The organism is Streptomyces sp. NPDC023527 (assembly GCF_055560115.1).
Genome location: NZ_JBVHJJ010000015.1, coordinates 1 through 217697, shown reverse-complemented (window position 1 = coordinate 217697; position 217697 = coordinate 1). Strand labels below are relative to the sequence as shown.

Annotated in this window: 224 protein-coding genes and 4 tRNA genes; 60 read left to right on the top strand and 168 right to left on the bottom strand. The window is 70.4% G+C overall.

Translation table 11 applies throughout. The annotated features are described in order from the left end of the window. Positions 1-117: 117 nt before the first annotated feature. On the bottom strand, positions 118-1527 hold the full coding sequence (dacB, locus tag ACZ303_RS27755) for a D-alanyl-D-alanine carboxypeptidase/D-alanyl-D-alanine endopeptidase (protein ID WP_467343189.1): 1410 nt from the start codon (positions 1525-1527) through the stop codon (positions 118-120). An 86-nt stretch (positions 1528-1613) separates the two neighbouring features. Between dacB and ACZ303_RS27750 the strand changes: the two genes are divergently transcribed. Continuing rightward, positions 1614-2111 carry an inorganic diphosphatase gene (locus tag ACZ303_RS27750; protein WP_087926944.1) on the top strand — a complete coding sequence of 166 codons (498 nt, stop codon included), beginning with the start codon at positions 1614-1616 and terminating at the stop codon, positions 2109-2111. A gap of 261 nt (positions 2112-2372) precedes the next feature. On the opposite strand, the gene ACZ303_RS27745 is transcribed toward ACZ303_RS27750, so the two are convergent. Further along, positions 2373-4094 carry a threonine/serine exporter family protein gene (locus ACZ303_RS27745; protein WP_467343188.1) on the bottom strand — a complete coding sequence of 574 codons (1722 nt, stop codon included), beginning with the start codon at positions 4092-4094 and terminating at the stop codon, positions 2373-2375. Positions 4095-4185: 91 nt separating this feature from the next. Next, positions 4186-4881, bottom strand: a complete 696-nt coding sequence (locus ACZ303_RS27740) for a DedA family protein (RefSeq protein ID WP_467343200.1) — start codon at positions 4879-4881, stop codon at positions 4186-4188. A 234-nt stretch (positions 4882-5115) separates the two neighbouring features. Between ACZ303_RS27740 and ACZ303_RS27735 the strand changes: the two genes are divergently transcribed. Continuing rightward, the gene (locus ACZ303_RS27735) at positions 5116-5481 is read left to right on the top strand and encodes a YbjQ family protein (protein WP_467343187.1); all 366 of its coding nucleotides are present in this window, start codon (positions 5116-5118) and stop codon (positions 5479-5481) included. Positions 5482-5558: 77 nt separating this feature from the next. Here the strand turns inward: ACZ303_RS27735 and ACZ303_RS27730 are convergent, their stop codons facing one another. From ACZ303_RS27730 to ACZ303_RS27705, 6 genes are all read right to left on the bottom strand, one after another. After that, the gene (locus ACZ303_RS27730; RefSeq protein WP_467343186.1) at positions 5559-6353 is read right to left on the bottom strand and encodes an ABC transporter permease; all 795 of its coding nucleotides are present in this window, start codon (positions 6351-6353) and stop codon (positions 5559-5561) included. After that, positions 6350-7324, bottom strand: coding sequence for an ATP-binding cassette domain-containing protein (locus tag ACZ303_RS27725; RefSeq protein WP_467343185.1), 975 nt, complete (start codon positions 7322-7324; stop codon positions 6350-6352). Before ACZ303_RS27725 ends, ACZ303_RS27730 begins: the two co-directional genes overlap by 4 nt. 79 nt (positions 7325-7403) lie before the next feature. Then, complete coding sequence (locus tag ACZ303_RS27720; RefSeq protein WP_467343184.1) at positions 7404-8015, bottom strand: PadR family transcriptional regulator; 612 nt, start codon at positions 8013-8015, stop codon at positions 7404-7406. A gap of 80 nt (positions 8016-8095) precedes the next feature. Further along, a complete protein-coding gene (locus tag ACZ303_RS27715) occupies positions 8096-8671 on the bottom strand; it encodes a DinB family protein (RefSeq protein WP_467343183.1) in 576 nt (191 codons plus the stop codon). Positions 8672-8804: 133 nt separating this feature from the next. Further along, the gene (locus ACZ303_RS27710; protein WP_467343182.1) at positions 8805-10262 is read right to left on the bottom strand and encodes an aldehyde dehydrogenase family protein; all 1458 of its coding nucleotides are present in this window, start codon (positions 10260-10262) and stop codon (positions 8805-8807) included. An 88-nt stretch (positions 10263-10350) separates the two neighbouring features. Further along, positions 10351-11214: a helix-turn-helix domain-containing protein gene (locus ACZ303_RS27705; RefSeq protein ID WP_467343181.1), complete on the bottom strand. Its 864-nt coding sequence runs from the start codon at positions 11212-11214 to the stop codon at positions 10351-10353. 313 nt (positions 11215-11527) lie between these two features. On the opposite strand from ACZ303_RS27705, the gene ACZ303_RS27700 reads away from it, so the two are divergent. Then, positions 11528-12022 (top strand): ATP-binding protein, encoded by a 495-nt coding sequence (locus tag ACZ303_RS27700; RefSeq protein ID WP_467343180.1) that lies wholly within the window; start codon positions 11528-11530, stop codon positions 12020-12022. 70 nt (positions 12023-12092) lie between these two features. On the opposite strand, the gene ACZ303_RS27695 is transcribed toward ACZ303_RS27700, so the two are convergent. From ACZ303_RS27695 to rpmG (ACZ303_RS27675), 5 genes are all read right to left on the bottom strand, one after another. Then, on the bottom strand, positions 12093-12332 hold the full coding sequence (locus ACZ303_RS27695) for a DUF397 domain-containing protein (protein ID WP_467343179.1): 240 nt from the start codon (positions 12330-12332) through the stop codon (positions 12093-12095). A 153-nt stretch (positions 12333-12485) separates the two neighbouring features. Continuing rightward, positions 12486-12728: a 30S ribosomal protein S18 gene (rpsR, locus tag ACZ303_RS27690; protein WP_467343178.1), complete on the bottom strand. Its 243-nt coding sequence runs from the start codon at positions 12726-12728 to the stop codon at positions 12486-12488. An 85-nt stretch (positions 12729-12813) separates the two neighbouring features. Next, positions 12814-14010: a CobW family GTP-binding protein gene (locus tag ACZ303_RS27685; protein ID WP_467343177.1), complete on the bottom strand. Its 1197-nt coding sequence runs from the start codon at positions 14008-14010 to the stop codon at positions 12814-12816. Then, on the bottom strand, positions 14010-14264 hold the full coding sequence (locus ACZ303_RS27680; RefSeq protein WP_467343176.1) for a type B 50S ribosomal protein L31: 255 nt from the start codon (positions 14262-14264) through the stop codon (positions 14010-14012). The genes ACZ303_RS27685 and ACZ303_RS27680 overlap by 1 nt, the downstream gene beginning before the upstream one ends. A 7-nt stretch (positions 14265-14271) precedes the next feature. Then, a complete protein-coding gene (gene rpmG / locus ACZ303_RS27675) occupies positions 14272-14436 on the bottom strand; it encodes a 50S ribosomal protein L33 (RefSeq protein ID WP_467343175.1) in 165 nt (54 codons plus the stop codon). Positions 14437-14510: 74 nt separating this feature from the next. Here rpmG (ACZ303_RS27675) and rpmB point away from each other — a divergent pair, with 74 nt between their 5' ends. Further along, complete coding sequence (gene rpmB / locus ACZ303_RS27670) at positions 14511-14747, top strand: 50S ribosomal protein L28 (RefSeq protein ID WP_467343174.1); 237 nt, start codon at positions 14511-14513, stop codon at positions 14745-14747. Next, positions 14747-15052, top strand: a complete 306-nt coding sequence (gene rpsN, locus ACZ303_RS27665) for a 30S ribosomal protein S14 (protein ID WP_467343173.1) — start codon at positions 14747-14749, stop codon at positions 15050-15052. The genes rpmB and rpsN overlap by 1 nt, the downstream gene beginning before the upstream one ends. 56 nt (positions 15053-15108) lie before the next feature. Here rpsN and fxsT read toward each other — a convergent pair whose 3' ends face one another. After that, positions 15109-17997, bottom strand: coding sequence for an FxSxx-COOH system tetratricopeptide repeat protein (gene fxsT, locus ACZ303_RS27660; RefSeq protein ID WP_467343172.1), 2889 nt, complete (start codon positions 17995-17997; stop codon positions 15109-15111). 266 nt (positions 17998-18263) lie between these two features. Between fxsT and ACZ303_RS27655 the strand changes: the two genes are divergently transcribed. After that, positions 18264-18692: a hypothetical protein gene (locus tag ACZ303_RS27655; RefSeq protein WP_467343171.1), complete on the top strand. Its 429-nt coding sequence runs from the start codon at positions 18264-18266 to the stop codon at positions 18690-18692. Here the strand turns inward: ACZ303_RS27655 and ACZ303_RS27650 are convergent. The 3 genes from ACZ303_RS27650 to ACZ303_RS27640 all read right to left on the bottom strand — a co-directional run bounded on the left by ACZ303_RS27650 (position 18689) and on the right by ACZ303_RS27640 (position 20744). Further along, entirely contained in the window at positions 18689-19117 is a 429-nt protein-coding gene (locus ACZ303_RS27650; protein WP_467343170.1) for an ATP-binding protein, read from the bottom strand. The genes ACZ303_RS27655 and ACZ303_RS27650 overlap by 4 nt on opposite strands. Then, on the bottom strand, positions 19114-19287 hold the full coding sequence (locus tag ACZ303_RS27645; protein WP_467343169.1) for a hypothetical protein: 174 nt from the start codon (positions 19285-19287) through the stop codon (positions 19114-19116). The genes ACZ303_RS27650 and ACZ303_RS27645 overlap by 4 nt, the downstream gene beginning before the upstream one ends. Before the next feature lie 245 nt (positions 19288-19532). Next, positions 19533-20744 carry an MFS transporter gene (locus ACZ303_RS27640; RefSeq protein ID WP_467343168.1) on the bottom strand — a complete coding sequence of 404 codons (1212 nt, stop codon included), beginning with the start codon at positions 20742-20744 and terminating at the stop codon, positions 19533-19535. 122 nt (positions 20745-20866) lie between these two features. Between ACZ303_RS27640 and ACZ303_RS27635 the strand changes: the two genes are divergently transcribed. Both ACZ303_RS27635 and ACZ303_RS27630 read left to right on the top strand, forming a co-directional pair. After that, positions 20867-21199 (top strand): ArsR/SmtB family transcription factor, encoded by a 333-nt coding sequence (locus tag ACZ303_RS27635; RefSeq protein WP_356278916.1) that lies wholly within the window; start codon positions 20867-20869, stop codon positions 21197-21199. Between the two features lie 10 nt (positions 21200-21209). Beyond that, a complete protein-coding gene (locus ACZ303_RS27630) occupies positions 21210-22268 on the top strand; it encodes an IS630 family transposase (protein ID WP_467343199.1) in 1059 nt (352 codons plus the stop codon). A gap of 28 nt (positions 22269-22296) precedes the next feature. Here ACZ303_RS27630 and ACZ303_RS27625 read toward each other — a convergent pair whose 3' ends face one another. Beyond that, on the bottom strand, positions 22297-23553 hold the full coding sequence (locus tag ACZ303_RS27625; protein ID WP_467343167.1) for a helix-turn-helix domain-containing protein: 1257 nt from the start codon (positions 23551-23553) through the stop codon (positions 22297-22299). A gap of 284 nt (positions 23554-23837) precedes the next feature. Here ACZ303_RS27625 and ACZ303_RS27620 point away from each other — a divergent pair, with 284 nt between their 5' ends. The 5 genes from ACZ303_RS27620 (at position 23838) to ACZ303_RS27600 (ending at position 26216) form a co-directional block, all read left to right on the top strand. Further along, complete coding sequence (locus ACZ303_RS27620) at positions 23838-24050, top strand: hypothetical protein (protein WP_467343166.1); 213 nt, start codon at positions 23838-23840, stop codon at positions 24048-24050. After that, the gene (locus ACZ303_RS27615; RefSeq protein WP_467343165.1) at positions 24034-24567 is read left to right on the top strand and encodes a DUF6879 family protein; all 534 of its coding nucleotides are present in this window, start codon (positions 24034-24036) and stop codon (positions 24565-24567) included. Before ACZ303_RS27620 ends, ACZ303_RS27615 begins: the two co-directional genes overlap by 17 nt. Further along, entirely contained in the window at positions 24551-25384 is an 834-nt protein-coding gene (locus tag ACZ303_RS27610; protein ID WP_467343164.1) for a helix-turn-helix domain-containing protein, read from the top strand. Before ACZ303_RS27615 ends, ACZ303_RS27610 begins: the two co-directional genes overlap by 17 nt. Before the next feature lie 107 nt (positions 25385-25491). Beyond that, positions 25492-25722 carry a DUF397 domain-containing protein gene (locus ACZ303_RS27605; protein ID WP_467343163.1) on the top strand — a complete coding sequence of 77 codons (231 nt, stop codon included), beginning with the start codon at positions 25492-25494 and terminating at the stop codon, positions 25720-25722. Positions 25723-25805: 83 nt separating this feature from the next. Continuing rightward, positions 25806-26216, top strand: a complete 411-nt coding sequence (locus ACZ303_RS27600; protein ID WP_467343162.1) for a hypothetical protein — start codon at positions 25806-25808, stop codon at positions 26214-26216. 44 nt (positions 26217-26260) lie between these two features. Here ACZ303_RS27600 and ACZ303_RS27595 read toward each other — a convergent pair whose 3' ends face one another. From ACZ303_RS27595 to ACZ303_RS27585, 3 genes are all read right to left on the bottom strand, one after another. Further along, the gene (locus ACZ303_RS27595) at positions 26261-26629 is read right to left on the bottom strand and encodes a holo-ACP synthase (protein ID WP_467343161.1); all 369 of its coding nucleotides are present in this window, start codon (positions 26627-26629) and stop codon (positions 26261-26263) included. Continuing rightward, entirely contained in the window at positions 26626-28473 is a 1848-nt protein-coding gene (gene glmS / locus ACZ303_RS27590) for a glutamine--fructose-6-phosphate transaminase (isomerizing) (protein WP_467343160.1), read from the bottom strand. The genes ACZ303_RS27595 and glmS overlap by 4 nt, the downstream gene beginning before the upstream one ends. 198 nt (positions 28474-28671) lie before the next feature. Next, complete coding sequence (locus ACZ303_RS27585) at positions 28672-28965, bottom strand: hypothetical protein (protein WP_467343159.1); 294 nt, start codon at positions 28963-28965, stop codon at positions 28672-28674. 190 nt (positions 28966-29155) lie between these two features. On the opposite strand from ACZ303_RS27585, the gene coaA reads away from it, so the two are divergent. After that, the gene (gene coaA, locus ACZ303_RS27580) at positions 29156-30151 is read left to right on the top strand and encodes a type I pantothenate kinase (RefSeq protein ID WP_467343158.1); all 996 of its coding nucleotides are present in this window, start codon (positions 29156-29158) and stop codon (positions 30149-30151) included. An 18-nt stretch (positions 30152-30169) separates the two neighbouring features. After that, positions 30170-31111 carry a DUF389 domain-containing protein gene (locus ACZ303_RS27575; RefSeq protein WP_467343157.1) on the top strand — a complete coding sequence of 314 codons (942 nt, stop codon included), beginning with the start codon at positions 30170-30172 and terminating at the stop codon, positions 31109-31111. Positions 31112-31185: 74 nt separating this feature from the next. Here ACZ303_RS27575 and glmM read toward each other — a convergent pair whose 3' ends face one another. From glmM to ACZ303_RS27555, 4 genes are all read right to left on the bottom strand, one after another. After that, a complete protein-coding gene (gene glmM, locus ACZ303_RS27570; RefSeq protein ID WP_467343156.1) occupies positions 31186-32544 on the bottom strand; it encodes a phosphoglucosamine mutase in 1359 nt (452 codons plus the stop codon). A gap of 190 nt (positions 32545-32734) precedes the next feature. Then, positions 32735-33250 (bottom strand): 30S ribosomal protein S9, encoded by a 516-nt coding sequence (gene rpsI, locus ACZ303_RS27565; RefSeq protein WP_467343155.1) that lies wholly within the window; start codon positions 33248-33250, stop codon positions 32735-32737. A 43-nt stretch (positions 33251-33293) separates the two neighbouring features. Beyond that, positions 33294-33740, bottom strand: a complete 447-nt coding sequence (gene rplM / locus ACZ303_RS27560; RefSeq protein ID WP_467343154.1) for a 50S ribosomal protein L13 — start codon at positions 33738-33740, stop codon at positions 33294-33296. Between the two features lie 456 nt (positions 33741-34196). Beyond that, positions 34197-35816, bottom strand: a complete 1620-nt coding sequence (locus ACZ303_RS27555; protein WP_467343153.1) for an ABC-F family ATP-binding cassette domain-containing protein — start codon at positions 35814-35816, stop codon at positions 34197-34199. Between the two features lie 56 nt (positions 35817-35872). Here ACZ303_RS27555 and ACZ303_RS27550 point away from each other — a divergent pair, with 56 nt between their 5' ends. Continuing rightward, entirely contained in the window at positions 35873-36817 is a 945-nt protein-coding gene (locus ACZ303_RS27550; protein WP_467343152.1) for a hypothetical protein, read from the top strand. Positions 36818-36979: 162 nt separating this feature from the next. Here the strand turns inward: ACZ303_RS27550 and ACZ303_RS27545 are convergent, their stop codons facing one another. Then, positions 36980-37789 carry a hypothetical protein gene (locus ACZ303_RS27545; RefSeq protein ID WP_467343151.1) on the bottom strand — a complete coding sequence of 270 codons (810 nt, stop codon included), beginning with the start codon at positions 37787-37789 and terminating at the stop codon, positions 36980-36982. 223 nt (positions 37790-38012) lie between these two features. Between ACZ303_RS27545 and ACZ303_RS27540 the strand changes: the two genes are divergently transcribed. Next, a complete protein-coding gene (locus tag ACZ303_RS27540; RefSeq protein ID WP_467343150.1) occupies positions 38013-40184 on the top strand; it encodes a glycosyltransferase family 4 protein in 2172 nt (723 codons plus the stop codon). Between the two features lie 159 nt (positions 40185-40343). After that, positions 40344-42449, top strand: a complete 2106-nt coding sequence (locus ACZ303_RS27535) for a glycosyltransferase family 4 protein (RefSeq protein ID WP_467343149.1) — start codon at positions 40344-40346, stop codon at positions 42447-42449. A 110-nt stretch (positions 42450-42559) separates the two neighbouring features. Here the strand turns inward: ACZ303_RS27535 and truA are convergent, their stop codons facing one another. The 31 genes from truA to rpsJ all read right to left on the bottom strand — a co-directional run bounded on the left by truA (position 42560) and on the right by rpsJ (position 59813). After that, positions 42560-43411 carry a tRNA pseudouridine(38-40) synthase TruA gene (gene truA, locus ACZ303_RS27530; protein WP_467343148.1) on the bottom strand — a complete coding sequence of 284 codons (852 nt, stop codon included), beginning with the start codon at positions 43409-43411 and terminating at the stop codon, positions 42560-42562. Between the two features lie 82 nt (positions 43412-43493). Then, positions 43494-43958, bottom strand: a complete 465-nt coding sequence (gene rplQ / locus ACZ303_RS27525) for a 50S ribosomal protein L17 (RefSeq protein ID WP_467343147.1) — start codon at positions 43956-43958, stop codon at positions 43494-43496. Positions 43959-44128: 170 nt separating this feature from the next. After that, on the bottom strand, positions 44129-45151 hold the full coding sequence (locus ACZ303_RS27520; RefSeq protein WP_004946635.1) for a DNA-directed RNA polymerase subunit alpha: 1023 nt from the start codon (positions 45149-45151) through the stop codon (positions 44129-44131). Positions 45152-45333: 182 nt separating this feature from the next. Next, positions 45334-45738: a 30S ribosomal protein S11 gene (gene rpsK, locus ACZ303_RS27515; RefSeq protein ID WP_003956432.1), complete on the bottom strand. Its 405-nt coding sequence runs from the start codon at positions 45736-45738 to the stop codon at positions 45334-45336. Positions 45739-45807: 69 nt separating this feature from the next. Continuing rightward, positions 45808-46188 (bottom strand): 30S ribosomal protein S13, encoded by a 381-nt coding sequence (gene rpsM / locus ACZ303_RS27510; RefSeq protein ID WP_030368393.1) that lies wholly within the window; start codon positions 46186-46188, stop codon positions 45808-45810. A gap of 193 nt (positions 46189-46381) precedes the next feature. Continuing rightward, positions 46382-46495, bottom strand: a complete 114-nt coding sequence (rpmJ, locus tag ACZ303_RS27505; protein WP_003956441.1) for a 50S ribosomal protein L36 — start codon at positions 46493-46495, stop codon at positions 46382-46384. Between the two features lie 60 nt (positions 46496-46555). Then, positions 46556-46777, bottom strand: coding sequence for a translation initiation factor IF-1 (infA, locus tag ACZ303_RS27500; RefSeq protein ID WP_003956442.1), 222 nt, complete (start codon positions 46775-46777; stop codon positions 46556-46558). A gap of 164 nt (positions 46778-46941) precedes the next feature. Then, positions 46942-47778: a type I methionyl aminopeptidase gene (gene map, locus ACZ303_RS27495; RefSeq protein ID WP_467343146.1), complete on the bottom strand. Its 837-nt coding sequence runs from the start codon at positions 47776-47778 to the stop codon at positions 46942-46944. Positions 47779-47932: 154 nt separating this feature from the next. After that, positions 47933-48589, bottom strand: a complete 657-nt coding sequence (locus tag ACZ303_RS27490; RefSeq protein ID WP_467343145.1) for an adenylate kinase — start codon at positions 48587-48589, stop codon at positions 47933-47935. After that, the gene (secY, locus tag ACZ303_RS27485; protein WP_215079430.1) at positions 48589-49902 is read right to left on the bottom strand and encodes a preprotein translocase subunit SecY; all 1314 of its coding nucleotides are present in this window, start codon (positions 49900-49902) and stop codon (positions 48589-48591) included. Before secY ends, ACZ303_RS27490 begins: the two co-directional genes overlap by 1 nt. Before the next feature lie 202 nt (positions 49903-50104). Then, complete coding sequence (rplO, locus tag ACZ303_RS27480; protein WP_467343144.1) at positions 50105-50560, bottom strand: 50S ribosomal protein L15; 456 nt, start codon at positions 50558-50560, stop codon at positions 50105-50107. 1 nt (position 50561) lies between these two features. Continuing rightward, positions 50562-50744 (bottom strand): 50S ribosomal protein L30, encoded by a 183-nt coding sequence (gene rpmD, locus ACZ303_RS27475; protein WP_087927574.1) that lies wholly within the window; start codon positions 50742-50744, stop codon positions 50562-50564. Further along, a complete protein-coding gene (rpsE, locus tag ACZ303_RS27470) occupies positions 50744-51346 on the bottom strand; it encodes a 30S ribosomal protein S5 (protein ID WP_116212431.1) in 603 nt (200 codons plus the stop codon). Before rpsE ends, rpmD begins: the two co-directional genes overlap by 1 nt. A gap of 46 nt (positions 51347-51392) precedes the next feature. Beyond that, positions 51393-51776 carry a 50S ribosomal protein L18 gene (rplR, locus tag ACZ303_RS27465; RefSeq protein ID WP_467343143.1) on the bottom strand — a complete coding sequence of 128 codons (384 nt, stop codon included), beginning with the start codon at positions 51774-51776 and terminating at the stop codon, positions 51393-51395. 3 nt (positions 51777-51779) lie between these two features. After that, positions 51780-52319 carry a 50S ribosomal protein L6 gene (gene rplF, locus ACZ303_RS27460; protein ID WP_467343142.1) on the bottom strand — a complete coding sequence of 180 codons (540 nt, stop codon included), beginning with the start codon at positions 52317-52319 and terminating at the stop codon, positions 51780-51782. Between the two features lie 21 nt (positions 52320-52340). Further along, the gene (gene rpsH / locus ACZ303_RS27455) at positions 52341-52739 is read right to left on the bottom strand and encodes a 30S ribosomal protein S8 (RefSeq protein WP_087927570.1); all 399 of its coding nucleotides are present in this window, start codon (positions 52737-52739) and stop codon (positions 52341-52343) included. A gap of 229 nt (positions 52740-52968) precedes the next feature. Further along, positions 52969-53154, bottom strand: coding sequence for a type Z 30S ribosomal protein S14 (locus ACZ303_RS27450; RefSeq protein ID WP_467343141.1), 186 nt, complete (start codon positions 53152-53154; stop codon positions 52969-52971). Between the two features lie 5 nt (positions 53155-53159). Beyond that, complete coding sequence (gene rplE / locus ACZ303_RS27445) at positions 53160-53720, bottom strand: 50S ribosomal protein L5 (protein WP_467343140.1); 561 nt, start codon at positions 53718-53720, stop codon at positions 53160-53162. Beyond that, a complete protein-coding gene (rplX, locus tag ACZ303_RS27440) occupies positions 53720-54043 on the bottom strand; it encodes a 50S ribosomal protein L24 (RefSeq protein ID WP_467343139.1) in 324 nt (107 codons plus the stop codon). The genes rplE and rplX overlap by 1 nt, the downstream gene beginning before the upstream one ends. A gap of 3 nt (positions 54044-54046) precedes the next feature. Next, positions 54047-54415 carry a 50S ribosomal protein L14 gene (gene rplN / locus ACZ303_RS27435; RefSeq protein WP_176163508.1) on the bottom strand — a complete coding sequence of 123 codons (369 nt, stop codon included), beginning with the start codon at positions 54413-54415 and terminating at the stop codon, positions 54047-54049. A 131-nt stretch (positions 54416-54546) separates the two neighbouring features. Continuing rightward, positions 54547-54828, bottom strand: a complete 282-nt coding sequence (rpsQ, locus tag ACZ303_RS27430; protein WP_030026328.1) for a 30S ribosomal protein S17 — start codon at positions 54826-54828, stop codon at positions 54547-54549. Continuing rightward, the gene (gene rpmC, locus ACZ303_RS27425; RefSeq protein ID WP_030368408.1) at positions 54828-55052 is read right to left on the bottom strand and encodes a 50S ribosomal protein L29; all 225 of its coding nucleotides are present in this window, start codon (positions 55050-55052) and stop codon (positions 54828-54830) included. Before rpmC ends, rpsQ begins: the two co-directional genes overlap by 1 nt. Continuing rightward, positions 55052-55471, bottom strand: a complete 420-nt coding sequence (gene rplP / locus ACZ303_RS27420; protein WP_215079442.1) for a 50S ribosomal protein L16 — start codon at positions 55469-55471, stop codon at positions 55052-55054. Before rplP ends, rpmC begins: the two co-directional genes overlap by 1 nt. Before the next feature lie 5 nt (positions 55472-55476). Beyond that, positions 55477-56307: a 30S ribosomal protein S3 gene (gene rpsC / locus ACZ303_RS27415; RefSeq protein WP_467343138.1), complete on the bottom strand. Its 831-nt coding sequence runs from the start codon at positions 56305-56307 to the stop codon at positions 55477-55479. Continuing rightward, positions 56307-56654, bottom strand: a complete 348-nt coding sequence (gene rplV / locus ACZ303_RS27410; RefSeq protein WP_052859704.1) for a 50S ribosomal protein L22 — start codon at positions 56652-56654, stop codon at positions 56307-56309. Before rplV ends, rpsC begins: the two co-directional genes overlap by 1 nt. A 41-nt stretch (positions 56655-56695) precedes the next feature. After that, a complete protein-coding gene (rpsS, locus tag ACZ303_RS27405) occupies positions 56696-56977 on the bottom strand; it encodes a 30S ribosomal protein S19 (protein ID WP_215079446.1) in 282 nt (93 codons plus the stop codon). A gap of 12 nt (positions 56978-56989) precedes the next feature. Further along, entirely contained in the window at positions 56990-57826 is an 837-nt protein-coding gene (gene rplB, locus ACZ303_RS27400) for a 50S ribosomal protein L2 (RefSeq protein WP_215079448.1), read from the bottom strand. Positions 57827-57865: 39 nt separating this feature from the next. Beyond that, positions 57866-58189 (bottom strand): 50S ribosomal protein L23, encoded by a 324-nt coding sequence (gene rplW, locus ACZ303_RS27395; protein ID WP_215079450.1) that lies wholly within the window; start codon positions 58187-58189, stop codon positions 57866-57868. Beyond that, positions 58189-58839: a 50S ribosomal protein L4 gene (gene rplD, locus ACZ303_RS27390; RefSeq protein WP_467343137.1), complete on the bottom strand. Its 651-nt coding sequence runs from the start codon at positions 58837-58839 to the stop codon at positions 58189-58191. Before rplD ends, rplW begins: the two co-directional genes overlap by 1 nt. Before the next feature lie 7 nt (positions 58840-58846). Next, positions 58847-59491 (bottom strand): 50S ribosomal protein L3, encoded by a 645-nt coding sequence (gene rplC / locus ACZ303_RS27385; RefSeq protein WP_467343136.1) that lies wholly within the window; start codon positions 59489-59491, stop codon positions 58847-58849. A 13-nt stretch (positions 59492-59504) separates the two neighbouring features. After that, entirely contained in the window at positions 59505-59813 is a 309-nt protein-coding gene (gene rpsJ, locus ACZ303_RS27380; RefSeq protein ID WP_003948644.1) for a 30S ribosomal protein S10, read from the bottom strand. A 642-nt stretch (positions 59814-60455) separates the two neighbouring features. Between rpsJ and ACZ303_RS27375 the strand changes: the two genes are divergently transcribed. Continuing rightward, positions 60456-62588, top strand: a complete 2133-nt coding sequence (locus ACZ303_RS27375) for a PIG-L family deacetylase (RefSeq protein WP_467343135.1) — start codon at positions 60456-60458, stop codon at positions 62586-62588. A gap of 125 nt (positions 62589-62713) precedes the next feature. Here ACZ303_RS27375 and tuf read toward each other — a convergent pair whose 3' ends face one another. The 13 genes from tuf to ACZ303_RS27310 form a co-directional block, all read right to left on the bottom strand. Further along, positions 62714-63907: an elongation factor Tu gene (tuf, locus tag ACZ303_RS27370; protein ID WP_087927560.1), complete on the bottom strand. Its 1194-nt coding sequence runs from the start codon at positions 63905-63907 to the stop codon at positions 62714-62716. Between the two features lie 175 nt (positions 63908-64082). Further along, a complete protein-coding gene (gene fusA / locus ACZ303_RS27365; RefSeq protein WP_467343134.1) occupies positions 64083-66206 on the bottom strand; it encodes an elongation factor G in 2124 nt (707 codons plus the stop codon). 38 nt (positions 66207-66244) lie between these two features. Continuing rightward, on the bottom strand, positions 66245-66715 hold the full coding sequence (gene rpsG, locus ACZ303_RS27360) for a 30S ribosomal protein S7 (protein WP_030368420.1): 471 nt from the start codon (positions 66713-66715) through the stop codon (positions 66245-66247). A gap of 2 nt (positions 66716-66717) precedes the next feature. Next, positions 66718-67089 carry a 30S ribosomal protein S12 gene (gene rpsL, locus ACZ303_RS27355; RefSeq protein ID WP_003948652.1) on the bottom strand — a complete coding sequence of 124 codons (372 nt, stop codon included), beginning with the start codon at positions 67087-67089 and terminating at the stop codon, positions 66718-66720. Between the two features lie 451 nt (positions 67090-67540). Then, positions 67541-71440, bottom strand: coding sequence for a DNA-directed RNA polymerase subunit beta' (locus ACZ303_RS27350; RefSeq protein WP_467343133.1), 3900 nt, complete (start codon positions 71438-71440; stop codon positions 67541-67543). A gap of 130 nt (positions 71441-71570) precedes the next feature. Further along, positions 71571-75053, bottom strand: coding sequence for a DNA-directed RNA polymerase subunit beta (rpoB, locus tag ACZ303_RS27345; RefSeq protein WP_467343132.1), 3483 nt, complete (start codon positions 75051-75053; stop codon positions 71571-71573). A gap of 539 nt (positions 75054-75592) precedes the next feature. Beyond that, complete coding sequence (gene rplL, locus ACZ303_RS27340; protein WP_467343131.1) at positions 75593-75976, bottom strand: 50S ribosomal protein L7/L12; 384 nt, start codon at positions 75974-75976, stop codon at positions 75593-75595. A gap of 108 nt (positions 75977-76084) precedes the next feature. After that, positions 76085-76645, bottom strand: a complete 561-nt coding sequence (gene rplJ / locus ACZ303_RS27335; protein ID WP_467343130.1) for a 50S ribosomal protein L10 — start codon at positions 76643-76645, stop codon at positions 76085-76087. A 516-nt stretch (positions 76646-77161) separates the two neighbouring features. Next, complete coding sequence (gene rplA, locus ACZ303_RS27330) at positions 77162-77878, bottom strand: 50S ribosomal protein L1 (protein WP_095581190.1); 717 nt, start codon at positions 77876-77878, stop codon at positions 77162-77164. Positions 77879-77952: 74 nt separating this feature from the next. Further along, positions 77953-78387 (bottom strand): 50S ribosomal protein L11, encoded by a 435-nt coding sequence (gene rplK, locus ACZ303_RS27325; RefSeq protein WP_087927553.1) that lies wholly within the window; start codon positions 78385-78387, stop codon positions 77953-77955. Positions 78388-78549: 162 nt separating this feature from the next. After that, positions 78550-79434: a transcription termination/antitermination protein NusG gene (gene nusG, locus ACZ303_RS27320; protein ID WP_467343129.1), complete on the bottom strand. Its 885-nt coding sequence runs from the start codon at positions 79432-79434 to the stop codon at positions 78550-78552. An 80-nt stretch (positions 79435-79514) separates the two neighbouring features. Beyond that, complete coding sequence (gene secE / locus ACZ303_RS27315; RefSeq protein ID WP_467343128.1) at positions 79515-79805, bottom strand: preprotein translocase subunit SecE; 291 nt, start codon at positions 79803-79805, stop codon at positions 79515-79517. A 109-nt stretch (positions 79806-79914) separates the two neighbouring features. Beyond that, positions 79915-79987: transfer RNA gene (locus ACZ303_RS27310), tRNA-Trp, on the bottom strand. Between the two features lie 229 nt (positions 79988-80216). On the opposite strand from ACZ303_RS27310, the gene ACZ303_RS27305 reads away from it, so the two are divergent. Both ACZ303_RS27305 and ACZ303_RS27300 read left to right on the top strand, forming a co-directional pair. Further along, a complete protein-coding gene (locus ACZ303_RS27305) occupies positions 80217-81464 on the top strand; it encodes a pyridoxal phosphate-dependent aminotransferase (RefSeq protein WP_467343127.1) in 1248 nt (415 codons plus the stop codon). Between the two features lie 151 nt (positions 81465-81615). Next, positions 81616-82671 carry an adenosine deaminase gene (locus ACZ303_RS27300; RefSeq protein WP_467343126.1) on the top strand — a complete coding sequence of 352 codons (1056 nt, stop codon included), beginning with the start codon at positions 81616-81618 and terminating at the stop codon, positions 82669-82671. A gap of 59 nt (positions 82672-82730) precedes the next feature. Here ACZ303_RS27300 and ACZ303_RS27295 read toward each other — a convergent pair whose 3' ends face one another. The 6 genes from ACZ303_RS27295 to ACZ303_RS27270 all read right to left on the bottom strand — a co-directional run bounded on the left by ACZ303_RS27295 (position 82731) and on the right by ACZ303_RS27270 (position 85271). After that, entirely contained in the window at positions 82731-83786 is a 1056-nt protein-coding gene (locus ACZ303_RS27295) for a UDP-N-acetylmuramate dehydrogenase (RefSeq protein WP_467343125.1), read from the bottom strand. A gap of 57 nt (positions 83787-83843) precedes the next feature. Beyond that, positions 83844-84275, bottom strand: coding sequence for a MaoC family dehydratase (locus ACZ303_RS27290; protein ID WP_467343124.1), 432 nt, complete (start codon positions 84273-84275; stop codon positions 83844-83846). Then, positions 84275-84727 carry an FAS1-like dehydratase domain-containing protein gene (locus ACZ303_RS27285; RefSeq protein WP_467343123.1) on the bottom strand — a complete coding sequence of 151 codons (453 nt, stop codon included), beginning with the start codon at positions 84725-84727 and terminating at the stop codon, positions 84275-84277. Before ACZ303_RS27285 ends, ACZ303_RS27290 begins: the two co-directional genes overlap by 1 nt. Positions 84728-84826: 99 nt before the next feature. Next, on the bottom strand, positions 84827-84991 hold the full coding sequence (gene rpmG / locus ACZ303_RS27280; RefSeq protein WP_006604855.1) for a 50S ribosomal protein L33: 165 nt from the start codon (positions 84989-84991) through the stop codon (positions 84827-84829). Positions 84992-85076: 85 nt separating this feature from the next. Further along, positions 85077-85149 (bottom strand) — tRNA-Met (locus ACZ303_RS27275). Positions 85150-85198: 49 nt separating this feature from the next. Further along, a tRNA-Thr gene (locus tag ACZ303_RS27270) sits at positions 85199-85271 on the bottom strand. 194 nt (positions 85272-85465) lie between these two features. Between ACZ303_RS27270 and ACZ303_RS27265 the strand changes: the two genes are divergently transcribed. Continuing rightward, on the top strand, positions 85466-86749 hold the full coding sequence (locus tag ACZ303_RS27265; protein WP_467343122.1) for an amidohydrolase family protein: 1284 nt from the start codon (positions 85466-85468) through the stop codon (positions 86747-86749). Between the two features lie 42 nt (positions 86750-86791). Then, a complete protein-coding gene (locus ACZ303_RS27260) occupies positions 86792-87454 on the top strand; it encodes an NAD(P)H-binding protein (RefSeq protein ID WP_467343121.1) in 663 nt (220 codons plus the stop codon). Between the two features lie 125 nt (positions 87455-87579). On the opposite strand, the gene ACZ303_RS27255 is transcribed toward ACZ303_RS27260, so the two are convergent. After that, positions 87580-87661 (bottom strand) — tRNA-Tyr (locus ACZ303_RS27255). Between the two features lie 186 nt (positions 87662-87847). On the opposite strand from ACZ303_RS27255, the gene ACZ303_RS27250 reads away from it, so the two are divergent. Further along, entirely contained in the window at positions 87848-88336 is a 489-nt protein-coding gene (locus ACZ303_RS27250) for a YajQ family cyclic di-GMP-binding protein (RefSeq protein WP_030368439.1), read from the top strand. A 137-nt stretch (positions 88337-88473) separates the two neighbouring features. Here the strand turns inward: ACZ303_RS27250 and ACZ303_RS27245 are convergent, their stop codons facing one another. Next, positions 88474-88866: a YccF domain-containing protein gene (locus ACZ303_RS27245; protein WP_467343120.1), complete on the bottom strand. Its 393-nt coding sequence runs from the start codon at positions 88864-88866 to the stop codon at positions 88474-88476. A 197-nt stretch (positions 88867-89063) separates the two neighbouring features. Here ACZ303_RS27245 and ACZ303_RS27240 point away from each other — a divergent pair, with 197 nt between their 5' ends. After that, positions 89064-89486 carry an ester cyclase gene (locus ACZ303_RS27240; protein WP_467343119.1) on the top strand — a complete coding sequence of 141 codons (423 nt, stop codon included), beginning with the start codon at positions 89064-89066 and terminating at the stop codon, positions 89484-89486. A 12-nt stretch (positions 89487-89498) separates the two neighbouring features. On the opposite strand, the gene htpX is transcribed toward ACZ303_RS27240, so the two are convergent. The 11 genes from htpX to ACZ303_RS27185 all read right to left on the bottom strand — a co-directional run bounded on the left by htpX (position 89499) and on the right by ACZ303_RS27185 (position 100627). Then, positions 89499-90362, bottom strand: a complete 864-nt coding sequence (htpX, locus tag ACZ303_RS27235; protein WP_467343118.1) for a zinc metalloprotease HtpX — start codon at positions 90360-90362, stop codon at positions 89499-89501. A gap of 152 nt (positions 90363-90514) precedes the next feature. Continuing rightward, the gene (locus tag ACZ303_RS27230; protein WP_467343117.1) at positions 90515-92032 is read right to left on the bottom strand and encodes an NADH-quinone oxidoreductase subunit N; all 1518 of its coding nucleotides are present in this window, start codon (positions 92030-92032) and stop codon (positions 90515-90517) included. Continuing rightward, positions 92032-93597, bottom strand: coding sequence for a complex I subunit 4 family protein (locus tag ACZ303_RS27225; protein ID WP_467343198.1), 1566 nt, complete (start codon positions 93595-93597; stop codon positions 92032-92034). Before ACZ303_RS27225 ends, ACZ303_RS27230 begins: the two co-directional genes overlap by 1 nt. Before the next feature lie 17 nt (positions 93598-93614). Beyond that, positions 93615-95618, bottom strand: coding sequence for an NADH-quinone oxidoreductase subunit 5 family protein (locus tag ACZ303_RS27220; protein ID WP_467343116.1), 2004 nt, complete (start codon positions 95616-95618; stop codon positions 93615-93617). Then, positions 95615-95974: an NADH-quinone oxidoreductase subunit NuoK gene (gene nuoK, locus ACZ303_RS27215; protein WP_467343115.1), complete on the bottom strand. Its 360-nt coding sequence runs from the start codon at positions 95972-95974 to the stop codon at positions 95615-95617. Before nuoK (ACZ303_RS27215) ends, ACZ303_RS27220 begins: the two co-directional genes overlap by 4 nt. Then, positions 95974-96555 carry an NADH-quinone oxidoreductase subunit J family protein gene (locus ACZ303_RS27210; protein WP_467343114.1) on the bottom strand — a complete coding sequence of 194 codons (582 nt, stop codon included), beginning with the start codon at positions 96553-96555 and terminating at the stop codon, positions 95974-95976. The genes nuoK (ACZ303_RS27215) and ACZ303_RS27210 overlap by 1 nt, the downstream gene beginning before the upstream one ends. Continuing rightward, on the bottom strand, positions 96552-97052 hold the full coding sequence (locus ACZ303_RS27205) for a NuoI/complex I 23 kDa subunit family protein (protein ID WP_467343197.1): 501 nt from the start codon (positions 97050-97052) through the stop codon (positions 96552-96554). Before ACZ303_RS27205 ends, ACZ303_RS27210 begins: the two co-directional genes overlap by 4 nt. A 53-nt stretch (positions 97053-97105) precedes the next feature. Further along, positions 97106-98071: a complex I subunit 1/NuoH family protein gene (locus ACZ303_RS27200; protein ID WP_467343113.1), complete on the bottom strand. Its 966-nt coding sequence runs from the start codon at positions 98069-98071 to the stop codon at positions 97106-97108. After that, a complete protein-coding gene (locus ACZ303_RS27195; RefSeq protein WP_467343112.1) occupies positions 98068-99597 on the bottom strand; it encodes an NADH-quinone oxidoreductase subunit C in 1530 nt (509 codons plus the stop codon). Before ACZ303_RS27195 ends, ACZ303_RS27200 begins: the two co-directional genes overlap by 4 nt. After that, positions 99594-100211: an NADH-quinone oxidoreductase subunit B gene (locus tag ACZ303_RS27190; protein ID WP_467343111.1), complete on the bottom strand. Its 618-nt coding sequence runs from the start codon at positions 100209-100211 to the stop codon at positions 99594-99596. The genes ACZ303_RS27195 and ACZ303_RS27190 overlap by 4 nt, the downstream gene beginning before the upstream one ends. Next, a complete protein-coding gene (locus ACZ303_RS27185) occupies positions 100202-100627 on the bottom strand; it encodes an NADH-quinone oxidoreductase subunit A (RefSeq protein ID WP_467343110.1) in 426 nt (141 codons plus the stop codon). Before ACZ303_RS27185 ends, ACZ303_RS27190 begins: the two co-directional genes overlap by 10 nt. Positions 100628-100780: 153 nt before the next feature. Between ACZ303_RS27185 and ACZ303_RS27180 the strand changes: the two genes are divergently transcribed. The 7 genes from ACZ303_RS27180 to ACZ303_RS27150 all read left to right on the top strand — a co-directional run bounded on the left by ACZ303_RS27180 (position 100781) and on the right by ACZ303_RS27150 (position 110270). Next, a complete protein-coding gene (locus ACZ303_RS27180) occupies positions 100781-102007 on the top strand; it encodes a sensor histidine kinase (RefSeq protein ID WP_467343109.1) in 1227 nt (408 codons plus the stop codon). Between the two features lie 193 nt (positions 102008-102200). Further along, positions 102201-103520 (top strand): sensor histidine kinase, encoded by a 1320-nt coding sequence (locus tag ACZ303_RS27175; protein WP_467343108.1) that lies wholly within the window; start codon positions 102201-102203, stop codon positions 103518-103520. 143 nt (positions 103521-103663) lie between these two features. Then, positions 103664-104335 (top strand): response regulator, encoded by a 672-nt coding sequence (locus ACZ303_RS27170; RefSeq protein WP_467343107.1) that lies wholly within the window; start codon positions 103664-103666, stop codon positions 104333-104335. A 273-nt stretch (positions 104336-104608) separates the two neighbouring features. Next, complete coding sequence (locus ACZ303_RS27165) at positions 104609-106588, top strand: 2-oxoacid:acceptor oxidoreductase subunit alpha (protein WP_467343106.1); 1980 nt, start codon at positions 104609-104611, stop codon at positions 106586-106588. Continuing rightward, positions 106581-107639 (top strand): 2-oxoacid:ferredoxin oxidoreductase subunit beta, encoded by a 1059-nt coding sequence (locus tag ACZ303_RS27160; RefSeq protein ID WP_467343105.1) that lies wholly within the window; start codon positions 106581-106583, stop codon positions 107637-107639. The genes ACZ303_RS27165 and ACZ303_RS27160 overlap by 8 nt, the downstream gene beginning before the upstream one ends. 168 nt (positions 107640-107807) lie before the next feature. Beyond that, positions 107808-108809 (top strand): EamA family transporter RarD, encoded by a 1002-nt coding sequence (gene rarD / locus ACZ303_RS27155; RefSeq protein ID WP_467343104.1) that lies wholly within the window; start codon positions 107808-107810, stop codon positions 108807-108809. Positions 108810-108920: 111 nt separating this feature from the next. Then, positions 108921-110270 (top strand): M28 family metallopeptidase, encoded by a 1350-nt coding sequence (locus tag ACZ303_RS27150; RefSeq protein ID WP_467343103.1) that lies wholly within the window; start codon positions 108921-108923, stop codon positions 110268-110270. Between the two features lie 82 nt (positions 110271-110352). Here the strand turns inward: ACZ303_RS27150 and ACZ303_RS27145 are convergent, their stop codons facing one another. The 6 genes from ACZ303_RS27145 to ACZ303_RS27120 all read right to left on the bottom strand — a co-directional run bounded on the left by ACZ303_RS27145 (position 110353) and on the right by ACZ303_RS27120 (position 117919). Beyond that, the gene (locus tag ACZ303_RS27145) at positions 110353-111234 is read right to left on the bottom strand and encodes an ABC transporter permease (protein WP_467343102.1); all 882 of its coding nucleotides are present in this window, start codon (positions 111232-111234) and stop codon (positions 110353-110355) included. Next, positions 111221-112171 (bottom strand): ABC transporter ATP-binding protein, encoded by a 951-nt coding sequence (locus ACZ303_RS27140; RefSeq protein WP_467343101.1) that lies wholly within the window; start codon positions 112169-112171, stop codon positions 111221-111223. The genes ACZ303_RS27145 and ACZ303_RS27140 overlap by 14 nt, the downstream gene beginning before the upstream one ends. Before the next feature lie 74 nt (positions 112172-112245). Then, the gene (locus ACZ303_RS27135; RefSeq protein WP_467343100.1) at positions 112246-113493 is read right to left on the bottom strand and encodes a LolA family protein; all 1248 of its coding nucleotides are present in this window, start codon (positions 113491-113493) and stop codon (positions 112246-112248) included. 250 nt (positions 113494-113743) lie between these two features. After that, entirely contained in the window at positions 113744-114754 is a 1011-nt protein-coding gene (locus ACZ303_RS27130; RefSeq protein WP_467343099.1) for a polyprenyl synthetase family protein, read from the bottom strand. A 683-nt stretch (positions 114755-115437) separates the two neighbouring features. Next, entirely contained in the window at positions 115438-116634 is a 1197-nt protein-coding gene (locus ACZ303_RS27125; RefSeq protein WP_467343098.1) for an FAD-dependent oxidoreductase, read from the bottom strand. 25 nt (positions 116635-116659) lie between these two features. Next, a complete protein-coding gene (locus ACZ303_RS27120) occupies positions 116660-117919 on the bottom strand; it encodes a carboxylate--amine ligase (protein WP_467343097.1) in 1260 nt (419 codons plus the stop codon). Positions 117920-118251: 332 nt separating this feature from the next. Between ACZ303_RS27120 and fahA the strand changes: the two genes are divergently transcribed. The 3 genes from fahA to ACZ303_RS27105 all read left to right on the top strand — a co-directional run bounded on the left by fahA (position 118252) and on the right by ACZ303_RS27105 (position 120738). Next, on the top strand, positions 118252-119451 hold the full coding sequence (gene fahA / locus ACZ303_RS27115) for a fumarylacetoacetase (protein ID WP_467343096.1): 1200 nt from the start codon (positions 118252-118254) through the stop codon (positions 119449-119451). Continuing rightward, positions 119448-120152 (top strand): GOLPH3/VPS74 family protein, encoded by a 705-nt coding sequence (locus tag ACZ303_RS27110; RefSeq protein ID WP_467343095.1) that lies wholly within the window; start codon positions 119448-119450, stop codon positions 120150-120152. Before fahA ends, ACZ303_RS27110 begins: the two co-directional genes overlap by 4 nt. A gap of 91 nt (positions 120153-120243) precedes the next feature. Continuing rightward, positions 120244-120738 (top strand): hypothetical protein, encoded by a 495-nt coding sequence (locus tag ACZ303_RS27105; RefSeq protein ID WP_467343094.1) that lies wholly within the window; start codon positions 120244-120246, stop codon positions 120736-120738. A 7-nt stretch (positions 120739-120745) separates the two neighbouring features. On the opposite strand, the gene ACZ303_RS27100 is transcribed toward ACZ303_RS27105, so the two are convergent. From ACZ303_RS27100 to ACZ303_RS26995, 22 genes are all read right to left on the bottom strand, one after another. Further along, positions 120746-121927: a sensor histidine kinase gene (locus ACZ303_RS27100; protein WP_467343093.1), complete on the bottom strand. Its 1182-nt coding sequence runs from the start codon at positions 121925-121927 to the stop codon at positions 120746-120748. Between the two features lie 5 nt (positions 121928-121932). Further along, a complete protein-coding gene (locus tag ACZ303_RS27095) occupies positions 121933-122643 on the bottom strand; it encodes a response regulator (protein ID WP_467343092.1) in 711 nt (236 codons plus the stop codon). Positions 122644-122723: 80 nt separating this feature from the next. After that, positions 122724-123512 (bottom strand): hypothetical protein, encoded by a 789-nt coding sequence (locus ACZ303_RS27090; RefSeq protein WP_467343091.1) that lies wholly within the window; start codon positions 123510-123512, stop codon positions 122724-122726. Continuing rightward, positions 123509-124378, bottom strand: a complete 870-nt coding sequence (locus ACZ303_RS27085; RefSeq protein ID WP_467343090.1) for an ABC transporter ATP-binding protein — start codon at positions 124376-124378, stop codon at positions 123509-123511. Before ACZ303_RS27085 ends, ACZ303_RS27090 begins: the two co-directional genes overlap by 4 nt. Further along, entirely contained in the window at positions 124375-124506 is a 132-nt protein-coding gene (locus ACZ303_RS27080) for a hypothetical protein (protein WP_467343089.1), read from the bottom strand. Before ACZ303_RS27080 ends, ACZ303_RS27085 begins: the two co-directional genes overlap by 4 nt. Beyond that, positions 124503-125504 carry a sporulation-delaying protein SdpB family protein gene (locus tag ACZ303_RS27075; protein WP_467343088.1) on the bottom strand — a complete coding sequence of 334 codons (1002 nt, stop codon included), beginning with the start codon at positions 125502-125504 and terminating at the stop codon, positions 124503-124505. The genes ACZ303_RS27080 and ACZ303_RS27075 overlap by 4 nt, the downstream gene beginning before the upstream one ends. After that, positions 125497-126099, bottom strand: a complete 603-nt coding sequence (locus ACZ303_RS27070) for an SdpA family antimicrobial peptide system protein (protein ID WP_467343087.1) — start codon at positions 126097-126099, stop codon at positions 125497-125499. The genes ACZ303_RS27075 and ACZ303_RS27070 overlap by 8 nt, the downstream gene beginning before the upstream one ends. A 6-nt stretch (positions 126100-126105) precedes the next feature. Beyond that, positions 126106-126729 carry a hypothetical protein gene (locus ACZ303_RS27065; RefSeq protein WP_467343086.1) on the bottom strand — a complete coding sequence of 208 codons (624 nt, stop codon included), beginning with the start codon at positions 126727-126729 and terminating at the stop codon, positions 126106-126108. 146 nt (positions 126730-126875) lie between these two features. Beyond that, positions 126876-128528: an NADH-quinone oxidoreductase subunit NuoN gene (gene nuoN / locus ACZ303_RS27060; protein WP_467343085.1), complete on the bottom strand. Its 1653-nt coding sequence runs from the start codon at positions 128526-128528 to the stop codon at positions 126876-126878. Beyond that, on the bottom strand, positions 128525-130147 hold the full coding sequence (locus tag ACZ303_RS27055) for an NADH-quinone oxidoreductase subunit M (RefSeq protein WP_467343084.1): 1623 nt from the start codon (positions 130145-130147) through the stop codon (positions 128525-128527). Before ACZ303_RS27055 ends, nuoN begins: the two co-directional genes overlap by 4 nt. Before the next feature lie 2 nt (positions 130148-130149). Then, positions 130150-132090 (bottom strand): NADH-quinone oxidoreductase subunit L, encoded by a 1941-nt coding sequence (nuoL, locus tag ACZ303_RS27050; protein WP_467343083.1) that lies wholly within the window; start codon positions 132088-132090, stop codon positions 130150-130152. Between the two features lie 12 nt (positions 132091-132102). Further along, complete coding sequence (gene nuoK, locus ACZ303_RS27045) at positions 132103-132402, bottom strand: NADH-quinone oxidoreductase subunit NuoK (RefSeq protein WP_467343082.1); 300 nt, start codon at positions 132400-132402, stop codon at positions 132103-132105. Beyond that, positions 132399-133226, bottom strand: a complete 828-nt coding sequence (locus ACZ303_RS27040; protein WP_467343081.1) for an NADH-quinone oxidoreductase subunit J — start codon at positions 133224-133226, stop codon at positions 132399-132401. Before ACZ303_RS27040 ends, nuoK (ACZ303_RS27045) begins: the two co-directional genes overlap by 4 nt. Then, positions 133223-133813 (bottom strand): NADH-quinone oxidoreductase subunit NuoI, encoded by a 591-nt coding sequence (nuoI, locus tag ACZ303_RS27035; protein WP_467343080.1) that lies wholly within the window; start codon positions 133811-133813, stop codon positions 133223-133225. Before nuoI ends, ACZ303_RS27040 begins: the two co-directional genes overlap by 4 nt. After that, positions 133806-135137 carry an NADH-quinone oxidoreductase subunit NuoH gene (nuoH, locus tag ACZ303_RS27030; RefSeq protein ID WP_467343196.1) on the bottom strand — a complete coding sequence of 444 codons (1332 nt, stop codon included), beginning with the start codon at positions 135135-135137 and terminating at the stop codon, positions 133806-133808. Before nuoH ends, nuoI begins: the two co-directional genes overlap by 8 nt. A 32-nt stretch (positions 135138-135169) precedes the next feature. Next, a complete protein-coding gene (locus ACZ303_RS27025) occupies positions 135170-137671 on the bottom strand; it encodes an NADH-quinone oxidoreductase subunit G (protein ID WP_467343079.1) in 2502 nt (833 codons plus the stop codon). Continuing rightward, positions 137668-139050 (bottom strand): NADH-quinone oxidoreductase subunit NuoF, encoded by a 1383-nt coding sequence (gene nuoF, locus ACZ303_RS27020; protein WP_467343078.1) that lies wholly within the window; start codon positions 139048-139050, stop codon positions 137668-137670. The genes ACZ303_RS27025 and nuoF overlap by 4 nt, the downstream gene beginning before the upstream one ends. Continuing rightward, positions 139047-139856: an NADH-quinone oxidoreductase subunit NuoE gene (nuoE, locus tag ACZ303_RS27015; protein WP_467343195.1), complete on the bottom strand. Its 810-nt coding sequence runs from the start codon at positions 139854-139856 to the stop codon at positions 139047-139049. The genes nuoF and nuoE overlap by 4 nt, the downstream gene beginning before the upstream one ends. A 17-nt stretch (positions 139857-139873) precedes the next feature. After that, on the bottom strand, positions 139874-141193 hold the full coding sequence (locus ACZ303_RS27010) for an NADH-quinone oxidoreductase subunit D (RefSeq protein WP_467343077.1): 1320 nt from the start codon (positions 141191-141193) through the stop codon (positions 139874-139876). Further along, complete coding sequence (locus ACZ303_RS27005; RefSeq protein ID WP_467343076.1) at positions 141193-141975, bottom strand: NADH-quinone oxidoreductase subunit C; 783 nt, start codon at positions 141973-141975, stop codon at positions 141193-141195. Before ACZ303_RS27005 ends, ACZ303_RS27010 begins: the two co-directional genes overlap by 1 nt. Then, positions 141972-142526, bottom strand: coding sequence for a NuoB/complex I 20 kDa subunit family protein (locus tag ACZ303_RS27000; RefSeq protein WP_467343075.1), 555 nt, complete (start codon positions 142524-142526; stop codon positions 141972-141974). Before ACZ303_RS27000 ends, ACZ303_RS27005 begins: the two co-directional genes overlap by 4 nt. Positions 142527-142539: 13 nt before the next feature. After that, positions 142540-142899, bottom strand: a complete 360-nt coding sequence (locus ACZ303_RS26995; protein WP_467343074.1) for an NADH-quinone oxidoreductase subunit A — start codon at positions 142897-142899, stop codon at positions 142540-142542. Positions 142900-143636: 737 nt separating this feature from the next. Here ACZ303_RS26995 and ACZ303_RS26990 point away from each other — a divergent pair. After that, positions 143637-144467 (top strand): C40 family peptidase, encoded by an 831-nt coding sequence (locus ACZ303_RS26990; RefSeq protein ID WP_467343073.1) that lies wholly within the window; start codon positions 143637-143639, stop codon positions 144465-144467. Between the two features lie 125 nt (positions 144468-144592). Here the strand turns inward: ACZ303_RS26990 and ACZ303_RS26985 are convergent, their stop codons facing one another. The 8 genes from ACZ303_RS26985 to ACZ303_RS26950 all read right to left on the bottom strand — a co-directional run bounded on the left by ACZ303_RS26985 (position 144593) and on the right by ACZ303_RS26950 (position 153651). After that, positions 144593-145318, bottom strand: coding sequence for a hypothetical protein (locus ACZ303_RS26985; protein ID WP_467343072.1), 726 nt, complete (start codon positions 145316-145318; stop codon positions 144593-144595). A gap of 159 nt (positions 145319-145477) precedes the next feature. After that, entirely contained in the window at positions 145478-146761 is a 1284-nt protein-coding gene (locus tag ACZ303_RS26980) for a geranylgeranyl reductase family protein (protein WP_467343071.1), read from the bottom strand. A 132-nt stretch (positions 146762-146893) separates the two neighbouring features. Next, complete coding sequence (locus ACZ303_RS26975) at positions 146894-148660, bottom strand: hypothetical protein (RefSeq protein WP_467343070.1); 1767 nt, start codon at positions 148658-148660, stop codon at positions 146894-146896. 96 nt (positions 148661-148756) lie between these two features. Then, positions 148757-149455, bottom strand: a complete 699-nt coding sequence (locus ACZ303_RS26970; RefSeq protein WP_467343069.1) for a demethylmenaquinone methyltransferase — start codon at positions 149453-149455, stop codon at positions 148757-148759. Between the two features lie 90 nt (positions 149456-149545). Further along, entirely contained in the window at positions 149546-150148 is a 603-nt protein-coding gene (locus tag ACZ303_RS26965; protein WP_467343068.1) for a Uma2 family endonuclease, read from the bottom strand. A gap of 106 nt (positions 150149-150254) precedes the next feature. Next, positions 150255-150701, bottom strand: a complete 447-nt coding sequence (locus tag ACZ303_RS26960; RefSeq protein ID WP_467343067.1) for an imidazolonepropionase-like domain-containing protein — start codon at positions 150699-150701, stop codon at positions 150255-150257. Positions 150702-150709: 8 nt separating this feature from the next. Then, positions 150710-151921 carry a cyclic dehypoxanthinyl futalosine synthase gene (gene mqnC, locus ACZ303_RS26955; RefSeq protein WP_467343066.1) on the bottom strand — a complete coding sequence of 404 codons (1212 nt, stop codon included), beginning with the start codon at positions 151919-151921 and terminating at the stop codon, positions 150710-150712. 77 nt (positions 151922-151998) lie between these two features. Continuing rightward, positions 151999-153651, bottom strand: a complete 1653-nt coding sequence (locus ACZ303_RS26950) for a serine/threonine-protein kinase (RefSeq protein WP_467343065.1) — start codon at positions 153649-153651, stop codon at positions 151999-152001. 250 nt (positions 153652-153901) lie between these two features. On the opposite strand from ACZ303_RS26950, the gene ACZ303_RS26945 reads away from it, so the two are divergent. Then, a complete protein-coding gene (locus ACZ303_RS26945) occupies positions 153902-154930 on the top strand; it encodes an alpha/beta hydrolase (protein ID WP_467343194.1) in 1029 nt (342 codons plus the stop codon). 131 nt (positions 154931-155061) lie between these two features. On the opposite strand, the gene ACZ303_RS26940 is transcribed toward ACZ303_RS26945, so the two are convergent. Further along, positions 155062-155913 carry a menaquinone biosynthetic enzyme MqnA/MqnD family protein gene (locus ACZ303_RS26940; protein WP_467343064.1) on the bottom strand — a complete coding sequence of 284 codons (852 nt, stop codon included), beginning with the start codon at positions 155911-155913 and terminating at the stop codon, positions 155062-155064. Positions 155914-156212: 299 nt separating this feature from the next. Here ACZ303_RS26940 and ACZ303_RS26935 point away from each other — a divergent pair, with 299 nt between their 5' ends. Then, complete coding sequence (locus ACZ303_RS26935; RefSeq protein ID WP_014144190.1) at positions 156213-156416, top strand: cold-shock protein; 204 nt, start codon at positions 156213-156215, stop codon at positions 156414-156416. Positions 156417-156599: 183 nt separating this feature from the next. Here the strand turns inward: ACZ303_RS26935 and ACZ303_RS26930 are convergent, their stop codons facing one another. Further along, positions 156600-158393: an AMP-dependent synthetase/ligase gene (locus tag ACZ303_RS26930; RefSeq protein WP_467343063.1), complete on the bottom strand. Its 1794-nt coding sequence runs from the start codon at positions 158391-158393 to the stop codon at positions 156600-156602. A 141-nt stretch (positions 158394-158534) separates the two neighbouring features. On the opposite strand from ACZ303_RS26930, the gene ACZ303_RS26925 reads away from it, so the two are divergent. Together ACZ303_RS26925 and ACZ303_RS26920 are read left to right on the top strand one after the other, a co-directional pair. Then, positions 158535-159581, top strand: coding sequence for an AraC family transcriptional regulator ligand-binding domain-containing protein (locus ACZ303_RS26925; protein WP_467343062.1), 1047 nt, complete (start codon positions 158535-158537; stop codon positions 159579-159581). 84 nt (positions 159582-159665) lie between these two features. Next, a complete protein-coding gene (locus ACZ303_RS26920) occupies positions 159666-160820 on the top strand; it encodes a lipase family protein (protein ID WP_467343061.1) in 1155 nt (384 codons plus the stop codon). Positions 160821-160856: 36 nt separating this feature from the next. Here ACZ303_RS26920 and ACZ303_RS26915 read toward each other — a convergent pair whose 3' ends face one another. Next, entirely contained in the window at positions 160857-161483 is a 627-nt protein-coding gene (locus ACZ303_RS26915; RefSeq protein ID WP_467343193.1) for a TetR/AcrR family transcriptional regulator, read from the bottom strand. A gap of 435 nt (positions 161484-161918) precedes the next feature. Beyond that, the gene (locus ACZ303_RS26910; RefSeq protein ID WP_467343060.1) at positions 161919-162770 is read right to left on the bottom strand and encodes a helix-turn-helix transcriptional regulator; all 852 of its coding nucleotides are present in this window, start codon (positions 162768-162770) and stop codon (positions 161919-161921) included. Positions 162771-162930: 160 nt separating this feature from the next. Between ACZ303_RS26910 and ACZ303_RS26905 the strand changes: the two genes are divergently transcribed. The 3 genes from ACZ303_RS26905 to ACZ303_RS26895 all read left to right on the top strand — a co-directional run bounded on the left by ACZ303_RS26905 (position 162931) and on the right by ACZ303_RS26895 (position 165859). After that, positions 162931-163746: an alpha/beta fold hydrolase gene (locus ACZ303_RS26905; protein ID WP_467343059.1), complete on the top strand. Its 816-nt coding sequence runs from the start codon at positions 162931-162933 to the stop codon at positions 163744-163746. Positions 163747-163978: 232 nt separating this feature from the next. Further along, positions 163979-164587, top strand: coding sequence for a sensor domain-containing protein (locus ACZ303_RS26900; RefSeq protein WP_467343058.1), 609 nt, complete (start codon positions 163979-163981; stop codon positions 164585-164587). Between the two features lie 285 nt (positions 164588-164872). Continuing rightward, complete coding sequence (locus ACZ303_RS26895; protein WP_467343057.1) at positions 164873-165859, top strand: aldo/keto reductase; 987 nt, start codon at positions 164873-164875, stop codon at positions 165857-165859. Positions 165860-166116: 257 nt separating this feature from the next. Here ACZ303_RS26895 and ACZ303_RS26890 read toward each other — a convergent pair whose 3' ends face one another. The 5 genes from ACZ303_RS26890 to ACZ303_RS26870 all read right to left on the bottom strand — a co-directional run bounded on the left by ACZ303_RS26890 (position 166117) and on the right by ACZ303_RS26870 (position 167866). Continuing rightward, positions 166117-166365 carry a hypothetical protein gene (locus ACZ303_RS26890; protein ID WP_467343056.1) on the bottom strand — a complete coding sequence of 83 codons (249 nt, stop codon included), beginning with the start codon at positions 166363-166365 and terminating at the stop codon, positions 166117-166119. 394 nt (positions 166366-166759) lie between these two features. Further along, entirely contained in the window at positions 166760-166957 is a 198-nt protein-coding gene (locus ACZ303_RS26885; RefSeq protein ID WP_467343055.1) for a hypothetical protein, read from the bottom strand. Between the two features lie 29 nt (positions 166958-166986). Continuing rightward, positions 166987-167229 carry a DUF7848 domain-containing protein gene (locus tag ACZ303_RS26880; protein ID WP_467343054.1) on the bottom strand — a complete coding sequence of 81 codons (243 nt, stop codon included), beginning with the start codon at positions 167227-167229 and terminating at the stop codon, positions 166987-166989. Beyond that, the gene (locus ACZ303_RS26875) at positions 167229-167432 is read right to left on the bottom strand and encodes a hypothetical protein (RefSeq protein ID WP_467343053.1); all 204 of its coding nucleotides are present in this window, start codon (positions 167430-167432) and stop codon (positions 167229-167231) included. The genes ACZ303_RS26880 and ACZ303_RS26875 overlap by 1 nt, the downstream gene beginning before the upstream one ends. Next, complete coding sequence (locus ACZ303_RS26870; protein WP_467343052.1) at positions 167432-167866, bottom strand: ATP-binding protein; 435 nt, start codon at positions 167864-167866, stop codon at positions 167432-167434. Before ACZ303_RS26870 ends, ACZ303_RS26875 begins: the two co-directional genes overlap by 1 nt. A gap of 358 nt (positions 167867-168224) precedes the next feature. Between ACZ303_RS26870 and ACZ303_RS26865 the strand changes: the two genes are divergently transcribed. Beyond that, a complete protein-coding gene (locus ACZ303_RS26865) occupies positions 168225-168974 on the top strand; it encodes a helix-turn-helix domain-containing protein (protein WP_467343051.1) in 750 nt (249 codons plus the stop codon). Further along, positions 168971-169441 (top strand): NUDIX hydrolase, encoded by a 471-nt coding sequence (locus tag ACZ303_RS26860; RefSeq protein WP_467343050.1) that lies wholly within the window; start codon positions 168971-168973, stop codon positions 169439-169441. Before ACZ303_RS26865 ends, ACZ303_RS26860 begins: the two co-directional genes overlap by 4 nt. A gap of 77 nt (positions 169442-169518) precedes the next feature. Here the strand turns inward: ACZ303_RS26860 and ACZ303_RS26855 are convergent, their stop codons facing one another. From ACZ303_RS26855 to ACZ303_RS26840, 4 genes are all read right to left on the bottom strand, one after another. Beyond that, positions 169519-170835 carry a dicarboxylate/amino acid:cation symporter gene (locus ACZ303_RS26855; protein WP_467343049.1) on the bottom strand — a complete coding sequence of 439 codons (1317 nt, stop codon included), beginning with the start codon at positions 170833-170835 and terminating at the stop codon, positions 169519-169521. 363 nt (positions 170836-171198) lie between these two features. Further along, positions 171199-171486 (bottom strand): DUF4229 domain-containing protein, encoded by a 288-nt coding sequence (locus tag ACZ303_RS26850; RefSeq protein ID WP_467343048.1) that lies wholly within the window; start codon positions 171484-171486, stop codon positions 171199-171201. Positions 171487-171579: 93 nt separating this feature from the next. Further along, positions 171580-172743, bottom strand: a complete 1164-nt coding sequence (mqnE, locus tag ACZ303_RS26845; RefSeq protein WP_467343047.1) for an aminofutalosine synthase MqnE — start codon at positions 172741-172743, stop codon at positions 171580-171582. Between the two features lie 97 nt (positions 172744-172840). After that, positions 172841-173296: an Lrp/AsnC family transcriptional regulator gene (locus ACZ303_RS26840; protein WP_467343046.1), complete on the bottom strand. Its 456-nt coding sequence runs from the start codon at positions 173294-173296 to the stop codon at positions 172841-172843. 132 nt (positions 173297-173428) lie between these two features. Here ACZ303_RS26840 and ACZ303_RS26835 point away from each other — a divergent pair, with 132 nt between their 5' ends. After that, complete coding sequence (locus ACZ303_RS26835; protein ID WP_467343045.1) at positions 173429-173566, top strand: hypothetical protein; 138 nt, start codon at positions 173429-173431, stop codon at positions 173564-173566. A gap of 4 nt (positions 173567-173570) precedes the next feature. On the opposite strand, the gene ACZ303_RS26830 is transcribed toward ACZ303_RS26835, so the two are convergent. Beyond that, on the bottom strand, positions 173571-174203 hold the full coding sequence (locus tag ACZ303_RS26830; protein ID WP_467343044.1) for a UbiX family flavin prenyltransferase: 633 nt from the start codon (positions 174201-174203) through the stop codon (positions 173571-173573). 236 nt (positions 174204-174439) lie between these two features. Between ACZ303_RS26830 and ACZ303_RS26825 the strand changes: the two genes are divergently transcribed. Continuing rightward, on the top strand, positions 174440-175549 hold the full coding sequence (locus tag ACZ303_RS26825) for a hypothetical protein (RefSeq protein WP_467343043.1): 1110 nt from the start codon (positions 174440-174442) through the stop codon (positions 175547-175549). A gap of 110 nt (positions 175550-175659) precedes the next feature. Here ACZ303_RS26825 and mqnP read toward each other — a convergent pair whose 3' ends face one another. Together mqnP and ACZ303_RS26815 are read right to left on the bottom strand one after the other, a co-directional pair. Continuing rightward, positions 175660-176580, bottom strand: a complete 921-nt coding sequence (gene mqnP, locus ACZ303_RS26820) for a menaquinone biosynthesis prenyltransferase MqnP (protein ID WP_467343042.1) — start codon at positions 176578-176580, stop codon at positions 175660-175662. Then, a complete protein-coding gene (locus ACZ303_RS26815) occupies positions 176577-178028 on the bottom strand; it encodes a menaquinone biosynthesis decarboxylase (RefSeq protein WP_467343041.1) in 1452 nt (483 codons plus the stop codon). Before ACZ303_RS26815 ends, mqnP begins: the two co-directional genes overlap by 4 nt. Positions 178029-178115: 87 nt before the next feature. Between ACZ303_RS26815 and ACZ303_RS26810 the strand changes: the two genes are divergently transcribed. Both ACZ303_RS26810 and ACZ303_RS26805 read left to right on the top strand, forming a co-directional pair. After that, on the top strand, positions 178116-178430 hold the full coding sequence (locus ACZ303_RS26810) for a PLD nuclease N-terminal domain-containing protein (RefSeq protein ID WP_467343040.1): 315 nt from the start codon (positions 178116-178118) through the stop codon (positions 178428-178430). 216 nt (positions 178431-178646) lie between these two features. Further along, a complete protein-coding gene (locus tag ACZ303_RS26805) occupies positions 178647-180083 on the top strand; it encodes an alkaline phosphatase family protein (protein ID WP_467343039.1) in 1437 nt (478 codons plus the stop codon). Between the two features lie 143 nt (positions 180084-180226). On the opposite strand, the gene ccsB is transcribed toward ACZ303_RS26805, so the two are convergent. From ccsB to hemL, 7 genes are all read right to left on the bottom strand, one after another. Next, on the bottom strand, positions 180227-181378 hold the full coding sequence (ccsB, locus tag ACZ303_RS26800; protein WP_467343192.1) for a c-type cytochrome biogenesis protein CcsB: 1152 nt from the start codon (positions 181376-181378) through the stop codon (positions 180227-180229). Beyond that, the gene (gene resB, locus ACZ303_RS26795; protein ID WP_467343038.1) at positions 181378-183123 is read right to left on the bottom strand and encodes a cytochrome c biogenesis protein ResB; all 1746 of its coding nucleotides are present in this window, start codon (positions 183121-183123) and stop codon (positions 181378-181380) included. The genes ccsB and resB overlap by 1 nt, the downstream gene beginning before the upstream one ends. Positions 183124-183127: 4 nt before the next feature. Beyond that, complete coding sequence (locus tag ACZ303_RS26790; protein WP_467343191.1) at positions 183128-183865, bottom strand: cytochrome c biogenesis CcdA family protein; 738 nt, start codon at positions 183863-183865, stop codon at positions 183128-183130. 40 nt (positions 183866-183905) lie between these two features. Beyond that, the gene (locus tag ACZ303_RS26785) at positions 183906-184529 is read right to left on the bottom strand and encodes a TlpA family protein disulfide reductase (protein WP_467343037.1); all 624 of its coding nucleotides are present in this window, start codon (positions 184527-184529) and stop codon (positions 183906-183908) included. 58 nt (positions 184530-184587) lie between these two features. Beyond that, complete coding sequence (locus tag ACZ303_RS26780; protein ID WP_467343036.1) at positions 184588-185790, bottom strand: polysaccharide deacetylase family protein; 1203 nt, start codon at positions 185788-185790, stop codon at positions 184588-184590. 177 nt (positions 185791-185967) lie between these two features. Next, entirely contained in the window at positions 185968-186690 is a 723-nt protein-coding gene (locus ACZ303_RS26775; RefSeq protein ID WP_467343190.1) for a histidine phosphatase family protein, read from the bottom strand. Continuing rightward, a complete protein-coding gene (gene hemL, locus ACZ303_RS26770; protein ID WP_467343035.1) occupies positions 186690-188006 on the bottom strand; it encodes a glutamate-1-semialdehyde 2,1-aminomutase in 1317 nt (438 codons plus the stop codon). Before hemL ends, ACZ303_RS26775 begins: the two co-directional genes overlap by 1 nt. Before the next feature lie 127 nt (positions 188007-188133). Between hemL and ACZ303_RS26765 the strand changes: the two genes are divergently transcribed. Further along, positions 188134-188700, top strand: coding sequence for a hypothetical protein (locus tag ACZ303_RS26765; RefSeq protein ID WP_467343034.1), 567 nt, complete (start codon positions 188134-188136; stop codon positions 188698-188700). Positions 188701-188713: 13 nt separating this feature from the next. Here the strand turns inward: ACZ303_RS26765 and ACZ303_RS26760 are convergent, their stop codons facing one another. From ACZ303_RS26760 to ACZ303_RS26750, 3 genes are all read right to left on the bottom strand, one after another. Continuing rightward, the gene (locus tag ACZ303_RS26760) at positions 188714-189442 is read right to left on the bottom strand and encodes an ANTAR domain-containing protein (RefSeq protein ID WP_467343033.1); all 729 of its coding nucleotides are present in this window, start codon (positions 189440-189442) and stop codon (positions 188714-188716) included. A 5-nt stretch (positions 189443-189447) separates the two neighbouring features. Beyond that, positions 189448-190179, bottom strand: a complete 732-nt coding sequence (locus ACZ303_RS26755) for an ANTAR domain-containing protein (protein WP_467343032.1) — start codon at positions 190177-190179, stop codon at positions 189448-189450. A 66-nt stretch (positions 190180-190245) separates the two neighbouring features. Then, positions 190246-190629 carry an STAS domain-containing protein gene (locus ACZ303_RS26750; protein WP_467343031.1) on the bottom strand — a complete coding sequence of 128 codons (384 nt, stop codon included), beginning with the start codon at positions 190627-190629 and terminating at the stop codon, positions 190246-190248. Positions 190630-191127: 498 nt separating this feature from the next. On the opposite strand from ACZ303_RS26750, the gene ACZ303_RS26745 reads away from it, so the two are divergent. From ACZ303_RS26745 to ACZ303_RS26735, 3 genes are all read left to right on the top strand, one after another. After that, the gene (locus tag ACZ303_RS26745; protein ID WP_467343030.1) at positions 191128-191478 is read left to right on the top strand and encodes a YnfA family protein; all 351 of its coding nucleotides are present in this window, start codon (positions 191128-191130) and stop codon (positions 191476-191478) included. A gap of 88 nt (positions 191479-191566) precedes the next feature. Beyond that, positions 191567-192334 carry an SDR family NAD(P)-dependent oxidoreductase gene (locus ACZ303_RS26740; RefSeq protein ID WP_467343029.1) on the top strand — a complete coding sequence of 256 codons (768 nt, stop codon included), beginning with the start codon at positions 191567-191569 and terminating at the stop codon, positions 192332-192334. A 35-nt stretch (positions 192335-192369) separates the two neighbouring features. Continuing rightward, the gene (locus tag ACZ303_RS26735) at positions 192370-192750 is read left to right on the top strand and encodes a VOC family protein (protein WP_467343028.1); all 381 of its coding nucleotides are present in this window, start codon (positions 192370-192372) and stop codon (positions 192748-192750) included. A 60-nt stretch (positions 192751-192810) separates the two neighbouring features. Here ACZ303_RS26735 and ACZ303_RS26730 read toward each other — a convergent pair whose 3' ends face one another. Further along, positions 192811-194004: an RtcB family protein gene (locus ACZ303_RS26730; protein WP_467343027.1), complete on the bottom strand. Its 1194-nt coding sequence runs from the start codon at positions 194002-194004 to the stop codon at positions 192811-192813. 164 nt (positions 194005-194168) lie between these two features. Here ACZ303_RS26730 and ACZ303_RS26725 point away from each other — a divergent pair, with 164 nt between their 5' ends. Together ACZ303_RS26725 and ACZ303_RS26720 are read left to right on the top strand one after the other, a co-directional pair. After that, on the top strand, positions 194169-195032 hold the full coding sequence (locus ACZ303_RS26725; protein WP_467343026.1) for a hypothetical protein: 864 nt from the start codon (positions 194169-194171) through the stop codon (positions 195030-195032). A gap of 123 nt (positions 195033-195155) precedes the next feature. Continuing rightward, positions 195156-195875 (top strand): DUF3558 domain-containing protein, encoded by a 720-nt coding sequence (locus ACZ303_RS26720; RefSeq protein ID WP_467343025.1) that lies wholly within the window; start codon positions 195156-195158, stop codon positions 195873-195875. Between the two features lie 68 nt (positions 195876-195943). Here the strand turns inward: ACZ303_RS26720 and lysS are convergent, their stop codons facing one another. Then, positions 195944-197692 (bottom strand): lysine--tRNA ligase, encoded by a 1749-nt coding sequence (lysS, locus tag ACZ303_RS26715; RefSeq protein ID WP_467343024.1) that lies wholly within the window; start codon positions 197690-197692, stop codon positions 195944-195946. Between the two features lie 192 nt (positions 197693-197884). On the opposite strand from lysS, the gene argS reads away from it, so the two are divergent. Beyond that, on the top strand, positions 197885-199639 hold the full coding sequence (argS, locus tag ACZ303_RS26710) for an arginine--tRNA ligase (RefSeq protein ID WP_467343023.1): 1755 nt from the start codon (positions 197885-197887) through the stop codon (positions 199637-199639). Between the two features lies 1 nt (position 199640). On the opposite strand, the gene ACZ303_RS26705 is transcribed toward argS, so the two are convergent. The 6 genes from ACZ303_RS26705 to ACZ303_RS26680 all read right to left on the bottom strand — a co-directional run bounded on the left by ACZ303_RS26705 (position 199641) and on the right by ACZ303_RS26680 (position 206247). After that, on the bottom strand, positions 199641-200093 hold the full coding sequence (locus tag ACZ303_RS26705; protein ID WP_467343022.1) for an ATP-binding protein: 453 nt from the start codon (positions 200091-200093) through the stop codon (positions 199641-199643). Between the two features lie 225 nt (positions 200094-200318). After that, the gene (gene hemB / locus ACZ303_RS26700; protein ID WP_467343021.1) at positions 200319-201314 is read right to left on the bottom strand and encodes a porphobilinogen synthase; all 996 of its coding nucleotides are present in this window, start codon (positions 201312-201314) and stop codon (positions 200319-200321) included. After that, a complete protein-coding gene (locus ACZ303_RS26695; RefSeq protein WP_467343020.1) occupies positions 201311-202972 on the bottom strand; it encodes a bifunctional uroporphyrinogen-III C-methyltransferase/uroporphyrinogen-III synthase in 1662 nt (553 codons plus the stop codon). Before ACZ303_RS26695 ends, hemB begins: the two co-directional genes overlap by 4 nt. Then, positions 202969-203937, bottom strand: a complete 969-nt coding sequence (gene hemC, locus ACZ303_RS26690; RefSeq protein ID WP_467343019.1) for a hydroxymethylbilane synthase — start codon at positions 203935-203937, stop codon at positions 202969-202971. Before hemC ends, ACZ303_RS26695 begins: the two co-directional genes overlap by 4 nt. Further along, positions 203934-205403 carry a glutamyl-tRNA reductase gene (locus ACZ303_RS26685; protein WP_467343018.1) on the bottom strand — a complete coding sequence of 490 codons (1470 nt, stop codon included), beginning with the start codon at positions 205401-205403 and terminating at the stop codon, positions 203934-203936. The genes hemC and ACZ303_RS26685 overlap by 4 nt, the downstream gene beginning before the upstream one ends. A gap of 73 nt (positions 205404-205476) precedes the next feature. Next, complete coding sequence (locus ACZ303_RS26680) at positions 205477-206247, bottom strand: redox-sensing transcriptional repressor Rex (protein ID WP_467343017.1); 771 nt, start codon at positions 206245-206247, stop codon at positions 205477-205479. A 346-nt stretch (positions 206248-206593) separates the two neighbouring features. Between ACZ303_RS26680 and ACZ303_RS26675 the strand changes: the two genes are divergently transcribed. The 4 genes from ACZ303_RS26675 (at position 206594) to ACZ303_RS26660 (ending at position 210596) form a co-directional block, all read left to right on the top strand. Further along, positions 206594-206881 carry a glutaredoxin family protein gene (locus tag ACZ303_RS26675; RefSeq protein ID WP_467343016.1) on the top strand — a complete coding sequence of 96 codons (288 nt, stop codon included), beginning with the start codon at positions 206594-206596 and terminating at the stop codon, positions 206879-206881. Positions 206882-206973: 92 nt separating this feature from the next. Next, a complete protein-coding gene (locus tag ACZ303_RS26670) occupies positions 206974-207930 on the top strand; it encodes an HAD family hydrolase (protein ID WP_467343015.1) in 957 nt (318 codons plus the stop codon). Between the two features lie 476 nt (positions 207931-208406). Beyond that, positions 208407-209189: an ECF subfamily RNA polymerase sigma factor, BldN family gene (locus tag ACZ303_RS26665; protein ID WP_215081689.1), complete on the top strand. Its 783-nt coding sequence runs from the start codon at positions 208407-208409 to the stop codon at positions 209187-209189. Between the two features lie 204 nt (positions 209190-209393). After that, positions 209394-210596 carry a DUF5667 domain-containing protein gene (locus ACZ303_RS26660; RefSeq protein WP_467343014.1) on the top strand — a complete coding sequence of 401 codons (1203 nt, stop codon included), beginning with the start codon at positions 209394-209396 and terminating at the stop codon, positions 210594-210596. Between the two features lie 76 nt (positions 210597-210672). Here the strand turns inward: ACZ303_RS26660 and ACZ303_RS26655 are convergent, their stop codons facing one another. From ACZ303_RS26655 to ACZ303_RS26620, 8 genes are all read right to left on the bottom strand, one after another. Further along, a complete protein-coding gene (locus ACZ303_RS26655) occupies positions 210673-211713 on the bottom strand; it encodes a lysophospholipid acyltransferase family protein (RefSeq protein WP_467343013.1) in 1041 nt (346 codons plus the stop codon). 14 nt (positions 211714-211727) lie between these two features. Further along, positions 211728-212774 (bottom strand): NAD-dependent epimerase/dehydratase family protein, encoded by a 1047-nt coding sequence (locus ACZ303_RS26650; RefSeq protein WP_467343012.1) that lies wholly within the window; start codon positions 212772-212774, stop codon positions 211728-211730. A 237-nt stretch (positions 212775-213011) separates the two neighbouring features. Continuing rightward, a complete protein-coding gene (locus ACZ303_RS26645; protein ID WP_003948845.1) occupies positions 213012-213110 on the bottom strand; it encodes a 30S ribosomal protein bS22 in 99 nt (32 codons plus the stop codon). 110 nt (positions 213111-213220) lie between these two features. Next, positions 213221-213430, bottom strand: a complete 210-nt coding sequence (locus tag ACZ303_RS26640; RefSeq protein WP_031145511.1) for a helix-turn-helix domain-containing protein — start codon at positions 213428-213430, stop codon at positions 213221-213223. Positions 213431-213558: 128 nt separating this feature from the next. Then, a complete protein-coding gene (locus tag ACZ303_RS26635) occupies positions 213559-214374 on the bottom strand; it encodes a phosphatase (protein ID WP_467343011.1) in 816 nt (271 codons plus the stop codon). Between the two features lie 153 nt (positions 214375-214527). Next, complete coding sequence (locus tag ACZ303_RS26630; protein ID WP_467343010.1) at positions 214528-215700, bottom strand: acetoin utilization protein AcuC; 1173 nt, start codon at positions 215698-215700, stop codon at positions 214528-214530. Beyond that, positions 215669-216916, bottom strand: a complete 1248-nt coding sequence (locus tag ACZ303_RS26625) for an MFS transporter (RefSeq protein WP_467343009.1) — start codon at positions 216914-216916, stop codon at positions 215669-215671. Before ACZ303_RS26625 ends, ACZ303_RS26630 begins: the two co-directional genes overlap by 32 nt. 29 nt (positions 216917-216945) lie before the next feature. Continuing rightward, positions 216946-217590 carry an HAD family hydrolase gene (locus tag ACZ303_RS26620; protein WP_467343008.1) on the bottom strand — a complete coding sequence of 215 codons (645 nt, stop codon included), beginning with the start codon at positions 217588-217590 and terminating at the stop codon, positions 216946-216948. Between the last annotated feature and the right edge of the window lie 107 nt (positions 217591-217697).

Sequence of the window (217697 nt, the reverse complement as noted above, 5' to 3'; positions counted from 1 at the left end):
GGGGTGGTGTGTCGGGCGTAAAGCGAAGCAGCCCGACACACCACCCCCGCAGGCCCGACCCCGACCAGCCACAAGCCCCGCGCAGCGGACACCGCAACGGACACCGCAACGGAGTTGTCAGCCGTGGCACCCACAGTCCGCGACCTTCGTCGCGAGACGGTCAAGCGCGCGGACCGCGCCCTCACCATCCGGCGCGCCCTCCGTCATGAACGCGAAGGTGAGCACGCGACCCGTCGTGTCGACCACCGTGCCGGCGAGCGTGTTCACGCCCGTCAGGGTGCCGGTTTTGGCGCGTACGTAGCCGCGGCCGGCGGTCTCGTCCGCGTAGCGGCTGCGGAGGGTGCCGGTGAAACCGGCCACCGGCAGGCCCGTGAGGACCGGGCGGAGCTCGGAGCGGCGGGGGTCCGCCGCTCGTACCAGGAGACGGGCGAGCAGGTCTGCCGAGACCTGATCCGCCCGGTCCAGGCCGCTTCCGTCCGCGACATGCGAACCCGTGAGGCCGAGTCGGTCGAGGCGGGCCGTCACCGCCTTCGCGGCGCCCTCGAAGCTGGGGTCCTGGCCGTCGGCCACGGCGGTCGCGCGGGCCAGGGCCTCGGCGATGTCGTTGTCGCTGTTGGTGAGGGTGCGCTCGACCAGGGCGGACAGCGGCGGGGAGGAGACCGAGGCGAGGCGTTCCGCGTTCTTGCCCGCCCGGCCGGTGGCGGGATCGCCGTCGATCTCGACGCCCTTGTCGCGGAGGAGGTCCGCGAACTTGCGGGCGGCGTCGGCGGCCGGGTCCGCCGAGCGGTCGGCGGGGCCGTGGTCGGAGTCGTCGAGACGGCCCTCGTCGACCATGAGGGCGCTGACGGGCGCGATGTTCTCGTTCGGGCCGATCGGGTGCGCGGCAGGGCCGGTGTAGCGGGAGGTGTCGTACGCGAGCTTGATCCGGCCCTTGCCACGGAGCTTGCGGGCGGTGGCCTCCGCGAGGGCCGGCAGGCTCACGCGCGCCGTCAGCGTGGGGTCTCCCCCGCCGACGAGCACGACCTGGTCGCCGTCGGCCACGACCGTCGTGTCGATGCGGTGGTCCGGCCCCAGGGCGGACAGCGCGGCGGCCGCGGTGGCCAGCTTGACCGTGGAGGCGGGCGTGTAGGCCGTGCCCTCGTCGGAGCCGTAGAGGCGCTGCCCGGTGGCGGCGTCGTAGACGGCGGCCGAGTGCCGGTCGCCGAGCGCGGGGTCCTTCAGCAGCGGTTCGAGCGCGGCGGCGAGCCCCTCCCGGGCGACACCCCGGCCGCCCGCGGTGGCCAGGACCGGCGGTGCGGCGGGGTGCTCGGGACGTACGTGACGCTCGCCACCCGGGGCGGCCCCCGCCGCCGCGCGGTCGCGCTCGGCCTTACGCTGTCCCGAGTCCCAGGGACCGGCGGCCCCCACGGCGCCGGCCGCGGCCACCAGGCCCGCGAGGGCGGATACCGCGACGAACCGCACGGTCCGGCGTTGTACCGGTGGGGTGCTGCGCCACCACCTGATCTGCCACGACCTGGCCTCAGGCACCACGGACCAGCCCCTTTCGCCACCACACGCCTGCGTGAGGGACACTTAATCACCAGACGTATGTGTTGATCATGGAGGAGCCACCCGTGGAGTTCGACGTCACCATCGAGATCCCGAAGGGTTCGCGGAACAAGTACGAGGTCGACCACGAGACGGGTCGCATCCGCCTGGACCGTCGACTCTTCACCTCGACCAGCTACCCGGCCGACTACGGCTTCGTCGAGAACACTCTCGGTGAGGACGGCGACCCGCTGGACGCCCTCGTCATCCTGGACGAGCCGACGTTCCCGGGCTGCCTCATCAAGTGCCGCGCCATCGGCATGTTCCGTATGACGGACGAGGCCGGCGGCGACGACAAGCTGCTGTGCGTTCCGGCGAACGACCCGCGCGTCGAGCACCTGCGCGACATCCACCACGTGTCGGAGTTCGACCGCCTGGAGATCCAGCACTTCTTCGAGGTCTACAAGGACCTGGAGCCGGGCAAGTCCGTCGAGGGCGCCGACTGGGTCGGCCGCGCCGAGGCCGAGGCGGAGATCGAGGCTTCCTACAAGCGCCTCGAGGCCGCCGGCGGCGCCCACCACTAGTCGCGGAGCACCACGACGCCAGCCCCCACCGGCCCGTTTTCCTCCCCACCACGGGAGGGGACGGGCCGGAGCGGGTTGTTCGCGGGGCGTAAAGCGAAGCAGCCCCGCGAACAACCCGCGGAGGCCCGGCACCGCACCTGGACAGCCCCGCGCAGCGGATAAGCCCCACGCAGCGGGAAACGGCGCCGCACGAGCCAAACGGCCGCGCGCAGCGGAAACCGCGCCAGCGGAACGGCCGCGCCCGGAACCGCGAAAGGCTCCCTAGAAGCCTCGCGTCCGCTTCGCCGCCCGCCGAGACGCCGCAGCCCCCGGCACCTTGATGAACAGCCGCGCCATCTCCGACCCCAGGTTCACCCCGATCGCGATGGCCAGTGCCAGCGCCGCCGCCTTGGTCAGGCTGGAGATGCCCGCGTTCATCTCGTTCTTCGCGAAGTTGAGCAGCGCGAAGTACGTCGCGCTACCCGGCAGCAGCGGGCCGATCGCCGCTGTGACGTACGGCAGCGCGGACGCGTACCGGTAGCGGGACAGCAGCTGGCCGAAGAGGCCGACGAGGCCGGCGGCGATGGCCGTGGCGGGCACCGGGTCGAGCCCCGCGGTGTCGGCGAGGGCCGCGTAGACGACCCAGGCGACGCCGCCGTTGAGGGTGGCGGCCAGGACCGTGTGGCGTTCCTGCTGGAGCAGGACGGCGAAGGAGAAGGCCAGCAGCATCGCGGCGACGATCTGGATGAGGGGCCGCTCCCGGTGTTCCAGGGCCGCCTCGGGGTTGAGGGTGCCGCCGCCGATGTGCACGCCTCCGTAGAGGACGATCAGCACGCCGCAGACGATGCCGGCGATGAGGTAGCCGACTTCCAGCAGCCGGGCGGCGGCGGTGATGTAGTAGCCCGTCAGACCGTCCTGTACGCCCGCCACGAGCGCCCGCCCGGGGATCAGGGCGAACAGCCCACCGGTGATCACCGCGGACGCCTGGACGTCCGCCTGGACGGCGCTGAGGGCCACGCCCATCGCCGCGGGCGGCATCGCGGCGGCGACGAACTGGTAGAACTCCGGCAGTCCGCGCCCGGAGGCCAGCCAGGCGAGGCGGTCGCCGAGCATCGCGCCCGCGGCCGCGGCGAGGAAGACCAGGAGGCCGCCCCCGACGAGCATGCTCGCCGCGCCGGCGAGCAGCCCGGAGGCGGCGGTCAGCCCCCAGCCGGGGTAAGGGTGGCGGTTGCGGCGTATCTCGGCGAGGCGGCCGTAGGACTCCTCCAGGGTGAGGCCGCGCGTGGTGATGTCGTGGACGAGCCGGAAGACGGCGGAGAGCCGGTTGTAGTCGGTGCCGCGGCGGCGCACGGTGCGGTTGGCGGTGACCGGGTCGTCGACGAGGGACGGCTGGTAGCTGACGGTCAGCAGGGTGAAGGTGACGGTCGGCTCGCAGCGGTCGAGCCCGTAGGCGTGCGCGACGCCGAACATCGCCGCTTCGACGTCCTCGGCGCCCTCGCCGCCGGCCAGCAGCAGCTCGCCGATGCGCAGGGTCAGGTCGAGTACGCGCGGTACGGGCGGGCCGGGCTCGTCGGGCTTCTCCGCGCGTTCGGGTACGGGCCGCTCGCCGACCGGCATCCGCAGCATCGTGCGCATGCGGTCCTGCCAGGGCGTCTCCTTGGTGAGGCTGACCCTGGGCGTGCCGTACGGCGGGGTGAAGGCGGCATAGGGCGTGCCCTGGGTGGTGCTGGGGCCGACGGTGCCCGCGGGGAGGGAGAAGGCCGAGCCCTCGGACTCGGCCTCCGGCTCCGGGGCGACGCCTTGGGGGATGGCGAACTCGGAGGTCGGGTGCTCGTCCTCCGGCGGGGGCGGGAGGGGGACGCCGAGCGGTGGGGTGAAGGCGCTGCGCGCCTCGTCGGACGACGGCTTGCGGTCCTCGGCCCCATCCGTGTCCGAGGCGCTGCCGCCCCGCTTCCGATCCGCCACCACGTGCTCCTCATACGCCCCGCCTGCTACGGCCACCATGCCTGATGTGTGGCTCGGGTGCCCAGTGGGGTCATTGGGCACACCTCACGGGGCGGGAGGAGCGTCGGATATCGGACGTGCGCGGGGACCGTCAGCGCTTGGCGTGACGGCCGCGCTGGGCCGGCGGGCGGCCGTCGTGCGGGGCGCCGGGGGCGGTGGGGGCCTTCTTCGCCTTGGAGCGGGCGCGCAGCAGCTCGATGGCGACCGGCACCACGGAGATCAGCACGATGCCGACGAGGATCAGCTCGATGTGCTTGTTGACGAAGTCGACCTTGCCGAGCGCGGAGCCCAGCAGGGTCACGCCGGCGCCCCAGAGCAGGCCGCCGATGATGTTGAAGGTCAGGAACGAGCGGTAGTTCATCCGGCTCACGCCGGCGATGATCGGCGTGAACGTCCGGATGATCGGCACGAAGCGGGCCAGGACCAGGGATTTCGGCCCGTACTTCTCGAAGAACTCATGCGCCTTCTCCACGTTCTCCTGCTTGAAGAACCGGGAGTCGGGTCGCTTGAAGAGCGAGGGCCCCACCTTGCGGCCGAAGAGATAGCCGGCCTGGTCGCCGAGGACGGCCGCGAGCACGATCAGCAGCGTGACGAGCCACAGGGGCTTGTCGATCTGGTCGGTGGTGACCAGCAGGCCGGTGGTGAAGAGCAGCGAGTCGCCCGGCAGGAAGAAGCCGATCAGGAGGCCGGACTCCGCGAAGACGATGGCCAGGACGCCGATCAGACCGAATTGCTCGATCAGATAGTTCGCGTCCAGCCACTGCGGGCCGAGCGCGAGGGTGGTCATGGGGGTCACGGGTGAGTGGCTCCTGGGTCGTGGGCGCAGGCTCGTGCGAGGCCCGGGCACAGGCGGGGTGGGGAGGGTGTGCGGCCCCAAGTTATCAACGCCACCGCCGGACCCCCGGTTCCAGTGGGTGCCCGCACCCTCTCCCCAAGTGTCCCCCGGCCCGGCTCAACCGGACGCACCCCGCATGCGTCCGGGACAACAACCGACAAAACTGCACACACGGAGGTGGATGCAATGGGCATCGAGGAGTTCGGCGGCGGTCAGACCCAGTCGGATGTGCTGGTGGTCACGACGAACGATGTGCCGGGTCACCGCGTCGACCGGGTGATCGGCGAGGTCTTCGGGCTGACCGTGCGCTCCCGCCACATCGGCAGCCAGATCGGCGCGGGCCTGAAGTCCCTCGTCGGCGGTGAGCTCAAGGGCCTGACCAAGACCCTGGTCGAGACCCGCAACCAGGCCATGGACCGGCTGATCGAGCAGGCGCGGGCGCGCGGCGCCAACGCGGTGCTGATGTTCCGCTTCGATGTGACGGAGGCGGCGGACGTGGGCACGGAGGTCTGCGCGTACGGCACGGCCGTCGTCATCTCGCCGCGGCAGTGACGCGGTGATGACGCGGCGGTGAGCGGGTCGGTGCGGGGCCCGGGGCCCCGCACCTCATTCCCGATCACGGGCTCCGGCTACCGCCCCAGCCCCCTCCACCTCCGCAGCGCCAACGGCACGAACACCCCCAGCAGCACCACCGGCCACACCACCGCCAGCGGCAGGGCGTGGGACGCCGCCCAGGAGTCGCCGCCCGTGCCCGGGTTGCCGAAGAGTTCGCGGACCGCGGCCGCCGTCGACGACATGGGGTTCCATTCGGCGATCGTGCCGAGCCAGCCCGGCATGGACTCCGCCGACGCGAAGACGTTGGAGAGGAAGCCGAGCGGCCAGATGAGGATCTGCACGGCCTGGACGAGTTCGGGCCTGCCCGCCACCATCGCCAGGTAGAGGCCGACCCACAGCATCGCGAAGCGCAGCAGGAGCAGCAGTCCCACCGCGGACGCCGCGTCCACCGGGCCGGCGTGCCAGCGCCAGCCCATCGCCAGGCCCGCGCCGACCATCGCGGCGAGGCCGAGCGCCGACTGGAGCATGTCGAGGGCGCTGCGGCCGACCAGGACGGCGGAGGAGGCCATCGGCAGGGTGCGGAAGCGGTCGATGACGCCCTTGTCGAGGTCCTGGGTGACGGCGACCATCGTGGCTTCCAGGCCGAAGGCCATGGTGAGCGTGAGCATGCCCGGCACGAGGAACTGCTTGTAGTCGCCGCCGCCCGCGACGGTCATCGCGCCGCCGAGGAAGTAGGCGAACATCAGCAGCATCATCACCGGGAAGGCGAGCCCGACGACCACCTGTACGGGCTGCCGGGCCCAGTGCGCGAGGCCGCGCCGGGTCATGGTCCAGGAGTCGGTGAGCACCCAGTTCGCGGAAGCGGTCATCGGAGAGCGCCCTCCTTCTCGGGGGCGGCGTCGCCGCCTGTCATGTGCAGGAACACCTCGTCCAGCGTCGGGCGGCGCAGGGCGATGTCCTCCGCCTCGACGCCGGCCGCCGCGAGGGCTCGTACGGTCCCGGTCAGCGCGGCCATCCGGTCGGCGACCGGCACGCTGACGCGGCGCCGGTCGGGGTCGGCCGTGGGCGCGCCGGTGCCGACCGCGGCCGCCACGGCGGTCGCGGCGGCGAGCTGCCCGGCGTCGCGTACGACGATGTCGACGCGGTCGCCGCCGAGCCGGGCCTTGAGCTCGTCGGCGGTGCCCTCCGCGACGGTCCGGCCGGAGTCGACGACCGAGACGCGGTCGGCGAGCTGGTCGGCCTCCTCCAGGTACTGGGTGGTCAGCAGGACGGTCGTGCCGCCGTCGACCAGGGAGCGGACCGAGTCCCACACCTCGTTGCGGCCGCGGGGGTCGAGGCCGGTGGTGGGTTCGTCCAGGAAGAGGACCTCGGGGGACAGGACGAGCGCGGCCGCGAGGTCGAGGCGGCGGCGCATGCCGCCGCTGTAGCGGCTGACGGCCTTGGATCCGGTGTCGCCGAGGCCGAAGCGGTGCAGCAGTTCGTCGGCGCGGGCGCCGGCCCGCCGGCTGCCCAGGTGGTAGAGCCTGCCGAACATCTCCAGGTTCTGCCGGCCGCTCAGCTCCTCGTCCACCGCCGCGTGCTGCCCGAGCAGCCCGATGCGGTGGCGGACCTCGTCGGGGCTGCGCCGGACGTCGTGGCCGGCGACCTCGGCGCGGCCGCCGTCGGGGCGCAGCAGGGTGGACAGGATCCGTACGGCCGTGGTCTTGCCGGCGCCGTTGGGGCCGAGCATGGCGTGGACGGTGCCCCGGGGGACGGTGAGGTCGAGCCCGTCGAGGGCGTGTTTGGCTCCGTAGGTCTTCCGCAGTCCTTCGACAACGATCGCGTGATCGGTGTCCGTCACAGCGCTCTCCTCCCACTGTAGTCAAGTTTGACTACTTGACTGCGAAGGTAACCCCGATCCCGCAGCTAGTCAAACTTGATTAAGCGTCCGGTGCCTTCGAGGTCTCCGGGGCCAGGCCGCCCTTCCAGGGCTCGCCCTCCCCCGCCATCACGTACGCCCCGCCCTCAAGGCGCTCGATCAGCCCCCGCGCCCACTGCTCACCGCTCTCCGCCGTGTGCACCCACATCCCCATGATCTCGCCGATGTGGCCCCAGTCCTCGCCGTGGCCGGGGGTCCAGTGCAGGCGGATCTCCTCGCCCCACGCGCGCAGCGACTCCACGCGCTGCTTCAGCAGGGCGATCGCCTCCGCGCGCGGCAGGTCGACGATGAAGCCGACGCCCGCGGTGAGGACGTCGACCTTCTGGTCGTGGGAGGAGAGCGATTCGCGCAGCAGCCGGAAGTACTCCGCCTCCCCCTCGGCCGTCAGCTCGTACTCCGTGCGCGGCGGCCCGCCGGCCTCGCTGGGCGCGACGTCGTGCGCGATCAGCAGGTCCTGCTTCGCCATGCTCTTGAGGGCGTGGTAGATCGACCCGGGTTTGGCGTTGGACCACTCGTGCGCACCCCAGAACTCCAGGTCGTTGCGCACCTGGTAGCCGTGCGCCCGCCCGTGCTGACGCACCGCCCCCAGGACCAGCAGCCGGATCGCCGACATCGTCTCCTCATTCCACCCGGTCTGTACTGCGACTCAGACTAGGTGGATACCGCGGCTACGCCCCGCTCAGCCCTGGTCGCTCACCCTTCGACCACCCGCTTCGCCTCGCCCTCCCCGGCCGCCTTCGCCGCCTCGTCGACGAGCTCGAAGGCGGTCCTGCCGTCGAGGGACTCGCGGATGATGTCGGCGTGGCCCGCGTGCCGGGCGATCTCCTCGACCAGGTGCAGCAGCAGCCAGCGCATCGACACCCGGGTGGCCGGCGGGAACCAGGGCGCGTCGGGCAGCGGGAAGGTGTCCTCCAGGCTGGGTACGGAGCGGATGAAGTCCTCCGTCTCCGCGGCGATCCCCTCCCAGCGGGCCAGCACCCCCGCCACGGTCTCGCCGTCGAGCAGCCGGAAGGTGTCGCCCCACTTCTCCGGGTCGGGCTTCACGTCCGGCTCCCGCTCCTGAGCCATCCGCACCCAGAGGTGCTCGGCCCCCGCGACGTGCTTCAGGAGCCCGCCGAGGGTCAGCTCGCTCGCGGTGGTCCGCTGCCCGGCCTGCGCGTCGGTCAGTCCGAGCACCGCCCGGCGCAGGCCACCGCGCTGGGCCTCCACGAACGCGAGCAGCGTGCCGCGCTCGTCGGAGGGAGACGTCTCGATCACGTGCGTCACCATGGGGTCCGCCTTTCGTCGTGCCGCGAGCTTCCGCCGCCGGTTCCGCCACCGTCGGCCTCGTGAGCACCACCGTAGGACCGATATAGGACAGTTGCGGTCCTAGAAGGCTCTTCGGGACGTCCCAAAAGGCCGCCTAGAAGGGGAACTTGCTCTTCCCGTGCTGGATCGAGATCCACTTGGTGGTGGTGAAGGCGTCCACCATGGAGTCGCCGTTGAGCCGGCCCAGCCCCGAGTGCTTCTCGCCCCCGAACGGCACGATCGCCTCGTCGTGCACGGTCCCATCGTTGACGTGGATCATGCCGGTGTCGATGCGCTTGGCCACGCGTACGCCGCGCTCGACGTCCCCGGTGTGGACGGCGCCGCTCAGCCCGTACGGAGTGGCGTTGGCCAGCCGGACCGCCTCCTCCTCGCCGTCGAAGGGGATGATCAGGGCGACCGGGCCGAAGATCTCCTGGCCCAGGATCGGCGAGTCGGCCGGCAGACCGGTCAGCACCGACGGCGCGACGAGCGTCCCCGCCGTCCCGCCGCGCAGCAGCGCGGTCGCCCCCTCGGCGATGGACTGGTCCACCAGGGCGTTGATGGCCTCGGCCTGGCCGGCGTGTATCAGCGGGCCGATGTGGGTGGCCGCGTCCCTCGGGTCGCCGACCTTGAGGGTCCTGACCTTGGCGACGAACTTCTCGGTGAACTCCCGCTCCACCGACCGGTCCACCAGCACCCGGTTGGCCGCCATGCAGACCTGCCCCTGGTGGATGAAGCGGCTGAAGACGGCGGCGTCGACCGCGTAGTCGAGATCGGCGTCGTCGAGGACGATCAGGGCGCTGTTGCCGCCGAGTTCGAGGATGACGCGCTTGAAGTGCGCGGCCGCGACCGTGGCGACGTGCCGGCCGACCTTGTCGGAGCCGGTGAAGGAGATCACCTTCGGCACCGGGTGCTCGATGAGGGCGTCACCTATCTCGGCGATGTCGGTGACGACGACGTTGAGCACCCCGGCGGGCAGCCCGGCCTCCTCGAACACCTTCGCGACCAGCCCGCCGCCGCATATGGGCGTGTTCTGGTGCGGCTTGAGGACGACCGCGTTGCCGAGCGCCAGGGCCGGCGCGACGGACTTCACCGACAGCAGGAAGGGGAAGTTGAACGGGCTGATCACCCCGACGACCCCGACCGGCAGCCGGTAGAGGCGGTTCTCCTTGGTGTCGTCGGGCGAGGGCAGGATGCGGCCCTCGGCCCGCAGCGCCAGATGCAGCGCCTCGCGCAGGAACTCCCGCACCAGGTGCAGCTCGAAGGCCGCCTTCACGCGCGTACCGCCGCACTCGGCGGTGATCGCGGCGGCCAGCTCGCACTCGCGGTCGTCGATGATCCGCAGCGCCCGCTCGAAGACGAGCCGGCGGGTGTACGGGTTGGTGGCGCCCCAGTCCCGCTGCGCGCGCTCGGCGGCGCGATAGGCCTGGTCGACCTCCTTGACGCTCGCCACGGTGATGGAGGCGAGCTTCTCCCCGTCGTAGGGGTTGAAGTCCACGATGTCCCAGGAGCCGGTGCCGGACCGCCACTCGCCGTCGATGTACTGGAAAGCCAACTCGTCGAAGTAGGACATGTGCCATCCCTGCCTGGAGAAACGGGGGCGCTCAAGGGCACCCGAACCGGACTGCGCGCTCCTGATGGGACGTCATCGTACTGATGTGTCAAACGAGTTGGAGCAGACGCCGCAGCAGATCCCGTGACGCGGCAGGTGACAGGCTGTCCTCGTGCAGCCGCTCCATCGCCCTTCCGTACTGCGCCACCTCGTCGGGCTTGTCCAGATACAGCGCGCTGGTGAGCTGCTCCAGATAGACCACGTCGGACAGGTCGGACTCGGGGAAGCGCAGCATGGTGAAGGCGCCGCTCTCGCCCGCGTGCCCGCCGTGCGCGAAGGGCATCACCTGGAGGGTCACATTGGCCTGTTCCGAGATGTCGATGAGGTGCTCCAGCTGCCCGCGCATGACCGCCTCACCGCCGTACGGGCGGTGCAGAGCGGCCTCGTCGAGGACCGCGTGGAAGTGCGGGGCACGCTCGGAGAAGAGCAGCTTCTGGCGCTCCATGCGCAGCGAGACGCGGCGCTCGACCTCGGCCTCCTCGGCCGTGGGCTGGCCGCGCACGACGACGGCCTGGGCGTAGCCCTCGGTCTGGAGGAGCCCGTGCACGAACTGCACTTCGTAGATCGAGATGTGCGAGGCGGCGCCCTCCAGTCCGACGTACGTCTGGAACCAGCCCGGCAGGACGTCGCCGTAGCTGTGCCACCACCCGGCGACATTGGCCTCGCGGGCCAGGCCCAGCAGCGCCTCGCGCTCCAGTTCGTCCGTGACGCCGTAGAGCGTGAGCAGGTCCTCGACGTCACGCGCCTTGAAGCTCACCCGCCCCAGCTCCATACGACTGATCTTGGACTCGGACGCCCGGATCGAGTAGCCGGCCGCCTCGCGTGTGATGCCCCGCGACTCACGCAACCTCCTGAGCTGTGAGCCCAGGAGTATGCGGCGCACCACAGAACCGCTCGACTCGCTCGTGGCCATCTTCGCGACTCCTCCTCTTCCGGTCCTGTTCCGGCCGTGCCGCTTCCGCACCCTTCCGGGGGCGACCCCCGCTGCCCCCGGCGGTGAAGTCTGCCACCTCCGGGCTCCGTTGAGTGTGCATCCGATTACCCAGGTGGGCGCAGTCCGGACACCGTACGAAGGAGGGCGTAGGAAGAATTACCCCTTAATGTGAGCGTGCGCCCCCAAAACCCCCACGTGCACGTGCATCTGCCCTTGCATCCGCCCCTTCCATTGGGAACCATGGGGGACGCACACGTGCGTGTCACGTCCACGATTGCCAGGAGTGCCTCGGATGGGTACCGAAGGATCGACTGTGCTCTCCCCCCTGTGGCGAGGGCTGCCACCGATCGCCCCATCGGCCGTCTCCAACTCGGCCTCCTGTGCCCTTCCTCCCCGATTCGAGGCGGTCCGCACCGCCCGGAAGTTCACGAGAACGACGCTCCAGCAGTGGGATCTGCCGGGCCTTTTCGACGACGTCGCGCTGGTCGTCTCGGAGTTGGTCACCAATTCCCTGCGTTACGCCCTTCCCACCGACCCCGTGGGCACCGGATATGAGCCGCCGGTTCGGCTGCATTTGATGCGCTGGGCGTCACGGCTGGTGTGCGCGGTGCGGGATCCCAGCGAAGAGAGCCCGATAGCGGGCGAACCCGACGCCTCCGCCGAGTGCGGGCGCGGGCTGATGCTGGTGGAGTCCTTCAGCGACACCTGGGGCTGGCACCCGCTGGCGGGGGCGCTGCACGGCAAGGTCGTGTGGGCGCTCTTCCGCCTGCCGCGCGAGCTCGACTGACGGGCCGTCGGCCGTCCGGCCGGTCGCTCAGGCCGTTCAGTCACCCAGGCCGTTCAGTCGCTGAGGTCGCTCAGTCGCTGACCAGATAGTCGAATTCGCCGTCCTTGACACCCAGCAGCATGGCTTCGATCTCGGCCGGGGTGTAGACGAGAGCGGGGCCGTCCGGATGACGGGAATTACGCACGGCGACCCCGCCATCCGGCAGCTTGGCGAACTCCACGCACGAGCCCTGGGAGTTGGAGTGCCGGCTCTTCCGCCAGACGACGCCGTCGAGGTCCGCGGCAGCCATGCCGTTGTACGCGTGAGGCACAGGACTCTCCCGGAGTATTGCGGGTGGTACCCCGGCATGAATGATGGGGTTGACAACTACTCCGGATCATAGCCGCGTTCATGTGCTTCTGCATGAGCCGATGCACGTGCACTTACGGTGTCCCCACGGCTACTTGGCGAGTCCGCCCCGCCGCTACTTCCCGTTTCCGGAGTACGGGAGGAGCGCCATCTCACGGGCATTCTTGATCGCCCTGGCCAGCTGCCGTTGCTGCTGCGCGGTGACCCGGGTCACCCGGCGGCTGCGGATCTTCCCGCGGTCCGAAATGAACTTCCGCAGCAGGTCGGTGTCCTTGTAGTCGATATAGGTGATGCCCGCGGTTTCCAGGGGGTTGGGGCGCGGCTTGAGGATTTTGCGGTGATCGGGCCGACGGGGCACGGGAGGAAGTCCTTTCGGGAAGTGTCGCGGGGCGGAAGCCCTTGCGGGACGGAAGGTCTTACGGAACGCGAGGTCTCGCGGGCTTTCAGGAAACCGGATCAAGAAGTGCGTCGAATGCCGTCGAGAGCAGGCGCCAGGCGTCCGGCCCCGCCTCGTATTCGGCGTCGGTCAGCAGGCACGAATCCAGCAGCGAGCGCAGCCCGTCGCAGTCGAGCCCGGGCGAGGTGAAGGTCAGGTGCTGGAGGCGGTCGCCGTGCTCGGGGTCCCAGTCCAGCGCGGCGGCCACCCGCCGCTCCGGCGGCACCATCTCCCAGGCGGCGTCCGGCAGCGCGGCCAGCCACGGCCCGGCACTCTCCACGCACAGCGCGCCGCCGGCGCAGTCCCAGGCCAGCAGGGTGTCGGGCCGGTCGGCGAGCCAGAACCGGCCCCGGCTGCGGGCGGCGGCGCAGCAGAGGTCCTCCAGCGCCGCGTACAGCCGACCGGGGTGGAACGGACGCCTCCGCTGCCATACGAGCGTGGCGACGCCCTCCGCGTCGGCCTCCTGCGGCAGCAGCGCGCAGGCGGGGTGCTGCCGGGCGGCGGCCGCCTCCACGTCGAACCCGGCGACGGCCGCGGCGGCGAGCTCCTCGGAGTCGGCCGAAATCTTGCGTGCGGTGGGGACGAGTTGGTCGAGCAGCGCGTGGTCGACGGCGTCGGCGGGGTCCACGGGGGCACCGAACGCGGTGGGTTCGTCGCCCTGTGCGGTGGTGTCCTCCACGAGGGCGAGCACCGTGACGTACTCCAGCTGGCGGGCGAAGGTGTCCGCGACCGTGCGCTGGTCGGAGGCGGCGGCCGCGAGCCCCGCCTCGGCGAGGTCGTCGCCGCAGCCGAGGGCGGGCAGCACCAGGGCGGGGTCCACGGCGGTGAGGACGCCGGTCAGCCGGACGTCCTCACCGCCGTGGGCGGCCACGACCTCGGCCATGGCCTTGGGCTCGACGGAGTCCCACAGCTCGACGACGGCGAGCCGGCAGTCCCCACCGGCGGCGAGCCGCTTCAGCTCGGGCATCAGGTCCTCGCGCAGCGCGCAGCACGCGCAGTCGTCGACCAGCGGCGTATCGCCCTCGTCGAGGATGCCGGAGCGGTCCCGCACGGTCCGGCGAACCGTTCCGGCGGCGGCCGCCGCCAGGTCGTGGTGGAGTGCGACGCTGCCCGGCACGGTGTGCAGCAGACGGTCGACCGCGGTGCGGCGGGCGTCGGCGTGCAGCCCGCCCACCAGCACCACGGGCAGCGGGGCCTGCGACATCAGCGGGCCCCGCGCTTGCCGTAACGGCGCTCGAAGCGCTCGACGCGGCCGGCGGTGTCCATGACGCGGGCGGTGCCGGTGTAGAAGGGGTGGCTCGCCGAGGAGATCTCGACGTCGACGACGGGATAGGTGTTGCCGTCCTCCCACTCGACCGACGTGTCGCTGGTGGCGGTCGAGCGGGTGAGGAAGGCGTAGCCGGCGGCCCGGTCGCGGAAGACGACGGGACCGTAGGGCGGGTGGATTCCGGGCTTCATCGCTGGGTCAGCGCTCCTCTCGGTAGGTGACGTGACGGCCGACGACCGGGTCGTACTTGCGCAGTTCCATGCGGTCGGGGTCGTTACGGCGGTTCTTGCGGGTGACGTAGGTGTGTCCGGTCCCCGCGGTGGACCGGAGCTTGATGACGGGGCGTAGCTCGTTGCGGGCCATACGGGCTACTATACAGAAATGGTTTCCATTTTCATTAGGCCCATCGGGCCCGACCGCTCCCCGGAGGTCTGACCATGTCCGCCCACTGCCAACTCACCGGCCGCAAGCCCGGCTTCGGCAACACCATCTCCCACTCCCACCGGCGCACCGGCCGCCGCTTCGACCCCAACATCCAGTCCAAGCGCTACTGGCTCCCCAGCGAGAACCGCCACATCCGCCTGAAGCTCAGCGCCAAGGGGATCAAGACCGTCGACACGATCGGCGTCGAGGCAGCGGTGGCCCGCATCCGGGCCCGGGGGGAGAAGGTCTGATGGCGAAGAAGAGCAAGATCGCGAAGAACGAGCAGCGGAGGCTGACGGTCGCGCGCTACGCGGCGCGGAGGGCACTGCTCAAGGCGGTCATCCGCGACGCACGCGCTCCGGAGTCCGAGCGCCTGGCGGCGCAGCGGGAGCTACGGCGCCAGCCGCGCGACGCGTCCGCCACGCGCGTACGCAACCGGGACTCGGTGGACGGGCGCCCGCGCGGGTACCTGCGGGCGTTCGGGCTGTCCCGGGTGAACATGCGGGGGCAGGCGCACGCGGGGTTCCTGCCGGGGGTCCGTAAGTCGAGTTGGTAGGAGATGGGTCAAGGGGGGGCGGGGCCGGCCCCGCTTCCCCATGGCCGGGCCGGCTGTCAGCGCTTGCGCTTGGCCTGCTTCTTCTGCTTCGACAGGAGCCGCTGGGCTTGGAATTTCTTTCCCATGAGGGTCAGCACCTTGGCGAGTTCCTGGGTCGTATCCGTGGTGTCAGGGTGATCGTCACCCAGGATGCGCCGCCGACGGGCGCGTACCTCTTCGAGCAACTGGGCGGCTTCCGGGAGCCTGCGGAGGTGCCGCAGGCTGATGGCGAGGTTGTGAGCGGAGCCGAGGGTGTCGGGATGGTCGTCACCCAGAACGCGCCGCCGACGGGCGAGAGTGTCCTCGTCCATACGACGGGACTCCTCGTGCTCACCGAGGTTGTGCAGGAGGGTGGCGAGGCTGTGGGCGACGTGAAGAGTGGAGGGGTGATCCTCGCCCTGGACCCGCCGTCCGCGTGCGAAGGCGTCCTCGTTCAACCGACGAGCCTCCGCGGCCCCGCCGAGGCGATACAGGGAGCTGGCCAGAATGTAGGCGGCGCGGAAGGTGTCGGGGTGATCCTCACCCAGGACGCTTCGGCTTCGCGCATGAGCGTCCTCGCTCAACCGGCGGGCCTCCGCGTGCTTCCCGATCCCGATCAGGCTGAAGGCGAGGTTGAGGGCGGAGTGAATGGTGTGCGGGTGGTCGTCACCCAGAACACGTCGGCATCGCGCATGAGCGTCCTCACTCAACCGGTGGGCCTCCGCGTGCTCCCCGAGCGCGAACAGGTTGGGGGAGAGGATGAGGGCGGACTGGATGGTGTCGGGATGGTCCTCGCCCAGGACACGCCGCCGACGAGCGAAACAGTCCTCGTTCAGCCGGCGCGCCTCCCCGTAGTTTCCGGTCTCCGCCAGGCTGACCGCGTAGTTCTGGGCCGACTGAAGGGTGTCCGGGTGGTCCTCGCCCAGGACACGCCGCCTACGAGCGAAACAGGCCTCGTCCATACGCTGGGACTCCGCGATCCGGCCCGATCGGCCGACGGCGGCGGCCAGGTCGTTGGCGGACTGGAGGGTGTCGGGGTGGTCCTCGCCCAGGACCCGCCGCCGACGGACATACGCGTCTTCGATGACCGGCAACGCGCCCCGGACGTCCCCGAGATCGGCGGCCGCGTGCCCGAGGTATTGCATGCAGGTGAGCGTGTCGGGGTGGTCCTGGCCCAACTCGGCCTCCCATGAGCGGCGCAAGGAGCTCGTGAAGTCATGGGCGCTGCGTGGCTGTCCGCTCCGGATGAGGAACAAGGTGGCCTTGAGCAGGAGCGGCCGTAGTTCGGGGCGGTCGGCGAAGGCTTCGTGCCGGGCGGTGAGGTGCGAGGCCAGAGCCGCCCAGGTGGGCCAGGCCTCCGGAGTCTCCGGATCGCCTGGGTCGGCGTCGCGCAGGATGGTGACCACGTCGTCGCGGATGAGTCCGGCCTGCTCGGAGTCGGTCCGGCCGCGGAGTACGGCCTGGGTGAGGCGATGGATCTGGAAGCTCTCGTGGTCGAACCGGGCGAGCCCGTAGCGGCTGAGGGGTTGCAGGGCGTCGTGCAGCCACATGGGGTCCCCCGGATCGCCGGGAACGGTCGCCAGCTCGGGAAGAGCGTTCTCCAGCCAGCCGGTCGGGATGGGGTCGGGGCCGAAGAAGGCGCCGAGACGGAGGAGGGCCGCCGCGTCGGGGTGGTCGTTGTCGAGGCGGTCGGCGGCGATGCCGACCGCGGCCGCCAGGGACGCCGGGTAGCCGGGGGTGTCACCCTTCTTCAGCACCAGTGCGGTGTTGGTGGCGAGGAGCTGCCGATAGCGGTCGAGGGTTATACCGCCGCTGCCGACGACGCCGACGGCTTGCGCGAGGGCCAGCGGAAGGTCGCCGAGGTCGTCCGCGAGGACGTCCGCCTGCTCGGAGGCGATGCCCGGGACGCGGGCCCCCAGGTAACCGAGGGATTCGGAGCGGGTGAAGACGTCCAGGCGGGTCGGGTGGGCGAACCGGCGCCATTCGGGGTTCCGCGAGGTGATCAGGGTGTGCCCGGGGCCCTCGGGCAGCCAGGGTTCGATCCGCTCGGGATCCTCGACGTTGTCGAGGATGATCAGCCAGCGCCGCATGGTGCGCAAGTGGTCCAGCAGGGCGCGGGCGTTGGGCTCGGCCCCGGCCCCGGGCTTGGCGATGCCGAGGCGGTCGGCGAGCTCGGTGTAGTGGACGGGCACCTGGTCGGCCTGTTCGGCGTCGACCCACCACACCAGGTCGTACTGGCCGGCGAACCGGTAGGCGTACTCCAGGGCGATCTGGGTCTTACCGAGGCCCCCCATGCCGTGCAGTGCCTGCACACCGGCCTGCCGCCCGCCGAGCAGGCTCTCACGGAGCCGGGCGAGCAGCGCCTCACGGCCGGAGAACTCCAGATTGCGCCGGCGCCGCACGCTCCACACGGCGGGCTCACCGGTGCTGCCCGGCAGCCTCGGCCTCCCGCCGCCGGAGTCCTCGACCGGATCGGGTGCCGGAGGAGCTTCGGCGGGGAACGGCGGCGGGACGGTCGGGCGCGACCCGCCGTTGATGGCCTCGCGCAGGACGGCGAGAGCGGCCGCCTCGTCCAGTCCATGGAGGTCCTTGCGGATCTTCGGGGCCAGGAGCGGGGGGACATCGGCGGTGGAGAACGGTTCGAGCGCGAGGGGAATGATGCGATCCCTGCGGGCGAGGGCGGCGGTCCGCTCGTCCTCGGTCCACCGATCCGATGCGAAGTAGAGCTTGGAGAGCAGGGCCACGACGGCATCGGACTGTTGGAGCCCCTGCTCCATGTGCTGGACGAAGTTCTCGCCGGCGTTCCAGTCCCACACGTCGAGGACGACCCGGTGACCGGCCTGCTCCAGGTGCCAGCCCACCCATTCCGCCCAGGGGCGGTCCGGACCCGCGTAACTGATGAAGAACCGCTGTCTGGTGTCGGTCATCGCGTCCCCCCGAGTCACCATGTGCCTGGTGTTCCGTGTCGGGCAATGATCCCGCGTACGGCGTGGAACGGGGTGGGAAACCGTCAAGGTGGTCGCCGGTCGAACGCGGAGGTCCACCTGACGAATCGGCCGGAACGCACATCGACGCCCCCGGAGGCCCTCGTCATGCTCATACGGCCGGACCCGGCGTCTCTTACCGCCGGGTCCGCCGCACGTGTGGGACCCGTACTTCCGACCTGGAACGCGTCAACGAAGGGACCACCGCCATGCGCACGAAGCTCGCCACCGCCGCCCTCACTCTCGCTCTGACCGTCGGCGGCGCCGCCCTGACCGCCCCCGCCGCCGACGCCGCCACGTCCTCGACCGCACGGGCGACGACCGTCAAGGCGGCACCCCAGTTCTACGCCGGTGGCACGTGGCAGCTCTATCAGAGCAACGGGATCGCGGTGACGCTCAACGTGACCCAGGACGGCAACGGGAGACTCTACGGAACCGGCTGGTTCGGCGGCACCGTCGGGACGAGCGAGGCGGGCGCGGTCGACGGCACGGGCATCTACTTCACCATCGGCTGGTCCAACGGTTCCCGGGGACGGTACACCGGCTCCCTCGGCCCCGACCGGCGCCTCTCCGGCACCACGTTCAACCTGAACAACCCGACGCAACAGGCGACCTGGTCGACCAGCCGGACGTTCTAGCCCCGCAGCTCGAACCACACCCGCTTGCCGACCAGTTCCAGGCCGTCCCACACCCACGTCACACCCGACGCGTGCGCGATGCGGCGTACGAGCGTCAGGCCGCGGCCGTCCTCCTCTCCCCCGCCGGCCGGGCGGGGCCACGGCAGTCCGGCCGGGTCGTCGTCGCGCACGGCGACGGTCACGCTCCCCGGGAGAACGGTCATCTCCACGGCGAGCTCCGGCACGCGCGCGTGCCGGACGACGTTGGCCACGGCATCGGACACGCACGTCCTGGCGTCCTCGATCAGCAACCGGCGCTCCGCCGCGACCAGGGCGGCGGTGACGAAGTCCCGGGCGAGCCGGGCCGTGGTCGGTGCGGTCGGGGCGACCAGCCGGTACGTGTCGGGGCGGGTCGGCGCGGTGGTCGCACAGGTGATCGCGGTCATCGCCCCACCTCCGGCGTCCCGCAGCGGACCATGTTCATGCCGTGCGCGCTCATGACCAGGCGGTATGCGGGCGGGGCGGGCGGCGCGCCCGGCGGCCGGGGAGGCGCGGTCCGGGGCCCGGCGAAAAGGGCTCTCGCCCGGACGGCCAGGCGGCGGATAAGGTCTCGCATGTCGGCGCGCTCCTTGTGTGCGTTGGCCATGCCCCCGGGCCGCTCGCATCGGTCGCGGGGGTCTTCGCTGACCTTGCAAGCCTGCCGCCGTCGCGGGCCGCGAAGTTGCACCGAATGATGCAACTTCCGTCCGCTGCCGCCGTGTTACTGAGGTTGAACGTGTGGTGTCGTAGGGGCTGATGGCTGGTCGGCCGTTTGTGGCTGGGCATGCTGGTTGGCCAGCCTGAGCAGATGGGTCGGCCAACCTAATGCGCGGGTGGCGCCTTGGACTCTGTCTCGTTGGCCGAGGTCGGCTCCGGTGTCATGGGGGCGGCGGGCGCGGCGGGGTGACGCGTGGTTCCCAGGTGCCATAGGAGGGTCAGGGCGGTGACGGCGGCGGCCACCAGCCCGAGTTCGGCCGGGGCAAGCCCGAACCACTCCTGCGCCAGTCCGCCGAAACCGCCGCCGAGGGCGACCCCGATGTAGAGCGCGGAGGAGTTGAGACCGAGCAGGACCGGTGCGGCGGCGGGGCTGAGGGCGATGAGCCGGTGCTGCTGCGGAACGACGATGATGCCGACGGTCACGCCCCAGACCACCGCCCAGACCAGAGTGGACGCGAAGGCACGGGTCGCCAGTGGGGTCAGCGCCAGGGCGAGAGTGGCGAAAGCGAGAGTGCCGGTGAGGACGCGGGCGGAGTCGTGGCGGTCGACCAGGCGGCCGGCGGTGATGTTGCCGACCAGGGTGCCGACGCCCCAGGCCAGCAGGGTCAGGGTCAGCAGCGACTCGTTATCGCCGGTGGCGTCCCGCAGAGTCGGGCCGATGTAGGTGTAGAGGGTGTAGGTGCCGAGGAAGGCGAGTGAGGTGACTGTCAGCAGGGCCAGTACGCGGCCCTGCTTGAGCGGACGCATGCGGTCGGGCAGTGAGGCGGCAGGGAGCGTCACTCGGGGGAGGCCGACGACGATGCCGATGGCCGCCAGCAGGCCGATCCCGGCGACGGCCCACAGGGTGATGTGCCAGTCGGCGCGGCCGATCAACGTGCCGAGTGGCAGTCCCAGGGCGGTCGCCAACGTGAGGCCGCCCAGCACGAAGGCCAGCGCCCGGCCGCGGCGTTCCGGTGGTGCGATGGCCGCTGCGGTGCTGGAGGCGGCGGCGGTGATGATGCCCGCTCCCACGGCGGTAACGATGCGGGCGGCCATCACCACCCCATAACTGGTTCCCAACGCGGTGACGGCGTTTCCGATCACGAACACGGCCAGCGCGATCAGCAGCGCCGACCGCCGGTCCAGGCTGCTGGTGAGGGCGCCCATGACCGGTGCTGACAACGCCAGCGTCAGGGCGAAGACCGTCACCAACTGGCCTGCGGCCGGGGTGGATACTCCCAGGTCGGTGGCGATGGAGGGGAGCAGGCCCGCGATGACGTAGCCGTCGGTGCCGACGGCGAACGTCGCCAGGGCCAGGGGGAGGAGTCGTTTCAGCACGGATCGTGCCGCCTTTCCGGAGCAGTGCGGAGGTAGGTGATCGGCACTGTAAGCAATACATGGACGCTTGTCCATGTATCAATGAGTGGATAGGCTGGGGCCTCTCACGGACGGAGGAAGCGATGCGTGAGGTGTCCCAGCCGGCGACCGAGGCGATCCGGATGGTGGAGGTGCTGCGCGCGCTGGCCGATCCGGTGCGGCTGGAGATCGTCCAACGGCTCGCCGTGACCGGTGAGGAGAGCTGCAATGCCATCGGCGGTGACCTGGACGTCCACCAGACGACGCTGTCCCACCACTACCGGGTGCTGCGCGAGGCGGGCGTCACCTGGACCACCGTCAAAGGCCGGTCCCGGCTGGTGCGGCTGCGTCGCGACGACCTGGACGCGCTCTTCCCTGGCCTGCTCGACTCCGTACTGAACGGGGCCCGCCACACATACCCCGCCGCAGGAGGCTGACGCCCGCGGCATCCACCTCAGCCCGCCCCCGACGCGCCCACCCGCCGAATGCCAGGAGTTTCGGGAGCGGTTACGGCTCCAGGCCGCGGAGCGTTTCGCCCAGGGCGAGGCGAGTGCGGTGATCGCCAAGGACCTGCGGGTCAGCGTCCGGTCGGTGCAGCGATGGCGACAGAAGTGGAATGAGGGCGGTCCGCGGGCTCGGCGGTCGCAAGGGCCGGCGTCGCTGCCAAGACTGAGCCAGAAGCAGTTCGCGCAGTTGGAGGCGGAGCTGGCCAAGGGGCCGGCCTCGCGCGGCTGGGAGGACCAGCGGTGGACGCTGGCGCCGATCAAGACGGTGATCGGCCGACGTTTCCATCTGACCTACACGATCCAGGGCGCGCGGAAGCTGCTGGTGCATAACGGCTGGTCCTGCCAGGTGCCGGCCCGACGTGCCCTGGAGCGGGACGACGAAGCCGTCGCCGGGTGGGTCAAGGAGGTGCGGCCTTGCGCGGCGGCTCGTGGAGCCTGGCTCGTCTTCGAGGACGAAGCTGGATTCTCCATGACGCAGCCGCAGGCGAAGACCTGGTCGCAGCGCGGCCGGACCCCGGTGGTGCGGGTGCGTGGCCGTTCCCGCAGACGGATCTCCATTGCCGCGCTTACCTGCTACAAACCCGGCCACAGGTCCCGGCTGATCTACCGACCGCGCAGAGACGACGGCCGACGCGACGGATGCAAGAGCTTCTCCTGGCGCGACTACCGTGACCTGCTGATCGCAGCCCACCAGCAACTCGGCGGCCCGATCGTGCTCATCTGGGACAACCTCAACATCCACAAAGCCGCCGAGCTGAGGGAGTTCGCCGCAGCCCGGGACTGGCTGACCACCTACTATCTGCCGCCCTACGCACCCGACCTCAACCCCGTCGAGGGCATCTGGTCCCTCCTGCGGCGCGGCTGGCTATCCGACGTCGCTTTCACCACCCCTGAACACCTCATCCAGCGCATCCGACGCGGCTTACGGCACATCCAGTACCGCAGCCACCTCATGGACGGCTGCCTCGCCGAGACCGGCCTGACCATCCGACCCGCCTGAACAACGACACGACACCACGCGTTCAACCTCAGTAGACGCCCACCCACTCCGCGAAGTGCGCCAGAGTGCCCCTGCTGCGCCGCTCCCGCTTGTGAAGCTGCACGATCGTCTCCCGCACCTGCGGGTGGTACCGGGTCTGCTGAGGGGCGACGCGCTGGGCGTTCAGCAGGCTTTGAAGCGCCGCGTCGTCCTGGCCGGTCCACAGATGGGACCGGGCAAGGTCGATGTGCACCTGCCCCGCCCGCATCGGGGGCCACCCGGGCGGTATCCGCAAGGAGCGGCCGATCCGCACCGCCCGGGCGTGTTCGTTCTGGTCGGCCAGGGCGGCGATGCGATGAGCCACGACGTTGGTGGGCCCGAAGGCGTACCAGTGCACGCCTCGCTCCCTGGAGCCGATCCGGTCGCCCGGGCGAGACTCTGTGCGGCCCGCCTCCAGTCGGCGAACGGGCGTCACATCGCCTGTCCGCCGCGCGTACCGCTCGGCCTCCTCCAGATGGCCCTCAGCTCCGTCGCGGTTGCCGCGGCGCACTTCCAGTAGCGCTGCGGCCAGATGCATCTGACCCGTCGCGGCGTCCCGCTCCACTCCTTCGTCGGCGTCCTCCATGTGTCGCAGGCTGGCCGAACACCACCGCATCCCGGTGGCGAACTCGCCCGCGCGCAAACAGGCGATGGCGTGCCCCCACTTCGCCATCGCGGCTAGCAACGGATCCTGCGCCCGCTCGCACGCGTATTCCGCCCGGCTCGCGGCGACGAGCGCCAGATCGTGGAAGCCGAACTTCGCCGCCACATTGAACGCCACGCGGTCCAAGCCCGCCAAATGCGCCCATGCCCGCGGGTCGTCCGTCTCGTGCGCGACGGCAATGCTCTCCCGCATCAGAGCGGGAAGCTCGGCCGCAGCGCCCTTCAGGTCGGTCTCGTGCACGAGCAGGCAGATGCGGTCCCGGTCGTCCGCGAGCCGCTCGAACGGGCGAGGACGCACGCTCGGGTCGTGGCCCAGGTTGTGGAGGTTGAGGGCCTCGCGGATCGGCTGGATCAACAGGTCCAAGCGGTCGCGACGCAGCTCGTCCACGTACGGCTGCCCCAGAAGGTCGGCGGGCAACACCCCCAGGGCCCGGGCGCAGGCGGCGACGAACTCGGGAGAAGCGGGCCGCTGCCCGCACTCCACCTTCGACAGCAGCGACTTGGAGACATGGGCCCGCATGGCCAGCCCTTGCTGAGTGAGCCCCCGGCCCGCGCGCCGCTCCGCGATCCGTGCGCCGATGAACTTGTCAATCTCGTCAGGCATACTGTGCTCCGTTCTGACTCGACACCAGAACGGTACCCCTGCCCTATGACAGGGGAACGACGAACGGCCCCCACGGAGTTGGGGGCCGTTCCCGTATCAGCAGGGCCGGAACGGACTGCCCCGCCCGTCTGACCAACCCGTCCCGAACACCACCGTCGACGCCGCGCCCAGTGATCGTTTATGCCGGAACAGGAATAGTCCGCAGTTCGCGTGGACGGACGGCCCGGGCCTTCACTAGCGTCGGTCGGCGTCGGCTCATGCAGAGGCCACGACAAGGGGGCACCATGGAACGTCAGGAACTGACGCGGCTCACCGGCAGGCTCGACGGCCCCACATGCGATGACGACGACTGCGCGAACGTCTATCGGGACGAGAGCCGGAGAAGCATCGTCGTCCAAGGCGACCTCTACCGCGGTTTCACCGTCCCCGACGGGGAAGCGCTCGTCGAGATCCCGGAATCCGTACTGAGGGAGGCCGTCCGTGCACTTGGATGGTGAGGAGTGGCGGAAGGTCTTCGACGCCTATCAGCGGAGCGCATGGCGCTTCGAAGCGCAGCCGTCCTACGCCATGCCCCGAGAGGCGGAGAACGTCGCCCGTTTCCTCCGTGGCGACCCCATTCCGGCTGATCACAACGCGCGCTGGCATGAGCGCGTTTGTGGGTATGTGGCGTCCGGTCGTCGCATCGGCCGGGTACGGGTCGTTCGGCGGCCCCTCACCGAATACCAGCGGTACCAGTTCTCCTGGGGCATCCCCGGCAACATTCACGCCGGGGAGGACATCCGCGTCCTCGATGTCACCCATGACGACTACGGGCTCCCCCTGACCGGTACGGACTGGTGGATGTTCGACGAGTCACGGGTGGTCCACCTGAATTTTCGCCCTGATGGGACGCAGATCAATCGGGAACTCTTCACAGGGGATGTGGCGCCCTACCGGGAGTGGAAGCGCAAAGCGCTGGCCGAATCGGTGCCGTTCGAAGAGTACGTGAAGACGGCGGGTGACATTCGAGCCTGAGCAGCTGGGTCGGTCACAGACGGATCTGGCGGAGAAGCTCCGCGAGCTACGCAGACGAGCCGGTCTCACCGGGGACCGGCTCGCCAGGCGTTGCAACATGTCCCAGTCGCAGATCAGTAAGTTCGAGACGGGCAAGAAGACGCCGAAGCTGTTGGACGTGGAGCGCATCCTTCGAGCGCTGGACGCCCCTCCCGAGCTGACGGCCGAGATCACCGCTCTCGCCAGGATCGCCAACACGGAATGGCAGGACAAGCGCTCGTCCTGGCGTCGAGGACTGGAGAAGCGGCAAGCGGAACTGGTTACCCTGGAAGCCGAATCGAAGGCTCTCCGATATTTCCTTCCGGCTATGATCACAGGGCTTCTGGCAACACCGGAATACATCCGGGCCGGCTTGTCTCATTCCCCGGGTGACATCTCGAAAACGGTGGCCCGGAAGCTGGAGAGGCAGGCCGTTCTCTACGACGCCTCCAAGTCTTTTACTTTTCTGCTCACCGAACAAGCAGTGCGGTGGGCGATCGTTCCGCCTCCGGCCATGGCGGTCCAGATCGATCGCATCGTGTCGCTCTCGCATCTGCCGAACGTACGCATCGGTGTCATCCCGTGGGGCACCGTCATGGCGCGAGGCCCCCTGAACACGTTCACCATCTATGACGATCGGCTGGCGACCGTGGAGACCTTCACTGGGCGGATGGTCTTCCGTGACCCCAGAGACATCACCGAGCACCTCGATGTATTCGCCGAGTATGAACGTCGCGCCTTGTTCGATGAAACGGGCCGCCGACACCTTACCGAATGGTCCGAGAAATACCGGACTTGATCTTTATTTCACTAGGGGAATGCCACTGGAATCGCTCGGTTCTTACCGAGAACATGGCGTCAGGCCACCCAAGAGGGCAGCCGGAACCTCAACAGAAGAGGTACACCATGGCGCCGCGCGACTGCTACGACCTTCCCACCGAGGGAATCCCGTTCGCCAAGGCATGCGGAGGCAATACACACCCGGACGGCGAATCATGCGTAACCCTCGCCCGCATCGCCGACGACATCTGGGCGCTGGGTGACAGCAAGAGGCCCGAGGCCGAACCGCTGAGGTTCACCACCTCCGAGCTCCTCGCGGCGGGCATCGAGCCCAGCCGCTTCGGCCTCTCGGCCTAGCCCCGCCCCCTGCGGCCCCCGGCCCCTGATGTCGCCCCTCACGGCCGGGGGCCGCCACGCGGACACGCAGAACGGTGACGCTGTTGCACGTGCACGGATACACGTGGCTCGGAGAGAAATCCGCCTTCGACAAGGAAGGCGACCGGAGGCCCGAGAGCGCGGCGTTCGCACTGTCGGAGGCGCCGCCCATGCAGACGGCGCATTGGCTGCTGAAGCCACCCGGTCTGATCCGGGGCACTTGGGAGGAGCCGACAGCGGCAGCCCTTTGGCTCAGGGACCAACTGGCCGAGTACGCACCCCGCTTCCTCTCGCCGCAGGAGAGAAACGCCCGGCGACTCACAGCGCTCGGCCTCTCCGCCGCGGAAAGGCTGCGACGCGGCGGAGACGTATCGCTGGGGTACTACCTCGGCCGACCGCTCTTCCTGTCCCTGGCCCTGGTGGCCTGCTCCCCGAACCGCGCGTCCCCCCGCCTGCCCTGCCCCGCCGCCCCCTGACCCGTACGGCCCCGCCCGGCAGGGGCCGTACACCCCGCCCCCGCCTACTTCTCCGCGATCACCACCGCCGAAGCCACCCCCGCGTCATGGCTCAGCGACACGTGCCACGACGTCACCCCCAGCGCCTCCGCGCGAGCGGCCACCGTGCCGGTGACGAGCAGGCGTGGCTGGCCGCTGTCCTCCGTCGTGACCTCGGCGTCCGTCCACAACAGGCCCGCCGGTGCCCCCAGGGCCTTGGCGAGGGCCTCCTTCGCGGCGAAGCGGGCCGCCAAGGAGGCGATGCCGCGGCGTTCGCCGCTCGGGAGGTACAGCTCGCGCTCGACGAAGAGGCGGTCGGCCATGCCCGGCGTACGCCGAAGCGCGGCGTCGAAGCGGTCGATCTCCGCCACGTCGATACCGACTCCGACGATCATTCGACGGTCACCGACTTCGCCAGGTTGCGCGGCTGGTCGACCTCGTTGCCGCGGGCGGTCGCCAGTTCGCAGGCGAAGACCTGGAGCGGCACCGTGGCCACCAGCGGCTGGAGCAGGACCGGGGTCGCGGGGACCTCGATGAGGTGGTCGGCGTAGGGGCGTACCGCCTCGTCGCCGCGCTCGGCGATGACGATCGTGCGGGCGCCCCGGGCGCGGATCTCCTGGATGTTGGAGACGATCTTGTCGTGGAGTACGGACCGGCCGCGCGGCGACGGTACGACCACGACCACCGGCACGTCCTCCTCGATCAGCGCGATCGGGCCGTGCTTGAGCTCGCCGGCCGCGAAGCCCTCGGCGTGCATGTAGGCGAGTTCCTTGAGCTTGAGGGCGCCCTCAAGGGCGACCGGGTAACCGACGTGGCGGCCGAGGAAGAGGACCGTGTTCTTGTCGGCGAGGGACCGGGCCAGCTCGCGCACCGGCTCCATGGTCTCCAGCACCTCCTCCACCTGCGTGGCGATCTCCGACAGCTCGTGGATGACCGAGACGATCTCGTCGCCCCACTTGGTGCCACGCACCTGGCCCAGGTAGAGGGCGACCAGATAGCAGGCCACCAGCTGGGTCAGGAACGCCTTCGTGGAGGCGACGGCGACCTCGGGGCCCGCGTGCGTGTACAGCACCGCGTCGGACTCGCGGGGGATCGTCGAGCCGTTCGTATTGCAGATGGCCAGGACCTTCGCGCCCTGTTCGCGCGCGTGCCGCAGGGCCATCAGGGTGTCCATGGTCTCGCCGGACTGGCTGATGGCGATCACCAGCGTGCGCTGGTCGAGGATCGGGTCGCGGTAGCGGAACTCGCTGGCCAGCTCGGTCTCGCAGGGGATGCGTGTCCAGTGCTCGATGGCGTACTTGGCGATCATGCCGGCGTGGTACGCCGTGCCGCAGGCGACGATGACGACCTTGTCGACCTCGCGCAGCACGGAGGCGGGGATGCGCACCTCGTCGAGCGAGAGAGCGCCCGCCGCGTCGATCCGGCCCAGGAGCGTGTCCGCGACGGCCTTCGGCTGCTCGGCGATCTCCTTGAGCATGAAGTAGTCGTAGCCGCCCTTCTCGGCCGCCGACGCGTCCCAGTCGACGTGGTACGCCCGTACGTCCGCGGGCGCGCCGTCGAAGTCGGTGACGGTCACACCGTCGCGGCGCAGCTCGACGACCTGGTCCTGGCCGAGCTCGATGGCGTCGCGGGTGTGGGCGATGAACGCGGCGACGTCGGAGGCGAGGAAGGACTCGCCGTCCCCGACGCCGACGACGAGCGGGGAGTTGCGGCGGGCGCCGACGACCACGTCGGGCTCGTCGGCGTGCACGGCGACCAGCGTGAACGCGCCCTCCAGGCGGCGGCACACCTGCCGCATGGACTCGGCGAGGTCGCCGCAGGAGGAGAAGGACTCCGCCAGCAGGTGGGCGACGACCTCGGTGTCGGTCTCGGAGTCCAGGGCGTGGCCGCGCTCGGCGAGCTCGGCGCGCAGCGCGGCGAAGTTCTCGATGATGCCGTTGTGGACGACCGCGACCCGCCCGGCGTTGTCGAGGTGGGGGTGGGCGTTGGTGTCGGTGGGGCCGCCGTGGGTGGCCCAGCGGGTGTGGCCGATGCCGGTCGGGCCGGACGGCAGCGGGCGGTCGGAGAGCTCTTTCTCCAGGTTGGCGAGCTTGCCCGCCTTCTTCGCCGCGGCGAGCCCGCCGTCGGCGAGCACCGCGACCCCGGCCGAGTCATAGCCGCGGTACTCCAGGCGTCGCAGCCCGGCCAATACGACGTCGAGGGCGCACTGCCCTCCCACATAGCCAACGATTCCGCACATGCGCAGCAGCGTACGGCCCGGGCCCCGCCGGGTGTGCCACCAATGGCGCAACCGCCACCACCGGATTCACGGCGCTACGCCGTTCGGCGACCGCGCCCGATCCGGGTTCGGCGACCGCGCCCCGCAACCCGCGTTCGATCCGGGTTCGGCAACCGCGTCCGGTCATCCGGGGTTCGGCAACCGCGTCCCATCCGAGCTTCAGCGACCGCGTTCGATCCGGTCGATCGCCTCCTGGACCAGTTCGAGGTACTCGACCTCCTCGCAGCGCGGCTTGCTGCCGAGCTCGTACCGGTCCAGGCAGTCGCCGAGGTCCTGGCCCAGGTCCTCGTCGGGCAGCTCGGCGCTCAGCTCGCCGCACACCTGCGCGGCGAAGTCGTCCCGCGGCCCGGCGGCCCGGGCGCGGAGCCGGGCGGGGCGGTGCACGGAGGTCAGGAGGTGATCACGGCAGACGAGCCTGCGTACGGCGGCCCGTACGGAATGAATGACCAACACGGGCGTCCCTAGTGGTGCGGTGGCCTGGAGGCTGGGACGGTAGTACTGACCGGCCAGTAGGTACAGAGTCGCCGCCGAACTCCCCCGAACTTCACTATCTGAAACCGCACGAGCCACACAAACCCCACGAGAACACCCGCATCCGGCACCCGGAAGTGAGCCGCGCACGCCACCCGCGCACAATGGGCCCGTGCCGACCACCACAGAGCAGCCGCAGCACCGCCGCCGCGCGGACTCCTCCCCGTATGTGGACCTCACCCGTACGGAGTGGAGCGCCCTGCGGGAGAACACCCCGCTGCCGCTGACCGCCGAGGAGGTCGAGCGGCTGCGCGGACTCGGCGACGTCATCGACCTGGACGAGGTCCGCGACGTCTATCTGCCGCTCTCGCGCCTGCTCAACCTCTACGTCGGCGCGACCAGCCAGTTGCGCGGCACGCTCAACACCTTCCTCGGCGAGGCCGGCGACCGCGGCCACGGATCGCAGCCGGGCACGCCCTTCGTCATAGGCGTGGCGGGCAGCGTCGCGGTCGGCAAGTCGACCACCGCCCGCCTGCTCCAGGCGCTGCTGGCCCGCTGGCCCGAGCACCCGCGCGTCGAGCTGGTCACCACGGACGGCTTCCTGCTGCCCAACGCCGAGCTGCACCGCCGGGGCCTGATGTCGCGGAAGGGCTTCCCCGAGTCCTACGACCGGCGGGCCCTGACCCGCTTCGTCGCGGATGTGAAGGCCGGCAAGGACGAGGTCTCCGCACCCGTCTACTCCCACCTGATCTACGACATCGTGCCCGGCGAGCGGCTGACCGTGCACCGCCCGGACATCCTGATCATCGAGGGCCTGAACGTCCTCCAGCCGGCCCTCCCGGGCAGCGACGGCCGCACCCGCCTCGGACTCGCCGACTTCTTCGACTTCAGCGTGTACGTGGACGCGCGCGCCGAGGACATCGAGCGCTGGTACTATGAGCGGTTCAAGAAGCTCCGCAAGACCGCCTTCCAGGACCCGCACTCGTACTTCCGCAGGTACACCCAGGTCTCCGAGGAGGAGGCGCTGGACTACGCCCGCCGGAACTGGCGCACCATCAACAAGCCCAATCTGCTGGAGAATGTGGCTCCCACGCGCGGCCGGTCGAATCTGATCCTGCGCAAGGGATCCGACCACAAGGTGCAGCGGCTGTCGCTGCGCAAGCTCTGACGACTCATCAGGACTACCATGCTGCACCTTCGGATGCTCACCCCCGCCGACCGCACCGACGAGGTCGTCGCCCTCCTGGAGCGCACGGTGGGCACCACCCATCTCGCCGTGCTCACCGGCGCCGCGCGCAGCCCGCGCGGCGACGTCGTGCTGTGCGACGTGGCGCGCGAGGCGGCCGACGGACTGCTGGCCGAGCTACGGGCGGCGGGGCTGCCGGACTGGGGCTCGGTGTCGGTCGAGGACGTCGACCTGATGCTGTCCCGGCGCGCCGACGAGGCGGAGGAGGCGGCGCCGGGCGACGGCGCCGACGCGGTCGTGTGGGAGTCGCTGGTCGAGGAGACGCACGAGGAGTCGACGCTCACCGTCACGTTCCTGGCGTTCCTGACGGTCGCCACGATGCTCGCCGCCTGCGGCGTGATCATGGACAGCGCGATCCTGATCGTGGGCGCGATGGCGGTGGGCCCGGAGTTCGGGCCGCTGGCGGGGCTGTGCACGGCGATCGTGCGGCGCGCGCCGCGGCTGGCCTGGCGGTCGATCGTCGCGGTGCTGGTGGGCTTCCCCGTGGCGATGGCGCTGACCGGCGGCTTCAGCGTCCTGATGGACTGGGTGGGGCTCTTCCACGAGGCGAAGTTCCTCGCGCCGCGCCCCCAGACGTCCTTCATCTGGCAGCCGGACGCCTTCTCCTTCGTGGTGGCGTTCCTGGCCGGCATCGCCGGGATCCTCTCCCTGACCTCGGCGAAGTCGGGGGCGCTGATCGGCGTGGCGATCTCGGTGACGACCGTGCCGGCGGCGGCGAACGCGGCCGTCGCCCTGTCCTACGGGGACTGGTCGGAGACCCGGGGCTCGGCGGTGCAGCTGGCGCTGAACCTGCTGGGGATCATCGCGGCGGGTACGTTGACGCTGCTCGCCCAGAAGTGGTTCTGGGCGAGGCAGCGTGCTCGTACGGCGGCGAGGGCTTAGCCCCCGGTCCCGCGTCCCGCACTTCGTCCGTTCCCGGGGCCGGGGCCCCGGCCCCGGGAACCGGCCGGGCCGGGTTAACCCAGCGCCGACTTCACCACGTCGGCGAGGCGCTGCGCGACACCGCGCGCCTGCTCGATGTCCGCGGCCTCGACCATGACCCGTACGAGCGGCTCCGTGCCGGACGAGCGCAGCAGCACCCGGCCCGTGGAGCCCAGCTCCCGCTCGGCGGCCACGACGGCCTCGGTGAGCTCGGGCGAGGAGGTCACCCGGGACTTGTCGACGTCGCGGACGTTGATGAGGACCTGCGGCAGGCGCTCCATGACGCCGACCAGGTCGGCCAGCGGGCGGCCCGTGGCGGCGACCCGCGCGGCCAGCATCAGGCCGGTCAGGGTGCCGTCGCCGGTCGTGGCGTGGTCGAGGACGATGACATGGCCGGACTGCTCGCCGCCGAGGGCGAAGCCGTGGGCCTTCATCTCCTCCAGCACATAGCGGTCGCCGACCGCGGTCTGCACCAGGTCGACGCCCTCGCGCTCCATGGCCAGCTTGAAGCCCAGGTTGGACATCACGGTGGCGACGACGGTGTTCTTGCGCAGCGAGCCCGCCTCGCGCATCGCGAGCGCGAGGACGGCCAGGATCTGGTCGCCGTCGACCTCTTCGCCCTTGGCGTCCACGGCCAGGCAGCGATCGGCGTCGCCGTCGTGGGCGACACCCAGGTCGGCGCCGTGCTCGACGACGGCGGCGCGCAGCTTGTCCAGGTGGGTGGAGCCGCACTCGTGGTTGATGTTGAGGCCGTCGGGCTCGGTGCCGATGGTGATGACCTCGGCGCCGGCGCGCGCGAACGCCTCCGGGGAGACGCGGGCGGCGGCACCGTGGGCACCGTCGATGACGACCTTGAGGCCGTCGAGGCGGTTGGGCAGCACACCGATCAGGTGCGCGACGTAGTTGTCGAAGCCCTGGTCGTAGTCGCGGACCCGGCCGACGCCGGCGCCGGTGGGCCGGACCCAGGGCTCGCCGGAGGCGTGCGAGCGGTAGGTGCTCTCGATGCGGTCCTCCAGCTCGTCGGCGAGCTTGTGACCGCCGCGGGCGAAGAACTTGACACCGTTGTCCGGCATGGCGTTGTGGCTGGCGGAGAGCATCACGCCGAGGTCGGCGCCGAGCGCCCCGGTCAGATACGCGACGGCCGGCGTGGGCAGCACGCCCACCCGCAGCACGTCGACGCCCGCGCTGGCGAGCCCGGCCACCACGGCGGCCTCCAGGAACTCCCCGGACGCGCGCGGATCTCGGCCGACCACGGCCACGGGGCGGTGGCCCTCGAACGTGCCCGCCTCGCCGAGCACGTGTGCCGCGGCGACCGACAGGCCGAGCGCGAGCTCAGCCGTCAGATCGGCGTTGGCGACACCGCGCACACCGTCCGTACCGAAGAGTCGTCCCACTGGTGTCCTCCGAAAAACGCGGTACGGGGTCCCATGAGCGGGCCCCCGCACATCAAGGTGTCGAGTCCGGGACCGGAGCGTTGAATCCAGGTACGTCCAGGTATACGCCCCGTGCCGCCGATAGCCGAACGCCCCGGCGGGCACGAATCGTGCCGCCGGGGCGCTCGAGCAGAAGCAGCGAAGCCGAGGCTTAGCGCTTGCTGTACTGCGGGGCCTTACGGGCCTTCTTGAGACCGGCCTTCTTGCGCTCGACCGCACGGTCGTCGCGGGAGAGGAAGCCGGCCTTCTTCAGCGGGCCGCGGTTGTTGTCCACGTCCGCCTCGTTCAGCGCACGGGCCACACCGAGGCGCAGGGCGCCGGCCTGACCGGACACGCCGCCACCCGAGATGCGGGCGATGACGTCGTAGCGGTTGTCGAGCTCGAGCACCTTGAAGGGCTCGTTGACTTCCTGCTGGTGCACCTTGTTGGGGAAGTACTCCTCAAGGGTGCGACCGTTGATCTTCCACTGGCCGGTGCCCGGAACGATCCGGACGCGGGCAATGGCGTTCTTGCGACGACCCAGGCCGGCGGCCGGCTGGGGGTCACCGAAACGGGACGCGAGCGACTCGGAGGTGTACTCCCCCTCGACGACCTCGGTCTCGGTGGTGTACTCCTCGACGCCAGCCTCGTCGTCGATGACGGGGGTCTCGGCGGTGGTCTCAGCCACGATTCTCCTCAGATACTTTCTGTCTGGTCGGCGGTGGCCGGGACTAGCCCTGCTTGACCTGGGTGATCTCGAACGGGACGGGCTGCTGAGCGGCGTGCGGGTGCTCGCTGCCCGAGTAGACCTTCAGCTTCGACAGCATCTGACGGCCCAGGGAGTTCTTGGGGATCATGCCCTTGATGGCCTTCTCGACGGCCTTCTCGGGGTTCTTGTCGAGCAGCTCGTCGTAACGGACCGAGCGCAGACCACCCGGGAAGCCGGAGTGGCGGTACGCCAGCTTCTGGGTCTTCTTGTTACCGGACAGGTGCACCTTGTCGGCGTTGATGATGATGACGAAGTCACCCATGTCAACGTGCGGCGCGTACACGGGCTTGTGCTTGCCGCGGAGAAGGTTGGCGGCCTGAGAGGCCAGACGGCCCAGGACAACGTCCTGCGCGTCAATGATGTGCCACTGGCGCTGGACATCGCCGGGCTTGGGGCTGAACGTACGCACGGTCGTAGCCTTCGCTTCTTCGGAGTGGGGTCTCCCCAAGCCCGCAAGGGCCGAGGGGACGGGTCCTGACAAGGCCACCTGGACGATCACGACAGCCTTGGCGACAATCGGGGACGCAACCCGATCGCCTGCCGCTGTCCATCGGCCCGGTGGACAAGCGTAAGGGCCCCTCGCGTGAGAACGACCAAGCCAATACGCATAACGAACTCGTAGAGTACCCGTCGCCTACCGGCAGGGTCAAAACACATGGTCCCACCGGTTCGCTGGCGCGGCCGTCCGCACGGCCCTGCGGGCCTTTGCCATGCCGGCTCAGGCGTCCTCAAACGCCGGACGGGCTTGATTTGGCCGGGCTCGCCCTTCGGCTGCGGAGCCGTACATCATCGCGGAGGGCCCGCACCATACAGCCCGTCCGGCGATTGAGGACACCGCACCGCCGGGCGGTCACCCGGCGATGAACTACCGCGCCCGGACGACCCGCGCCTCGTCCCACACCGGCTCCGGGACCTCTCGGACGAGCCCGTCCGAGCCGAAGACCACGTAACGATCAAACGCCCGCGCGAACCAGCGATCATGCGTCACCGCCAGCACCGTCCCCTCGTACGCCTCCAAGCCCTCCTGCAAGGCCTCCGCACTCTCCAGGTCGAGGTTGTCCGTGGGCTCGTCCAGCAACAGCGCCGTCGTGCCGGCCAGCTCCAGCAGCAGGATCTGGAAGCGTGCCTGCTGGCCGCCCGACAGCTTCTCGAAGCGCTGGTCGCCCTGCTTCTCCAGCTCGTACCGGCGCAGCACGGACATCGCCGCGCCGCGGTCCTTCGCGTGCTCCGTCCACAGGATGTCGACGAGCGTGCGTCCCAGGAGCTCGGGGTGGGCGTGGGTCTGGGCGAAGTGGCCGGCCACGACGCGCGCGCCCAGCTTCCACGTGCCCGTGTGGGCGACGTCGTCGCCGGCGAGCAGCCGCAGGAAGTGAGACTTCCCGGAGCCGTTCGAGCCCAGCACCGCGACCCGCTCGCCGTAGAAGACCTCCAGGTCGAACGGCTTCATCAGGCCGGTCAGCTCCAGCCCGGCGCAGGTCACGGCGCGGACACCCGTACGCCCGCCGCGCAGCCGCATCCGGATGTCCTGCTCGCGCGGCGGCTCCGGCGGCGGCCCCGCCTCCTCGAACTTCCGCAGCCGGGTCTGCGCGGCCGCGTAGCGGGACGCCATCTCATGGCTGACCGAGGCGGCCTGCCGCAGGGTGATCACGAGCTTCTTGAGCTGGGCGTGCTTCTCGTCCCAGCGGCGGCGCAGCTCCTCGAAGCGGGCGAAGCGCTCCTTGCGGGCCTCGTGGTACGTGCCGAAGCCGCCACCGTGCACCCAGACGTCCGAGCCCGCCGGGCCCGGCTCGACGCTGATGATCTTCTCGGCGGAGCGGGCGAGCAGCTCGCGGTCGTGGGAGACGAAGAGGACGGTCTTCTTCGTCTCGCGCAGCCGCTCCTCCAGCCAGCGCTTGCCGGGGACGTCGAGGTAGTTGTCCGGCTCGTCGAGCAGCAGCACCTCGTCCGTGCCGCGCAGCAGCGACTCCAGGACCAACCGCTTCTGCTCACCGCCGGAGAGGGTGCGGACCTGGCGCCACTGCGCCTTGTCGTACGGGACGCCGAGCGCGGCCATCGTGCACATGTCCCAGACGGTCTCGGCCTCATAGCCCCGCGCCTCGGCCCAGTCGGAGAGGGCCTGGGCGTAGGCCATCTGCGCGGCCTCGTCATCGCGCTCCATGATCGCGGTCTCGGCCTCGTCGACCGCCCGCGCGGCCTCGCGGATGTGCGGCTGGGCGACGGAGACCAGCAGGTCACGCACCGTACGGTCGTCCCGTACGGACCCCACGAACTGCGGCATCACGCCGAGCCCGCCGGTGACCGACACGGAGCCGCCGTGCGGCTGGAGCTCGCCGGAGATCAGCCGGAGCAGCGTCGTCTTGCCCGCGCCATTGGCACCGACGAGAGCGACCGCGGCGCCTTCCCCGACCCGGAACGAGACGTCGCCGAGCAGCACTCTCCCGTCGGGAAGGTAGTACTCAAGGTGTGCTGCGTCGACATGTCCCATGGCAGCGATTGTCTCCGGCGCCGAGGGGTGCGACCAACCGGTTTACGATGCACGCCATGAGCTTTGGGCAGGAAGGGCCGCATGGGGCCCACGGGGACCCCCATCAGCCGCACCCGCAGTGGGGTCCGCCCCCACCGCAGCAACCGCCTGCCCCCTGGGGACCCGGCGCCACCGGCGCGCCGCAGACCCCCGACTGGGCGGCGCTCGCCGACAACACCGCGGCCCGCGGCAGGCGCCGCAAGTGGCTGCTGCTCGGTGGTGGCGGCGTCCTGGCCGCCGGCGCGGTGGCCGCGATCGTGGCGTTCGCCGTGGTCGGCTCGGGCAAGGGCGGCGGCGACCGGGCGTCCGGCCTGCCGTCCCCGGAGAAGCTGCCCGGCTCCTCCGGCACCCCCGCGCCCTCCTTCTCCCAGGTCGCGCCGCCGCCCCCGCCCAATCCCCGCGAGTTCATAGCCAGCGCGGACAAGGACAAGGCGCCGCTGAGCACGAAGACGCTGTTCCCGCACACCAAGCCGGTCCTCGACAAGCGCAAGTACCAGCGCACGGCCACCGCCACGACCTCGGACTGCGCCTCCGCCACGCAGGGCGCCCTCGGCTCGGTCCTCAAGGACAACGGCTGCCGCAAGGTGCTGCGCGCGACGTACGTACGGGACGGCGTGGCGGTGACGGTCGGCGTCGCCGTCTTCGACACGAAGGCGGCCGCGGACAAGGCGAAGGAACAGTCCGGCGGGAACATCGAGTCCCTCTCCGGTGACGACGACCCGGCGTTCTGCCGCGCCACGGCCTGCCGGCTGACGGCCAACGCGGAGGGGCGCTACGCGTACTTCACGGTGGCGGGCTACGCCAACGGGAAGGCCGTCGCCGACGACGACAAGGACGCGCTGACGGCGGGCCGGGACGTGGCGGGCTACACGTTCCGCCGCATCATGGCGCGTGCGAACGCACAGGCGGCGGCGTCGGTGAAGTCGGCCTCCCCGACGACGGCCCCGAAGAAGCAGGCGTAGGACGGCACGGGCTGATCAAGCCCGCGCACCAATCAAGCCCGTCCGGCGATTGAGGACAAGCTTTGACGGCCACCCGTCACGTCCGCGCACCCACCCACAGCCCGTCCGGCGCCTGAGGACAAAGAGCCCGCCCGGCACCTGAGGGCACCCACACCCGCCACATCAACCCGCACTGTCCCCCGCCTCACCCCCCTCCCCCAACACCTCCTGTGAAGGTGCCGGCGGAACGGTCGGAGACTTCTCTTCCGCCCGTCGCACCTTCTCCACCTGCGCCCGCACCAGCTCCCGCGGGATCTCCACGCCCTCCGGGCCGGACAGGCTCGTCGCGAAGAACATCGCCAGCGTGCTGCCCGACCGCACCACCGTGATCATGCTCGGCGTCCGCTCCGCCGCGTTCTCCAGGCGGTACGCCACCGCCTCGTCCCCCAGCTCCGGCGCCGGCAGCGTCCGTACCGACGCGAACTCCTGCGGCTCACCCTCACCCGTGCGCATGCCGAAGCCGTCCGCGCACTCCTCGGCGGCCGACCGCAGGTCCCGGAGCGTGGCGGCGGCGCCGTCGCGCTTGTACGTCGAGACGCGGATCATGCCCATCAGGCCCTCGAAGTCCTTGCCCTCGCCCGTCTTCGCGAAGGTCTTGACGACGGACGCGGCGGGCGCGGGCCGCGGCTGGGAGCCCAGGGCGTCGACCAGCGGCCTGCACGGCGCGCGGTCCGTCCGGGGCCTGCCGTGGCCGGCCGCGCCCGTGGACGCCTTCTCGATCTGGAAGCCGGGGACCTCGTGCGGGCCCAGCTCGACGTGGCGCAGTTGGGCCGGGCTCAGCACCCGCACGGCATCGCGCGTGTCCTTGCCCTCGCCCCGGCCACCGGTCGGCCGCCCGGAACCTCCGGAACCGCCCGCTCCGCCGTCATTCCCACTGCACCCGGCGGTCAGCCCGAGGGCCACGACCGCGGAGACCGCCACCATCGCCTTCACGTTCCCACCCTCCCAGCGCCCATGGGGCACGTCCGGTCGCCACGCCCGGGTGGACGGTTACCCTCTGAACTGCTGTCCGATCCGTCCGCTTGACAGATCCTTTGTGGCTACATCTAGAGTGCGCTCACCCGAACAAGCGGGCCCATTCCGCCCGCGTGGTTCATTCGCTTCGGCAGGGAGGGGCCGACGCGACGTGCCGGGGGGCGCGCGCGTCAGCACGCTCATGAAGATCGCGTTTCTGATCCACAACGCCTACGGCATCGGCGGCACCATCCGCGCCACCGCCAACCTCGCCAGCGCCCTCGCCGCCCGCCACGACGTGGAGATCGCCTCGGTCTACCGCAGCACGGACACTCCGAAGCTGCCCACCACCGGCCGGGTGCGCCTGACCTCGCTGATCGACATCCGCAAGGACGCGCCGGGCTCCGAGACGGACAACGAGCTCCAGCGGCAGCCCAGCGCGCTGCTCCCCGAGCCGGAGCGCGACGTCAGGGCCTTCACCCGCCTCGCCGACCTGCGCGTCACCCAGTACCTGGAGGCCACCGACGCCGACGTCGTCGTCGCCACCCGGCCCGGCCTGCTGATCTACCTGACCCGGCTCGCCACCGACCGCACCTACCTGCGCATCGGCCAGGAGCACCTCATCCACGGCGCCCACGCCCCGGACCTGCGTGCCGCGCAGGACTCCGCGATACCGCTGCTGGACGCCCACACCACCGTCTCCGAGGCCGACGCCGCCGTCCACCGCGAGCACCTGCCCCACAGCCGTACGCGCGTCGTCGCGCTGCCCAACGCCGTCCCGACGCCCGCCGTCGAACCGTCCGACGGCGCGTCCAAGCTGGTGGTCGCCGTCGGGCGGCTCATCCCCGTCAAGCGGTACGACCTGCTCGTCGAGGCGTTCGCCCAGGTCGTCGCCGAACGCCCCGACTGGAAGCTGCGCATCTACGGCCGCGGACCCGAGCGCGCCGCGCTCCGCGCCCGGATCGACGACCTCGGCCTCAATGAGCACATCGCGCTCATGGGTCCCCACTCCCCCATCGAGACCGAGTGGGCCAAGGGCGCCGTCGCCGCCGTGACCTCCTCCTACGAATCCTTCGGGATGACCATCGTCGAGGCCATGCACTGCGGCGTGCCGGTGGTCGCCACCGACTGCCCGCACGGCCCCGGCGAGATCATCAGCGACGGCTACGACGGCCTGCTCGTCCCCGTCGGCGACGCCGACGCTATCGCCAAGGGGTTACTCCGGCTCATCGACGACCCCGCCCTGCGCACCGCCATGGGCAGCGCCGCCCGTGCGTCCGCCCAGCGCTACGCCCCGGCCCGCGTCGCCGAGCGCTTCGAACGGCTCGTCCGCGACCTCCGCCCGGAACTGCTGCCCCCGCCCCCGGAACCCGCACCCGCGCCGACCCCCGCGAACCCCCTGCGCCGCACCGCCGCCCGCCTCGTACGCCCGCTGCGCCGCAAGCCCGAACCCCCGGCGGCCACCCCACCCGCCGCACCCGCCCCGCTGAAGCCCCTGCGGCCCAGGGCCGCCGCCCGCGCCACCACCGACGGCGGACTCACCGTCCGGCTGCCCCGCGGCGGTGTCCCCGGTGAGCGGTTGACCCTCGTCGCCCTGCTGCGCGGCACCGAGGGCACCGGCGACGGAGAGCGGATCGAGCTGCCGCTCTCCGGTGCCGCCGGGAAGGGCCCGCTCACCGCGCACCTCGACCGGGCCCGTACGCCGCTCGCCGAAGGCCGCTGGGACTTCCACGTCGAGCGCGCCGACGACCGCAAGCGCGCCCGCGTCGCCGCCGCGCTCGTCGAACAGGCCCGGCTGCTGACCCTCCCCCTGGCCTCGGACGACACCCACGTCTCCGCCTGGGTCCCCTACCCCACCGCCGCCGGTTCCCTCACCCTGCGCACCTGGCGCCGGCCCGCCCACGCCGAGCTGCAGAAGATCCTCGTCGGCGAGCGCTCCCTCACCGTCACCGCCACCGTCCACGGCGCGACCGGCCCCCTCGTCCAGGGCACCGCCACCCTCGTCGCCCTGTCGCCCGAGGACGGCGCCTACGACCTGGAGCTGCCCGTCACCGTCCTCGACGGCCGGCTGCTGCGCTGCACGCTCCCCTACGAGCGGCTCCTCGGCCGCCGCGGCACCGCCCGCGATGGGGGCACCTCCCATGCCGTTCAGGCTATGGGGGACTGGCCGCTGCGGCTGCGCCCGGCACCCGGCGCACCGCTCGTCCCGCTCGGCCGCCTCGCCGGCGACAGCGTGGACCGCAGGCGCACCGACGTCCACCCGGCCCGTACCCTGGAGCACCCGGTCCGCGGGGCCGTCGCCGTACGACCGGTGTTCGACCCCGAGAACGATCTCACCCTTGACGTACGGGATGTGACTCAAGCCACAATGTAGCCTTCGCAGGCAACCGATATCCCTCCCAAACGTCCTAACCGACGGACCGGATCGCAGTCGAGACCGCTCGGCCGCGACCCACCTACAGGGGATGACCCGGACACCCAGGCCAGGGGGAAGGACGGACGCGGCTCCGCTTACCGCCGCGCACACACCGCCATGAAGATCTCTTTCCTTTTGCAGAACGCCTACGGCATCGGCGGCACGATCCGCTCCACGTTCAACGTCGCCGGCGCGCTCGCCGCGCGGCACGACGTGGAGATCGTGTCGATCCACCGCACCGGCGGCACACCCAAGCTCCCCCTGCACCGCAAGGTGAAGCTGGTCCACCTCATCGACACGCGCGCCGAGACCGGCGCCGACCGGGACAACCCGCTGCTCGAACAGGACAGCGCGCACATCCCGCCCGTCGAGGCGAAGGGCGCGCACTTCAGCGCCCTCACCGACAAGCGCGTCGCCGAGCACCTCGCCCGCACCGACGCCGACGTCGTGATCGCCACCCGCCCCGGCCTGGTGATGTACCTCGCCGAGTTCGGGCAGGACCGCTATCTGCGGATCGGCCAGGAGCACCGGATCTACGGCACCCACGAGCCGAACATCCGCGCCGCCCAGGACCTCGCCATCCCGCACCTCGACGCGCACACCGCCGTCTCCGAGGCCGACGCCGCCACCCACCGCGAGCAGTTCCCGGACGTCAAGACCAAGCTGATCGCGCTGCCCAACGGCGTCCCGGCCTCCGAGGTCGAGCCCTCCGACGGCGACGCCAAGCTGGTCGTGGCCGCCGGCCGGCTCATCCCCGTCAAGCGCTACGACCTGCTCGTCAAGGCGTGGGCCACCGTCGCGGCCACCCGCCCCGACTGGAAGCTGCGCATCTACGGCCGCGGCCCGCAGCAGGCCAAGCTGCGCGAGCAGATCGACACCCTCGGCCTCAACGACCACATCACGCTCATGGGTGCCCACTCCCCCATCGAGACCGAGTGGGCCAAGGGCTCCATCGCCGCCGTGACCTCCCGCGAGGAGTCCTTCGGCATGACGATCGTGGAGGCCATGAACTGCGGCGTCCCCGTCGTCGCCACCGACTGCCCGCACGGCCCCGGCGAGATCATCAGCGACGGCCACGACGGCCTGCTGGTCCCCGTCGGCGACGCCGACGGCATCGCCAAGGGCCTGCTCAAGCTCATCGAGGACGACGACCTGCGGCACGCCATGGGCCAGGCCGCCCGCGTCTCCGCCGAGCGCTACCACCCGGACTCCATCGCCCGCCAGTACGAGGACCTCATCGCGAGCCTCGGCGTCGACACCGGCACCACGGAGAGCACCACGGGAGAGCGCGAGCCCGCCCCCGTACCGCTGTCGAAGGTCCTGCGCCGTACGGCCGGCAAGCTCCTGCGGCCGCTGCGCCGCGGCGTCGCCAAGCCGGCGACCCCGCCGGTCAAGGCCGCCATCAAGGAGATCGTCCGCAAGCCGCTGCGCTGCACCGCCTCCTGCCGCGTCGACGCCGACGGCAACATCGTCGTCTCCGTCGACAGCAAGGGCCTGTCCGGCGAGAAGCTCTCCCTGACGGTCACCCGCCGCAAGGAGGGCAAGCCCGTCAGCGTGCCCCTGCGGGCACCGGCCGGCGGCGGCAAGGGCCCCTGGACCGCCGTCCTCGACCGCAGCGAGCTGCGGCTGGGCGAGGGCCGCTGGGACCTGCACGTCGTCCGCGGCGACGACGGCGCCCGGCGCCGCGTGGTCTCGCACCTCGCCGAGGGCCGCGGCCTGGTGGAGCTGGAGCCGCTGAGCGGCGCCCCCTTCACCTGGTGGGTGCCCTACCCGACCGTCGACGGCTTCCTCGCCCTGCGCGCCTGGCACCGCCCCGCGCACGCCGAGGCCCGCACGGTCCGCCAGGGCGAGACGGCGCTGACGGTCGAAGGCACCCTGCACGGCACGGAGTTCACCTCCGACAGCAACCCCGTCGTGGTCTGCGTCCCGCGCATCGAGGCCGCCGAGAAGGTCACGGCCCAGGTCACCGTCGTGGACGCCACGTCCTTCAGCGTGACCCTGCCGTACGCCGAACTGCGCGCCGCCCGCGGCGGCGACGAGAACACCGTCTGGGACCTGACCCTGCGCCAGTCCCCCGACGCCGAGCCGATCAAGATCGCCCGCCTGATCGGCGACATCGTCGACCGCAACAAGACCGACCTCTACCCGAAGATCGACGGCATCAAGCCGTACTTCACGGTCAACAGCGACCTGGCGGTCAGCTGTCCGGTGGACGGTTCGTAAAGCCGCCCGCGGCGGCGAGCGCCCTGCGGGCGCGTCCTCCATCGCCGGACAGGCTTGGTTTTGGCTGAGCTCAGCCCCGATCAAGCCCGTCCGGCGATTGAGGACAATCCCTAACAGCAACCCCCGCCCGGCAGCGTCCGCTTGTTCCGCGCCGCCAGGTTCCGCGCGGCCAGCTCGGAGTCGGCCGGATAGCCGACCTCCTCCAGCGTCAACCCGTGCGGCCGCACCACGTGCACCGCGGAATCGCGCACCCGCGCGGCCAGCACCTTGCCCGGCCACTCCACCGGCCGGTGCCCGTCGCCGACGAACAGCAGCGCGCCCACCAGCGAGCGCACCATGTTGTGGCAGAAGGCGTCCGCCCGTACGGTCGCGGTGATCACACCGGACGCGTCGCGCTCCCAGCTCAGCTGCTGAAGCGTACGAATGGTCGTCGCGCCCTCGCGCCTCTTGCAGTACGCGGCGAAGTCGTGCTCCCCGACCAGCGCCCGCGAGGCGGCGTTCATCGCGTCGACGTCCAGCGGCCAGTCGTGCCAGAGCACATGGCCGCGCAGCAGCGGGTCGACGCCGCCGATGTGGTCGGTGACCCGGTAGGCGTACCGGCGCCATATCGCCGAGAAGCGCGCGTTGAAGCCCGACGGCGCCTCCGCGACCTTCCACACCCGGACGTCGTGCGACAGCCGGCCGGCCAGCCGGCGCAGCAGCTTCTCCTCGTGCTCGGCCCACACCTCCGCCGGCAGGTCGACGTGCGCGACCTGGCCGCGCGCGTGGACGCCGGAGTCCGTACGCCCGGCGACGGTCAGCTCGACCGGCTCCTTCAGGCGCATGACCGTGGCCAGCGCCGACTCGATCTCGCCCTGGACCGTGCGCTGGGTGCGCTGCTTGGCCCAGCCCGAGAAGTCCTTGCCGTCGTACGACAGATCCAGCCGCACCCGCACAAAGCCGGGCTCAACCTCGTCACTCACCGAAAGTTCCCTCTCCCACTCACGCGGAACGGGCCCGCCCCCTCGAAAGGGAGCGGACCCGTCCGTACACACATGACGTGCGTCAGGCGTCCTTGGACTCCTCGGCCGGAGCCTCGGCAGCAGCCTCGGACTCCTTGACCGCACGCTTGGTGGCGGCCTCGGCCTCGGCGACGGTCGCCTTCTTGGCGATCTCGCCCTCGACGAGCTCGATCACGGCCATCGGGGCGTTGTCGCCACGACGGTTGCCGATCTTGGTGATCCGGGTGTAGCCACCCGGACGCTCGGCGAAGCGCGGAGCGATCTCGGTGAAGAGCACGTGCACGATGCTCTTGTCCGTGATCGTCTGCAGCACCTGGCGACGGTTGTGGATGTCGCCCTTCTTCGCCTTGGTGATCAGACGCTCGGCGACCGGACGCAGGCGACGAGCCTTGGCCTCGGTGGTGGTGATGCGGCCGTGCTCGAAGAGCGCCTTGGCGAGGTTCGCCAGCAGCAGCTTCTCGTGCGCGGCACCGCCGCCCAGACGGGCACCCTTGGTGGGACGCGGCATGGTGTTTCTCCTTGTTCTCTGCACCGGCCGTATCAGGTACCGGTGTCAGGTCTGGCTGGGCGGTCGCCCACCAGAAGTCTTACGGTGCCGGGGCAGGCGGACCCGCCCCGGCCGAATCAAGCCCGTCCGGCGCCTGAGGACAAGACCTCAGCCACCGGACGGGGGCAAGATCAGTACTGCTCGGTCTCCACGAAACCCGCATCCGCGTCGTCGTCGGCGCCAAAGGCGTCAGCGGCAGCGGTGGGGTCGAATCCGGGCGGGCTGTCCTTGAGGGCCAGGCCCATGCCGGCCAGCTTCGCCTTGACCTCGTCGATCGACTTCGCACCGAAGTTGCGGATGTCGAGCAGGTCGGCCTCGGAGCGGGCGACGAGCTCACCCACGGAGTGGATGCCCTCGCGCTTGAGGCAGTTGTACGAGCGGACCGTGAGCTCGAGCTCCTCGATCGGCAGCGCCAGGTCGGCGGCAAGGGCGGCGTCCGTCGGGGACGGGCCCATGTCGATGCCCTCGGCGTCGATGTTGAGCTCGCGGGCCAGACCGAACAGCTCGACCAGGGTCTTACCGGCGGACGCCATGGCGTCACGCGGGCGCATGGCCTGCTTGGTCTCGACGTCGACGATCAGCTTGTCGAAGTCGGTGCGCTGCTCGACACGGGTCGCCTCGACCTTGTAGGTGACCTTGAGAACCGGCGAGTAGATCGAGTCGACCGGGATACGGCCGATCTCCTGGCCCACCTGCTTGTTCTGGACGGCGGAGACGTAGCCGCGACCGCGCTCGACGGTCAGCTCCATCTCCAGCTTGCCCTTGGCGTTCAGGGTCGCCAGAACCAGGTCGGGGTTGTGCACCTCGACACCGGCCGGCGGGGCGATGTCGGCGGCGGTGACCAGACCCGGGCCCTGCTTGCGCAGGTACATCACGACCGGCTCGTCGTGCTCCGAGGAGACGACCAGCTGCTTGATGTTCAGGATGAGGTCGGTGACGTCCTCCTTGACGCCCGGCACGGTGGTGAACTCGTGCAGGACACCGTCGATGCGGATGGACGTGACCGCCGCACCCGGGATCGAGGAGAGGAGCGTACGACGCAGGGAGTTGCCGAGGGTGTAGCCGAAGCCCGGCTCCAGCGGCTCGATCACGAACCGGGAGCGGAACTCGTCGACGACCTCTTCGGTCAGCGAGGGGCGCTGAGCGATCAGCATGCGATGAATCCTTCAGTCATGGACACCCACTATTTGATGTCCTGAGGTATTACAAGGGTACGGGCGGCACGGCTCCGAAGAGCCGTGCCGCCCAGACCCTCAAGGCAGCAACCGTGCGAACGGCGCAGCGTCAGACGCGGGTCAGCTCCGCTCACGCGGAGAGGCCCACCGCGATCCGAAGATCAGACGCGGCGACGCTTCGGCGGACGGCAGCCGTTGTGCGGGGTCGGGGTGACGTCCTGAATGGAGCCAACCTCGAGGCCGGTCGCCTGGAGCGAGCGGATGGCGGTCTCACGACCGGAACCCGGGCCCTTGACGAAGACGTCGACCTTGCGCATGCCGTGCTCCTGCGCGCGACGGGCAGCCGACTCGGCGGCCATCTGCGCGGCGAACGGAGTGGACTTGCGGGAGCCCTTGAAGCCGACGTGGCCGGCGGAGGCCCAGGAGATCACGTTGCCGGACGGGTCCGTGATCGAGACGATGGTGTTGTTGAACGTGCTCTTGATGTGCGCGTGGCCGTGAGCGACGTTCTTCTTTTCCTTGCGACGCACCTTCTTGGCTGCGCCCTGACGACCCTTGGGGGGCATGTCTTGACTCCTGTGGAGTGGAGGTGATCGGTCCTACAGCGAAGACCGCTGGTGAGCGTCCGCTGAGGACTACTTCTTGCCCGGCTTCTTCTTGCCGGCGATCGCGCGACGCGGGCCCTTGCGGGTACGAGCGTTCGTGCTGGTGCGCTGACCGTGGACCGGCAGGCCGCGACGGTGACGCAGACCCTGGTAGCAGCCGATCTCGACCTTGCGGCGGATGTCGGCCTGGATCTCGCGACGGAGGTCACCCTCGGTCTTGAGGTTGGCGTCCACGTACTCGCGGATCTTGACCAGGTCCTCTTCGGGAAGGTCACGAACGCGGGTGTTCGGGTTCACGCCGGTCGCGGCGAGAGTCGCCTGCGACTGGGTGCGGCCGATGCCGAAGACGTAGGTGAGTGCGACCTCCACGCGCTTGTCGCGCGGGATGTCAACACCGGAAACGCGTGCCATTTACTGGCTCCAGTTGATTCTCGGGGGTCTTCCACAGCGCCACTCCCGACCGCCGACCGCTCTTGATCAAGAGCGCTGGTACGGTCCGAGTCCCCGGCCCCCGCCGGAGGTATCGCCAGCCGTGGCTGGCGGGCCCTGCTTATGTACGAACTGCTTGCGTCGCGCGAAGTAACTGCGAAGTGCAGGTTCTGCGTCAGCCCTGGCGCTGCTTGTGGCGCAGGTTGTCGCAGATGACCATGACCCGGCCGTGGCGGCGGATCACCTTGCACTTGTCGCAGATCTTCTTGACGCTCGGCTTGACCTTCATGGGATGTCAGGTTCTCCGGGTCAGTGCCGTCGCCCCACAGGAAGGGGGCTCCGACAAGATCTACTTGTAGCGGTAGACGATCCGGCCACGCGTCAGGTCGTACGGAGAGAGCTCCACGACGACCCGGTCATCAGGAAGGATGCGGATGTAGTGCATGCGCATCTTGCCGCTGATGTGCGCGAGGACCTTGTGACCGTTCTGGAGTTCTACCTTGAACATCGCGTTCGGCAGAGACTCGATCACGGTGCCCTCGATCTCGATGGCACCTTGCTTCTTGGCCACGCTTCGCCTTTCGAATCGGCTACCTTGATCGACTCCCGTTTTCCACACGCCGCGCGAACGCAGGCATGCGGATACACGAGAGCCGACGCGTCAGTCTACGCCAGGGCAACCCGAAAGACTAATCCAGGGGTGACTGCCCAGCCGAGAAGATCCTTAAGCGGCACTCACGCCAGCGGGTCGGGCGCGGCCTCGATGCCGTACTCCGCCAGCTTGGCCTTGCCGCCGTCCACCGCCGTCAGGACCAGCGGGCCCTGCTCCGTCACGGCGACGGAGTGCTCCCAGTGGGAGGACCAGGTCAGGTCGTCCGTGAGGACCGTCCAGTCGTCCTCCAGGACGTGCGTGCGGGGGGTACCGAGGCTCACCATGGGCTCGATGGCGATGCAGAAGCCGGGGACGAGCTTGGGGCCCTTGCCGCGCTTGCGCGAGACGTAGTTCAGCAGGTGCGGGTCCATGTGCATCTCGGAGCCGATGCCGTGCCCGCCGTAGTCCTCGATGATCCCGTACTTCCCGGAGGCCGGGCGGGGCTGGCGGCGGATGTAGCCCTCGATGGCCCGGGAGATGTCCACCAGGCGGTTGCCGTTCTTCACGGCGGCGATGCCGGCCCACATCGACTCCTCGGTCACCCGGGAGAGCTCCAGCAGCTCCGGAGCGTGGCCGGTGCCCACGAAGGCGGTGAAGGCGGCGTCGCCGTGCCAGCCGTCCACGATCGCGCCGGCGTCGATGGAGATGATGTCGCCGTCCTTCAGGACGGTCCTGGTGTCCGGGATGCCGTGGACGACGACCTCGTTCACCGAGGTGCAGATGGTGGCGGGGAAGCCGCCGTAGCCGAGGAAGTTCGACTTCGCGCCGTGCTCGGCGAGCACCTTGCGGGCGACGTCGTCCAGATCCTTGGTGGTGGCACCCGGCACGGCCGCCGCCCGGGTGGCCGCGTGGATGGCGGCGACGACCAGCCCCGCCTCGCGCATCTTCGCGATCTGTTCCGGGGTCTTGATCTCGACCATGGGGGTGCCTTTCTCGGCTGCACGGTGCTTCTCGTATGGCGCGGTACCTCGCCCGGCCGCCTGCTCCGGGCTCCGCTGGCGCGCGCGGGGCGCACAGCACAACACTACGGCCGCGATACCCCGAGGGGCACCGCGGCCGTAGTCAGCTCGCTCTTCAGGCGTTGTCGCGCTCCAGGGCGGACATCGCCCGCTGCGTGACCTCGGCGACCTTGCCGAGCGCCGAGATCGTCACCACGAGGCCCTGGGCCTTGTAGTAGTCGATGATCGGCTCGGTCTCGCTGTGGTAGACCTCCAGGCGCTTGCGGACAGTGTCCTCACTGTCGTCCTCGCGCTGGTAGAGCTCGCCACCGCACTCGTCGCAGACACCCTCCGTCTTCGGCGGGCGGCCGACGACGTGGAAGACGTGGCTGCTGTCGTTGCGGCAGATCCGGCGACCGGCGATCCGCTTGACCACCTCGTCCTCCGGGACCTCCAGGTCCAGGACGCCGTCGAGGCGGAGGTCGTCGGCCTTGAGGATCTCGTCCAGGGCTTCGGCCTGGGCCAGATTGCGCGGGAAGCCGTCCAGGAGGAAGCCGTTCGCGGCGTCCGGCTGGTGCATCCGGTCCTTGGCCATCCCGATGGTGACCTCGTCCGGCACCAGCTGGCCGGCCCGCATGTACTCCTGCGCCTTCTGGCCGAGCGGCGTGCCCTGGCTGATGTTCGCGCGGAAGAGGTCGCCCGTCGAGATGTGCGGGATCGCGAGGTTCTTGGCGAGGTACGCGGCCTGCGTACCCTTGCCGGCGCCGGGCGGCCCGACGAGGACGATTCGCATCAGCGGAGGAACCCTTCGTAGTTGCGCTGCTGAAGCTGGCTCTCGATCTGCTTCACAGTCTCCAGACCGACACCCACGATGATCAGGATGCTGGTTCCACCGAACGGGAAGTTCTGGTTCGCGTTGAGTGTGACCAGTGCCACGGTGGGCACCAGGGCGATCAGTCCCAGGTAGAGAGAGCCAGGCCACGTGATGCGATTCAGCACGTAGCTCAGGTACTCCGCGGTGGGACGACCGGCTCGGATGCCGGGAATGAACCCACCATACTTCTTCATGTTGTCGGCAACTTCTTCGGGGTTGAAGGAGATGGCGACGTAGAAGAAGGCGAAGAAAACGATCAGCAGGAAGTAGGTGACCATGTAGATCGGGTGGTCACCCTTGACCAGGTTGGCGTTGACCCAGTTCGCCCAGCCCGCCTTGGAGCCGGTGAACTGCACGAGCAGCGCCGGGATGTAGAGCAGCGACGAGGCGAAGATGACCGGAATCACGCCCGCCTGGTTCACCTTGAGCGGGATGTAGGTGGACGTGCCGCCGTAGGACCGGCGGCCGATCATGCGCTTGGCGTACTGCACCGGGATCCGGCGCTGGGCCTGCTCCACGAAGACCACCAGCGCGACCATGGCCAGGCCGCAGATGATGACCAGGGCGAACTCCAGCCAGCCGCCCATCAGCTTGCCCTGGAGCTTGATGCCCCACAGGCCGCTGGGGAAGCCGGCGGCGATCGAGGTGAACATCAGGATCGACATGCCGTTGCCGATGCCGCGGTCGGTGACGAGCTCACCGAGCCACATGATCAGCGCGGTGCCCGCGGTCATGGTGATGACCATGGTGACCGTGGTGAAGATCGACTGGTTCGGCACGATCTGGTTGCCCACCGTGCAGTTGCCGAAGAGGGCACCGCTGCGCGCGGTGGCCACCAGGCCGGTGCCCTGGAGCACCGCGAGCGCCACGGTCAGATAGCGCGTGTACTGCGTGATCTTGGCCTGCCCCGACTGTCCCTCCTTCTTGAGGGCTTCCAGTCGTGGGATGACGACGGTGAGCAGCTGCAGAATGATGCTCGCCGTGATGTAGGGCATGATCCCGAGCGCGAAGATCGTGATCTGGAGCAGCGCGCCACCGCTGAACATGTTCACGAGTCCGAACAGGCCCTGACCACGCTGAGCCTGGTCCATACACGTCTGGACGTTCTGGTAGTCGACTCCCGGCACCGGCACATGCGCGCCGAGTCGGAAGAGCACCATGATGCCCAGCGTGAACAGCAGCTTCTTGCGCAGGTCGGGCGTCTTGAACGCCCGGGCGAACGCGGTGAGCACGGTGCCTCCTGCGCCTCTCACGCAGCCACGTGAGAGGTGACGGTCTTGAGGATCGACGAATACATATCAGTCAAAATCCGCACGACACAGGCCGCGCGGAAGATAACAGTTGCACGCCACCTTACCGGCGACCGTGCCCCCCTAGGAACGACCAACCGGGGATGCCCCTTTTGGGACATCCCCGGTTGTCAGATCAACGGGCTCAGACGAGCTCGGTGACGGTGCCGCCGGCAGCGGCGATCTTCTCCTTGGCGGAGCCGGAGACGGCGTCAACCGTCACCTGCAGCGCCACGGAGACCTCGCCGGTGCCGAGCACCTTGACGAGCTGGTTCTTACGAACCGCACCCTTGGCGACCAGATCGGCCACCGTGACCTCGCCACCCTGCGGGTAGAGCGCGGCCAGCTTGTCCAGGTTCACGACCTGGAACTCGGTGCGGAACGGGTTCTTGAAGCCCTTGAGCTTCGGCAGACGCATGTGGAGGGGCATCTGCCCGCCCTCGAAGCGCTGCGGAACCTGGTAACGGGCCTTGGTGCCCTTGGTACCACGACCTGCGGTCTTACCCTTGGACGCCTCGCCTCGACCCACACGGGTCTTGGCGGTCTTGGCGCCCGGGGCGGGCCGGAGGTTGTGGACCTTCAGCGGGTTCTGCTCCGCCATGTCAGTCGACCTCCTCAACCGTCACGAGGTGGCGGACGGTCTGCACCATGCCGCGGATCTCGGGACGGTCCTCCTTGACAACCACGTCGTTCAGGCGCTTGAGCCCGAGCGAACGCAGGGTGTCGCGGTGGTTCTGCTTGCTACCGATGTAGGACTTGACCTGCGTGACCTTGAGGCGAGCCATTACGCACCCGCCCCTGCACGCGCCCGCAGCAGTGCGGCGGGGGCGACGTCCTCCAGCGGCAGGCCACGACGGGCGGCGATCTCCTCGGGACGCTGAAGTCCCTGGAGGGCCGTCACCGTGGCGTGCACGATGTTGATCGGGTTCGAAGAACCGAGCGACTTCGACAGGATGTCGTGGACGCCGGCGCACTCGAGCACCGCACGCACCGGGCCACCGGCGATAACACCGGTACCGGGGGAAGCAGGCTTGAGCAGGACGACGCCCGCGGCCTTCTCGCCCTGGATGGGGTGCGGGATGGTGCCCTGGATGCGCGGGACCTTGAAGAAGTTCTTCTTGGCCTCTTCCACGCCCTTGGCGATGGCCGCGGGAACTTCCTTGGCCTTGCCGTATCCGACACCTACGGTGCCGTCACCGTCGCCCACCACGACCAGCGCGGTGAAGCTGAAGCGGCGACCACCCTTGACAACCTTGGCGACGCGGTTGATCGCGACAACGCGCTCAACGTACGCGGTCTTCTCGGCGGCAGCGCCACCGTCGCGACCCTTCCGGTCCCGCCGCTCGCCGCCACCGGCACCGCTTCCGCGGCGCTGGGGTCCAGCCATTGGATTTACCTCTCTCTGTTACGTCCGCTAGCTCCGGAACCGGGGCTTAGAACTTCAGCCCGGCTTCGCGGGCGGCGTCCGCCAGAGCGGCAATGCGCCCGGCGTACTGGTTGCCACCGCGGTCGAACACGACGGCCTCGACGCCGGCAGCCTTCGCACGCTCGGCGACAAGCGCGCCGACCTGCTTGGCCTGCGCGGACTTGTCGCCCTCGCCACCGCGGATCGAGGTGTCCAGGGTCGACGCCGACGCCAGGGTGTGACCCTGGATGTCGTCGATGACCTGAGCAACGATGTTGCGGTTCGAACGCGTCACGACGAGGCGCGGACGCTCCGCCGTACCCGACACGTTCTTGCGAATGCGGATGTGACGACGCTGCTTGGCGGCGCGCTTGTACGCGTCACCCTTGGCGATCTTTACACCGTATGCCATGGCTTACTTACCCGCCTTTCCGACCTTGCGGCGGATGACCTCACCCGCATACTTCACGCCCTTGGCCTTGTAGGGGTCGGGCTTGCGAAGCTTGCGGATGTTGGCGGCGACCTCGCCGACCTTCTGCTTGTCGATGCCCTCGACGCTGAGCTTGGTCGGGGACTCCACCTTGAAGGTGATGCCCTCGGGGGCCTCGATCAGGATCGGGTGGCTGTAGCCCAGGGCGAACTCCAGGTTGGAGCCCTTCGCCTGGACGCGGTAACCGACACCGCTGATCTCAAGAGCCTTGCTGTAGCCCGCGGTCACGCCGGTGATCATGTTCGCCACCAGCGTGCGGGACAGGCCGTGCAGGGCCTTGTTCTGACGCTCGTCGTTCGGACGAGTGACGACAAGGGTGCCGTCCTCGGCCTTAGCGATCTCGATGGGCGCGGACACGGCGTGCGTGAGGGAACCCTTGGGGCCCTTCACGTGCACCGTACGGCCATCGATGGTGACGTCCACACCAGCGGGAACCTGGATGGGCAGCCGTCCAATACGCGACATTGGCTTTTCCTCCGTTCCCGATTACCAGACGTAGGCGAGGACTTCCCCACCCACGCCCTTCTTGCTGGCCTGCTGGCCGGTCAGGAGACCGTGGGACGTGGAGATGATCGCCACGCCCAGGCCGCCGAGGACCTTCGGCAGGTTGGTGGACTTTGCGTAGACCCGCAGGCCCGGCTTCGAGATGCGCTTGATGCCGGCGATCGAGCGCTCGCGGTTCGGGCCGAACTTCAGCTCGAGGGTCAGGGACTTGCCGACCTCGGCGTCCTCGACCTTCCAGCCGGTGATGTAGCCCTCCTGCTGGAGGATCTCCGCGATGTGCGACTTGATCTTGCTGTGCGGCATCGACACGGAGTCGTGGTATGCCGAGTTAGCGTTTCGCAGACGGGTCAGCATGTCTGCGATCGGATCGGTCATGGTCATGTTTGGCCTTCGGCCTCTCTCGCCGTGGTTTCCTATCTGCGCCATCCCTCTCCCCGAGCAGAGTCGGGACGGGTGCGGCGCGGGGACCTACGGCGTAGTAAGACGGTCATGGGCGGCGGGCGCCCAACCCTTCCACTCTACGCGAGCGCAAAGCTCGCCGGAGAGGATCAGGTCGGGCGGCCGCCATCCAGGATGCTTACCGAGAGCCCTGGACAACCCAAGTGGGTTGTTACCAGGAGCTCTTGGTCACGCCCGGCAGCTCGCCACGGTGAGCCATCTCACGAAGGCACACGCGGCACAGGCCGAACTTACGGTAAACGGAGTGCGGGCGGCCGCAACGCTGGCAGCGGTTGTACGCGCGCACAGCGAACTTGGGCTTGCGGGCAGCCTTGGCAATAAGAGACTTCTTCGCCATCTCGCTTACGCCTCCTTGAAGGGGAAGCCGAGGTGACGAAGGAGGGCGCGGCCCTCGTCGTCGTTGGTCGCCGTGGTGACCACGGTGATGTCCATACCCCGGACGCGGTCGATCTTGTCCTGGTCGATCTCGTGGAACATGACCTGCTCCGTGAGACCGAAGGTGTAGTTGCCCCGACCGTCGAACTGCTTCGGGGACAGACCACGGAAGTCGCGGATGCGCGGCAGCGCGAGCGACAGCGTACGGTCCAGGAACTCCCACATGCGGTCGCCGCGAAGGGTGACGTGGCAGCCGATCGGCTGCCCCTCGCGCAGCTTGAACTGCGCGATCGACTTGCGGGCCTTGGTCACGGCCGGCTTCTGGCCCGTGATCGTGGTGAGGTCGCGAATCGCGCCGTCGATCAGCTTGGAGTCGCGGGCGGCGTCGCCCACACCCATGTTGACCACGATCTTGGTCAGGCCGGGGACCTGCATGACGTTCTCGTACGAGAACTCCTCGAGGAGCTTCGCCGAGATCTCGTCGCGGTAGCGCTGCTTGAGGCGCGGCGCGTTGGTGGTGGCAGTCATCAGATGTCCTCACCGGTCCGCTTGGCAACGCGGATCTTGTTGCCCTCGTCGTCGAAGCGGTATCCGACGCGGGTGACGACCTTGTTGCCGTCCTTCTCCACCACGAGCTGAACGTTGCTCACGTGGATCGGGGCCTCGGTCGTCACGATGCCGCCGGTCTTGGAACCACGAGCGGTCTGGCCGGCCTTGGTGTGCTTCTTGACCCGGTTGACACCCTCGACGAGAACACGGTCCTCAGCGGGCATGGCCTGAATGACCTTGCCCTGCTTGCCCTTGTCCTTGCCGGTGATGACCTGAACCAGGTCGCCCTTCTTGATCTTCATCGGTTACAGCACCTCCGGCGCGAGCGAGACGATCTTCATGAACTTCTTCTCGCGCAGCTCTCGGCCCACGGGGCCGAAGATACGGGTGCCGCGGGGGTCACCGTCGTTCTTGAGGATGACGGCGGCGTTTTCGTCGAAACGAATGTACGAGCCGTCCGGACGGCGGCGCTCCTTGACGGTGCGAACGATGACCGCCTTGATGACGTCACCCTTCTTCACGTTGCCACCGGGGATCGCATCCTTGACGGTGGCGACGATGACGTCACCGATGCCCGCGTAGCGGCGACCCGAGCCACCGAGAACACGGATGCAAAGGATCTCCTTGGCACCAGTGTTGTCGGCGACGCGAAGTCGCGACTCCTGCTGGATCACGTCTATCTCCTGATCGTCTGCCGGTTCCCGGTGAGGGGCTCCTTGCGAAGCCCCTCACCGAGCCTGGCGGAACTTGCCCAAGGGCTAATGCCCTCAGGCCGTTTACTTAGGAATTCCCTTGCGGGAATTACCTACTTGGCCTTCTCGAGGATCTCGACGATGCGCCAGCGCTTGCTCGCCGACAGCGGACGCGTCTCCATGATGAGGACGCGGTCGCCGACGCCGGCAGCGTTCTGCTCGTCGTGCGCCTTGAGCTTGTTCGTACGGCGGATGACCTTGCCGTACAGCGCGTGCTTGACGCGGTCCTCGACGGCGACGACGACGGTCTTGTCCATCTTGTCGCTGACGACGAGACCCTCACGGGTCTTGCGGAAGCCGCGCTCGTTCGTCTCAGTCACATTCTTCTCGCTCATCAGGCGCTCTCCACCGTCTCGATGCCCAGCTCGCGCTCGCGCATCAGGGTGTAGATCCGGGCGATGTCCTTACGGACGGACTTGAGCCGACCGTGGTTCTCGAGCTGCCCGGTCGCCGCCTGGAAACGGAGGTTGAACAGCTCTTCCTTGGCCTCACGGAGCTTCGCGACGAGGTCCTCGTCGTTGAGCTCACGCAGCTCGGTCGCCTTGATACCAGCGGCCATCACGACTCACCTGCCTCGCGCCGAACAATGCGGCACTTCATCGGAAGCTTGTGGGCGGCGCGGGTGAGCGCCTCCTTAGCGACCTTTTCATTCGGGAAGGACAGCTCGAACATCACCCGACCGGGCTTGACGTTCGCGATCCACCACTCCGGGGAACCCTTACCGGAACCCATGCGGGTCTCGGCGGGCTTCTTCGTCAGCGGACGGTCCGGGTAGATGTTGATCCACACCTTGCCGCCACGCTTGATGTGACGCGTCATGGCGATACGAGCGGACTCGATCTGACGGTTCGTCACGTAGGCCGGGGTCAGGGCCTGGATGCCGTACTCACCGAACGCGAGCTCGGTGCCGCCCTTGGCCATGCCCGAGCGCTTCGGGTGGTGCTGCTTGCGGTGCTTGACCCTGCGAGGGATCAGCATGTCGGTCAGGCCTCCGTTCCGGTGGACTCGGCCGGAGCAGCGGCGGTCGCGTCGGCCTTGGGGGCCTCGGCGGCAGCGTTCTGCTGCGGCTTGCGGCCGCGGCCGCCACGCTCGCCACCACGGCCACCACGGGCCGGGCGGTCCTGGGCGCCACCGCGCGACGGGCGGTTGCCCGCACGGGCGGCGGCGTTCTCGGCACGGACCTCGGCGATGTTCTTGACGTCGCCCTTGTAGATCCAGACCTTGACGCCAATACGACCGAAGGTCGTCTTGGCCTCGAAGAAGCCGTAGTCCACGTTCGCGCGGAGGGTGTGCAGGGGCACACGGCCCTCGCGGTAGAACTCCGAGCGGGACATCTCGGCGCCGCCGAGACGGCCACCACACTGGATCTTGATGCCCTTGGCGCCGGCCTTCATCGTCGACTGCATGCTCTTACGCATGGCGCGACGGAAGGAGACGCGGGAGGACAGCTGCTCGGCGACGGCCTGGGCCACCAGCTGAGCGTCAACCTCGGGGTTCTTGACCTCGAGGATGTTCAGCTGGACCTGCTTGCCGGTCAGCTTCTCCAGCTCACCGCGGATGCGGTCGGCCTCGGCGCCGCGGCGACCGATGACGATGCCCGGGCGAGCGGTGTGGATGTCGACGCGGACGCGGTCGCGGGTGCGCTCGATCTCAACCTTCGAGATACCGGCGCGCTCCATGCCCTTCGTCATCATGCGACGAATGGCAACGTCTTCCTTGACGTAGTCCTTGTACAGCTTGTCGGCGTACCAACGCGACTTGAAGTCGGTGGTAATGCCGAGTCGGAACCCGTGCGGGTTAACCTTCTGGCCCATTACCGGGTTCCTTCCTTGCTGCTGACGACCACGGTGATGTGGCTGGTCCGCTTGCGGATCCGGTAGGCGCGGCCCTGGGCACGCGGACGGAACCGCTTCAGGGTCGGGCCCTCGTCGACGTACGCCTCAGTGATGACGAGGCTGCCGGCGTCGGTGTGGTCGTAGTTGTGCGCAGCGTTGGCAATGGCGCTGTCAAGCACCTTGCCAACCGGCACGCTCGCGGCCTGCGGGGCGAAACGCAGGACCGCCTGAGCCTCCGTGGCATCCATGCCACGGATAAGGTCCACCACTCGGCGGGCCTTCATGGGCGTGACGCGGATGTACCGCGCCTGGGCCCTGGCTTCCATGGTTGTCCCTTCGGTGTCAGTCATAGTCTTCGCACCCCGCCTTAGCGGCGCTTCGACTTGCGGTCGTCCTTGACGTGGCCGCGGAAGGTGCGGGTCGGCGCAAACTCGCCGAGCTTGTGGCCGACCATGGACTCGGTGACGAACACCGGAACATGGGTCTTGCCGTTGTGCACCGCGAGCGTGTGGCCGAGCATGGCCGGCACGATCATGGAGCGTCGGGACCAGGTCTTGATGACGTTTTTGGTGCCGGCTTCGTTCTGGACATCCACCTTCTTGATCAGGTGGTCGTCGACGAAGGGCCCCTTCTTGAGACTACGCGGCATCTAAACCCGCTCCTAGCGCTTCTTGTTCGTCTTGCGGCGGCGGACGATGTACTTGCTGGACGCCTTCTTCGGCGACCGAGTACGACCCTCCTTCTGACCCCACGGCGAGACCGGGTGGCGACCACCGGAAGTCTTGCCTTCACCACCACCGTGCGGGTGGTCAACCGGGTTCATCGCGACACCGCGGACGGTCGGGCGAACGCCCTTCCAGCGCATACGGCCGGCCTTGCCCCAGTTGATGTTCGACTGCTCGGCGTTGCCGACCTCGCCAACGGTGGCGCGGCAGCGGACGTCGACCAGGCGGACCTCACCGGACGGCATACGAAGGTGGGCGTACTGCCCCTCCTTCGCCAGCAGCTGCACGGACGAACCGGCAGAGCGAGCGAACTTCGCGCCGCCGCCGGGCCGCAGCTCGATGGCGTGGATGGTGGTACCGACCGGGATGTTGCGCAGCGGGAGGTTGTTGCCCGGCTTGATGTCGGCGCCAGCGCCGTTCTCAATCCGGTCACCCTGCTGCAGCTTGGCCGGGGCGATGATGTAGCGCTTCTCGCCGTCTGCGTAGTGCAGAAGCGCGATGCGCGCGGTGCGGTTGGGGTCGTACTCGATGTGCGCGACCTTGGCCGGCACGCCGTCCTTGTCGTGACGACGGAAGTCGATCACTCGGTAGGCGCGCTTGTGGCCACCGCCCTGGTGGCGAACGGTCACACGACCGGTGTTGTTACGGCCGCCCTTGCTGTGCAGCGGGCGGACCAGCGACTTCTCCGGCGTGGACCGCGTGATCTCGACAAAGTCGGCGACGCTGGAGCCACGACGGCCCGGGGTCGTCGGCTTGTACTTGCGGATACCCATTTCTCAGTCCTCGTCCGATATCGGACGACTCGGACTCCGTTAGGAGACCGGGCCGCCGAAGATGTCGATTCGGTCGCCCTCTGCGAGGGTCACGATGGCGCGCTTGGTGTTGGCGCGCTTGCCGAAACCGGTCTTGGTGCGCTTGCGCTTACCCTGACGGTTGATCGTGTTGACCCCGGTGACCTTGACCGAGAAGACCGCCTCGACGGCCTGCTTGATCTGGGTCTTGTTGGCGCGCGGGTCGACGATGAACGTGTACTTGTTCTCGTCCAGCAGCGCGTAGCTCTTCTCCGAGACCACGGGCTTGACCAGGAGGTCGCGCGGGTCCGTGAAGGTCTTGCTGGTGACGACGGCCTCAGTCATCAGGCGTCGCTCCCTTCGGTCTCAACGGCCTTGGGGCCAGACACGAAGGACTCGAAGGCGGCCTTGGTGAAGACCACGTCGTCGGAGACGAGCACGTCGTACGTGTTCAGCTGGCCCGGCTCCAGGATGTGCACCTGGGGCAGGTTGCGGGCGGACAGCCACGCGGCCTCGTCGGCGCGGTCGACGACCAGGAGCAGGTTCTTGCGCTCCGAGATCTTGCCGAACAGCGTCTTCGCGGCCTTGGTGGAGACCTCGCCCTCGACCACGCCGGAGACGACGTGGATACGGGAGTGGCGCGCCCGGTCGGTGAGGGCACCGCGCAGGGCGGCGGCCTTCATCTTCTTCGGGGTGCGCTGCGAGTAGTCACGCGGCACGGGACCGTGCACGACGCCACCACCGGCGAACTGCGGGGCGCGGGTCGAGCCCTGGCGCGCGCGGCCGGTGCCCTTCTGGCGGTACGGCTTGCGCCCACCGCCGCGGACCTCGCCGCGAGTCTTGGTCTTGTGCGTGCCCTGACGGGCAGCGGCCAGCTGTGCGACGACGACCTGGTGGATCAGCGGAATGCTGACCTTCGCGTCGAAGATCTCCGTGGGGAGCTCGACGGTACCGGCCTTGTCGCCTGCCGGCGAAAGGATGTCAATGGTGCTCATCGTTACCTCAGGCCCCCTTGGCCGCGGTACGGACCAGGACGAGGCCGCCGTTCGGACCGGGGACCGCGCCCTTGATGAGCAGCAGACCCTTCTCCGCGTCAACGGCGTGGACGGTCAGGTTCTGGGTGGTGACCCGCTCGTTGCCCATACGGCCCGCCATGCGGAGGCCCTTGAAGACACGGCCCGGGGTGGCGCAGCCACCGATCGAACCGGGCGAGCGGTGCTTGCGCTGGGTGCCGTGACCGGCGCCGAGGCCCTTGAAGTTGTGACGCTTCATGACACCGGCGAAGCCCTTGCCCTTGCTCTTGCCCGTGACGTCAACCTTGACGCCGGACTCGAACACCTCGGCAGTGATCTCCTGGCCCAGCGTGTACTCGCTGGCGTCAGGGGTGCGGAGCTCCACCAGGTGGCGGCGGGGGGTCACGTCGGCCTTGGCGAAGTGGCCCTTGAGGGGCTTGTTCACCTTGCGCGGGTCGATCTCGCCGAAGGCGATCTGGACCGACTCGTAACCGTCGACGTCGTTCGTGCGCACCTGCGTCACGACACACGGCCCGGCCTTGACGACGGTCACCGGGACAACCCGGTTGTTCTCGTCCCAGACCTGGGTCATGCCGAGCTTCTCGCCCAGGACGCCCTTGATGTTCTTGGTCATCTTGGTCGTCACCTCAGAGCTTGATCTCGATGTCGACACCGGCCGGCAGGTCGAGGCGCATGAGCGAGTCAACCGTCTTCGGCGTGGGGTCGAGGATGTCGATGAGGCGCTTGTGCGTGCGCATCTCGAAGTGCTCGCGCGAGTCCTTGTACTTGTGCGGCGACTTGATGACGCAGTACACGTTCTTCTCAGTGGGCAGCGGCACCGGGCCCGCGACCGACGCACCAGTGCGAGTCACCGTCTCGACGATCTTCTTCGCCGAAGAGTCGATGACCTCGTGGTCGTAGGCCTTGAGCCGGATGCGGATCTTCTGTCCCGCCATGGCTACTTCGTAGTCCTGTCTCTCGTAACGCTCTGGGACTCGGTGTGCTCGCGCCTCTTGCCGAAGCGCCGCCCTTCCCCGACCCACGCGGTCGGGCGTGTCGCGCCCCCTCCGGTAAATTCCCCTAAGGGAATTCCCTGGTGAAGAGGGCTGTGGGGGAAGGACACCCACCGAGTGCCTGGCCGGGGCCACGCTGACACTTCCCGGAAGATTCCCGTACTTCCACCCCTGAAAAGGGGTGACGAGTACTGCGGGACTCGCTTCCAGTCCTCCCGGCGGGAGGCGCGCAGCATTGGCACACAACCGAGCAACCTGAACAGTGTGCCATACAGCCCCGAAGGGGCGCCAATCGCGGCCGAAGAAGGTACCCCGAGCGGCGCAGTTGTCAAACCACCCCACCGACATACGGGACACTATGGTCGTGAAGGTCCAGGCTGCTCACCAGCTGCCATCAGTTGCCCCGTACCCCGGCCGTCACTGTGCCCCCTGGGTCGCCCGGGACGCCCGATCCCCGGAAGGTCCTATCCGCCTTTGCCGTGGTTTGCCGTGGTGTCGAGCAACCGACCCGCGCCCTCCATCGTCCCCTATCACGCGGGGGCAGCCGGGGGACTGTGTGCTGCACAACGGGACGGAGTCATGTAGTTGAACATCACACAGCACATGGTGATATCCCGCCGGGCCACCCTGGCCGGGCTGGCCGGGCTCACCGCCACCACGATGGCCGCCGCGGCGGGCTGCAGCGGCGGTGGGCGGCCGAAGAAGCCCGCGGCGTCCCCCGGCCGTATAAGAGCAGTGGATCCCCAGGCCACGCAGCCGTTCACCAATGCCAAGGGCTCCCTGCTCCTCCAGGTCATGGCGCACCCCGACGACGACCTGTACTTCATGAACCCCGATGCCGAGCACATCGTGCGCGCCGGGGTGCCCGTCGTCTCGGTCTACGTCACGGCCGGCGAGGCCGTCGGCCAGAACTGGATCGAGGGCATGCCCCCCAAGGGCGAGCCCGACAAGGCCGCCTACTCCTCCGCCCGCCACCAGGGCCTGCGCCAGGCGTACGCGGAGATGCTCGGCCTGGACCGGTTCACCCCCTGGAAGAAGTCCGTCCTGGACCTGGGCGGCGGCGTCAAGGCGGAGACCAACGAGCTCGCCGACGGCAACCGCCGGGCCCAGCTGATCTTCCTCAACATCGCCATGCTCTCCGCCGGCGAGATGCGCCTGCCGCTGCTCTGGGAGCGCCCCGAGGGCGAGATGCAGAGCCTCGTCGCCACCGGCTCGCCGTGCACCACCAGCAGCACGTACCGCCACGACACCCTGGTGGACACGCTGGCGACCGTCATGGACCGCTTCCGGCCGTCCGTGATCCACACCATGGATCCGGACCCCGACTACCAGGTCCACGACGCCACCCACCCCAAGGACAACGACTACGGCGCCTGCTCCGACCACCGCGACCACACCCCGACCGCGCTGTTCACCTGGAAGGCCATGTCCCAGTGGGTGGCCGACAGCACCAAGCGCGACGGGCACCCCCCGCGCTTCGTGACCACCGCCTTCCGCGGCTATTACAACCAGCGCTGGCCGCACAACCTGCCGCCCGAGGTCGTGGAGCAGAAGCACCGCCTGGTCGAGGCGTACGGCGGCGACCCGTCCTGGGACTGCGGCAACCCCGCGGGCTGCGGTGACTACGGCCAGGGCGGCGACCGCCCGATGAAGAACCGCAAGGGCTGGATCCGCTCCACCCACTACCGCTACAAGGGCGCCACCACGGCCCCGGGCGTCGACAAGGCCGGCCGCCTGGAGGCGTACGGCGTCCTCGGCACCCAGGCCGTGCGCTGGGTGGAGTCCTCCCCCGGCAGCGGCCGCTGGGGCGAGCCGCAGAACCTCGGCGGCGGCCCGCTGGCCCCGGCCGTCGCCTCCGTGCAGGACTCCGCCGGGCGCCGGCTGCTGTTCGCCCTGCGGTTCTCCGCGCTGGCCGGGCAGGGCCGCCCCGACACCCGCGAGATCGTCGTGCTGGAGCAACGCTCCCCCGGCGGCCCCTTCAAGGCGTGGCAGGGCCTCGGCAACCCCGAGCACCGGCCCGACCGCGGCCGCCGCGTGGGCATGCCGGCCGCCGTCGCCACCCCGGACGGGCGCGTCCACCTCTTCGTACGCAACGCCGGCAAGGGCGTCTCCAGCCGCGTACGCGAGCCCGACGGCGCCTGGGGGAAGTGGCAGAGCCTGCACGGCCAGGAGATCCAGGACGGCCTGACCGTCGTGCTGGACCGCGACAAGCGCGTCCACGTCTTCGGCGAGGGCCGCGACACCGTGCACCACTGGACGCAGGACGAGCCCGGCAAGCCGGTCCACCACCAGCCCCTCAAGGGGCTGCCGCAGCCCGGCGGGCTGCCCGGTGCCGCCCTCGGCCCCGACGGCGAGCTGGCCGTCGTCTACCGCACCCCGGCGGCCGTCCACCCGGTGGTCCACGGCTTCACCCCGGGCTCGGAGGACGTACGCACCACCGAGCTGACGGAGTTCCCCGGCTACGGACCGCTCGCCGCCCACACCCTGGCCGTCCGCGGCGCCGCGGACACCGTGATGGTGCTGGGCCGGGCCGTCAACGGCGAGATGCAGCTCGCGGACGCCTCGGCCGCCGACGCGGAGCCGCTGCGCCTGGAGGACAAGCTGGTGCCCGTGGGCACCTCCGCGCTGCTGACGGACGCCGGCCACCAGCTGTGCGTGGTGGGCATGAGCCCGGACGCCTCCCCGTGGATCTGGCGCCCGGAGCTCCCCCACTCCTGATCACCCGGGCCGCCGGCCGACGCCGGTTCACCCTTCGGGGCGATATCCGGTCCGGCGGACGGCACGCGAAAGGGCCCGCACATCCGAGGATGTGCGGGCCCTTTCAGACCTTCAAGTAAAAGGACTTACTTGTTGATCTTGGTGACCTGGCCGGCGCCGACGGTGCGGCCGCCCTCACGGATGGTGAAGCGCAGGCCCTCCTCCATCGCGACGGGCTGGATCAGGTTGACGGTCATCTCGGCGTTGTCGCCGGGCATGACCATCTCCGTGCCCTCCTTGAGGGTCACGACACCGGTCACGTCAGTCGTACGGAAGTAGAACTGCGGACGGTAGTTGTTGAAGAACGGGGTGTGACGGCCACCCTCGTCCTTCGACAGGATGTAGGCCGTGGCCTCGAACTCGGTGTGCGGGGTGACCGAACCCGGCTTGATGATGCACTGGCCGCGCTCGACGTCCTCGCGCTTGATGCCACGGAGGAGCAGACCGACGTTCTCACCGGCCTGGCCCTCGTCGAGCAGCTTGCGGAACATCTCGATACCGGTGACCGTGGTGGTGGTCTTCTCGGTCTTGATGCCGATGATGTCGACGGTCTCGTTGACCTTCAGGACACCACGCTCGATACGGCCGGTGACGACCGTACCGCGACCGGTGATCGTGAAGACGTCCTCGATCGGCATGAGGAACGGCTTGTCGACGTCACGCTCGGGCTGCGGGATGTTCTCGTCCACGGCCTTCATGAGGCCGAGGAGCTTCTCGCCCCACTCCTTGTCGCCCTCGAGCGCCTTGAGCGCCGAGACCTGGACGACGGGAGCGTTGTCGCCGTCGAACTCGTACTCGGAGAGGAGCTCACGAACCTCGAGCTCGACGAGCTCCAGGATCTCCTCGTCGTCCACCATGTCGGCCTTGTTCAGGGCGACGACGATGTACGGAACGCCGGACTGGCGGGCCAGGAGCACGTGCTCCTTGGTCTGCGGCATCGGACCGTCGGTCGCGGCGACCACGAGGATCGCGCCGTCCATCTGGGCGGCACCGGTGATCATGTTCTTGATGTAGTCCGCGTGACCCGGGCAGTCGACGTGGGCGTAGTGACGCGACTCGGTCTGGTACTCAACGTGAGCGATCGAGATCGTGATACCGCGCTGACGCTCTTCCGGCGCCTTGTCGATCTCGTCGAACGGCGTGAAGGGGTTCAGGTCCGGGTACGCGTCGTGCAGCACCTTGGTGATCGCCGCGGTAAGAGTCGTCTTACCGTGGTCGACGTGACCGATGGTGCCGATGTTGACGTGCGGCTTAGTCCGCTCGAACTTCGCCTTCGCCACTGGGTCCTCCTACGGAGTGGTTCTGTACGCCTTACTCATCGGCGCCAGGTGATCTTTGCTGGGGTGCCGTCCGCCGGGGCAACCGCCACAATCCTCACGGATTGCCGCGGTATGCCCCGACAGTCGGTGTAAAGCCTAAAGCGTGAGCTTCGTCTGTGGAGACGAGAGCAGGGTGTTACTCGCCCTTGGCCTTCGCGATGATCTCCTCGGCGACGTTCCGCGGAACCTCGGCGTAGGAGTCGAACTGCATCGAGTAGCTTGCGCGACCCGAGGTCTTGCTGCGGAGGTCTCCGACGTAGCCGAACATCTCCGACAGCGGAACCAGGCCCTTGACGAGCTTGGCGCCGTGACGGTCCTCCATGGCCTGGATCTGGCCACGGCGGGAGTTGATGTCACCGATCACATCGCCCATGTAGTCCTCGGGGGTGGTGACCTCGACGGACATCATCGGCTCGAGAAGAGCCGGGGACGCCTTGCGAGCACCCTCCTTGAACGCCATGGAACCGGCGATCTTGAAGGCGAGTTCGGACGAGTCGACGTCGTGGTAGGCGCCGTCGAGCAGCGTCACCTTGACACCGGTCAGCGGGTAGCCGGCCAGCACGCCGAACTCCATGGCCTCCTGGCAACCCGCGTCCACGGACGGGATGTACTCCCGCGGGATACGGCCACCGGTGACCTTGTTCTCGAACTCGTAGCCATCGCCCTCGAGAGGCTCGATGGCCATCTGCACCTTGGCGAACTGGCCGGAACCACCAGTCTGCTTCTTGTGCGTGTAGTCGATACGCTCGACGGCCTTGCGGATCGTCTCGCGGTACGCGACCTGCGGCTTGCCGACGTTCGCCTCGACGCGGAACTCACGGCGCATACGGTCGACCAGCACGTCGAGGTGCAGCTCGCCCATACCCGCGATGATGGTCTGGCCCGTCTCCTCGTCCGTGTGGACCTGGAAGGACGGGTCCTCCTCGGCGAGACGCTGGATGGCGACACCCAGCTTCTCCTGGTCGCCCTTGGACTTCGGCTCGATGGCGACCTGGATCACCGGGGCCGGGAAGTCCATGGACTCGAGGATGACCGGCTTGCCCGCGTCACAGAGGGTCTCACCGGTGGTGGTCTGCTTCAGACCCATGACGGCGACGATGTCACCGGCACCCACCGACTCGATCTCCTCACGCTTGTTCGCGTGCATGCGGTAGATCTTGCCGATGCGCTCCTTCTTGCCCTTCACGGAGTTCTGCACCTGAGTGCCGGTCTCCATGCGGCCCGAGTAAACCCGGACGAAGGTGAGCTTGCCGAGGTGCGGGTCGCTCATGATCTTGAAGGCAAGACCGGCGAACGGCTCGTCGTCGGAAGGCTTGCGCTTCACGACCTCGTCGGGGTCGTTGACGGCGTGGCCCTCAACAGCCTCGATGTCGAGCGGCGACGGCAGGTAGCGCACGACCGCGTCGAGCAGGGGCTGGACGCCCTTGTTCTTGAACGCGGTGCCACAGAACACCGGGGTGACGGTGACGGAGTCGGCGCTGCCGCGCGAGGCCAGCGTGATGCGGCGGATGGCCGCCATCAGCTGCTCCTCGGTGGGCTCCTGGCCCTCCAGGAAGAGCTCCATCATGGCGTCGTCGTGCTCGGCGACACCCTCGAGGAGCTTGCCGCGCCATTCCTCGGCGGCCTCGGTGTGCGTGGCCGGGATGTCGACGACGTCGTACATCTCGCCCTTGGCGGCCTCTGCGGACCAGACCAGAGCCTTCATCTGGACGAGGTCGACCACGCCCTTGAAGTCGGCCTCGGCACCGATCGGCAGCTGCATGACCAGCGGCACCGCACCGAGGCGGTCGACGATCATGTCGACGCAGCGGTGGAACTCGGCGCCGGTGCGGTCGAGCTTGTTGACGAAGCAGATACGCGGCACGCCGTAGCGGTCCGCCTGGCGCCAAACGGTCTCGGACTGCGGCTCAACACCGGCGACGCCGTCGAACACCGTCACGGCACCGTCGAGGACGCGCAGCGAACGCTCCACCTCGACGGTGAAGTCGACGTGGCCCGGCGTGTCGATGATGTTGATCGTGTGATCGACGTCGTTCAGCGGCCAGTGGCAGGTCGTCGCGGCAGACGTGATCGTGATGCCGCGCTCCTGCTCCTGCTCCATCCAGTCCATGGTGGCAGCGCCATCGTGGACCTCACCGATCTTGTACGAAACACCGGTGTAGAACAGGATCCGCTCGGTGGTGGTCGTCTTGCCCGCGTCGATGTGGGCCATGATCCCGATGTTGCGGACCTTGGCCAGGTCAAGCGAAGTGGTGGCCATATGGCTCAGTCTTCTCTCGGTCTCGATGTGGGTAGCGACTACCAGCGGTAGTGCGCGAAGGCCTTGTTGGACTCGGCCATCTTGTGCGTGTCCTCACGCTTCTTGACCGCAGCGCCCAGGCCGTTGGAGGCGTCCAGGAGCTCGTTCATGAGGCGCTCGGTCATCGTCTTCTCGCGGCGGGCGCGGGAGTAACCGACGACCCAGCGGAGCGCGAGGGTGGAGGCGCGGCCCGGACGGACCTCGACCGGCACCTGGTAGGTGGCGCCACCGACGCGGCGGGACTTGACCTCGAGAGCCGGCTTGACGTTCTCGAGGGCGCGCTTGAGGGTGATGACCGGGTCGTTGCCGGTCTTCTCGCGCAGACCCTCCATGGCGCCGTACACAATGCGCTCGGCGGTGGAGCGCTTGCCGTGCAGGAGGATCTTGTTGATCAGCGACGTCACCAGCGGGGAGCCGTAAACCGGGTCGATGATGACCGGGCGCTTCGGGGCGGGGCCCTTACGAGGCATTCTTACTTCTCCTTCTTGGCGCCGTAGCGGCTGCGAGCCTGCTTACGGTTCTTGACGCCCTGCGTGTCGAGGGAGCCGCGGATGATCTTGTAGCGAACACCCGGCAGGTCCTTCACACGGCCACCGCGCACGAGCACGATGGAGTGCTCCTGCAGGTTGTGGCCCTCACCCGGAATGTAAGCGGTGACCTCGATGCCGGAGGTCAGACGCACACGCGCGACCTTACGGAGCGCCGAGTTCGGCTTCTTCGGGGTGGTCGTGAAAACACGCGTGCAGACGCCGCGACGCTGGGGCGAACCCTCGAGCGCGGGCGTCTTGTTCTTCTCGACCTTGTCCTGCCGGCCCTTCCGGACCAGCTGCTGGATCGTAGGCACCGTTTCTCCGGTTTCTGTGTGCCGATCACGATAAAACTAACCTGGGCGCAAACACCGACCCACGCGGTCGGGTGTGTCGAAGGCTGCAGACCCCCGCCAACCGACGGGAAGGTGCAGATTTCGGTGTCCGTGACCGTTCACGACGAACGCTGACGGTCCTGGCTCCTCGTACGGTCTAAAGGCACGCACGAGAGCCCGGGGACACCCCAGGCACAAGGTCAGAGCGTACCTAGCGCATGGGCTGCGGTCAAAACAAATGCACACGCGGAGGACACCCCGATGCGCGACATATGTCGCAGGCCCGGGCCGGTTCCCCAAGCCCACCACGGGTGTTCGGGCCGGCGGCGCGGCCGACGATCACCCTACCGGCCGAACGAGTGAGAGCGACGACACGCCGCAGGGCGGCCACCCCCTGAAAGGGTGACCGCCCTGCGGTCGAGCGACGTGCGCCTTACTGGTTGTACGGACCGTAGTCGTAGTCCTCCAGCGGGACGGCCTGGCCGGAGCCGGTGCCGAACGGCGAGTAGTCGATGTCGTCGTAGCCGACGGCCGAGTACATCGCGGCCTTGGCCTCCTCGGTGGGCTCCACCCGGATGTTGCGGTAACGGGCCAGGCCCGTACCCGCCGGGATGAGCTTACCGATGATGACGTTCTCCTTGAGGCCGATCAGGGAGTCCGACTTGGCGTTGATCGCCGCGTCGGTCAGGACCCTGGTCGTCTCCTGGAAGGACGCCGCCGACAGCCACGACTCGGTGGCGAGCGAGGCCTTGGTGATACCCATCAGCTGCGGACGGCCGGAGGCGGGGTGACCGCCCTCGGTGACCACACGACGGTTCTCGCCCTCGAAGCGCGAGCGCTCCACGAGCTCGCCCGGCAGCAGCTCCGCGTCGCCGGACTCGATGATCGTCACGCGGCGCAGCATCTGCCGGATGATGATCTCGATGTGCTTGTCGTGGATCGACACACCCTGCGAGTTGTAGACCTTCTGGACCTCGCCGACCAGGTGGACCTGGACGGCGCGCTGGCCGAGGATGCGCAGGACGTCGTGCGGGTTGGTGGCACCCACGGTGAGCTTCTGGCCCACCTCGACGTGCTCGCCCTCGCTGACCAGCAGACGGGCTCGCTTGGAGATCGGGAAGGCCGTCTCCTCGGAGCCGTCGTCCGGAGTGACGACGATCTTCTTGGTCTTCTCGGTCTCCTCGATACGGATGCGGCCGGCCGCCTCCGAGATCGGGGCGACACCCTTGGGCGTACGAGCCTCGAAGAGCTCGACGACACGGGGCAGACCCTGGGTGATGTCGTCACCGGCCACACCACCGGTGTGGAAGGTACGCATCGTCAGCTGGGTACCGGGCTCACCGATGGACTGGGCCGCGATGATGCCGACGGCCTCACCGATGTCGACCAGCTTGCCGGTGGCCAGCGAGCGGCCGTAGCAGAAGGCACAGGTGCCCACTGCGGACTCGCAGGTCAGGACCGAGCGGGTCTTGACCGTCTCGACGCCGTGGGCGACGAGCTGGTCGATGAGCACGTCACCGAGGTCGACGTTGGCCGGCGCGATGACCTTGCCGTCGACGACGACGTCCTCGGCCAGCATGCGGGCGTAGACGCTGGTCTCGACGTCGTCGGCCTTGCGCAGCACACCGTCGGCACCCTTGGCCGCGATCTGCAGCTTGAGGCCACGCTCGGTGCCGCAGTCCTCCTCGCGGATGATGACGTCCTGCGAGACGTCCACCAGACGACGGGTCAGGTAACCCGAGTCGGCGGTACGCAGGGCGGTGTCCGCGAGACCCTTACGGGCACCGTGGGTGGAGATGAAGTACTCCAGCACGGAGAGACCCTCACGGAACGACGCCTTGATGGGTCGCGGGATGGTCTCGTTCTTCGCGTTCGACACCAGACCACGCATACCGGCGATCTGACGCATCTGCATCATGTTTCCTCGGGCACCCGAGTCAACCATCATGAAGATGGGGTTCGTCTTGGGGAAGTTCGCGTTCATCGCCTCGGCGACCTCGTTGGTCGCCTTGGTCCAGATCGCGATGAGCTCCTGCGTGCGCTCGTCCTTGGTGATCAGACCGCGCTCGTACTGCTTCTGGACCTTCTCGTCCTGCGCCTCGTAGCCCTTGACGATCTCCTTCTTCGCCTCGGGAACGACGATGTCGGAGACCGACACGGTGACGCCGGAACGGGTCGCCCAGTGGAAGCCCGCCGCCTTCAGGTTGTCGAGCGTCGCCGCCACGATGACCTTGGGGTAGCGCTCGGCGAGGTCGTTGACGATCTCGGAGAGCTGCTTCTTGCCGACGGAGTAGTCGACGAACGGGTAGTCCTCGGGCAGCAGCTCGTTGAAGAGCGCGCGGCCCAGGGTCGTCCGCAGGCGGAAGGTGTCACCCTGCTGCCACTCCGGCTCGCCCTCTTCCTGCACCGGCGGGGTCCAGCCACGCGGCGGGACGGTGCCGATCGGGAAGCGGATGTCGACCTTCGCCTGGAGCGAGAGCTCCCGGGCGTCGAACGCCATGATCGCCTCGGCGGTGGAGCCGAAGGACCGGCCCTCGCCGATGACCTTGCGCTCCGCCTCGTCCGTGGTGAGGAAGAACAGGCCCAGCACCATGTCCTGGGTCGGCATGGTGACGGGACGACCGTCGGCCGGCTTCAGGATGTTGTTCGAGGACAGCATCAGGATGCGGGCCTCGGCCTGCGCCTCCGCGGAGAGCGGCAGGTGGACGGCCATCTGGTCACCGTCGAAGTCCGCGTTGAACGCGGTGCAGACGAGCGGGTGGATCTGGATGGCCTTGCCCTCGACCAGCTGCGGCTCGAAGGCCTGGATGCCGAGGCGGTGCAGCGTGGGCGCACGGTTCAGCAGCACCGGGTGCTCGGCGATGACCTCTTCGAGGACGTCGTACACGACGGTGCGGCCGCGCTCGACCATGCGCTTGGCCGACTTGATGTTCTGCGCGTGGTTCAGGTCGACCAGGCGCTTCATCACGAACGGCTTGAAGAGCTCCAGCGCCATGGCCTTGGGCAGACCGCACTGGTGCAGCTTCAGCTGCGGACCGACGACGATGACGGAACGCGCGGAGTAGTCCACGCGCTTACCGAGCAGGTTCTGACGGAAACGACCCTGCTTGCCCTTGAGCATGTCGCTCAGGGACTTCAGCGGGCGGTTACCGGGACCGGTGACCGGGCGACCGCGGCGGCCGTTGTCGAACAGCGCGTCGACGGCCTCCTGCAGCATCCGCTTCTCGTTGTTCACGATGATCTCGGGGGCACCGAGGTCAAGGAGACGCTTGAGGCGGTTGTTGCGGTTGATCACACGGCGGTACAGGTCGTTCAGGTCGGAGGTCGCGAAGCGGCCACCGTCCAGCTGCACCATCGGACGCAGGTCCGGCGGGATCACGGGGATGCAGTCGAGCACCATGCCGCTGGGGCTGTTGCGGGTCTGCAGGAAGGCGGAGACGACCTTGAGGCGCTTGAGCGCACGGGTCTTCTTCTGGCCCTTGCCGGTCCGGATGATCTCGCGGAGGCGCTCGGCCTCCTCGTCGAGGTCGAAGGACTCCAGGCGCTTCTGCAGCGCGGCGGCGCCCATCGCACCCATGAAGTAGGTGCCGAAGCGGTCGCGCAGCTCGCGGTAGAGCAGCTCGTCGCCCTCGAGGTCCTGGACCTTGAGGTTCTTGAAGCGGCTCCACACCTCGTCGAGGCGGTCGATCTCGCGCTGCGCACGGTCGCGCAGCTGCTTCATCTCACGCTCGGCGCCCTCGCGCACCTTGCGGCGCACGTCGGCCTTGGCGCCCTCGGCCTCGAGCTCGGCCAGGTCGGACTCGAGCTTCTTGGCGCGGGCCTCGAGGTCGGCGTCGCGGCGCTGCTCGATCTGCTGACGCTCGACGGAGACGTGCGCCTCCAGCGAGGGCAGGTCGCGCGTGCGGCGCTCCTCGTCCACCCACGTGATCATGTAGGCGGCGAAGTAGATGACCTTCTCGAGGTCCTTCGGGGCGAGGTCCAGCAGGTAGCCCAGCCGGGACGGGACGCCCTTGAAGTACCAGATGTGGGTGACGGGAGCGGCGAGCTCGATGTGGCCCATCCGCTCACGGCGCACCTTGGCGCGCGTGACCTCGACGCCACAGCGCTCACAGATGATGCCCTTGAAGCGGACGCGCTTGTACTTGCCGCAGTAGCACTCCCAGTCCCGGGTCGGACCGAAGATCTTCTCGCAGAAGAGTCCGTCCTTTTCGGGCTTGAGGGTGCGGTAGTTGATGGTCTCCGGCTTCTTGACCTCGCCGTGGGACCAGGTTCGGATGTCGTCCGCGGTCGCCAGGCCGATCCGCAGCTCGTCGAAGAAGTTGACGTCGAGCACTGTTCGTCAATCCCTCTTTCAGGGTCGTGTCTTCATCATGGTCTGGGGGTCCGGCTGGGGGTCGCCCCACGGCCCGTACGGGCTGTGGGGGAGGCGGGGGGCTTCTGAGCGAAGCCCCCCGCCAGACCCGTCAGACCTCTTCGACGCTGCTCGGCTCGCGCCGGGACAGGTCGATACCGAGCTCCTCCGCTGCGCGGAAGACGTCCTCGTCCGTGTCGCGCATCTCGATGGACATGCCGTCCGAGGACAGCACCTCCACGTTGAGGCAGAGCGACTGCATTTCCTTGATGAGCACCTTGAAGGACTCGGGAATGCCGGGCTCGGGGATGTTCTCGCCCTTGACGATGGCCTCGTAGACCTTCACACGGCCGGTGACATCGTCGGACTTGATGGTCAGCAGCTCCTGGAGGGCGTACGCGGCGCCGTATGCCTCCAGCGCCCACACCTCCATCTCACCGAAGCGCTGGCCACCGAACTGAGCCTTACCACCCAGCGGCTGCTGCGTGATCATGGAGTACGGACCGGTCGAACGAGCGTGGAGCTTGTCGTCGACCAGGTGGTGCAGCTTGAGGATGTACATGTACCCGACCGAGATCGGGTCCGGGAACGGCTCGCCGGAGCGGCCGTCGAACATCCGGGCCTTGCCCGAGGGCAGGACCAGACGGTCTCCGTCGCGGTTGGGGATCGTGGACTCGAAGAGACCGGCGATCTCGTCCTCGCGGGCGCCGTCGAAGACCGGGGTCGCGACGTTGGTGCCGGCGGCGACCTCGTCGGCGCCGATCGCCTTCAGACGCTTCATCCAGTCCTCGTCGCCCTCGACCTTCCAGCCGCGGCTGGCGAGCCAGCCGAGGTGGATCTCGAGGACCTGTCCCGGGTTCATTCGGGACGGGACACCGAGGGGGTTGAGGATGATGTCGACCGGGGTGCCGTCCTCGAGGAACGGCATGTCCTCGACCGGAAGGATCTTGGAGATGACACCCTTGTTGCCGTGTCGGCCGGCGAGCTTGTCACCGTCGGTGATCTTGCGCTTCTGCGCGACGTAGACGCGGACCAGCTGGTTCACGCCCGGCGGCAGCTCGTCGCCCTCTTCGCGGTCGAAGACGCGGACGCCGATGACCTTGCCGATCTCACCGTGCGGCACCTTCAGCGAGGTGTCACGGACCTCACGGGCCTTCTCACCGAAGATCGCACGGAGCAGACGCTCCTCCGGGGTCAGCTCGGTCTCACCCTTGGGCGTGACCTTGCCGACGAGGATGTCGCCGGCGACGACCTCGGCACCGATACGGATGATGCCGCGCTCGTCGAGGTCCGCGAGGACCTCCTCGGAGACGTTCGGGATGTCCCGGGTGATCTCCTCCGGGCCGAGCTTGGTGTCACGGGCGTCGACCTCGTGCTCCTCGATGTGGATCGAGGAGAGGACGTCGTCCTGCACGAGGCGCTGCGACAGGATGATCGCGTCCTCGTAGTTGTGACCCTCCCACGGCATGAACGCCACGAGCAGGTTCTTGCCCAGCGCCATCTCGCCCTCGTCCGTGGACGGGCCGTCGGCGAGCACCTGGCCGGTGCTGACGCGGGCGCCCTCGTCCACGACGACCTTCTGGTTGAAGGACGTGCCCTGGTTCGAGCGGGAGAACTTGGCGATGCGGTACGTGTTGTACGTGCCGTCGTCGTTGGCGACCGTGACGTAGTCCGCGGAGACCTCCTGGACCACACCGTCCTTCTCGGCCTTGATGACGTCACCGGCGTCGACCGCGCAGCGGTACTCCATGCCGGTGCCGACCAGCGGGGCCTCCGCCTTGATCAGCGGAACGGCCTGGCGCATCATGTTCGATCCCATGAGCGCGCGGTTGGCGTCGTCGTGCTCGAGGAACGGGATCATGGCGGTCGCGACCGACACCATCTGGCGCGGGGAGACGTCCATGTAGTCGACGTCGTCGCCGGCGATGTAGTCGATCTCGCCACCACGACGGCGGACCAGGACGCGCGACTCGGCGTAACGCATGTCCTCGGTGAGGGGGGCGTTCGCCTGGGCGATGACGAAGCGGTCTTCCTCGTCGGCAGTCAGGTAGTCGACGTCGTCCGTGACGACACCGTTGACGACCTTGCGGTACGGGGTCTCGACGAAACCGAACGCGTTGACGCGGCCGTACGAGGCGAGCGAGCCGATCAGACCGATGTTCGGGCCTTCGGGCGTCTCGATCGGGCACATGCGGCCGTAGTGCGACGGGTGAACGTCTCGGACCTCGAAGCCGGCCCGCTCACGGGAGAGACCACCCGGGCCCAGCGCCGAGAGACGACGCTTGTGGGTCAGACCCGACAGCGGGTTGGTCTGGTCCATGAACTGGGACAGCTGGCTGGTGCCGAAGAACTCCTTGATGGAGGCGACGACCGGCCGGATGTTGATCAGGGTCTGCGGCGTGATCGCCTCGACGTCCTGCGTGGTCATCCGCTCGCGGACGACGCGCTCCATACGAGCCAGACCCGTGCGGACCTGGTTCTGGATGAGCTCGCCGACGTTGCGCAGACGACGGTTGCCGAAGTGGTCGATGTCGTCGGTCTCGACGACGATCGAGGTGCCGTTCTCGCCGACCGTCTCCTGCTCACCGGCGTGCAGCTTGACCAGGTACTTGATCGTCGCGATGACGTCGTCCACGGTCAGCACACCGGCGTCGAGGGGGGCCTCCGCGCCGAGCTTCTTGTTCACCTTGTAGCGGCCGACCTTGGCGAGGTCGTAGCGCTTGGGGTTGAAGTAGAGGTTCTCGAGCAGCGTCTGCGCGGCCTCGCGGGTCGGCGGCTCGCCCGGACGCAGCTTGCGGTAGATGTCGAGCAGCGCGTCGTCCTGGCCCTGGGTGTGGTCCTTCTCCAGGGTGGCGCGCATGGACTCGTACTCGCCGAACTCCTCCAGGATCTGCTCGGTCGTCCAACCGAGAGCCTTGAGCAGGACGGTCACGGACTGCTTGCGCTTGCGGTCGATGCGGACACCGACCATGTCGCGCTTGTCGACCTCCATCTCCAGCCAGGCACCCCGGGACGGGATGATCTTGGCCGTGAAGATGTCCTTGTCGGACGTCTTGTCGATGGAGGAGTCGAAGTAGACACCCGGCGAGCGGACCAGCTGCGAGACGACGACACGCTCGGTGCCGTTGATGCAGAAGGTGCCCTTGTTGGTCATGAGCGGGAAGTCGCCCATGAAGACCGTCTGGGACTTGATCTCGCCGGTCTCGTTGTTGGTGAACTCGGCGGTGACGAAGAGCGGGGCCGCGTACGTGAAGTCGCGCTCCTTGCACTCGTCGATCGAGTTCTTCGGCGGCTCGAAGCGGTGGTCGCGGAAGGTCAGCGACATCGACCCGGAGAAGTCCTCGATCGGGGAGATCTCTTCGAAGATCTCCTCCAGACCGGACTTCGTGGGGACGTCCTGACCGCTGTCCAGCGCAGCCTCGACGCGAGCCTTCCAGGCGGCATTGCCGAGCAGCCAGTCGAAGCTCTCGGTCTGCAGCGCAAGGAGGTTCGGAACCTCGAGGGGCTCCTTGATCTTCGCAAAAGAGATGCGCAGCGGGGCGGTGCTGGCGCCGTTGTTCGTATTGGCAGTCGAGGCGTTGCGCGAGGCGGCCAAGAGGGGGTCCTTCCGAGGGCTCGGACTCACTACGCGCGTACCGGCCCCACTCCGTGCATACGAGAGAAATCCCAGCTCAGCGGGTTTCCATCAGCAGTGCTCGACAGTGGGCATGCCCCTGGTGACGGGCAGGGAGCAGCTAACAGGCAGCGCAAAGGGTCAGTGTAGCCACTTGGCCCACTGATGTCCAGAGCGGATTTCCGGAGACCGGTGCGATACCAATCTCTCCCTCCGGGATCCTGTTGTTCCTCATGCCTGGAGCAAGGCTTCCCTCTTCGCCTTCGATCCATGCCTCGGCCTGAGGATCGATGTGGCGACGCGTCCTGAGAATTGCGCGCGGCGTGCCGTTCGTCAAGGCCCCTCGGCCTCCGGGTGCCTCCCGTGGCGCCCGTGCGACGGCCCGCTCGGCAGGCAACGATGATCACCATACTCGTCCCTGGCCCCAGGGCAACAAGCCGTCGCGGGAACGCCCAAGGGCGACCACCCGCATGGGTGATCGCCCTTGGAACGTACTACAAGGAGTCGGTCGACTCCGAAGGTCACTTGACCTCGACGGAGGCGCCGGCGCCCTTGAGGGCCTCGGCGGCCTTCTCCGCGGCGTCCTTGGCGACCTTCTCGAGGACCGGCTTCGGGGTGCCGTCGACGAGGTCCTTGGCCTCCTTCAGACCCAGGGAGGTCAGCTCGCGCACGACCTTGATGACCTGGATCTTCTTGTCACCGGCGGCGGTGAGGATGACGTCGAACTCGTCCTGCTCCTCGACGGCCTCGGCGGCGGCAGCGGCGCCACCGGCGGCGGCAACGGCGACCGGGGCGGCGGCGGTGACGTCGAACTTCTCCTCGAACGCCTTAACGAACTCGGAGAGCTCGATGAGGGTCATGCCCTCGAACTGGGCGAGCAGGTCGTCCTGGCTGAGCTTCGCCATGGTGGCGGTCCTTCCACTAATTCGGCTGGTGCCGGATGTACATTTCGGCGGGCGTACTACGGGCCCGCTGCGACCGTGACGGACGCGAGGTCACACGCTTGCGCGTGATTACTCGGCAGCCTCGGCCTCGGCGGGAGCCGGCGTACCGGCACCGCCCTGCTCGACCTTCGCGCGAAGCGCCTCCGCAGTGCGGACGAACTTCGACGGCAGGGCCTGGAAGAGCGCGGCAGCCTGGGACTGCTTGCCCTTCATGGCACCCGCCAGCTTGGCGAGCAGAACCTCGCGGGACTCGAGGTCCGCAAGCTTCTTGATCTCATCGGCGGACAGCGCCTTGCCATCAAGGACACCGCCCTTGATGATCAGGTTGGGGTTGTCCTTGGCGAAGTCGCGCAGACCCTTCGCCGACTCCACCGGGTCACCGGTGATGAAGGCAACAGCCGTCGGACCAGTGAAGTGGTCGTCCAGCGTGTTGATCCCGGCCTCGTTGGCCGCAATCTTGGTCAGCGTGTTCTTCACCACGGCGTACTGGGCGTTCTCACCGAGCGAACGGCGCAGCTCCTTGAGCTGTGCCACGGTGAGACCGCGGTACTCGGTCAGCACGGCGGCGTTCGAGCTGCGGAACTTGTCCGTCAGCTCGGCAACCGCAGCAGACTTGTCGGGCCTCGCCATGAGCCTCGGCCTCCTTCCGGGTGATTCGGACCGCTACGCGAAGGGACCTGGGCAAAACGAAACGCCCCGGCGCAGGCGCTCGGGGCGTGACTCGACCGATCGGACCAGAAGTCCTTGCGGGAGTTCAACCACAAATCACCTGCGCAGGTCGCCCGCAGCTAGCGGATCCTTCGGCCACCACACCCTCTTGCGAAGGCACAGCAACGACCAGCGGTCTTTGGCTTCTGGCTCAAGGTACGGGAAGCGGGCGCCCGGACGCAAATCGCCCCCTCCGGGCGGGCGCTCGGCGGGCGGCCGCCGGGCACGAGGCCGCGGCCGTACGCACCGAGGGGCGTCAACCGGCCCTCAGCAGCCCCGTGGGCCCCTGGAGCCTTCTCCTGCCCCGAACACCGCTTCCGGCCCCTGAGGGCCCACGGAGGGCCCGTACGCGCCAAAAGGCCGGGCCCCGCTCCCCTCGGAAGGGGTGCGGGGCCCGGCCCGTGACAATCGCTCGCTACGAGCCGTCGATCAGGGAGATCAGACGGTCTCGTCCTCCACGAGGAGGTTGCGGGTGCGGTTGGAGTCCAGCGGGATGCTGGGGCCCATCGTCGTGGTCATGGTCGCCTTCTTGATGTAGCGACCCTTCGCGGCGGAGGGCTTGAGACGGGTGATCTCCTCCAGCGCCGCGGCGTAGTTCTCGACCAGCTTGGCCTCATCGAACGACACCTTGCCGATGATGAAGTGCAGGTTCGAGTGCTTGTCGACGCGGAACTCGATCTTGCCGCCCTTGATGTCCGTGACAGCCTTCGCCACGTCCGGGGTGACGGTGCCGGTCTTCGGGTTCGGCATCAGACCACGCGGACCGAGCACGCGGCCGAGGCGGCCGACCTTGCCCATGAGGTCCGGGGTGGCGACGACGGCGTCGAAGTCCAGACGGCCCTTCGCAACCTCGTCGATCAGTTCGTCGGAGCCGACGATGTCGGCGCCGGCGGCTTCCGCGGCCGCAGCACGGTCACCGGTCGCGAAGACCAGGACCCGGGCGGTCTTACCGGTGCCGTGCGGGAGGTTCACGGTGCCGCGGACCATCTGGTCGGCCTTGCGCGGGTCGACGCCCAGACGCATGGCAACCTCGACGGTCGCGTCGAACTTGGTGGCGGAGGTGTCCTTCGCGAGACGGACGGCCTCGAGGGGGGCGTACAGGCGCTCCGCCTCGACCTTGGCGTCCGCAGCGCGGAGAGTCTTGCTGCGCTTCACTGCTTCTCCTCAGTTTTGGAGTCGTGGTGCGGACCAGCGCTGGTCCTTCCACGGGTGGTGCAAAGGGGGCTTGATCAGCCTTCGACGGTGACGCCCATGGAACGGGCGGTGCCGGCGATGATCTTCTCGGCGGCGTCCAGGTCGTTGGCGTTCAGGTCGGGCATCTTCGTGGTGGCGATGTCACGAACCTGGTCGCGGGTGATCTTGGCGACCTTCTTGGTGTGCGGCTCGCCGGAGCCCTTCTCCACACCCGCGGCCTTGAGGATCAGCTTCGCGGCCGGCGGAGTCTTGGTGACGAAGGTGAAGGAACGGTCTTCGTAGACCGTGATCTCCACCGGCACGACCATGCCACGCTGCGACTCGGTCGCGGCGTTGTAGGCCTTGCAGAACTCCATGATGTTGACGCCGTGCTGGCCCAGCGCGGGGCCGACCGGCGGGGCCGGGTTCGCGGCACCGGCGCTGATCTGGAGCTTGATAAGCCCCGTGATCTTCTTCTTCTTGGGAGGCATTGCTCTCTCCGGGTCCTAGTGAGAGTTTTTTTGCCTGCGCACAGTGCGCGCAGGCATACCGCACCACGATAACGGGTAACATGCTGCGGCCAAAAACCGAGCAGGTCAGACCGGCTGTGAGCAGCCGATCTGACCTGTTCGGAGGCGTGTGTCCGGAAGAAGCTAGTTCTTCTGGATCTGGTCGAAGCTGAGCTCGACCGGGGTCTCGCGACCGAAGATCTCGACGAGGCCCTTGACCTTCTTCGAGTCGGCGTTGATCTCGTTGATCGTGGCCTGCAGCGTCGCGAACGGACCGTCGGTGACGGTGACCGAGTCGCCCACCTCGAAGTCCAGCACCTGGACCTCGATCTTGCGGGACGGCGCCGGCTTGCCCTCGGCCTCGGCGGCCTCGCGGGCGGCCTTCTCCTCGGCCTCCGGGGCGAGCATCTTGACGATCTCGTCCAGGGTCAGCGGGTACGGGTCGTAGGCGTTGCCGACGAAGCCGGTGACACCCGGGGTGTTGCGGACGACGCCCCAGGACTCGTTCGTCAGGTCCATGCGCACCAGCACGTAGCCGGGGAGCTTGTTCTGGCGGACGGTCTTGCGCTCGCCGTTCTTGATCTGCGCGACCTCTTCCTGCGGCACCTCGGCCTGGAAGATGAAGTCCTCGACGTTGAGCGAGACGGCGCGCTGCTCGAGGTTGGTCTTCACGCGGTTCTCGTAACCCGCGTAGGTGTGGATGACGTACCACTCGCCGGGCAGGCCGCGCAGCTCGTCGCGGAGGGCGGCGACCGGGTCGACCGGGGCCTGCTCCTCGACGGGCTCCTCGCCGGCCTCGACCGCGGCGGCGGCCTCGGACTCGGCGTCACCCTCGACGTGGACGGCGGCCTCTTCGGCCGGCTCGCCCGCGGCGGATTCCTCGGCGTCGAGCTCGTCGGCGCCGTCGGCGTTCTCGACGATCTCCTGCGCGGTGTCGTCGCCCTCGACCTCGGCCGAGACAGCCGCGTCCACGTCGGCCTCTGCGGCCGCGACAGGCTCTGCGGCGTCGTTCAGGTTCGGGTCAGACACGTGGCTGCTTCTTCCTGGCTTCAAGGGGTGGAACGTGCGAAGGGGCGGCTCTCCGAAAAGCAGCCGCCCTACGCGCGGGTTCAGCCGAATACGTACTTGACGGCGTTGGAGAACCCATAGTCAATCACGGTGACCAGGCCAATGACGATGACGACAAAGACGATCACCACTGTGGTGTACGTCGAGAGCTGGCCTCGTGAGGGCCAGACCACCTTACGGAGCTCGGCGACGATCTGACGGTAGAACAGCGCGAGGCGGCCGAAGGGGCCCTTCTTCCCGCGCTTGCCACCGCGGCGGCCCTTCTTGGCGGCCACCTCGTCCTCGGGACGACCGCTCTCAGGCGTCGCGGTGGAGCCAAGGGCTTCCGTCACTACGTCCTCACCTGAATCCGGGTCGTGAGCCGTGCCGCGCCCGGTTGAGCCGCACGGCGGTGCATTTCAGTACGTACGCATGCACGCACCCTGGTGACGATGCGTGTAGCAGGGCCGAAGGGACTTGAACCCCCAACCGCTGGTTTTGGAGACCAGTGCTCTACCAATTGAGCTACGACCCTTTGTGGTTCCCCCAACGTACCGCATCCGGTCGTACGCACAGTGTGCGCCCGTCCGGATCGCCTGCAAGGGGCCAACGACGGATGAGTGTACGTGTTCCGGCGCCCGTCGTCGAACAGCTTCGCCCGGGACACCGCGGCGCCGCCTTCCCCGTGGCCGTCGGCTCAGCCGTGACAAGACCGCCGCACGACTCGTGTGCCCCCTTCGACGCGGGTCTGCGACGATGCCTGTATGACCGCTGCGACTCCCTCCCAGCCCCCTGTTCAGTCCCCCACCGAGCGCCGGGTCTCGGCCCGCATCGGGTCGATCTCCGAGTCGGCGACGCTCGCCGTGGACGCCAAGGCCAAGGCCCTCAAGGCCGCCGGGCGCCCGGTGATCGGCTTCGGCGCCGGAGAGCCCGACTTCCCCACGCCCGACTACATCGTCGAGGCCGCGGTGGAGGCCTGCCGCAACCCCAAGTACCACCGCTACACCCCGGCCGGCGGCCTCCCCGAGCTCAAGGCCGCGATCGCCGCGAAGACGCTGCGCGACTCCGGCTACGAGATCGACGCCTCCCAGGTGCTGGTGACCAACGGCGGCAAGCAGGCCATCTACGAGGCGTTCGCCGCCATCCTCGACCCGGGCGACGAGGTCATCGTCCCGGCGCCGTACTGGACCACGTACCCCGAGTCGATCCGCCTGGCCGGCGGCGTCCCGGTGGACGTCGTCGCGGACGAGACGACCGGCTACCGCGTCTCCGTGGAGCAGCTGGAGGCGGCCCGCACCGAGCGCACCAAGGTGCTGCTCTTCGTCTCCCCGTCGAACCCGACCGGCGCGGTCTACACCCGCGCGCAGGTCGAGGAGATCGGCCGCTGGGCCGCCGAGCACGGTCTGTGGGTGCTGACCGACGAGATCTACGAGCACCTGGTCTACGGCGACGCGGAGTTCTCCTCGCTGCCGGTGGTCGTGCCGGAGCTGCGCGACAAGTGCGTCGTCGTCAACGGCGTCGCCAAGACGTACGCGATGACCGGCTGGCGCGTGGGCTGGATCATCGGCCCGCAGGACGTCGTGAAGGCCGCGACCAACCTCCAGTCGCACGCCACGTCCAACGTGTCGAACGTCGCACAGATCGCGGCGCTGGCCGCCGTCTCCGGCGACCTGACGGCCGTCGAGGAGATGAAGGTCTCCTTCGACCGCCGCCGCCGCACGATCGTCCGGATGCTCAACGAGATCGAGGGCGTGCTGTGCCCCGAGCCGGAGGGCGCGTTCTACGCCTACCCGTCGGTGAAGGAGCTGCTGGGCAAGGAGATCCGCGGCAAGCGGCCCGCCACGTCCGTGGAGCTGGCCGCGCTGATCCTGGACGAGGCCGAGGTGGCGGTCGTCCCGGGCGAGGCCTTCGGCACGCCGGGCTACCTGCGCCTGTCCTACGCCCTGGGTGACGACGACCTCGTCGAGGGTGTCTCGCGGCTCCAGAAGCTGCTGGCGGAGGCGAAGGCGTAACGCCTGTCGCGAGCTCCGAGCGAAGTGCGGGTCCCCGGCTGTCGCCGGGGGCCCGCACGTCTTTCCTGGTTCTCTTCGGCTTTGTTTTCGGTCGGCCGCCCGTTCAGGGAAGTCCCTTCCGGTTGTCGGTCGGGTGCGGCAAGATCTGCGGATGGAGAGTGTTCGTGACGTCCGTCTGCTGCCGAAGGCCCATCTGCATCTGCACTTCACCGGGTCGATGCGCCCGTCGACCATGCTGGAGCTGGCCGACAAGTACGGGGTGCACCTCCCCGAGGCGCTGAGCGGCGGCGAGCCCCCACAACTGCGCGCCACGGACGAGCGCGGCTGGTTCCGCTTCCAGCGGCTGTACGACATCGCGCGCTCGTGCCTGCGCTCCCCCGAGGACATCCAGCGGCTGGTGCGCGAGGCCGCCGAGGAGGACGTCCGCGACGGTTCCGGGTGGCTGGAGATCCAGGTCGACCCCACCTCGTACGCGCCCCGGCTGGGCGGTCTGATCCCCGCGCTGGAGATCATCCTGGACGCGGTGGAGAGCGCCTCGCGGGAGACCGGGCTGGGGATGCGGGTGCTCGTCGCCGCGAACCGCATGAAGCACCCGCTGGACGCGCGCACGCTGGCCCGGCTCGCGGTGCGCTACGCCGATCGGGGCGTGGTCGGCTTCGGCCTCTCCAACGACGAGCGGCGGGGCCTGGCCCGCGACTTCGACCGCGCCTTCGAGATCGCCCGGGAGGGCGGCCTGCTGGCCGCGCCGCACGGCGGCGAGCTGGCGGGCCCCAGCAGCGTCCGGGACTGCCTGGACGACCTGCACGCGGGCCGCGTGGGCCACGGCGTACGCGCCGCCGAGGACCCCCGCCTGCTGCGCAAGCTCGCCGAGCGCGGGGTGACGTGCGAGGTCTGCCCGTCCTCGAACGTCGCCCTGGGCGTCTACGAGAAGCCGGAGGACGTGCCGCTGCGGACGCTGTACGAGGCCGGCGTGCCGATAGCGCTGGGCGCGGACGACCCGCTGCTCTTCGGCTCGCGGCTCGCGGCGCAGTACGAGCTGGTGCGCGAGCACCACGGCTTCACGGACGCGGAGCTGGCGGACCTGGCGAGGCAGTCGATCCAGGGCTCCAGGGCCCCGGAGGACGTCCGCACCCGCCTCCTGACGGGCGTGGACGACTGGCTCGACTCCGATCCGGCGGGGTCCTCTTCGAACCCGTCCGGCGATTGAGGACCGGGGGGCTGGGGCGGAGCCCCCGGTTACGGGAAGGCGGGTAGGGGAAAAGCCCCCTACAGCGCCACCCCGACCGTCACCGGCTCATTGACCAACGTCACCCCGAACACAGCCCGCACCCCATCCCGCACCTCACGCGCGAGCGCCAACAGATCCTCCGTCGTCGCACCCCCACGATTCGTCAGAGCGAGCGTGTGCTTCGTGGAGATCCGCGCCGCCCCCGCCCCGTACCCCTTCGCGAAGCCCCCCTTGTCGATCAGCCACGCCGCGGAGAGCTTGACCAGCCCCTCCCCCGCCGGGAAGGCCGGCGGTGTCACGTCCGGCCCGAGGCGGTCCGCCGCGCGGGCGAGGAACGCCGCGTGCTCGGCCTCGGTGATGATCGGGTTGGTGAAGAAGGACCCGGCGGACCAGGTGTCGTGGTCCTCGGGGTCGAGGACCATGCCCTTGCCGGCGCGCAGCTTGAGCACCGTCTCGCGGGCCGTGGCGGCCGGTACGCGCTCGCCGGCCTCCACACCGAGGGCGCGGGCCGTCTCGGGGTACTTCAGCGGCGCGGACAGCCCGCCCGCGTCCTCCAGCCGGAAGCGGACGCGGAGCACGACGTAGCGGCTGGGGTCCTGCTTGAAGCGGCTGTGGCGGTAGGAGAAGCCGCAGTCGGCGTTCGGGATGGTGACGATCTCGTCGGCACGGCGGTCGTAGGCGACGACCTCCGTGATGGTGCTGGAGACCTCCTGCCCGTACGCGCCGACGTTCTGGATCGGGGTGGCACCGGCGGAGCCGGGGATGCCGGCGAGGCACTCGATGCCGGCGAGGCCGGCCGCGACGGTGCGGGCCACGGCCTCGGACCAGTTCTCGCCGGCGGCGAGCTCCAGGCGGTCGCCGTCGAGGGTGAAGCCGCTGGTGGCGATGCGCAGGGCGGTGCCGTCGAAGCCCTTGTCGGCGATGACGAGGTTGCTGCCGCCGCCGATGATCAGCAGCGGGGTGCCGGCCGCGTCGGCCTCGCGGACCGCCGCGACGATCTCGCCGTCGGTGACGGCGGTGATCAGCCGGGTGGCGGGGCCGCCGAGCCGGAAGGTGGTCAGGGGGGCGAGGGGGGCGTCGTGGAGTTCCTGCACGGGCACAAGCGTAAGGGGCGCCCGCAGCGGCGGACGCCCCTTACGCTGACCGGTCGGTCAGGCCAGTCTCACCACGGCCCGGGACATGCCCAGGACCTTCTGGCCGGCGCTCTTGGCCAGCAGGTCCACGCGGACCGTGCGGGACTCGTCGTCCTTGGCGGCGATCTTGGCGCCCACCTCGATGACCGCGCCCTCGTCGTCGTTGGGGACGACCACCGGCTTGGTGAAGCGCACCCCGTACTCGACCAGGGCGCCCGGGTCGCCCGCCCAGTCGGTGACCACGCGGACCGCCTCGGCCATCGTGAACATGCCGTGCGCGATGACGTCCGGCAGCCCGACCTCCTTGGCGAACTTCTCGTTCCAGTGGATCGGGTTGAAGTCGCCGGAGGCACCCGCGTAGCGCACGAGGTCCGCGCGCGTGACGGGGAAGGTCTGCGCCGGCAGCTCCTGGCCGACCTCGACGTCGTCGTAGGAAATACGGGCAGCCATCACGCCTCCTCGGCCGCGCGGGCCACCAGCATCGTGTGCGCGGTCACGACGTGCTCGCCGCTCTCGTCGTGGACGTCGCCACGGACCGAGATCACGTCATTGCCCGCCAGGGACTTGATCGATTCGATCGTGGAGGTGACCGCGAGCCGGTCGCCCGCACGGACCGGGCGGGTGTAGGCGAACTTCTGGTCGCCGTGCACCACCCGGCTGTAGTCCAGGCCCAGCTGCGGGTCCTGAACGACCTGACCGGCCGCCCGGAAAGTGATGGCGAACACAAAAGTCGGCGGGGCGATCACATCCGGGTGACCGAGGGCCTTGGCGGTCTCCGGGTCGGTGTACACCGGATTCCCGTCGCCGATGGCCTCGGCGAATTCGCGGATCTTCTCCCGGCCGACCTCGTACGGGTCGGTGGCCGGATAGGTCCGTCCTACGAAGGACTGGTCGAGCGCCATGGCTCGGTACCTCCTGAGGGGACTGATGAGAACAGGGTGAAGATACGCCGTGAGGCCGCCCCCAAAAATGGGGACGGCCTCACGGACGAGCCTGAGTGCTTATCGCGTCTCGCGGTGCGCGGTGTGCGAGTTGCAGCGGGGGCAGTGCTTCTTCATCTCAAGACGGTCCGGGTCGTTACGCCGGTTCTTCTTGGTGATGTAGTTCCGCTCCTTGCACTCCACGCAGGCCAGCGTGATCTTCGGGCGGACGTCGGTGGCAGCCACTGGAGTGCTCCTTGACGGAATGGACGGATGAACGCAGACAAGAGTAGCCGACCGGAGGACCGACCCCACAATCGGCTACTACGTGTAGCGGTGACCGGACTTGAACCGGTGACACAGCGATTATGAGCCGCTTGCTCTACCGACTGAGCTACACCGCTTTGATGCGAGAGAGATCCTCGCCCGAAGGCGAGGAACCTCACACACCAGAGCCCCAATACGGAATCGAACCGTAGACCTTCTCCTTACCATGGAGACGCTCTGCCGACTGAGCTATTGGGGCGAGCGAGGAAGACATTACACGGTTGGCCGCCGAAGGTGAAATCCGTATCCGGCCGCCACCCCCGGGCCCTCTTCCCGGCCCTTCCGCACCACACCAGTACGACTATTCGTCGCTTGCTCGAAGCGGATCCGAACGCGCCCTACGCTCGGAAGACGCTGCGTGATCATGCACGCCCCGGACCCCGGAGGAGCGCGATGCCCGACAGCCAGCCGCAGCCCCCGCAGAACCCCGGGGGCGACGCCACCCCGCCCGCCGTGCCGCCCGGCGCCGCACCCGGCGACGGGGTCCTGGTGCTGTGCGGGGCCAGGCTCGCCGACGGCCGCACCGTGGACGTACGGCTCAGCGGTGGGCGCATCGAGGCGGTCGGCACGGCCGGCAGCCTCGTCCCCGGGCCGCGCGTCGACCTCAGCGGCTATCTGCTGCTGCCCGCCCCCGCCGAGCCCCACGGGCACGGCGACACCGCGCTCACCGCGGACGCCGACGGCCCCGTCTCGTACGCCGTCGAGGACGTCCAGCGCCGCGCCACCGAGGCCGCGCTGCTCCAGCTGAGCCACGGCGCCACCGCGCTGCGCAGCCACGTGCGGATCGGCGACGTGCAGGGACTGCGCCCCCTGGAGGCCGTGCTCCAGGCACGGCGGGCGCTGCGCGGCCTCACCGACCTCACCGCCGTCGCCGTGCCCCGGCTGCTGACCGGTCTCGCCGGGGCCGACGGGCTGGCGATGCTGCGGGACGCCGTGAAGATGGGCGCGGCCGTGGGCGGCTGCCCGGACCTCGACCCCGACCCGACCGGCTACACCGAGACGGTCCTCGACCTCGCGGCCGAGCACGGCTGCCCCGTGGACCTGCATACGGACGGTGACGATCCGGCCCGGCTCGCCCGCCTCGCCGCGATGGCCGGCGGGCTGCGTCCCGGCGTCACGCTCGGCCCCTGCGGCGGTCTGTCCCGGCTGCCGTACGAGCTGGCCGCCCGGGCCGCCGAGCAGCTCGCGGCGGCCGGGGTGACGGTGGTGTGCCTGCCGCAGGGCGACTGCGGCGCGCTCGAACAGCGCGGAGCGCGGGTGTCCCGGTGCGCGCCCGTGCGGCTGCTGCGCGCGGCCGGGGTGCGGGTGACGGCCGGCAGCGGCGCGCTGCGGGACGCGGCCAACCCCGTGGGCCGCGGCGACCCCCTGGAGGCCGCGTTCCTGCTGGCCTCGCGCGGTGAGCTGCGCCCGGCGGAGGCGTACGAGGCGGTGAGCGGTTGGGCGCGGGCGGCGATGGGGCTGGAGCGGGTGCGGGTGGAAGCCGGGTTCCCGGCCGAGCTGCTGGCCGTGCGCGGCGAGCGGATCGAGGGGGTGCTCTCGCTCGCGTACAGCCGTCTGGTGGTGCACCGGGGGCGGGTGGTGGCCCGGACGAGCGCGGTGCGGGAGTACTGCGACACCTCGTCCGGGACGTCGCCGGCGCTGCCCCGCCAGTCGTCGCGCGGCGGCGAGCCGTCCTGAGCCCCCGGTGTCGGATCCGGGTGCGCGGCGTACGGTCGGATCATGCGCATTGTCATCGCAGGTGGACATGGTCAGATCGCGCTGCGGCTGGAGCGGTTGCTCGCCGGGCGCGGAGACGAGGTGGCGGGCATCATCCGCCGGCCGGCGCAGGCGGGCGCCCTGCTCGCCGCCGGTGCCGAACCGGTCGTGTGCGACCTGGAGTCGGCGGCGGTCGAGGACATCGTCCGGCATCTGGAGACCGCCGACGCGGCCGTCTTCGCGGCCGGTGCGGGCCCGGGCAGCGACATCGACCGCAAGGACAGCGTGGACCGCGCCGCGGCCTCCCTCTTCGCCGACGCGGCGGAGGCGGCCGGGGTGCGGCGCTTCGTCGTGGTGTCCTCCATGGGCGCCGACCGCGAGCCACCGGAGGGCACCGATCCGGTGTTCGCGGCCTACCTGCGCGCGAAGGGCGCGGCGGACGCGGACGTACGGGCGCGGGCGGGCCTGGACTGGACGATCCTGCGGCCGGGCCGGCTCACGGACGAGCCCGGCACGGGCACGGTGGCGCTGGCGGAGTCCACGGGCCGCGGTGACGTGACCCGGGACGACGTGGCGGCGGTGCTGGCCGCACTGTTGGCCGAACCGGGCACGGCGGGGCGGACGCTGGAGCTGATCGGGGGCGACACGCCGGTGGAGGAGGCGGTCAAGGCCGTGGCCCAGGGCTGAGAGCCGCACGGCGGCCGCTGGGAAAAGTGCCGCGCATCACATGCTTTCGATCGCGGCGGAGGGCCGCCGGACAAGATCCCGGACAACACAGAAGGGCCTCTCCGTAAGGAGAGGCCCTTCACATGTGGCGGCGCCAGGGTTCGAACCTGGGTAGGCTGAGCCGGCAGATTTACAGTCTGCTCCCTTTGGCCACTCGGGCACACCGCCAAGGGTTGCCGCCCCGGGACCGCCTTGCGGTGGTGCTCCGTGGCAACGACGTAAACCATACCCGATGACCAGGGGTGGTCCGCCACTCGATTCATCGCCCCTCGCCCGGGCCCCGGGTGGCTAGGCTGGCGGGGTGGTCTCGTGACCTCACCCCTGATGGATCTACGTACGAGGAGCCAACTCAATATGGCCGACTCCAGTTTCGACATCGTCTCGAAGGTCGAGCGGCAGGAGGTCGACAACGCCCTCAACCAGGCCGCCAAGGAAATTTCGCAGCGCTACGACTTCAAGGGCGTCGGCGCCTCGATCGCGTGGTCCGGCGAGAAGATCGAGATGCGCGCCAACGCCGAGGAGCGCGTCAAGGCCGTTCTCGACATCTTCGAGACCAAGCTGGTCAAGCGCGGGATCTCGCTGAAGTCGCTGGACGCCGGCGAGCCGCAGGCCTCCGGCAAGGAGTACAAGATCTTCGCCTCGATCGAGGAGGGGATCTCGCAGGAGAACGCGAAGAAGGTCGCCAAGATCATTCGCGACGAGGGCCCGAAGGGCGTCAAGGCGCAGGTCCAGGGCGACGAGCTGCGCGTCAGCTCGAAGAGCCGTGACGACCTCCAGGCGGTCCAGGCCCTCCTCAAGGGCAAGGACCTGGACTTCGCGATCCAGTTCGTCAACTACCGCTAGTCCGCCGCTCCGCAGGGGCGGTCGGCCGGCTACGAGGGCGTTTCACCGGGCAGTTGCCCGGCGGGGCGCCCTCGCCGCGTTCCAGGGGCGCCAGTTGGGCGGGGCGACGGGAGCCGCGTCGCGGCCGGGCGGCACCGTCAGCGCGTGGCGAACGGCCGGTCCGTCGGGACGATCTCGCGGCCGAGCGGCATCAGCGAGATCGGGATCAGCTTGAAGTTGGCGATGCCGAGCGGGATGCCGATGATCGACACGCACAGCGCGATCCCGGTGATGATGTGGCCGAGCGCCAGCCACCAGCCGGCGAAGACGATCCAGATGATGTTGCCGAGCAGCGAGCCCGCGCCGGCGTCGCGCCGTTCGACGGTGGTCCGGCCGAAGGGCCACAGGGCGTAGCCGGCGATGCGGAAGCTGGCGATCCCGAAGGGGATGGTGACGATCAGGACGCAGCAGATCAGACCGGCCACGACGTAGCCGACCGCCATCCAGAAGCCGCACAGGATCAGCCAGACGACATTCAGAATGAGCTTCATACGAGCCAGCCTCCCACGCGGAACATGTACTGACCAGGAGGACGTTTCCGCACCCCGGGGCGGTTGCGCGGGGCCGTGCGGGTGATGTCCTTCAGGGGGCCGGGCGCGTCTGGGGCGGGGTGGGCGGGGGGCCGTCGAGACTTTGTGTGACCACAGGATGATCGACACCCCCGCATCGAGTGCGAAGGCAGGCGCCCATGTCCACCGAGGAGAACAAGAGGCTCGTCCGTCGCTTCTACGAGCAGATCGACGAGGGCAACCTGGCCGTTCTGGACGAGCTCGTGTCCCCGGACTACCTCGACCACACGCCCGCGCCGTTTCCGGGGATCGAGCCCGGTCTGGAGGGGCTCAAGAAGGCGTTCCGCATGTTCTGGGAGTCGACGCCGGGGACGCATGAGATCCAGGACCAGATCGCGGAAGGCGACAAGGTGGTGACCCGGCTGGTGTGCCGGGGCACGCACGAGAAGGACCTGCCGGGCATCCCCGCGACGGGGAACACGGTCGAGATGACGGCGACGGTGATCCACCGGATCGAGAACGGCAAGCTGGTGGAGAAGTGGTCGGACAAGGACCTGCTCGCGTTCCTCCAGCAGCTCGAGGTCATCCCGGTGCTGTCCTAGTCGGCCGCCGGCCTACGAGCGGTGGCCCGCCATCCGCTCCAGGCGCTGGACGCGCTCGGCCATCGGCGGGTGCGTGGAGAAGAGCTTGGACATGCCCTCACCGGCGCGGAACGGGTTCGCGATCATCATGTGGCTCGCGGTCTCGATGCGGGGCTCAGGGGGCAGCGGGAGCCGCTGGGTGCCCGCCTCCAGCTTGCGCAGGGCCGAGGCGAGGGCGAGGGGGTCGCCGGTGAGGCGGGCCCCGGAGGCGTCGGCCTCGTACTCCCGGGAGCGGCTGACGGCCAGTTGGATGAGGGAGGCGGCGATCGGGCCCAGCAGCATGATCATGATCATGCCGATGAGGCCGGGGCCCTCGTCGTCCTCCGATCTGCCGAAGGGGACCAGCCAGGCGAAGTTCACCAGGAACATCACCACCGACGCGAGGGCGCCCGCGATCGAGGAGATGAGGATGTCGCGGTTGTAGACGTGGCTGAGCTCGTGGCCGATGACGCCGCGCAGCTCGCGCTCGTCGAGGAGGCGCAGGATGCCGTCGGTGCAGCAGACGGCGGCGTTGCGCGGATTGCGGCCCGTCGCGAACGCGTTGGGCGCCTCGGTCGGGGAGATGTACAGCCGCGGCATCGGCCGGCGGGCGGCCGTGGAGAGCTCGCGCACCATGCGGTAGAGCTCGGGTGCCTCGAATTCGCTGACGGGCCTGGCGCGCATCGCCCGCAGGGCCAGCTTGTCGCTGTTCCAATAGGCGTAGGCATTGGTGCCCAGGGCCACCACGACGGCGACGATCAGGCCCGTACGCCCGAAGAGGCTGCCGATGACGATGATGAGCGCGGACAGCCCTCCGAGGAGGGCGGCGGTCCTGAGCCCGTTGTGCCGGCGGTGCACGGTACGCCCTCCAAATGGTGCGGCAGGGGAACCCTTTTTGCTGGTGGCGCTTCCACGCTCCAGTGGAACCTTCCGTACTGGCCAACGCCAGATGAAGGCAGCTAGTTCCCTTGTGCACGCGAGGGCGGTCTGGGCCGTACGGGTGATACGGGCTACAGCAACGCGCCCGAGGCGAAGCGCAGGACGAGCTGCGGGGCGCCCGACAGGGCGACGCCGGCGGCCGCCGCGAGGGCGACGGCGGCGGCCAGGGGGACGGGGACGCGAGCGGTCCGCACCCCGGCCGCTTCATCCGTCCCGGCCGTCTCGTCCGCCGGGCGGAAGAGGGTCGCCGTCCACTGGAGGTAGTAGTACAGGGCGATCACCACGTTGAGTGCCATGACCACCGCGAGCCAGCCCAGGCCCGCGTCGACGGCCGCCGAGAAGACGGTGACCTTGGCGAACAGGCCGATGATGCCCGGCGGCAGGCCGGCCAGGCAGAGCAGGAAGAAGCCCAGGGCGAGCGCGGCGAGCGGGCGGCGGGCGTAGAGGCCGCGGTAGTCGGTGATCCGGTGGTCCGGGCTCGTACGGGCGACGAGCGCGGCGACGGCGAAGGCGCCGAGGTTCACGGCCGCGTACATCAGCGCGTACGCCACGGTGGAGCCGACGGCGTGCGCCGGGTCGTCGGCGTATCCGGCGGCCGCCAGCGGCACCAGCAGATAGCCGGCCTGGCCGACCGAGGACCAGGCGAGCAGCCGTACGGCGCTGTGGGCGCGCTCGGGGCGCTGGCGCAGCGCGCCGACGTTGCCGACGGTCATGGTGAGGGCGGCGAGCACGGCGAGCGCCGGGCCCCACACGTCGGCGTACGAGGGGAAGCCGACGACGGTCACCAGGATGAGCCCGGTGAAGCCGACGGCCTTGCCGACGACGGAGAGGTAGGCCGCGATGGGCAGCGGCGCGCCGACGTAGGTGTCGGGCACCCAGAAGTGGAAGGGCACGGCCGCGGTCTTGAAGGCGAAGCCGACGAGGGTGAGGGCGACGCCCGCCTGCGCGAGGGTGGCCAGGCGCGGGTCGACGTGGGTGAGGGCCTCGGCCACCTGGGTGAGGTGGAGGGTGCCGGTGGCGGCGTAGACGAAGCTGACGCCCAGCAGCATGACGGCAGTCGCGGTGACCGACGACAGGAAGAACTTCAGCGCCGCCTCGGAGGAGCGGCGGTCGCCGCGCCGCAGGCCGACCAGGGCGAAGGCGGGCAGGGAGGCCACTTCGAGGGCGACGACGAGGGTCGCGAGGTCCCGGGAGGCGGGCAGCAGGGCGGCGCCGGCGGCGGAGGACAGCAGCAGGAACCAGTACTCCCCCGCAGGAAGTTTGAAGTCCGCGAGGTCGCTGATGGACAGCAGCGCCGTCAGCAGCGCCCCGCCCAGCACCAGGAACTGGATGACGAGCGTGAAGTGGTCCGCCGTGTAGCTGCACGCGCGCGTGCCGGACGTCAGGCAGAAGGTGGAGCGGTCGCCGTCGAGCAGCGGCAGCAGGGACAGCCCGGCCAGCAGCAGTCCCCCGATCGCGACCTTGCCGAGGAGGGGCTTGCGGCCCTCGGGCAGGAAGAGGTCGGCGACCAGGATGACGAGCGCCACCACGGCGGTGACGGTGGGCGGGGCGATGGCGAGCCAGTCGACGGACTGGACCAGGGAGCCCATCAGTTGCCTCCTCGGAGGAGCTGCTGAACGGCCGGGTCGGTGAGGCCGAGGAGGGCCGCGGGCCAGAGTCCGGCGAGGACGGTGAGGGCCACGAGGGGGGTCCAGGCGGCGAATTCGTACGTCTGGACGTCGGGCAGGGCGGGCTCGTGTTCGTGGGCGGGCCGGCCCTCGCCGTCGCCGCCCATGCAGACGCGGCGTACGACGACGAGCATGTACGCGGCGGTGAGCAGCGTGCCGAAGCCGGCCAGGGCCATGAAGGTGAGGAAGGCGGGGCGGCTGAGCCCGTCGGCGGGGCGGAACGAGCCGAGCATCGCGAGCATCTCGCCCCAGAACCCGGCGAGTCCGGGCAGCCCGAGAGAGGCGACCGCGCCGAAGGCGAGGAGGCCGCCGAGGCGGGGTGCCCGGCCGTAGAGGGCGGCGCCGGTGGCGCCGGAGAGGGTGTCGAGGTCGCTGGTGCCGTAGCGGTCCTTGACCGCGCCGACCAGGAAGAACAGCAGGCCGGTGATGAGGCCGTGGGCGATGTTGGCGAAGAGCGCGCCGTTGACGCCGGTGGGGGTCATCGTGGCGATGCCGAGCAGGACGAAGCCCATGTGGCCGACGGAGGAGTAGGCGATGAGCCGCTTGAGGTCGCCCTTGCCGCCGGTGCGGGCGAGCGAGAGGCAGACCAGGGAGCCGTAGATGATGCCGACGACGGCGAACGCGGCGAGGTAGGGCGCGAAGGTGTGGGCGCCGTCGGGGGCGATGGGCAGGACGATGCGCACGAACCCGTACGTGCCCATCTTCAGCAGGACGCCCGCGAGGAGCACCGAGCCGACCGTGGGGGCGGCGGTGTGGGCGTCGGGGAGCCAGCTGTGCAGGGGCCACATCGGGGCCTTGACGGCCAGTCCGACGCCGATGGCCAGGACCGCGACGAGCTGGGTGGTGTGGCTGAGCTTCGAGCCGTTGTCAGTGGCGAGTGCCACCATGTCGAAGGTGCCGCCCTTGATGCCGATGAGGAGGAGGCCGAGCAGCATCACGACGGAGCCGAGCAGGGTGTAGAGGATGAACCGCCAGGCGGCGCGCTCCCTGCCTTCGCCGCCCCAGCGGGCGATGAGGAAGTACATCGGGATGAGGACCATCTCGAAGGCCAGGAAGAACAGCACCAGATCGAGGACGGCGAAGCTCGCGAGGGTGCCGGACTCCAGGACGAGGATCAGCGCGACGAATGCCTTGGGAGACGGGCCCGCGGGCATTTTTCGGTAGCTGTAGAGCGCGCAGAGGAAGGTCAGCAGCGCGGTCAGGACGAGGAGGGGGAGCGAGACGCCGTCCACGCCGAGGTGGATCCGGGTGCCGAGGGCCGGGATCCAGCTGATGTCGGTGGTCGCCTGCATCCGCGCCGGGCGGTCGTGGTCGAAGCCGGCGGCGAGGGCGATGGACAGCGCCAGGACCAGGCCGGTGACGGTGACGCCGTGGCGGAGCACGGCCTGGTCGGGGCCGCTGCCCTTGAGGCCGGGCGGGGCCGGGAGCAGGGCGGCGACGGCGCCGAGGAGGGGGAGGACGACGATGCCCGCGAGGAGGTACTGCATGGCGGTGTGATTCACGGTCAGGCTCCGGTGGCTACGAGCACGGCGGTGACGGCCAGGACGACGGAGCCGGCGAGCAGGGCGCCGAGATAGGTCTGCACGTTGCCGGTCTGCGCGCGGCGGACGGCGGCGCCGAGGAGGCCGGGGGCGGTCGCCGCGCCGCGTACGTAGGTGTCGACGACCTCGCGGTCGAGGAAGTGCGCGAGCCGGGCGGCGTCGCGTACGGGCCGGACGAACACGGTCCGGTAGACGGCGTCGAGGTGGAAGCCGGCCGCGGCGTGCCGGTGCAGGGGGCCGAGGAGGAGGCGGCCGGGGTCGGCCGGGTCGGGCGCGGAGGCGATGTGTCCGTAGACGGCCTCGTGGCTGGCGATGGCTTCCTCCTCGGAGACCGCCGGGGAGGCGTCGGGGTCGGCGGCGACGGCGCCCATGGGCGTACGGGCGGCGAGGACGGCGGTGCGCCGCCAGGCCGCGTAGGTGAGGAGCGCGCCGATGAGGGCGGCGCCGGTGCCGAGGACGGAGGTGGTGAGGGTCGGGGTGAGGGAGCGCCCGTCGAACCAGTCGGGGAGTTTCCAGGCGGCGAGGCCGAGCCCGAGGGCGGGGAGGGCCAGCACCCACAGGACGGCGTTCATGGCGACCGGTTCCCGGCCGTGGGAGGGGGCCTCGGCGCCCTTGCCGTGGAAGGCCAGCAGCCACAGGCGGGTGGCGTAGCCGGCGGTGAGCACGGCGGTGACGAGCCCGGCGGCGAGGACGGTCCAGCCGGCCGCGCCCGGGATGCCGGCCGCGTCGCCGGTGGCGGCGTGCTCGGCGGCGCCGAGGACGGCCTCCTTGGAGAAGAAGCCGCTGAAGGGCGGGATCGCGGCGAGCGCGAGGAGGGCGACGGTCATCGTCCAGTACGCGTCGGGGATGCGCTTGGCGAGCCCGCCGGTCCGGGCCATGGCGGCGAGCGAGTTCGTACCGGCGGCGTGGATGATCACGCCTGCCCCGAGGAAGAGGAGGGCCTTGAACGCGCCGTGGGTGATGAGGTGGAAGACGGCGGCGTCGCGGTTTCCGACGGCGAGGGCACCGGTCATGTAGCCGAGCTGGCCGACGGTCGAGTAGGCGAGGACGCGTTTGATGTCGTCCTGGGCGAGCGCGGCGAGCGCCGAGCCCACCATCGTGACGGCGGCCATCACGGCCAGCACGACCAGCGCCGCCGTGGAGGCGGCGAAGACGGGGAGGAGCCGGGCGATGAAGTAGACGCCGGCCGCGACCATCGTCGCGGCGTGGATCAGCGCGGAGACGGGCGTGGGGCCGGCCATCGCGTCGGGCAGCCAGGTGTGCAGCGGGAACTGCGCGGACTTGCCCGCGACCCCCGCCAGGAGCAGCAGCGCGATCAGCGTGGGGTGGGCGATGTCGCCGGAGGCGGCGGCGCTGAGGATGCCGTTGATCCGGAAGGTCCCGGCGTCGGCGGCGAGCGCCAGGATGCCGATCAGGAAGGGGACGTCGCCGAGCTTGGTGACCAGGAACGCCTTGAGGGAGGCGGCGCGGGCGGCCTCGGTCTCCCAGTAGTGGCCGACCAGGAAGTACGAGCAGATGCCCATGATCTCCCAGCCGACCAGCAGCACCATCAGGTCGCCGGTGTAGACGACGAGCAGCATCGCGGAGGTGAAGAGGGAGACGAGGGCCGCGTAGGAGGGGTAGCGGGGGTCGTCGCGCAGATAGGCGGTCGAGTAGAGCTGGACGCAGGTCGCGACGGTGCCGACGAGCACCGCGACGAGGACGGCGAAGCCGTCCAGGTGCAGGGCCAGGTCGATCGGCACGGAGCCGGTCGGGGTGAGGCGGGTGGCCGCGTCGACGGCCTCGCCGGAGCCGGTGCCGCCGCCCTGCCGGCAGGCGACGACGACGGCGAGCACGGCCGCGGCGAGGGTCGGCAGGACGGCGAGGGGCCGTACGAACCCGGGCGCGCGGCGGCCGAGCAGCAGCCCGGCGACGGCGCCGAGGAAGGGCAGGAGGGGGACGAGTACGGCGGTGGTCGTGGTCGTCACGCGGCGGCCTCCGCCTTTTCCTCGCGGTCAGCGCGTCGGGGTGGGTGCTCGTCGGCGCTGAGGTCGCGGAGCCGGTCGATGTCGGCGGTGCCGCGGTTGCGGTACACGAGCAGCACGATGGCCAGGCCGATGCCGATCTCGGCGGCGGCGATGGCGATGATGAACAGGGTGAGCGCCTGGCCGGCGTGGAGCTCGTCGCGCAGCCACACGTCGAAGGCGACGAGGTTGAGGTTGACGGCGTTGAGCATCAGCTCGACGGACATCAGGACGAGGATGGCGTTGCGCCGGGCGAGGACGCCGTAGAGGCCGGTGCAGAAGAGGAGCGCGGCGAGCACGGCGGGGTAGACGAGATGCATCAGCCCTTGACCCCCTTCGCGACCTTGGCGTCCTTGTCGCTCTTCCGGGAGAGCACGATCGCGCCGACGAGGGCCGCGAGCAGCAGCACGGAGAGCGCCTCGAAGGGCAGCACCCAGTGCCGGAAGAGGATCTCTCCGGAGACCTTGGTGGAACCCTGCGGTGCGCCGCCGAGGCCGATCCAGGTCGTACGGAAGGCGTCGACGACCACCCAGACGAGGGCGCCGGCCGCGGCGACGGCGACCCCCAGGGCGGCCCAGCGGTTGCCCGAGTCGGCGTCCGGGGAGCGGCCGATGGGGGCCTTGGTGAGCATCAGCCCGAAGAGGAGGAGGACGACGACGGAGCCGACGTAGATCAGCACCTGCACCCAGGCGATGAACTCCGCGGTCAGCAGGAGGAACTCCACGGCGAGCCCGCCGAGGGTCACGACCAGCCAGAGGGCGGCGTGCACCAGCTGCTTGGTGGTGACGGTGACGAGGGCCGCGCCGAAGGTGACGAGGCCGACGAGGAGGAAGGCGATCTCGACGCCGGAGGTGGAGAGGAAGCCCTGCGTCTGGGCGGCGAGCACCGCGGTGCCGCTCATGCGTCGCCCTCCTTCTCCTGCTCGGCCGCCTGCTGGGCGGCCAGCTTCTCCGCCGTCTTACGGGCCGCCGCGATCTCCTTCGGCTCCTCGGCCGCGGGGTCGAGCGCGGGCGGCTCGGGCACGGTCCACATCCACTCGCGGAGCTTGTCGCGCTCGTGGGTGAGGTCGTGGATGTCGGTCTCGGCGTACTCGAATTCCGGGGACCAGAAGAGCGCGTCGAAGGGGCAGACCTCGATGCAGATGCCGCAGTACATGCACAGGGAGAAGTCGATCGCGAAGCGGTCGAGGACGTTCCGGCTGCGCTCGCGGCCGCCGGGGGCGGCCGGGGGCACGGTCTCCTTGTGGGAGTCGATGTAGATGCACCAGTCCGGGCACTCGCGGGCGCACAGCATGCAGACCGTGCAGTTCTCCTCGAACAGGCCGATCACACCGCGCGTGCGGGGCGGGAGCTCGGGCTGGACGTCCGGGTACTGGGCCGTGACGGTGCGCTTCGTCATCGTGCGGAGGGTGACGGCGAGGCCCTTGGCGAGGCCGGAGCCGGGGATCGGCACTACTGGATCACCACCTTGACGATGCCGGTCAGCGCGATCTGCGCCAGGGCGAGCGGAATGAGAACGGTCCAGGCCAGCTTCTGGAGCTGGTCCTCGCGGAGCCGGGGATAGGTCACGCGCAGCCAGATCACCACGAAGGCGAGCACGGCCGCCTTGAGCAGCGTCCACAGCCAGCCGAGGCCGTCGGCCCCGAAGGGGCCGTGCCAGCCGCCGAGGAAGAGGACGGTGGTGAGGCCGCAGAGTACGACGATGCCGGCGTACTCGGAGAGCAGGAAGAGGGCGAAGCGCAGGCCGGTGTACTCGGTGTACGCGCCGAAGATGATCTCGGAGTCGGCGACGGGCATGTCGAACGGCGGGCGTTGCAGCTCGGCCAGGCCGGCGACGAAGAAGACGAGCCCGCCGACGATCTGCCAGGGCACCCACCACCAGTGGAAGGCGTCCACGATGCCGGGCAGCGAGAGGGTGCCCGCCGCCATGGCGACCGAGGCGGCCGCGAGGAGCATCGGCAGCTCGTACGCCATCAGCTGGGCGGCGGTGCGCAACCCGCCGAGGAGCGAGAACTTGTTGGCCGACGCCCAGCCGGCCATCAGCGAACCGAGGACGCCCACGCCCATGACGGCGAGCACGAAGAAGATGCCGGCGTCGATGACCTGCCCGACGGCGTTGCCGGGCCCGATCGGGATGGCGACGAGCACGAGGAGGTACGGCAGCAGGGCGACGGCGGGCGCGAGCTGAAAGATCCGCCGGTCCGCGCCGGCGGGCACGACGTCCTCTTTCTGCGCGAACTTGACCCCGTCCGCGAGGAGCTGGGCCCACCCGTGGAACCCACCGGCGTACATGGGCCCGAGGCGCCCCTGCATGTGCGCCATGACCTTGTGCTCGGTCTGCCCGATCGCCAGCGGCAGCACGAGGAAGACGACGAACACGGCGAGGAGGCGCAGCACGACGTCGAGAGTGTCGCTCATGCGGTGTCGCCTCCGGCGGGGGTGTCGGGGTTTGCGGCTTCGCCGTTTGCCTGGCCGGCGGCTTTGGAGGACTTGGCGGGGGGCTCGTCGGCCGGGGCGGCCGGGGCGTTGCCGGCCTGGTCGCCGGGGGTGACCTCGGCCGGGGCGGCCGCGCCGTCGTCGGCCTGACCGGCCGCACCGGCTCGGGCGCGGGGGCCCGGCTGGGCGGCTTCATCGGTCTGGTCGGCGGGGGCGTCGGCCGGGCCGCCCGGCTCGGGCTTCGCGCCCGCGTCGGGCTCGGCGGCTTCGTCCGTTCGGGGGGCCGCGGTGGGCGGGGGCGTGTCGGCCGTCGGCTTGGGCTGGGGTTCGGCTGTTGTGTCGTCGAAGGCCGGGCGGGCGTGGTGCCAGGGGGCGTCGGACGAGCGCGGGGCCGGGCGCGGGCGGTCGGGCGCGGGCTGTGCCGCCGCCGACTGGCTCGCCGAGCCGTCACTCGCGCTTCGGGTGCGCCGGGCGGGTGCGGCTGCCCCCGGCTCGGGCGCGCCCGGAGCCTCGGGAGCCGATGCCTGCCGGCCGGCCGAGTCTTCGCCCGCGGTACGGGCACGCCGGGCCGGGGCGTCAGAAGCCGTCGCCTGCTGGCTCGCCGAACCCTCGCCCGCGGTACGGGTGCGGCGCGTCGGCACCGCTCCCTCCGCTGCCTGGCTCGCCGAGCCCTCGCCCGCACTACGGGAACGCCTCGCCGGGGCGGGTGTCCCCGCCTCGGGCGCGCCCGGAACCTCAGGCGCCGCCGCCTGGCTCGCCGAGCCCTCGCTCACGCTGCGCGCACGCCGCGCCGGGCGGTCGGCCGGGGGTGCGGTGCGGGCCGTGCGGGCGGGGCGGGTGGGGGCTGGGGGGAGTTGGCCCTTGAGGGGGCCCCATTCGTTGGGGTCGGGGACGCCCGGGGGGAGCATTTGGCGGCGCTTCGGGCCGCCGTGTTCCGACTCGCCCGGTTCCTTCGCGCCCGGCCACGCCTTCGCGACCCGTGCCGCCAGGACGAAGTCCTTGCGCAGCGGGTGGCCCTCGAAGCCCTCGGGGAGCAGCAGGGGGACGAGGTGGGGGTGGCCCGTGAAGTCCACGCCGAACATTTCGTGCGTCTCGCGCTCGTGCCAGGCCGCCCCGGCGTAGACGCCGATCGCGCTGGGCAGGACGGGCGCGTCGTGCGGCACGGTGGTCCGTACGATCAGGCGCCGTACGCCCGTCGCCGTGCCCTCGCCGGGTCCGCCCGGCAGCGCCGCGACGTGCGCGCACACCCGGAAGCCCGTGCCGGGTTCGTCGACGGCGCTCAGCCAGTCGAAGTACGTGCAGCCCAGCACGGAGCGAGCCGTTTCCAGAGCCGCCAGCCACGCGTCGGCGGGGACGTCGACGGTCAGGAGCTCGTACGCCTCCTCCGCGCTCGCGCCCTCGCCGAACAGTTCGGCGGCCGGACGCGGCAGCCAGCCCACGGCGGGTGCCACCGCGGGCTCGTCCGCGTCGGATGCCCGCGGGACGGGTTCGTTCGTCGGCTCGCTCATCGGTCCGTCTCTCCCGACTCCGCGGCGCCCGCGCCCGGCGTCGGCGGCGGCGTCACCAGGCCGCTCCGCAGCGCCGCCGTGGGCGTGCCGGCCCCGGCGGAGCCGTACCGCTCCCCCAGCGACTCCTTCGCGATCTTCTCCTGGAGCTTGAGGATGCCCTGGAGCAGCGCCTCCGGGCGCGGCGGGCAGCCCGGTACGTAGACGTCGACGGGGATGATCTGGTCGACGCCCTTGGTCACGGAGTACGAGTCCCAGTAGGGGCCGCCGCAGTTGGAGCAGGCGCCGAAGGAGATGACGTACTTCGGCTCGGGCATCTGCTCGTACAGGCGCTTGACCGCCGGTGCCATCTTGTCCGTCACCGTGCCGGAGACGATCATGAGGTCCGCCTGGCGGGGGCCCGGTGCGAAGGGGATGACGCCGAGGCGGATGAAGTCGTGGCGTGCCATGGACGCCGCGATGAACTCGATCGCGCAGCAGGCGAGGCCGAAGTTGAAGACCCACAGGCTGTAGCGGCGACCCCAGTTCAGGATCACCTTCATCGGCTCGGGCGCGAGGCGGGCCAGGGCGCCGAGCCGGCGGGGCTCGGGCAGGTCCACGGGCGGTGTCACGTCCATTCCAGGACGCCCTTCTTCCATGCGTACAACAGGCCCACGGCCAGGAAGCCGAGGAAGATGAACATCTCCACGAGCGTCGCGCCACCGAACCCCGGCGCGGCGAACACCGTCGCCCAGGGGAACAGGAAGATCGAGTCCACAGCGAAGATCACGTACAGGAAGGCGTAGACGTAATAGCGGACCTGGGTGTGTGCCCAGCCTTCGCCGACCGGGTCGACGCCGCATTCGTACGTCAGCAGCTTCTCGGGGGTCGGCACCACGGGCCGCAGCAGCCGTCCGGACGCGAAGGCGACGGCGACGAAGAGCACGCCGACGACCGCGAGCAGGCCGACCACGGAATAGCCCTGGAAATAGTCTGCCGCGATCTGGGCGCCGGTGTGAACACCGGCGTGGGCATCGGTACTACTGGTGCGCACGATGGCCTCCGGCACGTCCGCCCCTCGCTCCCTGTCCCGCGTGTTCGACGATCTGTACGCACGGGAGTCTAGGCCCTGGTGGGGTTATCCCCACCCCTCCCCACCCACGGCCCCCATGGCGGCGGGTCGTCCCGGCCAGGCAGGCTTGGGGATATGAGCGCCAGCAGTACCCCCAGAAAAGCCGCGAATGCCACCGACGGCGACCTACCCGACGACGGCTCCCGCGACGGCGAACGGCTGCCTCCCGCCCGCTTCGCCTTCGACGCGCGGACGTGGCGGGAGATCGGCCACCTCCTGATCAACCTTCCGGCCGGAATCCTCGCGTTCACCTACGTGGCGCTGTGGCTGTACGCGGGTCTCCTGCTGTCCGTCACCGTGATCGGTCTGCCGCTGCTGGCCGCCGGGCTGATGGGGTCGCGCGGGCTGGGCCGGTGGGAGAGGTACCGTGCGCGCCGGCTGCTGGGGGTGCGGATCGAAGAGCCGAGCCCGCTGTCGCGACAGCGCCGGAACCCCGGATTCTTCCCCTGGGTGTGGATGACGCTGAAGGATCCCGTGGCCTGGCGCTCCACGCTGTACGCGTTCATACGACTGCCATGGGGCGTTCTCACTTTCACCCTCACGCTGTGTGCGCTCTTCGTCGGCTGGCCGGTGCTGGGCTATCTGGCGCGGGCGTTGACGAACGCGGACCGGGCCATGGTGCGCGGGCTGCTGTGCCCGTCCGGCGAGCTGGAGCGGCGGATCGCCGAGCTGGAGGAGGACCGGGGCGTGGTCGTCGACACCGCCGCCGCCGACCTGCGCCGCATCGAGCGCGATCTCCACGACGGCGCCCAGGCCCGCCTGGTGGCCCTGGCCATGGGCCTGGGCCTGGCGAAGGAGAAGCTGCTGGAGGACCCGGAGGCCGCGGCGAAGATGGTCGACGAGGCGCACGGCGAGGTGAAGCTCGCCCTCCAGGAGCTGCGCGACCTCGCCCGCGGCATCCACCCGGCCGTCCTCACCGACCGGGGTCTGGACGCGGCGCTGTCCTCGGTGGCGGCGCGCTGCACCGTGCCGGTCACGGTCGACGTCGATCTGCCGGCCCGCCCGGCGCCCGCGATCGAGGGCATCGCCTACTTCACCGTCTCCGAACTGCTCCAGAACATCAGCAAGCACAGCCGGGCCCGCGCGGCGGACATCTGGCTGTGGCGCAAGGGGAACCGGCTGCTGATCCAGGTGCGCGACGACGGCCTCGGCGGCGCGTCGACGGACTCCGGCACGGGGCTGGCCGGGCTGGCCGAGCGGCTGGGCTCGGTCGACGGGCTGTTCGTCGTGGACTCCCCCGTCGGCGGGCCGACCGTGGTCACGGCCGAGCTGCCGTGGCGCGACCGCGCGACGGTGGGCTGAGCGGCGGCGGGCTGAGCGCTGGCGGTCCGAGTGGCGGCCTCCGCCCGGTCGCACCGCGCTGACCTGCCCCGTACCGAACGGGGGTAGGGACAGCCCCACCCCCAGGACACCGACGCGCTCCATGGTCCCGGGCGTCGCCGTCCGGGAGCCTGGAAGCACAAGCGAAGCCTGGAGATCGGACGAAGAGATGGTCATGGACGACGGACGGGCGAGCGCACCCCCGGCCCATCGGGTGCCCGCCGTGCTGCGCGCACCGCTGGAGGGCCGCACCTGGCGCGAGTTCCTCTATCTCCTGCTCAGTCTTCCGGTGTCGGTCGTCACCTTCAGCTACGCGATCACGATGGCCTCGCTCGGCGTCGGCCTGCTGATCACCTTCCTGGGCATCCCGGTGCTGGCCGCGGCGCTCGCCGGGGCGCGCGGGATCGGCGCGGTCGAGCGCGTACGGGCCCGGGCGCTGCTGCGCCTGGAGGTCGCCGACCCCGAGCCGGTGCGCGTCGCCAAGGGCCGCAGCGGCCCGATGGCCTGGACGGTGGCGCTGCTCAAGAGCGGGACGTCCTGGCGCCACCTGCTCTACTCGCTGCTGCACATGCCGTGGGCGATAGGCGCGTTCTGCGTGTCGCTGACCCTGTGGGCCGTCGGCTGGGCGGTGTTCCTCTATCCGCTGTACGCGTGGATGTACCCGAGGTTCTGGGGCCAGCCGGGCATGCAGATCTACGGCGACTCCGACGGCACCGCCCTCTACGTCGACAACCCCTTCGAGATCGGTGTCACCAGCGCCGCCGGCCTGGTCGTGGTCCTGGCCACCCCGTGGGTCATCCGCGGCATGGCGTACGTGGACCGGCTGCTGGTGCTCGGTCTGCTGGGCCCGTCGAGGCTCGCGACCCGGGTGTGGGAGCTGGAGGAGGACCGGGGCGTGGTCGTCGACACCGCCGCCGCCGACCTGCGCCGCATCGAGCGCGACCTGCACGACGGCGCCCAGGCCCGGCTCGTGGCGCTGGCCATGGACCTGGGGCTGGCGAAGGAGAAGCTGGAGGAGGACCCGGAGGCCGCGGCGAAGATGGTCGACGAGGCGCACGGCGAGGTGAAGCTCGCCCTCCAGGAGCTGCGCGACCTCGCCCGCGGCATCCACCCGGCGATCCTGACCGACCGGGGTCTGGGCCCGGCGCTGTCCGCGCTGGCCGCCCGCTGCACCGTGCCGGTCACGGTCGACGTCGATCTGCCGGCCCGCCCCGCGGCGGCGATCGAGGGCATCGCCTACTTCACCGTCTCCGAACTGCTCCAGAACATCAGCAAGCACAGCCGGGCCCGTAGTGCCGGCGTCGACGTCTGGCGGTCGGCGAACCGTCTGATGCTCCAGGTGACCGACGACGGCAAGGGCGGCGCGTCCACCGAGTCCGGCAGCGGGCTGGCCGGGCTGGCCGAGCGGCTGGGCTCGGTCGACGGTCTGCTGGTGATCGACTCCCCCGCGGGCGGCCCGACGACCGTGACCGCGGAACTGCCCTGGCGCGGCTGAGCGCCGCTCCCCCGTCGTACGCCTGCCGCGACCCCGCGTCGCCCCGGAGCGCACCGTGCTCCGGGGCGAATGCTGCGATGCTTGGCTCGTCGATGTCGCAGCGAACCCGGCGCGGGACGCCGGGACAGGGGGGCCGAGAGATCGTGGAGGACAGGGTGCGGGTGGTCATCGCCGAGGATTCGGTGCTTCTTCGGGAGGGCCTGACCCGGCTGCTGACCGACCGTGGGCACGACGTCGTGGCCGGTGTCGGCGACGCGCAGGCGCTGCTCAAGGCCATCAAGGAGCTCGCGGACGAGAACGCCCTGCCGGATGTGGTGGTCGCGGACGTCCGGATGCCGCCGACCCACACCGACGAGGGCGTACGGGCCGCCGTGCAGCTGCGCAAGGAGCACCCGGGGTTGGGCGTGCTGGTGCTCTCGCAGTACGTGGAGGAGCAGTACGCCACCGAGTTGCTGGCCGGCAGCAGCCGGGGTGTCGGCTATCTGCTGAAGGACCGGGTCGCGGAGGTGCGGGAGTTCGTGGACGCGGTGGTGCGCGTCGCGCGCGGCGGCACCGCCCTGGACCCCGAGGTGGTCGCGCAGTTGCTGGGCCGCAGCCGCAAGCAGGACGTGCTGGCCGGGCTGACGCCGCGGGAGCGGGAGGTCCTGGGACTGATGGCCGAGGGACGGACGAATTCCGCTGTCGCCCGTCAGCTGGTGGTCAGCGACGGTGCGGTGGAGAAGCACGTCAGCAACATCTTCCAGAAGCTCGGGCTGTCCCCGAGTGACGGGGATCACCGGCGGGTGCTGGCCGTGCTCACCTACCTCCGCTCCTGACCGGTCGGCAGGCCATCCCGTCGGGAGAGGTGTCCAGGTGGGCGGCCCGGCCCGGGCGTGGACCTAGAACCAAAGACCTAGGGGGAGGCGTCTTTCCCGGTGGGGTCCAAGGGGCTGACGAACCGCGTCTTATCGGCACATAACGGCCGGACATCCTCGCCCGCGTCTTGTGATCTTTCCCAGGTAGGCGACCCTTACCCACGTACGATGGCGGTGGGTAAGCCGGTCGGCACCACCGTGTGCGCGCCGCCGCCATGAGGGAGGTCCGAAGCAGTGACCAGCCAGGTCAGTAGCCCGGCCGAACAGGCCGAACCAGCCGAGCAGCCGGGTGGGGCCGCCCCGCCCGCTGCCGAGCGGGAGCCGTCACTTCCCGCCCCGGGGCAGCATGCCCCCGACGGCGCGAAGGAAGTCCGGCAGCTCGAGCGTGTGATCATCCGGTTCGCGGGGGACTCGGGTGACGGCATGCAGCTCACCGGAGACCGCTTCACGTCGGAGACGGCGTCGTTCGGCAATGACCTGTCCACGCTGCCGAACTTCCCCGCCGAGATCCGGGCGCCCGCCGGGACCCTGCCCGGTGTCTCGTCCTTCCAGCTGCACTTCGCCGACCACGACATCCTCACGCCGGGCGACGCCCCGGACGTGCTGGTGGCGATGAACCCGGCCGCGCTGAAGGCGAACATCGCGGACGTGCCGCGCGGCGCGGAGATCATCGTCAACACCGACGAGTTCACCAAGCGGCCCATGGCCAAGGTCGGCTATGAGACCTCACCGCTGGAGGACGGCTCGCTGGACGGCTACCGCGTGCACGGCGTGCCGCTGACGACGCTGACCGTCGAGGCGCTGAAGGACTTCGACCTCTCGCGCAAGGACGCGGGCCGCTCGAAGAACATGTTCGCGCTCGGTCTGCTGTCGTGGATGTACCACCGGCCCACACAGGGCACGGAGTCCTTCCTGCGCAAGAAGTTCGCGAAGAAGCCGGAGATCGCCGAGGCGAACGTCGCGGCGTTCCGCGCGGGCTGGAACTTCGGCGAGACCACCGAGGACTTCGCCGTCTCCTACGAGGTCGCGCCCGCGACGGCCGCGTTCCCCACGGGCACGTACCGCAACATCTCCGGGAACCTGGCCCTGTCGTACGGCCTGATCGCCGCCGCGCGCCAGGCGGACCTGCCGCTGTACCTGGGCTCGTACCCCATCACCCCGGCCTCGGACATCCTGCACGAGCTGTCGAAGCACAAGAACTTCGGTGTGCGGACCTTCCAGGCCGAGGACGAGATCGCCGGCATCGGCGCCGCGCTCGGCGCGGCCTTCGGCGGTTCGCTCGCGGTGACCACCACCTCGGGTCCGGGGGTGGCGCTGAAGTCCGAGACGATCGGTCTGGCGGTGTCGTTGGAGCTGCCGCTGCTGATCGTGGACATCCAGCGCGGCGGGCCCTCCACCGGTCTGCCGACCAAGACGGAGCAGGCCGACCTGCTGCAGGCGATGTACGGGCGCAACGGCGAGGCCCCGGTGCCGGTCGTCGCCCCGCGTACGGCCGCGGACTGTTTCGACGCGGCGATCGAGGCCGCGCGGATCGCGCTGACCTACCGCACCCCGGTGTTCCTGCTCTCCGACGGCTATCTCGCCAACGGCTCCGAGCCCTGGCGGATCCCGGAGACCCACGAGCTGCCCGACCTGCGGGTGCAGTTCGCCACCGGACCCAACCACACCCTGGCCGACGGCACCGACGTCTTCTGGCCCTACAAGCGCGACCCCCACACGCTCGCCCGCCCGTGGGCGGTGCCGGGCACGCCGGGGCTGGAGCACCGCATCGGCGGCATCGAGAAGCAGGACGGCACGGGCAACATCTCCTACGACCCGGCCAACCACGACTTCATGGTCCGCACCCGCCAGGCCAAGATCGACGGCATCGAGGTGCCCGACCTGGCCGTGGACGACCCGGACGGCGCGCGGACGCTGGTCCTGGGCTGGGGTTCGACGTACGGCCCGATCACGGCCGCCGTGCGCCGGCTGCGCGCGGAGGGCGTGCCCATCGCCCAGGCACACCTGCGCCACCTCAACCCCTTCCCGAAGAACCTGGGGAAGGTGCTGGCCGGCTACGACAAGGTGGTCGTCCCGGAGATGAACCTCGGCCAGCTCGCCACCCTCATCCGTGCGAAGTACCTGGTCGACGCCCACTCCTACAACCAGGTCAACGGCATGCCGTTCAAGGCGGAGCAGCTCGCCACGGTGCTCAAGGAGGCCAGCCATGGCTAAGACGAACGAGGCGCTGAAGCTGGTGCCCAAGGCCGAGGCGCAGCAGTCCATGAAGGACTTCAAGTCCGATCAGGAAGTGCGCTGGTGCCCCGGCTGCGGTGACTACGCGATCCTGGCCGCCGTGCAGGGCTTCATGCCCGAGCTCGGCCTCGCCAAGGAGAACATCGTCTTCGTCTCCGGCATCGGCTGTTCCTCCCGCTTCCCGTACTACATGAACACGTACGGGATGCACTCCATCCACGGCCGTGCCCCCGCCATCGCCACCGGCCTCGCCTCCTCCCGTCCTGACCTCTCCGTCTGGGTGGTCACGGGCGACGGCGACGCGCTGTCGATCGGCGGCAACCACCTGATCCACGCCCTGCGCCGCAACGTCAACCTCAAGATCCTGCTGTTCAACAACCGGATCTACGGGCTGACCAAGGGCCAGTACTCCCCGACCTCCGAGGTCGGCAAGATCACCAAGTCGACGCCGATGGGATCGCTGGACGCGCCCTTCAACCCGGTGTCGCTGGCGATCGGCGCCGAGGCGTCCTTCGTGGCCCGCACCGTCGACTCCGACCGCAAGCACCTCACCGAGGTCCTGCGGCAGGCGGCCGACCACCCGGGCACCGCGCTGGTGGAGATCTACCAGAACTGCAACATCTTCAACGACGGCGCGTTCGAGGTGCTCAAGGACAAGCAGCAGGCCGAGGAGGCGGTGATCCGCCTGGAGCACGGGCGGCCCATCCGCTTCGGCGCCGACGACGCCAAGGGCGTCGTACGCGACCGGGCCACCGGTGACCTTCGCGTCGTCGAGGTCACGGCGGAGAACGAGGCCGAGATCCTGGTCCACGACGCGCACGCCGCCTCGCCGACCACGGCCTTCGCCCTCTCCCGGCTCGCCGACCCCGACACCCTCCACCACACCCCCATCGGCGTCTTCCGCAGCACCGAACGACCCGTCTACGACACGCTGATGTCCGATCAGCTGGAGACCGCGGTCGAGCAGAAGGGCAAGGGCGACCTCTCGGCGCTCCTCGCCGGTGGCGACACCTGGACGGTCGTCGGCTGACCCGACGCGCCGGACGACGGCCGGGCATCCGCATCGGGTGCCCGGCCGTTCGCGTGGGCGGTCACCGGCGGCGTCATGACCGTTATCTGATACGGGCATGACATCGCCGCGGGCGCGGCGCTACCTTCGCAAGGTCGTCGTCGCCCACCCCACCCGGGAGGTACCCCAGTGAACCCGCCGTCGCCCCCGAACGAGACCCGCACAGGTCTGCTGTGCGCCGTCGCCGCCTATACGATCTGGGGCCTCTTCCCGCTCTACTGGCCGCTGTTGGAGCCGACCGGGGCGGTGGAGATCCTGGCGCACCGCATGGTGTGGTCGCTCGCCGCGGTCCTGGTCGTGCTGGCCGTCACGCGCCGCTGGGACTGGATACGCCCGCTGCTGCGGCAGCCCCGGCGGGTGGGGATGATCGCGCTGGGCGCGCTGTTCATCTCGGTGAACTGGGCCACGTACATCTGGGCCGTGAACTCCGGGCACGTCGTGGAGACGTCGATGGGCTACTTCATCAACCCGCTGGCCAGCATCGGCCTCGGTGTCCTGGTGCTGCGCGAGCGGTTGCGCGCGGTGCAGTGGACGGCGGTCGGCATCGGGGTGGCCGCGGTCGTCGTGCTGGCCGTCGGGTACGGCAAGCCGCCGTGGGTGGCGCTGACGCTGGCGGCGACGTTCAGCACGTACGGCCTGGTGAAGAAGAAGGTCGGGCTGGGCGGGCTGGAGTCGATGGCCGCGGAGACGGCCGTGCAGTTCCTGCCCGCGATGGGCTTCCTGGTGTTCCTGGGGGTGCGCGGCGAGTCCACGTTCGCGGGTACGGGCGGCGGGCACGCCGCGCTCCTGATGGGCACCGGCGCGATCACCGCACTGCCACTGATCTGCTTCGGCGTCGCGGCCGTGCGGCTGCCGCTGTCGGTGATCGGGATGCTCCAGTACCTCGCGCCCGTCTTCCAGTTCGCGCTGGGGCTCACGGTCTTCCACGAGTCGATGCCCGCCGAGCGGTGGGCCGGTTTCGCACTCGTCTGGCTGGCGCTGGCGCTGCTGACCTGGGACGCCCTGCGGACGGCCCGGAACGCGCGGACGGAGCTGCGGACGGCGCGGAGCAAGGCGGAGCAGGCCGCGGGTGTTCACACAGAAAACACACTGGCCCCAGAGGCACCAGAAGCCACAGCTCAGGGCCGGTAGGACGCCGCCCGATATCCGGAAACCGGTGTCCCGTGTCCGAAATCCGCCCTTGACGCTCTTTCGGGGCGGCCTCAACATCATGGCCACGTCAAATGGAGTTGGGAGCCCCCCATGCTTGACCTCATCGGACCAACCCTGCCCCGAAGATCTCGCGCCACGGCCCTGCTGGCGACCGGCGCGGCCATCGTCACCACTCTGCTCGGCGCGGCCTCCGCCCCGGCCCTGGCGGCCCCCACCACCGCCAAGGCCCCGGCCACCGCCGCCGTGCCCGACATCTCCGTCGCCAACGTCAAGGCGCACCTGAGCCAGCTGCAGTCGATCGCCTCCGCCAACGGCGGCAACCGCGCGCACGGCCGCAGCGGTTACAAGGCGTCCCTCGACTATGTGAAGGGCAAGCTGGACGCCGCCGGATTCACCACCACCGTGCAGCAGTTCACCTCCAGCGGCGCCACCGGCTACAACCTCATCGCCGACTGGCCCGGCGGCGACCCGGCCCACGTGGTCTTCGCCGGCGCCCACCTCGACTCGGTGTCCGCCGGGCCGGGCATCAACGACAACGGGTCCGGCTCGGCCGGCGTCCTCGAAACGGCCCTCACCGTGGCCCGCGAGGGCTACAAGCCGGGCAAGCACCTGCGGTTCGGCTGGTGGGGCGCGGAAGAGCTCGGCATGGTCGGGTCGAAGTACTACGTCAACAACCTGCCGTCCACCGAGCGCGCCAAGATCGACGGCTACCTCAACTTCGACATGATCGGCTCGCCCAACCCGGGCTACTTCGTCTATGACGACGACAGCGCGATCGAGGGCGTCTTCAAGGGCTTCTTCGCCGCCCGGAACATCTCCACCGAGATCGAGACCGAGGGCGACGGCCGCTCCGACCACGCGCCGTTCAAGAACGCGGGCATAGCCGTCGGCGGGCTGTTCAGCGGCGCGGACTACCGTAAGACGGCCGCGCAGGCCCAGAAGTGGGGCGGCACGGCGGGCCAGGCGTTCGACCGCTGCTACCACTCCTCCTGCGACACGTCGGCGAACATCGACGACAAGGCGCTGGACAACAACAGCGACGCCATCGCCCACTCCGTCTGGACGCTGAGCGGCGGCTCCACCACCCCGCCCGGCTCCTCCTTCGAGAACGCCGCCGACGTCGCCATCCCCGACGCGGGCGCGGCCGTCGAGTCACCGATCAACGTCACCGGCGTCACCGGCAACGCGCCCTCGACGCTCAAGGTCGGGGTCGACATCAAGCACACCTGGCGCGGCGACGTGGTCATCGACCTCGTCGGGCCGAGCGGGCGCGCGTACCGGCTGAAGGACTCCAGCGGCAATGACTCGGCGGACAACGTGATCGCCAGTTACACGGTCAACGCCTCGGGCGAGACGGCGAACGGGACGTGGAAGCTCCGCGTCCAGGACATCGCCGCGCAGGACACGGGCTACATCGACAGCTGGAAGCTGACCTTCTAGCGCCGCTCCCAGGACCACCACGAGGGCACAACCCCGCAAGAGGGCCCGGGGGATCGCGATGATCCCCCGGGCCCTCGCGGCGTCACGCCTTGATGTCCTTCGCCGTGAACCGCGCCCACGCCGCCGAGCCGAAGACGGCCGCGTACAGCAGCTGGAGGCGGGCGTTGTCCAGCAGCTGGTCCCAGTAGACCGGCCGGCGCAGCAGGTCCGCGAAGCTCAGCCAGTGGTGCGAGAAGAGATACGGCTGGATGGCGTGCAGCTGCGGGAACTGGTCGAGGATCTGCACCGTGATCAGCAGGCCCACCGTGGTGGCCATCGCCGCGATGCCGCTGTTGGTGAGCGTGGAGACGAACAGCCCCAGCGTCGCCAGCCCCACCAGCGACAGCGCGACGACACCCGCGATCGCCAGCGCGCGCAGCAGCCCTTCCGCGAAGGACACGGTCGTCCCGCTGATCAGCGTGACCTCGCCGACCGGGAACAGCAGCGCCCCCACGGCGAGCGCCGAGGCGGCGACCACCAGCGTGGCCACGAGGCAGAAAGCTAGCGTGGCGGCGTATTTGGCGAGCAGCAGCCGGGTGCGGCCGGCCGGGGCGACGAGGAGGTAGTGCAGGGTGCCCGCGCTCGCCTCACCGGCGATCGCGTCACCCGCGACCACGCCGACCGCCATCGGCAGGAAGAACGGCAGGGTCGCGGCGAGGGAGGTGAAGACCAGGAAGAGGCCGTTGTTGGTGACCTGGCCGAGGAACGCCGGGCCGCCGCCCGCACCGCCGACCGTGCCGCCGTCGCTGGTCTCGACCTTCACGGCGATGCCCACGAGGACGGGGACGACCGCGAGCACGCCGAGCAGGGCGAGCGTGCGCCACCGCCGGAACACCGTGCCGATCTCGCTGCGGAAGAGGGAGAGCTGCCACAGCGGGCTCACGGCCCGCCCCGGCCCGCCCGCCAACGGCTCAGCCCGCGACATCGAAGCCCTCCCCCGTGAGCGCCACGAAGGCGTCCTCCAGCGAGGCGCGTTCCCTGCCGAAGGCCCGTACGCGCACGCCTGCCGCGACCAGCGCCGCATTGAGGTCCGCGAGGTCGGGGGCGGTCGTGGTGGGCAGTTCGCCGGTGACCCGGTCGTCGGCGACCACGAGATCACTCACGCCGAGCTCCTTGAGGACACGGACGGCGTCCGCGGTGTCGGGGGTGGTCACGGCCAGCCGGCCGCGTGTGGAGGAGGCCAGCTCGGCGACCGTGCCCTGGGTGAGCAGCCGGCCCTGGGCCATGACCGCGGCGTGCGTGCAGACCTGCTCGATCTCGTCCAGGAGGTGGGAGGAGAGGAAGACGGTGGCGCCGTCGGCAGCGAGCTGTCGGACGAGGGTGCGGATCTCGCGCATGCCCTGCGGGTCGAGGCCGTTGGTCGGCTCGTCCAGGACGAGCAGCTCTCGCGGCTGGAGCAGGGCCGCGGCCAGGCCCAGGCGCTGCTTCATGCCCAGGGAGTACGCGCGCGCCTTCTTGCCCGCGGCGGCGACCAGGCCCACCCGCTCCAGCGCCGCGTCGGCCCGGGCCGCCCGGGTGCGGGGATCGGCCGTGGGGTCGGCGGCGTCGAAGCGTACGAGGTTGTCGCGGCCGGTGAGGAAGCCGTAGAAGGCGGGCCCCTCGATCAGGGCGCCCACCTTGGGCAGCACCCGGCGCCCCGCGCGCGGCATCGGCTCGCCGAGCACCTCGGCGGTGCCCGAGGTGGGTTCGATCAGGCCCATCAGCATCCGGATGGTGGTGGTCTTCCCGGAGCCGTTGGGGCCCAGGAACCCGAAGACGCTGCCGCGCGGCACCATGAGATCGAGCCGGTCCACGGCGAGCTGGCCGCCGCGGTAGCGCTTGGTGAGCCCACGCGTGCGGATCGCGGCGGGCCGCTGCTCCACCGGTTCCCCTTCCGTTCATCCGGCCCGGCGCGGGGCCCCGCCTGGCGGCGGCGCTCCCGGCCGGGCCGGGTCGGCTACTTCGCCGCCTTGATCAGGGCGTCCTTGGTGACGGCGCCCACATAGACCTTGCCGTCGTCGGTGATCAGGGCGTTGACCAGGCGGGTGGAGAAGACATGGCCCGAGCCGAAGGGGCCCGTGACCTTGCTGCCGAACTTCTCCAGCAGGCCGCCGCCGGGGGCGTTCTTGCCGAGGCTGCCACCCTTCTCGCCGCCGGCGCCCTTAGGCACCGTGAACTCGGCGATGGAGCCCCAGCTCTTCCCGATGACGTTGAAGCCCGAGAGGTCGGACATGTCCGGCAGCTCGCCGGGGGTGCCCGGGCGGGCGCCCTTGTGCTCCGCGCCGCCCTTGAGGTCCTTGTCCTCGGTGACCTTGGCGCCCTTCGGCGGGGTGAAGTCGAAGGTGCCCGCGCCCGGCTTGGAGAAGTCGACCTTGGTGAAGGCCGCATCGACGACGGCCTTGCCGCCGCTCTTCGGGGCGAGGGTGAACTTCAGGGGCGTGCCGGTCTTGGCGTCGACCGCGATGCGGACCGCGCCGATCGTCGACTCGGCCGCCTTCGGCTTGATGGCCAGCTGATAGGCGTCGCGCCCGGCCACCTTGGCCGTGCCGTCGACCGTCACGTCGGTCGTGTCGTCCACGGCGTCCAGCGCCTTCTTCGCCAGCTCCTGCGGCGAGGCGCCGCGCAGCTCCTCGGGGGCCGCCCGGTGCCCGGCACCGGCCTTCTCCCGGGGTGCGGTGGAGTGGTGCACGGTGTTGCTGCCGCTGTCGTACGCCCAGACCTGGTCGCCGTTGCGGATCAGGCTGTACTCGGCGGCGCGCTCGACGATCGACAGGCGCTGCTTGTCGGGGCCGTCGACGGCGAACCGCAGCGTGTGCGTGCCGGAGGCGAGCTCGGTGAGCTTGGCCTGCGGGGAGACGTCCGAGCCGCCGTGCTTGCCGCCCTTGCCGCCCTCGGCGCCGCCGAAGGAGACGCCGGACGGCAGCGACGGCAGGCCCAGGTCGGTGGATATCTTCAGCGAGCCGGACATCTGCTGGACGTCCGACTTGGCGACCTTGGCCACGAGCTCTTCCGCGCTGATCTTCGGCAGGTCGGGGTCACCGCTGCTGGCGAGCGCCGAGGTGATGCCGATCGTGGCCGCCGCGATCCCGGCGACCGCGACGGGCACGGCATAGCGGACGGCCTTGCGGCGGCCCCGGGGGCCCCCTGCGTCCGGTGCGGGGCCGCCGCTCTCCGCGGTGCCCTGGGTCGGTTCATTCGGTGCCATGTGGTCTACCTCCGTCGTCGCGGCGGTCATCACGTGCCCTGCACTCGCCCACCCCCCGGGCTCATTGTGGCCCGGCCGCGCGGCGGTGGAACGGGGAACCGGAGGTTTTCCCCGGTTCATGACACTCTCGATTCCACCAAACGACACCCCGTCGGGGCATCAGCCGACGGGATCAAGTCCGCGTACCTCTCGGGTATGACGCCCCCTAAGGGGCCATCACCCACATGGGGGTACGGCGGGGTCGGCCGGCTCAGCCGGCCCGGTGCACCACGGCGTCGCAGAGGTTCTCCAGCGCGGCCTTGGCGAAGCACTCGGGCAGCGGCGCCAGGATGGCCCGTGCCTCCTGGGCGTAGCGGACGGTGTCGCGCCGCGCCTGCTCCAGGGCGGGGTGGGCGCGCAGCCGGCGCAGCACCTCGGCGTGCAGGGCGTCGTCGGTGAGGTCGCCGTCGAGCAGCTCGCACAGCTGGAGGTCGTCGGCGGAGCCGGTGGCGGCGGCCTGGGCGCGCAGGTGCAGGACGGGCAGGGTGGGGATGCCCTCGCGCAGGTCGGTGCCGGGCGTCTTGCCGGACTCGTGGGAGTCGCTGGCGATGTCCAGGACGTCGTCGGCGAGCTGGAAGGCGGTGCCGAGCCGCTCGCCGTAGTGGGTGAGGATGTCGATCGTGCGCTCGTCGGCGCCGGACATCATCGCGCCGTACCGCCCGGAGACGGCGATCAGCGAGCCGGTCTTGCCGGCGATGACGTCGAGGTAGTGCTCGATGGGGTCGCGGCCGTCGCGCGGTCCGGCCGTCTCCAGGATCTGGCCGGTCACCAGGCGCTCGAACGCCTCGGCCTGGATGCGGACGGCCTCCGGCCCGAGGTCGGCGAGGATGTGCGAGGCGCGGGAGAAGAGGAAGTCGCCGGTCAGGACGGCGACGGAGTTGCCCCAGCGGGCGTTGGCGCTGTCCACGCCGCGCCGCACCTCGGCCTCGTCCATGACGTCGTCGTGGTACAGCGTCGCCAGGTGGGTGAGCTCGACCACGACGGCCGAGGGCACCACGCCGGGTGCGTACGGGTCGCCGAACTGCGCGGCGAGCATCACCAGCAGCGGGCGGAACCGCTTGCCGCCGGCCCGTACGAGATGCTGGGCGGCCTCGGTGATGAAGGGCACATCGCTCTTGGTGGCCTCCAGGAGGCCCTCCTCGACAGCGGCCAAACCGGCCTGGACATCGGCTTCAAGAGCCTGGTCCCGCACGCTCAGCCCGAAAGGCCCGACGACGGTCACGAGGGGTACTCCTGTCTGCCTGCGAACACGGGGTTTGTCGATGTGTCGCTGTCTCCACCGAAAGTCAGCGTATCCGGTCGGCTGTCGATCACCGTGGGCGCCTGCCCTTTCGATGGCTCTTCGCCGTATGTGCCCGGGGGTTTCCCCGGGATGCCCCGGGTGCCCTGTCGGGCCGCGCCCAAGCACGGTGGCGCTCCGCGGTGGGGCTCCGCGGTGGGGCTCCGCCCGTTCATCGCTTCCGGGTTCGGCGGTACGGCCTTGCCGCGTCGGCCGGTTCGGCGTCCGCGTCGGCCGGTTCGGCGCGTTGCGGCTCCGCCGGCTCCGCATCGTCGGCCTCCGTCGGTTCGGCACCGCCGGGCTGCCACGTGGTGGGCACGCGCCGTCGCGGCGGGAGGGGTGGCCCGGCGGGCTGCCCAGGGGGTGCCGCCCCCGTACACCTGCCGCGCCAAGGCCCGGCGTGCCGTGCCAAGGGGCCCGGCCGGTCCGCACGCCGGACCCGACGTACTCGCGCGGGTCCCCGGACTGCCCGTGCCAGGGGCCCGGCCGGTCCGCACGCCGGAGCCGGCGTGCCCGTGCGGGGCCCCCGCCCGCCCCCGGGCCCAGGCAAGGCATCCAGCCGCACTCCGCCCACAGAAGTAAGGGGACCGCCCGACGCGGTCCCCCACCCCTCGAGTCCCCGGCTCCTACAGTGCCCCCACCGCCCTGGCCAGGCGCGGGGACGCGTACTCCGTGCCGCAGACGAATCGCATCACCGGGCCGTAGCTGGATGCCGCCGGGAGGCCCGTGAAGAAGAGGCCCGGGACCGAGGAGTGGTAGCCCGCGCCCAGGCGGGGGCCGCCCGCGCCGGTGGCGAGGCGGGTGCGCAGGCCGTGGCCGAGGAAGTCCATGGCCGCCAGGTCCACGCGGTAGCCGGTCGCCGCGATGACGTGGTCGGCGGCGAGCTCTCCTTCGATGCCGTGCTCGCCGGCGAGGGTGAGCACCGGACGGCCCTCGTCCACCCTCGCCCCCGCGATCCGCTTGCCCTCGGAGACCTGGACCCGGCCGATGAACCGCTCGCGCAGCCACCACGCGCCCAGCGGCCCCAGCACCCGCTGGACGAGGAATTGCCGCGTCGGCGCCGGAAGATGGCGGAAACCGCCCGCGTGATACGAGAAGGCGTACAGCGACCAGGCCCGCCCGAAGGGGGTGTCGGGCTTGAGCGCCGACTGCCCGTCCGGCGCGGCGCCGAACCGCACCGCGCCCCGCCGCCGCGCGATCACCCGCACCGACGCGGCCCCCGCGTCGGCGAGCAGCACGGCGGTCTCCAGCGCCGACTGTCCGGCGCCGATGACGAGCACCTCCTTGCCGGCGAACCGCGACAGGTCGCGGTGTTGCGAGCTGTGCGAGACGGGCCCGCTCACCGAGGGCCCGTCGGGGACGGCCGCGGCCAGTTCGGCGGGCAGTCGGGCGAACCCGCTGAGCCCGGTGGCGACGACGACGGCGCGGGCGGTGAACTGCTCGCCGGAGTCCAGCTTCAGCTCGAAGCCCTTGGCCCGGCGGTCCACCGAGACCACCCGCACCTGTTCCAGCTCCGGCACCAGCCGCTCCTGGAACCACTGTCCGTACCGCGCGAAGGTCTCCACCGGGATGGTGTCCCAGTCCGATTCGTAGCGCCGCTCACCCGTGTCGCGGCAGAAGTCGAGAAGCGTGTGGCCCGGCTGAGGGGCGTCGATGTTGGAGGCGACGGGGGTGGATTTCAGGATCATTCCGGCGGGCATGTGCTCGCGCCAGCTCACCATCGGCGAACCGAAGACGCGGGTGCTCATGCCGTGCGCCCGCAGGTGAGCTGCGGTCGACAGGCCGTACGGACCGGCCCCGATGACGGCTACGGGAAGTGTCACGAGTCCCCTCCCAGGGCGTTACTTGTTACTCGACAACGGCAGCAGCGCGCCGGGAGCGCCACAGCTGCCACAGATGCCGCACGCCCGGCCGCACGAACCGGGCGAGCATGGTGAAGAAGGGCTTGAGGTCGTCCCGCGCGAGCCAGGCCAGCTCCGTGCCACTGGCGCGCGCGGGCGCGTGGGGGGTGGTGTACCCGCTGCGGCTGTAGGCGGCGAGGGCGGGCAGGTCGATGTTCTCCACGACGAAGCGCCGCCCGGTGAGCTGCTCGCCCTCGGGGACCTCGCACCCGGTCAGGTCCAGGTGCTGGGCGCGGACGACGTCCACGCCCGACTCGCTCTCGAAGAGGCGGAACTGCGCGCCCATCCGGGGGTTGAAGTCCAGGAGCTTGTAGCGGCCGTCCCGCCGGTCGAAGCGCCAGTCGAGGTCGACGATGCCGCTGAAGCCGATCTGCTTGATGAACTGCGCGGACATGTCGGCCAGTTCGGGGTTGTCGACGATGTAGGCGTGGGCGGTCATGCCCGCGTGTGGCGGCCAGGAGCGCACCTTGACGCCGGTGAACATCGCCAGCGGGGTGCTCTGCGCGTCGAAGTAGGCGTGGACGATCCAGTCCTCGGCGTCCTCGCGGGGCAGGTACTCCTGGAGGATCACACCGGGCGACGGGCCCCAGCCGCGCGCCAGGGCCAGCAGTTCGCGGGGGCCCCCTATGCGGGTCGTGCCGTGCACGGCGGGCTTGCGGCGCCGTTCGAACGCCTCCCGGTTCTTGGCCACCAGAGGGAAACGGGCCCGCGCGGCATACGCCTCGATCTCCTCGTAGGAGTCGGGGAAGAGGGCCTCCGGGGAGGGCACCCCGTGCTCCACGCAGAGCTCGTGCAGCCCCTGCTTGCTCGCGAGCCGGCGGGGCAGGTGCCGGTCGACGGGCGGGAAGAGGAAGCTGCCCGCCAGCTCCGGCGCGTGCTCGGCGATCAGCACGGCCGCCTCTTCGTCGGTGGGCACCAGGACGGTCGGGCGGCCGATCTCGCGCCCGATCCGCAGCAGGCCCTCGACGAGCTCCTCGGCGCCCTCGGTGCCGGTGGTCGGCCATACGAACCGGCCGTGCAGATAGCGGGAGACGGCGGCGGGGGTCCAGCGGTCCTCGGTGATGGCGTAGACCGGGACACCGAGTCTGCCGAGGCTGCGGATCGCGCCGACGCCACCGTGGTGGAGGGGGTAGTCGCCGATCTTCACTATGAGCCCTGGAACGGACCGGTCCGCCACGATGGGCGTGCTCCTGCTCGCCACCAGCATCCCCCTCGGCCACTCAGCCGCAGCGGCCCCCCCACTGTGCGTGACCCGACTTAGGACGCTACTTCGGAATCGCCGCCTCCAGCAAGGAATTACCGGACATTGCTCGCTCTTTAGTGAGTGGTCGGAGGGCGTTCGTGAGCAGGCCGCGCGCCCCCTCGGACGCCCCGGCGGGCGGCGTGCGGAACGGGCCCGGCGCGCGCCGGCGAAGGCCGCCGAAGCCGCCCCTTGCCCCCCCTTGTCTGGCGGCCACCAGCACGTAATGTGTGCGACGGACCCTTCCGGGGGTCAGCAGGCTTCCAGGAGTGTCCATCAGAGAGCGAGGCGCGTCCCCCATGCCCCAGCAGAGCCCCCGCGAGCTGCCCGAAGGCGACCCGTTCGGCATGGACACCCTGCCGTACGGCGTGTTCACCACCCAGGACGCGCCGGAGCACCGGCGGATCGGCGTGCGCTACGGCGCGTACGTGCTCGACGCGGCCGCCGTCGCCGCCGCGCGCGGCTCCGCGCACGCCGGGGTGCTGTCGGCGCCGACGCTCAACCCGCTGCTGGCCGCCGGCCGCGCCACGTGGCAGGCGGTACGCGCCGAGGTCCGCGGCTGGCTGGCGGACGGGCAGCTGGAGGACGGGTACTTCCACCCGCTGGAGGGCGTGACCCCGCACCTGCCGTTCGAGGTCGCCGACTATGTCGACTTCTACGCCAGCGAGCACCACGCCACCAACGTCGGCCGGATCTTCCGCCCGAACGGCGAGCCCCTCACGCCCAACTGGAAGCACCTGCCGATCGGTTACCACGGGCGCGCCGGAACGGTCGTGGTCTCCGGCACCGACGTCGTCCGCCCCCGGGGCCAGCGCAAGGCCCCCGCCGACGCCGCCCCCTCCTTCGGGCCCTCGCTGCGGCTGGACATCGAGGCCGAGGTCGGCTTCGTCGTGGGCGCCCCCTCCGCCACCCCCGTCACGCTGGACGACTTCCGCGAGCACGTCTTCGGCGTCTGCCTCCTCAACGACTGGTCGGCGCGCGACATCCAGGCGTGGGAGTACGTGCCGCTCGGCCCGTTCCTCGGCAAGTCCTTCGCGACGTCCGTCTCCGCGTGGATCACCCCGCTCGACGCCTTCGACGAGGCCCGCACCACGCCGCCGGAGCGCACCCACCCCCTGCTGCCCTACCTCGACGACTCCGCGGCCGAGCCGGGCGCCATCGACCTGCGCATCGAGGTCACGGTCAACGGCGAGACGATCTCCCGGCCGCCCTTCGCCGCCATGTACTGGACGGCCGCCCAGCAGCTCGCCCATATGACCGTCAACGGTGCCACGCTGCGCACCGGCGACCTCTTCGCCTCCGGCACGGTCAGCGGCCCGGAGCCCGACCAGCTCGGCTGCCTGCTGGAGCTGACCGCGGGCAAGGGCCCCTACCTCGCGGACGGCGACGAGGTGACCCTCACCGCCTGGGCCCCCGGCCCCGACGGCGCCCGCATCGGCCTGGGCGAGGTCACCGGCCGGATCCTCCCCGCGCTCGGCGAGCCCCCCGCCCGCCCGTGAGCCAGGACGCCGCCGCCCTCGCGCTGCCCGAGGAGCTCATCCTGCTGTGCTTCCACCCGGTCAGCGGGCGGCGGCTGTGCGGGCGGCGGTTCCTGGAGTACGCGGTGGCCGGGGCCGTGCTGGCCGAACTGCGGCTGGCGGGGCGGATCGTGGAGGAGCGCGGCCGACTGGCCGTGGCCAACCCGGTGCCGCCGGCGGATCCGCTGCTGGCCATGGCGATGAGCAGCCTGGCGGCGGTCGGCCGGGGCCGGGTGGGCCGGGGCCCGAAGACGCACCGCTGGGTGGGCGCCGCGGCCCGCCACCTGGAGGAGCCGTGGCTGACGCGGCTGGTGGAGAAGGGGCTGCTGCGCCCCGAGCGACACCGTTTCCTCGGCGTCATCCCCTACCTCCGCTTCCCGGTCGGCGCGGTCGACCGCACCTCGGCGACCCGGGACCGGCTGGCCAGGGCGGTCACGGCGGGCTTCCCCGAGTCGCGCCCCCGGATCCTGGCCGCTCTGGTGTCCTCCATAGGTGTCGGCGCGCAGCTCTTCCCCGGGTGGGAGGGGCGGCAGGCGCGGTCGGCGATGCGACGGCTGGTGCAGGAGGAATGGACCGCGCGCGCCGTGTACCGCAACGTGCAGCGGGACAAGTACAACGGCGGTGGCGACGGCGGGGGTGGCGCGGTCGACGGCGGTGGCGGTGGGGACGGCGGAGGCGGCTGAGGCTCCCGGCCAGTGGGTCGGAGCTGCTGACCGATGGGTCAGGACTGCTAATTTGTCGTGTCCAGATCCACCCACCGAGGAGCGAGCGCACGTGCGCAAGGCAGTACAGATCACGGGGGCGGCGCTCATCGCCGCTGTGCTGATGACCGGTTGCGGCAGCGAGAGCGGCGACGACAAGAAGACCGGGGCCACGCCCCCGGCGGACGCCCCGAAGCAGACGCCGGGCGACGCCCCGGCCAAGGACCCCGCCAAGCCCGGCACTTCGGCCGCCGCCCTCGCGGGCGTCTGGACGAAGGGCAAGCTCGCGGACAAGAGCATGCGGCTCCTGACCTTCACCCCCAACAACGGCGCGGCGCTCAACGCCATGACGTACGGCTGCTCGGGCAAGGTCGTCGACAACGCCCAGCCGGTCACCCTCGACCTCGTCTGCCAGAACGGCAGCACCGAGTACACCAAGGGCACCGTCAAGAGCGTGGACGCCAACTCCCTCACGATCGCCTGGGCGTCCGGCAAGGAGGACACCTTCACCAAGTCCGTCGGAGAGGACGGCAAGCCCAACGGCCTGCCCGCCAAGCCCGGCCTCTGATCCGCCCTCAGGCGTCCGCCGGCCCCGGTTCCACCAGGCTGTGCCCCGGGGCCGGGTACGCCGCGCGCACCAGATAGCCGCCGCCGGGCACCGGCCCGGCGGCGAGGTCGCCGCCCAGCAGCCGGGCCCGCTCCCGCAGCCCCGCGAGACCGTGGCCGCCCTGCCGCCCGGCCGGCGGCTCACCGGGTGCCGCGCCCCGGCCGCTGCGCACCTCGACCACCAGGCACGAGTCGCCGTCCACCGACTCCACCCGTACGCACACGGCCCGGTCCCGGTCGCCGTGGCGCACCACATTGGTCAGCGCCTCCTGGACCGTACGGTAGGCGGCGAGTTCGACGGCCGCGGGCCAGCGGACGCCCCGGCCCGGCTCGACGACCGTCTCGACGGTGAGCCCGCTGCGCAGGGCCATGGCCTCGATGTCGGCCAGCCGGCGCCCCGACTCGCCGTCACCGCGGTGCGCCCTGAGGGCACCGACGGTGTGCCGCACCTCGTCCAGCGCCCGGACGCTCAGCGTCCGGATGAGCTCGGCCTCCTGCCGTACGGCCGGGTCCGCGCTGCGCAGCGACAGCGCCGCCGCCCGCAGCGCGATCAGGCTCATCTCGTGGCCCACGACGTCGTGCATCTCGCGGGCCAGCGCGGCCCGTTCCGCCGCGACCACCGCCGTGTGCTCGGCGCGCCGCTCCCGGTCCCGGCCCGCGGCCAGCGCGACGAGCTGTTCGGCGATCCGCCGCCGGGAGCGCAGCAGCCCGCCGAGCACCACCGGGCCCGCCCCCACGAGCGCGCAGTAGACCTCTTCGCGCAGCCATACGCCCAGGTCGGAGGGGACGCCGTCGAGCAGCACCCAGTCCAGCAGCGCGGCCACCGAGACGCCCGCGCCGCACAGCACCGCCGGCGCGGCCGGGAACACCACGGCCACGCGCGTCAGGGCCGCCATGGAGGCGAGCCACATCCCGCTGACCGTCAGCGCCGGGAGCGTGGCCAGCAGGACCAGCAGCGGCCGGCGGCGGCGCCAGGGCAGGGCCAGCAGCGCCAGGGCGGACAGCGCGAGGCCGACCGGGCTCGCGGCCCCGGCCCCCAGCCGCATCAGGAGGTCGCTGGCGGCCAGGGCCAGCACGGCGGCCTCCACCGCCCAGCCCGGCGGCCGGAACCCTTCCAGGGCCCGCAACGCGGCGCGCGAACGTCCGGCCACGGCTGTCATCGCGCCGCTCTCGCGCGGGAGCCGGCCTCCGCGGCCGTACCGGCGAGGCCGGACCGCCAGGCGATGACGGCGGCGCGGACCCGGTTGTCCGTACCGAGCTTGGCCAGCACCGCGCTGACGTGCTCCTTGACGGTGCCGGGGCTCACCCGCAGCTCGCCGGCGATCTCCGGGTTGGACAGCCCGGCGCCCAGCAGCGCCAGTACGTCCCGCTCACGCGGGGTCAGGCGCGCGACGCGGCTGTCCGGCTCGGGCCGCGGTTCCGCCACGGGCCGGGCGCGGGCCGCGGCCACGGAGGCGGCGTACCCCTCGGCGACCGCGCGGGCGACCGTGGGCGAGAGCACGCTGCCGCCGGCGGCGGCCGCGCGCACGGCCCGCGCCAGGTCGGCCGGGTCGCTGTCCTTGAGCAGGAAGCCGTCCGCGCCCGCCCGCAGCGCCCGGGCGACGTGTTCGTCCGTGTCGAACGACGTCAGCATGAGGACGGCGGGCCCGGCCGGCCGGCTCTTGATGTCCGCCAGGACGGCGAGGCCGTCCCGGTCCGGCATCCGGATGTCGAGGAGCACCACGTCGGGCGCGGCCGCGCCGATCGCCTCCGGCGCGGCGCCCGCCGCGCACTCCCCCACCACGACGATGTCGCCCGTACCTTCCAGGACCATCCGCAGGCCCGTCCGGAACAGTTCCTCGTCGTCGACGATCAGCACCCGAATCATGATCACTACCTCCCCAGTACCCGGCCGGGAATGGCAGATTGTGACCCGTTGTGGCAGGACTCACTCGCTCCGGTACGAGCTCACTCCAGGACGCGGTCCGCCCTGAAGACCAGCGGTACGGCCGTGAGCAGCGCCGACGCCAGCAGCAGCGAGCCGACCACGTACCAGGCGGTGACGGTGGTGTACGCGTCCGGCGCCAGGGTGACCGCGAGGCTGGTGCCCAGAGCGGGCAGCAGGGCCACCGCGCGGACCAGGCCGCCGTTGAGGCCGGCCGTGGCCCGCAGCCCGGCCGGGTAGAGGAAGGCCGTGAAGACGGTGACGGCGGCGGCCCAGAGCATGGCGGCCGCCGGGACCAGCAGGCCCAGCAGGAGGTAGCCGCCGCCGAGGTGTACGGAGCCGCCGCCCGCGGCCAGCGCGGCCCAGGCGGGCCCGGCGAAGGCGGCGACGAGCGTGAGCCAGGCCAGCAGCGAGGCGGTCAGCGCGGTCGCGGTGTACGCGAGGAAGACCGCGCGCAGCCGCACCGGCGTGGCCAGCAGCGCCTCCATGACGCCCCCGGTCACGTCCCCGGCGACGACGGACCGGGTCACGGAGAGGGTGATGAGGGCGGCGGCCACCCCGAGCAGGGTCGGCGCCGCCAGCAGGGCGGTGCTGACCGCGGCGGAGGCCGCGGAGCGCAGCCCGGTCACCGCGGCGAGGTCGGTGTGCTGCTCGGCGACGCTGCCGTGCACACCGTCGGGGTAGACCTGCGGCAGGACGAGCAGCAGCACGACGAGGGCGACGCCGACGGCGAGCGGGATGAGGACGATGTGTCGGCCCTGGTGGCGCCAGGTGCGGGTCAGCAGGGCCCGGGTGAGCTGTCCGGCCGTCATGACGCGCCGCCCAGCAGCCGGTGCACGGCCGTCTCGGTGTCCTCGCGCACGGAACGCACGTCCGTGACCGAGACACCGTCGCGGACCAGCGCGGCGATGACGTCGCCGATGGTCTCCGAGGGGCCGACGTCCACCCGCCGCCAGCCGTGGGCAGCCGAGGGGGCGGCGTCCGGGGTGGGGGTGCAGCGCAGTTCGTAGCCGTGCGGCGCCTGGTCGGGCGGCGTGGTGGCGAGGGTGGTGATGCCGCCGTCCTTCAGTACGAGCAGGCGCGAGGCGAGGGTCATCGCCTCGGGCACGCTGTGGGTGGAGTAGAGCACGACCCGCTCGGCGGCCCAGTCGCGGACCAGGGCACGGGTGTTCTCGGCGCTGACCGGGTCGAGGCCGGTCAGCGGCTCGTCGAGGAGCAGAACCCGGGGGTCGGCCAGCAGGAGCCGGGCGAGGTCGGCCCGTTGGAGCTGGCCCCTGCTGAGCCGGGCGGTGCGCCGGTCGAGCAGCGCCCCGGCGTCGAACCGCTCGGCGGCCTCGGTGACGCGCCGCTTGCGCTCCCGCCGGGGCACCCCGAGGACCGTGGCCCAGAAGTCGAGGTTGTCCCGGACGGTGAGCTGCGGGGCGAGCGCGGCCCGGTGGGAGAGGACTCCGATCAGGCGCTTGGCGTCGGGGTGCCCGGCGATGTCGGTCCCGTCCACGCGGACGGTTCCGCTCAGCGCCGGGAGCACCCCGGCCAGTACGCGCATGAGCGTGGTCTTGCCGGCGCCGTTGCGGCCCAGCAGCACGTGCACGCCGCGGTCGAGCAGGAGGTCGACCGGGCCGATCACCGGGCGCCGGGCGTAGCCGGCGACCGCCTGTTCCAGCTGCATCTCGGTCATGCGGGGCCGAACAACTCCCCGCGCTGCTCGGGCGTCAGCCGGGATTCGTCGATCCGGCGCAGCAGCGAGACGTGCTTGCCCGCCTTGCACCAGCCCAGCCTGCGGGGGCCCAGCCTGATCGTGGTCACCGAGGCACCGCTGACCCAGGTGCCCCACTGGACATGTCCTTTTCCGCATTCGATGATCGCGTCTGCCATCTTCCGATCTCCTTGCGTGGTGTGGCCGGTGGCGGGGTGCGCGGTGCGGGGACCGACGGCAACCGGTCGGGTGTCGCGGCCACCGCCGCGCATCCGATCATGATCAGGCTGAAGCTCCACAGCCCGATGGTGGCGATGATGCTCCCGTGCAGGAGCACATCGAGGACGAACGCGGTCTTCCGCAGCCGGTCCGGGCCCAGCAGCAGGGCCGCGATCACCACTTCCACGATGATGGCACCCCAGGTCATCGCGCCGACGGCGAGCCCGTTGCGGGACAGCCACAGCAGCGGCCCCTTGAACGGTTCGGCGACGCCGAACGCCGGATCGCGCAGGATGTAGTACTCCGCCGACCCGTTGAGCCAGTCCGGCACGCCGAACTTGCTGATGCCGCTCTGCACGTAGAGGATCACCAACTGCAGGCGCAGCGCCCAGAACGCGGCGAAGGCGGCGCCGCGCGCGGTGGGCCCGAGCGGTGTCGTGGGGCGCTGCCAGTGCCAGCGCCGGTCGTCGGCCAGGCCCATGGGGATCAGCAGCAGCCCGGCGATCCGCGCGATGGCCTCGCCGCCGTCGGGCAGCGAGATGCTCACGCCGATGGAGAACATCAGCCAGGCGTGGATCCACACCGTCCATCGCGGGCGGTAGCCGCTGGCGACGACGGCCAGCAGGACGACCATGATCCACCGGCGCCACTCCTGGCCGACGGCGTCACCGCCGACGCAGTACGCGGAGATCGCCTGCGCCTTCTCGCAGTGGGGGTAGGGCTTTTCGCCGAGGAGCGGGTGGAGCAGCGCGGCCGTCGGGGTGAGGGCCAGGGTGATCAGGTGGGCGGCGGCGACGAGGGTGCGGCCCCAGCCGAACCACACCGAGCGCGGGTCGAAGCGCGACAGCGCCCGGTCGAGGGCGGCGCGGTATCCGGGGCGGTCAGTCATCGCAGCTGATCCGCAGGTGGGCGGTGCGGGTGACGCGGGAGGTGCCGGCCGTCAGGTCCCGGAAGGCCCAGGGCACGGGGCGTTCGTTGGCGAAGACGACGTCGCCGCAGAGGGTGGGCAGGGGCGAGGTGTTGGTCACCGGCAGCGGCTGCCGGCCCGCCGCCTGGCGCAGGCAGTCCTCGTTGGAGGCCGCGCACTCCTCCCAGTTGCGGACCTCGGCGTTGATCAGGGCTTCTTCGGGGCCCTGTGCGCGCTGCTCCCGGCTGAGGCCGAAGAGGTTGCCGGGCCGGCCCTGCGGGGTCGTCGAGAGGCTGCGGGGCGCGGCGTCGCCGGCCGGCCGGTACGCGCCCATCTGCTCACTCTCCGGTGACTTGGTGAAGAAGGCCCAGCCCTGGGGGACGAAGGCGGAGAAGTAGGTCTTGGCCGTCGGCGACCAGGAGGGGGTGGTGACGTTGTGCGGCATGGCGAAGTAGACGGAGGCGGCCATGATGACGAGGATCGCGGCGAGCGTCCTGGTGAAGGCGCTCCGCTGCCGGGCCGCATCGCTCGCGGCCCGGCAGCCGGTCTCCTCCTCTGCGGGGGAGCTTCGGGGCATGACGGATCAGAGGGCGCGGGCCACCGAGGCCGCGATGGCCTCACGGGTGAACTGCGAGGTGTCGCCCGACGGACGGTAGGCGACCACGACGACGACGCCGACCTCGGCGACGGCCGCGACGGTGGTGGCGATGGTGCCCGTCTGGATGATGGCCTGCTGGGTCTTGACCCACCAGCTGCCCATCAGCATCGGGTCGGCGTGGTTGCCGTTGGTGCCGCTCACCTTCGTGACGTCGGTGGTGAGCTTGGTGAGCGCGGACTGGACCTTGTACGGGTCGCCGCTCTGGACGTCGCGGGTGACCGCCTGGTGGAAGTCCGGGTCGGCCTTGCGCAGCGCGGTGGTCAGCGAGGACACCTTGTTCGCGGGCACCTGCTGCTCGCGCATGCCGAACTTCTTGAGGACATCGGGGTGTTCCTGCGCGGCCCGGCCGCTGCCCAGGGTGAGGAGCCCGACGATCTCCTCGTCGCTGTACGTGCCCTTCGCCGCGGCGGGGCGGCTGTCGGCCTTGTGCGTGGGCTCGGCGGCGCCGGCGGCGGGGGCGAGGGTGGCCACGAGCGCGGCGGCGGTCACGGCGCTGACGCCGGCCAGCTTGGCGCGCCGGAGGGTGGTTCTCTGCGGGGTCGTGTTCATGAATCGATCATGTGCGGCGCCATGATCGACTCACAACTGCCGACCGGCGGGATCCGCCCCTCCCGATCGGGGGGCTCCGGGCGGTGGTCGGGGAGGTGGTCCCGGCGGTCCCGGTGCCCGAGAGCCGGGCACCGGGACCTGGGGCCTCATCGGATGAAGGTGCCCGCCTGGCCGGCGAGTTCGAGGAAGTACTGCGGGGCCACGCCGAGGACGAGGGTGACCGCCACCCCGACGGCGATGGCCGTGGAGGTGAGCACGCTGGGCACGGCCACGGTCGGCCCGTCGGCCTTCGGCTCGCTGAAGAACATCAGCACGATCACCCGGATGTAGAAGAACGCGGCGATCGCCGAGGACAGCACACCGACGATGACCAGCGGCGCCGCCCCGGCCTGTGCCGCCGCCTTGAAGACGGCGAACTTGCCCGCGAAGCCGCTCGTGAGCGGGATGCCCGCGAAGGCCAGCAGGAACACCGCGAAGACGGCCGCGACCAGCGGCGAACGGCGGCCGAGCCCCGCCCACTTCGACAGGTGCGTCGCCTCGCCGCCCGCGTCGCGCACCAGCGTCACCACGGCGAACGCGCCCAGGGTCACGAAGGAGTACGCGGCCAGGTAGAACAGCACCGAGGACACCCCGTCGGGGCTGACGGCGATGACACCGGCGAGGATGAAGCCGGCGTGGGCGATGGAGGAGTAGGCCAGGAGCCGCTTCACATCCGTCTGGGTGACGGCCACGACCGCGCCCACCAGCATCGTGATGATCGCGACGCCCCACATCACCGGCCGCCAGTCCCAGCGCAGGCCCGGCAGGACGACGTACAGCAGCCGGAGCAGGGCGCCGAAGCCGGCGACCTTCGTGGCGGCGGCCATGAAGCCCGTGACGGGCGTCGGGGCGCCCTGATAAACGTCGGGCGTCCACATGTGGAACGGCACCGCGCCGACCTTGAAGAGCAGGCCCATCAGCACCAGCGCGCCGCCGATCAGCAGCAGCGCGTCATTGCCGGTCGTCGAGGCGAGGGCCGGGTCGACGGCGCGGGTGGTGCCGTCGATCACCTCGGCGATGCCCGCGTACGTGACGGTGCCCGCGTAGCCGTACAGCAGCGCCACCCCGAAGAGCAGGAACGCCGAGGAGAAGGCGCCGAGCAGGAAGTACTTGACCGCGGACTCCTGCGAGGCCAGTCGCTGGCGACGGGCCAGCGCGCACAGCACGTACAGCGGGAGGGAGAAGACCTCCAGGGCGACGAAGAGCGTCAGCAGGTCGTTCGCGGCGGGGAAGACGAGCATGCCGCCGACCGCGAAGAGCACCAGGGGGAAGACCTCGGTGGTGGTGAAGCCCGCCTTGACCGCCGCCTGTTCGGACGCGCCGCCGGGCACGGACGCGCCCTGCGCGGCGAAGGAGTCCACCCGCTTCCCGTGTGCCGCCGGGTCCAGGCGCCGCTCGGCGAAGGTGAACACGGCGATCAGCGAGACGAGGAGAATGGTGCCCTGGAGGAAGAGGGCGGGCCCGTCGACGGCGACGGCTCCCATCGCGGCGATCCGCGCCTTGTCCGTGCCGTACCCCCGGGCGGCCAGGGCGACGACGGCGGCGAAGGCGGCGCCCAGCCCGACCGCGGTCAGCAGCAGTTGGGCGGGGTAGCGGGTGCGGCGCGGGAGGAAGGCTTCGATCAGTATCCCCACGAGGGCCGCGCCGAGCACGATCAGCGTCGGCGACAGCTGGGCGTACTCGATATGGGGGGCCGGGATCTTCTGCGGCGCGTCGGCCGACATCGTCCACAGGCTGTGGACGGATGCTGCGTGGCTCACTTCGCGGCCTCCACATCGTTCACGGGAAGAGCGGGTTCGGGGTCGACCTCGTCGACCTGCGACATGGTGTGCCCGACCGCGGGGTCGATGATCTCGGTGACGGGCTTGGGATAGACGCCGAGGAACAGCAGCAGGGCGATCAGGGGTGCGACGACGACCAGTTCGCGCGCCTTCAGGTCGGGCATGCCGCGCACGCTGTCCTTGACCGGGCCGGTCATGGTGCGCTGGTAGAGCACCAGGACGTACAGCGCGGCGAGCACGATGCCGGCCGTGGCGACGATCCCGGCCGCCGGATAGCGGCTGAAGGTGCCGACCAGCACCAGGAATTCGGAGACGAAGGGCGCGAGGCCGGGCAGCGACAGGGTGGCCAGACCACCGATGAGGAACGTCCCGGCGAGGACCGGCGCGACCTTCTGCACACCGCCGTAGTCCGCGATGAGCCGGGAGCCGCGGCGGGAGATCAGGAAGCCGGCGACCAGCATCAGCGCGGCCGTGGAGATGCCATGGTTGACCATGTAGAGCGTGGCGCCGCCCTGGCCCTGGGTGGTCATCACGAAGACGCCCAGGACGATGAAGCCGAAGTGCGAGATCGAGGCGTAGGCGACCAGTCGCTTGATGTCGCGCTGGCCGACCGCGAGCAGGGCGCCGTAGAGGATGCTGATGAGCGCCAGCACCACGATCACGGGCGTCGCCCACTTCGACGCCTCCGGGAAGAGCTGGAGGCAGAAGCGGAGCATCGCGAACGTCCCGACCTTGTCGACCACCGCGGTGATCAGCACGGCGACGGGGGCGGTGGCCTCGCCCATGGCGTTGGGCAGCCAGGTGTGCAGCGGCCACAGCGGCGCCTTCACGGCGAAGGCGAAGAAGAAGCCGAGGAACAGCGCCCGTTCGGTGGTGGTGGCGAAGTCCAGCTTGCCGGCCGCGCGCGCCTGGACGATCTCCTGGAGCGAGAAGGTCCCCGAGCCGAGCTGGTCGGCGGTGACCGCGTAGAGCCCGATGACCGCGGCGAGCATGATCAGGCCGCCGGCCAGGTTGTAGAGGAGGAACTTCACGGCGGCGTAGCTGCGCTGGGCCGCCGCCTCCTCCTCGGACCGGTCGCCCGCCCGGTCGCCGAAGCCGCCGATGAGGAAGTACATCGGGATGAGCATGGCTTCGAAGAAGATGTAGAAGAGGAAGACGTCGGTGGCCTCGAAGGAGATCACCACCATCGCCTCGACCATCAGGATCAGCGCGAAGAAGCCCTGTGTGGGGCGCCAGCGCCGGTGGTCCGGGCCGTCGGCGGCGACTTCGAGGGGATCGGCGTCGTGCCAGCCGGCCAGGATGATGAAGGGGATCAGCAGCGCGGTCAGGGCGATCAGCACCACCGCGATGCCGTCCACGCCCAGTTCGTAGCGCACCCCGAAGTCGGCGATCCAGGCGTGGGACTCGGTGAGCTGGAACGGCTTCTTGGCGTCCGGGTCGAACCGCACCAGCTGCCCGGCCGCCAGGGCGAGCGTGGCGAGCGAGAAGCCGAGCGCGAGCCACTTCGCCGCCGTGCGCCGCGCGGCCGGGACGGCGGCGGTGGCGATCGCGCCGGCCGCGGGGAGCGCGGCCGTGACCGTCAGCAGGGGAAAAGACATATTCAGACCGCCCTCATCAGCAGGGTCGCGGCGATGAGCACGGCCGCGCCGCCGAACATCGAGACCGCGTACGTCCGCGCGTAGCCGTTCTGGAGTCGGCGCATCCGGGCCGACAGGCCGCCGACGGAGGCGGCGGTGCCGTTGACGACGCCGTCGACCAGGGTGTGGTCGACGTAGACCAGGCTGCGCGTGAGGTGCTCGCCGCCGCGGACCAGCACGATGTGGTTGAAGTCGTCCTGGAGCAGGTCCCGCCGGGCGGCCCGGGTGAACAGCGAGCCGCGTGGGGCGGTCACCGGGACCGGTCGGCGGCCGTACTGGAACCAGGCGATCGTCACCCCGACGACGAGCACCACCATGGTGGCGGCGGTGACCGTCGTGGCGCTGACCGGCGGGTGTCCGTGCGCGTGGCCGGTGACGGGCTCCAGCCACTTCAGGAAGGCGTCGTTGACGCTGAAGAGACCACCGGCGAAGACCGAGCCGACGGCCAGGATCACCATCGGGACGGTCATGGTCTTCGGCGACTCGTGCGGGTGGGGCGGCTCGCCCGCGCCGCGCGTCCCGGCGGCGGGCTCGGCGCTGGGCTCGTCCGGTGACGGGGCGGGCCGCCACCGCTCCTCGCCGAAGAAGGTAAGGATCATCACGCGCGTCATGTAGTACGCGGTGATGGCCGCGCCCAGCAGCGCCGCCCCGCCGAGGATCCAGCCCTCGGTGCCGCCCTTGGCGAAGGCGGCCTCGATGATCTTGTCCTTGGAGAAGAAGCCGGACAGCCCCGGGAAGCCGATGATGGCGAGATAGCCGAGGCCGAAGGTGACGAAGGTGACCGGCATGTACTTCCGCAGGCCGCCGTAGCGCCGCATGTCGACCTCGTCGTTCATGCCGTGCATGACGGAGCCGGCGCCGAGGAAGAGGCCGGCCTTGAAGAAGCCGTGGGTCACCAGGTGCATGATCGCGAAGACATAGCCGACCGGTCCCAGGCCCGCGGCGAGGATCATGTAGCCGATCTGGGACATCGTCGAGCCCGCCAGGGCCTTCTTGATGTCGTCCTTCGCGCAACCGACGATCGCACCGAAGAGCAGGGTGACCGCGCCCACCGTGACGACCGCGGTCTGCGCGTCGGGCGCGGCATTGAAGATCGCCCCGGAGCGGGTGATCAGATAGACGCCGGCGGTCACCATCGTCGCCGCGTGGATCAGGGCCGAGACCGGGGTCGGGCCCTCCATGGCGTCGCCGAGCCAGGACTGGAGCGGCACCTGGGCGGACTTGCCGCAGGCGGCGAGGAGCAGCGTCAACCCGATCGCCGTCAGCTTGCCCTCCCCCGCCTCGGTGGCCCGGTCGAGGACCGGTCCGAAGGCGAAGGTGCCGAACGTGGTGAACATCAGCATGATCGCGACCGACAGTCCCATGTCGCCGACGCGGTTGACGATGAACGCCTTCTTCGCGGCGGTCGCCGCGCTCGGCTTGTGCTGCCAGAAGCCGATGAGCAGATACGAGGCCAGGCCGACGCCCTCCCAGCCCACGTACAGCAGCAGGTAGTTGTCGGCGACGACGAGCAGCAGCATCGCGGCGAGGAAGAGGTTGAGATAGCCGAAGAAGCGCCGCCGCCGCTCGTCGTGCTCCATATAGCCGACCGAATAGAGGTGGATCAGCGTGCCCACGCCCGTGATCAGCAGGACGAAGGTCATCGACAGCTGGTCGAGCTGGAAGCCCACGTCCGCGCGGAAGCCGCCGACCGGGACCCAGCTGAAGACCGTCGTCCCCAGGGTGCGGTCCGCGCCGTCGCGGCCGAGCATGTCGGCGAAGAGCACGACGCCGATCGCGAAGGACGCGGCCGCCAGCAGCGTGCCGATCCAGTGGCCCGTACGGTCCAGCCGCCGCCCGCCGCACAGCAGCACGGCCGCGCCCAGCAGCGGCGCCGCGACGAGCAATCCGATGAGGTTCTCCACGTCACCGTCCCCTTACAGCTTCAGCAGGTTCGCGTCGTCGACCGAGGCCGAGTGGCGGGAGCGGAAGATCGTCACGATGATGGCGAGGCCGATGACGACCTCGGCGGCGGCCACCACCATCGTGAAGAACGCGATGATCTGGCCGTCGAGATTGCCGTGCAGCCGGGAGAAGGTGACGAACGCCAGATTGCAGGCGTTCAGCATCAGCTCGACGCACATGAAGACGACGATGGCGTTCCGCCGGATGAGCACTCCGGCCGCGCCGATGACGAACAACAGCGCCGCGAGGTAGAGGTAGTTGACCGGGTTCACTGACGGGCCCCCTTGGAGTCCTCGCTGCGGCCGCGCGCCAGCCATTTGCTGGAACGCTGTTCGAGCGCGGCCAGCTCGTCGAGCGCGTCGCCCGACACGTCGCGGATCTGGCCGCGGGCGCGCAGCGTCGGATTGACGGTGAGCTCGGAGGCCGTGCCGTCCGGCAGCAGGCCGGGGATGTCGACGGCGTTGTGCCGGGCGTAGACGCCGGGCGCGGGCAGCGGCGGCAGCTGCTCACCGGACCGTACGCGCGCCTCGGCGCGCTCGCGCTGGGTGGCGGCCCGCTCGGTGCGCTCGCGGTGGGTGAGGACCATCGCGCCGACGGCCGCGGTGATCAGCAGGGCGCCGGTGATCTCGAAGGCGAAGACGTACTTGGTGAAGATGAGGGCGGCGAGCCCCTGCACATTGCCGCCGGCGTTGGCCTTGCCCAGGCCGTTGAAGTCCTTCAGGGAGGCGTTGGCGATGCCGGTGCCCAGCAGGATGCCGAAGCCCAGCACGCAGAGCGCGGCGAGCCACCGCTGGCCCCTGATGGTCTCCTTGAGGGAGTCGGCGGCGGTGACGCCGACCAGCATGACGACGAAGAGGAAGAGCATCATGATCGCGCCGGTGTAGACGACGATCTGGACGACCCCCAGGAAATACGCGCCGTTGGCGAGGTAGAACACCGCCAGGACGATCATGGTGGCGGCGAGCGAGAGGGCGCTGTGGACGGCCTTCTTCATCAGGACCGTGGACAGGGCGCCGAGCACGGCGACCGCCCCCAGCAGCCAGAACTGGACCGCCTCGCCGGTGGAGGTGGCCGAGGCGGCGGCCGCGACGTTCATGCGCCCGCCCCTTCCTGCTCCGGTGCCCGCTCCGGCTGCTCGCCCTTGGACACGGCCACTTGCCGGACGGTCCCCGGCGCGGCCTCCGTGACCAGTCCCCGGTAGTAGTCCTTCTCGGTCATGCCGGGGAAGATCGCGTGCGGGGTGTCGACCATGCGCTCCTCCAGGCCCGCGAGCAGCTCCTCCTTGGTGTAGATGAGCGATTCGCGGCTGGTGTCGGCCAGTTCGTACTCATTGGTCATGGTCAGCGCGCGGGTCGGGCACGCCTCCACGCACAGCCCGCACAGGATGCAGCGGAGATAGTTGATCTGATAGACGCGGCCGTAGCGCTCGCCCGGGGAATAGCGCTCCTCGGGGGTGTTGTCCGCGCCCTCGACATAGATGGCGTCCGCCGGGCAGGCCCAGGCGCACAGCTCGCAGCCGATGCACTTCTCCAGGCCGTCCGGGTGCCGGTTGAGCTGGTGGCGGCCGTGGAAGCGCGGCGCCGTGGGCTTCTTGTCCTCCGGGTACTGCTCGGTCAGCCGCTTCTTGAACATGGCCTTGAAGGTCACGCCGAAGCCGGCCACGGGGTTCTGGAAATCAGGCATCGTCAGCCCCCTCCTTTCCGTCTCGGGGACCATCACTGACAGTATCCGCGCCACCACTGACAATGAGCTGCCGGTCGTGGCGCGGCCGGCGCCGGGGCACCGGCGGCAGGGTCTGGCCGGGCATCGGCGGCACCGGGAAGCCGCCCGCCATCGGGTCGAACTCCCGGTCCGGAGCAGGGCCTTCCGGCTCCTCGCCGCGACCGCGGAAGATGTCGGCCACGAAGGACAGCAGCAGGATCGCCACCACGCCGCCGCCCACGTACAGCACGATCTGCTGGAAGTCGTAGTGCTCGTTGCGCAGCGCCCGCACGGTCGCCACGAGCATCAGCCACACCATCGACACCGGGATGAGGACCTTCCACCCCAGCTTCATGAACTGGTCGTAGCGCAGCCGCGGCAGCGTGCCGCGCAGCCAGATGAAGAAGAAGAGCAGCAGCTGGATCTTGACGACGAACCACAGCATCGGCCACCAGCCGTGGTTCGCGCCCTCCCAGAACGCCGAGACGGGGTACGGGGCCCGCCAGCCGCCGAGGAACAGCGTCACCGCCACCGCCGAGACGGTGACCATGTTGACGTACTCCGCCAGCATGAACATCGCGAACTTGATCGAGGAGTACTCGGTGTTGAAGCCGCCGACCAGATCGCCCTCGGACTCCGGCAGGTCGAACGGCGCCCGGTTGGTCTCCCCGACCATCGCGACGATGTAGATGATGAAGGAGACCGGCAGCAGCAGGACGTACCACCGGTCGTGCTGCGCCTCGACGATCGTCGAGGTCGACATCGACCCGGAGTAGAGGAAGACGGCGGCGAAGGAGACGCCCATCGCGATCTCGTACGAGATCATCTGCGCGCACGAGCGCAGGCCGCCGAGCAGCGGGTAGGTCGAGCCGGAGGACCAGCCCGCCAGGACGATGCCGTAGATGCCGATCGCCGCGGTGGCCAGGATGTAGAGCACGCCGATCGGCAGATCGGTGAGCTGCATCGTCGTGCGGTGACCGAAGATCGAGATCTCATTGCCGGCCGGGCCGAAGGGGATCACGGCGATCGCCATGAAGGCCGGGATGGCCGCGACGACGGGGGCGAGCAGATAGACCGCCTTGTCCGCCCGCTTGACGATCACGTCTTCCTTCAGCATCAGCTTGATGCCGTCGGCGAGGGACTGGAGCATGCCCCAGGGGCCGTGCCGGTTGGGGCCGATGCGCAGCTGCATCCACGCGACGACCTTGCGCTCCCAGACGATCGAGAAGAGCACGGTCAGCATGACGAACGCGAAGCAGAAGACCGCCTTGACGACGACCAGCCACCACGGGTCCCGGCCGAACATCGAGAGGTCCTCGGCAGCCAGTCGATAGGCGTTCACTGCCGCACCTCCGGCGTCTCGGCCCCGGTCTCCGCGCCGATCCGGACGAGCTCGCCCGGCCGCGCCCCCGTGTCGGAGGCGACGCCGCCGCCCACGGAGTTCAGCGGAAGCCACACCACCCGGTCCGGCATCGCGGTGATCCGCAGCGGCAGCCGTACGGTGCCGGCCGGGCCGGTCACGGCCAGCGGCTCGCCCTCGCGCACCCCGGCCTCCGCCGCGGTGGCCGCGGAGAGCCGGGCGACCACGGCGTGCCGGGTGCCGGCCAGCGCCTCGTCGCCCTCCTGCAACCGCCCCCGGTCGAGCAGCATCCGGTGCCCCGCGAGCACGGCCTCGCCGGCGCCGGGCAGCGGGAGCGCCCGTACGGTCTCGGCGGGGTCGGCGGCGTGCGGGCCGCTCCAGTGGCCGAGCCGGTCCATCTCCGCCCGTACGGCGTCGGTGTCCGGCAGCCCGAGCGGCACGTCCATGGCGTCGGCCAGCATGTGCAGCACCCGGGCGTCCGGCGGCACATGGCGGCGCGGCAGCTGGTCGGGTTTGATCGCGACCCCGAAAGGCCGGGCCCGGCCCTCCCAGTCGAGGAACGTGCCGTCCTTCTCCGCGACGGCGGCGACCGGCAGCACCACGTCCGCCCGGTCCGTCACCTCGCCCGGCCGCTGCTCCAGACTGACCAGGAACCGCACGGAATCCAGCGCGGCACGCGCGCGTGCCGGGTCCGGCAGGTCCGCGACCTCCACGCCACCCACCACCAGGGCACCCAGCTCGCCGGTGGCCGCGGCCTCCAGGATCTGTCCGGTGTCCCGGCCCGGGCTGCGCGGCAGTTCGTCGACGCCCCAGGCGGCCGCGGTCTCCTCCCGCGCGCGCGGGTCGGTGGCGGGCCGGCCGCCGGGCAGCAGCCCCGGCAGGGCGCCCGCCTCGATCGCCCCCCGCTCCCCCGCCCGGCGCGGAATCCACACCAGGGCCGCGCCGGTCGCGCCGGCGGCCGCGAGCACGGCGGTCAGCGCGCCCGGCACGCCCGCCGTCCGCTCGCCGACGACGATCACCGAGCCCTCGGCGCGCAGCGCCTCGGCCGCGGCCTGTCCGGCCGGGTCGAGCCCCACGGCGTCCGCGAGCGCCCGCAGCCACTCCGTCTCGGTGCCGGGGGCGGCGGGCAGCAGCGTGCCGCCCGCCTTCGTCAGGCCCGGGGTGGCGTGCGTGGCCAGGGCGAAGACGCGCTGCCCGTGCTTGCGGTGCGCCTTGCGCAGCCGCAGGAAGATCCCGGGCGCCTCCTCCTCTGCCTCGAATCCGACGAGCAGCACCGCCGGCGCGCTCTCCAGCGTCCGGTACGTCACCCCCGAGCCGTCGAGATCACGCCCCCGCCCGGCGACCCGGGCGGCGAGGAAGTCCGCCTCCTCGGCGCTGTGCACCCGGGCCCGGAAGTCCACGTCGTGCGTGTCCAGCGCCACCCGCGCGAACTTGGCGTAGGCGTAGGCGTCCTCCACGGTCAGCCGCCCGCCCGTCAGCACCCCGGCCCGGCCCCGCGCGGCGGCCAGCCCGCGCGCCGCCGCCTCCAGGGCCTCCGGCCAGCTCGCCGGCTCCAGGGCGCCCTCGGCGTTCCGTACCAGCGGAGTGGTGAGCCGGTCCGGCCGCTGGGCGTAGCGGAACGCGAAGCGGCCCTTGTCGCACAGCCACTCCTCGTTGACCTCGGGGTCGTCCGCGGCGAGGCGGCGCATCACCTTGCCGCGCCGGTGGTCCGTACGCGTCGCGCAGCCGCCCGCGCAGTGCTCGCACACCGACGGCGAGGAGACCAGGTCGAAGGGGCGCGAGCGGAATCGGTACGCCGCCGAAGTGAGCGCGCCCACCGGGCAGATCTGGATGGTGTTGCCCGAGAAGTACGACTCGAAGGGGGCGTCCTCACCGGTGCCCACCTGCTGGAGCGCGCCGCGCTCCAGCAGCTCGATCATCGGGTCGCCCGCGATCTGCTGCGAGAAGCGGGTGCAGCGCGCGCACAGCACGCACCGCTCGCGGTCCAGCAGCACCTGGGTGGAGATCGGCACCGGCTTGGCGAAGGTGCGCTTGCGCCCCTCGAAGCGGGTGTCGGCCTGCCCGGCGGACATCGCCTGGTTCTGCAACGGGCACTCGCCGCCCTTGTCGCAGACCGGGCAGTCGAGCGGGTGGTTGATGAGCAGCAGCTCCATCACGCCGCGCTGCGCCTTGTCGGCGACGGGCGAGGTCAGTTGAGTGCGGACCTCCATGCCGTCCGTGCAGGTGATCGTGCAGGACGCCATCGGCTTGCGCTGGCCCTCGACCTCGACGATGCACTGCCGGCAGGCGCCGACCGGGTCGAGCAGCGGGTGGTCGCAGAACCGCGGGATCTCGATGCCGAGCAGCTCCGCCGCGCGGATGACGAGCGTGCCCTTGGGTACGGAGAGCTGGATGCCGTCGATGGTGACGGAGACCAGGTCTTCCGGTGGCAGCGCCGCGTCCGCTCCGCCGGAGGGGCCGGCCGGCGTGGTGACGGTCATACGTGCACCTCCTGGGGGTTCCTGCCGTCGGCCCACACCGTGGACTTGGCCGGGTCGAAGGGGCAGCCCCTGCCCCTGATGTGCTGCTCGTACTCCGCGCGGAAGTACTTGAGCGACGAGAAGATCGGGCTGGCCGCGCCGTCGCCGAGGGCGCAGAAGGACTTGCCGTTGATGTTGTCGGCGATGTCGTTGATCTTGTCGAGGTCCGTCATACGGGCGCGGCCCGCCTCGATGTCGCGCAGCAACTGCACCAACCAGTAGGTGCCTTCGCGGCAGGGCGTGCACTTGCCGCAGGACTCGTGGGCGTAGAACTCGGTCCAGCGGGTGACGGCCCGTACGACGCAGGTCGTCTCGTCGAAGCACTGCAACGCCTTGGTGCCGAGCATGGACCCGGCGGCACCCACCGCCTCGTAGTCGAGCGGCACGTCCAGGTGCTCGTCGGTGAGCAGCGGGGTCGAGGAGCCGCCGGGCGTCCAGAACTTGAGCGTGTGGCCGGGGCGCATGCCGCCGCTCATGCCGAGGAGCTGGCGCAGCGTGATGCCCAGCGGCGCCTCGTACTGCCCGGGGTTCGCGACATGGCCGCTGAGGGAGTAGAGCGTGAAGCCCGGGGACTTCTCGCTGCCCATCGAACGGAACCACTCCTTGCCCCTGTTGAGGATCGCGGGAACGGAGGCGATGGACTCGACGTTGTTCACGACAGTGGGGCAGGCGTAGAGGCCGGCGACCGCGGGGAAGGGGGGCCGCAGCCGGGGCTGGCCGCGGCGGCCTTCGAGGGAGTCGAGGAGGGCGGTCTCCTCGCCGCAGATGTAGGCGCCCGCCCCGGCGTGCACGGTGATGTCGAGGTCGAGTCCGCTGCCGAGGATGTCGCGGCCGAGGTAGCCGGCCGCGTAGGCCTCGCGCACGGCCTCGTGGAGCCGGCGCAGCACGGGGACGGTCTCGCCGCGCAGGTAGATGAAGGCGTGCCGGGAGCGGATCGCGTAGCAGGCGATGATCATGCCCTCGATGAGGGCGTGCGGGTTGGCGAAGAGGAGGGGGATGTCCTTGCAGGTGCCGGGCTCGGACTCATCCGCGTTGACGACGAGGTAGTGCGGCTTGCCGTCGCCCTGGGGAATGAACTGCCACTTCATCCCGGTGGGGAAGCCGGCCCCACCGCGGCCGCGCAGTCCGGAGTCCTTGACGTAGCCGATGACGTCGTCGGGGGTCATGGCGAGGGCCTTGCGCAGCCCCTCGTATCCGTCGTGGCGCCGGTAGGTCTCCAGCGTCCAGGAGCGCGGCTGGTCCCAGAAGGCGCTCAGTACGGGCGTGAGGAGCTTCTCGGGGCTGGTCTCGCCGAGGGCCTCCGGCCGGGGGGTCCCACCGTCCGCGGGTGCCATGGTCATTCCTCCCCCTCCTCGACCGGTCCGGCCGGGAAGTCCGGGTCCGAGGCCGATGTCCGCTGTGGAGCGTCGTGCGAGCTGAGGTGCTCCCCGGGGCCGGCGTCGGCGGGGGGCGGCGCGGCGCGCGGCGGGCCGACGCGGGCGGGCGCGCCCTCGCCGTGGGCCAGCCGCAGCCCGGCCAGGGACGCGGGCCCGGCGCCGCCGCTCGCCTCGACCGCGTCCGGCCGCGGGTCGGGGAAGCCGGCGAGGATGCGGGCCGTCTCCTTGTACGTGCACAGGGGCGCCCCGCGCGTGGGCTCGACCGTGCGTCCGGCGCGCAGGTCGTCGACGAGGCGCTGGGCGCTCTCGACGGTCTGGTTGTCGAAGAACTCCCAGTTGACCATCACGACGGGCGCGAAGTCGCAGGCGGCGTTGCACTCGATGTGTTCGAGGGTGACCTTGCCGTCGGCGGTGGTCCCGCCGTTGCCGACGGCGAGGTGGCGCTGGAGCGCCTCGAAGATGGCGTCGCCGCCCATGACCGCGCACAGGGTGTTCGTACAGACGCCGACCTGGTAGTCGCCGCCCTGCTCGCGCCGGTACATGGTGTAGAAGGTCGAGACGGCGGTCACCTCGGCGGTGGTGAGGCCGAGGACCTCGGCGCAGAAGCGGATGCCGGTGCGGGTGACGTAGCCCTCCTCGGCCTGGACGAGGTGGAGCAGCGGCAGCAGCGCGCTGCGGCTGTCGGGATAGCGGGCGATCACCTCCTCGGCGTCCGCTACGAGCCGGGCCCGTACGTCGGCCGGGTAATCGGGCGCGGGGAGCTGCGGCATTCCCAGCTGTACGTCGGTCACCGGTCTACGCCTCCCATGACGGGATCGATCGAGGCCACGGCCACGATGACGTCGGCGACCTGGCCGCCCTCGCACATCGCCGCCATGGCCTGGAGATTGGTGAAGGAGGGGTCCCGGAAGTGGACCCGGTAGGGGCGGGTGCCGCCGTCGCTGACGACGTGCACGCCCAGCTCGCCCTTGGGCGATTCCACGGCCGTGTACGCCTGGCCGGGCGGCACCCGGAAGCCCTCGGTCACCAGCTTGAAGTGGTGGATCAGGGCCTCCATCGAGGTGCCCATGATCTTCTTGATGTGGTCGAGGGAGTTGCCGAGCCCGTCGGGGCCGAGGGCCAGCTGGGCGGGCCAGGCGATCTTCTTGTCCGCGACCATGACCGGGCCGGGCGCCAGCCGGTCCAGGCACTGTTCGACGATCCGCAGCGACTGCCGCATCTCTTCGAGGCGGATCAGGAAGCGCCCGTAGGCGTCGCAGGTGTCGGTGGTGGGGACCTCGAAGTCGTAGGTGTCGTAGCCGCAGTAGGGCTGGGCCTTGCGCAGGTCGTGCGGGAGGCCGGCGGAGCGCAGGATGGGGCCGGTGGCGCCGAGGGCCATGCAGCCGGCGAGGTCGAGGTAACCGACGTCCTGCATCCGGCCCTTGAAGATCGGATTGCCGGTGGCGAGCTTGTCGTACTCGGGGAGGTTGCGGCGCATCTTCTTCACGAACTCGCGCACCGCGTCCACCGCGCCCGGCGGCAGGTCCTGGGCGAGCCCGCCGGGCCGGATGTACGCGTGGTTCATCCGCAGGCCGGTGATCAGCTCGTAGAGGTCCAGGATCATCTCCCGGTCCCGGAAGCCGTAGATCATGATCGTGGTGGCGCCGAGCTCCATGCCGCCGGTGGCGATGGCCACCAGGTGGGAGGAGAGACGGTTCAGCTCCATCAGCATCACGCGGACGACCGTGGCGCGGTCGGGGACCTGGTCCTCGATGCCGAGCAGCTTCTCGACGCCCAGGCAGTACGCCGTCTCGTTGTAGAACGAGGTCAGGTAATCCATGCGCGTGACGAAGGTCGTGCCCTGCGTCCAGTTGCGGAATTCGAGGTTCTTCTCGATGCCGGTGTGGAGATAGCCGATGCCGCAGCGGGCCTCGGTGACCGTCTCGCCGTCGATCTCCAGGATGAGCCGCAGCACTCCATGGGTGGAGGGGTGCTGAGGGCCCATGTTGACGATGATGCGTTCGTCGTCGGCCCGCTTCGCGGCGGAGGCGATCTCGTCCCAGTCGCCGCCGGTGACGGTGTAGACGGTGCCCTCGGTGGTCTCGCGGGGGCTGGTTGGTGTCGACATCAGCTGTACGACCTCCGCTGGTCCGGAGCCGGGATCCGGGCGCCCTTGTACTCGACGGGGATGCCGCCGAGGGGATAGTCCTTGCGCTGTGGGAAGCCCTGCCAGTCGTCCGGCATCATGATCCGCGTGAGCGCCGGGTGGCCGTCGAAGACCAGGCCGAAGAAGTCGTACGTCTCGCGCTCGTGCCAGTCGTTGGTGGGATAGACGTCGACGATCGAGGGCACGTGCGGATCGCTGTCGGGGGCGCCGACCTCCAGCCTGATCAGCCGGTTGTGGGTGATCGAGCGCAGGTGGTAGACGGCGTGCAGCTCGCGTCCCTTGTCGCCGGGGAAGTGCACGCCGCTGACGCCCGTGCAGAGCTCGAAGCGCAGCGCGGGGTCGTCGCGCAGGGTGCGGGCGACGCGCGGCAGGTGTTCGCGGGCGATGTGGAAGGTGAGCTCGCCGCGGTCGACGACGGTCTTCTCGATGGCGCTCTCCGGGACGAGGCCCTGTTCCTCCAGGGCGCCCTCCAGCTCGTCGGCCACCTCGTCGAACCAGCCGCCGTACGGGCGCGTGGCCTCGCCCGGCAGCCGTACGCTGCGGACCAGGCCGCCGTAGCCGGTGGTGTCGCCGCCGTTCCTGGCGCCGAACATGCCGCGCTGGACGCGGATGGTCTCGCCCTGGTCACCGCGCTGGCCCGGCAGGTTCTGGGCGTTGACGTCCTTGTCGGGATTGACGCCGTTGTTGCCCTTGGGGCTGTTGCCGTTGAGGTTGTTGCCCTGGGGGCTCTTGGGGTCGCTCATCGCAGCAGACCCTTCATCTCGATCAGCGGCAGGGCCTTGAGCGCCGCTTCCTCCGCCTCGCGGGCGGCCTCCTCGCGGTTCACGCCGAGCTTCTCGCCCTGGATCTTCTTGTGCAGCTTCAGGATCGCGTCCAGCAGCATCTCGGGGCGCGGCGGACAGCCGGGCAGATAGATGTCGACCGGCACGATGTGGTCGACGCCCTGGACGACGGCGTAGTTGTTGAACATGCCTCCGCTGGAGGCGCAGACGCCCATGGAGATCACCCACTTGGGATTGGGCATCTGGTCGTAGACCTGCCGCAGCACGGGCGCCATCTTCTGGCTGACCCGGCCGGCCACGATCATCAGGTCGGCCTGGCGGGGCGAGCCGCGGAAGACCTCCATGCCGAAGCGGGCGAGGTCGTAGCGGCCGGCGCCGGTGGTCATCATCTCGATGGCGCAGCAGGCCAGGCCGAAGGTGGCCGGGAAGACGGATGACTTGCGCACCCACCCGGCGGCCTGTTCGACGGTGGTCAGCACAAAGCCGCTCGGCAGCTTCTCTTCGAGTCCCATTGCGTGGTGCCCCCTAGTCCCATTCCAGGCCGCCGCGGCGCCAGACATAGGCGTAGGCGACGAAGACGGTGAGCACGAAGAGCAGCATCTCCACGAGCCCGAAGAGCCCCAGGGCGTCGAAGGTGACGGCCCAGGGATAGAGGAAGACGATCTCGATGTCGAAGACGATGAAGAGCATCGCCGTCAGGTAGTACTTGATCGGGAAGCGGCCGCCACCGGCGGGCTGCGGGGTGGGTTCGATGCCGCATTCGTACGCTTCGAGCTTGGCGCGGTTGTACTTCTTGGGCCCGATGAGCGAGGCCATGACCACGGAGAAGATCGCGAAGCCTGCCCCGAGGGCTCCCAGTACGAGGATGGGCGCGTAGGCGTTCACCGCTCCTCGCTCCTTCCAGTCGACGCTGACTGCTGGCTGACCGGACCCCGGCGATCCCCCGCCCCTGGGTGATCACCGGTGATCAGCGGTGATCACCGGGGAAGATCACCCACATGTGAGGCAGTTCACAAGCCCGGGTCGATTGCATCCTATGCCTGTCGTCCTGTGATCTGCGACACGGGGTGCGGCACCACGTTTGTGATCTCCACCACCTGACGAACGATCATGAAGTCGGATGAGCGGCGATCTTCATACGCGAAGCGCCCGAGTGATCACGAGTGGTGACATTCAGGGGCTCCGGCGCAGGTCGGAGAGGGGTGCCACTATCAAGCGATGCGCCCTGCGCGCAAATTGGCAAGTACAACGGTCAACTGATATAGGAGCGCCACCCTCTGAGGCGACGCCAGTCATCGGCACCCCTCGGCCGGCGTTCGCACCTCGCTTCACGAGCGGCCCGGCGGAGGCCGGTGGGACGTGAGCTGCGCCACGCGCCGGAAGGTTCGGAAGACGGTTTCTCTGGGTAGCCTCGACACGCGAGCCGTAAGAGTGATAGAGCGAGAAATGATCGTCTCCGGGGGCCAAACCCCATGCTGAGGCGCCTGTTACCGATTGACGGTCCGGTGGGCGCCGTGACGTTCTCGTGATCAAAAGCCCAAATTCTGGGCACGCACATGCCAATTGTGGCGCACGTCACCTTTATTGAACTCAACCTGCGCGTACTGATAGTCCGTTGTCCCATGTCCCCGAACGCGCACATAACCAGCCACCGGAAGCCCCGTCGTACGGCCACCCAGTCGTGGGTCGTGCGCACTGGTGTTGCCGGTGGCGTCCTCAGCACCCTGGCCGTGGCCGGAGCCGGTTCCGCCACCGCCGTCGAGAAGCCCACCGAAGCGACCATGGAGATGCCGGCGGTCAACGCGACCCTGGCCAGCTCCATCGCCCAGAGCGCGGCGGCCACCACCCAGACGGCCTTCGACTACCAGGTCCGCGCGCAGCAGGACGACGCCGCCGACTCGGCCCGCACCGCCGCCAAGAAGGCGAAGGACGAGGCCGACCGCAAGGCCGAGGCCGAGAAGAAGGCCGCCGAGGCCCAGGAGAAGCGCGACGCCGAGCAGGCCCGCGCCTCCCGCGCCACCGAGCGCAAGAGCCTCAGCGCGAAGGCCGCCACCGACTCCTCCGAGGAGGCCGCCTCCGCCTCCAAGTCGACCGGCTCGGGCAGCGCCGCCACCCTGGTCTCCTTCCTCCGGGCCCAGGTCGGCAAGGCCTACGTGATGGGCTCCACCGGCCCGTCCTCGTACGACTGCTCCGGCCTGGTCATGGCCGCGTACAACCAGATCGGGATCGACCTCCCGCGCGTCTCCCAGGACCAGTCGACGGCCGGTACCCAGGTCTCGCTGAGCAACCTCCAGGTCGGCGACATCCTCTACTGGGGCTCCGCCGGCAGCGCGTACCACGTCGGCGTCTACATCGGCGGCGGCAAGTTCATCGGCGCCCAGAACCCCAGCACCGGCATCGTCGAGCGCGACATGAGCTACTCCATGCCCACGGGTGCCGTTCGCGTCATGTGACATCCGGGCTTCCGGCCGCCTCGTGCGAGCCCGCGCCAAGCGCCTGTCGAAGGGCCGCCGCTCCCCCCGCTCGGGACGGCGGCCCTTCGCCGTACCCGGGCCCTCCCCGGGGCCGTACGGGCCGTTCAGCGCGCGCAGGGCATCCCCATGTCCACGACGCAGACGTCCCGGACGCCGGGGCGGGCGTCGACGACGCCCTGGTTGTTGTGGACGTGAATGCTGTCGTCGCCGTCGCCGCCGCGGACCCTGCCGGTGGAGGTGACGGTGCCGTGGACGTCGATCATGTCGTCCTCGTCGTTGGCCTCCACCAGCCCCGAGACGTCGACGCTCTCGTCCATGGTGATGGTGTCGGCTCCCCTGGCGCCGCGGATGTCGGTCCGGGAGGTCATGCGGGAGCCGTTGACGAAGCGGATGTCGTCGTCGCCCTGCCCGCCCCGGACGGCGCCGAGGACCAGGGAGCGGATGGCGATGACGTCGGCGCCGAACTGGCCGTCGAGGGCGCCCGTCTCGTTGACCACCGCGCCGTCGCCGGTCAGGGTGAGGTGGTCGACGCCGTCGCCGCCGCGGACGTTGCCGTCGACGGCGCCGGTGAGCGTGATGACGTCGTTGCCGCCGAGGGCCTCGACGGTGTGCCCGGCCTCGACCGAGGAACACACGATCGTGTCGGCGGCGTTGGTGCCCACGATGTCCGGGCCCGGCTGGGCGACGCCGTTGACCGTGCAGGCGGTCGACACGGCGTGGGCCGGCGCCGCCGGGCCGGCCACGGGCAGGATCAGCGTCGCCCCGAGGGCGGCCAGGCGCCCGGTCAGGCGGGTCAGCGCGCGGGCGGTGTCCCTCTTCTCGTTCGGCACGGTCCCAACCCCTTCGTCGGCGAAGCGGAACCGGAACCGACCGGTCCGGCCCACCTCGGAGACCTCCCCCGAGACACACCCGCCAAATCGGCACAGGTAAGACTCAAAGGGGTGAATCACCCGAGGTGGGGCGTCACTTCACACCGGAGCGGGGCGGCGTCAGGACCGGGGAGCGACCTTGCTCAGCCCGTTGATGATGCGGTCCATCGCGTCGCCGCCCGTCGGGTCCGTGAGGTTCGCCAGCATCTTCAGCGCGAACCTCATCAGCACCGGATGCGTCATCCCGCGCTCCGTCGCCAGCTTCATGACCTTCGGGTTGCCGATGAGCTTCACAAAGGCGCGGCCGAGGGTGTAGTAGCCGCCGTAGGTGTCCTTGAGGATCTTCGGGTAGCGCTGGAGGGCCAGCTCGCGCTGGGCGTACGAGGCGCGGGCGTGCGCCTGGACGATGACGTCCGCGGCGATCTGCCCGGACTCCATGGCGTACGCGATGCCCTCGCCGTTGAACGGGTTGACCAGGCCGCCCGCGTCACCGACCAGCAGCAGCCCACGGGTGTAGTGCGGCTGGCGGTTGAAGGCCATCGGCAGGGCGGCGCCGCGGATGGGGCCGGTCATGTTCTCCGGGGTGAAGCCCCAGTCCTCGGGCATCGAGGCGCACCACGCCTTGAGGACCTCGCGCCAGTCCAGCTCCTTGAAGGAGTCGGAGGTGTTGAGGACGCCGAGCCCGACGTTGCTCGTCCCGTCGCCCATGCCGAAGATCCAGCCGTAGCCGGGGAGCAGCCGGTCCTGCGGGCCGCGCCGGTCCCACAGCTCCAGCCACGACTCCAGGTAGTCGTCGTCGTGGCGCGGGGAGGTGAAGTACGTCCGCACGGCCACGCCCATCGGGCGGTCCTCGCGCCGGTGCAGGCCCAGGGCGAGCGAGAGGCGGGTGGAGTTGCCGTCGGCGGCGACGACGAGTGGGGCGTGGAAGGTGACCGGGGTCTTCTCCTCGCCGAGCCGGGCGTGGACGCCGGTGACCCGGCCGGTGCGGTCGTCGATGACGGGGGCGCCGACGTTGCAGCGCTGGTAGAGGCGGGCGCCGGCCTTCTGCGCGTTCAGGGCGAGCTGCTCGTCGAAGTCGTCGCGCTTGCGGACCAGCCCGTAGTCGGGGAAGGAGGCGAGGTCCGGCCAGTCGAGCTGGAGGCGGACGCCGCCGCCGATGATGCGCAGGCCCTTGTTGCGCAGCCAGCCCGCCTCCTCGGAGATGTCGATACCCATCGCGACGAGCTGCTTGGTGGCGCGCGGCGTCAGGCCGTCACCGCAGACCTTCTCGCGGGGGAACGCGGTCTTCTCCAGCAGGAGGACGTCCAGGCCCGCCTTGGCCAGGTGGTAGGCGGTGCTGGAGCCGGCCGGGCCGGCCCCGACGACGATCACATCTGCGCTGTGTTCGGTGGGGGACTCGGTCACGGTGGGGACTCCCGTAGCTCGGCGGTGTGCGTGCGCCGGTCAGGCCGGGCACCGGACATGAGAAGTCTATGGGGGCGGTCCCGGCCGGGAGAGAAGGGTCGCCGAAGCGGTGTCCCTCCCGGCCGGCGCGGCTCAGTCGAAGTCGGTGGGCATGACCGACCAGCTGTCCACCGCGGTGTCGAAGACCTTCCGGCTGCCGGACCAGCCCTCGTCCCGCGCCTGGAAGTACACGGCGTACTCGGTACCCGCCTCGTTCACGTACGCCTGGTCGACCGCGTGCATGGTGCGGCCGGTGTTCTTCTCGGTCCAGGTGAACTCCCAGCGGGCGCCGGGGCGCCCCTGGAAGGTGTTCTTGGTGAGGGACACCCGCTTGTAGTCGGGCTTGCCCTTGGCGACCGCCTTCTCCAACTCGCCGAAGTGGTCGTACGAGGACTGGCCGCTCTTGATCAGCAAGCCGACCCGGAGGTACGAACCGCCCGTGGGCGCCGCGTAGTCGATCTGCTTGCCGCCCATGTCCTCGCGCTTCCAGCCGGACGGCACGGCGAGGCTGAAGCCGAGCGGGTCGCTGACCGTCTCGAAGCCGCCGGGGGCGCTCGACGACGCGGAGGGCTCGGCCGAGGGCGAGGCGGACTCGGAGGGCGTGGCCGAGGGGCTCCCGGACGGGGTGGCACTGGGCGACGGGGAGGGCGAGGAGGAGGGCCCGGTCGGGGAGGGCTTGGTGACCTCCGCCGGCAGGTCGACCGAGGGCTTGTCGTCGGTGGGCGTGGCGGTGTCGTGCTTGCCGTGGTCCTTGTTGCGGGTCAGCAGCACTCCACCGGCCACCGAACCGCCGACCAGGAAGGCGGCCAGGGCGATCGCCACCCACTTCAGGGACCGGCCGGGGGCCGGGGGCGGCGTCGACAGCGTGGTGAGGGGCGCGGGAGGCCCGGCCTGCGGTGCGGGGGGCCCGGTCTGCGGTGCGGGGGGCCCGGCCTGGGGTGCGGGAGGTGTCAGGGGCGCGGGCGGCGTGAGGGGCGCGTACGCGGGGGGTGCCGCGGGTGCGGCCGGGGCGCCCGGGAGGGTCTGCGGCATCGGCGGTACCGCGTAGTCCGGCGCCAGGCCCGGCGCCACACCGGGGAACGCGCCGGAGTACGCGCCGCCGTACGCGCCGGGGCCCGTCGGCCGGACCGTACGGAGGAGGAACGCCGCCACCAGCACGGCGCCGGCCGTCCACAGGATCCCGAAGAGCAGCGTCTCGGCGATGTTCGGGCCGACGGACCAGTCCATGGAGCGCGTGCGGCCGTAGCCGAACCTCGTGCCCGCCGACATCTCCATCGACGCACCCGAGACGAAGGACAGCAGCCACAGGGCGGCGAGGAAGAACGCGCCGGACAGGGCCTGTTCGCGCCGGTCGGCCGTGCGCCGCGCCATCAGCGCGGCCAGGATCAGCGCGCACACGACGCCCGCCGCCACCGCGCCGGCCTGCGCCCAGCCGCCGCCGAGGTCACCGAGCTCGGAGAGGCCGAAGGTGCCGCCCTGCGGGCGGCCGCGCTCGGTGGCCTCCCCGGTCACATCGGCGCCCCAGGCCAGGCCCAGCGCCATCAGCCCCAGGTTGACCAGCACCAGCAACGAGCCGACCACGGTCCAGCCGCCCAGCTCGTCCTGGTGCGTCAGCAGGACCACGAAGACCACGACGGCGCACAGCGCCACCGACCACCCGAGGGCGCGCAGCGCCGTGCCCCAGGCGCGTACGGCCATCAGCGCGCCGGCGCCCCACCGGGCGACGAGCTCCTCCCGGCACAGCACCGCGCCGCTCACCGCGCCCGCCAGGGCGAAGGTGAACAGTGCCGCGAGGACGGGCGTGGTGGAGACCGTCAGGCCGTACAGGTCCGGCTGGCCGAGCAGGCCGAGCGCCAGCACGACGGCCGCGCTCAGCAGCGCGATCCGCAGGGTGGCCCCGGCGCCCGCGCCGGGGCCCGGCGGCAGCGTACGCCGCTGCCCGCGCGCGCCGGCGGCTCACTCGGGGCGCTTGGTACCCCGGTGCAGCGCGACGACCCCGCCCGTCAGATTGCGCCACGCGACCTTGTCCCAGCCCGCCTGCTGGAGCCGCGCGGCGAGCGCCGGCTGGTCCGGCCACTCGCGGATGGACTCGGCGAGGTAGACGTACGCGTCCGGGCTACTGCTGACGGCCCTGGCGACCGGCGGCAGGGCCCGCATCAGGTACTCGGTGTAGACCGTGCGGAACGGCGCCCAGGTGGGCGTGGAGAACTCGCAGATCACCACGCGGCCGCCCGGCTTCGTCACCCGCAGCATCTCGCGCAGCGCCTTGTCGGTCTCCGCGACGTTGCGCAGGCCGAAGGAGATGGTGACGGCGTCGAACACCTCGTCCGCGAAGGGCAGTCGGGTGGCGTCCCCGGCGGTCAGCGGCAGCCACGGGTGGCGCTTCTTGCCCTCGCGCAGCATGCCGACGGAGAAGTCGCACGGCACGACGTAGGCACCGGCGGCGGTGAACGGCATGGAGGAGGTGCCCGTACCGGCCGCAAGGTCCAGGACCTTCTGCCCCGGGCGCGCGTCGACGGCTCGCGCGACGGCCTTGCGCCACAGGCGGGCCTGGCCGAGGGACAGCACGTCGTTGGTGAGGTCGTATTTGGCCGCCACGTCGTCGAACATCGCGGCGACTTCGTGCGGCTGCTTGTCCAGGGATGCTCGGGTCACGTACCCATTGTTCATGGACGGCGTCCCGCGCGGGCGCGCAGGGTGGGCGCGCCGCGGGTGCGCCGGGCCGGGCGGCCTCGCGGGGGCCGGTCAGAGCTCGACCAAGGTCGCCAGATCGATGGCGATGGGGAAGGGGCGGTCGGTCTCCAGCTTGCCGACATGCAGGGGGCGGTCGATCGCCGAGACGTACTGACCCGTCTCGCTGTGGAGCCAGAACTCGTGCACCTCGGGAAGGCCGTTCTCGCCGCGCTCCACGCGCCAGTAGTTCTTGACCCCCGCCGCCGCGTACATGGCCGGCTTACGGACGCGGTCGTCCTGGCGCGAGCCCGCGGAAACCACCTCGACCATGAGGATCGCGTTCTCCACCGGGATGTACTTGGCCTCGAAGAGATCGAGGCCCCTTTTGTCGAAGACGACGATGTCAGGAACTGGTGGGTTGTTCTTGTCGATCAGTACGCACTGTTCGGACTCGACCAGATAAGGCTCGCACAGGGCGTCCTCCAGGCACCGCGCGATCCTTCCCCGCACACGGTTGTGCCACCACACAGTCCTCCCCCGACCCACGACCACTCCGTCCACGAGTTCCCAGTCGAACGGCAGCTCCAGGTCTTCCACCTGGTCCACCGTCCAGCCTTCCGCAGGCGGGAACATCCAGTTCTCAGGAGTGGCCTTCTCCAGCCGTTCTGCGATCATCACTGCTCCCATGGAACAAGAGTGTGGACGCGGGTACGGATCGCGGTCCTATATACGACGGTAGCGTCACCCGAAGTAATGAACGGCGATCCACACCGGAAGGGCGTCAGGCCCGCCGGTGCACCAGCCGGCCACTCAGCACCGTAGCGATACAACGCCCGTCCTCGGCGAACACCGCCAGATCCGCGCGCCCGGTCCCGGCGATCGCCACCGGCCTGGGCCGGTCCAGGACCACCACGCCGACCCGGCCCGCGGCCGACCGCAGTTCGGGCGTGGACGCGTGCTCGGCCAGTACAGCCGCGGCCCCCCGCTTCAGCACCTCGTGCACCCGCTCCCGCGGACTCGGCGCGTCCGGCAAGGGGCCCTCGTGGACCAGCGCCGGACCCAGCGTGCCCGGCCAGCGCCGGACCCGCGCGCCCGGGAACCGCTCCAGCAGCTCCGGCAGCGGGCCGACGGCCGCGACGCGGTCGCCCTCGACGGCCACGGCGCCGTCGGCGACCGGCTCCGCGTCCCACGTGAGGCGCACGGCGGACGCCGCGTGAAGGGTCAGCACCGGCGGCGTCAGTCGGTGCTGACGAGCTTCAGCTCGGGGTGCGCCGTGCCGCCCTCGATCGCCGTCGACGACAGGTGCGAGACGACGCGGTCGTCGACCGGGTCGTTCGCCGGGTCGTCGTGCACCAGCAGGTGCTCGTACGTGGTGGCGCGCTGCGCCGGGACGCGGCCCGCCTTGCGGATGAGGTCGATGATCTCCATGCGGTTGGAGCGGTGCCTGGCACCGGCCGAGGAGACGACGTTCTCCTCCAGCATGATCGAGCCGAGGTCGTCCGCGCCGTAGTGCAGCGACAGCTGGCCCGCCTCCTTGCCGACCGTCAGCCACGAGCCCTGGATGTGGGCGACGTTGTCGAGGAACAGCCGGGCGACGGCGATCAGCCGCAGGTACTCGAAGACGGTGGCCTGCGTCCGGCCCTTCAACACGTTGTTCTGCGGCTGGTAGGTGTACGGGATGAAGGCGCGGAAGCCGCCCGTGCGGTCCTGCACGTCGCGGATCATCCGCAGGTGCTCGATCCGCTCGGCGTTGGTCTCGCCCGTGCCCATCAGCATCGTGGACGTCGACTCGACGCCCATCGTGTGGGCGAGCTCCATGATCTCCAGCCAGCGCTCGCCGGACTCCTTCAGCGGCGCGATGGCCTTGCGCGGCCGCTCGGGCAGCAGCTCGGCGCCGGCGCCCGCGAAGGAGTCGAGACCGGCGGCGTGGATCCGGCGGATCGCCTCCTCCGCCGAGACGCCCGAGATGCGCGACATGTGCTCGACCTCGGACGCGCCGAGGGAGTGGATGACGAGCTGCGGGAATTCCTTCTTGATGGCCGCGAAGTGCTCTTCGTAGTACTCCACGCCGTAGTCCGGGTGGTGGCCGCCCTGGAACATGATCTGGGTGCCGCCCAGCTCGACGGTCTCCGCGCAGCGGCGCAGGATGTCGTCCAGCGGCCGCGTCCAGACCTTGTCGCTCTTGGGCGGGGCGTAGAAGGCACAGAACTTGCACGCGGTGACGCACGAGTTGGTGTAGTTGATGTTGCGCTCGATGATGTACGTCGCGATGTGCTCGACGCCGGCGTAGCGCTTGCGGCGCGCGGCGTCGGCCGCCGCGCCGAGCGCGTGCAGCGGCGCGGAGCGGTAGAGCTCCAGCGCCTCTTCGGGGGTGATGCGGCCACCGGTGGCGGCGCGGTCGAGGACGGCTGCGACATTTACGGACGTAAGGTCGGCGTTCTCGGTCACCGGGGCGTCCCTTCGGAGGGGGTTTGCACGACCGATCCAGCCTACGCCAGCCCTCCGACAGCCCTGATGGCGGCCGGTCAGCCGGCACGCCTGGAGAGGGTGGCGGTGGGCTTGCCGCCGCGGGCGTCGTCGGAGGCGTAGGCGAGCTTCCCGCCGTCGGCGAGGGTGAAGGTGATCCGCGCGGCGTCGCCGGTGCAGCCCAGCCCCGGGGTGCCGTCGCTGACCTCCTCCAGGGTGATCGCGGTGGCGGTGGCGGAGAGCAGTCTGGCCTTGCTGTGGCACTCCAGGACGTTCAGGACGGAGTACGTCGTACGGGCCACGTACGCGCCCTTGCCGCCGGCGGTGAGGACCGCGGTCATGGTGCCGTTGGCCGTGCCGTCGGACTGGCGGATGTCACCGCTCCAGGTGCCGAGGAACGCCTTCGGCACGGCGTCGGCCGTGCCGGACTCCGACGGCGACCCGCTCCTCGTCGCGCCGGGGCCCGATCGCGCGGCGTCGGACCCTCCGCCGCCGGGCAGGAGGTCGAAGACGAAGGCCATCGTGGTCGCGACGGCCAGCGCCGCGGCGACGGAGACCACGAGCGTGCAGCTCACCCGCCGACGCCGCTCCCGGCCGGCGGCCGCGGCGGCCGTCAGCGAGAACTTCCCGCCCGCCGGGGGCGGCAGCTTCTCGGACGGGCCGGGCGGCGGCGGCACGATCGGCGAGTCCGGGAGGACGATCGGCATCGATCCCGGCGGGAGGGGCGGCACCGCGTCCGCGATCCCGTCGCCGTACGAGGGGTCGGGCGGCCCGAAGGCGCCGACCCCCGGGGCGCCACCTGGAAGCGGTCCCACCGCCTCCAGGTCCAGCAGCTCCACGACCCGCCGGCTCACCCGCTCCAGCAGTGGCGCCGGCAGCCAGCCGTCCCGTACGAGCCCGTGCGCGCCCTCCGGGGCCAGCCTGCGGGCCACCTCGGCGGGGGCGGACCGGGCGTCCGGCGCCTTGGCCAGGCAGTCCTCGACCAGGGCGCGCAGCTCGCCGGTGAGGCCGGGGCCGAGCACCGGAGGCTCGTGGACCACCCGGTAGAGCAGGGCCGCGGAGCTGTCGCCGGGAAAGGGCGGCTCGCCCGTGGCCGCGTAGGCGAGGACGGCACCCAGCGAGAAGACGTCGGCCGCCCCCGTCACCTCCTGGCCGAGGATCTGCTCGGGCGACATATAGCCGGGCGAGCCGATCGAGACGCCCGTCGCGGTCAGCGACGCCGTGGCGTCCGTGGCCCGCGCGATCCCGAAGTCGATCAGCCGCGGCCCGTCCGGGGCCAGGAGCACGTTCGACGGCTTGACGTCCCGGTGCACCAGGCCCAGCGCGTGCACCGCCGCCAGCGCCTCCGCCAGCCCGGCGCCCAGGGCCCGTACGGTCGCCTCCGGCTGGGCGCCGGTGTCCGTGACGGCCTCGGTGAGCGAGGGACCGGCCACATAGCCCGTCGCCACCCACGGCACGGCGGCGTCGGGATCCGCGTCCAGGACGGGCGCCGTCCACGCCCCGCCCACCCGCCGCGCGGCCTCCACCTCGCGCCGGAAGCGCGCCCTGAACTGCTCGTCGAGGGCGAAGTGCGGGTGCACGACCTTCACCGCGACCGTACGGCCGCCGGTGCTGCGCCCGAGGTACACCCGGCCCATGCCACCCGCCCCGAGCCGCCCCAGCAGCCGGTATGCGCCGATGACCTGCGGATCTTCCGCCAGCAGTGGCCGCATCGGGTCCTTCGCCTCCCCCAGTGGGGGCCTTACGGCCCCGATTTTCAGCCTATGACTCAATTCACGGGGTGTCCCAGGAACCCCGGAGCCGGATTTGCCCATCCACAAGGACGGAACAAACCGTCATGTCCTTCGGGGCAGCAGCATCATCCGGAGCGACGCGATGACGCATTCACCTCACGGGGCCTACCAGTCCCACGGCCGCCGCCGTGCCTCCCGAGCCAAAAAATGGACCATAGTCGTGGCCTCCATAGCCGTGCTCGGTCTGATAACCGCCGGCGTGCTCAACTACCTCAAGATCGGCCCCTTCTCCGAGAAGGGGAAGCCCGTCAGCTTCGGCCAGGACCAGGCCGGCGGTGGTCAGGCCGGCGGGACGGGCGGCGCGCAGCCCGCGGACTCCAAGGTCAGCATGCCGACCGGTCCCGCCGCCCAGTTCAAGAACTCCAGCGGAACCCTCGCCGACGGCACCCAGGTCGCCGTCACCACCCTGGACGGCAAGAAGTCCGGGTTCAAGGGCAAGGTATGGGTCTGGGCGCCCAAGGAGTACAAGGACCCGAAGTTCGCCAAGAGCGGCTTCCCCGTCCTGATCGCCCTCCCCGGCGGCCCGGGCTTCCCGGCCAACTACTGGATGGACGACAACCTCGGCCTGGAGTCGTCGATCTCCAAGTGGTACACCGAGGGCAAGAGCAAGCCGTTCCTCCTGGCGATGCCGGTCCTCAACCCCAAGCCGGACGACGGCGGCCTCTACTGGGACGGCAGTGACATCCCCGGCCAGCCGAAGATGGGCACCTGGCTCACCGAGGACGTCCCGGACCTGATGAAGGCCAACTTCCGGACGATCAAGTCGCGCGACGGCTGGGCGTTCATGGGCTCCTCCTCCGGCGGTTTCTCGGGTCTGAAGGCGGTGCTGAAGCACCCGGACAAGTTCAAGGCCGTGATCGCCTCCGGCCCGGACATCGTCCCGGACTCCCCGCTGTGGAAGGGCCACGAGAAGGAGAAGAACGAGAACAACCCCGAGCTCCTGGCGAAGCAGCTGATCGCCGCCAACAAGCCGGGCACGGACGTCTATCTCGCGTTCCAGTACGGGACGAAGGAGACCAGCGTCATCCCGCACGTGGACAAGTTCATCAAGACGTACGGCAACAAGGGCCCCGTCCACACGCGCCTGGAAGTGATCCAGGACGGCAAGCACAACGCCAAGACCTACGTCGAGGGCATGGGCAGGGGCAGCATGAAGTGGATCAGTGACCACATGGAGGGTCCGATCCCCGCCTCCTGATCCACCCCGCCGGCCCGGTCCTTGTTCCCCGGACCCCGGCGGACCCTCCGTACGGATTCAACTCGCTCCGAAGCCCTGGCCCCCGTTCCGCGGGGTCGGGGCTTCAGCGGTTTCCGGGGACCTTCCGGGGGTCAGGGCGTCAGCAACTCCACCCGCACGTCCGCCGGGAAGCCGGTCGTCGGCCCCGTGCGGCGGGCGAACTCGGTCACGCCCGCCAGCTGGTCCGGACCGAAGCGGAAGTCCAGCGTCGTGAAGTAGCGCTCCAGCAGCTCGGCGTCGAACGCCTCCCAGCGGGCCGCCTGCTCGGCCACCTTGCCGACCTCCTCCAGGGACACGTCCCGGGAGGCGAGGAACGCCTCGTGGACCTTGCCGACGATGTGCGGCTCGCGGGCGAGGTAGTCCCGGCGCACGGCCCACACCGCGAAGACGAAGGGCAGCCCCGTCCAGTCCTTCCACATCTGCCCCAGGTCGTGGACCTCCAGCCCCAGCCGGGGCGCGTCGTGCAGCGAGGCCCGCAGCGCGGCGTCCCCGATCAGCACGGCGGCGTCCGCCTCCTGCATCATCAGGCTCAGGTCGGGCGGGCAGGTGTAGTAGTCCGGCTCGACGCCGAAGCGGTCGGCCAGCAGCAGTTGCGCCAGCCGTACGGACGTCCGCGAGGTGGAGCCGAGCGCAACCCGGGCCCCGTCCAGCTTGTCCAGCGGCAGCTGCGAGACGATCACGCAGGACATCACCGGGCCGTCGCAGCCCACCGCGATGTCGGGCAGGGCGACCAGGTCCTCGGCGTTGCGCAGGAACTCGACCAGGGTGACCGGGCCGATGTCCAGGTCGCCGGCGATCAGCTGTTCGCTGAGCTTCTCGGGGGTGTCCTTGGTGAGGTCCAGGTCGAGCAGCGTGCCGGTGCGGGCGAGCCCCCAGTAGAGGGGCAGGCAGTTGAGGAACTGGATGTGGCCGACGCGGGGGCGGGCTGAGGCTGAATTGTCCACATCTGGAGGCTAGCCCCCGGGGTCGCGGGCCAGCGGGGGCGGGGGTCGGAGCCATCGCCTGTACAGGAGGTGCACGACTGTCGATCTTTTCCGGCCCGGCGGCCGGGAAAACCATCCGACAGCGTGATCTTCAACTCTTTCGCAGCCAGAACCTCGCGTGCTAGGCTCGCCGCAAGTTGCAGTTTGGTTTCCCTTGCAGTACAGAGCCTGCGGAGCATGTGACCCCCGCAGGCTTTTGTAGTTTTCAGACTTCTCGCAGGTTCTGGAGCAGGGCAACCCTTTGGCCCAAGGAGGGCTTTATGGCTACCGGAACCGTGAAGTGGTTCAACGCTGAAAAGGGCTTTGGCTTCATCGCCCAGGACGGCGGGGGCCCCGACGTCTTCGTCCACTACTCCGCGATCAACGCCGCTGGCTTCCGCTCCCTCGAGGAGAACCAGCAGGTCAACTTCGACGTCACGCAGGGCCCGAAGGGCCCGCAGGCGGAGAACGTCACCCCCGTCTAAGTCTCGGATCCCTTCGATCCGACGGCTTTGTCGTCCGACCGATCGCGGTCGAATATTCGTAGTACCCAAGGAGCCCTGCCCTCTTCCGCCTCGGCGGAGGGGCGGGGCTCCTGCCTTTCCCTTTTGTTCAGCGCTCGTCCATCGACTTTTGAGCGTTTGCGCAATCACTCAAACGTTGTTCTTTCACTTCTGTTCGTCCGGCTTCTGTTCGTACAGCGTCTCGATCTCCTGTGCGTAGCGTCGAACGATCGCGGCCCGCCGGAGTTTCAGGGTGGGCGTCAGGTCCCCGCCGTCCACCGTGAAGTCCCCGTCGAGAATTGCGAACGCGCGAATCCGGGCCGGCCGCGACACCTGCCGGTTCGCGGCGTCGACCGCCTCCTGGCACAGCTCCCGCACGGCCGGGTGCCGGGCCGCCGCACCCGGCCGCCCGCCGAGGTCCACGCCCGTGCGCCGCGCCCAGCCGGCGATCTCCTCCTCGTCCAGCGTGAGCAGCGCGACCGGGTACGGGCGGCGGTCGCCCACCATCACCGCGCGGGATATCCAGCGGGACTGCTGGAGGGCGAACTCCACCGGCGACGGCGCGAGGTTCTTCCCGCCGGACGTGATGATCAGGTCCTTCTTGCGGCCGGTGATCGTGAGGAAGCCGTCCGCGTCGAGCGAGCCCAGGTCCCCGGTGTGCAGCCAGCCGTCCGCGTCCAGCGCCTCCGCCGTCGCGGCCGGATCGGCGTGATAGCCGGGGAAGACGCCGGGCCCGCGGGCCAGCACCTCGCCGTCCTCGGCTATCCGCACCTCGCAGGCCACCGCCCGGCCCACCGTTCCGTACCGCACCGCGCCCGGGTGGTTGAGGCTGATCACCCCGGCGGACTCCGTCATGCCGTAGCCCTCGTACACCGCGATCCCGCACGCGCGCAGGAAGTCCATGGTCTGCGGGGCGATCGGCGCGGCCCCGGTCAGCGCCATGCGCAACCGCCCGCCGAAGGCCGCCCGGACGAGCGAGAAGAGCCGCTCGTCCGCCTCCCGCCAGGCCGCGAGCAGCTCACCACCGGGCTCCTCGCCCCGGGCGCGCAGCTCCTCGACCTCCAGCCCGGTCCGGATCGCCGCGTCGAGGCGGGCCCGCCCGTCCGGCCCGCCGGACTCGGCGAGCGAGACCACCCCCGCGTGCACCTTCTCGAACAGACGCGGCACCGACGGCAGTCGGGTGGGACGGGCCTCGGTCAGCTCGGCGACGACGTTCTCGATCCGGCCGCCGAAGTAACAGATCTCGCCGCCCTGGACGAGCGCCGACAACTGGACGAGCTGCGCGAAGAGATGGGCGAGCGGGAGGTAGAGGAAGACGCTCTCGCCCGGACCGCCGCCGAGCAGCTCCGCGGTGGCCGAGTCCACGGCGGCGAGGTTGCCATGGGTGAGGAGGCAGCCCTTGGGCGGGCCGGTCGTGCCCGAGGTGTAGACGATGGAGCACAGATCATCGGCCGTACGCCCCTCGCACCGGGCCAGCAGCTCCGCCAGCGGAGCCCGCCCGGGCAGCGCGTCCAGTACGAGCGCCCCGGCCCCGGCGTCCTCGATGACCACCACGTGTCGCAGCTCCGGCAGCTTCGCGCGCACCGCCGCCACCCGCTCCGCCTGCACCGCGTCCTCGCAGACGACCACGGAGGCGCCCGAGTCGCCGAGCACCCACAGCAGTTCCTCCTGCCCGGCCGTCGGATAGACCGGCACCACGACCGCTCCGGCGGCGAGCACCGCGAAGCAGGCCCGGGTCCACTCCGGCCGGGTCTCGGAGAGGATCGCCACCCGGTCGTCGGCCCGCACCCCGAGCGCGAGCAGGCCGCGCCCGATGTCCCGTACGGACGCGCGCAGCTCCTCGTAACCGACCTCCGTCCAGGAACCGTCGCGGGACCGGAACCGCAGGGCCGATGACGTGCCGTACCGTTCGGCCGCCCACTCCGCGAGCACAGCGAGCGTGCGAGGTCGTTGCCGCATGACGCCTCCCAGGAACCCAGGCCGCCGCCCCGGACGGACGCCGGGGGAAAACCCTGACGTTAAGGAACGCTTCCGGCATCGGGCATGACCGGAACCGTCAGCACCGCTGACCCCAACGCTCATCACGGCTACCGTGCTGCCATGAGCTGTCGCACGATCACCGTGCACCATGTGCGGGCCGCTCTCGGCGGCGCCCGGCGACTCGGCATCGACACCGTCCCCCTCCTGCAAGGCGCGCGCATCCCCCCGCTGCTCCTCGGCGACGACCGGGCCCGAGTGACGCCCGAGCAGTTCGCCCGGCTCGTCATGGCGCTGCACCGGGCCACCGGCGACGAGTTCCTGGGGCTGGGCCCCGTGCCCAGCCGGCGCGGCACGTTCGCCATGATGTGCCACGTCTGCGTCGGCTGCCGCGACCTCGGCACGGCCCTGGAGCGGGGCGTGCGGTTCTACGGGCTCTTCCCCGGCGGACCCGACCTCGCGCTCGAACACCGCGGCCCGGAGGTGGTGTTCGCCGTCCGCAACGACCTGCGCGCCGTCGCCGAGGGCCGCTTCCTCACCGAGTCCCTGATCGTCGTCTGGCACCGGCTGGCAAGCTGGCTGATCGGCCGGCGGATCGCCCTGCGCCGGGCCGAGTTCGCCTACCCCGCGCCGCCGTACGCGACCGAGTACGGCGAGCTCTTCGGCTGCCCGGTCCGCTTCGGCGCGCGGCGCACCCGCGTGGGCTTCGACGCGCGCTGGCTGGCCGCGCCCGTCGTCCGGGACGAGGCGGGCCTGGCGGAGCTGCTGCGGCACGCGCCCGCCGATCTGCTCACCCGACAGGACTACGCGACGACGGTCGCCGAGCAGGTACGGCGTTCACTCCTGCGGGCGATGCGCGAGGGCCGGGCCGCCCGGCTGCCGGAGGTGGCGCAGCTGGCGGACCGGCTCGCGGTGAGCCCGGCGACGCTGCGGCGGCGGCTGCACCAGGAGGGCACATCCTACCGGCTGCTGAAGGACCAGGTGCGGCGGGAGGCGGCGGTGACCAGCCTGTTGGAGGGCCGGGAGCCGATAGCGGAGCTGGCGGAACGGCTGGGGTTCTCCGAGGACACCGCCTTCCACCGGGCGTTCCGCCGCTGGACCGGCACCACGCCGGGCGCCTATCGCCTGCTGGCCGGGCACCGCCGCAGGCGGCCGGGTCAGCAAAGCTGAGCTTCCGGGTCAGCTCCTGACTCACCCGTCAGTCACTACGGTCACCTCAACTCACCGAGCACCACCGGACCGTGGGAGAGCCGCATGCACCTGCGCACCACAGCCCTGGCCGCCGTCACCGCGCTCGTCGTCTCGCTCGGCCTGGCGGGCGCGGGCACCGCGGTCGCCGGGGAGCGGGCCACCGCCCCCGGGGACATCGTCAGCACCGCCCCCACCTCCTTCCACCCGCTGCCCGCCCAGCCCACCAACACCAAGGCGTGGCACATCACCTACCGCTCCACCACCGCCAAGGGCGCCCCGAACGTCGTCTCGGGCACCGTGATCGTCCCCCAGGACGGCAGAACGGGCCCGCGCCCGCTCGTCACCTACGCCGTCGGGACCGTGGGCATGGCCGACAAGTGCGCGCCCTCGGCCGGCTTCCCGTACGGCACGACGCTGGAGGCCAACCTCATCCAGCAGCTGACCCTGCGCGGCTGGGCGGTCGCCGTGACCGACTACGAGGGCCTGGGCACGCCCGGCGACCACACCTACGCCGTCGGGCGGGCCGAGGGGCACGCCGTGCTCGACGCGGCGCGCGCGGCGCTGCGGCTGCCGGGGGCGGGACTGTCCAAGGACTCGCCCGTCGGCATCATGGGCTATTCGCAGGGCGGCCAGGCCAGCAGCTGGGCGGCCGAGCTGCACGACTCGTACGCCCCCGAGCTCGACCTCAAGGGCACGGCCACCGGCGGCGTCCCCGCCGACCTCCTCAAGACCGCCGACTACAACAACGGCAGCATCGGCGCGGGCCTGATCCTCATGGCGGCCGCCGGCCAGAACGCGGCCTTCCCCGAACTGGACCTGGACCGGTACCTCAACGACAAGGGCCGCGCCTATGTCGACTTCCTGAAGAACAACTGCGTGGCCGTGAACGTCGTGGCCGGGCTCTTCAAGAAGATCTCCGACGTGACGGTCAGGAACCCGCTGTACGAGGCGGACTGGCAGCGGGCGCTGCGCTCCTCGAACCTCGGCTCGCACGCCCCGGACCGGCCCGTCTACCTCTACCACGGGGTCGTCGACGAGCTGATCCCCTACGGCGTCGGCAAGCAGTTGCGTGCCGACTGGTGTGCCAAGGACGCCACGGTCCAGTGGAAGTCGCTGCCGCTCGGTGAGCACGTGCTCGGCGTGATCACCGAGTCGGTCCCGGCCGCGAACTGGCTCGCGGACCGCTTCGCCGGCAGGCCGGCCGCCGGCAACTGCTGAGCCCGGGCGGCGGCACGGCCGCCGCCCTCGCGGCCCCTAGGAACGGGCGGGCGTCCAGCGCCGCCCGTTCATCAGGTTCTCCAGGCCCACCCACGCGAAGTTCATCAGCGTCTCGGCCGGTTCCCGTTCCGGCGGCGCCTCGTCCGTACGGTCGTTGGTCCACCCGGCGAGCGATTCGGCGGCGCCCACGAGCGCGTGGGCCAGCCCGGCGGCCTCGCGGTCGGGCAGGGGCGCGTCGCAGCCGCCGCCCCGGGCCGTGTCGGCGATCAGGTGCGTGACGACGTCGACGAGCCGCTGCCGCAGCGCGGACACCTCCAGGGCGAACGGCTCGCCGTGCGTCCGGGCCTGGCAGTGCAGGACCGCCCAGCCGTCGGGGTGGGCGGCGGTGTGCGCGAAGAAGGCGCGCAGCCCGTTCCACAGCCGCCGGTCGGCGGGAAGGCCGGGGTCGATGGCGGCCCGTACGGCGGTGATCAGCGCCTCGGCCTCGCGCCGGATGCAGGTGCTGAAGAGCTCCTCCTTGGAGTTCAGATAGAGATAGACCAGCGGTTTCGACGCTCCGGCGAGCTCGGCTATCTCGTCCATCGACGCCGCGCGGTAGCCGCGGCGCGCGAAGACCTCCACGGCCGCGTCGAGCATCTGGCGCTCGCGCACCTCGCGCGGCATGCGTTTGACCCTCCCCTTGGGCTTCATCCCGGCCTCAGCAGCGTCGGTCTGTGCAGCATTCACGACAAACGTCCCTCCGCCCCCGTCACGTTACCGGCAGGTAATGTTACGGGGAGGAGGGACGTCCGGGGGGAAGGATCCGGCCGAAGCGGCCGGACAGCGAGGTTCAGGCCAAAGCGATCAGGCCGCGGCCGCCACCGCCTGCGGCTCGGCGTCGACCGCGACAGCTGGAGCCCGCGGGCTGCCCGCAGGGTCCGAGGCGCAGTCCGCGCCGTCGAGGGTGCCGGCGCATCGGGCTGAGCGTCGCAGGCGAGCGGCGACTCCCTCGCCAAGGCCGGCGGCATGACGAGCGTCCTCTCCCGTGCCGCGGCCGGGGCGGTCTCGCACAGCCCGCACCGGCCGCCCGGCCCGCTGTACCCGGCCTGCTGCGGCTCGTCAGCTGGTCGCGGTGAACTGGCCGGTTCCCACGACCTTGAGCAGGGCGAGGCGTTCGGGGGTGTCGCTGCCGATGGGCGGCGTGTACAGGACTACCCGCTGGTCGCCCTCCGGTGCGAGCAGCACCTGGCAGTCCAGGTCGACCGGGCCGATCAGCGGGTGCACGATACGCATGCGTGAGGCCCTGCGGACCGCGACCTCGTGCAGCTCCCACAGGCCGGCGAACTCTTCGCTGGCCTCCCGAAGCCGTTCCACCAGGCGGGTCGCGGCGGTGTCGCCCGCGCGTCGGCCCACGGCCGCACGCAGGTCGGCCACGTGCTGGCGGCTGTAGTGGTCGTGGTCGTCGGCCGGGTAGGCGGTGCGCTGGGCGGGGTCGGTGAACCAGCGCCAGACCACGTTGCGCCCGTGCTCGGACACCGAGCACACCCCGCCCAGCAGGGCCTGTGCCATGTCGTTCTGGGCCAGGACGTCGCCGAGGTCGCTGATGACCTGGACCGGCGTGGCCGGAAGCTGATCCAGCAGGTGCAGCAGCCCCGGGCTTACGTCGTCGCCGTTGATCCGGCCGACGGGCGGGCACCGGCCGGCGAGGAGGTGGAGATGGTCGCGTTCGTCGCCGGACAGGCGCAGGGCGCGGGCCAGCGCCGCGAGCATCTCCTTCGACGGCTGGGGGCCGCGGGCCTGTTCGAGGCGGATGTAGTAGTCGGCGGACATGCCCGCGAGCTGTGCGACTTCCTCACGGCGCAGGCCCGGGGTGCGGCGCCGCGGGCCGACGGGCAGGCCCACGTCCTGCGGGCGTACGCGGTCGCGGGAGCGGCGCAGGAAGTCGGCGAGTCCACCACGGTCGATCTTCATGATGATCATCCTGCCGGTCTGTGCGGAGCTGAACCAGGGACTGGCGATCCCAGGTTCGACAAGGCTCTCCCAGGCGCGGGACACCGGGGGCACTGTTGGTCGGGCCGGAGCACAAGCGCCCCGGTCACCCAGCCGCAGCGACACCCGCAGGGAGCATTCCATGGCCACCGTCACCGTCAACGGCGCCCAGGTCCACTACGAGAAGACCGGCTCGGGCCCCGCGCTCGTCCTGGTCCACGGCACCGGATCGTCGGGCGCCGCCGTCAACTGGGGGCAGACCGCCCCTCGGTTCACCCCGCACCGCACCGTGATCACCCCCGACCTGTCGGGCACCGAAGCCACCCTCGATGACGGCGCTCCCTTGACCGGCGAAGGACTCGCCGCCCAGGTCATCGCCGTCATCGAGGACGCGGCGGACGGACCGGTGGACCTGCTGGGCTTCTCCTTGGGCTCCACCGTCGCCGCCACCGTCGCCGCGCTCCGCCCCGACCTCGTGCGACGGCTGATCCTGGTGGCCGGCTGGGCGCACACCGACAGCGACGAATACCTGCGCAGCCTCTTCATCCTCTGGCACAGCCTCGGCACGAACGACCCCGCCTCCTTCGGCCGCGCCGTGGCGATGAGCGGCTTCAGCCGCGGGTTCCTCAACAGCATCGGCCGCGCCCAGTTCGAAGCCTTGATCCCCAACATGCCCCCCACCGAGGGAACCCTGCGCCACATCGCCTACGACCTGCAGGTCGATATCCGCCACCTGCTGCCCCGCATCCAGGCCCCCACCCTCGTCATCGGCGGCACCCAGGACATCACCGTTCCGGTCGAACACAGCCGCGCCCTGCACGCCGCCATCCCCGGCAGCACATACGCCGAGATCGACGCGGGCCACGTGATGTTCTTCGAGCAGGAGGACGTCTTCGTGAAGCTCGTGACCGATTTCACCGAAAGCCCCTCCGCGGCACCCGCCACCACCGGCGCGTGATCCGGCGCCACCCGATGACCGCATCAGTCTCCAAGCGATCACACCGGAGCATCGCGCTCGGCCACTCCACGCCCTCAGCGCACCCCTCGCTGAGGGCAACCCAGCCGGCGAGGGAGGCACCGCGTGCTGCCGGCCCGAGTACCGGCCCCCCGGATGGACCCCTCCCGGCCCTCCTTTGGCGATCCGTCCGACAGAAGGCGCGCCTTTCCTGGTCCAGGGAAGGAGGTCCGCCATGACCTGCCCCGACCGCTGCGCCCAGGCGCCCGCAAAGCTCGCGACAGCCTCACCGTCCGGCCTCGGCGGGCTGCTGACCCTGCCGTTCCGGCGCGACACCTGGCGGCACATGCTGTTCGCCCTGCTGCTGCCACTCACGCTCGCGCTGGTTCTCGCGCTTCAGTACGTGATGAAGGCGGCGCAGGACAAGGGACACCAGGAACTCGGCCCCCTGATCCTGATCGTGGCGCTGGCCTGCGTCGCCCTCGTCGGGCCTTCCTTCGAACGGATGCGGGTCCGGGTCTTCTTCGGTGAGACCATCACACCGCGCGTCAGTGAACGGGTGCGCAACGGCTGCGTGTTCTTCCTCGTGAACATGGCCCTGTCCACCCTGTCGTTCATGGCCGCGGCCGGCTGGGCCATCGTCTGCGCGCGCAATCTCACGTACCCGATCTGGGGCTGGGAGCCCTATCCCACCCCCGCCTGGGGTGGCCCGACGCCGGTGGGCGCCGTGGCGCTGCACTTCGCGGCCGGCGTGGTGGCTTTCTTCGTCATGCCGTGGATCGTCATTCGCCTCACCACCTGGCAGCGCGCCGCCGTGCGTCGCCACCTCGGCCAAGCCCACTGAGCCACCCTCACGGCTGCCGCCAAAGACCGTACCCCCAGGGAAGTCGCCGCTCGGTCCGCAGTCATACAGAGCCTGTACGGCCATCAACCCGAAGTCGTCCGCCTACCCGCGTACGCGGACAGCCGGATCCAGCGATACGTCCCACCCGGAGGGTGGTCGCGAGCAGGCCGGAGAGCCGGGACTGCCAGACCTCTCCGGAGGCCGGAGCACGACGCCCAGTTGACTTCGAGCGCGCTCCAGCACCTAGCGTCCCGGGCAGATGATTCCAAGATCAGGAGACAGAACATGACCGACATCCCCACCCGGCACCTGGGCAACCTGGCGGTCTCCGCGCAGGGCCTGGGGTGCATGGGCATGAGCCACGGCTACGGCACCACCAACGACACGCAGTCGATCGCGACCCTGCACCACGCCCTCGACCTCGGGGTGACCTTCTGGGACACCTCCGACTTCTACGGCGTCGGGCACAACGAGGAGCTGATCGGACGGGCCGTCGCCGGGCGTCGCGATGAGGTGGTACTGGCCACGAAGTTCGGCTTCGCCAACCGCCTGGGCGAGCCCACGCAGGTCCGCGGCGACGCCGCCTACGTGCGGCAGGCGTGCGAGGCGTCACTGCGCCGGCTCGGGGTCGACCACATCGACCTCTACTACCAGCACCGGGTCGATCCGCAGGTGCCGATCGAGGAGACCGTCGGCGCCATGGCCGAGCTCGTACACGCCGGGAAGGTCCGCCACCTCGGCCTGTCCGAGGCCGGCGCGCAGACCATCCGGCGGGCGCACGCGGTGCACCCGATCACGGCGCTGCAGAGCGAGTGGTCGCTGTGGACCCGCGACCTGGAGACGGAGATCGCCCCGGTCTGCCGCGAGCTCGGTATCGGCCTGGTCCCGTTCTCCCCGCTCGGGCGCGGCTTCCTGACCGGCAAGTACAGCTCGGTCGAAGGGCTGGCCGAGACCGACGTGCGCCGCAGCCAGCCGCGTTTCGCCGACGGCAACCTCGAACGGAACCTGGCGATCGTCACGAAGCTGAACGAGCTGGCTGCGGCGAAGGGAGTCACCGCCGGCCAGCTCGCCCTGGCCTGGGTGCAGCACCGGGGCGAGGACGTGGTGCCGATCCCCGGCACCCGGCGGCAGCGGTACCTGGAGGAGAACCTCGCGGCCCTGGCCATCGAGCTGTCCACCGAGGACCTCGCCGCCATCGAAGCCGCCGCCCCGTCCGAGCAGATCGCGGGCACCCGCTACGACGCGACCAGCCTCACCTTCGTCGACGGCTGAGCCCGCCACAGCTCACCGACCCCGACCCCGGCACCAGGGCGACCACGTCCCGCCGAGGACCAACCCTCGAAGCCGAACGCCAGGCAGCGCTCCCCGACTAGCTGGACTGGTACAACTACCACCGACCCCACACCGGCATCGACGGCCGGACACCAGCCAGCCGCGCCACCAACCTGCCGGGGCAGCACACCTAGGCGCCCTTCGCGCACGAGGTGATTCCGGCCGACTTCCGGCAACCTTCGTCCATTGCGCCGCGCTCAGCTTGCCTTGCCGTACCGTGCCACGGCCGCCGCGACCGCCCGTGCCGCCGGCACCGAGAGCTCCAGGCGCACCACGCCCGAGCCGTCCGGCGCCGAGGACGCCCGCAGCCGCACGCCGGAGACCTCCACACCGGCCGCCTCCAGGGCCTGGCGGAGTTCTGCCGCTGTGTCCGTCACTTCCCGCCAGCCCGCCATGTAGTCCACGCCCCGGACCCACAGCACCGCGTCCGCGTCGAACTCGCCCACGTCGTACGCCTTATCGCCAGACCCGTACATCAACTTCCACCCCTCAAAGGAACTTGGACGACCAGATCTTGTTGGCGTCTCGCACGGACGCACGACGAGGACCCCGGTACCATCAGTACCGGGGTCCTCGCGATCCCCGCCGGACCACCCCTTTTGCTTCCAGGCGCGGGGGTGGTCCGGTTTTCTATGCGGTTGTTGAGCGCGGTCCTGCCCGTTCGCCACGCGTTCGGGCAGGACCGCAGCGGCGCCCGGATAACGCCGCCATCCCCCCAGGTGCGATCGGTCGACCAACAGCAGCAGCGGGCCGAGGAACACTGCACCGCGGTGAACGCACCGAGGGAGCCAAGAGGGCGGGGCCGGCGGACCCTCCCAGGCACTGCCGGCCCCGCCCGGTCTACGGGGGCGACACCCGCCCCGCCGCCTCTCTCCGGGCCACTCGTTCGGCGATGTACCGCAACCCGTCCCTGATGAACTCATCCGTCACCGGCGGCACCCGCCCGACATGACGCACACGCAACGCGTCCAGGAGCTCCTCCAGCTCCTCATCAGTGATCTGCCGCCAGCGGGACGCGGGCATCCGACACGTGGCCAAGACCACGCACTCCCGCACCTGCCACACCCTCACCCCGCGCCCCCGATCGGCGTCGCCCGGAAGAAACCGGTGTGCACGGACCGAAACCCCGTGTGCCCGCTACGACCGGCATGCCACAGCGCCCAGTCCTGCGGACCATCCGGCGAATCCGACGCCTCCGACGCCTCCGACGACATCTCACAGGAAGTGCACTCCATCACGAAGATCCCGGGACTCCCCGAGGTATCGACGGCCAGCTTCCACTTCACGAAGCGAAACAAAGACCGCGCCATCACCGCACCCCACGCCCGCGCCGCAAGACCTCCAGCAGATCACCAGCGCCCTTCCGCAGCGCCGGACCCTCCTTGAAAACCAACACCACCTGCGGATTCCTCACCGCGTGCCGGTCCGCACGGACGGCCTTCACCTGCTGCCACCTGCCGCTGACCTGGACCAAGTCGCCCCGGCGCACGTCGAACGCCGCCATCCGCGCCATCACGCACACCCTTCCCCGGGCGAGGTCGTGAGCACAGCCCACACGGACTTGCCGGGCCCCGCCCGATCACTCACACCCCAGTCAGCCGACAGCCCGGCCACCAGGACCAGCCCCCGGCCACCCTCCTCCACCGCCTGAGCACGCCGCGCGGGCCGCTTTTCACACGCGTCGTCCACCGCGATCCGCACCCCGTCCGCCACATGCCGGAACCGGGTCTGGACCTGCCGCCCCGGCGAGGTGTGCGCGTGCACCACCGCATTTGTCAGCAACTCGGAGAGCACCACGACCGCCGCGTCCTCAACAGACATCAGACCCCAGTCCGCCAGCGCCTTACGCAGCTCGGCACGGGCCAGGCCGACGCAGCGCGGGTGTCTGGCCCAACGCCGCACCACCTCGTCCGACCGTCCGCCCAGTGCCACGGCGCAAGTCGTCACCTTCTCCTCCTTTCAGAGAAGACGGGCGAGCCGGAAGCAGCTACGTGGCCCCTCTGGCTCGATGTCCTCGATGTCCTCGATGTCGCAGGCTGCACGTTCTCAGGGCGGGCATCCCACTCGATCCCACCTCCAACCGGCCTGAGCTGCACATACGGGCCCGTTTGATCCATCACCTGGCCAACGCGTCCGTTCGCGGTATCCGTTGCCAGCGTGCCGACTTCGGGAATCCCCTCATCGCTCATGCGGGGATCATGGCGTCGGCTATTGGGACGGAGGAACCTCCCGCGAAACCCACTTCGGGACGTCCCGCGTTGGGTAAAACGTCCCTAGTGCCGTCCTAAGCGTGGGGAGAGACCTGATGCCGAACGAGAGACTTCGCGCCGTCATGGCAGCCGGCGGTTGGACATGTGCCACCCTCGCGGAGAAGGCCGAAGTGGACACGAAATCCGTCGAACGATGGGTCAGCGTCGGCCGCACTCCGCGCCGCAGGACAGCCGTCCTGGCAGCAGAAGCGTTAGGAGAAGACGTGTGCGCATTATGGCCAGCGCTCCGGCAGGCGCGCGCTGCACGCGCCGTCAGCCCTGAACTGGTGACGCTCTACGACCAGCGCGCGAACATCCCGACGTCCACGTTCGTAGAGACGCTGGCGAGCGCCCACAAGCAGATCGACGTGTTGGTGTACGCCGCCGTCTTCCTGCACGAGGCGTACCCCCGGCTCAACGATCTTCTGCGCGAACGCGCCGCTGACGGCTGCACGGTCCGTATCGCCGTGGGGGACGCGGACAGCCCGAACGTGCGGCAACGGGGGCAGGAGGAGCAGTTCGGCCACGGCATCGAATCCCGTTGCCGGCTCGCCCTCATGCACTACCGGCCGCTCGCAGGGGTCCCCGGCATCGAGATCAGGACCCACGGGACCACCCTGTACAACTCCCTCTACCGCGCAGATGATCAGATGCTGGTCAACGCCCACGTCTGGGGAGTGAACGCGTACGGCGCGCCTGTCTGGCACCTTCACCGCAACGGCGACGGCGGAATCTTCGACACGTACGCCGGTAGCTTCAACGCCGTGTGGGCGGCCGCTACCCCGATACGGGAGGGATCACCGTGACGCGGACCGAGTACTACGACGACCCGAACGCGCCTAAGCCCAACAGCCTGGTCGTCGCCGCGTCCGCGGTCGTCGTCGACAGCGAAGGCCGCATCCTGCTCCAGCGTCGGCGGGACAACGACCTGTGGGCACTGCCCGGCGGCGGAATGGACATGACCGACTCCCTGCCAGGAACGGCGGTGCGAGAGGTCAAGGAAGAGACCGGCCTGGACGTGGAGATCACGGGACTGGTCGGGACGTACACCGATCCCCGCCACGTCATCGCCTACTCCGACGGCGAGGTGCGCCGTCAGTTCAACGTCTGCTTTGCCGCCCGCATCGTCGGCGGCCGTCTCGCGATCTCCGACGAATCCACGGAGCTCAGGTTCGTCCCGCCGGCAGAACTGGCCGACCTTCCCATGCACCACACGCAGCGGCTGCGCATCGACCACTTCCTGCAAGGGCGTCCGCAGCCCTACCTTGGCTGACCCTTACGGGCCCACACGGTTCTACAGCTACGCCCCCGCATCTCCGACGAGACCGGGGGCGCATCCGTAAGCCTTACCTAGGCAGCAACAGCCACCGCCTGCGGCTCGGCGTCGAGCTTCGACCCGTCCGCCGAGTCGTACGCCGCGCGGTCCAGGATGTTCTCCCGCGCCGAGACCAGGATCGGGACGACCGACTGACCGGCCACGTTGGTCGCGGTGCGCATCATGTCCACGATCGGGTCGATGGCCAGCAGCAGGCCCACGCCCGCCATCGGCAGGCCCAGCGTCGACAGCGTCAGGGTCAGCATCACCGTGGCGCCGGTCAGGCCGGCGGTGGCGGCGGAGCCGATGACCGAGACGAAGGCGATCAGGACGTAGTCGCGGATCTCCAGGTGCACGTCGAAGACCTGCGCGACGAAGATCGCGGCGATCGCCGGGTAGATCGAGGCGCAGCCGTCCATCTTGGTCGTCGACCCGAACGGCACGGCGAAGGACGCGTACTCCTTGGGCACGCCGAGGCGTTCGGTGACCTTCTGCGTCAGCGGCATCGTGCCGACCGAGGAGCGGGAGACGAAGGCCAGCTGAATGGCGGGCCAGGCGCCCTTGAAGAACTGCAGCGGGTTCACCTTGGCGACGGTCGCCAGCAGCAGCGGGTAGACGCCGAAGAGGACGATGGCGCAGCCGACGTAGATGTCGGCGGTGAAGGTGGCGTACTTGCCGATCAGGTTCCAGCCGTAGGTGGCGATGGCCGTGCCGACCAGGCCCAGGCTGCCCAGCGGGGCGAGCCGGATGACCCACCACAGAACCTTCTGCAGCAGTTCCAGCGCGGACTGGCTGAGGTCGAGGACCGGCTTGGCCTTCGCGCCGAGCTGGAGGATCGCGATGCCCGCGGCGGCGGCCATGAAGACGATCTGAAGGACGTTCAGCTCGGTGAACGGCGTGATGACGTCCTTGGGGATGATCCCGGTCAGGAAGTCGAGCCAGGAGCCGTGCTTCTTGGGCTCGGCGCCGTCGGCGGCGGTGAGGCCCGTGCCGGAGCCGGGGTCGGTGAGCAGGCCGATCGCGAGGCCGATGACGACCGCGATCAGCGACGTGATCATGAACCACATCAGGGTGCGGGTCGCCAGCCGGGCGGCGTTGGAGACATTGCGCAGGTTGGTGATCGACACCAGGATGGCGAAGAACACCAGCGGGGCGATCACCACCATCAGCAGCTGGACGAAGATGTCACCGATCTTGCCGAGGGTGACCTCCAGCCAGTGGATGTCACCGCTCTTGGCGGCCCAGCCGAGCAGCGCGCCCAGCACGAGGCCGAGCAGGATCTGCGCCCAGAACGGGACCTTGGGTATGCGCCCGCGCAGGGACGCAGGGGAGGACGTGGGTGTGGAAGGCAACGGAAGCTCCGGGGACGGAAGTCAGATAACGGGCGTATCGCGCCAGGGAGGTCCGCACTCCCCCGGATCGGGCCGGGAGACGCCCCCAAGGATCTGGCCGCGGGTGACACGACTCAGCGGCGGCAACAGGCCGCGGAGACACAGCGGCAGAGATCGACGTGCAGGCGCGCCACGAGCACTCGGCTCCTGGGGGATCGCTGCGCTGCTGCTGTCTTCATGTCCAATACGTTAACACTCGGACTTTGGGGCCCTCAAAGGCCTTCTTTGGGTTCCTGTCATGTCGAACGGCCCCGGAGAACGCCGAACGCCCCGCCCCGGAGCGGCTGCTCCGGGGCGGGGCGTCTGTGAAGGGTGTGAGGAGGATTACACCCCGTCCTCCTGGCCGGCGTTGGCGGCCATGCGCTCCTTGGCGCGGTCCACGCGCGCCACGATCTGCTCGGACATCGCGTCGCGCTGCTTGCGCAGCAGGACCCAGCTGAGCGGCGCGGAGAGGACGAGCGCGAGCAGCACCATCCACACGAGGTTCGAATCACCCGCGCCGAGCGGGATGACGTGCGCGTAGCAGAGCACCCAGACGACGGCGAAGCAGGCGATGAGCAGGCCGACACGCAGGGCGGTGTAGCGGAGCGAGGCGAACTTCTGGCTACTCACGGACGGGACCTTCTTCTCAACGACAACCGAAAGGGTCGCTTCCAGTCAAGCACGACCCGGGGGCGGGTCGTACCCGCCCTCACCCTCGCGGCGTCATACCCGCATCGCCTGGGGCGACTCGCGCAGCGAGGCGTCCGGGCCGGGGTACTCGCGGATGATCTCGTAGCGCGTGTTGCGCTCCACCGGACGGAAGCCCGCCTCGCGGATGAGGTCGAGCAGGTCGTCGCGGGTCAGCTTGTTGGGCGTGCCGTAGTTGTCCGCGTCGTGCGTGATCTTGTACTCGACCACCGAGCCGTCCATGTCGTCCGCGCCGTGCTGCAGGGCGAGCTGCGCGGTCTGGACGCCGTGCATCACCCAGAAGACCTTGACGTGCTGGATGTTGTCGAGGAGCAGCCGGGAGACCGCGAAGGTCTTCAGCGCCTCGGCACCCGTCGCCATGGAGGTCCGCGCCTGGAGGCGGTTGCGGACCTTGCCGTCCTTCATGTCCACGAAGTCGTGCTGGTAGCGCAGCGGGATGAAGACGTGGAAGCCGCCGGTCTCGTCCTGGAGCTCGCGCAGGCGCAGCACGTGGTCCACGCGGTGGCGCGGCTCCTCGATGTGGCCGTAGAGCATCGTCGCGGGGCCCTTGAGGCCCTTGGAGTGCGCGAGGCGGTGGATGCGCGACCAGTCCTCCCAGTGGGTGTCGTGGTCGACGATGTGCTGCCGGACCTCCCAGTCGAAGATCTCCGCGCCGCCACCGGTCAGGGACTCCAGGCCGGCCTCGATCAGCTCGTCGAGGATCTCGGAGGCGGGCATGCCCGAGATCTTCTCGAAGTGCTGGATCTCGGTGGCGGTGAACGCCTTCAGGGAGACGTTCGGCAGGGCCTCCTTGAGCGCCTTCAGGGAGCGCGGGTAGTAGCGCCACGGGAGGGTGGGGTGGAGGCCGTTGACGATGTGCAGCTCGGTGAGGTTCTCGTTCTCCATCGCCTTGGCGAGGCGGACGGCCTCCTCGATGCGCATCGTGTACGCGTCCTTCTCGCCCGGCTTGCGCTGGAACGAGCAGTACGCGCACGACGCCGTGCACACGTTGGTCATGTTGAGGTGACGGTTGACGTTGAAGTGGACGACGTCGCCGTTCTTCTGCGTCCGGACGTGGTGCGCGAGCCCGCCCAGCCAGGCCAGGTCGTCGGACTCGTAGAGGGCGATGCCGTCCTCACGGGTCAGCCGCTCCCCGGCGTGGACCTTCTCCTCCAGCTCACGCTTGAGCCCAGCGTCCATTCCGTCCGCCTCTCCCATACATCCGCTATTGCGACTTGTCGAGCCTACTCCCCCACCTTTCGGGCGGGAGGGGCCCCCACCCGCGCCCGGCCGGAGGCTATTCCTGCTCCGGCAGTTCCCCGACCCGGTTCTCCCACTTCGTCGACAGCACGATCGTCGTACGGGTCCGGCTCACGCCCTTGGTCCCCGACAGCCGGCGGATCGTCCGCTCCAGCCCGTCCACGTCGCCGACGCGCACCTTGAGCATGTAGGAGTCGTCGCCCGCGATGAACCAGCAGTCCTCGATCTCCTCGAGGTCCCGCAGCCGGCGCGCCACGTCCTCGTGGTCGGCGGCGTCCGAGAGCTGGATGCCGATCAGCGCCGTGACGCCGAGGCCGAGCGAGGCGGCGTCGACCGTCGCGCGGTAGCCGGTGATCACACCGGCCGCCTCCAGCCGGTTGATCCGGTCCGTGACGCTCGGCCCCGAGAGCCCCACGAGCCGCCCCAGTTCCGCGTACGAGGCCCGGCCGTTCTCCCGGAGGGCCTGGATGAGCTGCCTGTCCACCGCGTCCATAACCTGGCACCTTTCAATAATCAGCGAACTCGTCGCTTTGCATGTAGAATCTAAGGCATACAGGGGTTCACAACCTGTGAATCTCTCGACAGATCCCTAGATCAACGACGATCCTTCAGGAGTGATCTTCCCGTGTACACGATCGAGATGGCCTACGCCCGTATGCGCGAGCTGCAGGACCTGGCCAACCGCTCGCGTGCCCACCGGCCCACCGCCGAGCGCCGCGCCGAGGCCCAGGCGGCCCCCAAGGCGCACGCCGAGAAGCGCTGAGCCCTCAGCCCGGAGAGCGCGCCTGACCCAGCTCTCCCTTCCACCGGCGGTACAGCTGGTGCGGCACACCGGCCGCGTCCAGCACCCGCCCCGCGACGAAATCCACCAGATCCTGGATGTGCGTCGCACCCGCGTAGAACGCCGGAGAGGCGGGCAGCACCACGGCGCCCGCCTCGTCGAGCGCCACCAGCTGCTTGAGCGTCGAGCCGCTGAGCGGCGTCTCCCGCACCGCGACGACCAGTCGGCGCCGCTCCTTGAGCGTCACGCTCGCCGCCCGCTGCAGCAGGTCCTTCGACAACCCCAGCGCCACCCCGGCCACGCACGCCGTGCTCGCCGGGACGATGAGCATCCCCTTGACGGGATACGAGCCGGACGACGGCCCCGCCGCGAGGTCACCGGCCGGCCAGTACCGCACGTCCGCCACATCCACCCCGAAGGTGTGCGGCTTGCCGTCGGCGCCCAGTTCCAGCCAGCCGCGCAGGTCCTCGCGCCAGTGCGCGTCGCGGAACGCGATGCCGGTCTCGTCCAGCAGCGTCAGCCGCGAAGCCCGGCTCACGACCAGGTCCACGGCCTCCCCCGCCGCGAGCAGCCCCCGCACCACGGCGGCGGCGTACGGCGTCCCGGACGCGCCGGACACACCGACCACCCATGGCCGGCGTTCCTGACGTTGCGTTACGTGTTCGTACGGCTCCACGGCACCGAGCCTAGCCGCAGCTGCCGGGCGCCCTCCGCCGCCGTCCGAGCCCGACATCCTGACGGAAAAGTCCTTTGACATGATGATTCGGACTGGATTTCAGTTGTCTTGTACAGGACCAATCACACGGGGAGCTCATCATCCACAGGACGCGAAAGGCTCTGGCCGCCGTCGGCTGCGTGGCCGTCATCACCGCCGCGACCGCCGCCTGCGACCCCACCGAGTCGCTCAGCGCCGACGTCAAGGTCAAGCAGGCGTTCGACAAGCTCGGCAAGCAGAAGTCGGTCTCCGCCGAGATCGGCTTCGACGCGAACGCGGACAAGATCTTCACCGCCCTGCGGGACGAGGACGACTTCTCGCGTGACGACGCCGCCCTCCTCGCCGACCTCCGGCTCAACTACGCGCTCAGCTACGACAAGCCGCTCAAGGACGTCGAGAAGGACGACGAGAACGGCGCCGGCTCGGTCCAGCTGACCAAGCGCGGCGGCAAGCCGATCGCCGAGATACGCGCCCTCGGCGCCGACAAGGTCTACGTCCGCGGCGACCTCAAGGCCGTCACCGAGTTCGCCGACCGGAGCGAGAAGGGCAAGAAGGGCGGCAAGTCCTCGGCCGGCCGCGAGGCCCTGGACGAGCTGTCGAAGAAGGCCGACTCCCTGCCCTCCTCCATGGACGCCGTCAAGGGCGCCGTGAAGGGCGAGTGGGTGCTGCTCGACACCAAGTCCTTCGAGGCGTTCAGCAAGTCCCAGGGCAAGTCGGGCGACCAGAACAAGCTCGACCCGAAGGCCCAGAAGCAGCTCTTCGACACCCTGGAGAAGGCGCTCGGCGACAACGCCACCTTCAAGGACGCGGGCAAGAAGAACGGTGCCGACCACGTGAAGGTCACCGTGCCGGCGAAGAAGTTCGCCAAGGACCTCGAAGAGGGCCTCAAGCCGCTGAAGGACAAGCTCGGCGACAAGGCCGGCAAGCTCTCCAAGCTGGACAAGGTCAAGGACAAGGACGTCACCGTCGACGTCGCCGTCAAGGACGGCATGGTCTCCGGCCTGACCCTCGACATCGCGCAGCTCGACGAGAAGGTCAAGGGCGAGCTGCCGCTGACCCTGGCCGTCAAGGGCGGCGCCGGCAAGATCGAGGCACCCGCCGGCGCCAAGGAGCTCAAGCCGCAGGACCTGATCGGCGCGGCCATGCTGCTCTTCAAGGACAAGATGCCGGGCATGGGCAAGGACGCCGGCCTGAACGGCGGCATGGACCAGGGCCCCGGCTCGGGTCCGGGCATGGATTTCGACCTCTGATCCGCTGATGTCGTCCGCCGCCGTCCGCTGACGGCACCGGCGGCACCGGATACACGAAAGGGCGGCCCCGCCTGCGCGGTGGGGCCGCCCTTTCGTGTGTGCCCCCGGGGTTACCAGCCGAGCCCCTGGCCGACGAGGTCCAGCAGGGCGAACACGAAGAGGCTGATGCCGATCACGCCGTTGACGGTGAAGAAGGCGCGGTTGAGCCGCGACAGGTCGTGCGGGCGCACGATCGTGTGCTCGTAGACGAACGCCACCCCGACCACCACCAGCCCGGCCCAGAAGAACGCCCCGGCGTCCGTGGCCAGCGCGTACCAGACCAGCAGGCCCGTGGTGATCACATGGCAGACCCGCGCGCCGTGCAGCGCGGCGGGGACGCCGAAGCGGGCCGGGGTGGACTTCACGCCGTGGGCGCGGTCGGCCATCACGTCCTGGCAGGCGAAGATCAGGTCGAAGCCGCCGATCCAGACGCCCACGGCCAGGCCGAGGATCACCGCGCCCCAGGACCACTCGCCCGTGACCGCCAGCCACGCGCCGACCGGGCCCATGGCCTGCGCCAGCCCGAGGATCGCGTGCGGGAAGTTGGTGAACCGTTTCCCGTACGGATAGACCACCATCGGGATCACGGCGATCGGCGCCAGCGCCAGGCACAGCGGGTTGAGCAGCGCGGCCGCGCCGAGGAAGGCGACGACGGCGATCAGCGCGCCCGTCCAGGCCGAGCGCACGGACACCGCGCCGGTGACCAGCTCGCGGCCGGCGGTGCGCGGGTTACGGGCGTCGATCTCGCGGTCGATGATGCGGTTGCAGGCCATCGCGAAGGTCCGCAGACCCACCATGGCGACGGTGACCAGGAGCAGCCGCAGCCAGTGGACGTCGCCGTAGCGCTGGAACATCGCGGTGAGCGAGGCGATGTAGGCGAAGGGCAGCGCGAAGACCGAGTGCTCGATCATCACCAGGCGCAGGAACGCCCTGACCTTGCCGGTGGAGGGGGCGGGACCGGGGGTGAGGACCCCCTCCGCAGCGGATGTCACAGCCCGTACTCCTTCCAGCGCTTCGTCACCCGGTCGGCGACCTCCGGATCCGACTCGACCATGTGCGGCCAGCCGCCGTCCCGTGTGTAGCCCTCCTCGGGCCACTTCGCCGTCGCGTCGATGCCCGCCTTGCCGCCCCAGAACTGCTGGTACGAGGCGTGGTCGAGGTGGTCGACCGGGCCCTCGACGACGGTGAGGTCACGGGCGTAGTCGGTGTTGCCCAGGGCTCGCCAGGACACCTCGTGCAGGTCGTGCACATCGCAGTCGGCGTCCACGACGATGATCAGCTTGGTGAGCGACATCATGTGCGCGCCCCAGATCGCGTGCATGACCTTCTGGGCGTGCTTGGGGTACTTCTTGTCGATCGAGACGATCGCGCAGTTGTGGAAGCCGCCCGACTCCGGCAGGTGGTAGTCCATGATGTCCGGAATGATGATCTTGAGGAGCGGCAGGAAGAACCGCTCGGTGGCCCGGCCCAGCGGGCCGTCCTCCGTCGGCGGCCGGCCCACCACGATCGACTGGAGCAGCGGGCGCCGCCGCATCGTGACGCAGTCGATGGTCAGCGCCGGGAACGGCTCCTGCGGCGTGTAGAAGCCGGTGTGGTCGCCGAAGGGGCCCTCCGGCAGCATCTCGCCGGGCTCCAGCCAGCCCTCGATGACGACCTCCGCGTTGGCGGGGACCTGGAGCGGCACCGTCTTGCAGTCGACCATCTCGATCCGCTTGCCGGAGACGAAGCCGGCGAAGAGGTACTCGTCGATGTCGCCGGGCAGCGGCGCGGTGGAGGCGTACGTCACCGCGGGCGGGGCGCCGAAGGCGATGGCCACGGGCAGCTTCTCGCCGCGCTTGGCGGCCACTTGGTAGTGGTTGCGGCTGTCCTTGTGGATCTGCCAGTGCATGCCGATGGTGCGCTTGTCGTGGCGCTGGAGGCGGTAGAGGCCGAGGTTCCGCACGCCGGTCTCGGGGTGCTTGGTGTGGGTGAGGCCGAGGTTGAAGAAGGAGCCGCCGTCCTCGGGCCAGGTGAAGAGCGCCGGGAGCTGGTCCAGGTCCACGTCGTCGCCGGTCAGGACCACTTCCTGGACCGGGGCGTCCTTGACCTTGCGCGGCGGTACGTGCGCCATGGCGCCCAGCTTCCCGAAGGCTTCCCGCACCCCGATGAAGCCCTGCGGCAGCTCGGGCTTGAGCAGCCCGCCGATCTTCTCGCTGATCTCGTCGTAGGACTTCAGGCCGAGCGCCTTGAGCAGCCGGCGGTCGGTGCCGAAGACGTTCATGGCGAGCGGCATGGCCGCGCCCTTGACGTTCTCGAAGAGGAGCGCAGGGCCGCCCGCTTTGTTCACCCTGTCGACGATCTCCCCGATTTCCAGGTACGGGTCGACTTCGGCCTTGATGCGCTTGAGGTCACCATCGCGCTCCAGCGCCCGGAGGAACGAGCGAAGATCGTCGTAAGCCATGCGTTCCAGTATCAAGCACGCACTACCCTGAACAGGTATCGGGGGCCGCCCGCGGCCCGTACCGCCACCCTCGGGGAGCCCGCCGCCATGCTCAGGTATCTGCCGTTCCTGCTGATCCTGGCGTTGTGGATCTACGCCTTCGTCGACTGCCTGAACACCCCGGAGAGCGAGGTGCGCGGCCTGCCGAAGGTGGCCTGGGTGATCATCATCCTGCTCTTCGGCGAGGTGCTGATCGGACCGGTCGCCTGGCTGATCGCGGGGCGGCCGCGGGCCGCGGCCGGTTCGGGCCGGGGCGCCGCCGGGCAGCGGTGGGTCGCGCCGGACGACAATCCCGAGTTCCTCAGGTCCCTGAAGCCGGACCAGGACGGCGGCGGCCGCGGCGAGGCCCCGCCCGCCGGCTGAGCCCGGACCTCCACCCACCCGTACGGCCCAGCGATCGATCACCCGATCGGGTAATAACACTCGGACATCGAGCCGAGCATTTCGCTCGACTTCCGTTTCTTCACGGGCATTTGACGCATCCTTCACGCATCCCCTCCTGCCTCCGGCGCGCACGTGCCGGAAGAGTCCTACGGGCCAGACTGAGGCCACACGTGACGTGAGGGAGAGGGGCCAGCCATGCCCGACATGACCCGACGCAGACTCCTCGGCTCGGCGGCGGGCGCGGTCGGCGGCGGCGCGGCACTGTCGCTGCTGCCACCGAGCGTGCGGCGGGCGGTCGCCGAGAGCGCCGCCGCGCCCGCCGGGCGCGGCTCGCTGCGCGACATCGAGCACGTCGTCCTGCTGATGCAGGAGAACCGGTCCTTCGACCACTACTTCGGCACCCTCAAGGGCGTACGCGGCTTCGCCGACCCCGACGCCCTGCGGCTTTCGAACGGCCGCAGCGTCTTCCACCAGCCGGACGCGCGGAACCCGGCCGGCCATCTGCTGCCCTTCCACCTGGACACCCACCGGACCAGCGCCCAGGCCATCCCCTCCACCAGCCACGCCTGGGACGTGCAGCACGAGGCGTGGAACGGCGGGCGGATGGACCGCTGGCTGCCCGCGCACCGCAAGGCGGACGGCGCCAACGGCCCGTACGTGATGGGCTACCACACCCGCGAGGACATCCCCTTCCACTTCGCGCTCGCCGAGGCGTTCACCCTCTGCGACAACTACTTCTGCTCGGTCCTCGGCCCCACCTGGCCCAACCGGCTCTACTGGATGACCGGCACCATCGACCCCGGCGGCACCCGCGGCGGCCCGGTCATCGACAACCGCGCCCCCAAGCCGTACCGCTGGACCACCTACGCCGAGCGGCTCCAGGCGGCGGGCGTCAGCTGGCGCGTCTACCAGCAGCAGGACAACTACGGCTGCAACCTGCTGGAGCAGTTCCGGGCCTTCAAGGACGCCAAGCCGGGCGATCCGCTGTACGAGCGCGGGATGCGCCGCCGGCCCGAGGGCGCCTTCGAGGACGACGCCCGCCACGACCGGCTGCCGGCCGTCTCCTGGATCATCCCCCCGGCCGCGCAGTCCGAGCACCCGCGCTATCTGCCGGCCGCCGGCGCGGACTTCGTCGCGAAGAAGATCGAGGCCATCGCCGACAACCCCGCCGTATGGCGCAAGACCGCCTTCATCCTCAACTACGACGAGAACGACGGACTCTTCGACCACGTCCCGCCGCCGGTCCCCCGGGCAGGCACCCGGGACGAGTTCGTCGGGGGCCTGCCGATCGGCGGCGGCTTCCGCGTGCCGTGCCTGATCGTCTCGCCCTGGACGGTGGGCGGCTGGGCCGCCGGGGACGCCTTCGACCACACCTCCGTACTCCGGTTCCTGGAGCGCTGGACGGGCGTGAAGGAGCCGAACATCAGCGGGTGGCGGCGCCGGACCTTCGGCGACCTCACCTCGGCGTTCGGCTTCGGCACCGCCGCGCCGACCCCGCCGGGGCTGCCCCGCGACACCGCCGCCCAGCTGACGAGGGCCAGGAAGGACGTCGCCCGCCTCCCCCGGCCCACCCTGCCCGGCGAACGCCAGGACCCACCGGAACAGGAGAAGGGCACCCGCCCCCGGCGATGAGCGACCGTGTCAGTCGCGGGCCAGTCGGCCGCGTCGATGGTGATCCGCGTACTCCCCCCTCCCGGCACCCGGGGTGAAACCACCGCGGCCCGCCGCCCGCGCTCCGGGAGCGCGGGGGACGGGCCGTGGGAAGGCGGGGAGGCTCAGACGCCGGCGTAGGAGTGCTTGCCGGTGACGAAGATGTTCACGCCGTAGTAGTTGAAGATGTAGCAGGCGAAGGCGGCCAGGGCGATGTAGGCGGCCTTGCGGCCCTTCCACCCGGCGGTCGCGCGGGCGTGCAGGTAACAGGCGTAGGCGACCCAGGTGATGAAGGACCAGACCTCCTTGGGGTCCCAGCCCCAGTAGCGGCCCCAGGCGGCCTCGGCCCAGATGGCGCCCGCGATGATCGTGAACGTCCACAGCGGGAAGACGGTCGCGTTGATGCGGTACGCGAACTTGTCGAGGTTGGCGGCGGAGGGCAGCCGCATCACGAAGGTGTCGGTGCGCTTGGCCAGCTGGGCCTTCAGGCGCGGGTAGCGGCGGCCGGCCGGCAGCTCGGCCAGCAGCCGGTCCAGTCCGGCGCGGCCGGTGAAGCCGTTCTCCAGGCGCTCCTCGTAGCCGTTGCGGAAGAGGTAGAAGAGCGTCGAGCAGGCGCCCACCCACAGCGCGGCGCCGGAGATGATCGCGCAGGAGACGTGGATCCACAGCCAGTACGAGTGCAGGGCCGGCACCAGCTGGTCGCTGTCGGTGTACAGCACGGAGACCGCGAGGCCGAGGTCGAGCAGGATCGTGGTGACCAGGGGCAGACCCAGCCAGCGGACGTTCTTCTTGGCCACCAGCAGGCCCATGTAGACCGCCACGACGACCATGCCGAAGGTCGTCGAGAACTCGTACATGTTGCCCCACGGCGCCCGCTCCACGGACAGCGCCCGGGTGAGCACCCCGCCCGCGTGGAGGAGGAAGGCGAGCACGGTCAGGGAGACGGCGATCCGGCCGTAGACGTCGCCCTTCTCGCTGGTGCCCGCCGCGCCCGGCCCGTCGGGCACGTCACGGCTGCCCGCGACGGAGCGGGTGACGACCTTGGGGCGCTCCAGCACGGCGGTGCCGCCGCCCTGGGCGCTCGCGGTGGCGGCGCCCCCGGTGGTCCTCGCGTCGGCGGTGATGGCGGCGGCCGTGCGGCCCACCGCGCTGCGGCTGCCGAACACCCACTCCGCGATGTGGGCGAGGAAGGCCAGGGTGTAGACGGCCATGGCCGAATAGATCAGCACATTGCTGATGTGGGCCATGTTCTCGTTGGCTGCGGCAGCGAGGGGAATCACGCGCGCGCTCCTTCGGAAGGATCAGCGGAATCTGCGTCGGGGTCGGCGTCGGGAACGGGCGGGGCGGCGGGGCGGAGCGCGACGGCGAGGTCGGCGAGCTCCTCGGGCAGCTTCGCGGACTCGCTGCGGCCGAGGCCCGCCAGCTCGACCACGGTACGGCCGTCGTCGCCGCGGGCCGCCCGGACCCACACGCGGCGGCGCTGGATGAACAGCGAGCCGGCCACGCCGAAGAGCGCGCCGACGGCGCCGGCGAGCGCGGTGCCGTTGCCGGGCTGCTGGGAGACCTGGAAGGTGGCCCAGGGCTTGATGCCCTCGAACTTCAGCGTGCCCGCGCCGTCCGGCAGGGTCATCGTGTCGCCGACCTTGAGGGCCTGCGCGAAGATCTTGCCGTCCTTCTCCGTGAACTGCTTCATCTTCGACACGTCGAGCTGGTAGACGCTCTGCGGCATGCCCGAGTCGATGCCGAGGCTGCCGCGGAAGGCGGTCAGCACCAGCCGCGGGTTGTCCAGGGCGGGGAACTGCGAGCGCATGTCGCCGGTCCGCAGGTCGAGCGTCGGGACGAAGTTGCCCTTGAAGCCGAGCTGGTCCTTCTTGCCGTCCTTGTCGCGGTAGTCCGGCACCTTCAGGACCGTGGTCTCGGTGATGTTGCCGTCCAGCGGCAGGGAGGCCACCGCGCCCTTGTAGGCGACGTCGCCCTTGCCGTCGCGGACGGTGACGACCGGCGCGTAGCCGTGCCCGATGAGGTAGACCTTGGAGTCGGCCGTCTCCAGCGGCTCGTTCACCTTGATCGTCTTCTTGCGGGGGGCGCCGTCCGGGCCGTCCCGGTAGGTGACGTGCGCCTCGTACTTGCGGGGCGTGCCGCGCTGCGGGCCGCTGCGCTCGTACGTCGCCTCGAAGCCGTCCAGCTGGAAGCTGAACGGTGCCAGGTCGTCGGCCTTGAACAGCGAGCCCGACTTGAAGTCGTCGTACTGCGTGAGCGTGTTCGCGAACCCGTCGCCCTCGACGATCAGCTTCTGGCCCTCGGACTTCCACAGCTGCCCGGACGCGAAGGCCACGAGCATCACGATCAGTGAGATGTGGAAGAGGAGGTTGCCGGCCTCGCGCAGATAGCCCTTCTCGGAACCCACCGAGTCATCGGACGCGCGCGTACGGAACCGGCGCTTCTTCAGAAGCTTCTCCGCCGCCGCCAGGACCTGCTCCGGCTCCGCCTCGGTGCGCCAGGTGGTGTACGCGGGCAGCCGGGTCAGCCGGCGCGGCGCGACCGGCGGGCGGCCGCGGAGCTGGCCGACGAACTGCCAGGTGCGCGGGACGATGCAGCCGATGAGGGAGGTGAACAGCAGGATGTAGATCGCCGAGAACCACACCGAGCTGTAGACGTTGAAGAGGCCGAGCTTCTCGTAGACGGGCGTGACGGTCTCGTGGGCCTTCTGCCAGTTCTCCGCCTTCACGGCGTCGATGCTGGTCTGCGGGATCAGCGAGCCGGGGACGGTGGCCAGCGAGAGCAGGAACAGCAGGATCAGCGCGACCCGCATGGACGTCAGCTGCCGCCAGCACCAGCGCACCCAGCCGACGGCCTCCCGCCCCGACCACGCCAGCCACCCCAGCGCGCCGGGCCGGCGGACGCCGCCGAACGAGCCGGGCACCGCCTGCCCGCTCTCCTCGGCCGGGGCCGTGGACAGCTGGGAGCCGGCGACACCGACGTCCTTGTCCTCGGCGGCGGGCGTTGTCTCAGTCTTGGGCATCTGATCAGACCTCGGGAACGAAGGAGTCGGACCACTCGCGCATTTCGCCGATCATGTGGTCCCAGGCGCCGGTCAGCAGCAGCACACCGACCGCGACGAGCATGCCGCCGCCGATCCGCATGACCCACGCATAGTGCCGCTTGATCCAGCCGAACGCGCCGAGAGCGCGCCGGAAGGCCACCGCGGCGAGTATGAAGGGCAGGCCGAGCCCCAGGCAGTAGGCGAACATCAGCAGGGCGCCGCGCCCCGCGCTGCCCTGGTTCATCGCCAGCAGCTGCGCCGAGGCGAGCGTCGGCCCGACGCAGGGCGCCCAGCCGACGCCGAACATCGCGCCCAGCAGCGGCGCCCCGGCCAGCCCCATCGCCGGCTTCCTGTGGAAGCGGAACTCCCGCTGCCCGAAGCGCGAGAGCAGGCCCATGAAGGCGAGCCCCATCAGGATGGTGAGCACCCCGAGGATCTTGGAGATCGTCTCCTGGTAGCTCAGCAGGTCCTGGCCGAAGTTGCCGAAGAGCGCCCCGCCGGAGACGAAGACGGCGCTGAAGCCGAGGACGAACAGCGAGGCACCGGCGACCATCCGGCCGCGCCTGGCCTCGGCCATGTCGGTGCCGCTGACGCCGGTGACGTAGGAGAGGTAACCCGGTACGAGCGGCAGCACGCACGGGGAGAAGAAGGAGACGAGCCCGCCGAGCACGGCCACGGGCAGGGCCAGCAGCAGCGCCCCGGTCAGCACCGTCTGGTTCATGTCCCCGACGGCGGCGAGAGTCGTGACGGCGGTCACCGGGTCACTTCTCCGCGACCAGCGGGTCGAGCGTCTTGCGCAGCTCTTCCTCGCTCAGCGCCTTGATCGCGCGGGCGGCGATCTTGCCGTCCCGGTCGATGAAGACGGTGGAGGGGATGGACTGCGGGTTGAGGCTGCCCTTGGGGAAGCGCAGCAGCAGCTTGCCGGCCGAGTCGTAGAGGCTCGGGTACGGGACCTCGAACTCCTTCTCGAACTTGAGCGCCGGGGCGGGGTCGGAGTCGCGGGTGTTGAGCCCGACGAACTGCACGCCCTTGTCCTTGTAGTCCTGGGCGACCTTGACGAGGTTCTTGGCCTCGGCCCGGCAGGGCGAGCACCACGAGCCCCAGACGTTCAGGACCACGATCTTGCCCTTGTAGTCCTTGCCGACGTCGAGCTGCTTGCCGTCCAGCGTCCTGCCGTCGAGGTCCGGCGCGTTCTGCCGGCCGCTCTTGTCACTGACGACGCTGACGCCGCCCGTGCCCTGCACGAACTGGGTCTGCCCGCCGCTCTTGGGGTTGCCGCCCGAGCCGCACGCGCTCAGGGACAGTGCCGCCACGGCGGCGAGGACGGCCGGCAGGGTGGTACGCCGGCGTGGGACAGGGCGTCGAAAGGCGCGGCAGGCACTCATGTGAAAAGTTTCGCATGGTCCGTTTAGGGATCTTCCGCACCCCCCTCCGCCGGTCGCGTCAGTCGTCCTTGGCGCTCCACTTCTGGCCGACGTCCAGCTTGCGCAGCCCCCTCAGGATGTCGGGGTCCTGGGCGTCGAGCCAGTCGACGAACTGCCGGAACGAGACCATCCGGACATCCTTGTGCTTGTCGTCGGCGATGTGCTTGATCGCCTCCTCCACGGCATCCATGTAGATGCCGCCGTTCCACTCCTCGAAGTGGTTGCCGACGAAGAAGGGCGCCCGGTTCGTCTCGTACGCGCGCTGGAAGCCGGCGATGTAGGACTCCGTCGCCTGTCGGCGCCACTCCGGATAGTTGGACCGGGGTCCTCGTGTGGTGTTCTTCGACTGATTGGCCAGGATGTTGTAGTCCATTGAGAGGACTTCGAACGAATGGCCGGGGAAGGGTATCTGCTGCAACGGCAGGTCCCACACGCCGTGCTTCTTCCCGGGCCACATCTGCAGGCCGCCCGGCGAGCTCGCGTCGTAGCGCCAGCCCAGCTTCGCGGCGACCGGCAGCAGATTCCCCTGACCCAGCAGACACGGCGTACGGGCGCCGATGAGCTCCTTGCGGTAATCGAACGGCAGGGGCTCCAGATCGTCGAAGCCGGTATTCGTCCGCCATTCGGTGACGAACGACTTCGCCTGCTCGATCTCCGACTCCCAGTCCTCCCCCGTCCACCGGCCCACCGAGCCGGAACCGGAACAGAAATGTCCGTTGAAGTGCGTGCCGACTTCATGGCCTTCGAGCCACGCCTCGCGCAGATTCTCCAGCGTCGCACGAATGTGCGCGTCAGTGAGATAGCCGATGTCCGATGCGCCGACCGGGTTGTTCGGCGGCTTATAGAGATTCTTCTTCGACTCGGGAAGGCAGTAGACCCCGGACAGGAAGAACGTCATCCGCGCCCCGTGGTCCCTGGCCAGCTTCCGGAAGCGCGGGAAGAGACCATTGCCGACCTCGCCCGCACCGTCCCAGGAGAAGATCACGAACTGAGGTGGCTTCTGCCCCCGCTCCAGCCGCTCGGGCTTCGGCGGCTGATTGGGCTGCGGCCCGGCGTCCGCGGTGGAGCCGTCACCGATAGGAGTCGCCTTCGCCCGCTCGCTCGCTTTGGCCGATGGATTCTCGACCTCGGAACCCGGTGGACCGGCGCAGCCCGCCACGCCGAGCGCGGCCGCCGCGCCCACTCCCATGCCGAGGAGACCTCGTCGGCTGATGTCGCGCATGTCGTCTCCGTCCTACTCGCCGTGCCCTCCACGCATCTGTCGTCCATATAAAACGACATTGCGTGAGAGGGCGCGTCGAGTAAGGCGGTTGCGCGTTTTTGCCGGTCTTTACGGGCCTTTACATGACTTTGTAGTCCCAGGCTTGCGGAACGCGGCAAACAGACACTCGAATGCCCGTCAGGCGCCGAACGCCTTGGCCCCGCCCTTCACCGGCTTCGCACCCGCCAAAAGGTGAGCGGGCACCAAATCCCGCGCCGGCTCGCTGTATCCGACCGACACGATTTTTTCCCCCCTGAAGGTGAACGTCGTCAGGCTCGCCAGCGTGCACTGACGCCTGCGCGGGTCATGCCACAGACGCCGCCGCTCGGCGAAGCTCCGCACCACCCAGATCGGCAGCTGATGACTCACACACACGGCCTCGCGCCCACGCGCCGCGTCCCGCGCCGCACCCAGCGCGGCCATCATCCGCACGACCTGCTCGACATACGGCTCGCCCCACGAGGGGCGGAACGGGTTCGTCAGGTACTTCCAGTTGGCCGGCTTCTTCAGCGCGCCGTCACCGACCCCGAACGTCTTCCCCTCGAAGACGTTCTCCGCCTCGATCAGCCGCTCGTCCGTCGCCAGCTCCAGACCGTGCGCCTCGGCGATCGGCAGCGCCGTCTCCTGCGCGCGCTCCAGCGGTGAGGCCACCACATGGGTGATGTCCCGCCCCGCCAGATGCTCGGCCACCCGGTCGGCCATCCGCCGCCCCAGATCCGAGAGGTGATAGCCCGGCTTGCGCCCGTAGAGCACACCGTCGGGGTTGTGGACCTCGCCGTGCCGCATCAGATGGACGACGGTGAGCTCGCCGCCCTTGGCCTTGCCTGCCCCATGGGTCATGTCGGTGGTCATGCCGTCCATCATTCCGTCGCCTCGGCAGCCGCCCGCGCCGCCCCCGGCAGCGCCGCCGCGATCCGCTCGACCGCCGCGTCGTCATGGGCCGTCGACACGAACCACGACTCGAACGCCGACGGCGGCAGATACACGCCCTGCGACAGCATCGAGTGGAAGAAGGCGTTGAAGCGGAACGCCTGCTGCGCCCTCGCCTGCTCGTAGTCCCGCACCTCACGGTCGGTGAAGAACACGGAGAACATGTTCGACGCCACCTGCAGACGGTGCGCCACGCCCGCCTCGGTCAGCGCCTCGCTCACCAGCCCGCGGATCGTCGCCGAGACCGCGTCCACCTTCTCGTACGCCGCGTCGTCCAGCAGCCGCAGCTGCGCCAGGCCCGCCGCCGTGGCGACCGGGTTACCGGAGAGCGTGCCCGCCTGGTAGACCGGGCCCGCCGGGGCCAGGTGCGCCATCACATCGGCGCGGCCGCCGAAGGCCGCCGCCGGGAAGCCGCCGCCCATGACCTTGCCGAAGGTCATCAGGTCCGGCGCGACACCGTCGATGCCGTACCAGCCGGCCTTGCTCGTACGGAAGCCGGTCATCACCTCGTCGGAGATGAACAGCGCGCCGTTCTTCTCGCAGGCCGCCTTCAGCCCCGCGTTGAAGCCCGGCTGCGGCGGCACCACGCCCATGTTGCCCGGCGACGCCTCCGTGATCACACAGGCGATCTCACCGGGGTTCGCGTGGAACGCCTCGTGCACCGCCTCCAGATCGTTGTACGGCAGCACGATCGTGTCCCCGGCCTGCGCACCCGTCACCCCGGGCGTGTCCGGCAGCCCGAACGTCGCCACACCGGAGCCGGCGGCGGCCAGCAGCGCGTCCACATGGCCGTGGTAGCAGCCCGCGAACTTGATCACCTTGGCGCGGCCGGTGAAACCGCGCGCGAGCCGGATCGCCGACATCGTCGCCTCGGTGCCCGAGGACACCAGGCGCACCTGCTCGACCGGCTCGATCCGGGAGACGATCTCCTCGGCCAGCGCGACCTCGCCCTCGCCGGGCGTGCCGAAGGACGTACCGCGCGCCACGGCCTCCTGGACCGCCGCGATCACCTCGGGGTGCGCGTGACCGAGGATCATCGGCCCCCACGAACACACGAGGTCCACATACTCCCGGCCATCGGCGTCCGTGAGGTACGGACCGGTACCGGACACCATGAACCTGGGCGTACCGCCCACGGCGCGGAACGCGCGCACGGGAGAGTTCACGCCACCGGGCGTCACGACAGCGGCGCGGTCGAACAAGACCTGCGAGACTGGGGCATCGAATTGGTAGGTCACGCTAGCCATGGTCTCAGAGCCACGTGGGGAGTCGCCTTCGGGCGTTTCACGCGCTGTTCACGGGGGAGGTCTCTGAGACGATGATCGGGTTGCGCGGCGGGGGCTGCCCTGCGTAAAAAAGCGGTCGGGTGGAGATATGCATCGCGGTGGCGGACTGGGCGAGGGCACCGATGACCTGGGCCCCGAGCGAGCCCGGAGTTCCCGCAGGGGTCGCCACCGGGGCCGGCGAGAAGAGGAAAGCGCGGAAAGCAGGAGCAGTGACCGGATGGGGGTGACCTACAAATACTTCGGCGCCCCCGATGGAGCGAGCGCCGCCCGCGTCCCCATCTCCATGCGCCCCGAGGAGCTCGGCGGCGACGAGCTCGGCATGGGCGGCATGTTCACCCGGATCAAGCCCGAGACGGTGGCCGCGATGGTCCTCACCGGCATCGAGGGCATACCCCTGCACAAGGTCCCCCCGCTCGAACTGGTCGTTCTCCATCCCGACTACGCGGTCGTCAAGCTCCCCATGACCGTCGTCGACCCGCTGCGCGGCATCGGCGAGGAATCGGTGGGCGCGGCCGCGTTCATCTGGTCCACGGTCCCCGACCGCGGCGGCCCGCGTGACGCGTTCTCGGTCTACCAGCTCCTCCACGAATGGCAGGATTTCTCCCGCCGGCTCCACGAGAACGGCCACCAGCCCTACTGCCTCGTCTGGCCCTGAGCCGCCCCGCCGGTCAGCTCGGAGCGAGCGCGTCGGTGTCCAGGGTGCCCTGCACCACCTGCTGAGCGAGATCGGACAGCCGCAGCCGACGGGGGCGGGCATAGCTCCGCAGGCTCTCGAACGCCTCGTCCAGACCGACCTGCCAGCGCTCGGCCAGCACGCCCTTGGCCTGCTCGATGACCACCCGGCTGTGCAGCGCGGACTGCAGCTGCGCCTTGTCGACATTGCCCTGCTCGATGGTGCGCTGCTGAAGGATCGCGATCGTCGCCACGTCCGCCAGCGCCTGGGCCAGCCGGACGTCGGACTCCGAGATCCGGCCGGAGTGGGAGTGGAAAAGGTTCAGGGCGCCGATGATCTGACGCCGCAGCCGCATCGGGATGGCGTGCGTCGTACGGAAACCGGCCTGCCGGGCGCGGGCGGCGAAGGGCCCGAACGCCGCGACGGACCGCGGTGACGACAGATCGATGTCCAGCTGCGCCTCCCCGTTGCGGTAGCACTCCACGCAGGGGCCCTGCTCGTGCTGGAGGGCGAACAGCTCCAGCATCCGGGTGTGCTCGTCCGAGGCGGCGATGACCTGGAGCTCGCCGTACGGGTCGATGAGCATGACGCCGGCGGCGTCGATGTCGAGCATTTCGACACAGCGGGTGGCGAGCCGGTGCAGGAAGTCGATCAGATCGAAGTCGTCGATCAGCGAATCCACGGCCTCGACCAGGATCTCCAGCGTGCGTTGCTGGCTAGCCATGGCCATCATCCCCTTTTCTCAAAAGACGGGTCCGGCCCGTCACCAATGTGTCGGAAGCGCAGGCGACGAGCAACCACGTCCTCCGCGGCCCTCAGCAGCGGCAGGTCATGGCGGTAGGAGTGGGCGCGCAGCAGCACCAGGGCCTCGGCCACCGACACCCCGGCCTGGACGCTGATCATCCCGCTGGCCTGGTGGACCACGGCCCGGTGCAGATCACCGGCGGACACGGCGGAGGCGAAGAGCATCGAGCGCTCCCCGCCGTCCAGCACCACCGCGGTCAGCGCCGCGGCCAGGATCAGGGCGTCGTCCATGGCGACCGACGTCAGCGGGCCCACCGTGGCCCGCTGCGCGGTCAGCGCTCCCACGCACACGCCACCGATACGCAGCGGGAAACAGAACAGGGCGGACACCCCGAGCCCGGCCATGGTCGGCAGCAGCCCCGGCCACCGGTCCGGGCGGATCCGCGCCAGGTCCGGCTCGACGATCACAGAACAGGAGGCCATGGCGTCCACGCCCGGACCCTCGCCGAGCGTGTACTGCTCGTCCTCCAGGCGTTCACTGACCCCCGGGGAGGACCACACCAGCTCGCTGAGCGAACCGTCCGTGGCGAGGGAGACCGCTACGCCGTCCACACCGAGGACCCGGGCACAGGCCAGCGGGTCCCCGCCGATCAGACCGGGGCCGGGCCCCGAGGACAGATCGCGCAGCAACCGGGCCATGCCCGCGCTGGTGGCCACCGATGACACCTCTCCCGGACCTGCCCGCCACGCGACGCCCGGAGCGAGCGGCCCGCCGACTCCACACTACGCTCCGGCACCCCTCTGACGGTCGCCGTCGAGGGAGTCGAGATCGGCCAGGTCGGTGAGGGAGGCGACCGGCCGGAAATCCTCCAGCAGACCGGCCAGATTCATGACCTTCAGCAGCCAGGGCCGGGCACACAGCACCTCGAAATCGCCACCGGCCGCGAGCACCCCGTCCCTGGCCCGGCACAGTGCTCCCAGCACCGCGCAGTCGAAGAACGTCACCTCACGTAGATCGATCACCACGACGGGCATCCCCAGCCCCACCAACCGCGCCAGCAGCTCTTCCACCCGCGGCACGGTCGCGATGTCGAGCTCGCCGGCCAGCTCCAGCACGCTCCACCGGCCCGTCACCCGGATACGGGCCTGCCCCTGCCACCGCGCCACGACTGCTCCCCCTGCTCGGACCGCACGGACGGCGTGCAGGGATCCTCCCTCGCGCGCCGGGGCCACCAGGGTCCGGGGCAGCTACCGCGAAGGTACGACCTATCGGTGGCCGAAACAGGGAGGAGCACATTCGGGCCGTTAATTGGTAGGAGAATCTCCGGTACTGGCCCGCAGATGCGGTGAAAAGTGCTTAACTCGAACCTCTCTGCGCCCTGACCACGGCAGTCGACCCATGGCCGAAATCTCACGCACGGTAGGCGTGCCGCCCAGGCCGTCTTCCCGGGTCCCCACCCACGCCCTAGGGTGAAGCGCGTGGCCCTGGCCCCCGGCCGCTTGTCTCCCGCAGACGCGCCGGACGCCTCCCGCCCTGCCGGCTCCTCCGCGGTCGAAGACAGACCGGCCGGTGTCCCCGCCAGGGGAGGGCGGATCACCGGCCGGTGACGGGGACCATCCGTGCCTCCCGGGCCGTGGATCGCCCCGGCCCGTAGCCTGCGTCACATGCTCACCGCGCGCTCCATCGGCCTCTTCCTCCTCGCCGCCCTCCTGGAGATCGGCGGCGCCTGGCTCGTCTGGCAGGGCGTGCGCGGCAGCGGATCCGGGCAGGGGCGCGGCTGGGCGTGGATCGGCGCGGGTGTCGTGGCCCTCGGCGCCTACGGATTCGTCGCCACCCTCCAGCCCGACGCCGACTTCGGCCGCATCCTCGCCGCGTACGGCGGGGTCTTCGTCGCCGGCTCGCTCGCCTGGGGCATGGTCGCCGACGGCTACCGCCCCGACCGCTACGACGTCCTCGGCGCCCTGATCTGTCTGATCGGAGTCGCCGTCATCATGTACGTACCGCGCGACCGTTGACTGTGACGCCGGGGACAGCCACCGACGCGGGGCGGCGCATATCCTGCGCACGGATCACCCACGTCGCTTGCGCCTCAGGAGGCCCATCATGAGCACCCGCACCGCCGTCATCACCGGCGCGAGCAGCGGCATCGGCGCCGCCACCGCCCGCCGCCTGGCCGCCGAGGGCTACCGCGTCGTGCTCACCGCCCGCCGCAAGGACCGCGTCGAGGCCCTCGCGGCCGAGCTCACCGAGGCCGGCCACGAGGCGCTCGCCTACGAACTCGACATCACCGACCGGGCCGCCGTCACCGTCTTCGCCCTCGAACTCGACGCGCTCCCGTCCGTCGACGTCCTGGTCAACAACGCCGGCGGCGCCCTCGGCGCCGATCACGTCGCCGCCGCCGACCCGGCCGACTGGCGCGCGATGTACGAGGTCAACGTCCTCGGCGCGCTCCATGTCACCCAGCTCCTGCTGCCCCGGCTCCGGACGAGCCCCGACGGCGGCACCGTCCTGATCGTCTCCTCCACCGCCGGCCTCGCCACCTACGAGGGCGGCGGCGGCTACGTCGCCGCCAAGCACGGCGCCCACGTCATGGCCGAGACCCTGCGTCTGGAGCTGTGCGGAGAGCCCGTACGCGTCATCGAGATCGCCCCCGGCATGGTCAGGACCGACGAGTTCGCCGTCAACCGCTTCCGCGGCGACGAGGAGAAGGCCGCCGGCGTCTACGCGGGCGTGGCCGAGCCGCTGACCGCCGAGGACGTCGCCGACACCATCGCCTGGACCGTCACCCGGCCGCCCCACGTCAACATCGACCTGATCGTGGTCCGCCCGCGCGCCCAGGCCTCCAACTACAAGGTCCACCGCGAGATCTGACGCCCAGTCCACCACCGCAAGGAGCAAGCAACATCATGCGTGTCATCGCCTTCGACCACCTCGTACTCAACGTCTCCGACATCGAGCGGTCCCTGGCCTTCTACACCGGCCCCCTGGGCCTGGAGCCGGTCCGCGTGGAGGAGTGGCGCGCGGGCAAGGTGCCGTTCCCCTCGGTGCGCGTCTCCCCCACCACGATCATCGACCTCGTCGCCCGCGAGCGCGGCGGTTCCAACGTCGACCACATCTGCCTGGTCGTCGAGCCCCTGGACTGGCAGGCCGTCATCGACGCCGGCACCTTCACGATCGTCGACGGCCCCGGCCGGCGCTTCGGCGCCCGCGGCGACGCGGAGTCCGTCTACCTCCTGGACCCGGACGGCAACACGATCGAACTGCGCTGGTACCCGCAGGACGCGTGACCAGGACGCATGACAAAGGGCGGGCACTTCCGTGCCCGCCCTTTCCCGTTCAGCTCTCGTTCAGCCCTTCACGCACACGACCTGCTTGAGCTTGGCCACCACCTCGACCAGGTCCTTCTGCTGCTCCATGACCTGCTCGATCGGCTTGTACGCGGCCGGGATCTCGTCCACCACACCGAAGTCCTTGCGGCACTCGACGCCCCGCGTCTGCTCCTCCAGGTCCCGTGCGGTGAAGCGCTTCTTCGCGGCGTTGCGGCTCATCTTCCGCCCCGCTCCGTGGGACGCGGAGTTGAACGACGCCTCGTTGCCCAGGCCGCGCACGATGTACGAGCCCGTGCCCATCGAGCCCGGGATGATGCCGTACTCGCCGCCGCCCGCGCGGATCGCGCCCTTGCGGGTGACGAGCAGGTCCATGCCGTCATAGGTCTCCTCGGCCACGTAGTTGTGGTGGCAGGAGATGACCGGCTCGAAGGTCACCTTGGCCTTCTTGAACTCCTTGCGGACCACGTCCTTGAAGAGCGCCATCATCAGTTCACGGTTGTGCTTCGCGTACTCCTGCGCCCAGAACAGGTCGTGCCGGTAGGCCGCCATCTGCGGAGTGTCGGCGACGAAGACCGCGAGGTCGCGGTCGATCAGGTTCTGGTTGTGGGGGAGCTTCTGCGCCTGCCCTATGTGGTACTCGGCCAGCTCCTTGCCGATGTTGCGGGAGCCGGAGTGCAGCATCAACCAGACCGAACCTGTCTCATCGAGACAAAATTCAATGAAGTGGTTGCCCGATCCGAGCGTTCCCATCTGCTTTGTGGCCCGTTCCTGACGGAACTTGACCGCTTCCGCGACCCCGTCGAACCGTCGCCAGAAGTCGTCCCACCCCGCCGTCGCCACCCCGTGCAGCCGGCCCGGGCCCACCGCGTCGTCGTGCATGCCGCGGCCCACCGGAATCGCCTGCTCGATCTTCGACCGCAGCCGCGAGAGGTCGCCGGGCAGGTCGTTCGCCGTCAGCGACGTCTTCACCGCCGACATGCCGCAGCCGATGTCCACACCGACCGCCGCCGGGCACACCGCGCCCCGCATCGCGATCACCGAGCCGACCGTCGCGCCCTTGCCGAAGTGGACGTCCGGCATGACGGCGAGGCCCTTGATCCACGGCAGGGTGGAGACGTTGCGCAGCTGCTGCATGGCGACGTCCTCGACCGAGGCCGGGTCGGCCCACATGCGGATCGGAACCCGGGCGCCGGACACCTCGGTGTAGGTCATGATTTTCCCCATTACCCCGTAAAAGAAAGATAACGCAAAAGCCGGACAAATCTCACGATTCGCGACAGCGAACCGGCAGACGCGGCGGCGCGTGCGGTAGACATACTGTCCGGCCGCCACCACAGCGGCGGCAACACGTTTTCGGGCGAGAGGAGCCACGGACAGTGCAGCGAAGGGCGTACGCACCGGCCGCCGCACTGGCTGCGGCCGTGCTCACCGCGAGCCTCGGCGCGTGCAGCGGATCATCCGGTGCCGCCGGCGCGGGCAGCGACGCGAAGGCCGGCAACCCGGGCTCCTCGGCCCCCGCCGCCGAGCCCGGAAAGTACCGCGGCCTGCCGGAGCCCTGCGGCTATGTGAGCCGCGAGACGCTGCGCCGCCTGCTGCCCACCGAGGACGACGGCGACCCGGAGACCGAGAAGCTCTACAAGGGCCAGGCCGCCATCACCTACGACACCGACCGCCGCACCGGCTGCCGCTGGCGGCTGGAGACCCCGGAGGGCACCCGCCACCTGTCGGTCGACTTCGAGCGCGTGGTGTCGTACCAGGCGGGCGTCAGCGACGAGCAGCGGGCACAGGAGCTGTACGAGCGCCAGGCCGCGGCCGCCCACATCCCGGCCGCCTCCGCCTCCGGCACCCCCTCCGCGAAGCCGAAGCCGAAGCCGACCCCGAGCGCGAGCGCGAGCGGCGGCGCCCACCCGCAGGGCGGCTCCGGCAGCGAGAAGCCCGGCGCGTCCGGTTCGCCGTCCCCCGCGGCCTCCGCTTCCGGCAGCCCGGCCGACAACGGCCGCTTCCTCCCGCGCGTACTCGACGACCTCGGCGACGACGCGTTCGTCGACGACAAGCTGATCACCACGGGCTCGGGGGTGCACCGGGACATCGCGATCGTCTTCCGGTCCGCGAATGTCCTGGTCAGCATCGGCTACGACCAGTGGTCGCCCGACAAGCGCCACGAACCGAAAAGCGAGGATCTCCAGGGCGGGGCGCACGCCCTGGCCCGGGAGCTCGACGCCGGGCACTTCGGCAATTAGCCCGGCGAGTAACGCCCCACCTCGACCACCGCCGCGCGTCGGCCGCGTACCGTGCCGATCAGAAACGGGCGACCGAACTCCGTTCGGCGGCCCGCCCCTCGACACTGAACGAGCGAAGGACCCATGCACCGAACAGCCCCGCGACTCGCCCGAATCCTCGCCTGCGCCGCAGTACCGGTGATGCTCGTCGCCACCGGCTGCTCGGACTCCGACGACTCCGGCTCCAAGAAGAAGGCGTCCTCGACGCCGTCCAAGGCCGCGACGCCCAGCGCCTCGGCGACCACCAAGGCCGCGACGTTCGCCAAGCTGCCGGACGTGTGCAAGACCGTCACGGAGAAGACGGTCGACAAGCTGGTGCCGAAGGCGAAGAAGAAGGAGGGCGAGGCCCTCCCCACCACCGACCCCAACGACTCCGCGAGCTGCTTCTGGAACGGCCTGAACGACGAGGACGCCAAGGACCTCCAGTTCCGCTCCCTGACGGTCTCGCTGAAGCGCTTCACGGCCGACCCGACGCTGGGCTCGGGCGAGAAGCGCGCCGAGGCGTTCGTCGGGCAGCGGACCACCAAGGCGGGCACGGAGGACGGTGCCAAGGAGGCCAGGACCGAGAAGGTCTCCGGTGTCGGTGAGGAGGCGAACAGCATCGCCTCGGACTACCGCAAGGACGACGACGACTACCGCAACGCGATCGTCGTCACCCGCACCGGCAACGTCGTGATCACCGTGAAGTACAGCGGTGCCGGCTTCCAGGGCGCGAAGAACCCGGACGCGGGCGACCTGATGAAGGACTCGCAGAGCGCGGCGAAGGAGGCCGTCACCGCGGTCGCCGAAGCCAACAAGAAGTAGCGGCGGAAGTACGGAGAAGGGCCGCCACCCGGTGTCACCGGGTGGCGGCCCTTCGGCCGTCACGAGGGTTACGCGCTCAGCAGCTTGCGCACCCGGTCGGCGCCCACGGCCAGCAGCAGCGTGGGCAGCCGCGGACCGGTGTCGCGCCCGACCAGCAGCTGGTAGAGCAGGGCGAAGAAGGACCGCTGCGCGACCTTCAGCTCCGGCGTCGGCTTGGCGTCGGGCTCCAGCCCGGCCTGCACCTTCGGCACGCCGTAGACGAGCGTGGTGAGCCCGTCGAGCGACCAGTGCTCGTCGAGGCCGGCCAGCAGCAGCCGCAGCGACTCGCGGGCCTGCTCGTCGAGCGCGGCGAGGGTCTCGGTGTCGGGCTCCTCGCGCACGATCGTGCGGGACTCGGCCGGCACCTGGGTGTTGATCCAGTACTCGGCCCGGTCGAGGCGCGGGCGGACCTCGTCGAGGTCGGTGACCGGGTTCGCCGGGTCGAGGTCGCTCAGGATCCGGATCGTCTGCTCGTCGTGGCCGGCGGTGATGTCCACGACCGAGGCGAGCGTGCGGTACGGCAGCGGGCGCGGCGTGCGGGGCAGCTCGCCGGCGGCCGTCCGCGCGGCGCGGGAGTACGCGGCGGCGTCGGCCGGCAGCACGCTGCCGTCGGCGACCTTGGACTCCAGCTTGTCCCACTCGTCGTACAGCCGCTGGATCTCCTGGTCGAAGGCGATCTTGAAGGACTGGTTGGGCTTGCGGCGCGCGTACAGCCAGCGCAGCAGCGGCGCCTCCATGATCTTCAGCGCGTCGCCGGGGGTGGGGACGCCGCCCTTGGAGGAGGACATCTTGGCCATGCCGCTGATGCCGACGAAGGCGTACATCGGGCCGATCGGCTGCTCGCCGCCGAAGACCTTGCGGACGATCTGGCCACCGACGACGAAGGACGAGCCGGGCGAGGAGTGGTCGACGCCGGAGGGCTCGAAGATCACGCCTTCGTAGGCCCAGCGCATCGGCCAGTCGACCTTCCAGACCAGCTTGCCGCGGTTGAACTCGCTGAGCAGCACGGTCTCGGAGTGGCCGCACACGCAGGTGTAGGCCAGCTCGGTGGTCTCGTCGTCGTACGCGGTGACGGTGGTGAGGTCCTTCTCGCACGCGCCGCAGTACGGCTTGTACGGGAAGTAGCCCGCGCCGGAGCCGCTGCCGTCGTCCTCGGCGGCCGCGCCGGAGCCCTCGGCGGCCTCCAGCTCGGCCTCGTCGACCGGCTTCTGCTGCTTCTGCTGCGGCTTCTTGGCGGCCGCGGCGGGGTCCTTCTTCGTCCGGTACTGGTCGAGGATGGCGTCGATGTCACCGCGGTGCTTCATGGCGTGCAGGATCTGCTCGCGGTAGACACCGGCGGTGTACTGCTCGGTCTGGCTGATCGGGTCGTACTCGACGCCGAGCTCGGCCAGGGCCTCGACCATGGCGGCCTTGAAGTGCTCGGCCCAGTTCGGGTACGCCGAGCCGGCCGGGGCGGGGACGGAGGTCAGGGGCTTGCCGATGTGGTCGGCCCAGGACTCGTCGATGCCGGGGACGCCGTTCGGCACCTTGCGGTAGCGGTCGTAGTCGTCCCAGGAGATCAGGTGGCGGACCTCGTGCCCGCGGCGGCGGATCTCGTCGGCGACCAGGTGCGGGGTCATGACCTCGCGGAGGTTGCCGAGGTGGATCGGGCCGGAGGGGCTGAGGCCCGAGGCGACGACGATGGGTTTGCCGGGGGCCCGTCGCTCCCCTTCGGCAATGACCTCGTCGGCGAAACGGGAGACCCAGTCGGCCTCAGTGCTCTGAGCCACGTGCGGCACTTCCTTCCTTACGGTCCTGGCATGGCCATTGTCCCAGACGGAAGGGGTGGCTCCGGGGTTGCTCCGTACGTCGTCGCGCGGAGCCCGGAAGGGCCGGGGACAGGCCCCGGAAAATGGCCGCCCGGCCCGCGAGGGGCGCATGGGATACTCGATGGCATCGCTTTTGCCCTCTACTGGAATGGCACCCACCCCATGGCCTCGGTTCCTTCCCTCGCTTCCTCGCTCGACCAGCGCATCGCGGACGCTCTCTCGGCTGCCCTGCCGGAGGCCGGTGCCGCCGACCCGCTGCTGCGACGAAGCGACCGGGCCGATTTCCAGGCCAACGGGATGCTGGCGCTCGCCAAGAAGCTGAAGGGCAACCCGCGCGAGCTCGCGGCGAAGGTCGTCGAGCAGCTGCCGACCGGTGATCTGATCAAGGACGTCGAGGTCTCGGGCCCCGGCTTCCTGAACATCACGATCACCGACGAGGCGATCGTGAAGACCCTCGCCGAGCGTGCCGCCGACGACCGCCTGGGCGTGCCGTTCGCGGAAACCCCCGGCACCACGGTCATCGACTACGCCCAGCCGAACGTGGCCAAGGAGATGCACGTCGGCCACCTGCGCAATTCGGTGATCGGCGACGCGGTCGTACGGATCCTGGAGTTCTCCGGCGAGACGGTCGTGCGCCGGCACCACATCGGCGACTGGGGCACCCAGTTCGGCATGCTCATCCAGTACCTGATCGAGCACCCGCACGAGCTGGACCACGAGGGCGAGGTCTCCGGCGAGGAGGCCATGTCCTCCCTCAACCGGCTGTACAAGGCGTCGCGGACGCTCTTCGACTCCGACGAGGAGTTCAAGGCCCGTGCCCGGCGCCGGGTCGTCGACCTCCAGGCCGGCGACGAGGAGACCCTCGCGCTGTGGCAGCGGTTCGTCGACGAGTCGAAGATCTACTTCTACTCGGTCTTCGACAAGCTCGACGTGGAGATCCGCGACGAGGACATCGTCGGCGAGTCCGGTTACAACGACATGCTCGCCGAGACCTGCCGCCTGCTGGAGGAGTCGGGTGTCGCCGTCCGCTCCAACGGCGCGCTGTGCGTCTTCTTCGACGACGTCAAGGGCCCGGACGGCAAGCCCTCGCCGCTGATCGTCCAGAAGTCCGACGGCGGCTTCGGTTACGCGGCCACGGACCTGTCCGCGATCCGCGACCGGGTGGGGAACCTCAAGGCCGACACCCTGCTGTATGTGGTGGACGCCCGGCAGTCCCTGCACTTCAAGATGGTCTTCGAGACCGCTCGCCGGGCCGGCTGGCTGACCGAGGGCGTCAAGGCCGTCCAGCTCGGCTTCGGCACGGTGCTCGGCAAGGACGGCAAGCCGTTCAAGACGCGTGAGGGCGAGACGGTCCGCCTGGTCGACCTGCTCGACGAGGCGATCGACCGCGCGACGGCCGTCGTCCGGGAGAAGGCCCAGGACCTGTCCGAGGAGCAGATCGCCGAGCGTGGTGCCCAGGTCGGCATCGGCGCGGTGAAGTACGCGGACCTGTCGACGTCCGTCTCCCGCGACTACAAGTTCGACCTGGACCAGATGGTGTCCCTCAACGGCGACACCAGCGTCTATCTCCAGTACGCGTACGCCCGGATCCAGTCGATCCTCCGCAAGGCGGGCGACGCCCGGCCGGTCGCCCACCCGGAGCTCGCGCTGGCCCCGGCCGAGCGCGCGCTGGGCATGCACCTGGACCAGTTCGGGGAGAACCTCGCCGAGGTCACGGCCTCCTACGAGCCGCACAAGCTGGCCGGTTACCTCTACCAGCTGGCCTCGCTCTACACCACGTTCTACGCCGAGTGCCCGGTCCTCAAGGCGGAGACGCCGCAGCAGGTGGAGAACCGCCTCTTCCTCTGCGACCTGACGGCCCGCACGCTGCGTCAGGGCATGAGCCTGCTGGGCATCCGGACGCCCGAGCAGCTGTAGTTCACGAGCTCACCGGGGGCGGGGCGAGGACCCCGCCCCCCAGCTCGAACCAGATCAGTTTGCCGACGAGCCCTTGCGGTTGATCCCGTAGCGCGAACCCGCCCCAGCTGTCGGCACACCTCATGACCAGTCCGAGCCCCCTCCCCCGCTCGGCCTCGTCGTCCGCCAGGGCGACCCTGGCCGGTCCGGGGAGCTTGGGATTGGTGTCCCACACGGTCACCCGGACGCGCTTCCCTTCCCGCCGTACGCGCACGGAGGCGGGCCCGTCGGAGTAGCGGTACGCATTGGTGACCAGCTCCGACGTCAACAACTCCGCGATGTCGGCGACTTCGGCGTACCCGTGCTGCTGGAAGATCGTACGAAGGGTGCGCCGCGCGATGCAGGGGGCGAGCGGGTCGCTGGGGACCTGGAGGGTGTACTCCCAGTCGTCGCCGAGCTCTGGGTCGTTACTCATGCGCGCGCCTTCGTAGAGCCATGACGTGCGCCACACAGTAGACCCGCTCGGGAGCACCGGTACTGCCCATTCGGGGGTTCATGAGGGACTTCGACCTGTGTGGGTGACAACGGCACACCGTGCGCCCGGGATTGCCGCGAAAGCGAAGAGCCGGGGGTGGTCGTAGCGACCACCCCCGGCTCTCTTCGAACCTTCATACGCGCCGTACGGGCCGGCGCCTACGGACTAAGGCCGGAGCCGCTGCGCGACCTCCGTCGCCCAGTACGTCAGGATCATGTTCGCGCCCGCCCGCTTGATGCCGGTGAGCGCCTCCAGGATGGCCCGGTCGCGGTCGATCCAGCCGTTGGCGGCGGCCGCCTCGACCATCGCGTACTCGCCGCTGATCTGGTAGGCGGCGACCGGCACGTCCACCGCGTCGGCGATCTTCGCGAGGATGTCGAGGTACGGCAGGGCCGGCTTGACCATGACCATGTCCGCGCCCTCGGCGAGGTCGAGCGAGAGCTCGCGCAGCGACTCGCGCACGTTGGCCGGGTCCTGCTGGTACGTCTTGCGGTCGCCCTGGAGCGAGGAGCCGATGGCCTCGCGGAAGGGGCCGTAGAACGCGGAGGCGTACTTCACGGTGTAGGCGAGGACCGAGACGTCCTCGTGGCCGGTCTGGTCGAGGGCGTCACGGATGACGCCGACCTGGCCGTCCATCATGCCGCTGGGGCCCACCACGTGGACGCCCGCGTCGGCCTGGACCTGCGCCATCTCGGCGTAGCGCTCCAGCGTCGCGTCGTTGTCCACCCGGCCCTCGGAGTCGAGGACGCCGCAGTGGCCGTGGTCGGTGAACTCGTCCAGGCACAGGTCGGACATGATGACGAGGTCGTCGCCGACCTCGGCCTTCACATCGCGGATGGCGACCTGGAGGATGCCGTCCGGGTCCGTGCCGGCGGTACCGGCGGCGTCCTTCTTGGCGTCCTCGGGGACGCCGAAGAGCATGATGCCGGCGACGCCGGCCTCCAGCGCCTCGACGGCCGCCTTCCGCAGGGTGTCGCGGGTGTGCTGGACGACGCCCGGCATGGCGGAGATCGGCACCGGCTCGCCGATGCCCTCCCGCACGAAGGCGGGAAGGATCAGATCTGCCGGGTGCAGCCAGGTCTCCGCGACCATGCGGCGCATGGCGGGGGTGGTCCGCAGCCGCCGGGGGCGAGCCCCGGGGAACGTGCCGTACGTGCTCAACTCCGTGCCCTTCTACGCGATCCGGGCCGCCGCTCGCTCGGGCGCGTCACCGGGTCGCCGGCCTCCAGGGCCGCGTCGCGCCGTGCCGCGCCGAAGTCCGCGAGCGCCTCGGCGAGCTTGTGCACCGAGGGCTCGGGCGACAGCACATCCACCCGCAGGCCGTGTTCCTCCGCGGTCTTCGCGGTGGCCGGGCCGATGCAGGCGATGACGGTGACATTGTGCGGCTTGCCGGCGATGCCGACCAAGTTGCGCACGGTGCTCGACGAGGTGAACAGGACCGCGTCGAAGCCGCCGCCCTTGATCGCCTCGCGGGTCTCGGCCGGCGGCGGGGACGCCCGTACGGTCCGGTAGGCGGTGACGTCGTCGACCTCCCAGCCCAGCTCGATCAGGCCCGCCACCAGGGTCTCGGTGGCGATGTCGGCGCGCGGCAGGAAGACGCGGTCGATCGGGTCGAAGACCGGGTCGTAGGGCGGCCAGTCCTCCAGCAGACCGGCGGCGGACTGCTCGCCGCTGGGCACCAGGTCGGGCTTCACGCCGAACTCGACGAGCGACTTGGCGGTCTGCTCGCCGACGGCCGCGACCTTGATGCCGGCGAAGGCGCGCGCGTCGAGCCCGTACTCCTCGAACTTCTCGCGCACCGCCTTGACGGCGTTGACGGAGGTGAAGGCGATCCACTCGTAGCGGCCGGTGACCAGGCCCTTGACCGCGCGCTCCATCTGCTGCGGGGTGCGCGGGGGCTCGACCGCGATGGTCGGGACCTCGCTGGGCACGGCGCCATAGCTGCGGAGCTGGTCGGAGAGCGAGGCGGACTGCTCCTTGGTGCGCGGCACGAGGACGTTCCAGCCGAACAGCGGCTTGGACTCGAACCACGAGAGCCGGTCGCGGTGCGCGGCCGCGCTGCGCTCGCCGACCACGGCTATCACCGGCTGGCCGCCGTCCGGGGACGGCAGCACCTTCGCGACCTTGAGCACCTGGGCGATCGTGCCGAGGGTGGCCGTCCAGGTGCGCTGGCGCGTGGTCGTACCGGCGATGGTGACCGTCAGCGGGGTGTCGGGCTTGCGGCCGGCGGAGACCAGTTCGCCGGCCGCGGCCACCACGGAGTCGAGGGTGGTGGAGACGACGGCCGTGACCTCGCTCGCGCCGACCTCGGACCAGCAGGTGGCCGAGGCGGTACGGGCGTCCACGAAGCGCACGTCGGCGCCGCCCTTGCCGTCGCGCAGCGGCACTCCGGCGTAGGCGGGCACGCCCACGGCCGTGGCGACGCCCGGCACCACCTCGAAGGTGATGCCCTCGGTGGCACAGGCCAGCATCTCCTCGGCGGCGTTGCCGTCGAGGCCGGGGTCGCCGAGGACGGCACGCACGACCCGCTTGCCGCCGCGCGCGGCCGACATGACAAGATTGGCGGTGTCCCGAAGGACAGATACATCCGGGGCACCGACGGTTTTTGATGCCTCGTCAGTAACCGTCTGCGCAGGCATGTCCACATGAGCGCGCGCATGAGCGCGCACCACGTCGACCACCTGCGGATCGGCGATCAGGACGTCAGCGGCCGCGAGTGCCTCCACGGCGCGGAGCGTCAGCAGTCCCGGGTCTCCGGGGCCGGCACCGAGGAAGGTGACGTGCCCGTGCACGGGGTGGATCGGGGCGGTGGGGTTCAAAGTGCTCGCTCCCCCATAAGACCGGCCGCACCCTTGTCGAGCATCGCTGCGGCGAGTTCGCGGCCCAGGGCCACGGCCTCCTCGCTGGACGACGGCACGGGGCCGGTGGTGGACAGCTGCACCAACGTCTTGCCGTCGGTCGAGCCGACGACGCCGCGCAGGCGCATTTCGGTGACAACCTGCCCGTCGGCCAACAGGTCGGCCAGCGCACCCACAGGTGCGGAGCAGCCGGCCTCCAGGGCGGCGAGCAGGGAACGCTCGGCGGTCACGGCGACCCGCGTGAACGGGTCGTCGAGCTCGGCGAGCCGGGCGACGAGCTGCGCATTGGTCGCTGCGCATTCGACCGCCAGGGCCCCCTGGCCGGGGGCGGGCAAAACTGCGTCGGGCTCCAGGAACTGGGTGACGTCCCCGGACCGCCCGAGCCGGCTGAGACCGGCGGCGGCCAGCACGACGGCATCCAGCTCGCCGTCGGTGACATAGCCGACGCGGGTGTCGACGTTGCCGCGGATCGGCACGGTCTCGATGTCGAGGCCGAGCGCCCGCGCCCACGCGTTGAGCTGCGCCGTGCGGCGCGGCGAACCGGTCCCGATACGGGCGCCGGCCGGCAGGTTCTGGAAGGTCAGGCCGTCGCGGGCGATCAGCGCGTCGCGCGGGTCCTCGCGGACCGGGATCGCGGCCAGGACGAGGTCGTCCGGCTGCGCGGTCGGCAGGTCCTTCAGGGAGTGCACGGCGAGGTCGATCTCGCCCGCGAGCAGCGCGTCGCGCAGCGCGGAGACGAAGACGCCGGTGCCGCCGATCTGCGCGAGGGACTCGCGCGAGACATCGCCGTAGGTGGTGATCTCGACCAGCTCCACCGGGCGGCCGGTCAGCTGCCGCACCGCCTCGGCGACCTGGCCGGACTGGGCCATCGCGAGCTTGCTGCGGCGGGTCCCCAGGCGCAGTGGCCGCGAAGGGATGTCGTTCATGCTGGCTCCCGTGCTGAGTTGTGCGTGTCGGCCCGCGAATCGGCCCTGCTGACGGCGGCGACCGCCTGCGGGTCGAGGTCGAAGAGCTCACGGAGCGCGTCGGCGTAGCCGGCGCCGCCGGGGGTGGAGGCCAGCTCCTTGACGCGCACGGTCGGCGCGTGGAGGAGCTTGTCGACGACGCGGCGCACGGTCTGGGTGATCTCCGCGCGCTGCTTGTCGTCGAGGTCGGGGAGGCGGCCGTCGAGGCGGGCGATCTCGCTCGCCACGACGTCCGCGGCCATGGTGCGCAGGGCGACCACGGTGGGGGTGATGTGCGCGGCCCGCTGCGCGGCGCCGAAGGCGGCGACCTCGTCGGAGACGATGGTGCGCACCTGGTCGACGTCGGCGGCCATCGGCGCGTCGGCGGACGCCTCGGCGAGCGACTCGATGTCGACGAGCCGGACGCCCTCGACGCGGTGCGCGGCGGCGTCGATGTCGCGCGGCATCGCGAGGTCGAGCAGGGCGAGCACCACGTCGCCACGGGCCGGCGCGGCGAGCGGGTCGCCGGCGCTCTGGCGGGGCAAGGCGGGGGCGTCGGCGGTACGGGCCGCGTCGGTCACGTCCGCCGCGTCGGCGGTACGGTCCGCGAGGGCGCCCCGTACGGCCTCCGCCGTCAGGACCAGCCCGGTCGCGCCCGTACAGGAGACGACGACGTCCGCGCGGGAGAGCTCGTCGGCGATGGCGGTCATCTCGACGGCCGCGGCGGTGAAGCCGGGCGCGCCGGGGCCGCCCGCCTCGGTGAGGATCCGGGCGAGTCGCTCGGCCCGCTCCACCGTGCGGTTGGCGATGGCCACGTGGGCCACGCCCGCGCGCGCGAGCGTGGCCGCCGCGAGCGAGGACATGGAGCCGGCGCCGATGACGAGGGCGCGCTTGCCCGCCGCCCAGTCGGTGACGGGCGTGCCGTCGGCGAGCTGCTCCAGGCCGAAGGTCACCAGCGACTGGCCGGCCTTGTCGATGCCGGTCTCGCTGTGGGCGCGCTTGCCGACCCGCAGGGCCTGCTGGAAGAGGTCGTTCAGCAGCCGGCCCGCGGTGTGCAGCTCCTGGCCGAGCGCGAGGGCGTCCTTGATCTGGCCGAGGATCTGGCCCTCGCCGACGACCATGGAGTCCAGGCCGCAGGCCACCGAGAAGAGGTGGTGGACGGCCCGGTCCTCGTAGTGCACGTAGAGATAAGGGGTCAGCTCGTCCAGGCCGACGCCCGAGTGCTGGGCGAGGAGCGTGGACAGCTCGGCGACACCGGCGTGGAACTTGTCCACGTCGGCGTAGAGCTCGATGCGGTTGCAGGTGGCGAGGACCGCCGCCTCCGTGGCGGGTTCCGCCGCGAGGGTGTCCTGGACGAGCTTGGCCTGTGTGTCACGGGCCAGCGCGGCCCGCTCCAGCACGCTCACCGGCGCGCTGCGGTGGCTCAGTCCGACAACGAGGAGGCTCATGCTTTTCCCTCGCTTCGCTCGGGCAAGCCTTCGCCTTGGACGCGCCTTTCGATGATTCGCTCGCTGCGCTCGCTCATGCCGGCATCACGGCGGGGACATCCCCGTCCGGACCCTTCCTGCCACCGGCGGCGCGGGCAGCGCGCGGCGTCGCCGCCGCCGCGGCGGGCGTGGCGGCGGTGTCCTCGCCGGCCTTGCGCTGCTCGTGGAAGGCGAGGATCTGCAGCTCGATGGAGAGGTCGACCTTACGGACGTCCACGCCCTCCGGTACGGAGAGGACGGTGGGCGCGAAGTTGAGGATCGAGGTGATCCCGGCCGCGACGAGGCGGTCGCAGACCTGCTGGGCGGCGCCGGCGGGGGTGGCGATGACGCCGATGGACACGCCGTTGTCGCTGATGATCGTTTCGAGCTCGTCGGTGTGCCGCACGGGCAGCCCGGCGACCGGCTTGCCGGCCATCGCGGGGTCGGCGTCGATCAGGGCCGCGACGCGGAAGCCGCGGGAGGCGAAGCCGCCGTAGTTGGCGAGCGCGGCGCCGAGGTTACCGATGCCGACGATGACGACCGGCCAGTCCTGGGTCAGGCCGAGCTCACGGGAGATCTGGTAGACGAGGTACTCGACGTCGTAGCCGACACCGCGGGTGCCGTACGAGCCGAGGTAGCTGAAGTCCTTGCGGAGCTTGGCGGAGTTGACGCCCGCCGCGGTCGCGAGCTCCTCGGAGGAGACCGTGGGCACCGAGCGCTCGGAGAGCGCCGTCAGTGCGCGCAGATACAGCGGTAGCCGGGCGACGGTGGCCTCGGGAATCCCTCGGCTTCGGGTCGCCGGTCGGTGAGTTCGGCCAGTTGCCACGGTGCTCCTGCGGGTAGAGCGGGGCTGCGGGCGGCGCCTCGTCCCAGGACCGCCCCGTCGAACGCAGGCTATGCCTTTGTGAACGCGTGCACAAAGATGGTGTCCGCTTTGTCCGGGCAAAGTGACGGGCGTCACGCGGTGTTTCGCCCCGATCCGGGAACCATCGGCCGCACCACCGCGACCGCCGTACGGGTCATACCGGCACCCGGGGTGCGCCGACGCCGACATGCGCCCTCACTCCCTATCGCCATACCCCCGGACACCAACAAATCGCCACATGATGGTAGTCGACTCAGGCATCTATTCAGGACGATCAAGGTCGAGCCACGGCCGCCCGCCCGGCACAATGGCGGACATGACCCCGCTGCTGGGCCGTCGCGCCCGTAAGAACCCCGCCGACAGCACGGTCACGCTGATCGGCAAGCCCGGCTGCCACCTGTGCGACGACGCCGAAGCCGTCATCGCCGAGATCTGCGGCGAGCTGGGCGCCCGCTGGGAGAAGAAGGACATCACCCAGGACGAGGAGCTGCACCGCAAGTACTGGGAACAGATCCCGGTGATCCTCGTCGACGGCGCCCAGCACGACTTCTGGCGGGTCGACCCGGCACGGCTGCGCCGCGCGCTGGGCGCGTGACGCGCGGGGAGTAACCGGGCCGTTGCGCGATGTTCACGCCACTGAATCGTCCCGACTCCGGTTACCCCGAACAAACTGGCTATGCTCGCGGCATGGCCGCACTGGGATGGATCACTCCGCGCAGGCGCTCAGCCACGGCACGCAGCGTGCTGGCCGGCGAGGCTGCGGCGGAGGCAGCCCGCAAGTCCGCGCTGGAGAACGCGCGGGCGGAGACCCTCACCGAGGCGACCGCGGCACCCGCGGCGGAGCCGGCCGAGCCGGAGTTCCCCGTCGTCGGCGATGTGCGCGCCGCGGCCTTCTTCGACCTCGACAACACCGTCATGCAGGGCGCCTCGCTCTTCCACTTCGGCCGCGGCCTGTACAAGCGCCGCTTCTTCCAGAAGCGCGAGCTGGCCCGCTTCGCCTGGCAGCAGATGTGGTTCCGGCTGGCCGGTGTCGAGGACCCCGAGCACATGCAGGACGCGCGCGACAGCGCCCTGTCGATCGTCCAGGGCCACCGGGTCTCCGAGCTGATGACCATCGGCGAGGAGATCTACGACGAGTACATGGCCGAGCGCATCTGGCCGGGCACCCGGGCGCTCGCCCAGGCCCACCTGGACGCGGGCCAGAAGGTCTGGCTGGTCACCGCCGCCCCCGTGGAGACCGCCACGATCATCGCCCGCCGGCTGGGTCTGACCGGCGCGCTGGGCACGGTCGCCGAGTCCATCGGCGGCGTCTACACGGGCAAGCTGGTCGGCGAGCCGCTGCACGGCCCCGCGAAGGCCGAGGCGGTACGGGCGCTGGCCGCGGCCGAGGGCCTGGACCTCTCGCGCTGCGCGGCCTACAGCGACTCCGCCAACGACATCCCGATGCTGTCGATCGTCGGCTACCCCTACGCCGTCAATCCCGACGGGCGGCTCCGCAAGCACGCCCGCGAGCACGGCTGGCGGCTGCGCGACTACCGCACGGGGCGCAAGGCGGCCAGGGTCGGCATCCCGGCGGCGGCCGGGGTCGGCGCGCTGGCGGGCGGCACGGCGGCCGCGATCGCCCTGCACCGCCGCCGGCGCTGACACCCGGGCCCCTGGCGCCCGTGCCGGGGCCCTGCCGCAGGACCCCTGCCGGGCATCCGTACGCCCGCGCGATGCGGTCCGAACGGCGTCAACGGGGAGCGCTCACATCACGCCACCCGAGAGCGACGCACGGGCGGGGCGGCGGCAACGGAGCGTAACCGCTCGTCACCCTCAGGCAATCCTGTCTTCATACCCTCACACGGCCCCCGCCAGACATCGGCCGCCTGGATTGCCACAACACGCTGCCCATTCGGCCACACCATTACCAAATCTGGTCAACTTCCTTTCACAGTTCGATATTTGATCGATCCCCAAGCGGTAAGAGATCGAACGGAAACGATGATTTGAGCAACTCGGTGTAGCGCCGCCTGTACGAAGCGTTATTCTCCTCAGACGCAAACCGGTACCCCCTTGTCCCTACGACGAGTGAACGGTTCCGTACTGCACGTGATGGAAGCTCTGCCTCTGGGAGTCCCGTGTACCCACACGTCGGGGTTGACGCCTCGGGCCTGGCTACGCTGCGCGCAACGGTCCTCGACCGTCTGCGCGGCTTCGTCCCCACCGCGTACGCCGTCCCTGCCTTCGCCACACCCGTCCCCGCCGGCCCCTGCTACGCCCTCGCCGAGGGCACCGCGGCGGTCGGCAGACGCGCCCGCCGCGGCGCCGGCGCCGGTACGTCCACTACGACCCGCCGCCCGAGCGCCGACAGCGACAGCGCGCGCATGCTGGACCTGGTCGAGCGCGCCCAGGCCGGCGAGGCCGAGGCCTTCGGCCGCCTCTACGACCAGTACGCCGACACGGTCTACCGCTACATCTACTACCGCGTGGGAGGCCGGGCCACCGCCGAGGACCTCACCAGTGAGACGTTCCTGCGCGCCCTGCGCCGGATCGGCACCTTCACCTGGCAGGGCCGCGACTTCGGAGCCTGGCTGGTCACCATCGCCCGCAATCTGGTCGCCGACCATTTCAAGTCGTCAAGATTCCGGCTCGAGGTGACCACCGGCGAAATGCTCGACGCCAATGAGGTCGAGCGCAGCCCCGAGGACTCCGTCCTCGAATCCCTGTCCAACGCCGCCCTTCTGGAGGCGGTGCGCAAGCTCAATCCCCAGCAGCAGGAGTGCGTCACCCTGCGGTTCCTCCAGGGCCTCTCGGTCGCCGAAACGGCCCGCGTCATGGGCAAGAACGAGGGCGCCATCAAGACTCTCCAGTACCGCGCGGTCCGTACGCTGGCCCGCCTCCTGCCGGACGACGCGCGATGACCGCGAGCAGTCGTTCACTCACGAGCGGTGACATCGCTCGGGACGCGTAACCCGGCCGCCAAGCCGGTCGTTGTGGGGGATGCAGACTCCCTGCGGTCGCGCCATGCCCGCAACCACTCACTCGAACGAGTGGATGCGCTCAAGGCGTGCAACCCTCCAGGTCTTCAGGGGAGTCGACCGTCATGACGAGAGGAGGTGCCGCCTGTGATCGCGAACGTTTCGGCGCACCGGCGGGCGAACGCCTTCGCCCAGGCCCTGGAGGACCAGGAACTCCAGGGCGCGGCGGCCACACAGCCATGCCCACCGGTGGACAACACCGAGCGGGAGAAGCTGCTGGCCCTGGCGAGCGAGATCGGCGGGCTGCCCAGGCCCGAGCTCGACCCCGAGGTCAAAACCGTGCAGCGGGCGCAGTTGATCGCCGCCATGGAAGCCCAGTTCGCCGGGGGCTCCGCCACCGTTCCCGAGCCCCGCTCGGGCCGGCCGGTCCGCCGGGGCGCCCACCGGGCGCTGCACCGGCTCAAGCCGCGCTCCCGCTGGTCCAAGGGGCTGGCGGCCGGCGGGCTGACGGTCGGGGTGGCGGCAGGCGCGTTCGGCGGCGTCGCCGCGGCCAGCTCCAACGCCCTGCCGGGCGACACGCTCTACGGGCTCAAGCGCGGCATGGAGGATCTCAAGCTCGGCATGGCCGACGACGACTCCGACCGCGGCGGGCTCTTCCTCGACCGGGCCGCGACCCGGCTGCAGGAGGCTCGGCGCCTGATGGAGCGCGGCCGTTCCGGCCCTCTGGACCACGAGTCCGTGGGCGAGATCCGCAAGACGCTCTCCGGTATGCAGCACGACGTCTCCGAGGGCCACCGGCTGCTGCACGCCGCCTATAAGCGCGATCACTCGCTGGAGCCCATCGAGCGGCTGTCCTCCTTCACCGCGTCCCACCGCGAGGGCTGGAGCCAGCTGCGCGAGAAGCTGCCGGTCCAGCTCGCCGACGTGGGCGACGGCGTCACCTCGGTCCTCGCGGCCATAGACCACGAGGTCGGCCCGCTGCGGTCGCTGCTGCCGCCGAGCGCGGACAAGCACGGCCCCAGGCCCAGCCCCGACGCCTCCACCCAGGAGGCCCGGGAGCGCTCGGGCCGGTCGACGCCGTCGGCGTCCACCTCGGTGCCGGACGGCAAGCACCCCGACGGCCACGGCCCGCAGCGCCCGTCGGCCCCCGGCGACCGCGGCCCCCACAAGGGTCTCCTCGGGGACACGGGGCTCTTCCAGCCCCCGCCGAGCCCCGGCACGTCCGGCCCGGCCGGGCAGGGCCACGGCGGCAAGGACGGCGGCAAGACCAAGCAGCCGGACATCACGATCCCGCCGCTGCTCCCGGACATCCTCCCGGGTCTGGGGATCCACGGCGAAGTGGAGAAATAGAGGGAAGGGAAAAAGGGCGACAGCCCTGGCGGTCGGTGTTCTTCATCTCGGACGGGGACTCACGTCTCACGGGGTCTCAGAAGAACACCGACCGCCGTTGCACGAGTTGCTTGTAGAGCGTGTGCTGAATCGTTTCTCGTACCTGGTCGGTCAGGTTGAACATCAGCATCGGGTCGTCCGCCGCCTCCGGCGGGTAGCCGTCCGTCGGGATCGGCTCCCCGAACTGGATGGTCCACTTCGTCGGCAGCGGCACCAGCCCCAGCGGCCCCAGCCAGGGGAACGTGGGCGTCACGGGGAAGTAGGGGATGCCGAGCAGCCGCGCCAGCGTCTTGGAGTTGCCGACCATCGGATAGATCTCCTCGGCGCCCACGATCGAGCAGGGCACGATCGGCGCCCCGGCACGCAGTGCCGTCGAGACGAAGCCGCCGCGCCCGAACCGCTGGAGCTTGTACCGCTCGGAGAACGGCTTCCCGATCCCCTTGAACCCCTCCGGCATCACCCCGACGATCTCCCCGCGCTCCAGCAGCTCCTGCGCGTCCTCCGCGCACGCGAGGGTGTGCCCGAGCTTGCGGGAGATCTCGTTGATGACCGGCAGTACGAAGACGAGGTCCGCGGCCAGCATCCGGATGTGCCGCCCGGCCGGATGGTGGTCGTGGACCGCGACCTGGAGCATCAGCCCGTCGACCGGCAGGGTGCCGGAGTGGTTGGCGACGATCAGCGCGGCGCCCTTCTCCGGGATGTTCTCCACACCCTTCACCTCGACGCGGAAGTACTTCTCCGCGATGGGCCGCAGGGCGGACATCACGACCTGATCGGTGAGCTCCTGGTCGTAGCCGAAGTCGTCGACCTCGTAGTCGCCGGTGATCCGCCGCCGCAGAAAGCTCAGGCCGTGAGCGAGCTTGCGGTCCCAGCCGCCGTCCCCGTCCCGCGTCCCCGCCTCCCGCGCGCCCGCCGCCGACTCGGGCGCGGCCGGCGCCGCGGCCTCCTCGGCACGCTGCTGCGGCACGGGCGCGAGGGAGGCCGCCGTCCGGTTCGTACGGCCGGGCCGCCCCACGCGTGCGCTCTTGCGCTTGGCCCGCGGCTCCTCGCCGAACGGTATGACCTTCGCGTCCGCCATGGTGGGTGCGCTCCTCAGTTCTGGCCACGGCTGGCAGGCAGTGCCGCGGCGATCCGGTCGACGGTACGGGCGAGCGTGTCGGGCGGCAGCAGCCCCGGGCCCCGGCTGCGGGCGTAGTCCTCGAAGGCCCCCGCGGTGGTGTAGCGGGGGGTGAAGCCCAGGGTTTCGCGCATCTGGGTGGTCCGGACGACGCGGCCGTGGGTGAGCAGCCGGATCTGCTCGGGCGAGAAGTCCGTCACGCCGACCGAACGCAGCGAGGAGCCGACCCAGGTGACGGTCGGCAGGAAGAACGGCAGGGTGGGCCGTCCGAGGCGCCTGGCGGCCTGGGAGAGCAGCAGCACGCCGTCGCCCGCGATATTGAACGTGCCGCTGTTGAGCGTGGCCCGCCGCGGCTCGCCGGCGGCCATCCGCAGCACCTCGATCACGTCGTCCTCGTGGACGAACTGGAGCCTGGGGTCGAAGCCGAGGACGGTGGGCAGCACGGGCAGCGCGAAGTACTGCGCGAGGGGGGAGTCCGCGCAGGGCCCGAGGATGTTGGCGAAGCGCAGCACGCACACGGCCACGTCGGGGCGGCGGCGGGCGAAGCCGCGTACGTAGCCCTCGACCTCGACGGCGTCCTTGGCGAAGCCACCGCTGGGCAGCGACTTGGGCGGGGTCGTCTCGGTGAAGATCGCGGGGTCGCGGGGGGCGGATCCGTACACATTCGTACTGGACTTCACCACGAGCCGCTTCACGGACGGGGTCTTCTGGCAGGCACCGAGCAGCTGCATGGTGCCGATGACGTTGGTCTCCTTGACTGAGGCCCGGTTGCCGCGCTTGTTCAGCGGGGTGCCGTTCACGTCCATGTGGACGACCGTGTCCACACCCTGTTCGGCCAGAACCCTGCCGATCGTGGGATGGCGGATGTCCGCCCGTAGGAAATCGGCCCCGCCGAGATGGTGCTCGGGTGGCACCGCGTCCACCCCGATGACCCGGTCGACGTCGGGCTCGCGCTGGAGGCGACGGACGAGACGGCCCCCCAGCTGCCGTGCGACTCCGGTGACGAGCACGACCTTGCCCAAGATCAGCGCCTTCCTTCCCGCTTTGCCCGGCGTTCCACGGATCACCCGGGCCGACGGAGTCGCGCCACGAGTGGGTGCTGCCGCGGCCACCGTAGCGGGTCGTTGTTGCGCTGTGATGACCGGTGGCTGCACGGAGCTACATTTCAAGCCGTAGCGAAGGCTTTACTCACCGCAACGCACCGCAGCCCTCCCACCGTGACCGGTGGAAGGGCTGCGGGACGAACACAGCGGCGCTGCTTACTTCTTGTTGCGACGCTGAACGCGCGTGCGCTTGAGCAGCTTGCGGTGCTTCTTCTTGGCCATCCGCTTACGCCGCTTCTTGATAACAGAGCCCACGACTACCCTCGCTTACATCGATTCACTCGGTGCGGGGCGTCCGAGCCCACACGACCTACATCGGGCCAGCCTACCCGGCACCGGGCGAACAGCGTAATCCAGGGCCCCCGTCAGGCTGTTTCCACCCCCACGTAGGACTCTCGGAGGTATTCGTGCACCGCTTGCTCTGGGACCCGGAAGGACCTGCCCACCCGGATCGCCGGCAGATGACCACTGTGCACCAAGCGGTACACGGTCATCTTGGAAACTCGCATCACCGAGGCGACTTCCGCCACGGTCAGGAACACGACCTCATTGAGAGGCCTTTCGCCAGCAGCCATGACACACCTGAACCTTCCGCACATGACGCGCACCGGCTTCCCCTCCGGTGACTCCTCGTCGCTGCGCGCTCACTCCCCAGGTTAGGGGCGGGTGATGCGAGTGGGGAAGAGGAGCAGCCATCGGCCGCCTACTGTGACAGACACGCTCGATTGAGTACATAGCGAGTAAGCGGTCGGTAGTAATCAGACCGCACAGCGTCATCAAGCGGAACGGCCACGGAGACCCGCCCCTCGGCCTCTCCGACGAACGGAGCGGGGTCGTCCGAGTCCGCCAGGCCGACGGCCTCAATGCCCAGCTGACCTGCCCCGCAGACCCATCCGTGGTCCCCGATGACCAGGGCCGGCAGCGGCCCGTCACCGTCCATCGCGGCGGCCAGCGCCAGGCGAAGCGGGAGCGGCGAATGCGTATGTACGCCCGGCTCACTCCGCGGTGCCCGCGCGCCGGGTTCGCGCACCATCGCGACTCCCTGAACGTAGTCAAGGTTGTAAGTACGTACGCCGAACCGGGTCGTTATGTCGACACTTCGACCCTGCGCGGGGGTGAGGACAGTGCATCCCGCCGCCGACAGACCCGCGGCCAACCCGGCGTAGAAACCCAGGAGTCGATGGGGGTGGCCGGTGCCGATCAGCACCGGCGCGCCTGCCGCGGCCACCGACGCGAGCCGTTCGGCGAAGGCATCGAGTGCCGCGATCGTACGATCGGGATCGATCACATCCTGCCCAGAGGCATGGTCCGGATCGGCCGAAACCCCACACCTTCGGCCCATCAGCTGTAACAAGTCCCCCAGAAACCAATCCCGTTCCGGTTCCAAACCGATCAGTGCCCGGGGATCACGGGCCGCGAACATGCGGTACCGGTTCAGGCTCCGTTCCCGGGTGGTGGCCACGGTGCCGGCCAGTCGGGCGGCAAGGAGATGCGCACGCAGGGTGCCAGGGCTCAACACACGACCGATGTTGACGGAACGTCCGGCGCCGCGCGGAAATTCACCCGAGAGTTACCACGCTTGGACTAACGGACCGGCCGACAAGTCGGCTCGCCGGCCGTCAAGGAGGTGGCTCCGAGCCTGCCCGACGACAGCCCACCCGGGAGGCACACCTCAGGGCAGCAGTCCGTGCGCCGGGAACACCGCGCGCCGCGTCGCCAGGATCGCCTGGTCCAGGCGGTCCGCCGGGTCGTATCCGGCCTCCGCGAAGTCCTGCCACACCGGCTTCCGGCCGTCGGTCATCCGCAGCGGTCCCAGCTGCCGGGTCCGCCGGAAGACTTCCGCGCGCCACTCCTCCGGCACCGCCGTCTCCGGCGCCACCGGCCGGTCCGCGGCGATCGCCACCAGGTGCGTCCAGGACCGCGGCACCACGTCCACCACCGCGTAGCCACCGCCGCCCAGCGCCACCCACCGCCCGTCCGTGTGCTCGTGCGCCAGCGCGTGGCACGCCTCCGCCACCGCCCGCTGGGCGTCGAGCGACACCGCCAGATGGGCCAGCGGATCCTCGAAGTGCGTGTCCGCCCCGTGCTGCGTCACCAGCACCTGTGGCCGGAACGCTCCCACCAGCTCGGGCACCACGGCGTGGAACGCCCGCAGCCACCCCGCGTCCCCGGTGCCCGCCGGCAGCGCCACGTTCGCCGCACAGCCCTCGGCGCCCTCGGCACCGGTCTCCTGCGGCCATCCGGTCTGCGGGAAGAGGGTGCGGGGGTGTTCGTGCAGGGAGATCGTGAGGACGCGCGGGTCCTCCCAGAACGCCGCCTGCACCCCGTCGCCGTGGTGCACGTCCACATCCACGTAGACCACCCGTTCGGCGCCCAGCTCCAGCAGGCGGGCGACCGCCAGGGCGGCGTCGTTGTAGACGCAGAAGCCGGACGCTCCGCCCGGCATCGCGTGGTGCAGCCCGCCGGCGAAGTTCACCGCGTGCGACACGTCCCCGCGCCACACCGCCTCCGCCGCGGCCACCGACTGCCCCGCGATCAGCGCCGACGCCTCGTGGATCCCCGCGAACGCGGGCACGTCCGCCGTGCCCAGCCCGTACGAACCGTCCGCCGAACCCGGATCCGCCGACGCCGCCCGCACGGCCGCGATGTAGTCCTCCCGGTGCACGAGCCGCAGCGTCGACTCCCCCGCCGGTCTGGCCGCGGTGACCCGTACCGCGCGGTCCAGCCCGTACGCCTCGACCAGCCTCATGGTCAGCGCGAGCCGCACCGGGTCCATCGGGTGCCCCGGACCGAAGTCGTAGCCCGTTACTGCCTCATCCCACATCAACTGTGCGCGGCCGCTCATGACCGTCACCGTAGCTGGCGGCCCCGGGCCCGAATGAGGGGGCGTACCGCAACGTCACGAGCACCAGGATCATGGGAACGACCATGGCCCAGCGGTAGCTCCACGCCTCACCGAGCGCGCCCACAAGGGGTGAACCCACAAGAAACCCGACATAGTTGAAGGTGTTGAGCCGCGCGACGGCGATATCGGAGGCTTCTGCTCCGTACTGCTCGAAGGCCCGTCTCCCGGCGGCCGCGAAGGTCTGCGGCACGATCACGCTCAGCCCGAGCCCCAGCAGCGTGAACCCGGCCACCCCCGCCCACGCCCCCGGCGCCACGGCCACCACCGCGAACCCGCACACCGCGACCACGGTCCCGGCCCGCACGATCGCGACGGGTCCGAGGCGCCGCACGCCGAGGTCACCGACGGTCCGGCCGAGGAGCGTCATGACCATGTAGGCGTTGTACGGGACGGTGGAGAGCTGGTCGGAGCTGTGCAGGACGTCCTGGAGGTACTTGGCGCTCCAGTTGGCGACGGTGGAGTCGCCGATGTAGGCGAAGGTCATGACCAGGCAGAGAGGGAGGAGAAGGAGGGCGGGGGTGGGGCTCTTCGGGACGGGGAGCACAGCGGTGTTCGCCCGGGGGTGGTCGACGTACCATCGGCTCGCGACGAGCGCCGCCGGGGCGGCGAGGGCCACCCACGGCCCGTAGAGGAGGGGCAGTTCCATCCGCCAGTGCGCGCCCGCCCAGGCGAGTGAGGCACCGATGATCCCACCGAGGCTGTACGCGGCGTGGAAGCCGAGGATGATGCTGCGCCCGTAGGCGCGCTGCAGGCTCACTCCGAGCATGTTCATCGACGCGTCGAGCGCACCGACCGCCACTCCGAACAGGGCGAGGGAAGCGGCCGCCTGCCACAGCGAGCCGCCCGAACCGACCGCGAGCAGGGCGAGGCAGACGAGGGGCTGGGCCCAGCGGAGTACGAGCCCGGGCCGCACCCGGGCCACCAGGCGCTCGGTGCCGAGGCTTCCGGCGCCGGCGAGAATCGGCACCGCGGCGAGGAAGACGGGCAGCAGCCCGTCGGATATCCCGTACCGGTCCTGGATCGCGGGTATTCGGGTCACGAGGAGTGCGAATACGGCGCCTTGCACGAAAAAGCTGACGGTGAGGGACTGGCGACCGCGTCGTAAGCGGGGTTCTGCCGGTGTTCCCGCTGGTGTTCCTACCCATGTCTTTGCCATGGCCGGTGAGGGTACGGCGGGGTATTACCTCACACCAGTAGGCGCGGGAGCTCCGCCATGTCCCCGAAGAGGCCGGTCGCGCCGGGCAGTCGGTCGCCCGGTGTCATCGCCGTGTAGCCGTATACGTCCATGCCGGCGGCGACGGCGGCCTGGATGCCGCGGGGGCTGTCCTCGATGACGACGCACCGGCTGGGGTCGACGCCCATGGTCCGGGCGGCGTGGAGGAAGAGGTCCGGGGCCGGCTTGCCCCGCCCGACATCGTCGGAGCTGAAAATCCACTCTTCCTCGAACCATTCGTCCAGTCCGGTGCGCCGGTGCCCGAACCGGATCCGCTCGTGGCTCCCGGAGGATGCCACGCAGTAAGGAACGCCGGCGCTCACGAGCAGCTCCAGCACGTCGGTCGCACCCTTTATCGGCTGGAGTTCGCGCTCGAACGCGGCGAAGGTTCGGGCGTGCAGGATCTCGTCGAAGTCGGTCGGCAGGACCTGGCCGGTCCGTTCCAGCACGAGGTCGTGCACATGGTGGACGGCGGCGCCCATGTAATCGCGGAGGGAGTTCTCGTAGCTGGTGGGGTGACCCAGCTCGGTGAGGTAGGCGGCGAGGATCGTATTCGCGATCGGCTCGCTGTCGACGAGGATCCCGTCGTTGTCGAAGATGACAAGTTCATAGCGCATGACTGCACCCTAAACGCAGAAATGCCTCAGGCCCCGAGCATAAGCTCGGGGCCTGAGGCTAAAAATTGTTCGGCGGCGTCCTACTCTCCCACACGGTCCCCCATGCA

Bases quoted from the DNA above. Each gene is read 5' to 3' on its own strand.
- ACZ303_RS27135 (WP_467343100.1), bottom strand. From the start codon at position 113,493: ATGGCACCGAATGAACCGACCCAGGGCACCGCGGAGAGCGGCGGCCCC.
- fusA (WP_467343134.1), bottom strand. From the start codon at position 66,206: ATGGCCACCACTTCGCTTGACCTGGCCAAGGTCCGCAACATCGGGATC.
- ACZ303_RS26785 (WP_467343037.1), bottom strand. From the start codon at position 184,529: ATGAGTGCCTGCCGCGCCTTTCGACGCCCTGTCCCACGCCGGCGTACC.
- ACZ303_RS26620 (WP_467343008.1), bottom strand. From the start codon at position 217,590: ATGCGCTATGAACTTGTCATCTTCGACAACGACGGGATCCTCGTCGAC.
- ACZ303_RS27700 (WP_467343180.1), top strand. From the start codon at position 11,528: ATGGGTACCGAAGGATCGACTGTGCTCTCCCCCCTGTGGCGAGGGCTG.
- ACZ303_RS27160 (WP_467343105.1), top strand. From the start codon at position 106,581: ATGGCTAAGACGAACGAGGCGCTGAAGCTGGTGCCCAAGGCCGAGGCG.
- ACZ303_RS26920 (WP_467343061.1), top strand. From the start codon at position 159,666: ATGCACCTGCGCACCACAGCCCTGGCCGCCGTCACCGCGCTCGTCGTC.
- ACZ303_RS26875 (WP_467343053.1), bottom strand. From the start codon at position 167,432: ATGGCGCGGATGGCGGCGTTCGACGTGCGCCGGGGCGACTTGGTCCAG.
- ACZ303_RS27145 (WP_467343102.1), bottom strand. From the start codon at position 111,234: ATGTCGCGGGCTGAGCCGTTGGCGGGCGGGCCGGGGCGGGCCGTGAGC.
- ACZ303_RS27535 (WP_467343149.1), top strand. From the start codon at position 40,344: ATGAAGATCTCTTTCCTTTTGCAGAACGCCTACGGCATCGGCGGCACG.
- hemL (WP_467343035.1), bottom strand. From the start codon at position 188,006: ATGGCTAGCGTGACCTACCAATTCGATGCCCCAGTCTCGCAGGTCTTG.
- map (WP_467343146.1), bottom strand. From the start codon at position 47,778: ATGGTCGAGATCAAGACCCCGGAACAGATCGCGAAGATGCGCGAGGCG.
- ACZ303_RS27085 (WP_467343090.1), bottom strand. From the start codon at position 124,378: ATGACCGAGATGCAGCTGGAACAGGCGGTCGCCGGCTACGCCCGGCGC.
- ACZ303_RS27300 (WP_467343126.1), top strand. From the start codon at position 81,616: ATGGAGAGTGTTCGTGACGTCCGTCTGCTGCCGAAGGCCCATCTGCAT.
- rpsN (WP_467343173.1), top strand. From the start codon at position 14,747: ATGGCGAAGAAGAGCAAGATCGCGAAGAACGAGCAGCGGAGGCTGACG.
- ACZ303_RS27540 (WP_467343150.1), top strand. From the start codon at position 38,013: ATGAAGATCGCGTTTCTGATCCACAACGCCTACGGCATCGGCGGCACC.
- mqnE (WP_467343047.1), bottom strand. From the start codon at position 172,743: ATGGACGCTGGGCTCAAGCGTGAGCTGGAGGAGAAGGTCCACGCCGGG.
- ACZ303_RS27180 (WP_467343109.1), top strand. From the start codon at position 100,781: ATGAGCGCCAGCAGTACCCCCAGAAAAGCCGCGAATGCCACCGACGGC.
- ACZ303_RS27635 (WP_356278916.1), top strand. From the start codon at position 20,867: ATGCGTGAGGTGTCCCAGCCGGCGACCGAGGCGATCCGGATGGTGGAG.
- rpsM (WP_030368393.1), bottom strand. From the start codon at position 46,188: ATGGCACGCGTTTCCGGTGTTGACATCCCGCGCGACAAGCGCGTGGAG.
- ACZ303_RS26730 (WP_467343027.1), bottom strand. From the start codon at position 194,004: ATGACCTACACCGAGGTGTCCGGCGCCCGGGTTCCGATCCGCATGTGG.
- rplQ (WP_467343147.1), bottom strand. From the start codon at position 43,958: ATGCCGCGTCCCACCAAGGGTGCCCGTCTGGGCGGCGGTGCCGCGCAC.
- nuoI (WP_467343080.1), bottom strand. From the start codon at position 133,813: ATGCCTGATTTCCAGAACCCCGTGGCCGGCTTCGGCGTGACCTTCAAG.
- ACZ303_RS26760 (WP_467343033.1), bottom strand. From the start codon at position 189,442: ATGGCTAGCCAGCAACGCACGCTGGAGATCCTGGTCGAGGCCGTGGAT.
- nuoK (WP_467343115.1), bottom strand. From the start codon at position 95,974: ATGCATCTCGTCTACCCCGCCGTGCTCGCCGCGCTCCTCTTCTGCACC.
- ACZ303_RS27200 (WP_467343113.1), bottom strand. From the start codon at position 98,071: ATGAGCGACACTCTCGACGTCGTGCTGCGCCTCCTCGCCGTGTTCGTC.
- ACZ303_RS26720 (WP_467343025.1), top strand. From the start codon at position 195,156: ATGCACCGAACAGCCCCGCGACTCGCCCGAATCCTCGCCTGCGCCGCA.
- ACZ303_RS27265 (WP_467343122.1), top strand. From the start codon at position 85,466: ATGCCCGACAGCCAGCCGCAGCCCCCGCAGAACCCCGGGGGCGACGCC.
- ACZ303_RS27715 (WP_467343183.1), bottom strand. From the start codon at position 8,671: ATGGTGACGCACGTGATCGAGACGTCTCCCTCCGACGAGCGCGGCACG.
- ACZ303_RS26965 (WP_467343068.1), bottom strand. From the start codon at position 150,148: ATGATCGCAGAACGGCTGGAGAAGGCCACTCCTGAGAACTGGATGTTC.
- ACZ303_RS26925 (WP_467343062.1), top strand. From the start codon at position 158,535: ATGAGCTGTCGCACGATCACCGTGCACCATGTGCGGGCCGCTCTCGGC.
- ACZ303_RS27175 (WP_467343108.1), top strand. From the start codon at position 102,201: ATGGACGACGGACGGGCGAGCGCACCCCCGGCCCATCGGGTGCCCGCC.
- ACZ303_RS27720 (WP_467343184.1), bottom strand. From the start codon at position 8,015: ATGTCGGCGATCCGGCTGCTGGTCCTGGGGGCGGTGCGTCAGCACGGG.
- rplP (WP_215079442.1), bottom strand. From the start codon at position 55,471: ATGCTGATCCCTCGCAGGGTCAAGCACCGCAAGCAGCACCACCCGAAG.
- ACZ303_RS26705 (WP_467343022.1), bottom strand. From the start codon at position 200,093: ATGAGTAACGACCCAGAGCTCGGCGACGACTGGGAGTACACCCTCCAG.
- nuoH (WP_467343196.1), bottom strand. From the start codon at position 135,137: ATGTTCGGCCGGGACCCGTGGTGGCTGGTCGTCGTCAAGGCGGTCTTC.
- ACZ303_RS26990 (WP_467343073.1), top strand. From the start codon at position 143,637: ATGTCCCCGAACGCGCACATAACCAGCCACCGGAAGCCCCGTCGTACG.
- ACZ303_RS26740 (WP_467343029.1), top strand. From the start codon at position 191,567: ATGAGCACCCGCACCGCCGTCATCACCGGCGCGAGCAGCGGCATCGGC.
- rpmC (WP_030368408.1), bottom strand. From the start codon at position 55,052: ATGGCCGCTGGTATCAAGGCGACCGAGCTGCGTGAGCTCAACGACGAG.
- ACZ303_RS27550 (WP_467343152.1), top strand. From the start codon at position 35,873: ATGAGCTTTGGGCAGGAAGGGCCGCATGGGGCCCACGGGGACCCCCAT.
- ACZ303_RS27305 (WP_467343127.1), top strand. From the start codon at position 80,217: ATGACCGCTGCGACTCCCTCCCAGCCCCCTGTTCAGTCCCCCACCGAG.
- ACZ303_RS27195 (WP_467343112.1), bottom strand. From the start codon at position 99,597: ATGAGCGAGCCGACGAACGAACCCGTCCCGCGGGCATCCGACGCGGAC.
- ACZ303_RS26685 (WP_467343018.1), bottom strand. From the start codon at position 205,403: ATGAGCCTCCTCGTTGTCGGACTGAGCCACCGCAGCGCGCCGGTGAGC.
- ACZ303_RS27730 (WP_467343186.1), bottom strand. From the start codon at position 6,353: ATGACCGCTTCCGCGAACTGGGTGCTCACCGACTCCTGGACCATGACC.
- rpsH (WP_087927570.1), bottom strand. From the start codon at position 52,739: ATGACCATGACCGATCCGATCGCAGACATGCTGACCCGTCTGCGAAAC.
- ACZ303_RS26935 (WP_014144190.1), top strand. From the start codon at position 156,213: ATGGCTACCGGAACCGTGAAGTGGTTCAACGCTGAAAAGGGCTTTGGC.
- ACZ303_RS27680 (WP_467343176.1), bottom strand. From the start codon at position 14,264: ATGAAGCCCGGAATCCACCCGCCCTACGGTCCCGTCGTCTTCCGCGAC.
- ACZ303_RS27075 (WP_467343088.1), bottom strand. From the start codon at position 125,504: ATGACTGACCGCCCCGGATACCGCGCCGCCCTCGACCGGGCGCTGTCG.
- ACZ303_RS27240 (WP_467343119.1), top strand. From the start codon at position 89,064: ATGTCCACCGAGGAGAACAAGAGGCTCGTCCGTCGCTTCTACGAGCAG.
- glmS (WP_467343160.1), bottom strand. From the start codon at position 28,473: ATGTGCGGAATCGTTGGCTATGTGGGAGGGCAGTGCGCCCTCGACGTC.
- rpsG (WP_030368420.1), bottom strand. From the start codon at position 66,715: ATGCCTCGTAAGGGCCCCGCCCCGAAGCGCCCGGTCATCATCGACCCG.
- ACZ303_RS26805 (WP_467343039.1), top strand. From the start codon at position 178,647: ATGCCCGACATGACCCGACGCAGACTCCTCGGCTCGGCGGCGGGCGCG.
- ACZ303_RS27595 (WP_467343161.1), bottom strand. From the start codon at position 26,629: ATGATCGTCGGAGTCGGTATCGACGTGGCGGAGATCGACCGCTTCGAC.
- ACZ303_RS27490 (WP_467343145.1), bottom strand. From the start codon at position 48,589: ATGCGAATCGTCCTCGTCGGGCCGCCCGGCGCCGGCAAGGGTACGCAG.
- ACZ303_RS26625 (WP_467343009.1), bottom strand. From the start codon at position 216,916: ATGGCAAAGACATGGGTAGGAACACCAGCGGGAACACCGGCAGAACCC.
- ACZ303_RS26900 (WP_467343058.1), top strand. From the start codon at position 163,979: ATGACCTGCCCCGACCGCTGCGCCCAGGCGCCCGCAAAGCTCGCGACA.
- ACZ303_RS27010 (WP_467343077.1), bottom strand. From the start codon at position 141,193: ATGTCGACACCAACCAGCCCCCGCGAGACCACCGAGGGCACCGTCTAC.
- ACZ303_RS26790 (WP_467343191.1), bottom strand. From the start codon at position 183,865: ATGAACCAGACGGTGCTGACCGGGGCGCTGCTGCTGGCCCTGCCCGTG.
- rpsK (WP_003956432.1), bottom strand. From the start codon at position 45,738: ATGCCCCCCAAGGGTCGTCAGGGCGCAGCCAAGAAGGTGCGTCGCAAG.
- ACZ303_RS27555 (WP_467343153.1), bottom strand. From the start codon at position 35,816: ATGGGACATGTCGACGCAGCACACCTTGAGTACTACCTTCCCGACGGG.
- rplW (WP_215079450.1), bottom strand. From the start codon at position 58,189: ATGACTGAGGCCGTCGTCACCAGCAAGACCTTCACGGACCCGCGCGAC.
- rpmJ (WP_003956441.1), bottom strand. From the start codon at position 46,495: ATGAAGGTCAAGCCGAGCGTCAAGAAGATCTGCGACAAGTGCAAGGTG.
- ACZ303_RS26655 (WP_467343013.1), bottom strand. From the start codon at position 211,713: ATGGCGGACGCGAAGGTCATACCGTTCGGCGAGGAGCCGCGGGCCAAG.
- rplE (WP_467343140.1), bottom strand. From the start codon at position 53,720: ATGACTGCCACCACCAACGCGCCGCGCCTCAAGCAGCGCTACCGCGAC.
- ACZ303_RS27520 (WP_004946635.1), bottom strand. From the start codon at position 45,151: ATGCTGATCGCTCAGCGCCCCTCGCTGACCGAAGAGGTCGTCGACGAG.
- ACZ303_RS27685 (WP_467343177.1), bottom strand. From the start codon at position 14,010: ATGTCGCAGGCCCCGCTGCCCGTGGTGCTGGTGGGCGGGCTGCACGCC.
- ACZ303_RS27450 (WP_467343141.1), bottom strand. From the start codon at position 53,154: ATGGCGAAGAAGTCTCTTATTGCCAAGGCTGCCCGCAAGCCCAAGTTC.
- hemC (WP_467343019.1), bottom strand. From the start codon at position 203,937: ATGAACGACATCCCTTCGCGGCCACTGCGCCTGGGGACCCGCCGCAGC.
- ACZ303_RS26840 (WP_467343046.1), bottom strand. From the start codon at position 173,296: ATGGACGCGGTGGACAGGCAGCTCATCCAGGCCCTCCGGGAGAACGGC.
- fahA (WP_467343096.1), top strand. From the start codon at position 118,252: ATGCCCCAGCAGAGCCCCCGCGAGCTGCCCGAAGGCGACCCGTTCGGC.
- ACZ303_RS27705 (WP_467343181.1), bottom strand. From the start codon at position 11,214: ATGGCCACGAGCGAGTCGAGCGGTTCTGTGGTGCGCCGCATACTCCTG.
- ACZ303_RS26745 (WP_467343030.1), top strand. From the start codon at position 191,128: ATGCTCACCGCGCGCTCCATCGGCCTCTTCCTCCTCGCCGCCCTCCTG.
- ACZ303_RS27225 (WP_467343198.1), bottom strand. From the start codon at position 93,597: ATGCAGTACCTCCTCGCGGGCATCGTCGTCCTCCCCCTCCTCGGCGCC.
- ACZ303_RS27735 (WP_467343187.1), top strand. From the start codon at position 5,116: ATGGGCATCGAGGAGTTCGGCGGCGGTCAGACCCAGTCGGATGTGCTG.
- rpmD (WP_087927574.1), bottom strand. From the start codon at position 50,744: ATGGCTCGCCTCAAGGTCACGCAGGTCAAGTCCTACATCGGTAGCAAG.
- ACZ303_RS26765 (WP_467343034.1), top strand. From the start codon at position 188,134: ATGCATCGCGGTGGCGGACTGGGCGAGGGCACCGATGACCTGGGCCCC.
- argS (WP_467343023.1), top strand. From the start codon at position 197,885: ATGGCCTCGGTTCCTTCCCTCGCTTCCTCGCTCGACCAGCGCATCGCG.
- ACZ303_RS27210 (WP_467343114.1), bottom strand. From the start codon at position 96,555: ATGAGCGGCACCGCGGTGCTCGCCGCCCAGACGCAGGGCTTCCTCTCC.
- ACZ303_RS27070 (WP_467343087.1), bottom strand. From the start codon at position 126,099: ATGCCCCGAAGCTCCCCCGCAGAGGAGGAGACCGGCTGCCGGGCCGCG.
- nuoF (WP_467343078.1), bottom strand. From the start codon at position 139,050: ATGACCATGGCACCCGCGGACGGTGGGACCCCCCGGCCGGAGGCCCTC.
- ACZ303_RS27620 (WP_467343166.1), top strand. From the start codon at position 23,838: ATGGAACGTCAGGAACTGACGCGGCTCACCGGCAGGCTCGACGGCCCC.
- rpmG (WP_467343175.1), bottom strand. From the start codon at position 14,436: ATGGCCCGCAACGAGCTACGCCCCGTCATCAAGCTCCGGTCCACCGCG.
- ACZ303_RS26915 (WP_467343193.1), bottom strand. From the start codon at position 161,483: ATGCCGCGCGAGGTGCGCGAGCGCCAGATGCTCGACGCGGCCGTGGAG.
- ACZ303_RS27245 (WP_467343120.1), bottom strand. From the start codon at position 88,866: ATGAAGCTCATTCTGAATGTCGTCTGGCTGATCCTGTGCGGCTTCTGG.
- ACZ303_RS27090 (WP_467343091.1), bottom strand. From the start codon at position 123,512: ATGACGGCCGGACAGCTCACCCGGGCCCTGCTGACCCGCACCTGGCGC.
- rplB (WP_215079448.1), bottom strand. From the start codon at position 57,826: ATGGGTATCCGCAAGTACAAGCCGACGACCCCGGGCCGTCGTGGCTCC.
- rpsQ (WP_030026328.1), bottom strand. From the start codon at position 54,828: ATGAGCGAGAAGAATGTGACTGAGACGAACGAGCGCGGCTTCCGCAAG.
- ACZ303_RS27230 (WP_467343117.1), bottom strand. From the start codon at position 92,032: ATGGGCTCCCTGGTCCAGTCCGTCGACTGGCTCGCCATCGCCCCGCCC.
- ACZ303_RS26905 (WP_467343059.1), top strand. From the start codon at position 162,931: ATGGCCACCGTCACCGTCAACGGCGCCCAGGTCCACTACGAGAAGACC.
- rplK (WP_087927553.1), bottom strand. From the start codon at position 78,387: ATGCCTCCCAAGAAGAAGAAGATCACGGGGCTTATCAAGCTCCAGATC.
- ACZ303_RS27740 (WP_467343200.1), bottom strand. From the start codon at position 4,881: ATGACCACCCTCGCGCTCGGCCCGCAGTGGCTGGACGCGAACTATCTG.
- ACZ303_RS27190 (WP_467343111.1), bottom strand. From the start codon at position 100,211: ATGGACGTGACACCGCCCGTGGACCTGCCCGAGCCCCGCCGGCTCGGC.
- rplC (WP_467343136.1), bottom strand. From the start codon at position 59,491: ATGACCAAGAACATCAAGGGCGTCCTGGGCGAGAAGCTCGGCATGACC.
- ACZ303_RS27650 (WP_467343170.1), bottom strand. From the start codon at position 19,117: ATGACCGCGATCACCTGTGCGACCACCGCGCCGACCCGCCCCGACACG.
- ACZ303_RS26895 (WP_467343057.1), top strand. From the start codon at position 164,873: ATGACCGACATCCCCACCCGGCACCTGGGCAACCTGGCGGTCTCCGCG.
- rplR (WP_467343143.1), bottom strand. From the start codon at position 51,776: ATGGCATACGGTGTAAAGATCGCCAAGGGTGACGCGTACAAGCGCGCC.
- ACZ303_RS27095 (WP_467343092.1), bottom strand. From the start codon at position 122,643: ATGATTCGGGTGCTGATCGTCGACGACGAGGAACTGTTCCGGACGGGC.
- ACZ303_RS27655 (WP_467343171.1), top strand. From the start codon at position 18,264: ATGCGCACGAAGCTCGCCACCGCCGCCCTCACTCTCGCTCTGACCGTC.
- rplJ (WP_467343130.1), bottom strand. From the start codon at position 76,645: ATGGCGAGGCCCGACAAGTCTGCTGCGGTTGCCGAGCTGACGGACAAG.
- ACZ303_RS26675 (WP_467343016.1), top strand. From the start codon at position 206,594: ATGGCGGACATGACCCCGCTGCTGGGCCGTCGCGCCCGTAAGAACCCC.
- ACZ303_RS26810 (WP_467343040.1), top strand. From the start codon at position 178,116: ATGCTCAGGTATCTGCCGTTCCTGCTGATCCTGGCGTTGTGGATCTAC.
- ACZ303_RS26950 (WP_467343065.1), bottom strand. From the start codon at position 153,651: ATGCGGCCACTGCTGGCGGAAGATCCGCAGGTCATCGGCGCATACCGG.
- ACZ303_RS26910 (WP_467343060.1), bottom strand. From the start codon at position 162,770: ATGAAGATCGACCGTGGTGGACTCGCCGACTTCCTGCGCCGCTCCCGC.
- ACZ303_RS27040 (WP_467343081.1), bottom strand. From the start codon at position 133,226: ATGAACGTCGCGGCCGCCGCCTCGGCCACCTCCACCGGCGAGGCGGTC.
- rpmB (WP_467343174.1), top strand. From the start codon at position 14,511: ATGTCCGCCCACTGCCAACTCACCGGCCGCAAGCCCGGCTTCGGCAAC.
- rplX (WP_467343139.1), bottom strand. From the start codon at position 54,043: ATGAAGATCAAGAAGGGCGACCTGGTTCAGGTCATCACCGGCAAGGAC.
- ACZ303_RS27055 (WP_467343084.1), bottom strand. From the start codon at position 130,147: ATGTCTTTTCCCCTGCTGACGGTCACGGCCGCGCTCCCCGCGGCCGGC.
- ACZ303_RS27285 (WP_467343123.1), bottom strand. From the start codon at position 84,727: ATGGCGCTCGACCAGTCCTTCGTAGGACGGACCTATCCGGCCACCGAC.
- ACZ303_RS27025 (WP_467343079.1), bottom strand. From the start codon at position 137,671: ATGACCGTCACCACGCCGGCCGGCCCCTCCGGCGGAGCGGACGCGGCG.
- ACZ303_RS27645 (WP_467343169.1), bottom strand. From the start codon at position 19,287: ATGCGAGACCTTATCCGCCGCCTGGCCGTCCGGGCGAGAGCCCTTTTC.
- ACZ303_RS27150 (WP_467343103.1), top strand. From the start codon at position 108,921: ATGCTTGACCTCATCGGACCAACCCTGCCCCGAAGATCTCGCGCCACG.
- ACZ303_RS26630 (WP_467343010.1), bottom strand. From the start codon at position 215,700: ATGAGCGGCCGCGCACAGTTGATGTGGGATGAGGCAGTAACGGGCTAC.
- rplV (WP_052859704.1), bottom strand. From the start codon at position 56,654: ATGGAAGCCAGGGCCCAGGCGCGGTACATCCGCGTCACGCCCATGAAG.
- ACZ303_RS27575 (WP_467343157.1), top strand. From the start codon at position 30,170: ATGCTGCACCTTCGGATGCTCACCCCCGCCGACCGCACCGACGAGGTC.
- ACZ303_RS27625 (WP_467343167.1), bottom strand. From the start codon at position 23,553: ATGCCTGACGAGATTGACAAGTTCATCGGCGCACGGATCGCGGAGCGG.
- ACZ303_RS27005 (WP_467343076.1), bottom strand. From the start codon at position 141,975: ATGAGCGACCCCAAGAGCCCCCAGGGCAACAACCTCAACGGCAACAGC.
- rpsJ (WP_003948644.1), bottom strand. From the start codon at position 59,813: ATGGCGGGACAGAAGATCCGCATCCGGCTCAAGGCCTACGACCACGAG.
- rpsE (WP_116212431.1), bottom strand. From the start codon at position 51,346: ATGGCTGGACCCCAGCGCCGCGGAAGCGGTGCCGGTGGCGGCGAGCGG.
- ACZ303_RS27205 (WP_467343197.1), bottom strand. From the start codon at position 97,052: ATGACGAAGCGCACCGTCACGGCCCAGTACCCGGACGTCCAGCCCGAG.
- ACZ303_RS26930 (WP_467343063.1), bottom strand. From the start codon at position 158,393: ATGCGGCAACGACCTCGCACGCTCGCTGTGCTCGCGGAGTGGGCGGCC.
- ACZ303_RS27065 (WP_467343086.1), bottom strand. From the start codon at position 126,729: ATGAACACGACCCCGCAGAGAACCACCCTCCGGCGCGCCAAGCTGGCC.
- ACZ303_RS26865 (WP_467343051.1), top strand. From the start codon at position 168,225: ATGCCGAACGAGAGACTTCGCGCCGTCATGGCAGCCGGCGGTTGGACA.
- fxsT (WP_467343172.1), bottom strand. From the start codon at position 17,997: ATGACCGACACCAGACAGCGGTTCTTCATCAGTTACGCGGGTCCGGAC.
- ACZ303_RS26815 (WP_467343041.1), bottom strand. From the start codon at position 178,028: ATGGCTTACGACGATCTTCGCTCGTTCCTCCGGGCGCTGGAGCGCGAT.
- ACZ303_RS27745 (WP_467343188.1), bottom strand. From the start codon at position 4,094: ATGGTGGCCGTAGCAGGCGGGGCGTATGAGGAGCACGTGGTGGCGGAT.
- ACZ303_RS26775 (WP_467343190.1), bottom strand. From the start codon at position 186,690: ATGGACGGCATGACCACCGACATGACCCATGGGGCAGGCAAGGCCAAG.
- ACZ303_RS27605 (WP_467343163.1), top strand. From the start codon at position 25,492: ATGGCGCCGCGCGACTGCTACGACCTTCCCACCGAGGGAATCCCGTTC.
- ACZ303_RS27710 (WP_467343182.1), bottom strand. From the start codon at position 10,262: ATGTCCTACTTCGACGAGTTGGCTTTCCAGTACATCGACGGCGAGTGG.
- ACZ303_RS27120 (WP_467343097.1), bottom strand. From the start codon at position 117,919: ATGCTGGTGGCGAGCAGGAGCACGCCCATCGTGGCGGACCGGTCCGTT.
- rpsS (WP_215079446.1), bottom strand. From the start codon at position 56,977: ATGCCGCGTAGTCTCAAGAAGGGGCCCTTCGTCGACGACCACCTGATC.
- ACZ303_RS27250 (WP_030368439.1), top strand. From the start codon at position 87,848: ATGGCCGACTCCAGTTTCGACATCGTCTCGAAGGTCGAGCGGCAGGAG.
- rpsC (WP_467343138.1), bottom strand. From the start codon at position 56,307: ATGGGCCAGAAGGTTAACCCGCACGGGTTCCGACTCGGCATTACCACC.
- rplF (WP_467343142.1), bottom strand. From the start codon at position 52,319: ATGTCGCGTATTGGACGGCTGCCCATCCAGGTTCCCGCTGGTGTGGAC.
- ACZ303_RS26880 (WP_467343054.1), bottom strand. From the start codon at position 167,229: ATGGCGCGGTCTTTGTTTCGCTTCGTGAAGTGGAAGCTGGCCGTCGAT.
- ACZ303_RS27000 (WP_467343075.1), bottom strand. From the start codon at position 142,526: ATGGGACTCGAAGAGAAGCTGCCGAGCGGCTTTGTGCTGACCACCGTC.
- rplL (WP_467343131.1), bottom strand. From the start codon at position 75,976: ATGGCGAAGCTCAGCCAGGACGACCTGCTCGCCCAGTTCGAGGGCATG.
- ACZ303_RS27260 (WP_467343121.1), top strand. From the start codon at position 86,792: ATGCGCATTGTCATCGCAGGTGGACATGGTCAGATCGCGCTGCGGCTG.
- ACZ303_RS26670 (WP_467343015.1), top strand. From the start codon at position 206,974: ATGGCCGCACTGGGATGGATCACTCCGCGCAGGCGCTCAGCCACGGCA.
- rplD (WP_467343137.1), bottom strand. From the start codon at position 58,839: ATGAGCACCATTGACATCCTTTCGCCGGCAGGCGACAAGGCCGGTACC.
- ACZ303_RS27290 (WP_467343124.1), bottom strand. From the start codon at position 84,275: ATGGCTGCCCGTATTTCCTACGACGACGTCGAGGTCGGCCAGGAGCTG.
- ACZ303_RS26735 (WP_467343028.1), top strand. From the start codon at position 192,370: ATGCGTGTCATCGCCTTCGACCACCTCGTACTCAACGTCTCCGACATC.
- ACZ303_RS26640 (WP_031145511.1), bottom strand. From the start codon at position 213,430: ATGGCTGCTGGCGAAAGGCCTCTCAATGAGGTCGTGTTCCTGACCGTG.
- resB (WP_467343038.1), bottom strand. From the start codon at position 183,123: ATGCCCAAGACTGAGACAACGCCCGCCGCCGAGGACAAGGACGTCGGT.
- rplO (WP_467343144.1), bottom strand. From the start codon at position 50,560: ATGGCGGAGCAGAACCCGCTGAAGGTCCACAACCTCCGGCCCGCCCCG.
- ACZ303_RS26780 (WP_467343036.1), bottom strand. From the start codon at position 185,790: ATGCGCGACATCAGCCGACGAGGTCTCCTCGGCATGGGAGTGGGCGCG.
- nuoE (WP_467343195.1), bottom strand. From the start codon at position 139,856: ATGCCGCAGCTCCCCGCGCCCGATTACCCGGCCGACGTACGGGCCCGG.